Below are 226,701 nucleotides of genomic sequence, written 5' to 3'. Positions count from 1 at the left end.
CTGACCGGCCCCGTGACCCGGCCCGTGGGGTTCGGCGGCGCCGTCCCGTCGGTGCAGACCACCCAGCTCGAGCCGGGGGACCGGGTGCTGTTCTTCACCGACGGTGTCGTCGAGGAGCGGTTGGCCGACGGCCGCCAGTTCGGCGAGGCCCGGCTGCACGAGCTGGTCGAGCAGACCAGCGCCGAGGGGTCGAGCGTGGCCGAGACGGTCCGGCTGCTGTCCCACACCCTGATGGCGGCCCGGGGCGGACGGACCAGCGACGACGCGTCGTTGCTGCTCGTCGAGTGGCGCGGGCCGCCGCGGGACGACGAGCTGGCCCGCGGCATCATCGGCGGGCTCCCCCCGGGCGACATCGGCAGCTGAGCCGCCCGCCCCTGGTCAGCCCGCGGAGGCCGGTGCGGTCTCGGTCGGCAGCTGCTCCTGCGAGGCCGCCCACGAGGCGAGGAGCTTCAGCGCGTCGGCGGTCGGGGTGCCGGCGGCTGCGGTGTAGACGTTGAGCTGGAGACCCGGGGCGGAGGAGAGCTCCATCGACTCGAAGTCCAGGTCCAGCTGGCCGACCACGGGGTGGCGGAGCCGCTTCTGACCGCTGCGGTGGAACTTCACGTCGTGCGAGGCCCACCGCTGCCGGAAGGTCTCGGAGCGGGTGGAGAGCTCTCCGACCAGCGCGATGAGGGCCTTGTCGTGCGGGTTGCGGCCCGCCTCGAGGTGCAGCATGGCCGCGGCGTCGGCGGCGATGCGGTCGTAGTCGACGAAGAAGTCGCGGGCCTCGTCCGGGTGCAGGTAGACGAAGCGCGTCGTGTTCGCCGGCCGGCCGGGCACCGCGAGCACGGGGGAGTAGAGCGCCCGCGCCAGCTGGTTCATCGCCAGGATGTCGTGCCGGCCGTTGCGCACCCAGGCCGGGGCGTCGGTCATCGCGTCGAGCATCTGCTGGACCGCCGGGCGGACGGCGGTCGGCGCGGGACGGTGCCGTGACCTCCCGCGTGCCCCGCTCTCCTCGGCGAGGGCGTACAGGTGGGTCCGCTCGGCCTCGTCCAGCCGGAGCGCGTCGGCCAGGGCGTCGAGCACGCTCTCGGACGCGCCGCCGAGCCCGCCGCGTTCCATGCGGACGTAGTAGTCGACCGAGACGCCGGCGAGCATCGCGACCTCCTCGCGGCGCAGGCCGGTGACCCTGCGGTTGCCGCCGTAGGCGGGCAGCCCGGCCTGCTCGGGGGTGATGCGCGCCCGTCGCGTGCTGAGGAACTCACGGATCTCGGCGTTCAGGTCGGGGGTGCCCACGCAGTCCACGGTAGGCAGCCGGGGCAGGTGCTGGGAGGTCCTGTCAGTACCCGGAACGACCGGCCCTGCCACCGACCGCGAGGGGCGACCAGCATGGACCTCATGAGCAGCACATCGTTCGTCCTGAACAACGGCGTCGAGATCCCCGCCCTGGGGTTCGGCGTCTTCCAGTCGGCGCCGGAGGAGACGGTCGCGGCCGTGACGACGGCCCTGGAGGTCGGCTACCGGCACGTCGACACCGCCGCCGCCTACTTCAACGAGAAGGAGGTCGGGGAGGCCATCCGCCGGTCGGGCCTCGCCCGCGACGAGGTCTTCGTCGAGACCAAGGTGTGGATCAGCGACTACGGTTACGAGCAGACGCTGCACGCCTTCGACAAGAGCGCGCAGAAGCTCGGCGTCGAGCAGATCGACCTGCTGATCCTCCACCAGGCGCTGCCCGGCGAGTTCGACCTCACGCTGGACGCCTACCGGGCGCTGGAGGAGCTGCTGGCCGACGGCGCCGTCCGGGCGATCGGGGTCAGCAACTTCATGCCCGAGCACCTGACCCGGCTGCTCGCCGAGACCTCGGTCGTGCCGGCGGTCAACCAGATCGAGGTCCACCCCTACTTCCGCCAGTCCGAGCTCCTGGCCAGGGACGCCGAGCACGGCATCCTCTCCCAGGCCTGGTCGCCGATCGGCGGCATCACGTTCTACCGGGACGGGTCGCACGGCAGCACGCTGCAGGACACGACGATCGGGGAGATCGCCGCGGCCCACGGCAGGACGCCGGCCCAGGTGATGCTCCGCTGGCACCTCCAGCAGGGCCGTCAGGTGATCCCGAAGTCGGTCACCCCGTCGCGGATCGCCGAGAACGCCGACGTCTTCGGCTTCGAGCTCACCGGCGACCAGCTGGCCGCGATCGACGCGCTGGACACCGGTGTCCGCGGCGGCCCCGAGCCCGAGAGGATCACCCGGGAGACCTTCGGCCGCGAGATCCCCGAGGCCTGAGCCACCGCACCCCCGACCGATCCGCCGACGGCTCCGGACCACCCTCCTCCATCGACAGGCAGGACGCCATGAGCGACACAGCAGCGCGAAACGACGCAGAGCCGGCCACCGGCCGGGCCAACATCGGGGTCGTCGGCATGGCGGTGATGGGCTCGAACCTGGCCCGCAACCTCGCCAGCCGTGAGGGCAACACCGTGGCGGTCTACAACCGGTCCGCCACGCGCACCCGGACGCTGGTGGAGCAGTTCCCCGAGACGGGCTTCGTGGCGGCGGAGACGGTCGACGAGTTCGTCGCGTCCCTGGCCCGGCCGCGCACGGCGATCATCATGGTCCAGGCCGGCGCGGGCACCGACGCCGTCATCGAGCAGCTCGCCGAGCGGTTCGAGCCCGGCGACATCATCGTCGACGGTGGCAACGCCGACTTCCACGACACCATCCGCCGCGAGCGGGCCCTGCGCGAGCGCGGGCTGAACTTCGTCGGCGCCGGTATCTCCGGCGGCGAGGAGGGGGCGCTCAAGGGCCCGTCGATCATGCCCGGCGGCTCGGCCGAGGCCTACGAGACCCTCGGGCCGATCCTCGAGTCGATCGCCGCGGTGGCCGAGGGCCGGCCGTGCGTCACCCACGTCGGCACCGACGGCGCCGGCCACTTCGTGAAGATGGTCCACAACGGCATCGAGTACGCCGACATGCAGCTCATCGCCGAGTCCTACGACCTGCTGCGCCGGGTGGGCGGCCACGACGTCGCCGCGATCGCCGACGTCTTCGCCGAGTGGAACAGCGGGGACCTGGAGTCCTACCTGATCGAGATCACCGCCGAGGTGCTGCGGCAGTCCGACGCCCGCACCGGCGGCCCGCTGGTCGACGTGATCGTCGACGAGGCCGGGTCCAAGGGCACCGGCGTGTGGACCGTGCAGAACGCGGTCGGTCTCGGCGTACCGGTCTCGGGCATCGGCGAGGCCGTGTTCGCCCGTGCCGTGTCGAGCAAGCCGGTCCAGCGCGCGGCCGTCCGGGGCGTCGTCGGCGAACGGCCGGCCGTGCAGGCCCGGTACGACGGCTTCGAGGACGACGTCCGCGCCGCGCTCTACGCCTCCAAGGTCGTGGCATACGCGCAGGGCTTCGACCTGATCATCGCCGGCGCCCGCGAGTACGGGTGGCAGATCGACCTGGGCGAGATCGCCTCGATCTGGCGCGGTGGCTGCATCATCCGGGCCCGCTTCCTGAACCGGATCGTGGAGGCCTACCGCCGCGACCCGGACCTCGCGACGCTGCTGGCCGACGAGTACTTCGCCGACGCCGTCGCGCAGGGCGAGCAGGCGTGGCGGCGGATCGTGTCCACCGCGGCGCTCTCCGGCGTCCCGGTGCCCGGCTTCGCCTCCGCGCTCTCCTACTACGACGCGCTGGCGTCGGAGCGGCTGCCCGCCGCGCTCATCCAGGCCCAGCGGGACTTCTTCGGCGCGCACACCTACCGGCGGACCGACGCCGAGGGCGTGTTCCACACCCTCTGGTCGGCCGACCGCACCGAGGTCGCGACCGAGCCGTCGTCCCACTGACGCGGCGGGGGTGCGGCCACCGCCGCGCTCCCGCCCACCCCCCTCGAACAGGAAGGCACGAGAACGTGCGAGCAACAGTCATGTACGGCCCCGGCGACGTGCGCGTGGAGGAGCGCCCCGACGCGGCCCTGCAGGCCCCGACCGACGCGGTCGTCCGCGTGGTCCGTGCCTGCGTCTGCGGCAGCGACCTGCACCCCTACCACTCCATGCCGGCCTCGGCCGAGGGCTCGACGATGGGCCACGAGTTCATCGGCGTGGTCGAGGAGGTCGGCGCCGACGTCACGCGGGTGCAGCGCGGCGACTTCGTGATCGCCCCCTTCGCCTACTTCGACAACACCTGCGAGTTCTGCCGCGAGGGGCTCACCACCTCGTGCGTGCACGGCGGCTTCTTCTCCACCGCCCAGGCCGAGGCGGTCCGCGTGCCCCTGGCCGACGGCACGCTGGTCAAGGCGCCGGTGGGGGAGGACTCCGCGCTGCTGCCCTCGCTGCTGACGCTGTCCGACGTCCTCATCACCGGCCACCACGCCGCCGTCCGCGGCCGGGTGGGCGCGGGCTCGTCGGTCACGGTCATCGGGGACGGCGCCGTCGGCCTGCTCGCCGTCCTGTCGGCGAAGCGGCTGGGCGCCGAGCAGATCGTGCTCATGGGCCGCCACGCCGCGCGCACCGACCTCGGCCGGGAGTTCGGCGCCACCGACGTCGTCGCCGAGCGCGGGGACGAGGGCGTCGCGCGGGTGCGGGAGCTCACGGGTGGGCACGGCACCTCGGCGGTCCTGGAGTGCGTCGGGCACCTGCCCGCCTACGAGCAGGCGCTCGGCGTCGTCCGCGCCGGCGGGGTCATCAGCCGGGTCGGCGTCCCCCAGTACGACCAGGCGCCGGCCGGCCGCGCTCTGTTCGGCCGCAACATCACGCTGACCGGTGGCCCCGGCGCGCAGCGGTCCTACATCGAGGAGCTGCTGCCCGAGGTCCTCGACGGGCGCATCGAGCCCGGCCGCGTCTTCGACCGGACCGTCGGGCTGGACGAGACCCCCGAGGGCTACCGGGCGATGGACGAGCGGACGGCGCTCAAGGTCCTCGTCCAGCCCTGAGCAGAGGAGATCCATCATGGAGATGTTGAGCACGCTGCCGTCGGTCCGCGGACCGGCGGAGTGGTTCACCGGCGTCGTCCACTTCGACGTCATCGCGCCCGGGACGCACGCCCGCGGCAAGGTCAACGCCGTCCACTTCGCGCCCGGCGCGCGGACGGCCTGGCACCGGCACGCCCACGGCCAGACGTTGCACGTCACCGAGGGCGTCGGCCTGACCGGCACCCGGGACGGCAGGGTCGTGACGATCCGTCCGGGGGACACCGTCTGGTGCCCGCCGGGGGAGGAGCACTGGCACGGCGCCGCGCCCGACCGGTTCATGACCCACCTGGCCATCTGGGACGGCCTCGCCGAGGGCGAGGACGGCCCCGAGACCGAGTGGGGCGAGCACGTCACCGACGCCGAGTACGGGGGGACGACGTCCTGAGTCCCCGCCGGGGCTGAGGTCGCTCCTCGGTACGCGGGCAGGGGCCGTTCCGGAGTCGTCCGGAACGGCCCCTGACCCGTTCGTGGCGCACTCGACCGGCGCGGACCGCCGCTCGGGGGATACTGACCGCCCCGCCGGTCACCGTTGCGGTGCCGGCGCGCACGACGGGAGGTGCTGGCGTGGCGTCCGAGCTGCTGCGGGCCCGCACGGGCCCCCGCCGGGGGAGCCGGTGACCGACGCGCCTGCCGCCGCGAGCGACGAGGAGCCGGTCCCGGTCTTCTTCCTGTCCGACAGCACCGGGATCAGCGCCGAGACGATGGGCAACGCGCTGCTCATCCAGTTCCCCGACGTGCACTTCGAGCGCACGACGATCCCGTTCATCGGCACGGTCGAGCAGGCGCGTCAGGTGGTCGCACGGCTGGACGCCGCGATGGAGGGTCCGGTGGCGCCGCTGGTGTTCACGACCGCCGCGGTCGACGAGGTCCGCGAGGAGCTGCTGAAGACGCGGGCGCCGATCATCGACTTCTTCGGGCTGCACATGAAGAGCGTCGAGCAGCAGCTGGGCGCCCGCGGCCTGCACGAGGCCCGCCGGCTGCACGGCGTCGGCGACGTCCGCCGCTACAACGACCGGATGGCGGCGATCGAGTTCGCCATCGAACACGACGACGGGCTGGGCACGCGCGGGCTGGACCGCGCCGACGTGGTGCTGCTGGCGCCGTCGCGGTGCGGGAAGACGCCGACGGCGATGTACCTCGCGCTCCAGCACGGCCTGTTCGTCGCCAACTACCCGCTGGTCGACGAGGACCTGGAGACCACGGACCTCCCGGTGCCGGTGCGGCACCTGGCCAACCGCTGCTTCGGACTCACCACCACGGTGGCCCGGCTCAGCCGGGTTCGGCAGGAGCGGCGTCCGGACTCCCGGTACGCCTCCGAGGACCAGTGCCGGTTCGAGCTCCGGCGGGCGATGGCGATGTACGAGATGCACTCCCTGCCCACCGTGGACACCTCGGCGGCCTCCGTCGAGGAGATCGCCACCGTGGTCATCCAGACCCTGGCCCGGCAGGGCCGCCGCGACCCCCGTCGAGGAAGGACGCCCCGCCCATGAGCAGCACACCCGAGGTACCGGCCGACGGGGCCGACAACGTCCGGTGGTTCTCCGACCTCGGCCTGGCCGACCTGGAGGTCGTCGGCGGCAAGAACGCGTCGCTGGGCGAGATGATCTCCAACCTGGCCGACGCCGGGGTGAGCGTCCCCGACGGGTTCGCCACGACCGCCTCGGCCTACCAGCGCTTCCTCGGCGACACCGGGCTGGCCGCCCGGATCGCCGACCGGCTGCGGGCGCTGGACACCGACGACGTCCGGGCGCTGTCGGCGGCGGGCAGCGAGATCCGGCGGGAGGTCGTGGAGCAGCCGTTCCCGCCCGCGCTGGAGGCCGACATCCGGGCCGCGTACGAGCGGCTGGCGGGCGAGGACGCCGAGGCCTCGTTCGCCGTGCGGTCCAGCGCCACCGCCGAGGACCTGCCCGACGCCTCCTTCGCCGGGCAGCAGGAGACGTTCCTCAACGTGCGCGGCATCGACGCGGTGCTGCAGGCCATCCGCGAGGTCTACGCCTCGCTCTACAACGACCGGGCCATCGCCTACCGGGTGCACCACGGCTTCGAGCACGAGGCGGTGTCGCTGTCGGCCGGCGTGCAGCGGATGGTGCGCTCCGACGTCGGGGCCTCCGGTGTCGTCTTCACGATGGACACCGAGTCCGGCTTCCGCGACGCGGTGTTCGTGACCTCGGCCTACGGGCTGGGGGAGGGCGTCGTCCAGGGCGCGGTCAACCCCGACGAGTTCTACGTCTACAAGCCCGCCCTGCGGGCCGGCCGCCCGGCGATCCTGAAGCGGGGCGTGGGGGAGAAGGCCACCAAGATGGTCTACACCGACTCCGCCGAGGTCGGCCGGACGACGGCGTTCGTCGACGTCGACCCCGCCGATCGCCGCCGGCTGTCGCTCACCGACGACGAGGTCCTGGAGCTGGCCCGCCAGGCGGTGCGGATCGAGGAGCACTACGGCCGGCCGATGGACATCGAGTGGGGCAAGGACGGCCTGACCGGGCAGATCTCGATCCTGCAGGCCCGCCCGGAGACGGTGCAGTCGCGCGCCGGCACGGTCACCGAGCGGTACCGGCTGACCGGCACCGGGGACGTCCTGGTCGAGGGCCGGGCGATCGGGCAGAAGATCGGGGCCGGCGTCGTCCGGGTGCTCACCGACGTCGAGCAGATGGACGGGTTCACCGCGGGGGACGTGCTCGTCGCGGACATGACCGACCCGGACTGGGAACCGATCATGAAGCGCGCCTCGGCGATCGTGACCAACCGCGGCGGGCGCACCTGCCATGCCGCGATCATCGCCCGCGAGCTGGGCATCCCCGCCGTCGTCGGCACCGGGACGGCCACCCGCACCCTGTCCGACGGCGACCCGGTCACCGTCTCCTGCGCCGAGGGCGACACCGGGCTGGTCTACGCCGGCGAGGTCGCCTTCGAGGTCGACGAGACCGGGCTGGACGCCATGCCCGAGATCCCCACCAAGATCATGATGAACGTCGGGACGCCGGACCAGGCCTTCGCGTTCTCCCGGCTGCCGCACGCCGGCGTCGGGCTGGCCCGGCTGGAGTTCATCATCAACCGGCAGATCGGCATCCACCCCCGAGCGCTGCTGGAGCTGGACTCGCTCGAGGCGCCGCTCAAGGCGCAGATCGAGGAGCGGATCGTCGCCTACCCCTCGCCCCGGGACTTCTTCGTGCAGCGGGTCGCCGAGGGCATCTCGATGATCGCCGCGGCCTTCGCGCCCGAGCCGGTGATCGTGCGGATGAGCGACTTCAAGTCCAACGAGTACGCCAACCTGCTCGGCGGGGAGCTCTACGAGCCGCACGAGGAGAACCCGATGCTGGGCTACCGCGGGGCGTCGCGGTACCTGTCGGCCGACTTCGCCGAGTGCTTCGCGATGGAGTGCGAGGCGCTGCGCTTCGTCCGCGACGAGATGGGCCTGACCAACGTCAAGATCATGATCCCGTTCGTCCGGACCGTCGCCGAGATCGAGGGCGTCGTCCGCCTGCTCGGCGAGCACGGGCTGCGCCGCGGCGAGAACGACCTGTCGGTCGTGATGATGTGCGAGCTGCCGTCCAACGCGCTGCTGGCCGGCGACTTCCTGGAGCACGTCGACGGGTTCTCCATCGGCTCCAACGACATGACCCAATTGACCCTGGGCCTGGACCGCGACTCCGCGCTGGTCGCCGCGGGCTTCGACGAGCGCGACCCGGCCGTCCTCGCCCTGCTGCGGATGGCGATCTCGGCCTGCCTCGAGCGCGGCAAGTACGTCGGCATCTGCGGCCAGGGCCCGAGCGACCACCCGGACCTGGCCGCCTGGCTGCTGGAGCAGGGGATCGAGTCCATGTCGCTCAACCCCGACACCGTCGTCGACACCTGGCTGCACCTGGCCAAGCTCTCGGCAGGCTGAGGCCCCGCCTCACCCCATCGGGTCAGGCGGGGTGCGGCGGGGGTCTGACCGCGCCGATGCGAGGGGTATGTGGCCCGGCTACTCGTCTCGATCGACCGACACGCGCACCCAGCGGCTCGCCTGGTGGTGGCGCGGTGGCGAGGCCGTCGGCTACGGCCGCCTGGTCTGGCTGGGGTCGGTGGGGACCCCGGCGCTGGGCTGGTCGGTCCTCGGCTCCGGGAGCACCGACACGTCGCTGCTGCTCGCGGTCGCCGTCGCCCACGCCCTGGCCGCGGCGCTGAGCTTCCTGCTGCCTTGGCGGCGCTGGCCGTCGTGGTCGCTGCTCGCGTTCCCCGTGTTCTCCATGGCCTCCGTCGCCCTCACCACGACGGCGGTGCCCGGTGTGGCCGGGGTGTACGGCGGCTTCTTCGCCCTCTGCTTCGCCTACACCGGGCTCTACCTGCCCGCCCGCGGCAGCTACGTCCTGCTGCTCCCGGCGGTGGTCAGCTACCTCGGCACCCTGACCTCGCTGAGCGCCGCCGCCTTCGTGCGGGTCGTGTTCCTGGCGGTCGCGTGGCTGGTGCTGGGCGAGCTGCTCGGTCTGCTCCGGCGCCGGCACGACGAGGTCCTGCGGGAGCTGCGGGTGGAGAACGAGACCGACGCCCTGACCGGGCTGTCCAACCGGCGCGGGATGGAGCGGTTCCTCGGGCAGGCCGCGGGCGGGGACGTGCTCGTCGTGTTCGACCTCGACCACTTCAAGCAGCTCAACGACACGCGCGGGCACGGTGAGGGTGATCGTGCGCTGCAGACCTTCGGCCGGGTGCTGCAGCGGGAGCTGCGCACCCGTGACCGGGCCGCCCGGTCGGGCGGCGAGGAGATGGCGGTGCTGCTCCGGTGCTCCGTGGAGGACCGCTGCGGGGTCGAGCTGACCCGGCGGCTGCGGGGGGAGCTGGGCCGCGCCTACCCGGGGCTGACCTTCAGCGCCGGCATCGCCGTCGTCGATGCCGACCTCGCGGTCGAGTCGGCGGTCGAGGCCGCCGACCGCGCGATGTACCAGGCCAAGGCCGGCGGCCGCGACCAGGTGTGGCTCGCCGACGCCGAGGCTCCCGACGGATCCCGGCCGGTCGCGGACTTCCGCACCACCCAGCAGGGCACGGACCTCCTCGCGGTCTGACGGTTCGCGCCCCGCCCCGGCGGCGTCCGTCAGGAGCGGGGCCGGAGCAGCCAGGTGAGCGGGGCGACGACCGCCATCACCGCGGCCAGGACGAACGCCGTCCACACGAAGGCGTGGTCGGCGTCCAGGCCGAAGTAGACCGAGCCGACCACCGCCGAGCCGAAGCCGAGGCCGGCCTGCATCACGGTCAGGAGCACCCCGCCACCGAGGCCGGCGAGGTGTCCGTGCACCTGGCTGAGGATCACGCCCATCAGCGGCGACCAGATCAGCGCGAAGCCGATGCCGACGACGACCATCGGCAGCGCGACCTGACCCACCGTGAACTCCTCGGTGGCGGCGATGCCGTCGAGGACGAGCCCGAGCCACACGAGGCCCGCGGCGGTCAGCGCGCCCCCGGCGGCGAGGACGCCGACGCCGAAGCGGGGCACCACCCGGCCAGAGGCGATCGAGGCGGCGAGGAAGCCCAGCGACATCGGCAGCAGGCTCACGCCGATCTGCAGCGGCTCGAGGCCGTGGCTGCCGGCCATGAACGAGTAGACGAACATGAACCCGCCGAAGGTCACGTAGACCGGCAACGCGACGAGCAGGCCGGTGCGCATGGTGGAGACCGCGAAGAGCTCCGGGGGCAGCAGGGGCAGGCCGCCGGTGCGCTGCAGCCGCAGCTGCCACCACACCAGGGCCGCCGCGGTGACCGGGACGGCGACCAGACAGGCCCAGGTCCAGGCGGGCCAGCCGGTGGCCCGGCCCTCGGTCAGCGGCAGGATCAGCAGCGTCATGGTGGCACCGAGCAGGACGGCGCCGACCCAGTCCAGGGACGTGCGGGCCGGGGCCTTGGTCTCGGGCAGGTAGCGCGCCACGCCCAGCATCACGACGAGGGCGACCGGGGTGTTGATCCAGAACACCGAGCGCCAGCCGAGCTCCGAGCCGGCGAGCGTGCCACCGACCAGGAAGGCCAGCGAGGTGGCCAGGCCCGCCGTGGCGCCGAACCAGGCGAGGGCCCGGGCGCGGTGGTGGCCCTCGGAGTTGGCGTGGATGCTGGCGAGCACCTGGGGGGAGAGCACGGCGGCGGCCACGCCCTGCAGGAAGCGGGCCGCGACCAGCTGCCCGGAGGTCTGCGCGACCGAGCACAGCAGGCTCGTCGCCGCGAACAGGCCCAGGCCGACGAGCAGCATCCGCCGGCGGCCGAACGAGTCGCCGAGCCGGCCGCCGATGACGACGAGGGCGGCGTAGACCACGCCGTAGGCGGCCACCACCAGCTGCAGGGTGCCGGCCGACGCCCCGAGGTCGGCGCCGATCTGGCGCAGCGCGACGTTGACGCTGAACACCGACATCACCGGCACCACGACGGCGGTCAGGGCGGCGAGGAGGGCGATCGGGTGCATCCGGCGGAGCTCGGCCACCGGAGCGGCGGCTGCGGGTCCGGCGGCGGTTGCCGGGAGGGTGACGTCGGAGGTCATGGGAGCCAGCGTGACGGGCTCCCGATCCCGGTGGTGAGTGCCTGTCCATCCTGGTACCGGCAGTGACTGGATAACCGGCAGGAGGAGGGCGACGATGCTCCGGTGACCGTCGCCACGAGGGCCGAGCTCGCCGACTTCCTGCGCACCCGCCGGGAACGGCTGACCCCGGACGACGTGGGGCTGCCCAGCGGCGGGCGCCGCCGCACGCCGGGCCTGCGCCGCGAGGAGGTCGCGCTGCTCGCCGGGGTGGGGGTCACCTGGTACACGTGGCTGGAGCAGGGCCGCGACATCAACGCCTCCGTGCAGGTGCTCGAGGCGATCGCCGGCACCCTGCGGATGGACCACCAGGAGCGGTGGCACCTCCTCCAGCTGGCCGGCGTGACCGTCGTCGCCCCGGGCTCGCCGTGCCACGTCGTGGGGGAGGCCGGCCAGGCGATCCTCGACCAGCTGGACCCGTTCCCGGCGACCGTGCTCTCGCAGCGCTACGAGATCCTGGCCTACAACCGCGCCTACAACGCGCTGGCCGGCGACCTCGACGCGCGCGACCCGGGGGAGCGCAACCAGCTCTGGCTGTTCTTCACCGACCCGCACTGGCGCGACCTGTGCATCGCGAACCGCGCCGAGGCGGCGGCCCACCTGGTGGGGACGATGCGGGCGGGCCTGGCCGACCACCTCGACGACCCGCTGTGGACCGAGCTCGTCCGGCGGCTGCGCGAGGCGTCGGAGGAGTTCGACGCGCTGTGGCGGCGGCACGACGTCGTCGACCGGGCGCTGCCGGCCAAGGACTTCCGCAGCCCGGTCGGTGACCTGCACCTGCAGCTGACCCGGTTCCACGCGGGTCAGCTGCCCGGCGGCGCCCGGATGATGGTCTACACGCCGCGCGACGAGGTCACCCGCGCGCGGCTGCACCAGCTGGTCGCCGCCGACCCGGTGCAGCGGCTCCGCGCGGTCTGATCCGGCCGGTCCTCAGCGGGCCGGCAGCCCCAGCAACAGATCGGCGACCTCCGCGGGCCGGGACAGGAACGGGTGGTGCCCGGCCTCGAGCTCGACGACCGCGCCGGCCCGGCGGGCGAACTCCCGCTGCGCGGAGGCCGGTGTCCCGCGGTCCTGCGCGCACACCACGTAGGTCGTCGGCAGGTCCTGCCAGGCTGCCGCCTGCACCGGCTGCCCGACGACGGACAGGCTCTGCCGGGCCAGCCGGGCGGTGGCGTCGGTGGCCACCTCAGGGCAGTCCTGCAGGAACGTGTCGACCAGGCGCTCCGGGCGGACGCCGAGGGTGCCGGACGCGGGATCCACGTCGAGGAACGGTGCCGGCCCGGACCCGCTGAACGAGGAGAGGCTCTCCCCGGCCTCGGGCAGGTAGCTGGACACCAGCACCAGGTGCCGGACCGAGCCGACGCCGACCGCGGCCTCCGCCGTCACGATGCCGCCGTAGCTGTGCGCCACCACGACGGTCGGCTCGTCGCCGTCCAGCAGGACCTGCCGGACGGCCGCGACGTCGTCCCGCAGACCCGGCCCGGCGGCCCCGGGAGACGAGCCGGCCTCCCCGCAGCTGGGCAGTGCGGGCGCCACGCTCGCGACCCCGCGCCGCTCCAGCAGGGCGGCGGTGCGGTGCCACCACCACGCACCGTCCCGGACGCACGCCCCGTGCACGAACACCACCCGCATGCCGGACCTCCCCGGACGACTCCGCCGACGTCCGGAACGCTAGACGTACCGTCCGTTACGCGAAAAGCTGTGGCGGTGGGACGCCGCCGGCAGCCGGAGATCGCGGAGCGGCTCCTCGACGCGTGCACGGACGCCGCACTGGCCGGCGGCCTGCCCGACCGCCTCGAGCCGCTGGCCACGGCGACCGGCACGTCGCCGCGGATGCTCCTGTACCACTTCGGCACGAAGGAGGCGCTGCTCCGCGCGGTCCTGCAGCGCGCGCGACACCGGCAGCGGCAGGAGTTCGAGGCGCTGTTGCGGGTGCGGCCGGGGGAGGACTACCGGACGACGCTGGCCCGCGCCTGGAGCGGGATGACCGGCCCCTCCGGGCATCGCTACCTGCAGATGTTCGGCCGGCTGCGCGAGGACGCCGAACAACGGCTGTGGCCGGGCTTCCGGCGGGAGGCGACGACGGACTGGCTGGCGCCGCTGGAGGCGGGCCTGCGCACGATCGGGCGGCCGGAGCTGGCGACGCTCGTGCTCGCCGTCGTCCGCGGGCTGGTCATGGACCTGGACGCCACCGCCGACACGGCACGCGTCGACCGTGCGTTCGCCGACTTCGTGGCTTCGCTGGGCGCTCCTGGGTCCTCTCGTTGACGGGGTTCGGCCGGGTCGCATAGCTTCCGAAGTGACCGGCGTGTCACTTCGCTCGCGGTCGACCGACAGGAGAACCGCGTGAGGCATCAGCCAGTCAAGACCGGGCCGTACGGGATCGGCCTGGGCATCCACACGGTGCACGTGGCCGAGGAGGTCGAGCCTGTCGCCCGCTTCCTGGAGGAGGTGCTCGGCGCGGTGCTCTTCATGGGCGTCGACGAGCCGAACTACCTGCCGCCCGAGGACCGGTGGGCCTGCGTCGGCGTGGTCGGCGACTGGGCGATCGAGATCATGGCCCCGAACAAGCCGGTGGACGCGACGAAGCCGGTCGGGAAGTTCTTCAGCAAGTTCGGCTCGCACCTGCACTCGATCGGCTACGAGGTCGACGACATCGTCGGGCTCGGCAACTCCCTGATCTCGCACGGCATCTACCTCGGCGCCCCGGGGGGCGGGCAGCTGGAGAAGATGCCCGACGACGCCACCTACTGCTTCCCGAGCCCCGCGCAGACGGCCGGCCTCATGGTCCAGCTGACGGCGTTCTCGATCCCGGGTGACCCGCGGGTCCTCGACACCTGGAGCTCCCAGGTCAAGCAGTGGTCGGACATCCACCCGATGGGGATCACCCGCCTCGCCTACCAGACCGTCGGCGTCCGCGATCTCGACGCGGCGCTGGCCCGGTACGTGGAGCTGTTCGACGTCGTCCCGCTCGGGTCGGGGACGGCCGAGGACGAGGGGGCCCGCTACCAGCTGGTGCAGCTGGGGGACACGGTGCTGCGGCTGGCCGAGCCCACCGACGAGGACTCGGCGCTGGGCCGGCACGTCGCCCGCTGGAAGAACGCGATCTACGGCGTGACCTTCCAGGTGCGGGACCTGGCGGCCGCCGAGGAGTGGCTGGTCGCCAAGGGCATCGGGGTCACCCGGCTGTCGGACACCCACCTGGCGGCCGATCCCGCGGACACCTTCGGCATGCCGCTGTTCTTCACCACGCAGGCCGTTCCCTCGGCCGGCTGATGGACGTGCCGGGACCCGCGGACGGCGGTCCCGTCCCCGGTTCCCGGCCGATCGGCCGGCCGCCGAACGCGGACGCCGCGGCCACGAGGCGGGCGATCGTGGCCGCGGCGGCGGGGCACCTCACCGCCGTCGGGCACACCCGGATGAACCTCGCGGCGGTGGCCGCGGACGCGGGGATCACCCGGGCGGCGATCTACCGCTACTTCGACTCCAAGCAGGACCTCGTGCGCGCCGTCGTGCAGGAGGTCCCGGCCTCCTACGACCAGATGGTGCAGACCGACGTCCTCCCCGAGCAGGGGCTGGTGCGCCAGGTCCGGGCGCTGGTCCAGGTGGCCGCGCGGTCGTCGTTCGCCGACCCGCGGAGCTCGCTCGACTACTTCGACCTCGCCCGGCTGAGCGAGGCCGACGACGCGGTGGCGGAGGTCTTCCGCGAGGCGTCGCGGCGGATCCGGACGGTGATCGTCGAGATCGTGCGCCGTGCCGGGGAGGCGGGCGAGCTCGCGCCGGACGCCGATCCCGCGGAGGTCGTCGAGGCCGTGTCGGGCCTGGTGTGGTCCTTCGGCGCGGGCGCCAGCGAGGCACCCAACGACGCCGTCCGGCGGCAGGTGCTGCTGGCGACCGAGCTCGTCCTGCGCGAGGCTCCGTGGGCCGTTGACGCCCCGGCGGGACGGCCCCTAGCGTAAGTGACGGGCGAGTCACTTAGGCGCCGCCCGCATCCCGAGGAGTCGCCGTGGACACGTCCCGCATCCCGCTGATCTCGGCCGACTCGCACGTCAGCGAGCCACGCAGCCTGTGGTGGGACGCGCTCCCGGCCTCGATGCGCGACCGCGCGCCGGCCCGGATCCGGCCGAGCGAGGAGGGCGCGTGGGAGCTGCGCCGGCACGAGGACACCGACCTGACCCAGCGCCAGCGCGACGCCGCGGAGGAGAGTGCGCGCAACCAGCAGAACGACGTCGGCTACCGCCTGCAGGTGATGCACGAGGACGGGATCTCGGGGGAGTGCGTCTTCCCGACGATCGGCCTCTACGTCTGGGACATGGACGACGCCGCCCTGGGCGAGGCCTGCTGCCAGATCTACAACGACTGGATCTACGACACCCTCGAGAAGACCTCGCCCCGGCACCGCTGCGCCGGTCTGATCCCGACCTGGGACACGGACATGGCCGTGGCCGAGCTCCGGAGGATCGCCGCGCTGGGGCTGGGGGCCGCGATGCTGCCGCTGCGCGGGGTGCCGTGGGAGTACAACAGCCCGAACTGGACCCCGCTCTGGGAAGCGGCGGAGGAGACGGGCCTGCCACTGGTGCTGCACCAGGGCAGCGGCCACGACATGCTCTTCTACCGCGGCCCGGGCGCGGCGGTGGCCAACCTGCTCGCCACCCAGTCGATGGCGCCGCGCAGCGTGGCCCTGCTCGCCACGTCGGGCACCCTCGAGCGGCACCCCGGCCTGCGGTTCGTCTTCGTCGAGACCAACACCGCCTGGATCTCCTGGGCGATGGACACCCTCGACTCCTACTACGACGCCTTCCTGGCCAACCCCGGCTGGGTGCGGCCGGAACTGGCGGAGAAGCCGAGCCACTACATCCGCCGGCAGGTCCACGGCACGTTCCAGTGGGACCCGACGGGTCTGAACAACATCGGTCGCACGGGGACGGGGCCCCTGCTGTGGGGGTCGGACTACCCGCACAGCGAGGGCACCTACCCGAACAGCCGAGCGGTCGTCCAGGAACAGTTCGGTTCCCTCTCCGAGGCCGACGCCACCGCCATCCTCGGCGGCACCGCGGTGCGGCTCTTCGGCTTCGACCCCGCCGCTGTCGCGACCCCGGTGCCGGCACCGGCGGCCTGAGCGGCCGGGGTCAGGTCAGCGGTACGGACGCCGCCAGTTCCTCCCCGCGGGCCAGCATCGCCGGTGCGTCCTCGGGGAGCAGCGTCCCCGCCTCGACCATCGACTCCACCGCGGCCGTCCACTGCGCCAGGTACTCCGCGCGGGAGCCGTAGCGGGCCCGGACGACGTCGGCCGGGTACCGCCGGCGACCGCCGTACAGCGCCGCGCTGCCCGTTCCCCCCTTGTTCCCCCGGTGCTCGGCGACCGGGACGGCGATCTCGGGCAGCCGGACGCCGCCGAGGCCGTTGCCGTCCTTCCCGCGGGACACCGAGAGCCAGCCCTCCTCCCGCAGGGCGATCCGGGGCTGGACCGGAGGCGCCTGGCCGCCGGCGACCCAGCGGTGCACCGCGCGCAGGCCGGCCTCGTGCACCGGGCGCCACGTCACCGGGTTGGTCTCCCACGTGCCGGGCTCCTGAGGGAGCGGCCGGCGGCGGGTCCCGTGGCCGGTTCCGGTCACCTCCCACACCCTCCGCCGGTCGGTGTCGGCCAGGTCGAGACCGTGCGTGGCGGTCACCTCGAACTCGCTGTTCACGATCAGCACGGGGACGTCGAGGTCGTCGCGGACGGTCGTGCGCAGCGGCATGGGGGTGGCACCGTCGTCCAGGCGCGGCGCGCGGCCCTCCCAGACGCTCAGCAGGAAGCCGTCCACGACGCGGTGCAGCGGGTGGACGGCGTCGGCGTAGGCGCACAGCCGCATGGCCGACTGCGACCCGCCGGTCGCGATCACCCGCGCCACGGGGAGCCCGCCCATCGGGTCGACGCCGGCGAGGTCCCGCCGGGGGCCGACGACGGAGGCGGCGGCCGAGAACAGGTCGAAGCAGCCGAGGTCGCCGGGGTGGTGCAGCTGCCCGTACCGCTCGGGGTCGGCGTCGAGGAGGGGGGCGCCGCTGCGCTGCTGGAGTCCCATCCCGGCGCCGTAGAAGCCCGCCTGCTGCGCGCTGACCCCCACCCAGGCGTGGCCGCGGTAGATCTCGCCGTCGGCCGGTGCGGGCTGCTCGTAGCCGGCGGAGACGTTCTGCCACGCCAGGAAGACGGTGCCGCTGAACAGGGCGGGGTCACGGGGCCGGACGACCAGGATCCGGGTGGTGAAGTCCGCCTGCGCGGTCGGCACGGCGGTCCACCTCCCGTCGGGGGTGGGCCGGTCCTCGCCCGCGTGGGTGTAGGCCGTGGCCAGCCCCTCGACGAAGAACTCCTCACAGACGTAGCCGTGCTCGGCGACGACGTCGGCCGGCGGCGCCCCGTACGCGGCACCCGGCACCGGGCCCTCGACCGTCAGGCCGGAATCGAACGACATGTCCCGATCATGCTCAGACACCCGTCTCAGCGGTCGAAGGGGTCGCCCCGGACCCCGGGACGACCCCAAACCCTCACTCGATGCGCTCGCCGCACACCGGGGAGGCGTCCTCGACGGTCACGAACTCCTCGCCTTCCAGGGTCACGAAGTACGAGCACGACTCCGGCTGGTCGGCGATCGTGAAGTCGATAGGCCTGGGGAACAGTCCGCTGGCGTCGTAGGTGTCGTCGGCGTCCAGCGCGTCGATGAACTGCTGCTGGTCGGCGTCGCAGCCGGCGAGTTCGAGGCCGTGCAGGAACAGGTCGGCGTTGAACCACCCGGACGACATCGCGTAGCCGGGGATCCCCGATTCGATGCCCTGGTCGCGCACGGCGTTCGCCAGGCGCTCGGTCGCCTCGGTGCCCAGCGAGACCGGTGCGTAGCCGACGGAGAAGCTGACGCCCTGGGCGGCATCGATGGCCAGCGGGTTGCTGAGCAGGTCGTTGCCGTAGCCGGTGGCGGCGAGGACGCCCGCCATCTCCACGCCCTGCTGCTCGAGCCCCTGCACGACGGCCAGGGCGGTGTCGAAGGTGATCGGCAGGTAGAGGACGTCGGTGCCGGTGTCCTCCGTGCCGAGCACGATCGGGCCGACGTCGGTGCTGCCGATCTGCAGGTTGTCGTTGAGGTAGCCCACCTCGAGCCCGGCGGCCTCGGCCGAGTCGGCAGCTGCCTGCAGGGCGGCCTGGGAAGCGGGCACCGCGAACGCCACGCCGCCCATCGTGGTGCCGCCGATGGCCGCCATGTACTCACCGGTGATCGAGTAGACCGCCTCCGGGTCGGGCACCGGCTGGGCCGGGAACATGTTGTTGCCCGGCTCCCGCCACTCCGGGCTCTGGTCGGTGACGTCGCCCAGGACCGGGGTCCCGGCCGCCTGGGTGGTCAGGAACTGGGTGGCACCGAACAGGTTCGCGCTGCTGGACAGGATCGCGTAGACGTCCTCCTGCTGGACCAGCCGCTGCGCGGCGGTCAGCGCCCCCGACGGGGTGGACGCGTCGTCGCCGTCGACGATCTCGATGTCGACGGCGGCGCGCTCGCCGCCCTCCTCGCGGTAGGCGGCCAGCCGTGCCTCGACGCCGGTCCGGGCGGCCTCCCCGTAGGTCGCCGCCGCCGGGCCGCTCATCGGGGTGATCACGCCGATCTCGAGCGTCCGGGACCCGCCCCCGCCGCCGGGGGACGAGGTCCCCTCCTTCTCGTCGTCACTGCCGCAGGCCGACACGGCCAGCAGCAGGGCGCAGGTCGCGCCGACCGCCGTCAGGGTCCTCGTTCGCATGTGCAGTGCTCTCCTCGGGCTCGGCCGCGTCCGCGCCCACCGGTGGGGCGGGGCGTGGCGCCAGGGTGACAGCGGCCACACCGCGGCTGAACCCGACAAGTGGCGGGGAGAACCCGCCGTTCGGCGCTGGTCGCCGGTGCCGGCGCGGGCCAGGCTGGGGGCGCGGTCGCCGCCGACCGCCGTCGCGCTCGGAGGTCCCATGTCGCTCACGTCGTCCGCCGCGCCGGCCGCGGTCCCCGTCGACCCGGAGCTCGCCGCTGTCCTCGCCGCGTTCGCCGGGCTGCCCCCGATGACCGCCGAGATGATCCCGCTGCTGCGCCGGCCCAACCCGATGGCGCCGACGGACGCCGACCTCGCCGATGGCGGGCGGTTCACCGTGGAGGAGCGCGCGGTCCCCGGCCCGCAGGGCGCACCGGAGGTCAGGCTGCTGATCTGCCGCCCGACGGGCGCGGTCGCACCGGTCGGCGCGGTCTACTACATGCACGGCGGGGGGATGGTCCTCGGCGACAACCGCATGGGGGTGACCGAGCCCCTCGCGTGGGCCCGGGACCTCGGCCTCGCCGTCGTCTCCGTCGACTACCGGCTCGCCCCCGACACCCCGCACCCCGGGCCGGTCGAGGACTGCTACGCCGGCCTCGTCTGGACCGCCGCCGCGGCGGGGGAGCTGGGGATCGACCCCGACCGGATCGTCGTCGCGGGTACCAGTGCCGGCGGCGGGCTGGCGGCCGCCCTGGCGCTCATGGCGCGCGACCGCGGTGGCCCCGCGCTGGCCGGGCAGGTGCTGATGGCCCCGATGCTGGACGACCGCAACGACACGGTCTCCGCCGTGCAGATGGCCGGGCACGGGCTGTGGGACCGCGCCGCCAACGAGATGGGCTGGACCGCACTCCTCGGCGTCGACCGGGGTGGGCCGGACGTCTCGCCCTACGCGGCCCCGGCCCGCGCCGACGACCTCTCCGGGCTGCCCCCCGCGATCATCGACGTCGGGTCGGCGGAGACCTTCCGCGACGAGGACGTCGCCTACGCCGGCCGGCTGTGGGCGGCCGGGGGGCAGGCCGAGCTGCACGTGTGGCCGGGCGGTTTCCACGGCTTCGACACCGTCGCGCCGCAGGCCCAGATCTCCCAGGAGGCACAGGCCGCCCGGCTGCGGTGGCTGCGCCGGCAGCTGGCCCCCTGACCGCTGCGGCCCGTGCCGGCGGAGCGTGCTGGTCACCCGGTACCCGGCGGAGCACGATGAGCGCGTGAACGACCTCGCGCTCCGCCTCGCCGAGCTGGATCCGCAGGCCAGCGCGGCGGTCCGGGTCGTCGGTCACTTCGACTCGCTGATGACCTCGCGGGCGGGCCTGCAGTCGATCGTGCGTGGCGCGGCGACCCTGGCCGGCTGCCCCGTGCGGCTGGTCGACCCGCTCCGCAGGCGCACCGTCCGCGTGCGGGCCGACGGCGTGGTCGAAGCACCCGAGGAGGAGCCGGACGCGGCCTGGCCGTCGGCCGAGGTCTCCGCCGACGGTGCCGTCCTGGTGCTCGAGCGGACCGGACCCGTGGGCACCGTCGAGGCCGTCGTCCTGGAGCGCGCGGCCGCCGCGGCGGCCGCGGTCCTCGCCCGCACCCCCTCCCGCGGCCGGGGGCACGACCCGGCCCTGGTCGAGATGGTCCTGGACGCCGGGGTCGACGAGGCCGAGCGGCTGGCCGCCGCGCGCCGGCTGGGGCTGCCGGCGGCGTGCCGGGCCGTCGCGCCCTGGGGTGGCGCGGGTCTGGTCGTCGCCGCCGGTGAGGAGCCGCCACCCGGCCGGCGCGCCGGCATCGGGGACGTCGTCGCCCCCGCGGAGCTCCCGGCCTCGTGGGCCGCGGCCCGGCTGGCCCTGCGGCTCACCGCCGAGGGGACCGAGACCGATCCCGGGCCCCGCGTCGTCTCCGCGGAGTCGCTCGGGGCCCTCGCCCTGCTGGTCCGGGCGGCGGACGACGAACCGGGACCGCTGCCCGACGTCCGGACGCTGCACCGGGCGGCCGGTACCGCGCCGTGGGTCCTCGCCACCCTGGCCGCCGTCGTCGAGGCACCGAGCCTCCGGGGCGCCGCCCGCCTGCTGCAGGTGCACCACTCGACGCTGCAGGACCGGCTGGCCTCGGCCGAGGCGATGCTCGGGTGGGACCTCAAGACCGCGGAGGGACGGCTGCGCCTGCACCTGGCGCTCGCGCTGCGGCGGGCCGCCCGGGCCGAGGGCTCCCTGTGACGGCGGGCCTCTCGGAGCCGCTCAGCCGGTCCGGAGCTCGCTGAGCAGCCCGCGGACGCGGGCCTCGATCTCGTCCCGGATCGGGCGGACGGCGTCCACGCCCCTGCCGGCGGGGTCCTCGAGGGCCCAGTCCAGGTAGCGCTTGCCCGGGAAGACCGGGCAGGCGTCGCCGCAGCCCATGGTGATGACGACGTCGGAGGCCTCGACCGCGTCGGTCGTGAGGACCTTCGGGGTCTGGTCGGTGAGGTCGATGCCGACCTCGGCCATGGCCTCGACGGCGGCCGGGTTGACCTGGTCGGCGGGGATCGAGCCCGCCGAGCGGACGTCGACGGCGTCCCCGGCCAGGTGCCTCAGCCAGCCGGCGGCCATCTGGGAGCGGCCGGCGTTGTGCACGCACACGAACAGCACGCTGGGCTTGTCGGACACGGTCGACCTCTCGGTTGAGGGCGGGGTCAGGTGTGCGTCGCGGCGCCGGTGCCGTCGTGCGGCACCACGGCGGCGTCGGCGTCGGCGGCGATCCCCGGGTAGAGCACGCGGACGGCGGCCACGGCGACTGCGGCGCCGATCAGCTGCATGAGGACGAACATCGGCACCGAGGACGGGGCGATGCCGGCGAAGGTGTCCGACAGCGTCCGTGCCACGTCGATCATCGGGTTGGCGAACGACGTGCTGGAGCTCCAGAAGTAGGCCGCGGTGATGTACGCCCCGACCGCGAACGGCGCCATCGAGCTCCGGCCGGCCCGGACGAGCCCGAAGACCAGCACGACGAGTCCGAAGGTGGCCAGCGCCTCCGACAGCCAGAGACCGCCGGCGGAGCGCTCCTGGGTGGAGATGTTGACCGCGGGCAGGTCGAACATCAGGTTGGCCGCGATCGCGCCGAGGACCCCACCGGCCAGCTGTGCGGGGAGGTAGACGGCGACCTGGCTCGTGGAGACCCCGCCGAAGAACCGGTCGGCCAGGGTGACCACGGGGTTGAAGTGCCCGCCGGAGACCGGGCCGAAGGCGAGGATCAGCGCGACCAGGCCGGCACCGGTGACCAGGGCGTTCTCCAGCAGTTGCAGCCCGGTGTCGTCCGGGGACAGCCGGGAGGCGGCGATGCCCGAGCCGATCACGACGGTGACCAGACCCGCGGAGCCGAGGAACTCGGCGATCGCCTGGCGGCCCAGCAGGGTCAGTCGCACGGTCGCTCTCACCGCCGTCAGCAGCAGTCGGGGTCCAGGACCCGGACCACCGCGCCCAGTGCCTCCCGGTGCGCGCGGTAGAAGACGTTCATCCCGCGCCGCTCGCCGGAGACGAAGCCGGCCTTCCGCAGCTGGCCCAGGTGGTGGGAGACGGTCGCCTCGGTCAGCCCGACCGCCGGTGCCAGGTCGCAGGTGCACACCTCGTCCGCCGCCAGCAGCATCGACATCAGCCGCAGCCGGACGGGGTCGGCCAGCGCCTTCAGCCGCACCGCCACCTCGATCGCCGCGTCCTCGCCCATCGGAGCGGCGGCCACGGGCGCGCAGCAGACCGGCGCGGTGGCGTCGATGACGGGCAAGGCCTTGGGCATGCGTCGATCCTCGCACCTCCTTGACGTATGTCAAACACCTGGGCATGGTGAGGACCTCTTCGATGTACGTCTCACACCCGGAGGTCCGCATGTCCCGTGTCCAGCTCGCCCTCGACGTCGACGACCTCGAGACGGCCGTCGCCTTCTACAGCAAGCTCTTCGGCGCCGAGCCGGCCAAGCGCAGGCCCGGCTACGCGAACTTCGTCGTCAGCCAGCCGCCGCTGAAGCTGGTGCTGCTGGAGAACCCCGGCAGGGGCGGCAGCCTCAACCACCTCGGCGTCGAGGTCGAGTCCAGCGAGCAGGTGCACGCGGAGATCGCCCGCCTGTCGGGCGAGGGACTGCTCACCGACGAGGAGATGGGCACCACCTGCTGCTTCGCCACCCAGGACAAGGTCTGGGTGACCGGCCCGGGCGGCGAGCGGTGGGAGGTCTACACGGTGCTCGCCGACAGCGAGACTTTTGGGGCCGGCACGGAGGCCGGCGCAGCCGCCTGCTGCTGACCCGTGCCGGCCGCAGGTGCCGTCAGGTCTGCTGGAGCAGCGAGTGGCCGGCGAGGAAGGCGCTGACCTGGTCGACGACGTCCGCCGGCCGCTCGATGTGCACGCAGTGGCTGGAGCCGGGACCGGTGAGCAGCTCGAAGCGGGCACCCGGGATCGCGTCGGCGACCGTGCGCGCCTGCCAGGGCGGCGTCACCAGGTCCTGCTCCCCGACCAGCACCAGGGTGGGCGCGGTGATGCCGCCGAGCCGGTCGAGGGTGTCGTGCGCCAGGTCGGCGTCCCACTGTTCGACCGTGACCTGCATCTGCGCCTCGTCCTGCGGGAACGCCGGCAGCATCGCCCCGAGCATCTCGTCGAGGTCGGGGTGGTCGAGCAGCTGTGGGGAGAAGGCGAGTCCGGCCGTCGCCAGCGCCGTCTCCAGGTCCCGGTGCGCGTAGGGGTACCGCAGCGCGGTGAAGACCGACCGCTGGAAGCCGTCGCACCGGCCCCAGGTCGCGTACAGGACGGCGGTGGCGACCTGCTCCGGGTGGGCCAGTGCCAGCTCCTGCGCGACGGCCGAACCCAGCGACCAGCCCAGGACGTGCGCGCGCGGGATCTCCAGCGCCTCCAGCAGTGCCGACGCGTCCTCGGCCATCGACGCCACCGAGATCTCGCCCTCACCGCGCTCGCTTCCGCCGAGCCCGCGGTTGTCGAAGGCGATCACCCGGAACCGCTCGGACAGCCGCTGCACGAGCTCACCCCAGAGCAGGATCGACCCCGACGTCCCCATCACCATCAGCAGCGGTTCACCCTCACCGCTGATCTCGTGGTCGAGCGTCACTCCGGTCCGGACGGCGATCTGTGGCATGGGAGCTCCTCCGTCGAGCGGTGGACCCGGCGGGCACGTCGCCGGCCGGGGGAGTGGCGTCAGCGGTAGACGAGCGACCCGTCCTCGAGATCGGCCTTCGGGAGGATCTCCATCTCCGCGCCGTGCTCCAGCATGTGCGTCCACGGCTCCCGGTCGCCCTGCTTGAACAGCGCGTGCTGGGAGCGCATGACGTAGCCGGCGTTGAAGTCCTCCGGGTCCGACCACGGGCGCAGCTGCATGCCGGCGTCCTCGTCGCGCAGGGTCGGCACGACCATGGTCGCGTCCGCCAGCTGCATCCGCTCCATCAGCCGGATCACCAGATCGCTGACGAGGTCGACGCGCAGTGTCCAGCTGTGCCGGAAGTAGCCGAAGACGTAGGCCATGTTGGGGATGCCACTGATCATCAGGCCGCGCCACGTCACGCGGTCCGGGAACTCGACCTCTTCGCCGTCCACGGTGAAGGCGACGTCGCCGAACACCGACAGGTCGAAGCCCGTGGCGCTCACGACGACGTCGGCCTCGAGCTCCTCGCCCGAGGAGACCCGGATCCCGGTCTCGGTGAACGTCTCGATGGTGTCGGTGACGATCGACGCCGTGCCCTCCCGGAGGGCCGCGAACAGGTCGCCCTCCGGGACGATCGCGATGCGCTGCTGCCACGGCCGGTAGCGCGGGGTGAAGTGCTTCTCCACGTCGAAGCCCTCCGGCAGCAGCGGCTCCATGGACTCCATGAGGAACGTGTGGAGCTCGTCCGGCGCCTCGTGCGCCAGCCGGGCCAGCTCGTTGAACTGGGCGGTGTAGGCCCGCCGGAGGATCTCGTGGGTCCACTCCTCGGGGATCTCCAGCTGCCGCAGGGTCACCGCGAGCTCGTGCGTGAGCGGCGGGGCGAGGAAGTAGGACGGCGAACGCTGCAGCATCGTGACGTGCGCGGCCCGCCCGGCGATGGCGGGGATGATCGTCGCCGCGGTGGAGCCGGACCCGATGACGACGACGCGCTTGCCGGTGAGGTCGAGGTCCTGCGGCCACTGCTGGGGATGCACGACCAGACCCCGGAACCGGTCCATGCCCGCCCACTGCGGCCGGTGCGGCTGCGCGTGGTCGTAGTAGCCCTGGCACATCAACAGGAAGCCGGTGGTGAGCTCCAGCTCCTGACCGGTGTCCAGCTGGGTCACCCGGACGGTCCACCGCCGGTCCTCGGTCGACCAGGACGCCGCGGTGACCCGGTGCCGGTAGCGGATGTGCGGGGCGAGGTCGTCCTCGGCGATGACCTCGTCCAGGTAGTCGAGGATCTCGCCGCCGGCGGCGATGGAGGGGCCGCGCCAGGGCTTGAAGCGGTAGCCGTAGGTGAACAGGTCGCTGTCGGAGCGCACGCCCGGGTACCGGTGGGTCCACCACGTACCGCCCGGGTGGTCCTGCGCGTCCAGGAGGACGACGGACCGCTCCGGGAAGCGCTCCCGCAGGTGGTGCGCGGCGCCGATACCGGACACGCCCGCGCCGACGACGAGGACGTCGACGTGTTCCGGGGGAGCGGCGTTCCCGTCGCGCCGCGGGACGGTGCGCTGCTCGGTCGCGGTCACGGGCGCTCCCACCGGTGGTGCTGTGGTGTGGATCACAGACGCTACTCCCGGCGGTCGGCCGCCGTGCCAGGCTGCGATCCGGTGTCGCAGCCGACGACGAGGAGGACGCCGTGATCGAGGACGTGGTGGCCCGCTGGCACCGGTACGTGGCGGGGGAGGCACCGGGCGGGCTCGACGAGCTGCTCGCCGACGACGTCGTCTTCCACTCGCCGGTGGTCTTCACGCCGCAGCGCGGGAAGCCGGTGACGACCCAGTACCTGGCGGCGGCGTCGCGGACGCTGATCGGCGGGTCCGGGGGTGCGTTCACGTACACGAAGCAGGTGCTCGCCGGGGACACCGCGGTGCTCGAGTTCGAGACGACGGTGGACGGCCGGTACGTCAACGGCGTCGACATCATCCGCTGCGACGACGCGGGCCGGATCGTCGAGTTCCGGGTGATGCTGCGCCCGCTGCAGGGGATCCAGGCCGTGCACGAGGCGATGGGCCGGCTCCTGGCCGCCGGCGGCTGACGGGACCGAGCGGCGCTCATCCGGTGCGGGTGAGCCCGCGGCACCCCCGGACGGCGAGGGTCGTACCCGGGCCGCCGGACCCGCAGCAGACCTCGACGACGGAGACGCCCATGAAGGAGTCGACCGGGTCGCGCGACCGCGGCTCCGCAGCGATCAGGTACGAGTTCCTGCTGCCCGGACGGGTCTCGGAGGCGGCGTTGTCCGCCTTCCCGGAGCTGACCGCGCGGGCGAGCCCGATGGGCGGCACGGTGATGTTCGGACCGGTGGCCGACGGCGCACACCTGCACGGCCTGCTGGACCGCTTCCAGACCCTCGGGCTGACCGTCGTGGAGCTGCGGCAGCTCCCGGACTGACCGGCTAGAGCAGTCCCCACCGCCGCGCGGTGGCGACGGCGTCCCGGCGGTTCGCCGCGCCCAGCTTCTGGTAGATCGAGCGCACGTGGGTCTTGACCGTGTTCACCGAGACCTGGTGCCGCGCGGCGATCTCCTCCAGCGTCAGCTGCGCCGGCAGGTCGGTCAGCACGGTCAGTTCCCGGGGCGTGATGGGGACGACGGCGTGGTCGGCCCGCCCGCGGGCGGCCGCCCGGATCTGCCCGGCGACCCCGTCCAGCCGGCCGAAGCGGTCGGCGTTGTCGTCGAGCAGGCGGTCGACGCCCGGGACGTCGAGGAAGACGCGCAGGGCTCCGGAGTCGGCGCCCATCTGCAGCGCCGTGCGGAGCGCGTCCAGGCTGCGCGCGCTCTGCCCGGCCTGCTCGGCCAGCAGCGCCTCCAGCAGCCGGGCCTGCTGCAGGCCCAGCGGCATGAGGCAGGGCGTGCTGCCGTCGAGCACGGGGGCCAGGCGGTGGCGTGCGGCCTCCCACCGTCCCCGGGCCAGGTGCTCGGTCGTCGCGAGGACGGCGGCCTCGCCGACGGGGCCCAGCGGCTCGAGCCGAGCCTGCGCCTCCCGCGCCCAGTCCAGCCGGCCGGCCAGCCACGCGCACCGGTGCTCGTTGACGGCGAGGTGGACCACGAGCGGCGCGGACAGCGACTGCCCCCCGGCCGCGTCCCAGACGGCCCGGAGCCGGCGGCAGCCCTCCAGCGGGTCTGCGCCGTCCTCCACGTCGAGGAGCGCCAGGAGCGCCCGGCTCGACAGCAGCGTGTCGAGGTCCCCGGCGCCGTCCATGAGGGCCGCGGCCTGCTGGGCCAGGCCCCGGGCGACGGGGGCCTGCAGCTGCTGGCGGGCGCTGTGCGCGGCCAGCAGCATCGTGCCGGCGATCTCCAGCGTCCCGAGCAGCCCCGTCTCGCGCCCGCGCGTGATCGTCTCCTGGGCGAGGGCCCAGACCTGGCGGAACTGGCCGCGGGCCGCGACGAGCGCCGTCCGGTAGGCCCCGGCGCGCAGGGCCGCGTACGCGTTGCCGGACCGCACCGCCAGCGCGGCGGCGTCGGCCAGCTCGACCTCGGCCTCGTCGAGGCGGCCGGTCATGAGCAGGACGATGCCCCGGTTCAGCCCGACGAGGAGGGCCAGGTCGCCGTCCCCCTCCGGCCGGGCGGCGGCGCTGGCGGCCAGTGCCGCCGCGGAGGCGGCGAGGTCGTGCCGCGCGTGGTGCAGCGCCACCAGCGCGTCGAGCGGCTCCTCCGCCCCGGGGTCGGTTCCGTCGGCGGGCTCCGGAGCCGCCGGCAGCGAGTCGTGCACGGGGCGGCGCGGGGCGGGCACCCCGGTGGACTCCCCGAGCTCCAGGCGTGCCAGGTCGTCCAGCCTGCGGACGCCGGAGTCGGCCCGCACGGCCTCGGTCCCGGTGCCGATGACGGTGTGCAGGGCCCCGGCCCGCCCGTCGGCCAGGAGCCGCGGCCCCGTGGCGGTGAGCAGCTCCACGGCCAGTTCGTCGTCGCCCGAGCGGACGGCGTGGTCGACCGCCCAGGCGGACTCCCCGTGCTCGGCGAACCACGTCGCGGTGCGGCGGTGGGCCGCCGCGAGCGCCCCGGGGTCCGAGCGGCGCATCTCCGCGACGAGATAGCCCCGCAGGAGGGGGTGGATGCGGTACCAGCCCCCGGGGGTGCCGAGCCGCACGACGAGCACGTTGTCGCGGTACAGGTCCTCGAGCAGGTCCGTGGCCGACGGGTCCTCGGTGAGGGCGACGGCGAGCTCGGGGGTCAGCTGCTCGGGCACGGCGCAGGACCGCAGCAGCCGGTGCTCGCGCTCGCCGAGCCGGGCGAGGACCTCGGCGGCCAGGTAGTCGGCGACGGCGCGGTCGTCCCCGGCGAACTCCCGGACCACCCCGTGCGGGTCCTCGGCCCCCGCCAGCGCGAGCGCCGCCATGCGCACCCCGGCGGCCCAGCCCTCGGTCCGGTCGACGACCGTGCTGAGCTCGGTCTCGCCGAGGACCACCCCGTGGTGGGCGAGGACCCGGCGGACCTCCTCGCGGTCCAGCGCGAGGTCGCCGACCCGGATCTCGCGGAGGCGGCCCGACAGCCGCAGCCGGTGCAGCCCGAGCACGGGGTCCCGGCGGCTGGCCAGCACCGGGTGCAGGCCGTCGGGGAGCTGACCGAGCAGCGCCTCCAGGTCGGCCAGCACCTCGGGGGAGCGCAGCTCCTGCACGTCGTCGAGCAGCAGCCACACCGGGGTGCGCGCGGCCGCCAGCAGGCGGTCGAACTCGACCAGGCGGGGACGCCGGGGCTCGTCGGGGGCCTGGTCGGACGGGACCACGGGGTCGGCGCCGGAGGAGGCGATGGCGGTCTGGACAGCGCCGAACAGACCGGTCCAGAACAGCGCGCGGTCGTTGTCCTCCCGGTCGAGCGTGAGCCAGGCGACGGCCTCGCCGAGCGCGGTGCGGTGGCGCGCCCACCGCGCGAGGAGGGTGGTCTTGCCGGCCCCCGGGGGCGCCGACACCAGCGTCACCACGGTGTCCGTCGGCTCGGACGCCGTGCCCGGCGTCCCGTCGGGGTCCGGCATCGGGACGACGGGCCGGTCGAACAGCCACGTCCGGTCGATGACCGACCCGCTCAGTCGCGGCCGTCGCAGCTTGCTCTCCCGCACGCGGTTGTCCACATCGACCCCTTGCCCAGGACCTCGTCGTCTCCGATCCCCGTGGTGCTGCTCCGGCGGTCACCCCCCGAGGGGAGGGCAGCTGTCGAGGCAAGGGTTCCGCGGGCGCACTGTGCAATGCGTTCGATGCCGCCTGCCTCACCTGTCCTGGGTGAGACGGGCGGGGAGATGTGACCGAACGTGTGCGGAACCTTTCGCTGCGTAACCGTAGCGGTGAGTCGCCGTTTCCGCGAGCAGGGAGACACCCCGAGGCGTGGGCCACGTCACTGACCCTCCGTGAGCCCCTCGTTCCGGGCCGCTACAGTCCGTCACATGTTCCGCCGCTCGCTACCTGTTGTCGTCGCCGCGTTCGCCCTGTCCAGCTTGGCGGCCTGCTCCGACGATGCCTCCGACTCCTCTGATTCCTCCGACTCCAGCTCGACGGATGCGGCCGAGAGCTCCGCGGCCGAGGAGATCACCTGGGAACAGGTGGACGCCCCGGCCGAGTGCCAGTGCAGCGACGCCTCGGAGTTCCACTACTGGATCCACCGCGGCGACGCCGACCGTGTCGTGTTCTTCCTCGAGGGCGGCGGCGCCTGCTTCAGCGCCGAGACCTGCGCCCCCGGTGAGGGGGCGACCTTCACGCCGAACCTGTCCGAGAACGACGGCGAGCCCCGCGGGGACGCCGGCATCCTCGACCTCACCAACCCCGAGAACCCGCTCGCCGGGGCCAGCGTCGTCTACGTGCCGTACTGCACCGGCGACCTGCACCTGGGCACCGCGACGCACGACTACGGCAACGGCGTCGTCGTCCAGCACAAGGGCCGCACCAACGCCACCACCGCGCTGGAGACCATGGCGCAGGAGTTCCCCGACGCCGAGCAGGTGATCGTGCTGGGGCAGAGCGCCGGCTCGGCCGGCGCGCCGCTCTACGGCGGCCTGGCGCACGACGTGCTGCCCGACGCCCAGATCACGGTGATCGCCGACGCCTCCGGCGCCTACCCCGGCGACGAGGCCATCACCACGGTCATCGGCGGGCTGTGGGGCATCTTCGACGGGCTGCCGGACTGGCCGGAGGCCGCCGGCGACCCGCCCGCCGCGTGGTCGCTGCCGGCGCTGTTCGTCCAGACCAGCGAGCACGTGCCCGGGATCGTGCAGGCGACGATCAACACCGAGGACGACGAGGTGCAGCGCAAGTTCTCCGACCTCATCGGGTTCTCCGAGACCCCGCTGGTGGAGCTGATCGACGCGAACAACGCGTTCATCGAGAGCTCCGGTGTGGACCTCGACTCCTGGGTCAGCCCCGGGACGACGCACGTCCTCTCGGCCCGCGACGAGCTCTACGAGACCGAGGTCGACGGCACCCGCCTGATCGACTGGCTCTCCGACGTCCTGGCCGGCGACGACGTCGAGGACGTCCACAGCTGACCGACCGCGACCCACCGACACGGGGGCCGTCCCGGAGCGATCCGGGGCGGCCCCCGACGTCGTCCGGTGCGCTTACTTTGCACCGTGTAGCTCTGGCTCCTATCGTCCCCCGCGATGTGGCCCACACCACATCGCCCGGACCTGCGCCGGGCATCCTCCTCGTGCACCCGGCCCGCCGGGGGAGGGACGACCATGAGCTCCACGACCGCTCCGTTGCGTCGAGACGACGAACCGGCGGCACCACGCCGGTCCGGGATCTGGAACCGGCAGCTGCCGCACTACCCCGAGAACGGGCCCCGCTCGATCTACCTGGGCATCACCGTGCTGGCCACGGTGGTCCTGTACTACGAGCTCTACGTCGGCGGCTCGGTCGCCACGCGGATCATCGCCGACCTCGGTTTCTCGTTCACCTTCTACGTCTTCGTCTCGGTCATCGGGAACCTGGTGGGCGCCTTCGCCTCGCTGTTCGCCGGTCTCGCCGACCGGTGGGGCCGGGCCAACCTCGTGGTCTACGGGTTGCTCCTCACCGGCCTGATCACCCTGTTCGGGCTCCCGCACGCGCCGAACAAGGGCACGTTCACCGTGCTCTTCGCGATCCTGAGCTTCGTGGAGGGCGTCGTCCTCGTGGCGACGCCGGCGCTGATCCGGGACTTCTCGCCGCAGGTCGGACGCGGCGTGGCCATGGGCTTCTGGACGCTCGGCCCGGTGCTCGGCAGCCTCGTGGTGACCCTGGTGTCGAGCAACACCCTCGACACCCACGACAACTGGCGCTTCCAGTTCTACGTCTGCGGGATCGCCGGCCTGGTCGTGTTCGTCATCGCGTTCTTCGGGCTGAAGGAGCTGTCTCCTGCGCTCCGCGACCAGCTGATGGTGAGCATGCGCGACCGCGCGCTGATCGAGGCCCGGGCCGCCGGGATCGACCCGGAGAAGGCCCTGAAGGGCCACTGGCGGCAGATGCTGCGCTTCGACGTCATCGGCTCGGCCTTCGCTATCAGTGTCTTCCTGCTGCTCTACTACATCCTCGTCGGCTTCACCGTCGTCTACTTCGCCACGGTGTACGGCTACACCGAGCAGCAGGCGAACTCGCTGGCCAACTGGTACTGGATCACCAACGCGATCGCGCTGGTGGTGACCGGGGTGCTCACCGACCGGTTCCGCGTGCGCAAGCCGTTCATGATCGTCGGGGCGCTGATCGGCCTGGTGGGCTCGATCCTGTTCGCCTTGTCGGCGACCGACGAGCAGAGCTACCACACGATCGCGTTCTACTTCGTGCTCGCCGCGGCCGGTGGCGGCATGGCCTACGTGGCGTGGATGGCGAGCTTCACCGAGACCGTGGAGCGGCACAACCCGGCTGCCACGGCCACCGGGCTCGCCGTCTGGGGCTGGACCCTGCGGATCGTGGTGACCGTCTCGCTGGCGGTGTTCACCCTCGTCGTCCCCGCCACCTCGATCCTGGTGGACAAGGCGCCGGCCATCCAGGAGATGCAGGCCGACCACCCGGAGGAGTTCGAGGTCATCACGAACGTCGACCAGGACCTCGTCGCGAACGTCCAGGCCGATCCGACCGACGCCGACTCCCTGGGCCGGCTGCTGGGTCAGGTCGCGGCGGTCGAGGGTGCCGACGCCGACACGGTGCAGAGCATCGAGTCCGTGTCGGAGGAGGTCGTGACGGCGCAGGCCATCGACCCGGACACCCTCGCCGCTCTCCAGGCCGACTCCGGCGACGCGACGGCGATCGGCGAGGCCCTCGGCCAGATCCAGGAGAACCTGGACGTCGACTCGGCCACCGCGCTCGAGCGGCTCATCGCCGTGGGGAGCGCCGACCAGGACGCCCTGGCCGCCGCGGCCGAGGCCGGCGCGACGCTCCAGGCGGCCCCGGCCGTCTTCAGCCAGGAGCAGCTGGACAACCTCGCCGCCAACGGCCAGGAGGTCGCCGACGCGGTGGAGGACAACCCCGGTCAGTGGCAGACCTGGTGGTGGGTCTGCATCGCCGGGCAGATCGTCTTCATCCCGTTCGTGTTCGTCATGGCCGGGCGCTGGAGCCCGCGCCGGGCGCGGCAGGACGAGCAGGTGCACGAGGAGAAGGTGCAGCGCGAGCTGGCGGCGCTGCGCGGCGAGAGCTGAGGCCCGTCGTCCCCGGGCTCACCCGCGCGCGCGGGTGAGCCCGGAGACGACGAAGTCCCGGTAGTAGGCGACCACCTGCTGCCGGGGCACGTCGGGGCGGGTCAGCCACCACCGCCCCAGCTGCTCGCCGACACCGCTGATCGCGTGGGCGTAGGCGCCGAGCCGGTCGGGGTCGGCGTCCGGGGCGAACCGCCGGGCCACCGCCGCGATCCGCTCGATCGTGCCGGCCCGCAGGTCCTCCAGCCGCCGGGCCAGCGGCTCGGCCAGCGCGGAGCTCGGGTTGAACAGCACCGCCCAGCGGCGGGGGTCGCGCTCGAGGATCCCGAAGAAGGCGTCGCCCCCGCACTCGAGCACGTCGGCCAGCGCGTCCACCTGCCCCGACGGCTGCAGTGCGTCGAGCCGGTCCTCCAGCTCGCGGCGGGCCCGCCGCACGCACGAGTAGAAGAGGTCCTCCTTCGTCGCGTGGTGGTCGTAGACCACGGGGCGGGTGACACCGGCCGCCCGGGCCACGTCCTCCATCGACGTGCCCTCGAACCCCTGGTCGGCGAAGAGCCGCTCGGCCACGTCGAGCAGCTGCTCTGCCCGCTGGTCCCGCGACAGGCGGGTGCGCCGCGGCGGGGTCGCCGGTCGCGTGGCCGTCATCCCCGCATTCTGCTGCTCCCGGGGACCGCGTGCTGTTCGTGCGCGCGCCCGGCCGCGTGCGCGGCGTGACCTCGCGCGGGCCCGGCGGACCGGCGGCGGCACCGGAGCTTGTCAGCCTGTGACGACTGTTACAGACTTGCCGAACTGTCGATGGATCGCGGTCCGGGATCTCCGGCGCGGCGCGACGTCGTCCGACCTGTGGGAGCAAGTACATGACAGCGGTGCAGAGCGAGTCCGGGGTCCTGGCCGGTGAGGAGCGGATCCTCATCGACGGCGAGCTGGTGGAGACCGCCAGCGGTGCCAAGTTCGACGTGGAGAACCCGGCACTCGGTGAGATCGCCGGCCAGTGCACCGACGGAACCGCCGCCGACGTCGACCGTGCCGTGAAGGCCGCCCGGCGGGCGTTCGAGCAGACGAAGTGGAAGCACGACGTCGAGTTCCGCTACCACTGCCTGATGCAGCTCCACCGCGCGCTCGAGGAGGAGCAGGAGCGGCTGCGCCGGATCGTCGTCACCGAGACCGGCACCCCGCTGCTGGGCACCCACGGCATCCAGATCGCGCACCCGGTCGAGGAGTCGGGGTACTGGCCGGAGTTCGGGCGCTCCTTCGAGTACCTGCGCGAGATCGGCACCGACACGGCGATGGGCATGAGCTCGCGCCGGATCACCCAGTACGACCCGATCGGCGTCGTCGCGGCCATCACGCCGTGGAACACCCCGCTCTACCTGAACGTCGCCGAGTCCGTGCCGCCGCTCATGGCGGGCAACGCCGTCGTGCTCAAGCCGGCGCAGCTCACCCCCTGGATGGGCACCGAGCTCGGCCGCATCGTGGCCGAGAAGACCGACATCCCGCCGGGCATCTTCAACGTCGTCGTGGGCGAGTCCAACGAGGTCGGCGCCGCGCTGGCGTCGCACCCCGACGTCGACATGGTCACCTTCACCGGCTCCACCGCGGTCGGCCGCTCGATCCTCGCCGCGGGCGCCTCCACGGTGAAGAAGGTCATGCTCGAGCTCGGCGGCAAGTCCAGCCTGATCGCGCTCGACGACGCCGACCTGATGGCGGTCCTGCCCACCGCTGCCGGCACCGCCTGCTTCAACTCCGGCCAGAGCTGCACGCTGGCCAGCCGCATCCTGCTGCCGCGCTCCCGCTACGAGGAGGGCATCGCGATCCTCAAGGGCGCCATGGAGATGATGCCGTACGGCGACCCGTGGGACATGAACAACATCCAGGGTGCGCAGATCAGCCGGATCCAGCAGCAGAAGGTGCTCGGGCTGATCCAGGCCGGCATCGAGTCCGGCGCGCGCCTGGTCACCGGCGGCAAGGCCCCCGAGGGTCTGCCGGGCTACTTCACGATGCCCACGGTGCTCGCCGACGTCGACCCCAAGTCGCGGATCGGCCAGGAGGAGATCTTCGGTCCGGTCCTCACGGTGACGCCGTACGACACCGAGGAGGAGGCGATCGCCATCTCCAACGACACCATCTACGGCCTGTCCGGCGAGGTCGCCAGCGCCGACGAGGACCGCGCGCTGAAGGTGGCCCTGCAGATGCGCGCCGGCACGATGGTCGTCAACGGCGGCTCGTACTTCGGCCTCAGGACCCCGCTCGGCGGCTACAAGCAGAGCGGCCTGGGCCGGCGCAACGGCCACTGGGGCTTCGAGGAGTACATGGAGATCAAGGCCATCGGCCTGCCGATCCGCGACGGCGAGCCCAGCGGCCCGCGGGTCGTCGACTAGTCGAAGGACCCCCTCCTCCCCACGCCACGCTCCGCGCGGCGCGGGCCCCTGGAGGGGGCCGAGCGGCCCCGGTGGGATCCCCACCGGGGCCGTTCGGCGTCGGGGGGCTTGTCCGCCGGGACGGTCACGGGCAGGGTGTGATGCACACCACACCCTGGGTCGAGCCATCGCGGAGGGCACCGTGGAAGCACATGTCGGAGACCGGATCGTCGTCCGCTCCACCCACACCGGCGAACCCGAACGGACGGGCCGGGTGCTCGAGTGCCACGAGCCCGGCGGGGGCCCGCCGTACCGGGTCGAGTGGGAACCGGACGGGCACACCGGCCTGTTCTTCCCGGCCGGGAACGCCACCGTCGTCCACGAGCACGCCTGAGGCCCGCGGATGGCCAAGGACACGGCGCCGGCGCCAGAGCCGCGAGCCGCCGAGCGGGTGCGCGACGTGGCCCTCGTCGGCCACGCCGGAGCGGGCAAGACGACCCTCGCCGAGGCACTGCTGGTCGCCGCGGGCGCGCTCCCGCGGGCCGGCCGGGTCGAGGACGGCACGACCTGTCTGGACAGCGAGGAGGTGGAGGTCCGCCAGCAGCGCTCGGTGAGCCTCGGCGTCGCCACCGTCGAGCACGCCGGCCATCGCATCACGCTGCTGGACACCCCCGGGTCGCCGGACTCGGTGGGCGAGCTGCGGGCCGGTCTGCGGGCCGCGGACGCCGCGCTGTTCGTCGTCTCGGCCGCCGGCGGGGTCGACGCCGCGACCGTGCAGCTGTGGCAGGAGTGCGCGACCGTCGGCCTGCCGCGCGCGGTCGTGCTCACCCAGCTCGACCGCTCCCGGGCCGACGTCGACGACACCGTGCGCGCCTGCCAGACGATGCTGGGGGAAGGGGTCTTCCCGCTGCACCTGGTGCAGCGGGGGGCCGACGGCGGCGTCCGGGGCCTGGTGTCGCTGCTGGAGCCGCACCCCGAGGCGGCCGGGGTCCCCGGGCTGGGTGGCAGCGAGGCCGACCGGCTGCGCGCCGAGCTGATCGAGGCGGTGATCGGCGAGAGCGAGGACGAGACGCTCATGGACCGCTACCTCGCCGGGGAGGAGCTCCTCGTCGCCGATCTGGTCGCCGACCTGGAGACCGCCGTCGCCCGCGGCCACTTCCACCCCGTGCTGTGCGTCGCGCCCCTGACCGGCGTCGGCGTCCCGGAGCTGCTCGACCTGCTCGTCGCCGCCTTCCCGTGCCCCCGGGAGCACGGCTGCCCGGTCGTCACCCGGCCCGACGGCCGCCCGGCACCGGCCCTCGCCTGCGATCCGGACGGGCCACTGGTGGCCGAGGTGGTGAAGACGACGACCGACCCCTACCTGGGCCGGGTCTCCCTGGTGCGCGTCTTCTCCGGCACGCTCCGCCCGGACACGCCCGTGCACGTCTCCGGCCACGGCCTCGCCGACCGCGGCCACCCCGACCACGACGTCGACGAGCGGATCGGGGCGATCTCCTCGCCGCTCGGTGCCGCCCTGCGTCCGGTGGCCGCCTGTCCCGCCGGGGACGTGTGCGCGGTCGCGCGGCTGTCCTCGGCCGAGACCGGCGACACCCTCTCCGACCCCGGCGACCCGTACCTGATGGCGCCCTGGGAGCTGCCGGTGCCGCAGCACCCGGTCGCGGTGGAGGCGGCCTCGCGCACGGACGAGGACCGGCTGGCCACCGCCCTGGGCCGGCTCGCGGCCGAGGACCCGACCGTGCGCGTCGAGCGCCCGCAGAGCACCGGCCAGCTGTTGCTGTGGTGCGTGGGGGAGGGGCACGCCGAGGTGCTCCTGGACCGGCTGCGGACCCGGCACGGTGTGGCGGTCACGACGGTCCCCGTCCGGGTGCCGCTGGTGGAGACCCTCGCCGGCCCGGTCCGGGTCACCGGCCGCCTCGTGAAGCAGTCCGGCGGCCACGGCCAGTACGCCGTCGTCGTGGTGGAGGCAGCGCCGGCGCCCCCGGGCGAGGGGGTCGTCTTCGAGCAGCGGATCGTCGGCGGCACCGTGCCCGGCCAGTTCCACGGCAGCGTGGAGAAGGGCATCCGCGCGCAGGCCGCCCGCGGGGTGACCGGGGACCGCCCGATGGTCGACGTCCACGTGACCCTGGTCGACGGCAAGGCCCACTCGGTCGACTCCTCCGACGCGGCCTTCCAGTCCGCCGGCGCCCTCGCCCTGCGCGCGGCCGCCGCCGCGGCCGGCACGAAGGTGCTCGAGCCCTGGTGCGAGATCGCCGTCGTCGTGCCCGGCGAGTACGTCGGACCGGTCATGAGCGACCTGTCGTCGCGCCGGGCCCGCGTCACCGGCACCGAGGCCGACCCGGCGCGGGACCGGACCACGGTGCGCGCGGAGATCCCCGAGATCGAACTGCTGCCCTACGCCGGGGCGCTGCGGTCGGTCTCCCACGGCACCGGCTCGTTCACCCGGGAACAGCTGGGCTACGAACCGGCCCCGGCCTCGCGGGTGGCGGTGCCCGTCTAGCGCACCCGTCGTCCGGGCTCGCCGCGCGCCGCCGAGCGCAGAGCGGCGCCCGGTCCGTCGACTAGCCTCGGCAGCGGTGTCCAGCCGGTTGTCGGGAGGTTCGGTGTCGTCGTCGCGCGGGTCGTCGGTGCCCGTTCCGCGGCCCGTCCCCGCCGCGGACCGGGTCTCGGACCGCAACGAGCTCCCCGAGCGGATCTGGACGCTGCCCAACGTGCTGTCGGTGCTGCGGCTGCTCGGCGTCCCGCTCTTCCTGTGGCTGCTGCTCGGCCCCGAGGAGGACGGGTGGGCCGTCGTCGTCCTCATGCTCTCGGGCATCACCGACTGGGCCGACGGCGCGCTGGCCCGGGCCCTCGGCCAGTACAGCCGGCTCGGCGCCCTGCTGGACCCGGCGGCCGACCGGCTCTACATCGTCGCCACGCTCGTCGCCTTCGTGATCCGCGACGTCGTCCCGGTCTGGGTGGTGGCGGTGCTCGTCGGCCGCGAGCTGGTCCTCGGCGTCTGCCTGCTGGTCCTGCGCCGGTACGGCTACCCGCCGCTGCAGGTCCACTACCTGGGCAAGGCCGCCACCTTCATCCTCCTGTACGCCTTCCCGGGCCTGCTGCTGGCCGACGGCGACGGCACCCTCGCGACCGTGTGCCAGCCGGTCGCGTACGCGCTGACCATCTGGGGTGGCGTCCTCTACCTCGTCGCGGGCGCGCTCTACGTCGTCCAGGTCGCCGGTCTCGTCGCCGCCGAGCGGCGGGCGGCCGCCGGGGGGACGCCGTGACGACCGCCGGCGGGGGCCTGCGCTCGGCGGGCGCCTCCCTGCTGGACCAGGTCCTCGCCGAGACGCTCGACCCGGCCTACACGCAGGCCGCCCGCGCCCGCGAGGGCCGGCCGGAGGGGCGCGCCCGGCGCACCGGGGGGCGCGTCGCGGTCGCCCTCCTCATGGTCGCCGCCGGCCTGCTCGTCGCGGTGACCTACCACCTGACCGCCCAGGGGGCCGAGGGCCGCCAGCAGATCCGCGCCGCCCTCGTCGACGACATCGGCGACGCGCAGGACGCCACCGACGCCCTCGTCCTGGAGTTGGAGGACGCCCGCGCCGAGGTGGCCACCGCGCGGGAGTCGGCGCTCGCCGCCTCCGACGAGGGCCGGCAGGCGCTGGCCGACCTGGACGCCGCCGAGCAGATGGCCGGCACGGTGCCCGTCACCGGACCCGGCCTGCTCGTCACCCTCGCCGACGCGGAGGCCGAGGCGGAGGACGACCCGGTGGGCGGCGACCAGGAGGCCGACCCGAGCGGCCGGATCCGTGACGACGACATCCAGGCCGTGGTCAACGCGCTCTGGGCCGCCGGCGCCGAGGCCGTGAGCATCAACGGCCAGCGGCTGAGCCCGACCACCGCGATCCGCTTCGCGGGGGAGGCCGTGCTGGTGGACTTCCGGCCGGTCACCAACCCGTACGAGATCAGCGCGATCGGCGACCCCGACACCCTGCGCTCCCGCTTCCTGACCGTCCCCGAGGTCATCACCCTGGCGGGCACGTCGGAGTCGTTCGGGCTGCGCTTCGACTTCGCCGAGCGCGACGAGCTCTCGCTGCCGCCCGGGCGGACGCCCGAGCTGCGGTCGGCCACCCCGGTCCCGCCCGAGGGCGGTGCCGACGACGCCGTGCCACCCGCCGGTGGTACCGGTGCCGGCGCACCCCCCGCGGGCGGCACCGACCCGGGCGCCCCCGGCACCACCCCTGACCAGACCCCCGGAGGCTGACCCGTGATCCCCGTCCTCGGGCTGGTTGTCGGCGTCGTGCTGGGTCTGGTGTTCGACCCCACGGTGCCGCTGTGGCTGCAGCCCTATCTGCCGATCGCTGTCGTGGCCGCCCTCGACGCGGTGTTCGGCGGCGTGCGGGCCCGGCTCGACCGGATCTTCGACGCCAAGGTCTTCGTGATCTCGTTCGTCTCCAACGTCGTCGTCGCGGCGCTGATCGTGTACCTCGGCGACCAGCTCGGGGTCGGCGCGCAGCTGTCCACGGCCGTGGTCGTCGTCCTGGGCATCCGCATCTTCGGCAACGCCGCGGCCATCCGCCGGCACGTGTTCCGGGCATGACCGGGGAGCCGCGCCCGGAGGGTGCGCCGGAGGAGGGGCCGGCGCCGGAGCCGACCGGGCCCGAGCCCCCGCCGGAGGCGGCGGAGCCGGCGCCGCCGGCTGCCGGGCCGGAGCCGGCGGAGGCCGCCGCGCCCGAGTCCGAGTCCGGACCCGAGGCCGCCAAGCCCGAGTCCGGACCCGAGCCGACCGAGCCGGGGCCGGCCGGACCGCCGGCCGCACGACGTCGTCGCGATCCGGTGGCGGCGGCGCTCATCGGCGTGCTGACCCTGCTGCTCGGGTTCGCCTTCGCCGTCCAGGTCCGGGTCACCGACACCGACCAGGCGCTGACCGGTGCCCGCGAGGAGGACCTGGTCCGCATCCTCGACGAGCTCGAGGCCGAGCAGGCCCGGCTGCGGGCCCAGCTGGCCGACCAGCGCGGCGCCCTGCGCGACCTCAGCGACTCCGACAGCCGTGCCGACGCCGCCCTCGAGGAGGCGCAGGAGCGGGCCGACGCGCTCGCGATCCTCAACGGCACCGTGGCGGCGGAGGGCCCGGGGCTGGTCATGACCATCCGGGACCCCGAGGGCGAGGTCCGCGTGGCCGACGTCCTCGGCGCCATCCAGGAGCTGCGCGGCGCGGGGGCGGAGACCATGCAGGTCGACGGCGTCCGGATCGGCGTCAGCTCGGCGGTCACCGGCGACCCGGGCGACCTGGGCATCGACGGGCAGGCGATCACCAGCCCCTACGAGATCGTCGTGATCGGCTCACCGCAGGACCTCGAGACGGCGATGAACATCCCCGGCGGCGTCGTCGACACGGTCAACCGGCGGGGCGGGAGCGTGGTCATCGCCCAGTCCGAGCGGGTGCTGGTGGACGCGTTGCGACCGCTGGAGACGCCTCAATACGCTGAACCCGACGAATGACGGACCCCCCTCCGCGCGCAGCGCGCCGCGGAGGGGGCCCACCACGAACTCCGGGAGCCTTGCCGCATGACCGTGCCCACCGACCGCCGCTACACCGACCAGCACGAGTGGACCCTCGTGCGCACCGGCGACGAGGGGGCGACCGTCGTCCGCGTGGGCATCACCGACCACGCGCAGGACGCCCTGGGCGACATCGTGTTCGTGCAGCTGCCCGAGGTCGGCGCCGAGCTCGCCGCGGGGGACCCGATGGGCGAGGTGGAGTCGACCAAGTCCGTCTCCGACGTCTACGCGCCGGTCGCGGGGGTCGTCGTGGCGGTCAACGACGTCCTGGGCGACACCCCGGAGACGGTCAACGCCGACCCGTACGGCGCCGGCTGGCTGGTCGACATCCGGGTCGGCGACGGCGGGGAGGACCCCACCGCCGCCCTGCTCGACGCCGCCGCCTACCAGACGATGGTCGACGGGTCCTGACCCGGCCGGCCCACGGCTCCCGCGGGCCCGACCAGGGCCGCGACGCCGCGCGGGCCGCGTGGTCGCCTGCGCCCGGGGCGCACCGGCCTCACTATGCTCGGCGTGCGCCCGCGCCCCTCGGGGATCGGGTCCGCCACCCTGTACCTGCGGTTGACCCTCGGGTCCACCGCTGGTTCCATGACCAACGGCCCGCCGTGCCGAGCGCGGCGGCCGACCCACGACGGCACCGACCGGTCCGTCGTCCGCCGGCCGCCCGTGGCCAGACCCCCCGGTCCGCGGCGGTGCCCCTTGCACCGGAGGAGATCGACGTGCACTGCACTCGTTGTGGACACAACAACCCCGAGGGCAGTCGCTTCTGCGCGCAGTGCGGCTCGGCCCTCGCCCCCGAGCGCATGGGGGAGTCGACCAGCGTCATCCCCAAGGTCGGCGGCGAGGACTCCGGGGAGGTCGTCGAGGTCGCGGTCGACCCCGGCACCGACGCGCACGCCGGGGCCGTCGAGTCCCTCCCGGCCGGCTCGGCGCTGCTGGTCGTCAAGCGTGGCCCCAACGCCGGCAGCCGCTTCCTGCTCGACCAGGACGTCACCACCGCGGGCCGCCACCCCGACAGCGACATCTTCCTCGACGACGTCACCGTCAGCCGCCGGCACGTGGAGTTCCACCGCGAGGGCGGCGGCTTCTCCGTGCACGACGTCGGCAGCCTGAACGGCACCTACGTCAACCGCGAGCCGGTCGACGTCGCCACCCTCGCGGGCGGGGACGAGGTGCAGATCGGCAAGTTCCGGCTGGTCTACCTCACCGGCCCGCGCACCGGCGAGCCCGCCGCCCGCTGACCCGGTGCCCGGAGCGCCCCGCCGCGCGTCCGGGGACGGCGCCGGCGACCACACCCCGCGGTACACCATCGGCGAGGTGCTGAACGTCCTCCGCGACGAGTTCCCCGACGTGACGATCAGCAAGATCCGTTACCTCGAGACCGAGGACCTGGTCCACCCCGAGCGCACGCCGTCGGGCTACCGGAAGTTCTCCGGGGCCGACGTCGCGCGGCTGCGGTACGTGCTGTCCGCGCAGCGCGACCAGTACCTGCCGCTGCGCGTCATCAAGGACCACCTGGCCGCGCTGGATCGCGGGCTGCCGCTGCCGGGGTCCGACGGGCCGGTCACCGCGGCGGCCGAGGCCGCGCGGGCGGCCGCCGACGCCGGGCACGGGGACGCCGACGGCGCGATGAGCCCGGAGGAGTTCGCGCAGGCCGCCGGGATGGAGCTCGACCAGCTGGCCGACTGCCTGCAGTTCGGCCTGCTCGCCACCGACGCCGACGGCCGCTATCCCGCAGCCGACCTGCCCGTGGCCCGGGCCGCCGCGGAGCTCGCCCGGCACGGGCTGGAGCCGCGGCACCTGCGGGTGTACCGCACCGGCGCCGAGCGCGAGGCCGGCCTCGTGGAGCAGCTGGTGACCCCGGTCCTGCGGGCCCGTTCGGAGGACGCCCGGGCCCGGGCGACGGAGAAGCTGCGGGAGCTGGCCGGGCTCTCCGCCCAGCTGCACAGCGCGCTGCTGGAGGCACGACTCCGGGACCTCCTGCGGTCCTAGGTCGGGCGTACGGTGGTCGCACCGGTCTCCCGGGGGGCGCCGCCGGACGACGACGACCCGAGCGCCTCACGGAGACCGTCGTCCAGCCGTACCGCGCAGCTGAGGAGCCTCCGTGCAGGAACTGCGAGTCGTCGGGGTCCGGGTCGAGCTGCCCGGCAACCAGCCGATCCTGCTGCTCAAGGAGACGCAGGGTGAGCGGTACCTCCCGATCTGGATCGGTGCCGTCGAGGCCGCCGCCATCGCCTTCGAGCAGCAGGGTGTCCGGCCGGCCCGGCCGATGACGCACGACCTGCTCCGGGACGTCGTCCGCGCGCTCGGCGCCACCCTCGAGGCCGTCAACATCACCGAGATGCGCGACGGCATCTACATCGCCGAGCTCGTGCTCGGTGAGGACCGCGTGGTCAGCGCCCGCCCCTCCGACGCGGTCGCGCTCGCCGTCCGCACCGGCGCGCCCATCTACGGCGCCGAGTCGCTGCTCGACGAGGTCGGCATCGAGATCCCCGACGAGCAGGAGGACGAGGTGGAGAAGTTCCGCGAGTTCCTCGACCAGATCTCGCCGGAGGACTTCGGAGCGGGCTCCGGCAACGCGGGCTGACACCGCCCGAGGCGGGTGGGACCCCGGAGGACACAGTCGTCCCACGCGTCCCGCCGGTCACACGACGGCTTGAGTGCCTCCGCATGGCCGTCGATACCCTTCCTTCGGGTCACGAGGCGCCGACACGCCGCCTCGCTCAGTTGACCCACCCCAGGGCCCGGCTTACGTTGCACGAACAACACCGGTGTGACACGAGGGGCCTGTGGGTCGGGCCAGCGTGCGACGCCGGGGTCACCGCCCCGACCGGGGGCGGGACACGGAGGAGGACGCCGACGTGAGCGACCAGAGCAGCGGCTCCCAAGGCCAGCTCTTCAGTGACGCCGCCGTCGGCGCCCCCTCCTACGACGAGGTGGACACCGACCTGGTCGGTTACCGCGGCCCGACCGCGTGTGCCGCGGCCGGGATCACGTACCGCCAGCTCGACTACTGGGCCCGGACCGGTCTCGTCGCCCCGTCGGTGCGCAGCGCCACCGGCTCGGGCACGCAGCGGCTGTACTCCTTCCGCGACATCCTCGTGCTCAAGGTCGTCAAGCGGCTGCTGGACACCGGCGTCTCCCTGCAGAACATCCGCAAGGCCGTCGACCACCTGCGCAACCGCGGGATCAAGGACCTCGCCAACGTGACGCTGTTCTCCGACGGCGCCACGGTCTACGAGTGCACCTCCGCGGAGGAGGTCGTGGACCTGCTCGCCGGCGGCCAGGGCGTCTTCGGCATCGCCGTCTCCGGCGCCCTCCGTGAGCTGTCCGGCGAGCTCGCCGAGCTGCCGGCGGAGCGGCTGGACGGCGCCCCCGTGCAGCAGAGCGACGACGAGCTCTCGATGCGCCGCCGCCGCAAAGCGGTGTAGTTGCCGTTGATGCCGCGGTCGGTGGCGGGCCCGAAGGGTCCCCGCCGGACGCGGCGGTGGGGCTCCGCTCAGGTGGGGTCGGCACCTGGCCGCGGTGTCGGCCGGGAGGCCGACGGTTGATGTAGCGTCGCAGCAATGGCGGACGCTGCTCAGAGCCCTCTGTCGAACCCCCTCCCGTCGCTGCGCTCGCTGAGCCCGGCCGGATCCTTCGCCGCCCGGCACATCGGCCCGCGGCCGGCCGAGACCGCCGAGATGCTCGCGGCGGTCGGCTACGACTCGCTGCAGTCGCTGGTCGACGCGACGGTCCCGGAGACGGTCCGCGACCGCCGTCCGCTGGACCTGCCGGCCGCGGCCGACGAGGCCGCCGTCCTCGCGGCGCTGCGCGAGCGGGCCGCGGCCAACGAGGTGTTCACCTCGATGATCGGCCTGGGCTACTCCGGCACGGTCACCCCGGCCGTCATCCAGCGGGTGATCCTGGAGAACCCCGCCTGGTACACCGCCTACACGCCCTACCAGCCCGAGATCAGCCAGGGCCGGCTCGAGGCGCTGCTCAACTTCCAGACCATGGTCGCCGACCTGACCGGGCTGCCGGTCGCCGGCGCCTCCATGCTCGACGAGGCCACCGCCGCCGCCGAGGCGATGACGCTGGTCCGGCGGGCCGGCCGGGCCAAGGCCGACGCCGTCTTCGTGGTGGACGCCGACACGCTCCCGCAGACCCTCGCGGTGCTGCGGACCCGCGCCGAGCCGCTGGGCATCCGGCTGCACGTCACCGACCTCTCCGCCGGCTGGCCCGCCGACCTGCCCGAGGCCGGTGCGTTCGGCGTGCTGCTGTCCTTCCCTGGCGCGAGCGGCGCGGTCCGTGACCACCGGGCCCTGGCCGCCGCCGCGCACGAGGCCGGCGCGGCCGTCGTCGTCGCCGCCGACCTGCTGGCCCTGACGCTGCTCGAGGCGCCGGGGGAGTGGGGCGCCGACGTCGCCTGCGGCAGCACCCAGCGCTTCGGCGTCCCGCTGGGCTTCGGCGGCCCGCACGCCGGCTACCTGTCGGTCCGCGAGGGCCTGGCCCGTCAGCTGCCCGGCCGGCTCGTCGGCGTCTCGGTGGACGCCGACGGTGACGTCGCCTACCGGCTGGCGCTGCAGACCCGTGAGCAGCACATCCGCCGGGAGAAGGCGACGAGCAACATCTGCACCGCCCAGGTGCTGCTCGCCGTCATGGCCGGTGCCTACGCGGTCTACCACGGGCCCGAGGGTCTGGCCGCGATCGCCGCCCGCGTGCACCGCAGCGCCGTCGCCCTGGCCGGCTGGCTGCGGGCCGGGGGCCTGGACGTCGTCCACGACGCCTTCTTCGACACCGTGACCGTCGCCGTCCCCGGCCGGGCGGCGGACGTCGTCCGCGCCGCCGCCGACCGGCGGGTCAACCTGCGCCTGGTCGACGACGACACGGTCGCCGTCGCCTGCGACGAGACGACGACGCCGGAGATCCTGCGGCTGGTCGCCGAGGCCTTCGGGGTCGCCGCGGACGAGTCGGCCCTGGACGACGACGGCGCCGACGCCCTGCCCGCGCAGCTGCGCCGCCGCACGGAGTACCTCACGCACCCGGTCTTCTCCGCGCACCGCTCGGAGACCGCGCTGATGCGCTACCTGCGCTCGCTCAGCGACAAGGACCTCGCGCTCGACCGCACGATGATCCCGCTGGGCTCGTGCACGATGAAGCTCAACTCGGCCGTCGAGATGGCCGCGGTCACCTGGCCGGAGTTCGCCGGCATCCACCCCTTCGCCCCGCCGGAGCAGACCCGCGGCTACCGGCAGCTCATCGACGAGCTCTGCAGCGGGCTGGCCGAGATCACCGGCTACGCCGCCGTCAGCGTGCAGCCCAACGCCGGCTCCCAGGGCGAGTTCGCCGGCCTGCTCGCGATCCGCGAGTACCACCGCTCGCGCGGGGACCACACCCGCGACGTCTGCCTGATCCCCAGCTCGGCGCACGGCACCAACGCCGCGAGTGCGGTGATGGCGGGCATGCGGGTCGTCGTCGTGGCCTGCGACGAGGCCGGCAACGTCGACCTGGCCGACCTCCGCGCGAAGGTCGACCAGCACGCCGACCGGCTCGCCGCGATCATGATCACCTACCCGTCGACGCACGGGGTCTTCGAGATCGAGGTGCAGGACATCTGCGCCGCGGTGCACGACGCCGGCGGCCAGGTCTACGTCGACGGCGCCAACCTCAACGCGATGGTCGGGCTGGCCCGGCCCGGCCGGTTCGGCTCCGACGTCAGCCACCTCAACCTGCACAAGACCTTCTGCATCCCGCACGGCGGCGGCGGGCCCGGCGTCGGGCCGATCGGCGTCCGCGAGCACCTGGTGCCGTTCCTGCCGGGCCACCCCCTGGCCGACACCGGCGGTCAGGGGCCGGCCGTCTCCGCCGCGCCCTGGGGGTCGGCGGGCATCCTGCCCATCTCGTGGGCCTACCTGCGGCTGATGGGTCCCGACGGGCTGCAGCGCGCCACCGAGCACGCCATCCTCGGCGCCAACTACCTGGCCGCCCGGCTGCGCGAGCACTTCCCGGTGCTGTACACGGGCCGCGACGGCCTGGTCGCGCACGAGTGCATCCTCGACATCCGGCCGCTCACCAAGGCCACCGGCATCACCAACGACGACATCGCCAAGCGGCTGGTCGACTTCGGCTTCCACGCCCCGACGATGAGCTTCCCGGTGGCCGGCACGCTGATGGTCGAGCCGACGGAGAGCGAGAGCAAGGAGGAGCTGGACCGGTTCGTCGAGGCGATGGTCTGCATCCGCGCCGAGATCGATCGGGTCGCCTCCGGGGAGTACGACCGCGAGGACAACCCCCTCCGCAACGCCCCGCACACGCTGGCGATGGTGGCGGGGGAGTGGGGCCGGCCCTACCCCCGGTCGACGGCGGTGTACCCGGTCCCGGACCTGGTCGGCCGCGGTTACCTGAGCCCGGTGCGGCGGATCGACCAGGCCTACGGCGACCGCAACCTGGTCTGCTCCTGCCCGCCGCCGGAGGCCTTCGCGGAGCCGGAGCCGGCGTCCGCCCCGGTGGCGCGGGTGCCGGGCCGGGCCGAAGGCGCCCCGGACGACCTGGGCACCGCCGAGGACGTCGTGGGTGCCGGTCAGGCCTGAGCCGCACCGCTCAGTCCGCCGGCGGCCGGCGGTCTACCTCCCGACAGAGTCGACCGATCCCGGGAGTGCGCCATGGGCCTCGTCCACATCGAGATGTTCGCGACCCTCGACCTCGTCGGGCAGGCGCCCGGCGGGCCGGAGGAGGACCCCGAGGGCGGGTTCGCCTTCGGCGGCTGGCAGGCGCCCCTGATGGACGAGGTGTCCGGGGCGCAGGTCGCTGCCGCGTACGAGGGCACCGACGCGCTCCTGCTGGGCCGGCGGACGTACGACATCTTCGCCGCGTTCTGGCCGCACCAGGAGGGCGGCCAGGACGACGACATCGCCACCCTCTTCAACCGGATCCCGAAGTACGTGGCCTCCCGCGGGCGGCCGGACCTCTCGTGGGCCGGGTCCACGCAGCTGGGCCCCGACCTCCCCGCGGCGGTCCGCGAGGTCCGGGACCGGCACGAGCACATCAAGGTCGTCGGCAGCCTGGACCTGGTGCAGACGCTGCTGCGTGAGCGGCTGTTCGACCGGCTCGACCTCTGGCTGCACCCGATCACGCTCGGCACGGGCAAGAAGGTGTTCGACGGGGGTGCGGTACCCGCGAACCTCACGCTCCTGGAGCCGCCTGCCGCGGGCGGCAGGGGCACGGTCTTCCTGCGCTACGGGCTGGCCGAGGGGACGCCAGGGACCGGGGACATGGCCGCACCCGAGCGGGGCGTCGCGCGCGCGGGCTGACGCTCCCGCGGGGGGCCGGGGCGGAACCGGTCAGGCGCCGGCGAGCACCGGCACGAAGTCGCGGTGGTGGGCGACGGCACGGCCGTCGGGCAGCAGCTCGCCGTCGTCGTCGAACAGGACGACGCCGTTGCAGAGCAGGCTCCAGCCCTGCTCGGGGTGGCTGCTCACCACCGCGGCGAGGTCACGGTCGTCGCCGGTGGCGTCGGGGCACGGGGATACGTGGTGGCACATCAGGATCACTCCCGATCGGGCCCCGGAGGGCCGAGGGTCACGGTTCGTGTCCGGTCGGTGACCGAACATCGATGAGTGTGCGCGGGATCACGGCCGGAGTCAGGTGCCGCGCCGACGGAGTCACCCGTCGGGGTCGTGCACATCTGCCATGGGCACGGCGGAGCCAGGGGGTGGACCATGCGTCGGCCCTCCGTCCGTGTTCGCCCCATGACCGTTATCCCCAACAACGTCGCCGCGGAGCGGCCGCCGGTCGCGTCCGCAGGGGGAGGGGGCGCCGAGCGGAGGTCAGAGCTTGCGGAGGAGGACCCGGCGCACCGAGTGGTCGGCGGCCTTCTGCAGCACGGCCCGCGCGCGCGAACGGGTGGGCACGATGTTCTCCCGGAGGTTCGGCACGTTCACCGACCGCCAGATCTCCAGGGCGGTCTGGCGGGCCTGCTCGTCGCTGAGGTCGGCGAAGCGGTGGAAGTAGGCGCCGCTGTCGGCGAACGCGGTGCGGCGCAGGGCCAGGAAGCGCTCCACGTACCACTGCTGGATGTCGGCCTCGGCGGCGTCGACGTAGACGGAGAAGTCGAACAGGTCGGAGAGGAAGACCTCCGGGGCGCGGCCGTCGGCGCGGCGTCCGGCCTGCAGCACGTTGAGCCCCTCGAGCACCAGGATGTCCGGCCGGTCGACGTCCTGGGTCGCGTCCGCGACGACGTCGTAGGACTGGTGGGAGTACAGCGGCGCGCTGACCCGACCCCGGCCGCCCTTCACCTCGGAGAGGAAGCGGATGAGCGCCCGCCGGTCGTAGCTCTCCGGGAAGCCCTTGCGGCCCAGCAGCCCCCGCGCCTCGAGGACGGCGTTGGGGAGCAGGAACCCGTCGGTGGTGACCAGGTCGACCCGCGGCGAGCCGGGCCCCTTGGCCAGCAGTGTCTGCAGCAGCCGGGCGGTGGTGCTCTTGCCGACCGCCACGCTGCCGGCGACGGCGATGACGTAGGGGACCTTGGCGCTGGTGTCGCCGAGGAACCGGTTGCGGGCCGCCCAGAGGCCGCGGCTGGCCTCGACGTGCAGGTTCAGCAGCTTGGCCAGCGGCAGGTAGACCGTCGTCACCTCGTCGAGGTCGATCCGGTCGCCGAGGCTCTTCAGGTCGGCCAGCTCGCCCTCGTCGAGGGGGAGTTCCGACCCGGCCGCCAGCGCCCGCCACGACGCGCGGTCGAACACCGCGTAGGGCGAGATGGCTCGCGTTCCTGCCGTCACGCCGTCCATCGTGCCGTCCGGCCGCCGGGACGCCGCGCGCCGGGTCACCCCACGGGGGTGCACGGGCGGCGGCAGGGGCACCCCCGGCGTCTACTGTCGGCCGCGTGGCGAACTCCGGGCTGCTCGACTGCATCGAGCGGTACCACGCCGCCGCTCCGCTGCCGGACGGCCGGATCGAGACCGTGGGCGGGCTCGAGGTCCCCGTGGTGGGGCCGGCCTGGCCGTACCCCGCCCGTCCCCGGCCCGGCGGGAGCCCGGTGACCGTCGACGACGTCCGCGCGGCGATCGCGCTGCAGCAGTCCGAGGGGCTGCCGGTCGCCCTGGAGTGGGTCTGGGAGCGTTCCGCCGGCACGGCGGCCGCCGCTCGCGGAGCGGGGCTCACGGTCGAGTACCTGCCGCTGCTGGTGCTCGACACCGCCGTCGAGCTGCTGCTGCCCTCCGGGGTCCGCCTCTACCTCGTCGGCGCCGACGACCCGCAGCTGCCGCGCTACCAGCGGCTCGTCGAGCTGGCCTTCGCCACCCCGGGCAGCGAGGACGCCCCCGCCACCGTGGAGGAGCGCGTCGAGGCCGGCCCCCGCACGGAGGTGCTGCGCGAGCGGATCGCCACCGGGCGGACCGTGATGATGGTGGCGGTCGAGGACGGCGAGCCGGTGGCCGTGGGTTCGCACCACCCGCTCGACGTCGACGGCCGCGAGGTCAGCGAGATCACCGGCGTCGCCACCATGCCGCGGCTGCGCGGGCGCGGTCTCGGGGCGGGCCTCACCTCGGCCCTGGCCGAGCACGCCCGCGAGACCGCCGACCTGGTGTTCCTGACCGCGGGCGACGACGACGTCGCCCGCGTCTACGAGCGGGTCGGGTTCGCCTGGATCGGGACGACCGGTGTGGCCGACCTCCCGGGTCAGGCCTCCGCGTAGGTCGCGACCAGCGTCGCCCGCGCCAGCGTGTGGGAGAACAGGTTGAACCCGTGGTAGGCGGGGGAGGCGTCGGCGGGCACGCCCATGTCGTCGGTGTCCAGCGCGTGGACGACGACGAAGTAGCGGTGCGGGCCGTGGCCCGACGGGGGAGCAGCGCCGACGTAGCCGGGGAAGCCGGCGTCGTTGCGCAGCTGCAGGGCGCCCTCGGGCAGCCCCGCGCCGTCCTGGCTCCCGGCGCCGGAGGGCAGCGAGGTCACCGAGGCCGGGATGGCGGTCACGATCCAGTGCCAGAAGCCGCTGGCGGTGGGGGCGTCGGGGTCGAAGACGGTGACGGCGAAGCCGCGCGTCTCCTCGGGGAAGCCCGACCAGGACAGCTGTGGGGATCGGTCCTCGCCGCCGGCGCCCATGACGCCGCTGACGTGCGGCATCGGGAGGGTCTCGCCGTCTCGGAGGTCGGTGCTCGTCACCTCGAAGGAGGGCACGGACGGGAGGAAGTCGTACGGGCTGGGCGGCACGGGCCGGTCGGCCATGGCGGAGGTCTCCTCGCAGGTGGGAACGGGCGTCTCCGGCCGACAGTAGGCAGCCGGGGACGCCGGCGCCCGTCGTCGCGCACGCCACTGTGCTCCGACCCGTCACCGGCGTGTCCGCGCCGGTAGCGTCGCAGCGTGCTCGGACTCCCGCACGGCATCACGGCCTGTCTCTTCGACATGGACGGCGTCCTGACGAAGACCGCCACGGTGCACATGGCCGCGTGGAAGCGGACCTTCGACGGGTTCCTGCGCGCCCGCGACCCGGGGGCGGCGGAGTTCACGCAGGACGAGTACAACCGCTTCGTCGACGGCAAGCCGCGGGCCGACGGCGTCCGCGACTTCCTGGCCAGCCGCGGGATCACCCTCCCCGAGGGCTCCCCGGACGACGGCCCCGACGCCGAGACGGTGCACGGCGTCGGGCAGCGCAAGAACGAGCTGCTGCTGCGCGAGCTCGACGAGCACGGCGTCGAGGTCTACCCCGGCTCGGTCCGGTTCCTGGAGGCGGCGCGGGCCGCGGGCCTGGCCACCGCGGTGGTGACGGCATCGGCCAACGGCGAGCAGGTGGTGCAGGCCGCCGGCTTCGGGGCGCTCCTCGACGCGCGGGTCGACGGCGTGGTCGCCGCCCGCGACGGGCTGCGGGGCAAGCCGGCGCCGGACACCTTCCTGGCCGGCGCGCGGGCGCTGGGCGTGGAACCGGCGCAGGCCGTCGTCTTCGAGGACGCGCTGTCGGGGGTGGCCGCCGGCCGGGCCGGCGACTTCGGCTTCGTGGTGGGGGTGGATCGTGTCGGGCAGGCCGACGCGCTGCGCGAGCACGGCGCCGACGTCGTCGTGGCCGACCTGGACCAGCTGTTGACGGCGGAGCAGACCGCCGGGACCGACGAGGAGAGCACGTGACGGAGGGCCGGGCCACCTTCCCGATCGAGCCGTGGGCACTGACCGAGATCGGTCTGGACCACGCCTCGCTGGGCACGCACGAGTCGGTGTTCGCGCTGGCCAACGGGCACATCGGCATGCGCGGGTCGTTCGAGGAGGGCGAGCCGATCGTCGTCCCGGGCACCTACCTCAACGGCTTCTTCGAGGAGCGGCCGCTGCCCTACGCCGAGGCCGGCTACGGCTTCCCCGAGCAGGGCCAGACGGTCGTCAACGTCACCGACGGCAAGCTGATCCGGCTGCTGGTCGGTGACACCCCGCTGGACCTGGACTACGGGGAGATCGTCGACCACCGGCGCACGCTGGACCTGCGCAAGGGCGTGCTGCGCCGGGTCACGGAGTGGCGCTCGCCGGCGGGGCGGACCGTGAAGGTCACGAGCACGCGGCTGGTCTCGCTGAGCCGGCGCTCCATCGCCGCCATGGAGTACACCGTCGAGTGCACCGACGGCCGCGGCGACCTCTACGTGGCGCTGCAGTCGGACCTGCTGGCCAACGAGCCGGTCGACAGCGGCATGGAGGCCGACGACCCCCGCGCGGCGGCGGCGCTGCGCCGTCCCCTGGCCAGCGAGCTGGCCGTCGGCCGCGGGCAGCGGGCCGTGCTGGTGCACCGCACACGGCGCAGCGGGCTGCGCGTGGCCGCGGGCATGGACCACGTCATCGACGTGCCCGACACCGCCACCGAGGACATGGAGGCGGGGGAGGACCTCGCCCGGTTCACCCTGGCCGCGCGACTGCCCCAGGGCCGCGGCCTGAAGCTCGTGAAGTACCTGGCCTACGGGTGGTCCTCGCGGCGGTCGGCGCCGGCGCTGCGCGACCAGGTCGAGGGCGCCCTGGCGACCGCGAAGCTGGCCGGGTTCGAGCGGCTGCTCAGCGAGCAGAAGTCGGTGCTCGACGAGTTCTGGGCCCAGGCCGACGTGGAGATCGAGGGCGACGACGAGCTGCAGCAGGCGGTCCGCGTCGGGCTCTTCCACGTCCTGCAGGCCGGGCTGCGCGCCGAGCGCCAGCCGATCCCGGCCAAGGGCCTCACCGGGCCCGGCTACGACGGCCACACCTTCTGGGACACCGAGACCTACGTGCTGCCGGTGCTGACGTACACGGCCCCGCACGCCGCCCGGGACGCGCTGCGCTGGCGGCACTCCACGCTGGACCTCGCCCGGGACCGGGCCCGCGAGCTCGGCCGGCGGGGCGCGGCCTTCCCGTGGCGCACCATCCGCGGCGAGGAGACCTCCGGTTACTGGCCGGCCGGGACGGCGGCCTTCCACATCAACGCCGACATCGCCGACGCTGTCGTCCGGTACTGGCACGCCACCGAGGACGACGAGTTCGACCGCGACTACGGGGCCGAGCTGCTGGTGGAGACCGCCCGGCTCTGGGCCTCGCTCGGGCACTTCGACACCGAGGACGGCTTCCGGATCGACGGGGTCACCGGCCCCGACGAGTACACCGCCGTCGTGGACAACAACGTCTACACCAACCTCATGGCGCAGCGGAACCTGCGCGAGGCGGCCAGGGCGGTGGCGCGGCAACCCGACGTCGCCGGCCGGCTCGAGGTCACCGCCGAGGAGGTCGAGCAGTGGGAGCGGGCCGCGCGGCTCATGCGTGTCCCGTTCGACGCCCGCCTCGGCGTGCACATGCAGTCCGACGCCTTCACCCACCACCAGGAGTGGGACTTCGAGGCGACCCCGCCCAGCTGCTACCCGCTGCTGCTGCACTACCCGTACTTCGAGATCTACCGGAAGCAGGTCATCAAGCAGGCCGACCTCGTGATGGCGCTGCACCTGCGCGGTGACGCGTTCACCCCGGAGGAGAAGGCGGCCGACTTCGCGTACTACGAGGCCCGCACGGTCCGCGACTCCTCGCTGTCGGCCTCGCAGCAGGCGGTGGTCGCCGCCGAGACCGGCCACCTGGAGCTGGCCTACGACTACTGGGCCGAGGCCACGCTGACCGACCTGCAGAACCTGCACGGCAACTCCGGTCACGGCCTGCACATCGCCTCGATGGCCGGCGGGTGGACCGTCGCCGTCGCCGGGTTCGGCGGGATGCGCGACCACGACGGCCGGCTGCTGTTCGCTCCCCGGCTGCCGCCGCGGCTGACCCGCCTGCGCTTCCGCGTGGTCTACCAGGGGCGGATCCTCGAGGTGGAGATCGGCACCGAGCAGGCCACCTACCGGCTGGTGGAGGGCGAACCGCTCGACGTCCACCACCACGGCCGCCGGATCACGGTGGGGGAGCGCGAGGTCCCGCACGACATCCCGCCCGCCCCGCAGGTGACCCCGGTGCACCAGCCGCACGGCGCGGCCCCGCGCCGGCGCTCGCGCTAGGCCAGCAGCCACCAGGCGCCCAGCGCCAGGCAGCCGAGGTCGACGGCGAGCAGGACCCCCACCCACAGCAGCGCCGGCAGGCCGGTGAGCCGGGCCAGTTGGTCGGCGTCGGAGTCGCCCGCCGACCGCCGTCGCCGGGACCGCTGCAGCTCGACGACGGCCTTGGGCGCGGCCAGCAGGAGGAACCAGGTCAGCGTGGCGGCGAAGACCGCCTGCCCGGTCGGCGGCAGCCACTCGGTCGCGGCGAACACCGCCGCGCCGGTGGCGAGCACCGACCACAGTCCGTACCAGTTGCGGATCTGGACGAGCAGCAGCGCCAGGAGGCCCAGCAGCGCCCAGAGCAGCCCGACGGCGTGCCCGGCGGCCAGCAGCGCGGCGGCACCGAGGCCGAACAGGGCGGGCCCGGTGTAGCCGGCGGCGCAGGTCGCCACCATCCCCGGCCCGGTGGGGCGGCCGGCCGAGACGGTGAGCCCCGAGGTGTCGGAGTGCAGCCGGATCCCGGACAGCCGCCGCCCCGCCGCCAGGGCGACGAGTCCGTGGGCGCCCTCGTGGGCGATCGTCACGACGTTCCGGGCCGGCCGCCACAGCGCGGGGGAGAGGACGACGAGCAGGGCGACGGCCGCCGCGGCCCACAGGTACTCCGGGGCGAGCTCCGGCAGCGGGGTGGTGACACGGGCCCAGAACCGGCCGAGGACGTCCACGGTCGTCCTCCTCGGTGCCGGGTCCGTCCGCCCAGCGTCCCAGACCGCCCTGGCGCTCCGATCGCACCACGACCGTTATCCCCAACAACGTCGCGCTCGGACGCGCGCGGTGCCAGGAACCAAGAGACGAGGAGCGACTACCGGGAACCCCGGCGGCGGAAGGCCCACGAGGCCGCGACCGCGGAGGCGACGAGCAGCCCCGTGCACCAGGCGACCGCCAGCCAGGCCGACGAGCCGATCGGGGTGCCGCTGAGCAGCCCGCGCACGGTCTCGGTGACCGGGGTGATCGGCTGGTGCTCGGCGACCGCGCGTAGGGCCGTCGGCAGGGTGTCCGGCGGGACGAAGGCGCTGCTCAGGTAGGGGAGGAAGAGCATCACGAAGGAGAAGGCGCTGGCCGACTCCACGCCGCGGGCGAGCACGCCGAGGAACGCCGCCAGCCACGACAGCGCCAGCACGTAGAGCAGCAGCACCGCCGCGGCGAGCAGCCACTCGGCCGGCTCCGCGTCCGGACGGAAGCCGATGAGCACGGCCGCGCCGATCACGACGGTGGTCGCGACGGCGTTGCGCGCGACGCTGGCGACGACGTGTCCCGTGAGGACGGCGGAGCTGCGCACGGGCATCGACCGCAGCCGGTCCACCATCCCGCTCGCGGTGTCCGCGGCGACGGCGGTCGCCGTGGAGGCGGCGCCGTAGCCGGTGCAGAGCAGGACGATCCCGGGGACGACGTAGTCGATGTACCCGGCCCGCGTGCTGATGGCGCCGCCGAACACGTACACGAACAGGGCCATCTGCATCAGCGGCAGCACGATCGACATGACGAGGGTGTCGGCGTCGCGCCGGGTCAGCCGGATGCAGCGGCCGGTCATCGTGGCGACGTCGGACAGGGCGGCGCGGGCGCCGGAGTGGACGGGGGGCAGGAGGGCGGTCATCGGGGGCTCCGGGGTGACGGGGTCGGTCAGGCGGGGACGGGGGAGGAGGTCTCGGCCGGCACCGCGCCGCGGCGGCCGGTGAGCGCGAGGAAGACGTCGTCGAGGCTGGGCCGGGTGGCGGACACCCGCTCGGGGCGGGTCCCGGCCGCCGTGAGTGCGTCGAGGACTGCGTGCAGGTGCCCGGCCGTGCCGTCCGAGGGCACCGCGAGTCGCGGGCCGTCGACCACGGGTCCGTCGGTCCGCCGATCCCGGTCGCCGAGTGCGCGGGCGGCGGCGAGCGCCTCGGCCGGCCCGGGGAAGACGAGTTCGAGCCGCTCCCCGCCGATGCGTGCCTTGAGCTCGTCCGGCGTGCCCTCGGCCGCGACCCGGCCGCCGTCCACCAGGACCACCCGGTCGGCCAGGCGGTCGGCCTCCTCGAGGTACTGGGTGGTGAGCACGATGGTGGTGCCGCCGTCGACGAGCTCGCCGATGGCGTCCCACATCGTGGCGCGGCTGGCCGGGTCCAGCCCGGTGGTCGGCTCGTCGAGGAAGAGCACCCGGGGGGTGGAGACCAGGCTCATCGCGAGGTCGAGGCGACGGCGCATGCCGCCGGACCAGCCCTCGACGCGGCGGTCGGCGGAGTCGGCGAGGTCGAAGCGGCCGAGCAGCTCGGCAGCGCGGGCGCGGGCGCCGCGGCGGCCCAGGTGACCGAGGCGACCGACCATGACGAGGTTCTCCCGGCCGGTCTGCCGGTCGTCGACGGCCACCGACTGGCCGGTGAGGCTCAGCGCCGCGCGGGCCCGGCCGGGCTCGGTGACGACGTCGTGCCCGTCGATGCGCGCGGTCCCGGCGTCCGGGCGGGTCAGGGTGGTGAGGATGCGGACGGTGGTGGTCTTGCCCGCCCCGTTGGGGCCGAGGAGGGCCAGCACCTCGCCCTCCGCCGCGCACAGGTCGACGCCGTCCAGGGCACGGTGGTCCCCGTACGTCTTGCACAGGCCGGTGGCCTCGATGATCACGACTGCTCCTCAGGGGTGGGACGACTCTGCGTATGTCGTACGCGAATCAGCGTAGGGCGTACGCTAAAGCGTGTGCAAGACCCCACCTACGCTTGGCGCGCCGAGGAGAGGACGCCGATGGACCAGCCGGACCTGCCTGCCGACGTCGCGCTGCTGTGGGGCCGCCGACCGGCACCCCGGCGTGGGCGGAACCCCGCGCTGAGCGTCGACGGGATCACCCGCGCCGCGATCACCGTGGCCGACGCCGAGGGCCTGGGCGCGGTCTCGATGGCCCGCGTGGCGGCCGAGCTGGGGAGCGCGGCGATGTCCCTCTACCGGTACGTCGACAGCAAGGACGAGTTGCTGCTACTCATGTCCGACGCGGCCCTCGACGAACCCCCGGCCGCGCTGCCGGGGGCGGACTGGCGCGAGCGGCTGACGGCCTGGGCCCATTCCGTCCTCGGGATGATGCGTCAGCACCCGTGGTACCGCGAGGTGCCGCTCAAGGGCCCGCCGGCCGGACCGCGCAACCTCGCCTGGTTCGACCGGGCCCTCGGCGCCCTCGCCGACGTGCCGGTGTCGGAGGAGGACAAGGTCGTCGTGGTGACCGGCCTGCTGCCCATCGTGCACGGGCAGGCGCGGCTGGCCATCGACCTGGCCGCCGGGTACGCGGAGGACCCGGACGCCTTCGGGGCCGGCTACGCCGCCTCGCTGGCCACCCTGGTCGACCCGGTGGGCTTCCCCGCCCTGAGCCGCGCCGTCGCGGCCGGCGTGTTCGGGCCCGGCGGTCCTGGTGGCGCCGACGCGCCTGACGAGCCCTACGACGACTTCGGACCGGAGTTCGCCTTCGCGCTGGCCTGCTACTTCGACGGGGTGGCCGCCTTCCTCGCCTCGCGCACCGGCGGATAGTCGGTCGACGCCCGGCGCCGGCCCGGCCACGCTGACGGCGTGGACCTCCTCGGCACGCTGCCCGCCTTCCTCGCGGCGGTGCTCCTCATCGCCGCCTCACCCGGGCCGGCGATGGCGCTGATCGTGCGCCGCGCGGCCCTGCGCGGACGGGTCGCAGCGGTGCCGACCGTGCTGGGCATCGAGGCCGGCCTCTTCGTGTGGGCACTCCTGGCCGGCGCCGGGCTGGCCGCCCTGGTCGCGGCGTCCGAGGTGGCCTACCTGGTCCTGCGCATCGCGGGAGCCGTCGTCCTCGGATACCTGGGGGTCCGCGCGCTGCTCGGTGCCTGGCGGGGCACGGGGACCGACGTCGCGGAGGTCGCGGACGGTGTGGGGGAGTGGGGCCCCCGCCGGTGGTGGGCGGCGTTCGGCGAGGGGCTGGCCGTCCAGCTGGCCAACCCCAAGCTCGCCGTCTTCATGGTCGCCTTCTACCCGCAGTTCGTGCCGGCGTCCGGGTCGCCGTTCGCCGGCACCGTCGTCCTCGCGACCATCCAGGTCGGCGTCGAGATCGGGCTCTACCTCGGGCTGGCCGCCGGGGTCGCGCGGGCAGGGGAGTGGTTTCGTCGGCCGCGGATCCGCCGCCGCCTGGAGACGGTCAGCGGCACGGTGCTCGTCGCGCTCGGTCTGCGGGTGGCCACCGCCGGCCGCTGAGCGGGCCCCTCAGGCGAGCCCGGCGTCGTGCACGACGAGCGCGATCTGGACCCGGTTGCCCACGTCGAGCTTGGTGAGCAGCCGGGACACGTGCGCCTTCACGGTGGCGACGCTCATGAACAGCTCGGCGGCGATCTGGGCGTTCGACAGGCCCCGGCCCACGGAGAGGGCGACCTCGCGTTCCCGCTCGCTGAGCCGGTCGAGGGCGGTGAGGGCGGCGGTGCGACGTCCGTCCTCCGGGCGACCGTCCGGCTGTGGGGTCCCGCTGACGTGGGCCATCAGCTGCCGGGTCACCGTGGGGGAGAGCATCGGCTCGCCGCCGGCCACCCGCCGCACGGCGTCGACGATCGCGGCCGGCGGGGTGTCCTTGACGAGGAAGCCGCTCGCGCCCAGGCGCAGCGCCCGCAACACCTCGGCGTCCCCGGAGAAGGTCGTCAGCACGATGACCTCGGGCCCGCCGTGCCGGCTCCGCAGGCGCTCGGTGGCGGTGAGCCCGTCCAGCCGCGGCATCCGGATGTCCATGAGGACGACGTCGGGGTCGCCGGCCGCCACGGCCGCCGGCACCTCGTCGCCGTCGGCCGCCTCGCCGACCACGAGCAGGTCCTCGGTGCCGCCGAACACCATGGTCAGGGCGGCGCGCACCAGCGGGTCGTCGTCCACCACGAGCACCCGCACGGGACCGGTCATGCCGGCCACGGGAGCCATGCGTGCAGCCGGAACTCGCCGGCCGGCGTCCAGCCCGACTCCAGGCGGCCCCCGGCCAGGCCGACCCGCTCGCTCAGGCCGACCAGGCCCGTGCCGGCGCCCGGCAGCAGCGCCGGCACCCGTTCACCGACCGGCGCCGGGTTGGTCAGCTCGACGGCCAGCCCCGCGCCCGGGCCGCCGGTCAGCCGGACGTGGGCCACGGCGCCGGCCGCGTGCTTCCGCGCGTTGGTCAGCCCCTCCTGCACGATCCGGTACGCGGTGCGGCCGGGGACGCTGGGGGCGCTCGCGAGGTCGGGGACGGCGCAGTCGACGGACACGCGGAGCCCGGCCTGCCGGGACTCCTCGACCAGCGCGGGGACGTCGGCGAGGGTCGGCTGCGGACGATCGGGGTCGGCGGTCTCGCCGGAGTCGCGCAGTACGCCGATGACCTCACGCAGGTCCTCGAGAGCCTGGCGGGCGGTGGCCCGCACGACGCCCGCAGCCCGGCCGACCTCCGCCGGCGGGGCGTCGGGACGGAACTCCAGGGCGCCGGCGTGCATGCTGAGCAGCGAGAGCCGGTGGGCCAGGACGTCGTGCATCTCCCGCGCGATGCGGGTCCGCTCGAGCTGACGGGCCTGTTCCACGCGCAGCCGCTGCTGCTGCTCGGCCCGGTCGGCACGGTCGCGCAGGGACACGATGAGCTGGCGGCGGGCGCGGACGAACATCCCCCAGGCGACGACGGCCGCGGTGAGAGCCATCCCGAGGGCGAGGAACACCGGCCAGGGGAGTTCGGGGTCGGGGCGCACGAACGCGTAGACCAGGAAGGACGCCAGGTTCACCGCGGTGACGACGAGCACCGTCCGCCACGGGCGGTGCACCGCGACGGTGAAGAGCGCGATCAGGATCGCGATCGACCCCATGTCGGAGAAGGTGCCGATCACGGCCAGCCCGAGCGCCAGCCCGACCGGCCACCGGCGACGTCCCCACAGGGCGATGCAGCCCGCCGTCCCGAGCACGAGGTCGGCGAACTGCACGGCCTCCGACGGCGGCTGCGGGCCGACCGACGCCTCGCCCACGAGCAGCAGCCCGATGGCCAGGGAGAGCACGAACGCCGTGACGTCGACCACCCAGTCCCGCACCGAGCGGCGCACCCGCCGGCCGGCATGGTCGGCGTCGGGGGAGAGCGAGTCGGCGAGCAGCAGCGCCGGGACGAGCGAGGGGTGGTCGACCCCCGGCGCGGTCCTCGGGGCGACGGTGCTCACCGCGCCAGGCTACGGAGGGCGATCGCCCGGGGACACCGACGAAGGTCTAGGTCCGGGAGGGCGGGCACCGACCTCGGTCGAGGGGGTGCCGCCCTCCGGCCGATGCGGGGGGCGGCGGGTGACCGCGACGCTCGGTCCCATGATCGCCATCGAGCACCTCACGAAGCGCTACGGGACCCAGGTCGCCGTCTCGGACGTCACCTTCGGCTGCCGGCCGGGCACGGTCACCGGGTTCCTCGGCCCCAACGGCGCCGGCAAGTCCACGACCCTGCGGGCGCTCTGCGGGCTGGCCCGGCCCTCCAGCGGCACGGCCACGGTCGGTGGCCGCCCGTACCGCGACCTGCCCAACGCCGGCCGCCACGTCGGCGTGCTGCTCGACGCCGGCGCCCAGCACGCCGGGCGGACCGGGCGGGAGACGCTCGTGCTCTCCGCGATGGTGCTCGGGGTCGGGCGCACGCGCGTCGACGAGGTGCTGCAGCAGGTCGGGCTCGCCGGGAAGCCGGCCGACAAGTGGGTGGGCAAGTACTCCCTCGGCATGCGGCAGCGGCTCGGCCTCGCGACGGCGCTCCTCGGCGACCCCGAGGTGCTGGTCCTCGACGAGCCGGCGAACGGGCTGGACCCCGAGGGCATCTTCTGGATGCGGGGGCTGCTGAGGGACTTCGCCGACCGGGGCGGCACGGTGCTGCTCTCGTCGCACCTGCTCCGGGAGGTGGAGGCGGTCGCCGACCAGCTGGTCGTGATCGCCGGAGGCCGGGTCGTCGCCCAGGGCAGCAGTGAGGAGCTGCTCGCCGGTACCGGCACCCTCGTCCGGGCACGGGATCGCGCCGGCCTCGCCGGCGCACTCGGCGCGGCGGGACTCGACGTCACCGACGGGCCGTCCGGTGCCCTCGTCGCCGACGGCACCGCCGAGGCGGTCGGACTCGCCGCGGCCGCGGCCGGGGTGCCGCTGCTGGAGCTCCGCCCGGCCGGCGGGGACCGGCTCGAGGAGCTGTTCCGCTCGCTGACCACCACGCCCGACGGCGGTCCCTCCGCCCCGCAGACCCAGGAGAGCCGGGCATGAGCACCGGGACCGGCACCACGTCACCCACCACGACCCCGACCGCGCACCGGACCGTCCCGGGGCCGACACTGACGCGGCTCACCCAGGTGGAGCTCCGCAAGAGCTCCGACACCCGGGCGGGCTTCTGGCTACTGCTCGTCATCGCGCTGACGTCGCCGGCCGTGGCGCTGCTGCAGATGTTCTTCGCCGAGGAGCCGGACAAGACCTTCGCGCTGTTCCTGGCCAACACCCAGTTGCCCGTCGGCCTGCTCCTGCCGGTGCTCGGCATCCTCCTCGTCACCAGCGAGTGGTCCCAGCGCACCGCGATGACGACGTTCGCCCTCGTCCCCGACCGGTCCCGGGTGCTCGGCGCCAAGGTGCTCGCCGCGACGGTGCTGGCCCTGCTCGGTGTGCTCGTCACCCTCGCCGCCGCGGCCCTCGGCGCCCTGTTGACCCCCGTCCTGACGCCGGACGCGACCGACTGGGCGCTCAGCGGCGCCCAGCTGGGACAGATCGTCGTGGTCCAGGTGCTCTCGATCCTGATCGGCGTCGCCTTCGGCATGCTGCTGCTCAGCTCGCCGCTGGCGATCGTCCTGTACTTCCTCGCCCCGACCGTGGTGACGATCGTGTCCAACCTGGTCGACGCCCTGACCTGGATGCGGGACTGGCTGGACCTCACCACCACGACCGCGCCGATGTACCTGGGGGAGCTCGACGGTCAGGGCTGGCTGCAGGTGGCCACCTCGGTCGGGCTGTGGGGCGTGCTGCCGATGGTCGCGGGGTGGCTGCGGATCGAGCGGAGCGAGATCTCGTGAGCGATCCGGCGTCGCCCGTCGCGGCTCACGGTCGCCAGTGCGGGTCCCGGCCGGACAGCCGCAGCGCCCGCTCGAGCGGCGGCATCTCGTCGTCGACCGGGAGCGCGCCGGCGAAGCCGTCGTACTGGCGCATCATCTCCGCGCTCTGCTCGACGGCCGCCAGCACGCTGCGGGCGGTGCGGTCGGACACCTCGACCGTCTGGCCGGTGGCCGCGGCGACGTCCCAGCCGTGGAGGACCACCTCGGCGAGGTTCATCCCGACCACCGCCTCGACGGGCATGGTCATGCCGCCGCCGAAGTCGACGTCGCCCTGCCAGGCGGCGGGGTCGCGCCAGGCGGCGAGGGCCCGGTCGAGCTCCTCCGCGTAGCGCTGCGGCCAGTCGGGCTCGGCGGCGAAGTCGCGGCCGACCAGCTCCTCGGGGAGGTCGGCCTTCCGGGCCCGGTGCTCGAGGCCGTGCGAGGTGTAGAGCACCCAGTGGTCCACCAGGGTGCGCAGGTCCCACTCGGTGGCCGGGGTGGGGGAGTCCAGCGGCGCCCCGGCCGCGCCGCGGGCGACGGTGGCGGCCGCGCGGGCGGCGTCGGCGAGGTCGTCGAACAGGGGAGGGAGCGTGGTGGCGGCGGTCATGCGTCCATGCTCGGGACCGCGCCGGTCGCGGTCTTGGACAAAGACGACGGCGGGGCGACCTCGCGGGCGTAGCGGCCGGGCGGTGTGCCGACGGTGGCGGTGAAGTCCCGCACCAGGTGGGCCTGGTCGGCGTAACCGAGGTCGGCGGCGACGGCCGCCCAGTCGACGTCGCCGGTCAGCGCCCGCTGGGCGACCTCCCGGAGCCGCGCCATCCGGATGACCTGCTTGACCGGCAGGCCGACGGCGTCGGCGAAGGCCCGCTGGAGCCAGCGCACCGAGCGGCCGCAGCGGTCGGCCAGCTGGTCGACACGGGTGAGTTCCCGGTCGGTCTCGACCAGGTCCACCGCCGCGTCCAGCTCCACCTGTTCGGCGGTGGGGGACCGGGGGAGCCCGCGCAGCCAGTCCTCGACCAGCGGCCGCGCGGCGGCGAGGTCGGCGGCGCCGCGCACGGCCTCCACCACGCCGTCGTCGAGGGGGAGCAGCTCGCCGGCCGGCAGCACCCGGTTCCGCAGCCCGGACACCGGGCGGTCCACAAGTGAGCGGAAGGCGGCGGGGCGGAAGCGCACCGCGCAGACGGAGAAGCGGCCGGACAGCTGCCGCCGGTAGGTCCCCGACACCGGTCCGGTCACCCAGGTGCCGTCCGGCTCGAAGGAGAGGTTGACGGCGGGGTAGGAGAGCACCAGCGACTCGTGCTGCCGTCCCGGGGGCAGGTCGACGGCGACCCGCCAGTGGACGGCGACGAGGTCCGCCAGGTCGTCCGCGGGCGGCAGCCGGTCGAGGGTGAAGACCTCGGGCATGGCGGCCGGACGGAGGATGCCCCGCGTCCCGCCGTCGCCCACGACGCAGACGGTACGGCGGCGCCGCTGGTCAGAGCGAGGTCGTGAGGTTCAGCGCGTTGCCGTCGGGGTCGCGCACGTGGGCCACGCGCTCACCCCACGGCATGTCGTTCGGCGGCCCCTGGACCGCACCGCCGAGCTCCTCGACGCGGGGGAGGGCTGCGTCCACGTCGGCCACGGCGATGCTCAGCAGCACCCGGCCGGGATCGGCGGGCGCGTCGTCCACGGCGACGATCCCCAGGTCGGAGTCCCCGATCCGCAGGCCCTGGTAGAAGACCGGGCCCTCCGGGGGCTGCCGGTCGGTCGGTTCCGCGCCGGCCACGCCGACGTAGAAGCGGAGCAGGCGGTCGACGTCCCGGGTGATCAGGGTCGGCTGGACGGTGCTGGGCACGGACTTCCTCCAGGGGTCGGCGTCCCAGCTCGGACCGTTCCCTGAGTCCGATCTCATCGGTGCGCGCGTTGACGCAACCGACAGTTGCGCGTTTGCCCCCTCGAGGGCTACGTTGATCCGCAACCGATAGTTGCGAAAGGCGGAGGACATGGAACCGGGATCGATCGAGCGGGAGCTGCACATCGACGCCTCTCCGGAGGTGGTCTTCGACGTGGTGAGCAGTCCCGAGCACGTACGCGAGTGGTGGCCGGACGAGGCCAACTACCCGGCGGTGCCGGGGGGAGACGGGCGCATCCGCTTCGGCGATCCGGCGGACGGTGGCGCGTGGGTGCGGTTCACCGTCGTCGACGCCGTGCCGCACCGGCTGTTCTCCTTCCGGTGGACGCACGAGGAGGGGGAGTCGGCCGGCCCGGGCAACTCGTTCCTGGTGGTGTTCGAGCTGGAGCCGGCCGGCGCGGGGACCCGCCTGCGGATGACCGAGACCGGCTTCCGCGAGCGCGGCTGGGACGAGGCCACGGTCGCCGCGCACCGCGCCGACCACGTCAGCGGCTGGGACCACTTCCTGCCGCGCCTGGTGGCGTACGCCGCGGAGGTCGGGGCCAACGCATGAGCGCCGTCCTGGACGACCGGGTGGACGACGACCTGTGGTCCGCCATCGGCGACCCGACCCGGCGCCGGATGCTCGACCTGCTCCTGAGCGAGGGCAGCGGGACGGCGACCAGCCTCAGTGACCGCCTGCCGGTGACCCGCCAGGCGGTGGCCAAGCACCTCGTCGTCCTCGACCGGGTCGGGCTGGTGCACGCCTCCGCCGTCGGCCGCGAGCGGCAGTTCCGGGTGGACCAGGCGCAGCTGGCGCGCGCGGTCGCCCAGCTCACCGACGTCGGCGCGGCCTGGGACACCCGCCTGCAGCGGATCAAGCGCCTCGCCGAGGCGATCGAGCACGGCGTATCGGAGAAGGACCGAGAGAGAGGACCACGGAGATGACCGACATCCTGCACCGCATCGGGGTCGAGCACTCGTCACCGGAGCGGGTGTACGAGGCGCTCACCACGCTGGACGGCCTGTCCGGCTGGTGGGCCGAGAAGACGACGGGGGAGACCGACGTCGGGGGCGTGATCCAGTTCCGCTTCGGCCCTGGGGGCATCGACATGCGGGTCGCCGAGCTGGACCCGGGCCGGCTGGTGCGCTGGGAGGTGGCCGACGGCCCGGCCGAGTGGATCGGCACCACCGTCCGGTTCGACCTGCGCCAGGACGGCGACTGGACGATCGTGCTCTTCCGCCACGAGGGCTGGCGGGAGCCGGTCGAGTTCATGCACCACTGCAGCACCAAGTGGGCCACGTTCCTGGTCAGCCTCAAGCAGCTGCTCGAGACGGGGACCGGTGCGCCCGATCCGCGCGATCTGGCGATCAGCGACTGGCACTGACTTCCGTCCTTGCATCATGCAGGCATCTACCTGCATGATGGCGGGGTGACCGGGGGAGCGGACGACCTGGAGGCGGTCTTCAAGGCCCTGGCGGACCCCACCCGCCGGCGTCTCCTGGACCGCCTCCGGAGTCGCAACGGCCAGACGCTGGGGGAGCTCTGCGCCGGGGTCTCCATGGCCCGGCAGTCGGTGACCCAGCACCTGGACCTGCTCCAGGTGGCCGGTCTGGTGACGGTGGTGCGGCGCGGGCGGGAGCGGCTCCACTACCTGGACCCGGGGCCGATCCACGCGATCGAGCAGCGCTGGATCTCCGCCTTCGACCGGCCGCGGCTCGCCGCCATCCACGCCATCAAGGAGAGGGCAGAGGACCACGCCATGACCGAGCAGAGCTCCGGGTCGGGAACCGTGCCGACCTACGTCTACGTCACCTACATCCGGGCCACGGCCGAGCAGGTCTGGCAGGCGCTGACCGACGCCGACCTCACGGCGAGCTACTGGGGGCACGCCAACGTGTCGGACTGGCAGCCGGGTTCGCTGTGGGAGCACCGGCGCACGGATGGTTCGGACGTCGCCGACGCCGGCGGGCGGGTCCTGGAGGTCGAGCCGCCCCGGCGGCTCGTGATGACCTTCGGGGACCCGGGTGAGGCGCCGGCGGTGACGTCGACGGTCACCTTCCTGGTCGTGCCACACGAGGGCATCGTCCGGCTGACGGTGACCCACGAGGACCTCGCCGACGAGAAGGCGCTGAGCGACGTCTCGCAGGGATGGCCCGCCGTCTTCGCCAACCTCAAGTCGCTGCTCGAGACGGGGCAGGTGCTGCCGGTCGCACCGTGGGAGATGCCGGTGGCGTCGTCCTGACGGTCCAGGAGGGGCTCCTCGCCCGATGAGTTGACATAATGTGCATTATCGGCGATAGCCGGATGAGCGCCGAGAGGGGTTCCGACGCCCGACCTGGGCCGTCGCCGCCCTCGCGTGCAGAACTGCACTTCTGCACGGTGCGGAACTGCACTTCTGCGCCGACGCTGTGCTGCCGCCTGGTGGTTCGGCCGCCCCATCGCCGCCCGCCAGCTGCCGTCGCCGTGACGCCGTCCTCGGGAGTCACGTTCGGGCCGAGCCGTCCCGCTCGACGGCCGGTGTCGACCCCGCCCCGGCGTCCTCGACTCCCCCATGATGATCTTGTTATTTGTCGATCTTGTTCCGGTCGATCGTCTCTCACCGGCTCATCAGCGGCCGGCGGACGGCGGCGGACGAGATGTGAGAGGTGTCGATGCCCCTTCCCCGGGGTCCAGGGACATCGCCTCCAATACGTCACTGTGACGCAATGACGGTGGATCTGGCGGGTCGACGGGCGCCGCGCCGACGACCTCAATAGGCTCGGCATATGCACCTCCGACGACCTGTCGCCACCGTCCTGACCGCACTCGCGTTGTTCGGAGGCGGTGCCACGCTGACCGCGTGCGACGACGCCGCCGGCAGCGGCCAGCGGGACGGCACGACCGACGACGAGGTCAACCAGGGCCCGGGCGCCGGCCCGAACTACACCGACCCGGAGCGAGAGGTCGAGCAGGGCGAGGACAACCAGGACCCTGACTGATCGGTCAGCCGGCGCGCTCGGACACCCAGAGCCGGTCGAGCCGGCCGGTGGACCGCAGCACCTCGGCGAGCGAGCTCTCCAGTTCGGCCTTCGTGGGGCGCTCGCTCAGCAGCGTCTGCACGTCCTCGAGGGCACAGCGCAGCTGGTACAGCCGGTCCTGCAGGCCGTCGAGCTCGGCGCGGGTCACCAGGACGACGTCGCCGGACAGGCCGGCCTTGGCGGTCGCGGTGCGCTGCTCGTAGGCCCGCTGGCGGCAGGCCTGGCCGCAGTACAGCCGCGGCCGGCCGACCGAGCCCTGCTGCGGCAGCACCCGCCGGCACCAGCCGCAGCGCCGCTCCGGGCTGCTCCCCCGACGCTCTGCCGGAGCCGCTCCCGAGGGGGCCCCGGGGCCGCGGACCTCGTCGTCGAGGAGGAGCGCCGATCCCTGCTGTTCTGCCACGGGAGGGACGGTAGACGGCGAGACCGACAGGTTCCGGGGACACGCCCGACACTCCGGCGACGCGGGTCGGCGACCGCGAGGCAGCCGGCTCCCGAGGCGCCTCCCGAGGGCCTGACCAGCGCGTCATCGGCCGCCGATAGCGTGTCGCCCGTGCCCCCGGTCCGCTACGCGTTCCTCGACGCGCCGACACCGCTGGCGATGGCCCACCGCGGCGGTGCCATCGAGCACGTGGAGAACACCATGGGGGCGTTCGAGGCCTGTGTGGACCTGGGCTACCGCTATCTCGAGACCGACGTGCAGGTGACCGCCGACGGCATCCCCGTGGTCTTCCACGACCCCACCCTCGACCGCGTCACCGACCGCAGCGGGCGTCTGGACCAGCTGCCGTGGTCGGAGGTGTCGACGGCGCTCATCGGTGGCCGCGAGCCCGTCCTGCGGCTGGAGGACCTGCTCGGGGCCTGGCCCGACGTGCGGTTCAACCTCGACATCAAGGCCGCCGGCGTCCTGGCCCCGCTGGTGCGGCTTGTCCGCCGGATGAAGCTGACCGACCGGATCTGCCTGGGCTCCTTCTCCGACGCCCGCATCGCCGCCGCGCGGCGGCTGTTCGGTCCCGCGGTGTGCACGTCGCTCGGCCCGCGCGGGGTGGCCGCGCTGCGGCTCTCGTCCTACTCCCCGCGGGCGGCCGGGCTGGTCCGGATCGAGGCCGGCTGCGCGCAGGTGCCACTGCGGCTGGGCGGCCGCGCGCTGGTCGACGAGCGCTTCCTCGAGGCGGCGCACGACCGGGGGCTCCAGGTGCACGTGTGGACCGTCGACACCGAGGACGAGGCGCAGTCGATGCTCGACCTCGGTGTCGACGGCATCATGACCGACCGGCCCTCGATGCTGCGCGCCGTCCTGGAGAAGCGCGGCCAGTGGGTGCCCCGGTGAGCCTGCGCGACTGGCGGCCGGAGCCGCCGCCGCTGCCGGACCACCTCGAGCAGCTGGTGCGGCCGGACGACCCCGAGTGGTTCGCCCGCGAGCTCGCCATCGCCGCTGCCCCGCCCTGGTGGTTCTGGCGGTTCGTGCTGCGCCGCTTCTCCTGGCTGGTGAGCGTCTTCGGCCGGGTGGAGGTGACCGGAGAGGTGCCGGAGGAGCTGCGCCGCGGGCCGCTGCTGCTCGCCGCCAACCACATCGGCGACTTCGATCCCTTCGTCGTCGCCGTCGCCCTGCACCGGGTCGGCGTCGTCCCGCGGATCATGGCCACCGGCGGGATCATCTCCGCCCCTGTGGTCGGGCCCGCGCTGGAGCGGACCGGCGCCATCCGGGTCGAGCGCGGGACGCAGCTCGCGCGGCACGCCGTCCGGGTCACCGAGGTCGCGCTGGTGCACGGCGGGCACGTCGTCGCCTATCCCGAGGGCCGGGTCGGCCTGACCGCCGACGGCTGGCCCGAGCGCGGCCGGACCGGCATGGCCCGCATGGCGCTGGGCATGGGTGTCCCGGTGATCCCGATCAGCCAGTGGGGTGCCCACGAGGTCCTCCAGTACGGCAACGACTGGGGCAAGCTGCGCACCCTCGCCCGCGCCGCCGTCCGCCGGCCGGCGCTGCGGGTGCACGTCGGCGCTCCCGTCCGGCTCGACGACCTGCAGATGGGCCGGGTCGGCGACGCCAACCGCGCGCGCTACCGGATCGCCGCGGCGATCACCCGCGGGCTGGTGCCGTTGCGCGCCGACGAGCCGGACCGGCCCGCCTTCGTCGACCCGACGAGGCCCACAACGGTCGTGTCGGCGTTCCCCGGCGGTCACGTCCCGGACGACGTCCCGTGACCCCGCCCGACGGCGTCGACCCCACCGCGGTCGCCATGACCGTGCCGGACCCGGACTCGCGCCGGCGCGAGCGCCCGACCGCCGTCCCGGTCGCGGGCAACCGGCGCAGCCACCCGGCTCCGGCGCACCTGCGCTTCTTCCACGGGCCGATGGACTGCGGGAAGTCGACCCTCGCGCTGCAGGTCGACTTCAACCAGGCCCGCCAGGGTCGCTCCGGCCTGCTGCTGACCCAGGGCGACCGGTCCGGCCGGCCGCGGATCAGCTCGCGGGTCGGCCTGACGCGGGAGGCCCTGGAGGTGGACGCGACGACCGACCTGAGGCTGCTGGTCCGCGCCCACTGGGCCGACGGCCGGCGGGTGGACTACCTGATCGTCGACGAGGCGCAGTTCCTCACCCCCGCCCAGGTCGACCAGCTGGCGGAGCTGGTCGACGAGTCGCACGTCGACGTCTGGGCGTTCGGCCTGACCACCGACTTCCGCACCCGCCTGTTCCCGGGCACCCAGCGGCTGCTGGAGGTCGCCGACGACGTCCAGCGGGTGCAGGTGGAGGTGCTGTGCTGGTGCGGCCTGCCGGGCCTGCTGAACGCCCGCGTCGTCGACGGCGCCCTGGTGCGTCACGGCGCGACGGTCGTGGTCGCCGACACGGCTCCCACGCCGGCCCCCGACGAGCCCTCGACGGGCGCCGACGTGCACTACCAGGTGCTCTGCCGGCGGCACCACGTGCTGGGTCAGCTCGGGCCGACCGCGGCCGGCCCCGGGCAGCTGGCCCTCCCCTGATCCCTCGTCCGGGGGGCACCCGGGGCCCGCTGGAGCCGCAGATCTCCCTCCATGCGATGATGACTGGCCGACGAAGCGGAATCTTGCCGAGAGTTTTGCCGTTGGTCCTTTCGATCCCCCCGTCTCCTGGGTATGTGCCCGTGCGACGGATCGGGTCGTGACCGAGACACCTTCAGCACGAGAGGACGGTGTGCCATGGGCGAGCGTTCCCTACGGGGTAGCCGACTGGGCAGCGTGAGCTACGAGACCGAGCGGAACACCGCGCCGATCGAGCGTCAGTACGTCGAGTACAAGTGCGCGTCGGGACACCTGTTCTCGGTGCCCTTCGCCGACGACGCCGAGGTCCCCGACACGTGGGAGTGCAAGTTCGACGGCGCTGCCGCGAAGCTCGTGGGTGGTGCGGAGCCGGCCCCCAAGAAGGTCAAGCCGCCGCGGACCCACTGGGACATGCTGCTCGAGCGTCGCTCCGTGGAGGACCTCGAGGAGGTCCTCGCCGAGCGCCTCGAGGTGCTCCGCGGTCGCCGTACGCGCGCCAGCTGAGCGACTCCAGTTCGGAGAACGGCCCCGGTGGGATCTCCCACCGGGGCCGTTCTGCGTCCCGGGCCGGCCCGGTCAGTGCTGCGGGTCGTCCCGCAGCACCTCGCCCTCGATGACCAGCGGCCGCTCCGGCCGCGGCGCAGGTCCGTCCACTCCCTCGGCGCGGGCGCTCCGGACGCGCACCGGGCCCCGCAGGTGCGCCGGCAGCCGGGAGACGAACAGCCGCCCGATCAGCCCGCGCACCAGCGGCCGGGTGGGCGGCAGCAGGCAGAGCAGTCCGACGACGTCGCCGATGAAGCCGGGCAGCACCATGAGCACGCCGCCGACGGCGACCAGCCCGGCGTCCCCCAGCGCACGGCCGGACGGGCGCCGCTCGGCCGCCTGCGACCGCAGCTCGGTGAGCGCGCGGGTGCCCTGCCGGCCGAGCAGCAGCAGCCCGAGCGCGCTGGTCGCCAGCGTGAGCAGGATGGTCGGGCCCAGCCCGATCCAGTTCGCGACGAGCACGAACACGACCACCTCGGCCAGCGCGAGCACGCCGGCCGCGGCGCGCACCCGACGCCCCACGGCTCTCTTCGGTCCAGTCACACCCGGTGCAACGCGCGAGGCGGCCGTCTTGCTCCTGGCTACGCCGTGCGCGAACGGCGTGCCCGGCGCCGCCGGGCGATGCCGGGCCCCACAACCGCTACCAGGGCGCCCAGACCGAGCGCCGTGAGCAGGAACTCCGGCCACGCGCCGAGCCGCTCGGCGACAGTCGTGGAGTCCCGCTGCGCGATGTCCTCGACGAACGTCGCCGGTGTGAACAGCTCCGAGCTGCGGACCACCGACCCGTCGGGCGCGACGATCGCGGAGATGCCGCTCGTGGCCACCACGACCACGGTGCGGCCGTACTCCACGGCGCGGAGCCGGCTGGCGGCGAGTTGCTGCTCGCTCTCGTCGGTGAACCCGAACGTGGCGTTGTTGGTCTGGACGACGAGCATGCCGGCGCCGGCGTCGACGGTGTCGTGCACCAGGCCGTCGTAGACGACCTCGAAGCAGATGACGTCGCCGACGCGGGTGCCGGCCATGTCCAGCACGCCGACCTCGTCCCCGGCGCGGAAGTCCCGGCGCACGAGGTCGACCTTGTCGGTGAAGAAGCGGAAGAACGACCGCGCCGGGACGTACTCCGCCAGGGGCACCGGATGCCGCTTGACGTAGGTCTCCCCCGGGCCGCTCTCCGGATCCCAGACGATGGCGGTGTTGCTGAGGTAGCGGCCCGGCCCCTCGACCACGGCTCCGACCAGGATGGGCGCGTCGATGGCCTCGGCGGCCCGGTCGATCGCCCGGGCGGCGTCGGCGTTGGTGTACGGGTCGATGTCGGAGCTGTTCTCCGGCCACAGGACCAGGTCCGGTTGCTGCGCGTCCCCGCGCTCGACGGCCGCGGCCAGCTCCAGGGTCTGCTCGACGTGGTTGTCGAGGACCGCCCGCCGCTGCGCGTTGAACTCCAGGCCGGCGCGCGGCACGTTCCCCTGGATCACCGCGACGGTCCGGGTGGGGCCGCCGTCGGTCAGCGACGGGCCGGGCAGCGGCAGCCAGGCCAGCGCGCCGACCAGCGGGACGGCGAGGACGGCCACGACGGCCAGCGCCCCGGCCCGCAGCGTGGTCGGCCGCTGCGCGTCGTCCCCGGCGGTACGCCAGGCGCGAACGAGGGCGAGGACGGCGGCGGCCAGCAGCGCGCCGGTCAGGGCGACGGCGAAGCTGACCAACGGCACCCCGCCGTAGGCGGCCAGCGACAGGAAGGGCCCGTCGGTCTGGCTCAGGCCGAGCCGGCCCCAGGGGAAGCCGCCGAGGAACCAGCGGCCGCGCAGCGCCTCGTCGGCCACCCACAGCATCGCCGTCCACAGCGGCCAGAGCGGCAGCCGCGAGGTGGCGGCGGTGGCCGCCCCCAGCAGGGCGTAGTAGGTCGCCTGCCAGATCGCCAGGGCCAGCCACGGGAACGCGCCGACGTAGACGCCGGTCCACGACAGCAGCGGAACGAGGAAGGCCAGGCCGAGGACGAAGCCGAGCCAGGCGCCCGAGCGGGCCCGCTCGCCGCGCACTGCGAGGGCCAGCGCCATCGGACCGACGACGGCGAGGCCCTGCACCGACCAGCCGGGGAAGGCCAGCCACAATGCCAGACCCCCGGCGACGGCCAGCACCGTGCGCCAGGGCAGCCGGCGGCCGCGGGCCGGTCCGGCCGCGGGCTCGGGGGTCCCGGACGGGGTCGCCACCGTCGCGGCTGACGACACGTCGCCTCCCCGGTCGTGGTGCCCGTGGCCCCGGGCGGTTGTGCCGGCGCAGGCGTCGGCCGGGCCGCGGTCGTCGCGGTCCCGGCCCAGCATCCCACTCCGCACGCGGAGGCCGGCCGGAACGACCGCCCCGCGGACCGCTGTCCCGGGGTGCGCGGCGCGGACCGGGTCGCGGCAACCGCGCTCCCGGGGCCGGCCCGCACGGCCGCGGGCGGCGGTCGTCGGGTCGTTGTCCGGGTCGTGCGGTGCCGTGCCGATCCCCGCCGGGAGCCGGTGCGCGCTGCCCCCCGCCCGGTACGCCCCCTCCGACGGCCCGGCACAGGCGGGGATCGAACCGATCCGCGCGACCGGGAGGGTGCGCACCGTCCGGGAGGAGCACGCGCGGTGCCCCCGGAACGGAACTGCAGCGACTGTAGGAACTACGGCGGCGAGGTCGGGCGGGTCCGGTCACCGTCGTGGCGGACCGTGACGGGATCGTTACGGCCGCGGAACCGATTCTCCTGCTACGACCAGCTGACGGCAGGCGGGCCGGGACCGGTCGGCGAGCGCCCGCGAGAGGGTCTCCGTCGTCGCCCAGAGGGCCAGGTCGGCCGGGGCGCCGACGGCCAGGGGGCCTGTGGGATGTTCTCCCCGCACCGCGTACCAGCCGCCGTACGTCGCAGCGTCGAACGCGTCGAACGGACGCAGGCCCGAACCGGACGTGCGGTGGTCGACCGCGGCGTGCACGCTCCCCCACGGGTCCATCGGCGTCACCGGGGCGTCGCTGCCCAGCGCGAGCGCGACCCCGGCGTCGGCGAGGTCGGCGAAGGGGTTACAGGCCAGCGCCCGCTCCACGCCCAGCCGCGCGGCGTACATGCCCTCTCCCCCACCCCAGGCGGCGTCGAACGCCGGCTGCACGCTGGCCACGACGTCCCACGCCCGCATCCGGGCGATCACGTCGGGCCCGACCATCTCGACGTGCTCCAGCCGGTGCCGGCAGGCGCGTACCGCGGCGGCACCGAGCTCGTCGACGACGGCACCGATGGCGTCGAGCACCTGGCCTACGGCGGCGTCCCCGATGCAGTGGAAGCCGGCCTGGATGCCGGCGACGGTGCAGGCCCGGACGTGCTCGACCAGCGAGGCGAGCTCGAACCGCAGCGCCCCGGCGGTCTCCGGCCGGTCGGTGTACGGCTGCCCCAGGGCGGCGGTGTGCGAGCCCAGGGCGCCGTCGCAGAACAGGTCGCCGCCGGCGCCGGCCAGGCCCAGCTCCTGCACGAGCGCGAGGCCGCCGCGCTCGGAGAGCTCACCCCAGTAGCCGAGCAGCCGCGGACCGGGGGCCTCGGCGGCGAGCTGGAGCAGCTCGGCGAGATCGGCCGCGCTCGACACCTCCGGGCCGGCCATCTCGTGCAGGGTGCCGATGCCCAGCGCTCCCGCCTCGGCGAGGGTCGCGCGCTGGGCGGCGCGCCGCTGGGCGGTGCTCACCGCTCCGTAGGCGGCCTGCCGGGCGGCGTGGTGGGCGTCCAGCCGCAGCCGTCCGTCTGCGCCGAACCCCGGCAGCGACCGGATCCCGGGGACGAGGTCCAGCAGCGCCGTCGACACCGTGGCGGAGTGGACGTCGACGCGGGCGAGGTACACCGGCCGGTCGCCGCCGACCGCGTCGAGGTCGGCGCGGGTGAGGCCGCGCCCCTCCGGCCACCCGGTCTCGTCCCAGCCGGTGCCCAGCACGACGCCGTCCGGCACCCGGCGGACGTGCTCGGCCACGGACGCGACGGCGTCCGCGAGGCTCGAGCTCCCGTGGAGGTCGAGACCGGTGAGGGCCAGCCCGGTCGCCGTCGCGTGCACGTGCGCGTCGACGAAGGCCGGGGTGAGCAGGGCCCCCTCCCCCGTCAGCGTGCGGTCCGCGGTCGGCGCCTCCTCCGCGTCGCCCACCCAGGCGATCCGGCCCTCGACGACGTGCACCGCACGGCCGGGCCGGTCGCCGACGGTCACGTCGGTCAGCAGCAGGCTCATGACAGGAGCATGACCGGCCGCCTCCGGTGGCCGGCCACGTCCCCTCCCGGTAGGCACGAGCCATGCCGGTCCCGGACGCCCTCCCGCGTACCGAGCGCCTGCGGCTGCGCCCCTGGACGACCCGCCGCGACGACCTGGCGCGGCTGACCGACCTGTACGGGCGCCCGGAGGTCACCCGGTGGCTGGGCGGCGGGCCGTCGGTGACGCCGGTCGAGCTGGTGCAGCGCTGGCAGCAGATCGGCGTCGCGGATCCCCGTCTCGGCGTCTGGGCGATCGAGACGGGGTCGCCCTCCCGGATCGCCGGCACCGTGCTGCTCAAGCCGCTGCCGGGCGGGATCGGCGAGGTCGAGGTGGCGTGGCACCTGCACCCCGACTCCTGGGGCTGCGGCTACGCGACCGAGGCGGCGCACGCGGTGATCGACCGGGCGTTCTCCGGCGGGGTGCCTGAGGTGTACGCCGTCGTCCGGCCCGGCAACACCGCCTCGGTGGCGGTGTGCCGGCGGCTGGGGATGCAGCCGCTGGGGCTGCTCCGCCGCTGGTACGACGTCGAGCTGGAGACCCACCGGCTGATCGCCCCGGTGGTCGTGGACTGAGGGCTCAGCCGCGGCGCACCAGGCGGCGCAGCCGCGCCAGAGGGTGCGGCCGCTTCGGCTTCTCCCGGGTACCGGAGTAGTCCGAGACGTCCAGCGCCTTTGCCTCCTCCGGGGTCGGCGCGGTACCGCCGAGGTGCGCGGGCTGCCACCACAGGTCCTCGGGGCCGGCCGGCTGCTGCGGGTAGTCCCGCTGCGCCCGGTCCAGCAGCTCCTCCATCGCCGCGCGGGTGCGCCGCAGCAGAGGTGCCGTCCGCTCCCCCGGCACGGGCACGATCGGCTCCCCCAGCACGACCGTCACCGCCACCCCGCGGCGCAGCTGCGGCTTGTGGTGCTTGGTGGTGATCCGCTGCCCGCCCCAGACCGCCGCCGGGATGATCGGCACCCCCGCGTCGATCGCCATCCGCGCGGCACCGGCCTTGAGATCCTTCACCGTGAAGCTGCTGCTGATCGTCGCCTCGGGGAAGACCCCGACGACCTGCCCGTCCTTGAGCGCGCGGACCGCGGCCTCGAAGGCGGCCGCGCCGGCCCGGCGGTCCACCGGGATGTGCTGCATCGCCCGCATGAACGGCCCGGCGAACCAGTGCCCGAAGACCGACGCCTTGGCCATGAACCGGACCAGCCGGTGGGACTGCAGCGCGCCCAGGCCGAGGAACGTGAAGTCGAGGTAGCTGACGTGGTTGCTGCAGATGATCGCGCCGCCCGTGCGCGGCACGTGCTCGCTGCCGCGGACGTCGAAGCGGAAACCGAACAGCTGGAAGACCACGATGGCCAGCCGGACGACGAACCGGTACGGCCGGTCCCGCGGGTCGGGCCGGGGCCCGTACAGGTCGGGCCGTACGACGTCGCGCCAGCGCACCGTTGCCATGCGCGGACGATAACCGTCCCCGCTGTGACCTGCCGGTGTCGGATCAGCCCGTGGTGATCTCGATCGCCGCGCGCACCACGCCGGTCAGGGCGCCGGTCTCCCGGTGCACCCGCCGCTGCTCGTCCGCCCCGGTCCCGCGGTCCAGGATCGTGGCCACACCGGCGGAGACCCGCTCGTCGTCCCCGGCGTCGGCCAGGGCGGGCCGCACGTGGTCCAGCAGCGCGGCGACGACCTCGGCCGCGGGAGCCGGCCGGCCCGTGGCCGGGGAGACCAGGTCGCCGCTCATCCCCCACCGGGCAGCACGCCACCCGGAGGCCCGGACCACCTCGGTGCGGACGTCGGGCGCCGGGATCCCGTCGCGCCACTCGCGCGCCGCGGTCTCCACCAACCCGCGGACCAGACCGGCATGGGTGACGGCGTCCTCGACGTGCAGCGCCACGTCGGCGATGCGGACCTCGACGGTGGGCCACTGCTCGGACAGCCGGGCGTCGAAGTAGACCATCCCCGTGTCGACGATCGTCCGCGTCGCGACGAGGTCGGCCACCACGCGGGCGTAGTCGGCCGCGTCGGCGAACAGCTCGGTCGGGCCGGACGACGGCCACCGGTTCCACGACTGCGAGCGGAAGCTGGCGTACCCGCTGTCGCGGCCCAGCCAGAAGGGCGAGTTGCTGGTCAGCGCGGTCAGGACCGGCAGCCACACGCGGATCCGGTTGAGGACGACGACGCCCTCCTCGTCGTCGGCCACCGACACGTGCACGTGGCAGCCGCAGATGAGCTGCTCGAGCGCGGTCAGGCCGAACGTCTCGGTCATGTCGGCGTACCGCTCCCCCGGTGTCGTGACGGGCTCGACCCGGACCGGTGAGCTGGCCAGTGCCGCGACCCGCGCACCGACCGCCCGTGCGGCGGCGTCCGCCCGGCCGCGCCAGTGCCGCAGCTCCTCGGTCACCCCCGCCAGGTCGGAGCAGACCCGCGTGCCGAGCTCGATCTGCTGCGCCTTGAGCTCCGGCACGAGGTGCCCGGCGGGGTCGCCGTCCCCTCCCCCGTCGTCGTCCGCCTGCCCTCGTGCCGCCCGGTCGTGCTCGCCCACCGTCTCGGCCTCACCCCATCGCGCCGCCGCCGCCAACGCCTGGGGCCCGAGCGGCACGGGGACCCCGTCCGGGTCCACGACCAGCAGTTCCTCCTCGACACCCAGCGTCCGCACCGGCTGATGCTCCCCCGCCGGGCGGTGGCTGAACCGCAGGTCCCCCGATAGGTGCTCCTGCGGTGTCAACGGCGGTGCCTGCCGGAAAAAACCTGCGATGTTGTTGGGGATAACGGTAGACTTCCGAGATGGCACGTGAGTGGCAGCTCCCCCTGCCCGACATGCCGGCGCCACCCCCGGAACGGGCCTGGCGGCGGCTGACGGCGCCCGAGGGCTACGAACCGCAGTGGCGGCGGCTGGTCGACGCCGCCCTGGAACTGGGGCTGGGCCCCGACGACCTGGCCGAGGACGGGCTGGAACCCGTCGCGGTCGCCCGCGGCTGGCGGCCAGCGACCGTCACGCTCTACAGCAAGGTGGCCCGGTACGGCGGCGTCGCGCTGCCCGTCCCGCGGACGCCGGAGCCGGCGACCGACACCCTGGACCTGCGCCCGCTCACCGAGATCCGCAGCGAGGACCCCGAGCACCTGCGCGCGGTCACGTGGTGCGCTCTTGCGCTGGGCTGGCCGGCCGCCGTCGGGCAGTTCCGCTCGCTGCGCCGCGACCAAGTCCACCCCTCGGCGGGGCGGCTGGTCGTGCGGACCGACGACGGCGAGTGGGCCGTCCCCGGCGCGACGACGGCCTGGCATGCCTGGGAGACCGTGCGCGGGCGGTTCCCCGCGCTCGCGGCCAGCCCCTGGGTGCTGCCGGCGCTCCGGCGGGGTCCGGGTCTGGACTCGCGGATCGGCGGCCGGTTGTCGAACCAGGCGCTGCAGGTGACGTTCACCAAGCACGCCGTCGGCACGGGGCACCACCTGCGCGCGACGGCACCTCCCCGCAGTCGCGACCGCGCCGCGGCGCTTGCGGAGGCCTACCGGGAGCTCTCCTACGACTCGTTCCGGCGGCTGTCCCTGGCCGCCGGGGCGCCACCGGTCAGCAGCCGCGGCGTGGTCCGCGCCGAACGGGCCGTCGCCCGCGAGGCCCGCCGGGCCGGCTGAGGGCCGCCCACCTGTCCCGCGGACGCTCGAGCTCTGCCCATCATGCTGGGCAGAGCCCGAGCGAGCCCAGAGAGGTGTGCCGACGCGAGGTGGCTGACGCTCAGAGCAGCGTCAGCTGTTCGGGGAGGTCGGCCGCCTCCGCGACAGCCCGCGCCGGTGCCGCGCCCGGTAGCCCCGCGGCCGGGTCCTCCCGTCGCTCGGGGAGGCTCCCGGCCGGGAAGGCGGCCTCGTCGTCGCCTGGGACGCCGGCGCCGCGGGCCTCTCCCCCGGCCTGCCGGTCCAGCCTGTGGGCGGCGAGCAGCGGAGCGACCCGGTCGGCGAGCCAGCGCCGGTACTCGGCCGGGACGTAGGCGCCGCGGCCGTACAGCTGCCGATAGCGCGGGACCAGCTGCGGGTGCTCGCGCTGGAGCCAGGCCGTGAACCACTCCCGGGCGCCCGGCCGCAGGTGCAGCGGCACCACGGTCACCCCGGTCGCCCCCGCGGCCGCGATCGCGCCGATGGCGGCGTCCAGGTGCGCCCGGTGGTCGGTCAGCCCGGGCAGCACCGGAGCGAGGAAGACCCCGCAGGGCAGCCCGGCGTCGGCGACCGCGCGGACCAGGTCGAGGCGGGCCCGCGGTGACGGCGCCCCTGGCTCGAGCGCGGCGTGCAGCTCCTCGTCCCAGATGGCCATGGAGACACCCAGGCCGACCGGGACGTCGCGGGCGGCCGCGGCCAGCAGGGGGACGTCCCGGCGCAGCAGGGTGCCCTTGGTGAGGATCGAGAACGGTGTCCCGGACCCGGCGAGCGCCCCGATCACCCCGGGCATGAGCCGGTAGCGGCCCTCGGCGCGCTGGTAGGGGTCGGTGTTGGTGCCCAGCGCCACGTGCTCGCGCTTCCACGACGGCCGCGCCAGCTCCCGCCGGAGGACGTCGACGAGGTTGGTCTTGACGACGATCTGGGTGTCGAAGTCCCGCCCCGTGTCCAGCTCCAGCCACTGGTGCGTCCCGCGAGCGAAGCAATAGGCACAGGCATGACTGCAGCCGCGGTACGGGTTGATCGTGTGGCCGAACGGCATGCCGGAGTCGGCCGGGACGGCGTTGAGGGCCGACTTCGCCCGCACCTCGTGGAACGTCAGCCCGGGGAACTCCGGCACCTCGACGCTGCGCAGCAGGCCGCGGACCGACGGCATGCCGGGCAGCGTCGTCCCGTCGTCCAGGTCCAGCCGCTGGGCGTCCCACCGCACGCATCTATCCGAACACGCGTTCGATCAGCTGTCCAGCCAGCTCGCGATGTCCGGCGCACGAGGACGCGGAGTCGAGTGCCGCTGTGCACCTGTCCACCCCATCGCCGCGACGAGAGGTGGATGTCTGCACAACGGCGGCTCCTGACCGCGAGGCGGCGGCCAGCAGCCCGCACAGGGAGCGCCTCAGACCGGAGGCCGGTCCTCGAACACCGTCGAGAGCACCACCGTCGTCCGGGTGCTCGCGTTGGCCAGGGAGCGGATCTCCCGCAGGAGGTCCTCCAGCGCCTGGGTCGAGGCGACCCGGACCTTGAGAAGGTAGCTCTCCGCCCCGGCGACGGAGTGGCACGCCTCGATGGCGGTGAGGTGGGCGAGCTTGCCCGGCGCCTCCTCCGCCCGGTCCACGTCCAGCGGCGTGATCGCGACGAAGGCGGTCAGGCCGAGTCCGAGCTCCCCCGCGTCCAGGCACGCCCGGTACCCGGTGATGAGCCCGCGCTGCTCCAGCCGGCGCACCCGCTGGTGCACCGCCGAGACCGACAAGCCCACCCGCTCGGCCAGCTCGGTGTAGCTGGCCCGGCCGTCCCGGGCCAGCGCGGCCAGCAGCGCCCGGTCGACGTCGGCCGGGCCGCCGTCAGCCGGGGAGGTGGACGAGCTCATGGGAGCCGGAGTTGAACGACCGCACGCCGTCGTCGGTGCAGACCACGATGTCCTCGATGCGGGCCCCGCAGCGCCCGGCGAGGTAGATGCCGGGCTCCACGGAGAACGCCATCCCCGGGACGAGGGGCAGCTCGTTGCCGGCCACGATGTACGGCGCCTCGTGGGTGTCCAGCCCGATGCCGTGCCCGGTGCGGTGGATGAAGTGCTCACCCCAGCCGGCGTCGGTGATCACCCGGCGCGCGACGGCGTCGACCTCCTGCGCGGCGAGCCCGGGACGGACCGCGGCGCACGCGGCCCGCTGGGCCTCCTGGAGGACGGCGTACCACTCGGCGGTCTCGGCGTCGGCCTGTCCGCCGACGACGTAGGTGCGGGTGCAGTCGGAGCGGTAGCCGCTGGGCAGCTCGCCACCGATGTCGACGACGACGAGGTCGCCGGCCTGCACGACGCGGTCGGAGAGCTCGTGGTGCGGGCTGGCGCCGTTGGGGCCGGAGCCGACGATCGTGAAGTCCACCGCCACGTGCCCCTCGGCGAGGATCGCGGCCGCGATGTCGGCGCCCACCTCCGCCTCGCTGCGCCCCACCCGGAGCAGGTCGGCCATCCGCGCGTGCACCCGGTCGATCGCGGCGCCGGCGGCGGCCAGCTCCTCGACCTCGGCGGGGGTCTTGACCATCCGCAGCCGGTCCAGGACCGGGCCGGCCAGCTCCAGTGCGGAGCCGGGCAGCGCCCGCTGCACCCCGAGTGCGTGCTCGGCCCAGGTACGCGACCCGACCGCGACCCGCGCCGGAGCCGAGCCCAGCCGGTCGGACGCCGCGCGGGCGAGCAGCGCGAAGGCGTCGTCGGTCTCGTCCCAGGCGAGGACCTCCAGGTCCAGCGCACCGGCCGGGCTCGCGCCCACCATCGGCGCCTCCAGCCGCGGCACGACGAGGAACGGTTCGCCGCGGCGCGGGACCACCAGCGCGGTCAACCGCTCCATGGCGTGCGCGTGGTAGCCGCTGAGGTAGCGCAGGTCCGACCCCGGCGTCAGCACCAGGAGGTCGAGCCCCACCTCCTCCGCCACGTCCCGCGCGGCATGCACCCGCTCGATCGTCACCAGTCCCCCCGCGTCGCTGCCCACGGTCGGAGACTATCCGTGGGGCACGACCGATCCCGAGCCAGTTACCGGAGCCGTTACCGTCCCGGGTCGTGACGACGATGCTGCTGGACGCGGCCAGCCTGTACTTCCGAGCCTTCTACGGCGTGCCGACGAGCGTGACCTCGCCCGACGGTCGTCCGGTCAACGCCGTCCGCGGCTTCCTCGACATGTCCGCCCGGCTGATCGCCGCGCACCGGCCCGACCGCTGGGTGGCCTGCTGGGACGACGACTGGCGGCCGGCGTTCCGCGTAGAGGCGCTGCCGTCCTACAAGGCGCACCGCCAGGCCCCCGAGGGCGGCGAGGAGGTGCCCGACGAACTGGGCCCGCAGGTGCCGGTGCTGGTGGAGGTCCTCGCGGCGGCCGGTCTGGCCCGGGTGGGCGCGCCCGGCTACGAGGCCGACGACGTGATCGGCACGCTGGCCACCCGGGCGCGCGGCCCGGTCGACGTGGTCACCGGCGATCGCGACCTGTTCCAGCTGGTCGACGACGCGCGCGGGGTGCGGGTCCTCTACACCAACCGGGGGATCAACGACATCGAGGTCGTCGACGAGGGAGCGGTGGCGGCGAAGTACGGGATCCCCGGCCGGGCCTACGCCGACTTCGCCGTCCTCCGGGGCGACCCGAGCGACGGCCTGCCGGGCGTGAACGGGATCGGCGCGAAGACCGCGGCCGCGCTGATCACCGAGTTCGGGGACCTCGCCGCGATCCGGGCGGCGGCGGCACGCACCGTCGTCCCGAAGGCGCCGCTGACGGCGGCGGTGCTGAAGCGGCTGCACGCCGGCGGCGAGTACCTGGACGCCGCGCCGGTCGTGGTGGCGGTGGCCACGGACATCGACATGCCGGCCGTGGACGGCGCGCTGGCCCGGCGGCCGGCCGATCCGGCGACGCTCGCCGAGCTGGCCGCGACGCACGGGATCGAGTCCTCGGTGCGCCGCATGGCCGCGGTGCTCGGCTGGCCGGCCGACGCGCTCGGCTGAGCGCGCCGGCCGGACCGGCTACGAGGTCTCGTTCCAGGTGTAGTCGCCGTCGTCGCTGGTGATCACGATCGTGATCGTCGTCGGCTCGCCCTCCACGGTGGCCGAGCACTGGTAGTCGGCGTCGACCTCGACCTCCAGCTCGGGGCAGTCCAGGTCGCTGAGCTCCAGGTCGTTCTGCTCCTGGAACTGCTGGCCGACGTCGCGGCTGACCGCGTCGGGGTCGAGCACCGTCTTCTTGAACACGGTCAGCGGCAGGACGACCGCCGCGACCACGATCACGAGGGCGAGCAGGGCGAGGCCGACGATCAGGCCGGTCCGCGACTTCTTCGTCGGCGGCTGCTGGCCGTACTGCTGCCCGTAGCCGGGCTGGCCGTACTGCTGCTGGCCGTACTGACCGGGCTGGCCGTACTGGGGCTGGCCGTAGGCCGGCTGACCCGGCTGCCCGTAGCCGGGCTGGCCGTACTGCGGCTGGCCTTGGCCGGGCTGGCCGTACTGGGGCTGGGCCGGCTGCCCGTAGCCGGGCTGGCCGTAGGAGGGCTGGTTGCCGTACCCACCGGGCGCCGGCTGGCCGTACGAGGGCTGCCCCGGCTGCTGGCCCGGCTGCCCGTACTGCCCCGGCTGGTTGCCACCCTGCGGTGGGTTGGTCATCGTCGCTCCCGGTCGGACGGTGTCTGGCGCTGGTCGCCGTGGCCCGCGGTGCGCAGGCGGTGGCATTCTGCCCCACCGCCGTGCCGTAGGCGGGCCTCCGGCGCGCTGGACGGCCGGAGCCGGCCCGTCAGCCGCTGACGGCGACGGCCACCACCCCGCGGCGGACGCGGGTGACCGCCGCCCGTGCGGTCGCCGCCACGACGTCGTCGGCGCCCTTGCCGAGCTGGTCGAGAAGGTCGAGCAGCATCCGCGCCCAGCGGACGAAGTCGCCACCCGACAGCTCCGTGCCGGCCTGCTCGGCGCCGGCGAGCACCCGGTCGAGGTCCTGCCCGTCGGCCCAGCGGTAGGCCGCCCAGGCGAACCCCAGGTCGAGGTCGCGGGTCTGCGGGACGCCGTGGTCGACCTCGACGTCCAGCAGCCGGGAGCGGATCCGCCGCATCTCGGCGATCGTGGTGGCCACCTTCCCGGCCGGGACGGCGGGCTGGGCCGGCGTCTCCCGCCGGGCCTCGAACACCACCGTGGAGACGACCGCGGCCAGCTCCGCCGGCGTCAGTCCGCGCCAGGCCCCCGCGCGCAGGCACTCAGCGACCAGCAGGTCCGCCTCGGACCAGATGCGCGACAGTCGGCGGCCCTCGTCGGTCACCACCGGGGTGTCCTCGACCGTCGCCACCTCCCCTGGCTCGGCCGGCGACAGCGGCGCGACCTCCGGCACCAGGTAGCCCAGCTCCTCCAGCACGTCGCAGGTGCGGTCGAACTGCCGGGTGAGGGACCCGGTGCGCTCGGCCATCCGCCGCTGCAGCGCCTCGGCCTCGGAGACCGCCCGCAGCCACCGGTCGGCCGCGCGCACCCGCTCCTCCCGGTCGGGCAGCGAGTGCACCGGGTGGGCCTTCAGCGCGCGGCGCAGGTCCGCGAGCACCGGGTCGTCGGCGGCGACGGAGCGGTTCTTGACCCGGCGGGCGCCGAGGTCGTTCTCCACCCGGGCGTTGCGCAGGGTGGCCGCGAGGTCGCGCCGGGCGTGCGGGCTGCGGTGGTTGAAGTTCCGCGGCACCCGCACGCGGGCCAGCGCGGTCACCGGCGTCGGGAAGTCGATCGGGCCGAGCCGGCCGGCCCACTTGTCCTCGGTCACCACGAGCGGGCGGGCCTCGCCGTCGCCGCTCAGGCCGCCGTCGGGCACGCCGGGGTCGAGGACGACGGCCAGTCCCTGGCGCCGTCCGGAGGGCACCCGGATGACGTCCCCGGGCCGCAGCGCCGCCAGCGCCTCGGCGGCCTCCAGGCGCCTCTTGGCCTGCGAGTCGCGGGAGAGCTCCTTCTCCCGGTCGGAGATCTGCCGGCGCAGCCGCACGTAGCCCGCGACGTCCCCGCCCTCGGTGGACATCTCCGCGGCGAACCGCTCGGCGTCGCGCTCGTGGCGCGCCGCGGACCGGGCGAGGCCGACCACCGACCGGTCGGCCTGGAACTGGGCGAAGGAGGACGCGAGCAGCTCGCGGGCCCGCGCCCGGCCGAAGCTGCCGACCAGGTTGACCGCCATGTTGTAGCTGGGCCGGAACGACGACTTCAGCGGATAGGTGCGGGTGCTCGCCAGCCCGGCGACGACGGAGGGGTCCACGCCCGGCGCCCAGACGACGACCGCGTGCCCCTCGACGTCGATGCCGCGCCGCCCGGCACGCCCGGTGAGCTGGGTGTACTCCCCCGGCGTCACGTCGACGTGGGCCTCGCCGTTCCACTTCACCAGCCGCTCGAGGACGACGGTGCGGGCGGGCATGTTGATGCCCAGGGCGAGGGTCTCGGTGGCGAAGACGGCCTTGACCAGGCCGCGGACGAAGCACTCCTCGACGGTCTCCTTGAAGGCGGGCACCAGGCCGGCGTGGTGGGCGGCGATCCCGGCCATGAGGCCCTCGCGCCACTCCCAGAAGCCGAGGACGTGCAGGTCCTGCTCGGGCAGCGAGCCGGTGCGCTCGTCGACGATGGCGGCGATCTCGGCGCGCTCGGCCTCGTCGGTGAGCCGCAGGCCCGAGCGCAGGCACTGGTCGACGGCGGCGTCGCAGCCGTTGCGGCTGAACACGAAGGTGATCGCCGGGAGCAGGCCGGCGCGGTCCAGCCGCTCGATCACGTCCGGCCGGGCCGGGGGCCGCCACCGCGGCCGGGTGTCGTAGCCCTCCCGCCGGCGGCTGCCCCCTCCCCCGCCGCCCCAGGTGTCCATCCGGCGTTCCTGCTCCCGGACGAAGCGGACCAGTTCGGGGTCGACGACCGACGCGCCGCGCTCGCGGGTGGGGAGCTGCCGGGGCTCCTCCCCCCGTTCGGCGGCGTGCGCGGCGGGGCGGAGGGAGAACAGGTCGAACACGCGGTTGCCCACGAGCATGTGCTGCCAGAGCGGGATCGGCCGCACCTCGCTGACGACGACCTTCGTGTGGCCGCGGACGGTGACCAGCCAGTCAGCGAACTCCTCCGCGTTGCTCACCGTCGCCGACAGGGAGACGAGGGTGACCGACTGCGGCAGGTGGATGATCACCTCCTCCCAGACCGCGCCGCGGAACCGGTCGGCGAGGTAGTGGACCTCGTCCATCACGACGTAGCCGAGCCCGGTCAGGGCCGGGGACTCGGCGTAGAGCATGTTCCGCAGGACCTCGGTGGTCATGACGACGACCGGGGCGTCGCCGTTGACGGCGTTGTCCCCGGTCAGGAGGCCGACCCTGTCCGCGCCGTACCGCTGCACCAGGTCGGCGTACTTCTGGTTGGACAGCGCCTTGATCGGCGTCGTGTAGAACGCCTTGCGGCCCTCGGCGAGCGCCTTGTGGACGGCGAACTCCCCCACCACCGTCTTGCCGGCACCGGTCGGCGCGCAGACCAGCACGCCCGCGCCCTCGTCGAGCGCCTCGCAGGCCTCCACCTGGAAGGGGTCCAGGGAGAACCCGAGCTCCGCGGTGAACTCGGCGAGGGCGGGGTGCGCGTTCCGGCGCCGGGCAGCCGCGTACCGCTCTGCGGGGCTGGACATGGGCTCCACGGTAGGCGCTGCGGCCCTCGGTCTCAGCCGGAGTGCCCGAGGCCCCGCCTCGTCGTCGCCGCTTCCCCGCTCGTGGAGGTGACCGGCCGCCTCCGGCGGCGAGGATGTTGGGCATAACGGTTGTATGACGGCCTCACTGCAGGGGCCCGCCGCGCGCTCGCGAGGGGTGGAGGGCAGCGGGGTCCGTCGTCAGTCGTCGGTGGGCGGGCCGCCGAGCAGCGCGCCGCCGTCGACGGAGAAGGTCTGCCCGCTGACGTAGGCCGAGGCGTCCGAGGCGAGGAAGAGGATCGCGTTGCCGATGTCGGCAGGGACACCGATCCGGCCCAGCGCCGTCCCCCGGCCCAGCTGCTCCTGGTCGAGACCGGCGACCTCCCAGGCGGCCGAGGCGCGCTCGGAGGCGATCCCCCCGACGGCGATGCAGTTGGCCCGGATCCCGTGGCGGCCCCACTCGGCGGCGGTGACGCGGGTGAACATCTGCAGGGCGGCCTTCGCGGCGCTGTAGCCGGCGCCGTACCGGACCCCGGTGACCCCGGCCCCCGACGACAGGTTGACGATCGTGCCGCTCCCGGCGGCGATCATGTGCCGGCCGGCCTCGCGGGTGCAGAGGAACGGGCCCTTGGCGTTGAGGTCGAAGACCGAGTCCCACGCCTTGGTGGGGGTGTCCTCCAGCGGCCCCATGCGGGTGCCCCCGGCGTTGTTGACCAGGACGTCGACCCGGCCGAACTCCGCGATCGTCGCCTCGACCAGGGCGACCACCGAGTCCTCCTTCTTCACGTCGGTCGGCACGGCGAGCACCCGGACGCCGAGGTTGCCGGCCTGCGCGCCCAGCTCGAGCAGCTCGGTGCGCACCCGCTGCAGGTCGGCCTCGGTACGGGCGGCGAGCACCACGCCGTCGATGCCGTGCCGGACGAAGATCCGGGCGGTCTCCGCGCCGATGCCGGTGCCGCCTCCGGTGACGATCGCGGTCTTCCCGCGGAGGCTGAGCAGGTCCTGGGCGGGCACGGTCACGGATCGCTCCTCGGTCGGGTGCCGACGACGCGCAGCGCGCCGGGGACGCATTCGGCGACCGCCGGCAGCGGCGCCACCCGCTCGCCGTCGGCGTAGGTGGTAAGCCCGGGCGCCTCGAGCTCCACGCGGACGGCGCGGTGCACCGTGACCGCGGGGTGCTCGACGTGCGTGCCGGCGGTCAGCCGCGGCCGGGTGCGGATCAGCTCCCGCCGGCTGATCGGGCCCACCACGGTGACGTGGAAGAGCCCGTCGGCGGGATCGGCGGCCGGGCAGACGCGCATGCCGCCGCCGTACCAGGCGGTGTTGCCGACGGCGACCAGGGTGACCGGCAGGGTGCTCCGCTCCCCGTCGAGGGTGAGCGTCAGCTCGTGCGGCCGCAGCCGGGCCAGCTCGGCCAGGATCGCCACGTCGTAGCGCCGCGGTCCGCGGGGCCAGCGCAGCCGGTTGGCGCGGTCGGTGACGGCGGAGTCGAACCCGCAGCAGAGCACCGTCGCCCACCACCGCGCGCCGGTCCGCCCGGCGTCGACGCTGCGCACGCTGCCCGCGTGCAGGTCCTCGGCGACGGCGCGGGCGGCGGCCGCCGGATCGGAGGGCACCCCGAGCGCCAGGGCCAGGTCGTTGCCCGTGCCGGCGGGGACGACCGCCAGCGGGGTGGGGGTCCCGGCCACCGCCTGGAGGCCGGCGTGCGCGGCGCCGTCACCTCCGACGGCGACGACCACGGACACGCCGTCGGCGACCGCGGCGGCGGCCTGCTGCTCGGCGTCGGCGCGGGTGGTGGCGGGCAGCACGCGGGGCGTCACCCCGGCGGCCCGGAGGGCGTCGAGCGCAGCGTCGGCTGCGGCCGGTGCCCGTCCGCGGCCGGCGCCGGGGCTGACCAGGACGGCCGCGGAGAGTCCGGTGCCCACCGCGGGGGTCAGCGCGTGGGTGCGGCGGGGCCGGCGACGGGCTCGTCGTCCAGCGCGGTGGGACGGGCGTCGAGCGGGGATGCCTCGTCGTCGTCGACGTCGTGGAAGCCCTCGATCGCCGCGCGGCGCGCCCGCCGCTTGTCGACCACGCGCGCGATCTGGATGGCCACCTCGAACAGCACGCACATCGGGGCGGCCATGAGCAGCATCGTGAACGGGTCCTGGGTCGGGGTGATGAAGGCGGCGAAGACGATGGTGAGGAAGTAGATCCACCGCCGCCCCTTGCGCAGCACCTCGTAGCTCAGGATCCCGATCAGGTTGAGCGCGACGGCGATCAGCGGCAGCTCGAAGCTCACGCCGAAGGCCAGCAGCAGGGAGATGACGAAGCCGATGTAGTCCTGCGCGGTGAGGGCGATCGCCACGCCGTCGCCGGCCAGCCCCAGCAGCAGCTCCAGGCCCTTGGCCAGGGAGATGTAGGCCAGGCCCGCGCCCAGGGCGAACAGCGTCGAGGAGGCGGCGACGAAGCCGACGCCGTACCGCTTCTCGTTCCGCTTGAGCCCCGGGGTGATGAACGCCCACAGCTGGTACAGCCAGAACGGGGCCGACAGCACGATCCCGACGATGAACGCGATCTTCAGCCGGATCAGCGCGCCGCCGAAGACGTCGGTGACCAGGAGGTCGCAGTCGCCGGCGTCGGTGGTGTCGAAGGCGCGCTGCGAGGGGTCGAGCGCGCAGTAGGGCGCCCGGATGAACTCGCCGAGCCCGTGCTCGTACCACCAGAACGCGACGGCGGTCGCGATCAGGATGAAGAAGAGCGCCTTGCCCAGCCGGTTGCGCAGCTCGGTCAGGTGCGCGATGAGCGACATGGTCGCCGCCGCGTCCCGCGGCGGCTTGCGCCGCCTGCGGGCGCGGGGAGGTGCGGCCTCGCTCACCGTCGTCGTGCCGGGGGGATCAGCGCGCGGGGTCGGCCGAGCCGGAGGCCTGGGCGGCCCGGGCCCGCAGCGCCGCGGCACGCGCCTCGGCGGCCTGCGCCTCGGCCTCGAGCTGCTCGGCGCGCAGCTGCGCGGTCAGGTCACCGGGCGCGGGGTCCACGATCTCGCCCCGCAGCGGGGCGGAGGTGGACGCCGGGGCCTTCGCGCGGACCTCGGCGGCCTTGTCGTCGTCCTTCATGCCCTTCATCTCGCCCTTGAAGATCCGCAGCGAGCGGCCGAGCGAGCGGGAGGCATCGGGCAGCTTCTTGTACCCGAAGAGCAACAGGACGGCCAGGATGATCAGACCGATCTCCAGGGGGCCGAGGTTCATCGGGTCTCCTCCACGGTGGGTTGGGCTCCGCCGATGCTACGCCGGGGACTGCGCCGGACCGGGAAGTCGCGAGGTGTTCGCGGGCTGGTCACCCATCGGTTCACCGGCCGCGCGCCCCGCCTGGACCTGCTGGGCCTGCGCGAGCAGCGGGGCGACCTCGCGCTGCAGCCCCTCGGCCTCCCGGCCGAGCCGCTGGAGCGCACCGAGGACGCCGTACGCCAGGAACCCCAGGACGAGCAGGCACAGCAGGGGGACGGCGATCCAGACGACCAGCAGCACGACGCCGACCCTAGCCGCCGGTGTAGCGGGCCAGGGCCGCGCGCGCGTCGCCGGCCACCGCGGCGGCGAGGTCGACCGGCTCGTCGACGACCGCCCCGCCGCCCAGCGAGGCGACCAGCCGCCGTGCCCAGGCGAGGTCGCCGGTCCGCACGGCGACCGCGAGCCCACCCGCGGGCTCCTCGACCTCGCGCACGTCCTCGACCGGGTAGTACTCGGCCACCCAGCGGGCGGCCGGGGCCAGCCGGAGCCGGACCAGCGGCGCGTCCGGCCCGGGGTGGTAGACGCCGCCCTCGACGTCGCGCTCGTGTGCCTCCGGCGGCGGCGCCGCGGGCTCGTCGAGGACGACGACGTCGTCGACGCGGTCGATCCGGAAGAGCCGGACGCCCTCGGCGCGGCGGCACCAGGCCTCGAGGTAGGAGTGGCCGTCGACGAGCAGCAGCCGCATCGGGTCGACGGTCCGCTCGGTCCGCTCGTCCCGGGTGGGCACGTAGTAGTGCAGGTGCAGGGCCCGCCGGCGCTCCAGGCCGTCCCGGACGACGGCGAGGGCGTGCTCGCGCGCGTCGACCGACAGCGCCACCGGCGCCGACCGCTCGGCCGCGTGCCCGGCGACGGCGGATATCTTGGCCAGCGCGCGGCTGACCGCCTCCCGCTCGGCGAGGCCCGGGGACTCCAGCAGCGCGCGCAGCGCGACGACCAGGGCCACGGCCTCGTCGGTGGTCAGCCGCAGCGGGCGCACCATGCCGGCGGTGAAGGTGACCCGCACCCGGTCGCCCTCGAAGGAGAGGTCGATGAGGTCACCCGGGCCGTAGCCGGGCAGCCCGCACATCCAGAGCAGCTCCATGTCGCGGCGCAGCTGCCGCTCGGTCACCCCGAAGTCGCGGGCGGCCTCGGCCAGCGGCACGCCGTCGGGCCGCGCGGTGAGGTACGGGACCAGCGAGAGCAGGCGGGTCATCCGCTCGGTCGTGCCGGGGGCGCTCATGCCGGCTGCCCCATCGCGGCGAGCCGGGTCAGCCGCTCGACCACGGCGTCCCGGACGACCTGCGGCGACTCGACCAGCACGTCGGCGCCGTACGCCGCGAGCTCGTCGGCCAGCCGGCGCGGCTCGGTGGTGCGGATCTGCAGCAGGTCGTCCCCGTCGGCGGCCGGGCCGAGCGCGGTCGCGTGCCGGCGCAGCCCGATCGCCGTGCCCGGACGCGCGCGGACGACGACCAGCTGCTCCTCTCCCCCGTCCTGGCGCGCCACCATCTCGGCCAGGTCGAGGTCCGGCGGCGGCTCGAAGGCCCCGGCCGGGCCGCTCACCCGCGGGGCCCCCAGCACGCGCGACAACCGGAACACGCGCGGCGCCTGCCGGTCGAGGTCGTGGCCGACCAGGTACCAGCGGCCGTGCCAGGCCACCACGCCCCAGGGCTGGACCCGGCGGCGGGCCGGGGCGCCCTCGTCGGGACGGCGGTAGTCGAACTCGACCAGGCGGCGGTCGCGGGCCGCCGCGTAGCAGGGCTCGAAGGAGGGCTCGTCGGAGTCCAGCCGGGGCCGCAGCGGCAGCGCCCGGCCGGGATCGACGTCGACCCCCGCGGCCTTGAGCTTCACCAGGGCGCTCTGTGCGGCGCCGGCCAGCTGCGCGGACTCCCAGAGCCGCAGGGCCAGGCCGACGGCGGCGGCCTCCTCGCCGGTGAGGGTGAGCTCGGGCAGCTCATAGTCGGCCCGCGCGATGCGGTAGCCGTCCTCGGTGTCGAAGGCGCTGGTCCGGCCGGTCTCGAGCGGGACGCCCATCTCGCGGAGGTCGGCCTTGTCCCGCTCGAACATCCGCTTGAACGCCTCGTCGGCGCGCTCGGTGCCGTCGTCGAGCTCGTAGCCGGGCACGGTGGCGCGGATCCGCGCGGCGCTGACGTACTGCCGGGTACCGAGGAGGGCGATGACCAGGTTCACCAGTCGCTCTGCCCGCTTCGCCGCCACGCGCCCAGGCTAGTCATCCCCGGGGCCCCTACTCTGCCCGCGTGGGGGACGAACGGACGACCGGTACCCGGATCCGCTGGCGGCGCGGCACGGTGACCGCCGTCGGCCGCTCGTGGCACGACGCGGTCGAGCTGACCGTCGAGGTCCCCGGCGACGGCGCCGTGCGGTCGCTGGCGCACCCGTCGCTGGTCGGCACGCCCGAGGCCGGCGACGACGTCCTGCTCAACACGACCGCGTGGGCGCAGCGGCTCGGCACCGGCGGGTACGCCCTCGTCGTCGCCGTCCCCGACCGGCTGCCGCCGGACCCGACCGGCCCCGGCCACCTGGTCAAGGCCCGGTACACACCGCTGCAGGTCAGCGTCCAGGGCGTGGACGAGCAGGACACCGAGCACCACGAGGCGATCGCGACGGCCGACGACATCGACGGCATGCCCGTCGTCGTCGCCGACCTGCACTCGGCGCTGCCGGCGGTGCTGATCGGCATCCTGGCCACCGACCCCGACCTCAAGGTCGCCTACGTCATGACCGACGGCGGCGCGCTGCCCGCCGGGTTCTCCCGCACGCTGTCCGCGCTGCGGGCGTCGCTGGCCGGCGTGGTGACGGTGGGTCAGGCGTTCGGCGGCGATCTCGAGGCGGTGACCGTGCACACCGGCCTGCTGGCGGCCCGGCACGTGCTGGGCGCCGACGTCGCCGTCGTCAGCCAGGGCCCGGGCAACCTCGGCACCGGCACGCCGTGGGGGTTCTCCGGGGTGGCCGCCGGCGAGGTCTGCAACGCGGTGGCGGTGCTCGGCGGGGTCGCGGTGGGGGCGCTGCGGATCTCCGACGCCGACCCGCGCCCGCGGCACCGCGGGGTGTCGCACCACTCGCTGACCGCGTTCGGCCGGGTGGCGCTCGGCGGGGTGACGCTGGTGGCGCCGCGGGGGCTGGGGTCGGAGCTGGGGCGTCAGGTCGAGGAGGACCTGGCCGGGCAACCCGAGCGCAACCCGGTGGTCTGGGTGGACGTCGACGGCCTGGAGACGGCGCTGGGCCTCTCCCCCATCCCGCTGACGACGATGGGCCGGGGCTACGGCCAGGAGCGGCCGTACTTCCTGGCCGCCGCGGCTGCCGGCCGCTACGCCGCGCTGCAGGTGCCCCTGCCGCCGGTGCTCGACGAGAAGCCGACCGACGCCTGACCGGAGTGCGGGAAGCGAGGTTTCCTCGCCTCCCGCACTCCACTCACATCGAGGCGATGAGCTTCTCGACGCGCTCGTCGACGGACTTGAACGGGTCCTTGCACAGCACGGTGCGCTGGGCCTGGTCGTTGAGCTTGAGGTGCACCCAGTCGACGGTGAAGTCGCGGCGCTTCTCCTGCGCCTTGCGGATGAACTCGCCGCGGAGCCTGGCCCGGGTGGTCTGCGGGGGCACGTTCTTGGCCTCGAAGACCCGCGGCTCGTGGGCCACGCGGTCGACCTGGCCGTTGCGCTCGAGCAGGTAGTAGAGGCCCCGGCGGCGGCTGATGTCGTGGTAGGCGAGGTCGATCTGGGCGACCCGCGGGTGCGACAGCGGCATGTCGTGCTTGGCCCGGTAGCGCTCGATGAGCTGGAACTTGGAGGCCCAGTCGATCTCGCGGTCGATGAGGGAGAGGTCGCCGCTGTCGACGGCCTTGAGCACCCGCCCCCACAGCTCGAGCATCTGGCGGTGCACCGGGCCCATGCCCTCGCGGTCGACGAACTCCGTCGCGCGGGCGTGGTACTCGCCCTGGATCTCCAGCGCGGACATCTCGCGGCCGTTGGCCAGGCGCACCTTGCGGCGGCCGGTCATGTCGTGGCTGATCTCGCGGATGGCGCGGATCGGGTTCTCCAGCGCCATGTCCCGGATCGGGACGCCGGCCTCGATCATCCGCAGCACCAGGTCGGTGGAGGCGACCTTGAGCAGCGTCGTCGTCTCGTTCATGTTCGAGTCGCCGACGATGACGTGCAGCCGGCGGTAGCGCTCGGCGTCGGCGTGCGGCTCGTCGCGGGTGTTGATGATCGGCCGCGAGCGGGTGGTGGCGCTGGAGACGCCCTCCCAGATGTGCTCGGCGCGCTGGCTGACGCAGTAGATGGCGCCGCGCGGGGTCTGCAGCACCTTGCCGGCGCCGACGACGATCTGCCGGCTCACCAGGAACGGGATGAGGACGTCGGCGAGGCGGCTGAACTCGCCGTGGCGGCCGACCAGGTAGTTCTCGTGGCAGCCGTAGCTGTTGCCGGCGGAGTCGGTGTTGTTCTTGAACAGGTAGATGTCGCCGGTGACGCCCTCCTCGGCCAGCCGCTGCTCGGCGTCGACCAGCAGGCCCTCGAGGATCCGCTCGCCGGCCTTGTCGTGGACGACGAGCTCGGTGAGGTCGTCGCACTCGGCGGTGGCGTACTCGGGGTGGCTGCCGACGTCGAGGTACAGCCGCGAGCCGTTGCGGAGGAAGACGTTGGAGCTGCGCCCCCACGACACCACGCGGCGGAAGAGGTAGCGGGCGACCTCGTCGGGCGACAGCCGCCGCTGCCCCCGGAAGGTGCACGTGACGCCGTACTCGGTCTCGATCCCGAAGATCCGTCGGTCCACGGTCCGAGCCTAGGCGCCGGGAGCGACATCGGCCGGTCCTCTGGCGCTCAGCCGCGCCGGGAGTCGAGGTGCTGCAGCAGGTCGTCGGCCGCAGCCTCCACCTCGGGGTGGTCGTTCTGGCTGGCGCGCTGCTTGGCGTGGATGAGGGCGGCCCGGTTGACCGTGCGGAAGTCGCCGTACGGGAAGTGGTAGCGCTCCTTGGTCTCCGCGTTCGCGTCCGGGTCGACGCCGAGGTGCCAGGCTGCGTAGCCGTCCCAGCCGGAACGCTCGAGCTCCGCGTTGCCGTCGTCGGCCGACGGCGCTGCGTCGGACCAGTCGGTCGTGTCGTCGAAGGAGCCGTCGTCGATGAGCCGCCGTGCCTGACGGACGGCGTCGGGATTGACCTCGTAGCTGGGCACGGCCGGGTCCTACCCGGCCGTGCCCACGGCACTCGGCCCGTTCAGACGCTGCCGGTGTCGGACGGGTCGCCGCCCTCGCCGCCGGCGGTGTCCGGGGCGGCGGGGTCGCCCAGCCCCGGCGGCGTGCCCGGCGCGGGCGTGCTCGGCGCGTGCGCCGCGGTGGCGCCCGCCCCGGCGGCGTCGGTGCCGCCGTCGCCGAGCAGCGAGTGCAGGGCCGCGCCCACGACCCGGCGGAACGCCCGCTTGGGGCGGCGGCGGTCGAGGACGGCGACCTCGAGCTGGGCGGCCGGCAGCAGCTCGCCGTCGCCACCGCCGTTCTGGCCCACCGCCGGGCTGACCGCCGACAGCGCGCGGACGCCGACCGACAGCGCGTCGGCCAGCGACATGCCGGCGCTGAAGTGCTCGCGCAGGTGCCCGGTGACCGCCTCGGCCTGGCCGCCCATGACGACGAAGTCGGGCTCGTCGACGATCGAGCCGTCGAAGGTGAGCCGGTAGAGCTGGTCGGTCTCGGGGGCGTCGCCGACCTCGGCGACGCAGAGCTCCACCTCGAAGGGCTTCATCTGCTCGCTGAAGACCGTGGCGAGGGTCTGCGCGTACGCGTTGGCGATGACCCGGCCGGTGACGTCGCGCCGGTTGTAGGAGTAGCCGCGGACGTCGGCCAGCCGGACGCCGGCCACCCGCAGGCTCTCGAACTCCGAGTAGCGGCCGACCGCGGCGAACCCGATCCGGTCGTAGAGCTCGCTGACCTTGTGCAGCGTCGCGCTGGGGTTCTCGGCGATGAACAGGATGCCGTCGGCGTAGGTGAGGACGGCGACGCTGCGCCCGCGGGAGATGCCCTTGCGGGCGTACTCCGAGCGGTCGCGCATGACCTGCTCGGCGGAGGCGTAGTAGGGCATGGTCATGGCGTCAGGCCCCCCGTCCCGTGGCCTCGCGGTCGGCGGCCGACCGCTCGGTGACGATCGTGTCGGCGACGGCGGCGATCTCGTCGTCGGTCAGCCGGACCGCGCCCTCGGCGTCGACCCGGTAGACGATCGGGTAGAGCCGCCGGACCGGGTCGGGACCGCCGGTGGCGGAGTCGTCGTCGGCGGCGTCGTAGAGGGCCTCGACCACCGTGCGGGTGGCGGCGTCGGCCGACAGGTCCTGGCGCCAGGTCTTCTTGAGCGAGCTCTTGGCGAACAGCGAGCCGGAGCCGACGGCGGCGTAGCCGCGCTCCTCGTAGTTCCCGCCGGTGACGTCGTAGCTGAAGATCCGGCCGGGGGTGGCGCCGGGCGCGGCGTCGAGGTCGTAGCCGGCGAACAGCGGGACGACGGCCAGGCCCTGCATCGCCGCACCGAGGTTGCCGCGGATCATGCCGGCGAGCCGGTTCGCCTTGCCGTCGAGGGACAGCGTCATCCCCTCGATCTTCTCGTAGTGCTCCAGCTCGACCTGGTAGAGCCGGACCATCTCGATCGCGATGCCCGCGGCCCCGGCGATGCCGATGACGGACCAGGAGTCGGCCGGGTAGACCTTCTCGATGTCGCGGCTGGAGATGAGGTTGCCCATCGTGGCGCGGCGGTCGCCGCCCATCAGCACGCCACCGGCGTAGGTGACGGCGACGATCGTCGTCCCGTGCGGGGCGATGTCACCCATGGGCACCTGCGGGACCGGCCGGCGGCCGGGCAGGAGATCCGGGGACGTCGTCGCGAGGAAGTCGGTGAAGGAGGAGCCCACGCGGTCCAGGTACGCGGCCGGGAACCCCGTCCGTTCGGTCGGCCACTGGCTCAACCCGTCCACCTCTCTCACACCCTCGCCGAGGGGCTCACATCTGCTGGTCCGCGCACCGATCGGCACGCCCGTCCGACCCTACCGGCGCCGTCCGACGCCGCCAGGCGAGCTCGGTCCGCGGCGGCCCGCTCGAGGTCACCGCGGTCCGATGCGGGTCGGCTCAGCCGGTGGCGGGCGGTTGGAGGGAGGCAATCAGCGATGCCACCCGGGCGCGGACGACGTCATGCGAGGGGCACCCGGCGGCTCGGCGGCGAAGCTCGACCTGCCCGGGACGCGGCGACCGCCGGACCCGCTCTTGGGCTCCTGGCCCGCCGTGGCGCTCGACGTACCGTGCGGCCGCCCGCAGGACCGTCGGGTCGTCCTTGAACTGGCCCAGCCCGCCGTTGCAGTTGAAGCACAGCAACTGTCGAACTGCACCGGTCGCGTGGTCGTGATCGACGTGCTCGGCGGGTGCGGAGCGGCAGATCGCGCACAGCCCGCCCTGCTCGGCCAGCATCACGTCGAAGTCCTCTGCGGTAATCCCGTACCTCCGCTTGAGGTGGTACGTGCGCGATCCGCCGACCTTGTCCTTCGATGCCTTACCCCGTGCGTTATGACAGGGCTTGCAGTAGACGGCCAGCCCCGAGGGCTGACTCTTGTTCCGCGGATATTCCTCAACTGGCTTGACGACGTTGCACTCCGGGCACCACTTGTGGCCATCCGGCACGTGGACCTCGCGCCGGTGGCGAGCACGCGGCGGACCCGTGCGTGCGTCCTTCGAAGCCAGCAGCCGCCGCCGAGCGTGGGTCCTGCAGTAGAAGCTCAGCCCGTCCGATCGGCTGCGGTCCGAGGTGAACTCGTCAACCGGACGATCTTCGCCACAATCTCTGCAATACTTTCCGAGAGACATCTCAGCTATTTCTATGGGCTAGCCAAGGAATGGCTATTGGCCCCCTTTTTGCACATATGCCCTGACAAATTCCTCGGCATTCTCTTCGAGGACTTCATCAATTTCGTCCAGAATGGAATCGACGTCTTCCGTCAATTCCTTCTGGCGCTCGGCGACATCGGTGTCGACCGACGCCTCGACCTCGTCGGTCTCCTCGCGCGTCCGCGTGACCTTCTGCTGCCCGCCGGTGTCCCTGGTGGCCATGCCGACCTCCCGTACAGAGTCGAAGTGCCTGCTGAGGAGAACGCTACCCGGGAGGTGTGACATCCAGGCGTCGCCGGCTCATGGGCGCGCGCTCAACCGCCCGTGATGGTGTCGACGAGTTCCTGCGCGGTCGACGTGGACTCGAACAGCGCCCCGACGTGCTCCCGCGTCCCGCGCAGTGGCTCCATGGTCGGGACCCGCACCAGGTTCTCCCGGCCGAGGTCGAACACCACCGAGTCCCACGATGCCGCGGCGATCTGCGACGGGTAGCGCCGCAGGCACTCCCCCCGGAAGTAGGCCCGGGTGTCCGACGGCGGGGTCAGGATCGCGCGGGTCACCTCCTCCTCGGTGAGCAGCCGCTGCATCGACCCGCGGGCCACCAGTCGCTGGTACAGCCCCTTCTCCGGCCGGACATCGCTGTACTGCAGATCCACCAGCTTCAGCCGCGCGTCGCCCCACGCCAGGCCGTCCCGGGAGCGGTAGCCCTCGAGCAGCCGCAGCTTCGCCGGCCAGTCCAGCCGGTCGGCCAGCTTCATCGGATCGTCGGCCAGCACCTCCAGCACCTCGGCCCAGCGGCGCAGCACGTCGACGGTCTGCTCGTCGGACACCCCGCGCTGGTCCACGAACCGCTGCGCCTGCTCCAGGTAGGCCTCCTGGACCTCCAGCGCCGTCATCTGCTGCCCGGTCCGCAGCCGGACCTTGTACGACAGCGTCGGGTCGTGGCTGATCGCCTGCAGTGCTGCGACCGGCTCCTCCATCGTCAGGTCCCGGGTGAGCGCCCGCGCCTCGATCATGGCGAGCACCAGCGACGTCGTCCCGACCTTCAGGTACGTCGACAGCTCGGCGAGGTTGGCGTCGCCGATGATCACGTGCAGCCGGCGGTACTCGTCCGGATTGGCGTGCGGCTCGTCTCGGGTGTTGATGATCGGCCGCTTGAGCGTCGTCTCCAGGCCCACCTCGACCTCGAAGAAGTCGGCCCGCTGGGAGAGCTGGAAGCCCTCCCTCCGCCCCTCGGTGCCGATGCCGACCCGACCGGAGCCGGCGAACACCTGACGGGTGACGAAGAACGGGATCAGGCCCCGGATGATGTCGACGAACGGCGTCCGGCGGTCCATCAGGTAGTTCTCGTGGGAGCCGTAGGAGGCGCCCTTGCCGTCGGTGTTGTTCTTGTAGAGCTGGATCGGCTGGGTGCCCGGGACCCGGGCGGCGCGGCGGGCGGCCTCGGCCATCACCCGCTCCCCCGCCTTGTCCCACAGGACGATGTCGCGCGGGCTGGTCACCTCGGGCGTCGAGTACTCCGGGTGCGCGTGGTCCACGTAGAGACGGGCGCCGTTGGTGAGGATGACGTTGGCCATCCCCGCGTCGTCCTCGAAGTCGTTGTGGTCCAGCGCCTGCGCCGGGGACAGGTCGAAGCCGCGGGCGTCGCGCAGCGGCGACTCCTCCTCGAAGTCCCACCGCGCCCGCCGCGGGGTCGGCGCCTCGGCGACCGACCAGGCGTTGACCACCTGGCTGGACAGCGTCGTCGGGTTCGCACTCGGCTGCCCGGGCACCGAGATGCCGTACTCGACCTCGGTGCCCATGACCCGCCGCACGCTCATGCGCCAACCCTAGGCCGCGGCACCGACGCCGGGCCGGACCCGTCCCGGGGTGGCGGCCCGCACCCGGGACCCGGTGGGCGCGCGGCAGCGCCGGCGCCCCGCGAGGGACGTCGGCGCTGCGGCGCGAGCTCGTTACAGGTACTGGCCGGTGTTCGTGGCCGTGTCGATGGCGCGGCCGGACTCGCTGCCCTTCCCGCTGATGAGCGTGCGGATGTAGACGATCCGCTCGCCCTTCTTGCCCGAGATCCGCGCCCAGTCGTCGGGGTTGGTGGTGTTGGGCAGGTCCTCGTTCTCCTTGAACTCGTCGACGCAGGCCTGCATGAGGTGGCCGACCCGCAGCCCGCCGGCTCCGGTCTCCAGCCGCTCCTTGATGGCCATCTTCTTGGCGCGGTCGACGATGTTCTGCAGCATCGCCCCGGAGTTGAAGTCCTTGAAGTACAGGACCTCCTTGTCACCGTTGGCGTAGGTCACCTCGAGGAAGCGGTTCTCCTCGCTCTCGGTGTACATCCGCTCCACGGTGCGCTGGATCATCCCGGCGATCGTGGCCTCGCGGCTGTGCCCGTGCTCGGCCAGGTCGTCGGAGTGCAGGGGCAGCGTCGTCGTCAGGTACTTGCCGAAGATGTCGCGCGCCGCCTCGGCGTCCGGCCGCTCGATCTTGATCTTCACGTCGAGCCGGCCGGGGCGCAGGATCGCCGGGTCGATCATGTCCTCGCGGTTGGAGGCGCCGATGACGATGACGTTCTCCAGGCCCTCGACGCCGTCGATCTCGCTGAGCAGCTGCGGGACGATCGTGCTCTCCACGTCGGAGGACACCCCCGACCCGCGGGTGCGGAAGATCGAGTCCATCTCGTCGAAGAAGACGATGACCGGCGTGCCCTCGCTGGCCTTCTCCCGGGCCCGCTGGAAGACGAGCCGGATGTGCCGCTCGGTCTCCCCGACGTACTTGTTGAGCAGCTCCGGGCCCTTGATGTTCAGGAAGTAGGACTTCCCCTGGCCCTCGCCCTTGAGCGCCGACACCTTCTTGGCCAGCGAGTTGGCGACGGCCTTGGCGATCAGCGTCTTCCCGCAGCCGGGCGGGCCGTACAGCAGGATCCCCTTGGGCGGGCGCAGCTCGAACTCGCGGAACAGGTCGGCGTGCAGGAACGGCAGCTCCACGGCGTCGCGGATCTGCTCGATCTGCCGGGAGAGACCACCGATGTCGCTGTAGTCGATGTCGGGGACCTCTTCGAGGACGAGCTCCTCGACCTCGCTCTTCGGGATCTTCTCGTAGACGTAGCCCGACCGGGTCTCCAGCAGCAGGGAGTCGCCGCTGCGCAGCGTCGTCCCCTCCAGGGAGTCGGCCAGGAAGACCACGCGCTCCTCGTCGGTGCGCCCGATCACCAGGGCCCGCCGCACCTCGCCCTCGACCGGCTCGAGCAGCTCCTTGAGCAGCACGATCTCGCCGCCGCGCTCGAAGCCGCGCGCCTCGACGACGTTCATGGCCTCGTTGAGCATCAGCTCCTGGCCGTGCTGCAGCTCCGACACGTCGACCGCCGGCGACACCGAGACCCGCAGCTTCCGGCCGCCGGTGAAGATGTCGATCGTGTCGTCCTCGTGCCGGGTGAGGAACACGCCGTAGCCGGACGGCGGCTGCCCGAGCCGCTCGACCTCCTCTTTGAGCGCCACCAGCTGCTCGCGCGCCTCGCGCAGCGTGCCGGTGAGCTTGTCGTTGCGCTCGGACAGGAACGCCGCGCGGCCCTCCGCCTCGGCGATCCGCTCTTCCAGCGCCCGCACCGTGCGGGGGCTCTCGGCCACCTTGCGGCGCAGGAGTCCGATCTCCTCCTCGAGGTAGGAGATCTGGCTGAGCAGCGCGGTCACATCACGTTCACGTCGCGCTCGGAACTCGTCGGGACCCAGGGTCATCGCGCACCTCCGCACAGCTCGGGGGGAGCCAAGACGCAAATCTATACACGCCACCGACGACGGTGCCGCTGCCTCGCGAGGGTGTGATCGAGGTGGTACCGGCGCGTTCTCAGTACTTCTGGGCGCGTCGCTGCCGGATGGGGGCGATCGTGCCGTCGGCGAGGCGCCGGGTGGTCACGAGGAACGCCGTGTGGGCCACCATCCGGTGCTCGGGACGGACGGCGAGACCCACCGCGTGCCACGGCCGCAGCAGCGACTCCCACGCGTGCGGCTCGGTCCAGACGCCCTGCTCGCGCAGCGCCTCGACGTAGGTCGACAGCTGCGTCGTGGTCGCGACGTAGCCGACCAGGACGCCGCCGGGCCGCAGCGCCGCGGCGACGGTCGGCAGCACCGCCCAGGGCTCCAGCATGTCCAGGACCACCCGGTCGACGACCTCCTCGGCGGGGTGGTCGGCCAGGTCGCCCAGGCGCAGGCTCCAGTTGTCCGGCACCTCCCCGAAGAACGCGCCGACGTTGCCGCGCGCCACGTCGGCGAAGTCCTCGCGGCGTTCGTAGCTGGTCACCGTGCCCCCGCTGCCGACGGCGCGCAGCAGCGAGCACGTCAGCGCCCCGGAGCCGGCGCCGGCCTCCAGCACCCGCATGCCGGGGCCGACGTCGCCGAACCCGACGATCTGGGCGGCGTCCTTCGGGTAGATCACCTGGGCACCGCGCGGCATGGACAGGACGAAGTCGGCCAGCAGCGGGCGCAGCGCGAGGTAGCCGGTGTTGGCCGTGGAGTGCACGACCGAGCCCTCGGGAGCGCCGATGAGGTGGTCGTGCTCGATCGCCCCGCGGTGGGTGTGGAACTGCTTGCCGGCCTCGAGGACGACGGTGTGGTGGCGGCCCTTCGGATCGGTCAGCTGCACCCGGTCGCCGACCTCGAACGCCCCCGCCACGGGCTCCCGGGGCGCGGCCACGGCATCGGGCAGGGCGTCGGGCACGGTCTCGAGGGGCTGTTCCTGCTGCGGGTCCACGGGCGTCGAGCGTACGGAGCGGCTCCCGGCGGCCTGCCGACGGCGCGGGGACTCGGAACTGTCGGTGGCCCGACCTAGCCTCGGACCCATGACGGTGCTCCACCCCGACCCGGTCTCCCCCGCCCCGGCGCCTCCGGCCGCCGTCGAGGCGCCGGGCGCCCCCACCGACGCCACCGCGCCGCGCCGGCCCTCGCTGTCGCCGAGCCGCGCGGCCGACTTCAAGACCTGCCCGCTGCTCTACCGGTTCCGCACCATCGACCGGCTCCCCGAGCGCAAGAGCCTGGCGGCGGTCCGCGGCACGCTGGTGCACGCCGTCCTCGAGAAGCTGTACGACCTGCCCGCGCCCGAGCGGACTCCGGAGGCCGCCCAGCAGCTGCTCGCCCCCGCGTGGGAGGAGCTGTCGGCCGACCCGGCGATGACCGAGCTGTTCGAGCCCCCCGCCGAGGGCGAGGCGCCGCCACCCTCGCTGGAGTCGTGGCTGGCGTCGGCCGGCGCGCTGGTGGAGTCCTACTTCACGCTCGAGGACCCGACGCGCATCCAGCCCGAGGCCCGCGAGCAGCTGGTCGAGGTCACCCTGCCGGACGGGCTGCTGCTGCGCGGCTTCGTCGACCGGCTCGACGTCGCGCGCAACGGCGCGCTGCGGGTGGTCGACTACAAGACCGGGTCGATGCCGCGCGAGGCGTTCGAGGCCAAGGCCCTGTTCCAGATGAAGTTCTACGCACTGGTGCTGTGGCGCACCCGGGGCGTCGTGGCCAGCCAGCTCAAGCTCATCTACCTCGGCGGCAGCGCCGACGCGCTCACCTACGCGCCCGACGAGGAGGAGCTGGTCCGCTTCGAGCGGACGCTGCAGGCGATCTGGTCGGCGATCGAGCGGGCCGTGGCCACCCAGGACTTCCGCCCCAACCGGACCCGGCTGTGCGACTGGTGCGACCACCAGGCGCTGTGCCCCTCCTTCGGCGGCACTCCCCCGCCGTTCCCCGCCGAGGCCGCCGCCGCGGCCGGGTGGGCCACCCTGCCGCTCGTCGAGCGCGACTGACTCATCGGCGGCCGCGCAGCTGCGCGGTGCGCGCGTCGACCTCGCCGTAGGGCGTCGCGGCAGGCGCCGGCCGGCCGTCACGCAGCTGCCCGGCCACCGCGACCGCCGCGTCGACCGAGGCCCGGAACAGCAGCGATCCGGTGCTCACGCGGCGGACCCCGAGCTCGGCCAGCCGGGGCACGGTGTGCTCCGCCGAGGCGAGCACGTTCACCGGCACCGGGACGACGTGCGTCAGGGTCGCGATCTGCCCCTCGGTCAGCCGGCCGGGGACGAAGACCCCGTCGGCGCCGGCGTCGAGGTACCGCAGGGCGCGCTCCGTCGTCGCGGCGATGTCCGCCTGCTCCCCCAGCCAGAAGGTGTCCACCCGGGCGTTGACGAAGACGCTCGGGCACAGCCGCTTGACCGCCGCGACCTTCGCCGCGTGGCCGCGCGGGTCGACCAGCCGGCCGGCGGTGCTGTCCTCGAGGTTGACGCCGGCGACCGGCAGGCCGGCGACCAGGTCGGCCACCGCTGCCGGGTCGTCGGCGAACCCGTCCTCGAGGTCCACCGAGATGGGTACCGGCAGCGGCGCCAGCAGCCGGGCCAGCCGCACCGTGGCGCCGCGGACGCCCCGGGTGGCGTCGCCGAGCCCGGCGGCCGCCGCGACGCCGAGGCTCGTGGTGCCGACGGCCGGGAACCCGTCGGCGACGAGCGCGAGTGCGGAGGCTACGTCCCAGGCGTTCGGCAGCAGGAGCGGCGCCGGGCCGTCGTGCAGGTCCCGGAAGCTCGTGGCGGTGCCGCTCACGGCACTAGGACCGCGGTCAGTGCCCGGCCCGGGCAGGCGTGCGGGCCCCGGCCGAACGGCGCCCCGGTCAGGTCCACCTCCACGGTCCGCCCGTCGGGAGCCACCCGCCGGGTCGTCGGGACCGGCGGCCCGGGCAGCCCGCTCCGGCGCTGCTCGAGGAGCGCCTGCAGGGCACCGTGCGCCTGGACGAGCAGGCAGATGCGGGCGGCGGTCGTGTCGTCCCGTGCGCCGCACGCCTCGACCAGCCGTTCCAGCGCGGCGTCGGCGCCGCCGGACTGCCGCGTGTGCGGCTGGTAGGCCGCGGCCACCACCGCCACGTCGGGAGCGCAGGCCGCCGGCAGGTCCAGCGCGCGGAGCAGGGCCGGGGTGGGGTCCTCACCGGGCGCGGGCGCGACGGACAGCCCGGCCACCAGGGTGTCGACCGCGGCCCGGCGCCGCCGGTGCTGCGCGCCGTCGCAGAAGCGGGGTACCCGGGCCCGCAGCCACGCGAGCCCGGTCTCGCCGGAGGGTGCCGCGGGCACGAGGTAGCGCGGGTCGTCGAGGACGTCGGGGCCGAGGAGTTCCACCCGGCGAGCCTGGCGCGGGAACCGTTCGGCCGGCACCGAACCGTCGGGCACCGAACCGTCCAAGCCGAACCGTCGGTGGCGCGGGCCAGGATGGGCCCGTGCCCCTGACCGCCGAGTCGCTGACCCGCTTCGCCGGCCTGCTCGCCGACCGCAGCCGGGCCGCGATGTGCCTGGCCCTGCTCGACGGCCGGGCGTGGACGGCGGGCGAACTGGCGCGGCACGCCGACGTCGTCCCGTCCACGGCCAGCGAGCACCTGACCGCACTCGTGACCGCCGGGGTGCTCGCCGAGCAGCGGCAGGGCCGCCACCGCTACCTGCGGCTGGCCGGCCCCGAGATCGCCACGGTCCTCGAGGACCTGGGGTCCCTCGTGGGCGAGCGCGCCCGGCCCACGTCGTTGCGGACCGCGCGGGCCGACGACCGCCTCGCCGCGGCGCGGACCTGCTACGACCACCTCGCCGGCGCGTGGGGCGTCGCGGTGTTCGACGCGCTCGTCGCGAAGGGCTTCCTAACCGGCCCGGGTGGCCAGGGCGTGACGCCCGCCGGCCGCGCGTGGTTCGCCGAGGTGTGTCCCGGCTCGGTCGAGACCGCGTCCCGGAGCCGCCCGCTCGTCCGCGAGTGCCTGGACTGGACCGGGCGCCGGTCGCACCTGGGCGGCCGGCTCGGCGCCGCGCTGCTGGAGCGGGCCCTCGCCTCGGCCTGGGTCGTCGCGGTGCCCGGCTTCCCGCGGGCGCTGACCGTGACCTCGACCGGCCGGGAGGCCTTCGCCGACCTGCTGTGCGTCGACCTCGTGCCAGGCTGACGCACCGTGCCCCTGGACCACGAGCGGCTGACCGCCGTCCTCATCGACCAGACCGAGCTGCTCCGCGCCGTCGTCCGGGCCACTGACCCGGCCACCCCGGTGCCGACCTGCCCGGGCTGGACGATCGCCGCGCTCGTCGAGCACCTGGCCGGCGGGCAGCGCCGAGTCGCCGCGACCGTCGCCGGGCGCGCTCCCGAGCCGCCGGACGACGCCTCCTCCCGTACGCAGGAACCGACCCCGGCCGAGCTGGACGCCGAGCTGGGCGACAGCTGCGCCGCCCTGGTGACGGCGCTGCGCGCGGCCGGTCCGGACGCCGCGGTGCAGACGCCGTTCGGGCCGCGCACCGCGGCCTTCTACGCCCGCCGGCGCGCGCACGAGACCGCCGTGCACCGCGCCGACGCCACCCTGGCCGCCGGCCTGCCCTACGAGCTCGAGGCCGACGTCGCCGTGGACGCGCTCGACGAGTGGCTGGAGCTCGGGTCGCTGCCGGTCATGCTGGAGCGCTCCCCCGGCCGCCGCGCCCTCCTCGGCCCCGGCCGGACCGTGCACCTGCACGCCACCGACACCCCGGCCGACCTCGACGCGGAGTGGGTGGTCGACCTGACCGGCGACGTCCCCTCGTGGCGGCGGGCGCACGAGAAGTCCGCGGTCGCCGTCCGCGGACCGGTGACCGGGCTGCTGCTGCTCGTCTACGGCCGCCAGGGCGTCGAGGAGTCCGGCGCGGAGGTCTTCGGCGACCGCGACCTGCTCGACGCCTGGGTGGCCGCGGCCCCCTTCGGCTGAACCGCCGTCGGCGCGGGCGGTCGATGCGGCAGGATCGGGGCATGACCGAGCAGCAGGCGGACGGGCCGGCCCCGGGCGAGATCCCCTTCGGCCTGCTGTGGGGCATCAAGCGGTCGTTCGTGGCCTACGTGCGCCGGATGCCCGACGGCCAGGGCTCCATCCACGACGGCGCCGTCCCGCTCGGCGAGAACACGATCCTGTTCCCCGCCACCGAGGCCACGAGCACCGACGGTGACACCTTCGCCTTCCGCGGCGACGTCCGGTTCCGCGGGCACGGCGGGATGCTGTTCGTGCGCGTCGCGGAGCCGGTGATCACCGTGCGCGGCGACCGGGCCGAGCTGTCCATCGCCGACCCCTACGCCCGGGTCGACGCCGACCGCGTTCCCCTGGTCACCCTCCAGCTGGCCGAGGGGCCGGCGCCCGAGGGGGCGCGGGTGTGGCTGGGTTCCGACGTCCGGCTCACCGAGGCCGGCGCGGTGCTGTTCAACGACGTCTACCAGCCCGGCGAGGAGTTCGAGCAGCTCAGCGTGATCCTGCCGCTGGCCGACTGACCGGTCAGCGGCCGGCGGTCTCCCGGGCGGTGAGCAGCTCCGCGAGGTCGTCGACCCCGAGGCCGGTCAGCGTCTCCCGGAGCACCAGCCCCGGCGCCGGCTCGATCGCCTGCAGCGCCGGTACCCCGAGCACCGCGGCTCCCGACGCCAGGCCGGACGCGATCCCGACGGCGGAGTCCTCGACGACGACGCAGCGGCGCACGTCCACCCCGAGCGCCGCGGCCGCCTGGAGGTAGGGCGCCGGGTCCGGCTTGCGGGCGGGCACCTCGTCCCCGCAGACGGTGACGTCGAACGGCGTCCGGCCGTCGAAGGACCGGCCCATTGCGCCGAGCACCAGGTCGGTCAGCCGTCGTGCCGTCGTCGTCACCAGCGCCGTCGGCAGCCCCGCGGCGCGGACGGCGGCGAGCAGCTCCCGGGCACCCGGGCGCCAGGGCACGCCGGCGGCCATGAGCTCGGCGACGCGGTCCTGCACCCACCCGGCGTCCGCCCGTTCGCGCGACTCGTCGGCGGGCAGGCCGAGGTCCGTCGACAGGATCCGCATCGAGGTCGCCATGCTCTGGCCGACCGTCGCGGCCCGTGCCGCCGCGCTCAGCTCACCACCGCGGCGGCGGGCGAGGTCGAACAGCGCCTCGCCCCAGAACTCCTCGGTCTCCACGAGCGTGCCGTCCATGTCGAACAGCACCGCGGCCGGTGCGGAGAGCGTGTCCATCGGGACCCACGCTACGGGGCCGGCTCCGGACGCTGTGAGACGGTGCGGACATGGCAGAGCCCGCCCTCTTCGTCCCCGACGGTGACGCCTTCGTCGCCACGGTGCTGTCCCAGGGTGCCTGGGACCCCGGCGACGCCAACGGCGGCTCGACGCTCGCCCTGCTCGCGCACCGCCTGGACGACGTGCCGACGCTGGTGCCGATGACCCTGAGCCGGCTGACCGCCGACCTGATGCGGCCCCTCCCCCTGGGCCGGCCGCTCACCGTGGAGGCCTCCGTCGTCCGCGAGGGCAAGAAGATCCAGCTCGTCGACCTGCACCTGCTCGTCGACGGCGTCCTGCACGCACGGGCGTCGGCGCTGCGGCTGCGCGACGCCGACCTGACCGGACTCGAGGGCCACCCCACCGGCGTGCCCGTGGCCTCGGCCGCGCCGCTCGTCCCGCCGGAGGAGGCGGTGAGCCTGCGCGAGACGTCGGCCCGCCCCGGCGGCTTCCTCGACGCCGTCGACATGCGCTACGCCCCCACGACCGACGGGACCGGCCGGGGAGTGTGGGTCCGGTTGGAGGTGCCGGTCGTGGCCGGGGAGCCGGTCCGGCCGGTCTCCCGGATGGCGCTGGCCTTCGACTACGCGAACAACATCAACGTCTCCATGGACCCCGGCTCGGCCACCACCATCAACCCCGACGTGAACGCGCACGTCCTCCGACAGGCGGTCGGCGAGTGGATCGCCCTCACCGGCGAGACCCGGTTCAACCCCGACCTCGGGCGCGGCGTCTCCACGGCGGTCCTCAGCGACGCGAGTGGCGCGTTCGCGTACGTGACGGTGACCCAGCTGGTCCAGCCCCGCGCGCGCTAGCGGCTCTTGGGCACGTCGCCCGCATAAGGCACAATCTTATCCATGATGGGATCGTGCCCCGACCGGGCGGAGACGCCGCGGTGAGGCTGAGCAGGGCCAGCCTGTGCAACCGGCTCCTGGAGGACGGCGAGGAGGACCTCGCCGTCCTCGTGGCCCGGGCGGACCTGCCCGAGGTGCTCGACACCGACCGTGACGGCCCGGCCCTCGCCGCGCTGGGCCTCGACCGCGAGGAGCTCGAGGCGCTGCTCCCGGCCCGTCCCGCCGAGACGCTCCCGGTCGACGACGAGGCGCAGGACACCGCCGTCCGGCGCACCCTCTCCGGTCGCTGGGCGCACCTCGTCTCGACGTGGACCGCCCCCGGCCCCGAGACCCCCCGAGGAGAACCGTGACCGAGCTGACCGGCACCGTCCCGGCCCGGCTGCGCTGGGAGGGGGCAGCCGCTCTCTCCCCGGAGGTCCGCCAGACGCTGCTCGGGCCCGGTGCGCCCTTCGAGCTGGCCACCGAGGAGGTGCTCGGCGTCCCGCACACCGTCTTCGCGCGGCGCCCCCGGACCCTGCGGGCGCTCCTGGAGGACAAGACGCCCGGCCAGCTGGAGCTGCCGTTCCTGCACTCGGTGCCCACCGGCCGGACCTGGAGCTACCGGGAGGCGCTCGCCGACATCGACGCGATCGCCGTCCTGCTGCAGCAGCGGCACGGCGTGCGGGCCGGCGACCGGGTCGCGATCGTGGCCGCCAACCACGCCGAGTACGCCCTCCTGATGTGGGCGGTCGTGACCCTCGGCGCCGTCGTCACCGGCCTCAACGGGTGGTGGACGGGACCCGAGCTGACCCACGGGATCGCGCTGAGCTCCCCGGTGCTGATCGTCGGCGACGAGCGCCGGCTGGCCCGGCTCGAGCCGGGGTCGGTGCCCGACGGCGTGCCCGTCCTCGACCTGCACGAGCTGCACGCCGAGGCGCAGCAGTTCCTCGGCCGGAGCCCCGGGCCGGTGGACCTCGCCGAGGACGACCCCGCCGTCCTCCTCTTCACCAGCGGCACGACCGGCCGGCCCAAGGGCGCGGTCCTCTCGCACCGGAACATCGTGAACTTCGCCCTCGTCGGCCGGCTGTCCGGCGCGATCGCGACCGCCGGCCTGCCCGCCGCGACGCTGGCCGCCATGCCGCAGTCCTGCTCGGTGGTCACCGGGCCGCTGTTCCACGTCTCCGGGATCGCGCCGGTGCTGGTGACCGCGGCCTCCTCCCCCACCAAGCTGGTCTTCCCCGCGCCCGGCCGCTGGGACCCGGTGGTGCTCATGGAGCTCGTGCAGGAGCACCGGGCCACCTACCTGGCCGGCGTCCCGACGCAGTTCTGGCGGCTGCTGCGCCACCCCGACGTCGGGCGCTACGACCTGTCGTCGGTCACCTCGACGTCGACCGGGGGGTCGGCCTTCCCGCCCGAGCTGGTCCGGGCGCTGCACGAGCGGTTCCCGCGGGTGCGGCTCGGCAACGGCTACGGCATGACCGAGACCGTCGGGCTGGGCGCGCGGATCGGCAACGACGAGTTCCTCGAGGTGCCCGAGTCGGTCGGGCCCGCGCAGGTCACCGTGGAGATCGAGGTGCGCCGCGACGACGGGTCGCTCGCCGACGAGCACGAGGTCGGCGAGGTCTTCCTGCGCAGCCCCTCGGTCTTCCTCGGCTACTGGGACGACCCCGCGGCGACCGCCGCCGCGCTCGACGCGGAGCGCTGGTACCGCACCGGCGACTTCGGGCGGGTGTCCGGTGGGCTGCTGTACCTGGAGAGCCGCCGGCGGGACCTCATCATCCGCGGCGGGGAGAACGTCTACCCGATCGAGGTCGAGAACCGGCTGGTCGAGCACCCGGACGTCGACGACGCCGCGGTGATCGGCGTGGACCACCACGACCTCGGCCAGGAGCCGAAGGCCTTCGTCGTCCCCCGGGCCGGCGCGGACCTCACCGAGGAGTCGGTGCGCGCGTGGTGTGCCCTCGCACTGGCCCCGTTCAAGGTGCCCGCCTCGGTCGAGTTCCGCCCCGCGCTGCCCTACAGCGACACCGGCAAGCTGCTGAAGAAGGCGCTCGAGGACGAGGAGCGGTCGCGGTGACCGGGCTGGCCGGCCGGGTCGCCGTCGTCACCGGGGCGGGGAGCGGGATCGGTGCGGCGTCCGCGGCCGCCCTGGCCCGGGAGGGCGCGGCGGTCGTGCTGGCCGGCCGCACCGCCGACACGCTCGAGGCGCAGGCCGCGCGCATCGTGGCCGCCGGCGGCCGGGCGGTGGCCGTGCGCGCCGACGTCACGGTGGAGGACGACGTCGTGGCGGTGCTGGACCGGGCGGTGGTCGAGTTCGGCCGCCTCGACGTGCTGCACGCCAACGCCGGCGGCACCTCGCGCGCCGACCGCGACGTGGCGACCACCTCCGAGGAGATCTGGCACGAGGCGCTCCAGCTCAACCTGGTCGCCGTCGCGACCGGCATCCGGCACGCCATCCCCCGGATGACGGCGACCGGCGGCGGGTCGATCGTCGTGACGGCCTCGGCGGGCGCCTTCGCCGGCGGCACCGGCAAGGTCGCCTACGCCGCGGCCAAGGCGGGCGTGATCGCCCTCGTCAAGCACGTCGCCTCCTCGCACGGCGCGGCCGGCATCCGCTGCAACGCCATCGCCCCCGGCCTCGTGCTCACCGAGGGGGCGCGCGCCTACACGCCCGACGCGATGCTCGACGCGATCGCCCGCCACCAGCCGCTGGCCGGGTTCACCACCCCCGACGACGTCGCCGACCTCGCCGTCTTCCTCGCCGGCGACGGCTCCCGGTTCGTCACCGGCCAGACGATCACCATCGACGCCGGGACGACGGCCATGGCCCCGGCGACCCCGGCACTGCGCGACGCCCTGCGCCGCTGACAGCGGGCACCGCGGGGGTCAGCCCCGGGGCCGCACCCGGGCGCGCAGTCGCTCCACGCCCTCGAGGTAGGCGGGCTGGCGCTGCGACCAGTCCTGGGCGATCTGCTCGACCTCGCCGGCCATCCGGCCCACCGACAGGGCGCCCCCCAGTGCGAGGGTGGCCTTGGTCCGGCGCAGCAGCTCCCGGTCGCGCGCGGCGACCCGGGCGGTCAGCGCCTGCACCGTCGGGTCGAGCTCGGCGTCCGGGACGGCGCGCCAGACCAGCCCGCAGCCCTGCGCCTCGGCGGCGGTGATCCGGTCCCCGAACAGGATCAGCGCCGCCGTCCCCTGGCGGCCGATCCGCTCCTGCATGCGGGTCAGGTAGCCGCCTGCGGGGTGGATGCCGATGTCGAGGAAGCGGATGTCGAAGGTGACGCTCTCGGCGGCGAGCACGACGTCGCAGGCGAGGAGGAAGTTCACGCCGGCGCCGATGACCGGCGCCTGGACGGCCGCGACCACCGGGACCGGGAGCGCCGCCAGCGCCCGGAACCCGCGGTAGGCCGCGGTCGGGTCGCCGGAGGGGTCGAGCAGGGAGTCGACGTCCCCGCCGGCGGAGAAGACCGGGCCCTCGGCCCGCAGCACGACGACGTGCACCGACCGGTCGGCGCGCAGCTGCGCGCACGCGCGCTCCAGCTGGCCGACAAGGACGGGGTTGCAGCTGTTGCGCCGGCCGACGTCGACCAGGGTCACCTCGGCCACGGCGTCGCGCACCTGCACGGTGACCGCGGTCCGCTCGTCCTCCACCATGGCGCTCTCCTGACGTCGACGGTGGCCGCATCCTACAAAAGATGGATAGGTTGCCGACCACCGCCGGGAACGGCGCTCCGGCGCCGGGAGGGAGCCGCATGTCCACGTCCGGGTTCGACCTCAGTGGCCGGACGGCGCTCGTGACCGGTGCCGGCCGCAGCGTCGGCGAGGGCATCGCCCGCGAGCTCGCCGCCGCCGGTGCCGCGGTCGCGGTCAACGACCTGCACGCCGACCGGGCCGAGGCCGTCGCCGCCTCGATCCGCGACGCCGGGGGGGCGGCGGTGGCCGCGCCGTTCGACGTCACCGACGCCGCCGCCCTGGACGACGCCCTCGCCCGGGTCACCGCGGAGCTGGGCCCGGTCGACGTCCTGGTCAACAACGCCGGCGTGCCCGAGGGCCAGCGCACCCGGCAGTTCCTCGCCACCGACGAGAGCGACTGGCTGCTGCAGATCCAGCTCAACCTGCTGGGCTCGATGCGGGTGATCCGCGCCGTCCTCCCGGGCCAGGTCGAGCGCGGCTGGGGGCGGGTCGTCCAGATCTCGTCGGGGGCGTCGTCGCGCGGTCTCGACATCGGGGTGAGCGCCTACGGCGCCGCGAAGAGCGGCATCGAGGGCCTCGTCCGGCACGTCGCGACGGAGGTCGGCCCCTCGGGCGTGACGGTCAACGCCATCGCCCTCGGGCTGATGGAGAACGTGGGGCAGCGCAACGCCGACCACCTCGAGCACCTGGTGCGCGACATCCCGGTGCGCCGGCTGGGCCGCCCGTCGGAGATCGGCGGGACGGCGGTGTGGCTGGCCAGCGAGTACGGCGGCTACGTCACCGGGCAGGTCGTCCACGTCAACGGCGGCGCCCTGAACGGCCGCTGAGGGCGCCGCCGTCCTCCCTCAGGCGGGGCGGCGCGTGGCCAGGGTCCAGCCGTTGTCCTTCATGACCTTCTCGGCGTCGGCCATCGTGTAGTCGAAGTTCTGCAGGTCCTTGAGGTAGCTGGCCGGCTCGGCGAGGCCCTCCACGTGCGGGTAGTCCGAGCCCATGAGGATGTGGTCGGCGCCGAGCAGCTGGAGCAGGCTCTTGAGCTCGTCCTCGTAGAACGGCGCCACCCACACGTGCCGCTTGAACGTCTCGCGCGGGTCCTCGGGGAACAGGTGCGGCACCTGGCCCCACGCCTTGGTGAGCTTCTCGAAGAGGTGGAACACCCACGAGGAGCCGGTCTCGATGGCGGCGATCCGCAGGTTCGGGAACCGGGAGAACAGCCCGAGCGCGAGGTGGCTGGCGATGGTGTCCTGCATGTAGCTGGCCGAGTGCAGGCTGCGGAAGGCGTTCGCGCGGAACGCCTCGGCGAAGTCGTTCTGGCCCCAGTCGCCGAGGTACTTCGTGTAGATCGTGTCGCCACCGTGGTAGAGCACGGTGATCCCGGAGTCGTTGGCCAGCTGCCAGAACCCGTCGAACATCGGGTCACCGGGGGCCTTGCGGCCGAGGACCGTGGTCACCGGCCCGCCGACCATGACGACGAAGCGGGCGTCGTGGTCCAGCGCCCACTGCAGCTCGCGGACGGCGTTCTCCGGGTCCGACAGCGTGATGTACGGCGCGGCGAAGATCCGGTTCTGGTAGGCGAAACCCCAGTCCTCCTCCATCCACCGGTTGAACGCGCGGAAGGCGGCTGCCGCCGCGGGCAGGTCGTGAGCCAGCGCGGTCTCCATGCCGACCCCGAGCGTGGGCAGCATGATGCAGGCCTCCATGCCCTGCTCGTCCATGAGCGCGAGGCGAGCGTCGCGGTCGCGGTACTCCGCCCGGATCGGCTCCAGCTCGCCGAACAGCTTGCTGGGGTCGGCGCTCTTGGGGTTGCGGCCGCGGAAGTACTCGTCCATGACGCCGGGCGCCGCGACCGGGTCGAAGGTCGGGTTCGGGATGAACTTGTTGACCTTCTCCCCCACCAGCAGGCGCGTCTTCCCCTCGACCTGGACCCACTGCATCGCGCGCTTCCGGTACGCCGGCTCGATGTGCCGGGTGAACGCGTCGAGCGCCTCGTAGTAGTGGTTGTCGCAGTCGAAGTACCGGAACGGCAGGTCGGTCACGGGGTGCTCTCTCTCCGGGATGGGCGTCGCGCGGGGCTCGACGCAAGAATAGAACAGCGTTTCAGTCAGGACAACCCTCAGCCCCGGGGCAGGCCCAGCACGTGCTCGGCGACGACGTTGAGCTGGATCTCCACGGTCCCGCCGCCGATCAGCAGCTGCGGCGTGGACAGGTACGCCGCGGCGGCCGCGCCCCCGGGCCCGTCGGTCACCGCCGCCTCCGGGCCGCGCCAGGAGAGCACCGTCCGGGTCACCTGGGCGTGCTGCTCGGCCGAGCCGACCTTGAGCACGCTGGCCTCCGCACCGGGCTGGCCGCCGGCGAGGCGGCGCAGCAGCGACCGGCGGCCGAGGGCCTCCAGCGCCGCGCCTCGGGCGGTGAGCCCGGCCAGGTCGCGCAGCACGCTGCCCCGGTCCGCGCCGGCCTCGAGGCCGCCCCGGGCGTGCACGGCCAGGTCGCCCGTCCCGCCGCCGCCGCCGCCGGAGCGTCCGGTGGCGATGGACACGCGCTCGTTGCCCAGCGTGGTCCGGGCCAGCCGCCACCCCTCCCCCGGAGCGCCGACCAGCGCCTCCGGGGGCACGACGACGCCGTCGAGGAAGACCTCGTTGAACATGTACTGGCCGTTGGCCTCGCGCAGCGGGCGCACCTCGACGCCGGGCGCGTGCATGTCGACGAGGAAGTAGCTCAGCCCCTTGTGCTTGGGGGCGTCGGCGTCGGTGCGGGCCAGGCAGATGCCGACGTCGGCCAGCTGCGCCTTCGACGTCCACACCTTCTGCCCGTCCAGCCGCCAGCCGCCGTCCACCGGCACCGCGCGCGTGGCCAGCGAGGCGAGGTCGGACCCGGCGCCGGGCTCGCTGAACAGCTGGCACCACACGAGCTCGCCGCGCAGCGTCGGGAGCACGTGCCGCTCGCGCTGCTCCTCGGTGCCGTGTGCCAGGAGCGTCGGCAGGGCCCACTCCCCGATGACGGTGGAGGGCTGCTCCAGGCCGGCCCGCTCGTACTCCTGGGCGACGACGACCTGGCCGACCGGGTCGAGGCCGAGCCCGTACGGCTCCGGGTACTGCGGCGCCACGAGCCCGGCGTCGGCCAGCGCGCGGCGCCGCTGCTCCTCGGGCAGCGCGGCGATCCGGGCGAGATCGGCGGCGACCCGCTCCCGCAGCCCGGCCGGCTCGTCGGCCAGCTCGAGCGCGGCGGTGCGCGCGGTGGTCAGCGCCAGCTCGCCCAGCCGCAGCGAGCCGGACGCCTGCGGCCCCAGCAGGGCGGCGAGGCCCATCGCCCGCCGCCAGTACAGGTGCAGGTCGTGCTCCCACGTGTAGCCGATGCCGCCGAGCAGGGTGACGGTGTCCAGCGCCAGGTCGACGGCGTCGGCCACGCAGGTCTCGGCGGCCGCGGCGGCGGCCAGCGCGAACTGGTCGGCGCCCTCGCCGGCGGCGGTGGCCGCGTCCCAGACGGCGGCGGCCATCAGCTCGGTGCGGGTGAACAGCCGGGCGCACTTGTGCTTGACCGCCTGGAACGAGCCGACCGGGCGGCCGAACTGCTCCCGCACCTTCACGTAGGCCAGCCCCGTCTCCTGGCACCAGCGCGCCAGCCCGGCGGCCTCCGCGCTGACCAGCAGCTCGGCGAGGGTCCGCACCTCGTCCGCGTCGACGTCGAGGACGGCGTCGGCGGGCACGTGCAGGTCGGGCACCTCCAGCCGGCCGACGTCCCGCGTGACGTCGACGCCCTCGGCGCGGTGCCGGGCCAGCCGGCCGGCGCGCCCGGCGTCGAGGACGAACCACCGCGCGCCGCCGGGCGTCTGCGCGGCGAGGACGACGATCTCGGCGGCCAGCGCCCCGAGCACCGGCCCGGTCTCCCCGGAGAGGACCCAGCCGCCGTCGGCCTCGCGTGCGACGACGTTCCCGGCCGCGAGCGCCAGGCACCCGGTCGCCCCACCGGCGAAGGCGGTGAGCACCGGCGCCGCGCCGCCGGACCGGGCGAGGAGCGCACTGGCCAGCACGGTGGGCAGCAGCGGCCCGGGCACCAGCGCCCGTCCGGCGGCCTCGACGACGACGGCCAGCTCGGTCAGCCCGGCGCCGTCGCCACCGACGGCCTCGGGGAGGTGCAGCGCGAGGAGGCCCTGGTCCCGCAGCTGGGCCCAGCCCGCCGGCCGCTCCCCGGCCGCGAGCTGCGCCAGTCCGGCGCGGGTGCTGTCGACCGGGAAGGAGCGCGCGGCGACGCCGGCCACCGACCCGGCCAGCGCGACGTGCTCCTCGAGCAGCGCGATGCCCATCCTCAGCCGTCCAGGCCGAGGACGCGGGCGGCGTTGCCGTACAGGAACTTCGGCCAGACCTCGTCGCGGAAGGGCACCGCGGGCAGGTCGCGGAAGATGCGCTCGAGGGACATGCCCGCCGGGAAGTACCCCGCGTAGATGACCTTGTCCGCGCCGCGGCTGTTGGCGTAGTCGACGATCGCCTTCGGGTAGTACTTCGGCGAGAACGCCGAGGTCGAGTAGTACAGGTTCGGCCACTTGAGCATGAGCTTGACCGCCAGCTCCTCCCACGGCTCGCAGCCGTGGCGGGTCACGAAGACCAGGTCGGGGAAGTCGAACATGACCCGGTCGATCCGGCCGACCTCCTGCACCTCGTAGGGCACCCGCGGACCGGGGACGCCGGCACAGACGAAGATCGGGATGCCGAGCTCCACGCAGGTCGCGTACACCGGGTACATCTGCGGCGCGTCGATCGCCACCTGCGGGAAGGTGCCGGCCGGGAACACCGTGGTGGCCCGGATGCCGTACTCCTCGTACTCCCGGCGCAGCGCCCGCACGGTGCCCATGACGTCGTTGGGGTCGGTCACCACGCCGGCCGGGATGAACCGGTCGGGGTGGTCGGTCACGGCGCGCGCGGCGACCTCGCCGTTGACGTGGACCATGCCCTTCTCGACCCCGAAGCGGTCCATCTCGCCGAGGGTGATCGAGACCGGGTCCGACGTCGGCAGGTCGGTCGGGACGTCCTTGAACATGTACTCGGCCGGCATGTGCGAGGCCTGCGAGGCGGCGTCCTTGGTCTGCCGGCGGATGAAGTCGTACTGGGCCGTCCCCTCGGTCGGGAAGCCGATCAGCGTGTCGATGACCGGGAGGTCGGTCGGGCCGGGCATGGGTCTCCCTCGCAGAGGTGGCGGAGCAGGATCGGCCGGGCGACGCGCCTCCGGCCCGCTCACTTTGGAACACCGTTCTAAGCACGTCAAGGAGCGGTGGGCCTCCCCCGTCCGGGGGCGGCCCGTCCCTCGGGACGGCTCGCCCACCCCGTCGGCCGCTACCGTTCTCCCCGTGACCGCCCTCGAGGCGCCCGCGCCGCTGCCGCGCGAGGCGATGACCGCCCGCCAGCTGGCCCGCCGGACCCGGCTGCTCGAGGCCGTCGTCGAGATCGTCACCGAGGTCGGCCCGCAGGCGCTGCAGATGCGCGAGGTCGCCGAGCGTTCCGGCGTGGCGCTGGGCACCGCCTACAAGTACTTCCGGTCCCGCGAGCAGCTGCTGGCCGCCGCCCTGGCGGAGTGGCAGCAGCCCCTCTGGGCCCGCATGAGCTCGGTGAGCCGCTCCCCCGGCGCCGACACCGGCGAGCTGGTCTCGGCCTACCTGCGGCGGGCGCTGCGGTCGTTCCAGCGCAACCCGAACATGGGCGCGCTCATGGTGCTGATGCAGACCTCGACCGACCCGGACGTGGTGGAGACGCTGGCCGAGATGGGCACGCAGAGCAGCGCGCTCATGGAGCAGATGCTGGTCGGGCTGCCGGCCGAGGCGGTGCCGCACGTGGGCCGGGGCCTGGAGGCCGTGCTGATGAACTCCGTGACCGCCCTGGTCACCGGGCGCGCCACCCTGGACGAGGCGCTGGAGCGGGTCGAGGGCGTGGCCCGGCTGCTGCTGGCCGGAGCCAACGCCTCCTGAGCCGGGCGGGCACTCGCCCTGAGCGGATGAGGTCCCGCCGGAGGCAGCTCACCACCCTGACCGGGATGACGTACTCGATCCTCGGCCGGGATGCGGCCAACGGCGACCTCGGGATCGCGGTCGCGTCGCGGTTCCCGGGCGTCGGGGGCCTCGTCCCCTACGGCGAGGCCGAGGTCGGCGCGGTGGCGACCCAGGCGTTCGGCAACCCCCGGCACGGCACGACCGGGCTGACCCTGCTCCGCTGCGGCGCCTCCCCGCGGCAGGCGCTGGACGTCCTGCTCGGCGGTGACGACTCGGCCGGCCGCCGTCAGGTCGCGCTCGTCGACCGGCACGGCGAGACTGCCTTCCACACCGGCGCGGAGCTGCACACCTGGGACGGCTGGGCCGGGAGCGCACCGGGCCGGCAGTGCGTCGCCCTCGGCAACGGGCTCGCCGGCCCCGACGTCGTCGGGGACATGGTCGCGACCTTCGAGAACTCGCGGCTCTCCCTCGCCGAGCGGCTGGTGGCCGCCCTGGAGGCGGGCCGCCGCGCCGGGGGCGACATCCGCGGTCAGCAGGCCGCGGCCCTGCTCGTGCTGCGCCGCGACGGGGGCTACGGCGGCCTCGACGACCGGCACGTCGTGATCTCCGTCTACGACCACGCGCACCCGATCGACGAACTGGTCCGCTGCTCCGCCCTCCACCGCCTCGCCTACTTCCCGAGCGAGCCGGCCGCGCTGGTGCCCATCGGGCCCGAGGTGGCCCTCGAGCTGAAGCGGCTCATGACCGCCCGGCACGTCTACGCCGGGCCCCTCGACGGCAGCTGGGACGACGACGTCCGGCGGCGGTGGGCGCTCTTCCTGGGCAGCGAGAACTACGACAACCGGATCAACGACGGGCTGCTCCTCGATCTCGAGGTGCTGGCAGACCTGCGGAGCAGGTACGGCGCACCGGCCCCGTCCTGACCCGCGCCGGCCCGCTCATCCGGATCGGATGACGATCCACCCGCGCAGTGGTGGTTGGTTCGCCTCCTCCGACCCGCTCCCCGAGAGGCGTGACCGCGATGTGCAGGTGGATGGCCTACGTGGGGGAACCCGTCTTCGCGGACATGCTGCTGTACCGGCCCGAGCACTCGATCATCGACCAGAGCCTGCACGCCAACCTCGGCGGCTTCGCCACGAACGGCGACGGCTTCGGCATCGGCTGGTACGGCGCGGACGGCGCCGATGGCGCCCCGACGGTCTTCAAGGACACCCACCCGGCGTGGAACTGCGAGAACCTGCGCGAGATCGCGCCCCGGATCCGCACGCCCCTGTTGTTCGCGCACGTCCGCGCCTCCAGCGGGACCCCGGTGCAGCGCAGCAACTGCCATCCCTTTCGCCACGGCAACTGGCTGTTCATGCACAACGGGTCGCTGGCGGACTTCCACAAGGTGCGGCGCGACCTGCTGGTGGCCGTCGACCCGGCGCTGTTCCCCGACATGGAGGGCTCCACCGACACCGAGGCGCTGTTCTACCTGGCCCTCACCTTCGGTCTGAAGGAGGACCCGCCCGGTGCCGTCGCCCGCGCGGTCGGCTTCATCGAGGACGTCGGCCGTGCCCACGGGATCGAGTACCCCGTGCACATGACCCTCGCCACCACCGACGGCGAGCGGGTCTGGATCTTCCGCTACTCCAGCGAGAAGGCCACGAGCTCGCTCTACTTCTCCCACGACGTCACGCAGGTGCGGGCGCTGCACCCCGAGCTCGACGTCCTCAAGAAGCTGGGTGACGACACCCGCTTCATCGTCTCCGAGCCGCTGCGCGACCTCCCGGGCGCCTGGGACGAGGTCCCGGAGGCGTCGTGGGCGCTCATCCGGGGTGCCGACCAGGAGACGCACCACTTCGAGCCCGTGGTCCCCGGCTGAGCCGGCCGGACCGGGCATGGACCTGCGGCAGCGTGTCGCCACGCTGATGCCGGGGGTGCACGACGAGCTCGCCGAGCTCGTCGCCATCCCCTCGGTGGCCGATCCCCGCACATACCCGCCGGAGGAGTGCGCCCGGGCCGCGGAGTGGGTGCGCGGCCGGTTCGCCGCCCTCGGGTTCGGCGACGCCCGCCTGGCCGAGACGGCCGACGGCAGCCTCGCCGTCCTGGGGACCCGTCCCTGTGCCGACCCGGATGCGCCGACGGTGCTGCTCTACGCCCACTACGACGTGCAGCCACCGCTGGACGAGTCGGCCTGGCACACGCCGCCGTTCCGGCTGACCGAGGTCGACGGGCGCTGGTACGGCCGCGGCGCCGCGGACTGCAAGGGCAACGTCTTGATGCACCTCCTCGCCCTGCGGGCCCTCGGGGACGACGTGCCGGTCCACCTGGGGCTGGTGGTCGAGGGCTCCGAGGAGCAGGGCACCGGCGGCCTGGAGGCCTACGTCGCGGCCCACCCCGGGCAGTTCCGGGCCGACGCCGTGCTGGTGTGCGACACCGGCGGCGTCGCGGTCGGCGAGCCGGCGGTGACGGTCAGCCTGCGCGGGGTGGTCGGCGTCGTGGTGACCGTGATGGCGCTGGAGGCGCCGCTGCACTCCGGGGTCTTCGGCGGCGCGGCTCCCGATGCGCTCGCCGCGCTGATCGCGGTGCTGGCTACCCTGCGCGACGCTCGGGGCAACACCACCGTCCCCGGGCTGGAGAACACGCAGACCTGGACCGGCGCGGCCTACCCGGCCGAGCAGTTCCGCCGGGACGCCGGGGTGGTCGAGGGCGCCGGCCTGCTCGGCGACGGCACCGTCCCCGAGATGCTGTGGGCGCGGCCGGCCATCACGGTGGTGGGCATCGACTGCCCACCGGTACAGGGGTCGAGCGCGGCGATCGTCCCGCGGGCCGCTGCCCGGCTGGACCTGCGGATCCCACCCGGGACCGATCCCGGCCGGGCCGAGGAGGCGCTGGTGGCGCACCTGCGGTCGGCCGCTCCCTGGGGCGTGCGGATGGAGGTGGCGACGCTGTCCACCGGCGCGCCGTTCCGGGCAAGCGTCGACGGCGCTGCTCACCGCGCGGTGGCCGCGGCCATGACGGACGCCTACGGCGTGCCCATGACGGCGCTCGGGGCGGGCGGGTCGATCCCGCTGTGCACCGTCTTCGCCGGCCTCTCCCCCGCCCCCGAGGTGGTCCTCATGGGCGTCGAGGAGCCACGATCGCTGATCCACGCGCCCGACGAGAGCGTCGCCCCGGGTGAGATCGCGGCGATGGCGCTGACCGAGGCGCTGTTCCTGCGGGACTACCCGGCCGCCCTGCAGCGCGCCGGACGCTGATCGGCATGCGCGGATACCGGGCCGACCACGCCTTCGACGGCGACCGCGTCCTCCCCGGCGGCGTCCTGGTGCTCGTGGAGGACGACCGGATCGTCGGCGTCGACCCCGCCTCCGCCGCGGCGCCGGCCGGGGTCGAGGTCCGGTACGTGCCGGGGACCACGCTGCTGCCCGGGCTGGTCGACACCCACGTGCACCTGTGCGCCGACGCCGGTTCACGTGCGCTGGACACCATCGCCGGTCGCTCGGCCGAGGCCCTCGACGCGGGCATCGAGGAGGCATTGCGCCGGCAGCTCGCCGCGGGGGTGACGGGGGTCCGTGACCTCGGCGACCACTCCTTCGCGGTGCTCGACCGCCATCGGGACCCCGCCGGGGGCCCGACCGTCGTCGGCTCCGGGCCACCCATCACCTCCCCCGGCGGCCACTGCTGGTCGATGGGCGGCGGGGCCCGGGGCGAGGGGGCTCTCCGCGTCGCCGTCCGTGAGCGCGTCGACCGCGGAGCGGGCGTCGTCAAGGTGATGACGAGCGGCGGGCTGCTGACCCCCGGGACCGATCCGTTGGCCTGCCAGTTCAGCCCTGCGGAGCTGCGGGCAGTGGCCGACGAGGCGCACCGGCACGGCCTGCCGGTGACCGGTCACGCCCATCCGCTGGTCGCCGTCGAGCGCAGCGTGGCTGCCGGCTTCGACGGCATCGAACACGGTAGCTGCCTGACGGCCGGAGGGATCCGCACGCCGCCGGAGCTCACGGCGCGGCTGGCCGCCGACGGGACACCCGTCTGCCCGACCCTCGGCCGGCTACCGGGGATGGACCCGCCGCCGCACGTCGCGGCCCGCATGGCGGAGGTCGGGACGTCCTACGAGCACCAGCTGGACAACGCCGCCGTCCTGCACGAGGCGGGGGTCGCCCTCCTCGCCGGCACCGACGCCGGGGTCGGCCCGAGCAAGCCGCACGGCGTGCTGCCCCACGCCGTGGTCGAGCTGGTCGGATGCGGCCTGCCCGTGGCGACGGCGCTCACCGCCGCGACCGGCAGGGCCGCGCGCGCCTGCGGCCTCGGGAGCCGCACCGGGCGCCTGGCCATCGGGCTGCAGGCCGACCTGCTGCTGGTTGACGGCGACGCGACCGTGGACGTCAGCGCGCTGCTCCGGTTGCGCACCGTGGTCTGCCGGGGCCGGGAGGTCGACCTCGCCGGGCCGTGCGGCTGACCCGCGGCATCACTCGTCGTCGGTGCGGTACCCCAGGTTCGGCGACAGCCAGCGCTCGGCCTCCCGGAGCGTCCAGCCCTTGCGCCGCGCGTAGTCCTCGACCTGGTCGCGGCCCACGCGGCCCAGGACGAAGTAGCGCGACTCCGGGTGGGCGAAGTACAGCCCGCTGACCGCCGCGCCCGGCCACATGGCCATGCTCTCGGTCAGCTCGATACCGGTGGCCGCCTCGACGTCCAGCAGCTCCCAGATCGTGCGCTTCTCGGTGTGCTCGGGGCAGGCCGGGTAGCCCGGCGCCGGGCGGATGCCCCGGTACTTCTCCTCGATCAGCTGGCCGCTGTCGAGGTGCTCGTCGGCGGCGTAGCCCCAGAACTCGCGGCGGACCCGCTCGTGCAGCCGCTCGGCGAAGGCCTCGGCCAGCCGGTCGGCCAGCGACTCCAGCAGGATCGCGGCGTAGTCGTCGTTCTCCTTCTTGAACGCCGCGACCCGCTCGGCGGAGCCGAGGCCGGCGGTCACGGCGAAGGCGCCCACGTAGTCGCGCAGCCCCGTCTCCTTCGGGGCGACGAAGTCGGCGAGGGACTTGCGGGCCGAGCCGTCGCGGCCCTCGGTCTGCTGGCGCAGCTGGTGCAGCGTGGTCCGGACGGCGCTGCGGGTCTCGTCGGTGTAGACCTCGATGTCCTCGCCGTCGACCCGGTTGGCCGGGAACAGCCCGAAGACGCCGCTGGCCCGCAGCCACCGCTCGTCGACGATCCGGTCGAGCATCGCCTGCGCGTCCTCGTAGAGGCGGCGCGCGGCCTCACCGGTGGTCGGGTTGTGCAGGATGTCGGGGAACCGGCCGCGCATCTCCCACGCGTTGAAGAACGGCTGCCAGTCGATGTACTCGCGCAGCTCCGCCAGCGGGTAGTCGGCGAAGCTCTTCACGAACTGCGTGGCCAGGCCGTGCCGGTGGTCGCAGCCCGGCCCGGAGCAGACGTCCTTCGCCTGCTGCAGGAGCATGCGGGGCCGCGGTGGGGCGTAGGCCGACCAGTCGAGCGCCGGCGCGGCCTCGCGGGCGGCCGCCAGCGGGAGCACCTTCCGGGTGTCCTGGCGGGCGGCGTGCCGCTCGCGCAGCTGCGCGTAGTCGGTCTCCACGCCGGCCAGCAGGCCCGGCCGCTGCTCGTCCGACAGCAGCGCGGCCACCACCGGCACCGAGCGCGAGGCGTCCTTCACCCAGATGACCGGACCGTGGTACGCCGGGGCCACCTTCACCGCGGTGTGCGCCCGCGACGTCGTCGCCCCGCCGATGAGCAGCGGGATGTCGAAGCCCTGCCGCTCCATCTCGGCGGCCAGGTTGACCATCTCGTCCAGCGACGGGGTGATCAGCCCGGACAGCCCGATGATGTCGGCGCCCTCGGCCTTGGCGGCGTCGAGGATCTTCTGCGCCGGCACCATGACGCCCAGGTCGACGACGTCGTAGTTGTTGCACTGGAGCACGACGCCGACGATGTTCTTGCCGATGTCGTGGACGTCGCCCTTCACGGTGGCCATGACGACCTTGCCGTTGCTGCGCTCGACGTCGCCGGGCTGCTTCTCCGCCTCGATGTAGGGGATCAGGTACGCGACGGCCTTCTTCATGACCCGCGCGGACTTGACCACCTGCGGCAGGAACATCTTCCCGGCGCCGAACAGGTCGCCGACCACGTTCATCCCGCTCATCAGCGGGCCCTCGATGACCTCGATGGGCCGGCCGCCGCGGGCGCTGATCTCGGCGCGCAGCTCCTCGGTGTCGGCCTCGACGAACTCGTCGATGCCCTTCACCAGGGCGTGGGTGATCCGCTCCCCCACCGGCAGCGACCGCCACTCCTCGGTGGCGGCCTCGACGACCTCACCGGTGCCGGCGAAGTCGCCGGCGATCTCGAGCAGCCGCTCGGCGGCGTCGGGCCGCCGGTTGAGGACGACGTCCTCGATCCGCTCGCGCAGCAGCGCCGGGACCTCGTCGTACACCTCGAGCGCCCCGGCGTTGACGATGCCCATGTCCATGCCGGCGCGGATCGCGTGGAACAGGAACACCGCGTGGATGGCCTCGCGGACCTTGTTGTTGCCGCGGAAGGAGAACGAGACGTTCGAGACGCCGCCGGAGACCAGCGCGCCGGGCAGGTTCTCCTTGATCCAGCGGGTGGCCTCGATGAAGTCCACGCCGTAGTTGGCGTGCTCCTCGATGCCCGTGGCCACGGCGAAGACGTTCGGGTCGAAGATGACGTCCTCGGCCGGGAAGCCGACCTGGTCGACGAGGATGTCGTAGGCGCGGCGGCAGATGACCTTGCGCCGCTCGAGGTCGTCGGCCTGGCCGTCCTCGTCGAAGGCCATGACGACGACCGCGGCCCCGTACTTGCGGCACAGCCGGGCCTGGGTGACGAACTCCTCCTCGCCGTTCTTCAGCGAGATCGAGTTGACGATCGACTTGCCCTGCACGCACTTGAGGCCGGCCTCGATGACCTGCCACTTGGAGGAGTCGACCATCACCGGCACGCGGGAGATGTCGGGCTCGGCGGCGACCAGCTTCAGGAAGCGGTCCATGGCCGCGACACCGTCGATCATCCCCTCGTCCATGTTGACGTCGATGACCTGCGCGCCGGCCTCGACCTGCTGGCGGGCGACGGCCAGGGCGGCGCCATAGTCGCCCTCGCGGATCAGCCGGCGGAAGCGGGCCGAGCCGGTGATGTTGGTCCGCTCGCCGACGTTGACGAACAGCGAGTCCTCGTCGACGGTCAGCGGCTCCAGGCCCGACAGCCGCAGCGCCGGCCGCGGAGCCACCGGGACCCGCGGCGCGGCCCCGGCCACCGCCTGCGCCAGCGCCGCGATGTGCGCCGGCGTGGTGCCGCAGCAGCCGCCGACGACGTTCACCAGCCCGCTCGCGGCGAACTCGGCGAGGATCCCGGCGGTGTCCTCGGGCGCCTCGTCGTACTCGCCGAACGCGTTGGGCAGGCCGGCGTTCGGATAGGACGAGACGAAGGTGTCGGCCAGCCGGGAGAGCTCGGCCTGATAGGGCCGCAGCTCCCGGCCGCCGAGGGCGCAGTTGAGCCCGACGGTGAGGGGGCGGGCGTGCCGGACCGAGTGCCAGAACGCCTCGGTGACCTGGCCGGACAGCGTCCGCCCGGAGGCGTCGGTGATGGTGCCCGAGATCATCACCGGCCAGCGGCGGCCGCGCTGCTCGAACAGCGTCTCCACCGCGAAGATCGCGGCCTTGGCGTTCAGCGTGTCGAAGATCGTCTCGATCAGCAGCACGTCGGACCCGCCGTCGACCAGGGCGTCGGCCTGCTCCAGGTAGGCCTCGGCCAGCTCGTCGAAGCTGACGTTCCGGGCGCCGGGGTCGTTCACGTCGGGCGAGATGGACGCGGTGCGGTTGGCCGGGCCGATGGCGCCGGCGACGTAGCGCGGCCGGTCCGGCGTCCGGGCCGTCATCGCGTCGGCCTCGGCGCGGGCCAGCCGGGCCGCGGCGACGTTCAGCTCGTAGGACAGGCCGGACATGTCGTAGTCGCGCAGGGAGACCGCGTTCGCGTTGAACGTGTTGGTCTCGATCAGGTCGGCGCCGGCCTCGAGGTACTCGCGGTGGATCCCCGCGATGATCTGCGGCTGGGTGAGCGTGAGCAGCTCGTTGTTGCCCTGCAGGTCGCTGGGCCAGTCGGCGAAGCGTTCCCCGCGGTAGCCGGCCTCGTCGGGCCGGTCGCGCTGGATCGCGGTGCCCATGGCCCCGTCGAGCACCATGATCCGCTCCCGCAGGAGGGCGGTGAGCTCGGCGGTGGCGTCCGGTCGCAGGTCCGGGGTCTCGGGCACGACGTCGATGGTCTCATCCCGGGGCAACCGGCTTCCCGAGCCGAGGGCCGGAGCGACGTAGGCTTCCAGGGGTGATCGACCCGACGTCCCCGTCCGAGGACCTGCCGCAGCTCACCGACCCCGTGGTGGTGGTGGCCTTCGAGGGCTGGAACGACGCCGGCGACGCCGCCACCGGGGCTCTGGAGCACCTGGAGCTGATCTGGGACGCCACGCCGCTGGCCGCTCTGGACCCCGAGGACTACTACGACTTCCAGGTCAACCGGCCCACCGTCTCCCTCGTCGGCGGCGTGGCCCGGCGGATCGAGTGGCCGACCACCCGGGTCTCGGTGGCCCGCCCGCCGGGAGCCGAGCGGGACGTCGTCCTCATCCGCGGCATCGAGCCCAACATGCGCTGGCGCAGCTTCTGCGAGGAGCTCATCGAGCTGTGCCAGGAGCTGGAGGCCACGACCGTCGTCGGCCTCGGGGCCCTGCTCGCCGACACCCCGCACACCCGCCCGGTGCCGGTGACCGGCTCGGCCTACGACGCCGAGTCGGCCGAGAAGTGGGGCCTGGAGACCTCCCGCTACGAGGGCCCGACCGGGATCCTCGGCGTCTTCCAGGACGCCTGCGTGCAGGCCGGACTGCCGGCGATCAGCTTCTGGGCCGCGGTGCCGCACTACGTGTCCCAGCCCCCGTCGCCGCGGGCCACGGTCGCGCTGCTGCAGCGGGTGGAGGAGGTGCTGGAGGTGACCGTGCCGCTCGGCGCCCTCCCCGCGCAGGCCGAGGAGTGGGTCAAGACCGTCGACGAGATGGCACAGGAGGACGACGAGGTCGTCGAGTACGTCCGTTCCCTGGAGGAGCGGGCCACCGAGGTGGACCTGTCGCAGGCCAACGGCGACTCGATCGCCCGCGAGTTCGAGCGCTACCTCCGTCGCCGCGGCGGCACCTCCCCCAGCTAGCAGCACTTCGCGCGCGAAAGTCCTGGGACTTTCGCGCGCGAAGTGCTCTCTGGGCTGTCGGTGGCTTGGGGCAGGGTGGGGGCATGGAGCCGCGCCTGGACCTGCTGACCGTCGCCGTCCCCGACCTGGACGCCGCCCGCCGCTTCTACGTCGACGGCCTGGGGTGGACCCCGGCGCTCGACGTGCCCGGCGAGGTGGTCTTCCTCCAGGTCAACCGCGGGCTCCTGCTGGCGCTGTTCGGCGCGGCCGACCTCGCCGCCGACATGGGGGTGCCGGTCGAGGACGTCGTCCCCGGTGGGGGCTTCACCCTGGCGCACAACGTCGGCAGCGCCGACGAGGTGCGGCAGATCGTGGCCGCCGCCGAGGCCGCCGGTGCCCGGGTGGTCAAGCCCCCGCAGCAGGCGGCCTTCGGCGGCTTCCACGCCTACGTCGTGGACCCGTCCGGCATCCGCTGGGAGGTCGCGCACAACCCGGGCCTGCGGGTGGACGACGACGGCACGGTGCACATCGGCGTGATCGAGGGCTGACGTGGCCGTCGACGGGGAGACGCTGGACCGGGTGCGGCGGGTGCTGGCCGGCCGCCCCGACGTCGAGGAGAAGCGGATGGTGGGCGGCCGGTCGTTCGGCGTCGGCGGCCGGCTCGCGTGCGGGGTGAGCGCCGGTGGGCTGGTGGTGCGGGTGGGCCGGGGCGGTGCCGCGGCGGCCCTGGCCGAGCCGCACGTCTCGCCGCTGCGGATGGGCGGACGGACGGCGGACGGCTTCGTCGTCGTCGCGCCGGCGGGGTGCGCCGACGATGCGGCGCTGCTCCGCTGGATCGACGTCGGCTTCGCGGCCGCCGGCCGGGTCTGACCGCTCAGGCCACCGGCAGCAGGGGCCGCATCCGCGTGGTGGCGTCGCCGTCGAACAGCCGGTCGTGGGCGGTCAGCGCGAACCGGTCGGTCATCCCGGAGACGTGGTCGACCACCTGGGTGGTGAGGTCCGCGCCGGCATCGCGGTACGTGGCCGGGATGAGCTCCGGATGGGCCAGGTGGTGGTCGACCAGCCGGCGGATGACGTCGACTGCCAGCTGCTTCTGCCCGGCCGCGGTCTCGGACGAGTAGACCCGTTCGAACATGAACGCCCGCAGCTCCTGCATGGCCTCCAGCGGCTCCGGGGCCATCACCACGCGGCCGCCGTCGGCCAGCGAGCCGGTCACCACCGCGTCGATCATCGCGCCGACCATCGCGCTGCCCGGCTCCCCGAAGACCGCCCGCGCCCGGGCCGGCAGGTCGCCGGGGCGCAGCACCCCGGCGCGGACGGCGTCCAGCGCGTCGTGGGAGAGGTAGCCGATCCGGTCGGCGTAGCGCACGCACTCGGCCTCGCGGCTGGCCGGCGGGGGCGAGATCTTCCAGCTGTGCGCGCGGATGCCGTCCCGGACCTCCCACGTGAGGTTGAGGTCCTCGAGCACCTCGACGATGCGCACGCCCTGGGCGGCGTGGTGCCAGCCGCCCGGGACGTAGGGCTCGAGCGCGTCCTCGCCGATGTGCCCGAACGGCGAGTGGCCGAGGTCGTGGCCCAGGGCGATCGCCTCGGCGAGGGTCTCGTTGAGCCCCAGCGCCCGGGCCAGTGCCCGGGCCACCTGGTCGACCTGCAGCGTGTGCGTGAGCCGGGTGACGAAGTGGTCGCCGTCGGGGTTCAGGAAGACCTGCGTCTTGTGCTTGAGCCGGCGGAAGGCCTTGGCGTGCAGGATCCGGTCGCGGTCGCGCTCGAAGGCGGTGCGCAGGTCGTCCTCGGGCTCCGGGCGCGCCCGGCCGCGGGTGGCGGCCGCCCGGCTCGCCGCCGGCGCCAGCTCCTCCTCCGCCCGCTCCCGGGCGGCGCGGTCGGTGAGCCGGAAGCCGGTCATCAGCAGTCCTGCAGCGCGATCCCGAGCAGCGCGTCCACCGCGTCGCCCACGATGGCGGGAGCCCCGTCGTCCAGCGACGGGTCCTCGCCGCCGGCCAGGGTCCGGGCCGCCCACTCGTCGACGACGGCGATGGCGCCGGGGCTGTCGAGGTCGTCGGAGAGCCGCTCGCGCAGCCCGGTCAGCACCGGTGCGGCCGGGGCCCCGGCCGGCAGCGCCACCGCCCGCCGCCAGGTGGCCAGCCGCTCCTCGGCGTCGGTGAGCAGCTGCGGCGTCCAGGCGCGGTCGGTGCGGTAGTGGCCCGACAACAGCGCCAGCCGGATCGCCATCGGGTCGACGCCCTCGCCGCGCAGCTTGGACACGAAGACCAGGTTGCCCCGGCTCTTGCTCATCTTCTCGCCGTCCAGGCCGATCATCGCCGCGTGCACGTAGGCCCGGGCGAACGGCTTGGTCGCGGTGAGCGCCTCGGCGTGCACGGCGGAGTACTCGTGGTGCGGGAACACCAGGTCGCTGCCGCCGCCCTGGACGTCGAAGCCCATGCCGATGGTGTCCAGCGCGATGGTGGCGCACTCGATGTGCCAGCCCGGGCGGCCCCCGGTGCCCCGCGGGCCCTCCCAGGACGGCTCGCCGGGCCGCGGCCCGCGCCACAGCAGGGGGTCGAGCCGGTTGCGCTTGCCCGCGCGGTCCGGGTCACCGCCGCGCTCGGCGAAGAACCGCAGCATGGTGGCCTCGTCGTAGCGGGACTCCCCGCCGAAGCCAGGCGCCTGGGCGACGTCGTGGTAGACGTCGCCGGTGCCGTCGTCCAGCACGTAGGCCAGGCCCTCGTCGAGCAGGTCCTCGATGTGCGCGACGATCCGCGGGATCGACTCCACCGCGCCCACGTAGTCGTCCGGCGGGAGCACCCGCAGGGCCGTCATGTCCTCGCGGAACAGCGCCGTCTCCCGCATGGCCAGGACGACCCAGTCCTCGCCGTCGCGGTCGGCGCGCTCCAGCAGCGGGTCGTCGATGTCGGTGACGTTCTGCACGTAGTGGACGGCGTGCCCGGCGTCCCGCCAGGCCCGGTTGACCAGGTCGAAGGCCAGGTAGGTGGCCGCGTGCCCCAGGTGCGTCGCGTCGTAGGGGGTGATCCCGCAGACGTACATGCGGGCCACCCGGTCGGGGCCGGTGGCCACGACCTCGCCGCGCGCCGTGTCGTGCAGCTTCAACGCGGGGCCGGTGCCCGGCAGGGTCGGCAGGAGGGGGGCGGGCCAGGAGAGCACGGTCCGAGCGTAGAGGCGTGGCCCGACGCTCCTGCCGGGTCGTCCCCCGATCAGCCCCCGCCGGCCAGCAGCGCGGCGAGCCGGTCGAGCGCCATGCGCCAGCCCAGCTCGTTCTGCTCGGGCGGGATCCCGGCCGGCACGCCCTCGTGGACGGCGGTCAGCTCGGTGCCGCCCTCGGCGTCGCACAGCGTCACCGTCATGGTCATCTCGCCGCGCAGGTCGGGGTCGTCGGTCTCGAACTCGTCCACCTCGACCACCAGCTCGCCCGGCACCACGCGGGTGAACCGGGCCCGGTAGGTGTCGCTGTGCGCCGTCGTCTTGCCGCGCGCGTCGGGGGCGTCGTAGGTCAGCGTGACCCGGAAGGCGCCGTCGCCGAGCTCCTCGACGGTGCTGCGCATCCCCTCCGGGAACCGCCAGCGGGCGATGAGGGCGGGTTCGGTGAGCGCGCGGGAGACGGCGTCGCGGGGCGCGGGCAGGACCCGGCTGACGCGGGTCGTGCTCACGGCCAGCTCACCGCGTGCCGCTCGAACTCCTCACCGGTCTGGATGCCGACGACGCAGAACACCAGCCCCGCCGGGTCGGTCATCTGCCAGAACCCGCCCTCCTCGACGAACCGCAGCCGGCGGGCGCCGAGGGTCTCCAGCCGGGCCACCTCGGCCTCGACGTCGTCGCTCTCGATGTCGACATGCCAGCGCGGCGGCGTCCCCTCCCCCGTGCGCTGCACCTCGACGTGCCACCCGTCGGCGAAGGAGCCCAGCGAGGCCCAGTCGGCGTCCGTGGGGTCGGGCGTGGCGGAGCGCCCGGTCGCGCCGGCCCAGAACGCCGTCCCCTCCGCGTGCTGGTCGGGCGGCAGGTCCAGCAGCAGGATCGACAGGCGCGAGCGGTGCGGCATGTGCCCACTGTCGCCCTACCGGGCTCCAACCGCCGCCAGGAGCCGTCCCCGACGTGCATGGAGCCGGATGCCCATGTCCCCGTCGGGGACCCTCCGGGCCCCGCGACGGGTCCACTCCGAGTCGTGTGCCGTCCCCGACCTGACGGCCGGTCCTCCTAGAACGGAGGCCAGGGCAGGGCGGGCCACTCGCCGCTGGGCTCGGGGTGCAGCTGGGTGCGCAGCAGCTCGGCGACGCGCTGCTGGGTGGCGCGGACCTCGCGGCGGGTCAGGTGCTCGTGCAGCTGCTCCCCGAGATCGCCGCGCAGCTCGTCGGCCAGCCGCCCGAGGACCTCGAGGGCCGCCACGGGCAGCGGCTTGCCGGCCCACCGCCACAGCAGCGTGCGCAGCTTGGGGTCGGGCGAGAAGCAGATGCCGTGGTCGACGCCGTACACGTGGCCCTCGACGGTCGGGATGATGTGCCCGCCCTTGCGGTCGGCGTTGTTCACCACCGCGTCGAACACCGCCATGCGCCGCAGGCCGGGGTGGTCGGTGCGGACGAAGGCGGCCAGGTCGACCGACTCGTCGCCGTCGATCCACAGCTGGACCATCCCCGGGCCGAACGGCCCCTCGCGCAGCACCGTCGGGGGGACGACGTCCCAGCCGGTGGCCTCCGACACCAGCGCGGCCGAGACCTCGCGCCCGGCGAGGGTGCCGTCGGGGAAGTCCCAGAGCGGCCGCTCCCCCGCCACCGGCTTGTAAACGCACTCCGCGGTCAGGACGCCGGAGCGGATGGTGCCGAAGAGGGTGACGTTGGAGGCGTCGAGCATCCGGCCCTCGACGTCGATCTCGCCCTCGACCAGCAGCCTCCGCGCCTCCTCGGCGCCGTCGGGGGCGCGCAGGTCGGCGTCGGCGGCGGGCTGCTCGCTCATCGCACCGGCCGGTTCAGCGCCGGTAGCCGTTCTGCCTCGGGCACACGTGGCCGGTCGGGTCGAGCGGGAGCGAGCACAGCGGGCAGGCCGGCCGCCCGGCGGAGATGACCCGGCGGGCGCGGGCCACGAAGGCGCGGGCGGTGGCCGGGCCGATCGTCACGCGCAACGCGTCGGGCCCCTCGTCGCTGTCGGAGAGGATCACGTCCTCCTCCACCGGCTCCTCGCCAGCAGCGACGGCCTCGACGACGACGGCCTGCTCCTGGGCGTCCCAGGCCAGGCCCATCGCGGCGACGCGGAACTCCTCGTCGACCGGGGCGGTGAGCGGGTCGAGGTCGTCGACGTCGGCGTCCGGCGGGACGACCGCGCCCGGCCGGGCGGCCACCTCGTCGAGGAGCTCGGCCATGCGGTCGGCGAGGACCTGCACCTGGCTCTTCTCCAGCGCGACGCTGACCACGCGGCCGGCGTCGTCGGAGGCCTGGAGGTAGAAGGTCCGGTCGCCCGGCTGGCCCACCGTCCCCGCGACGAAGCGGGAGGGGCGCTCGAAGAGATGGACCTGGCGCGGCACGCTGTCAGGTTACGCGGGCGGCGGGCCGGACCGCCGCCGGTCGCAGGTCAGACGGTCGCGCCGGCGCCGCCGCCGACCACCGCGTCGGAGTCGGCCGTGCGGCGCCGGCGCCCCTTCTTGGGCGGCGGGGGGACCAGCGCGCCGACGTCGCCGCCGGAGTCGTTGACCCGGAGGACGAACGGGCGGGTCTCGGTGTAGCTCACGACCGAGATCGACGCGGGGTCGACGACGATCCGCTGGAACTGGTCCAGGTGCAGGCCGAGGGCGTCGGCCAGGACGGCCTTGATCACGTCACCGTGGGAGCAGGCCAGCCAGACGGCGTCCGGACCCAGGCGGGCGTTCCACTCCCGGACGGCGGCGACGGCGCGGGCCTGGGTCTGGGCCAGCCCCTCCCCCTCGGGCCCGGGGAAGACCGCGGCCGAGGGATGGGCCTGGACGACCTTCCACAGCGGTTCCTTGACCAGCTCCTTGATCGGCCGGTTGGTCCAGTCGCCGTAGCGGGCCTCACCGAGCCGGTCGTCGGTCTGCAGCTCCAGCTGCCGGCCGGCGAGGACGGCGCCGGCCGTGGCCTGGCAGCGCTCGAGCGGGCTGCTGACCACTGCGGTGAGCGGCACCGGCGCCAGCCGCTGCGCGACCGCGGCGACCTGAGCCTGGCCGGTCTCGTCGAGCTGGACGCCCGGGGTCCAGCCGGCGAGGACGCCCCCGGTGTTGGCCGTCGTCCGGCCGTGCCGCAGCAGGATGACGGTGGTCACGGGGCCGAGCCTAGGCGGCGGCCCGCCTCCGCCGTCCTCCCTCGCCGCAGCGCGTCCTCCCCCACGGCCGATCGCGAGGGTGGACGCGCGACGATCAGGTCACCTGATCCCGCCGGGTCAGGGGCTGACGTCGGCGGGCAGCGGGTCGAGGACGCCCGCGCCCACCAGTGCCAGCAGCGCCAGGCCGAGGACGACGCGGTAGACGACGAACGGCGTGAAGCTGCCGCGGTCGAGGTAGCGCAGCAGCCAGGCGATGACGACGAAGCCGACGCCGAAGGCGATGACCGTGGCCAGCAGCGTCGGGCCCCACGAGATCGGTGCACCCTCGGTGTCGCCGGTCAGCGCCTCGTAGGTCTGGAACGCCCCCGAGCCGAGCACGGCCGGGATCGCCAGCAGGAACGAGTAGCGGGCCGCGGCTGACCGGGAGAAGCCGAGGAAGAGCCCCGCGGTGATCGTGCCCCCGGAGCGGGACACCCCCGGCACGAGCGCCATCGCCTGGGCGAGGCCGAAGACGACGCCGGAGCGGACGGTGAGGTCGCTGAGCTCCCGCTGCTTGCTGCCCACGCGGTCGGCCCAGAAGAGGATCAGCGAGAACACGACCAGGGAGATGGCCACGATGCGCAGGTCGCGCAGCGTCGTCTCGATGTCGTCCTGGAACAGCAGGCCGAGGACGACGATCGGGATGCTGCCGACGATGATCAGCCAGCCCATCCGGGCGTCGGGGTCGCCCCGCAGCCGACGCCGGAACAGCGACAGCACCCACTTGTGCACGATCCGCCCGATGTCCTTGCGGAAGTACAGGAGGACCGCGAGCTCGGTGCCGATCTGGATGATCGCGGTGAACGCCGCGCCCGGGTCCTCCCAGCCGAAGATCTCCCCGACCACGCGCAGGTGGGCGCTGGAGGAGACGGGGATGAACTCCGTCAGCCCTTGGACCAGACCCAGGACGACGGCCTCGAACCAGCCCACGCCGCTCAGCCCCCCACTCTCGGAGTCGCCGGGAAGCGGTTCGGGTGGTCGAGGGACTCCACAGGCACGGGGGCACACCCTAGGCGGCGGACCCGGCGGTCCCAGGCTGCCCGCGCGGCGCGCCGTCCCCAACAGGCCCGCGTGCCCCCGCTTCCGGACCGGGCCGCCGGTAGGTTGGCACCTCGTGGAACAACGGGCTCTCGGGCGCAGCGGCCTGGTCGTCTCCCGGCTGGCGCTCGGCACCATGTCGTGGGGCCGGGACACCGACGAGGACGAGGCCGCGATGCAGCTCACGGCCTTCGTCGACGCCGGCGGCACCCTGGTCGACACCGCCGACGTCTACTGCGACGGCGAGAGCGAGCGGATGCTGGGCCGGCTGCTGTCCGACGTCGTCCCGCGGTCGGAGGTCCTGGTCGCCACCAAGGCCGCGGGCCGGACCGGACCGGGCCCCATGGGTCGCGGCGCTTCGCGGGGGCACCTGCTGACGGCGCTGGACGCCTCGCTGGAGCGGCTGGGCCTGGACCACGTCGACCTGTGGCAGCTGCACGCCTGGGACGACCACACGCCCATCGAGGAGACCCTCGCCGCCTGCGACCTCGCCGTCACCTCCGGACGCACCCGCTACGTGGGGGTGAGCAACTTCAGCGGCTGGCAGACCGCGCAGGCCGCGACCTGGCAGCGGGCGTGGCCGGGCCGGGTGCCACTGGTGAGCACCCAGGTCGAGTACTCGCTGCTGCAGCGCGGCGTCGAGCGCGAGGTGGTCCCGGCCGCGGAGGCGCTCGGGCTGGGCGTGCTGGCCTGGTCGCCCCTGGGCCGGGGCCTGCTCACCGGCAAGTACCGGCACAGCACGCCGACGGAGTCCCGCGGCGCCTCCCCGCAGTGGCAGGGCTTCATCGACGGGCTGCGCTCGGAGACCTCCGACCGGATCGTCGAGGCGGTCATCACCGCCGCCGAGGGCCTCGGGACGACGCCGCTGGCCGTGGCCCTGGCCTGGGTCCGTGACCGGCCCGGCGTGGTCGCGCCCGTGGTGGGGGCCCGCACCGCCGCCCAGCTGCAGGTGTCGCTGGACGCCGAGGGCGTGCGTCTCCCGGCGGCGATCCGCACCGCGCTCGAGGACGTCTCCGCGCCGCACTTCGCCTATCCCGAGCGCCGATGACCGCCCCCGCCGCCGACCGCGTCTTCACCGCCTTCTGCGCCGCCGGCCTCTGGCCCGGGCTGGGCAAGCGGACCGCCGCCGAGCTCCCCGCCGCCGGGATCACCGGCCCCGACGACGTCACCGCCGCCCGCCTGCTCAAGCTGCCCAAGGTCGGCAAGCAGCGCGCCGAGCGGCTGTTCTCCAGCTTCCTGTCCGCGGCGCCGACCTACGAGGTCGTGACGCTGCTGGTCACGGCGGGGCTGGACGCGAAGCTCGCGGCCGGCACCGCCGACGCGCTCGGGCCCGATCCCGCCCGCCGGCTGCGCGACGACCCGTGGGCGCTGCTCGGGCTGACCGGTGTGGGGCTGGCCGACGCCGACCGGCTCGCCATCGCCCTGCTGCCCGGTGCCGACCGGCAGGACACCCGCCGCGGACGGGCGATCGTCGCGCTGACGCTGCGGACGGCGACCCGGGACGGGCACACCGTGCTGCCGGTCGACCTCGTCGTCGCCGCACTCCGGGCCGAGGGCGTCGCCGATCCCGTCGCGGCGATCACCGCCGCGGTCGACTCCGGGGACGTGCTGGACCACGAGCCCCCGGAACCGGAGTTCGATCCGGACTCCGACGAGGAGCCCCCGGAGCCGGACCCGGCGCTGAGGATGCTGTCGCTGGCCCGCTACGGCATGGCCGAGGAGGCCGTCGCCGAGAACATCGCCCGGCTGATGGCCACGGCCGAGCGGATCGCCGACCCCGCCGCGGTGCGCTCGGTCGCGAAGGGGCTGGACGAGGCGCAGAAGCAGGCGGTGGCGGCCGTGCTCGGCGCCGGCGTCTCGCTGCTGACCGGCGGCCCCGGCACCGGCAAGAGCCGCACCGTGGCCGCCGTCGTCACGCTGCTGATGGCCAAGGGCAGCGAGGTGGCCCTGGCCGCGCCGACCGGCCGCGCGGCGAAGCGGCTGGAGGAGCTCACCGACCACCCCGCGGTGACCGTGCACCGACTGCTCGGCGCGCAGGGCATGACCGGCGGCTTCTCCCGCAACGAGGAGTGGCCACTGGACGCCGACGTCGTCGTGGTCGACGAGGCCTCGATGCTCGACGTCGAGCTGACCGCCGCCCTGCTGGAGGCCTGCCCCGACGGCACCCACCTGGTCCTCGTCGGCGACCCGGCGCAGCTGCCCTCGATCGGCCCGGGTCACGTGCTCGGCGACCTGATCGACTCCCACGCCGTCCCGGTGACGGAGCTGACCACGCTGTACCGCCAGGCCGAGGGCGGCGCGATCGCCCGGCTGGCCAACGCGGTGCGCGGCGGCGAGCTGCCGCCGGTGGACTCCCCCGACCGCGAGGTCGTCGTCGTCCCGGCGACCGGTAGCGCGGAGGCCGCCCGCCGGGTGGTGCAGCTGGTCACCGACTCGATCCCGCGCGCGCTGGGCATCGACCCGTCCACGGTGCAGGTCGTCACGCCGGTGCACCGCGGGCCGGCCGGCACGATCGAGCTGAACAAGGCCCTCAAGGCGGAGCTGAACCCCGGCGACGGGACGGTGTGGGGCTTCGACGTCGGCGACCGCGTGGTCGCGACCGCCAACCACCTGGACCTGGAGCCGATCGGCTTCGCCAACGGCGAGACCGGCGTGGTCACCGGCACCGGCGACGGCTCGCTCGACGTCGCCTTCGCCTCCGGGCCGGTGACGGTGCCGACCAACGCACTGGGAGACCTCCGGCACGGCTGGGCGATCACGGTGCACCGGGCGCAGGGCTCGGAGTGGCCCGGCGTCGTCGTCTGCCTGCCGCCGGAGGCGGGCGGGATGCTGTCGCGGCCGCTGGTCTACACCGCGCTGACCCGCGCGCAGTCCCACCTGTCGATCGTGCACGCGTCGGGTGCCGCCCTGGCCCGGGCCGTCCGCGAGGTCGACGTCCGCCCCCGGCGGACGCGGCTGGCGACGCTTCTGGCCGAGGCGCTGGCCGACTGATGGCACCGCAGCTGCACACCGAGAGCTGGGGCGACGGCGGCCGCCGGGCGCTGCTGGTCCACGGCGTGACGTCGTCGGCGGCGACGATGTGGGAGGTCGGCGAGGGCCTGGCCGCCGCCGGCTGGACGGCGGTGGCGGTCGACCTGCCCGGCCACGGCGGCAGCGGCCCGGCGGACTCGTACCGCTTCGCCGACGTCGCCGCCACGGTCGCCGCGCAGCTGGGCGGCGGGTGGGACGTCGTGGTCGCGCACTCCCTGGGCGGCGCGATCGCGACGCTGCTCCTGGCCGGGGACCCGGCGTTCGCGTCCCGGGCGCTGCTGGTCGACCCGGCGCTGCGGGTGACCGACGACGTCGCCGCCGGCCTCGCCCCGGAGCTCCGGCGCGACCAGGCCGGGCAGACCGAGGCGCTGGTCGCCGCGGCGAACCCGCACTGGCATCCCCGCACGGTCGCCGAGCGGGTCCGGTCCACCCGGAGCACCGACGTCGCCGCCGTCGCGGCGTACGCGGGCCAGAACCGCCCGTGGGACGTCCTCGACGCGGCCCGGCGAGTGCGCGTCCCGGTGCACGTCCTGGTGCCGACCGCCGGCCCGGTGGTCAGCGCGGATCAGGTGGCGGAGCTGTCGGCCACGACCGGTCCGCGGTGGACGTTCGAGACCGTGCCGGACACGACGCACTCGCTGCACCGCGACCGGCCCGCGCTCGTCGTCGACCGGGCGCTGGGCGACTGAGGAGCAATTGGCGCGCGAAATGCTCCTCAGGGCACGGAGTGCAGCAGCCGTTGCGTGGCGGCGTGCAGTTGCCCGGGGCAGGTGAGCGGCCGGGGGAACGCCAGGCGGACGTCGGTGGAGCCGCGCGGCCGCTCGATCCGCAGCTGATAGCCGAACCGGTCCAGGGCCAGCGGGCGGACGACGTCGTCCTCGCCCACGAGACCCGCCGGCAGCAGCCCGGCCAGGGTGGCGAGCACCTCCGGGTGGCAGCGGTCGACGTGGGTGAGCATGCGGGTCTCGACCGCGAGCAGCGGGTCCGGGCCGGCGCCGGCGTAGTCGCCCGGACCGATCTCGGTGCACCGCTCCCCCTCGCGCAGCACGACCTCGGCGAGGTCCAGCCGCAGCAGCCGGGTGGTCCGCCCGACGTCCAGCAGGTCGCCGACCGGTCGCACGGCCGCGAATGCCAGCGCCGCCGTCCGTGCGTCCCGCTCGGGCACCGGGGTGAGCCAGCCCGACAGCCACACCCGGGCGCGGACCGGGTCGCGCAGCGGCACCGGCGCCCGGTCGCTGACCATCAGCAGCGCGCTCGGGTCGCGGTCGGGGCTGCCCTCGACCGTGGCGGCCACCTCCCCGTCGGTGGGGACCAGCACGAGCACCTGGCCCTCGGCGGTCGTGGCGTGCGCCAGCGGGCGGGCGGGCTCGCGGCCGGCGACGCAGAGCGCGGCGGCGGACCGGGCGGCCACCGTGCGGGCGCGTTCGGCGGGCGGAGCGGCGAGTACCGCTCCGGCCGCGCCGGGCGACGGGGCGGAGTCGTGCGGAGCGGTCATGCTGGACCTCCGGGCGATCGAGTTAGGGAAGCCTAACCAAATCGACGCCCGGAGGGGAAGCCGTCAGACGTTCCGCTCGATCGCCCGGTCCAGGTTGCGGCGCAGCAGCCGGGGCAGCGCGACCAGGTTGAACAGCAGCCCCACCGACAGCACGACGACCAGCCAGAACCCCGCGCCGGCACCGCCGTCGTTCACCGCGAGGAGGACGGCGAACACCACGGCCACGGCCCCGAGCAGGGTGAGTCCCAGCTCGATCGCCTTGCGCGTGGGGTGCCGGCGCTCCTGCTCCGCCGTCGCGTCCAGCGACGTCCGCGCCCACTCGACGACCGCGGGCCGGACGCGGTCCTCCTCGGCCCGGCGGCCCCGCGCCATGGCGCGCTGGACGGCGAGCGTGTCACCGGCCTCGAGCCCGTGCCGCTCCAGCAGCCCGGCCGGGGCGTCGGTGCCGACGGATGCCCAGAAGCGCCGGCCGCCGACGAAGAAGGCCGCCAGCGGGGCGAGCAAGGCAACGGCGAGCGAAACGACGATCAGAAAGGCCACGAGCGGCAGCATGCCCGGTCCGGCGCCTGGCACGGGCCCGCATCACCTGGACGCGCGACGACGTGGCGCACCCCACGCCGGCTCCGGCCCGGTGGTGTGCAGCCAGGGCGTGTTCTGCACGGAGAGCACGCCGCCGCCGCGACTCACCGCCCGCCGGCCGTGCGCAGGTCAGCCGCGGAGGTCGTCCTCGTCGACGGGGACGTCGGCCTGCTGCTCGAGGACGTCGGCGTCGCTGGCCTCGCGGTCGCCGACCGCCACGGGGCGTCCGGCCTCGCCGGGCCGCGTGGCGAGCTGCTGCTCGAGCGCGTCGCCCTCGGGCACGTCGTCGCCCACCGGGGTCGCCTCACCGGCGGTGGCCGGGGCGGAGACCTCGACCGGGGCGTCCTGCTCGGCGCGGTCGGCGTCCGTCGCGCCGGAGGTTCCGGGTTCGCTCACGTCGTCCTCCTCGCTGGGGTGGGCTCCCGGCCCATCCTGCCGCCGCACGGCACGACCGGCAGGGCGGGGAACGGGGTCGGTGTCCAGCGGGTGACGGGGCGGGGAACGGCGTGCACAATCGGGCGGATGGAGGCCGCCGGGGACTACGAGTTCGCGCCGCTGCGGATCCCACCGGGCACGTCCCGGTCCGCGGCGGCGACCATGCTGAGCCTGCAGGCCGACACCGGCGGGTGGGAGCTCGCCCGGCTGCAGCTGCACGCCGACGGCACGCGCAAGGTCATCCTGCGCCGCCGCTCCCGGCTGTCCTACCTCCCCGGGCCGCACGTCTAGCACCCCCCCCGCTGGCAGAGGCCGGCGGTGGCGTGTCAGGGTCACGGTGGGCGACACGCCGCCCGGACCCCGGCCCGGGAGGACCCGTGAACCAGCACCTCGACGACCGCCTCAAGTTCCTGAAGGCGTTCTTCGCCAACCCCCGCCAGGTCGGCGCGATCCTGCCGACCTCCCGCTGGGCCGTCCGCGACATGCTCGACCTCGGTGACGTGCCGAACGCGAAGCTGGTCGTGGAGCTGGGCGCCGGCACCGGCGTGCAGACCGGTGAGCTCCTCGCCCGGCTCGGCCCGGAGGCGGAACTGGTGGCGGTGGAGATCGACCCGGCGCTGGCCGGCCTCCTCGCCGGCCGCTACCGCGACCCGCGGTTGCACGTGGTCTGCGACTCGGCGGAGAACCTCTCCGAGCACCTGGACGGGCGGCAGGCCGACATCGTCGTGTCGGCGCTGCCCTACACCTCGTTCGCGCCGGCCCTGCGCCAGCGGATCCTCGACGTGCTGCCGCAGATCGTGGCCCCGGACGGCGCGATCCTGGTGATCCAGTACTCGCCGCTCATCCTCAAGGAGTTGCGCCGCCGGTTCGCCCGCGTCAGCACCCGGATCTCGCCGTGGAACGTGCCCCCGGCCGTGCTGTTCGCCTGCCGCGGGCCCCGCGAGGACTGACTAGCGCATGTCCGGGGGGCGGAGCGCCTCCGGGACGACGGCGGGCTCCCCCGCCGCGGTGCGCGCCGCCGGCACGCCCTTGAACTTGTAGTTGACGACGCCGACGCCGGGCTGGACGACGTAGGCGGCGCCGGGCTCGCCGTCGGTCCAGGCCGCGACCATCGCGTCGGCGACCTCCTGAGCGGTGAGCACCGGGAAGCCGGCGGCGGTGAACTCGTGCCGGATGCGGTCGATGATCGCGGTGTCGGCGAACCCGGGGCAGATCGCCGAGATCGTCGTCCCCTCGCGGGACAGCCGCGGCGCCATCGAGCGGACGAACGCGATCGCGCCGCCCTTGGCCACGCTGTAGCCGGGGTCGGTGGCCATCGGTGAGAGGCCGGCCAGTGACGCCGTCACCACGATCGCTCCCCCACCGGCGCGCCGGATCGCCGGGCGGGCAGCCTGGACGCCGTAGACGACGCCGAACAGGTCGATCGTCACCACCCGCATGAACTCGTCGAGGTCGAGGGCGTCGTCGCTCTTGGCCGCGGAGATGCCGGCGTTGAGGTAGGCGGCGTCCAGGCGCCCGTGCTCGGCCTCGACCTGGGCGACCACGGCCTCGTTGGCGGCGAGGTCGGTGACGTCGAGGGCGACGAACGGGCAGCCGAGGTCGGCGGCGACCGACCGGTTCCGCTCGCTGTCGAGGTCGGCCAGGACGGCGGTCACCTCGCGCTCGCGCAGCGTGGTGGCGAGGGCCCGGCCGAAGCCGCCGGTCCCTCCGGTGATCAGGGCGACGGCGCCGGGCTCGAGAGTGCTCACCCCGGCATCACACCACCCGGTCAGGCCGAGCGCAGGAAACGGTCCAGCACCCGGATGCCGAACCGCAGGGACTCGACCGGCACGCGCTCGTCGATGCCGTGGAACAGCGCCGCGAAGTCCAGCTCCGGGGGCAGCCGCAGCGGGGAGAACCCGAAGCAGCGGATGCCCAGGCGCTCGAAGCTCTTGGCGTCGGTGCCGCCGCTCATCGTGAAGGGCACCGGGCGGGCGCCGGCGTCCTCGCTCTTCAGCGCGGCGACCATCGCGTCGACGACCGGGCCGTCGAAGGTCGTCTCCACGGCCTGGTCGTGGACGATCCACTCCTGCTGGATCCCCTCGCCGATCAGGCCCGCGAGCTGCCGCTCGAACTCGGCCTCCTGGCCGTGCAGGAAGCGGCCGTCCACGGTGGCGCTCGCCGTCCCGGGGATGACGTTGGTCTTGTAGCCGGCGTCGAGCATCGTGGGGTTGGCGGTGTTGCGCAGCGCCGCGCCGATCATGCGGCTGATCGACCCCAGGCGGGCGAGCGACTCCTCGGGCTCGTCCGGGTCGATCTCGACGCCGTAGGCCTCGCTGACCGCGTCAAGGAAGGCGCGCATCGGCGGGGTGAGGACGGTCGGCAGCCGGGTGGAGCCGATGCGGGCGACGGCCTCGCACAACCGGGTGACGGCGTTGTCGTCGTGCACGAAGGAGCCGTGACCGGGGCGGCCGGAGGCGGTGAGCCGCATCCAGGCCAGGCCCTTCTCCGCGGTCTGCACTAGGTAGAGGCGCAGGTCGTCGCGGACGGTGATGCTGAAGCCGCCGACCTCGCTGATGGCCTCGGTGCAGTCGGCGAACAGGTCGGGGTGGGTGTCGACGATCCAGCGGGCGCCGAGCGTGCCGCCGGCCTCCTCGTCGGCGAGGTAGGCCAGCACGATGTCGCGCTCGGGCCGAACGCCGGTGCGGGCCCAGTCGCGCACGAGCGCAAGGGTCATGGCGTCCATGTCCTTCATGTCGACCGCGCCGCGGCCCCAGATGTAGCCGTCCCGCTCCTCGCCGGAGAACGGGTGCACGCTCCACTCGGACGGATCGGCGGGGACGACGTCGAGGTGGCCGTGCACCAGCAGCGGCGGGCGGCTCGGGTCGGTCCCGGGGATCCGGGCGACGAGGCTGGCCCGGCCGCGCTCGGACTCGAAGATCTGCGAGCCGATGCCGACCTCGTCGAGCTTGCCGGCCACCCACTCCGCGGCGACCCGCTCGCCCTTGCCGGTGGCGGTGTCCCCGGTGTTGGTGGTGTCGATGCGGATCAGGTCGCTGAGCAGCTCGGCGACCTCGGCCTGGGCGCGGTCGAGCGGTTCGGCAGGCGCGTCGTCCATGCCGCGAGCCTAGGCGGGCGGCCGGCGCCTCAGGTGCTCACCCAGGTGAAGAACGCGCTGCCGCCCCAGACGCCCAGACCGGCCGCGACCAGGTAGTAGAGCCACCAGCGACCGGTGCCGCGCGGGGTCCCGGGTCCGGTCATCGGTCGATCTCCTCGCGCAGGGTGGCCGACTTGGCCCGCCGGAACTCGTCGTCGGTCAGGTCGCCGGAGGCGTGGAGGGCCGCGAGCCGCTCCAGCCGACCGGCGAGGGTGGCGGCGGCGTCGTCGGGGGCGTCGCCGCCGGGCAGGTCGTCCGGCTGGGTCGGTGCGGGCACCGCGACCCGCGGTGCAGGTGGGCGGGGCGGCGTCGCACGCCGGGAGAGTGTGGTGGCCACCGCGGTGAGCGCCTGCTTGCGCTGCCGGTCCGCCGCCTCCCGCTCCGTGCGCGCCGACTGCCGGAGCGCGAACCACCCGAGCAGCAGCGGCGCGGCCGCCATGAGGAAGAACAGCACCCCGCAGAACAGGTACCCGCCGCTGATCCCGGCCCCGGCCGGCGGGTCGATCCAGCCGTCCTCGAGGAAGTTCCAGCCGAGCGTGAAGAACAGCGCCGGCCAGGCCCAGAAGAGCGGGATCGGCGCCTCGAGCTTGGGCGCACCCCACAGCGTCGCGCCGACGCAGACGAAGCCGAGCAGCACCGTGGCCAGGATCGCCGGGCCGGTGCCGTCGGGGCACGGCTGCGCCGAGACGTACGGGCCGCCGTCGGCACAGGAGCCCCCCACCTCACCGACCGACCGCATGATCCGCGACAGGATCGTGATGGCGGCCGCGCCGGCCGCGACCCCCAGGCCGAGCAGCAGGACGTCCCGGATCCGTGCCACGGGCAGGAACGGCTTCGGATCGGTGTCGGGCAGGATCACGCGGCCTCCCGGCACCTCGGTGCAGCGGGGATCGGCCGCCGCCGTCGCGCAGGCTAGGGCCGACACCGCCCGGAGCGGAAGCTCCGGGGGTGCGTCGGAGCCGGACGGCGGTCTTGTAGTCTGTTCACGCACTCGTCCGGGTGGCGGAATGGCAGACGCGCTAGCTTGAGGTGCTAGTGCCCTTTATCGGGCGTGGGGGTTCAAGTCCCCCCTCGGACACCAGAGATCCACACCCCTGCGGTGTCGGGCGACGCCGTCCCCGAACGCGGTACCAGCCGCCGCCTCCACCAGCTCGAGCGACCACGTGGTGACGTGTGCGTGTGCAGGGCGTCGCCCCTGGGACTCCACGTCGGACGTCGGAGCCGCGCGACCCTCGTCACCAGCGAGCCGTCCTGCGCAGGGCGACGTCCTCGACCACGCATCGCCGATGCCGCGGACCGACACTGCACGGCTCGATGAGTCCGTGCAGCATCACGGCCTCCGAGCCCGCTGTTTCCCGTCTGGACCTCAGGGGCGGCGTGGCCGAGGGAGCGCCGGCACCGGCTCGGCCGACGGAGCCGGCTCGTCCAGAAGCGGCTGGACCTTCCGTTGCTGCCGGAGCTGGAGGACCTTGTCCACGGCGACGACGGCGGGGGCGACGAGGGACAGCGCCAGCACGACGACCCACTGGCCTCCGGTGAGCGAGGTGGTGTCGAGCAGCCGCTGGAGCATGCCGAGTTCCACAGCGGCCCACGTCAGGACCCACCCCAGGACGATCCACCCGAGGTAGGGGAAGACCGGCGAGGACCAGGGTGCCTGCCGCTCACGGCGCATCACCAAGCCGATGTTGACCGCGGACAGCGAGACGACGGCGAAGGCCATGGTCATGCTGGCCGAGGGCTGCGTGGTGCTCGGCTCGTCGGGGCCCCAGGCGAGGACCGCCAGCGCGGAGGCGGAGACCACCAGGCCGAAGAGGAACCAGCGGGCGACCCATGGCCCGGTGACGATCTTTGTGCCGGGCGCGCGCGGTGGCCGCTGCATCACCCCGGGGTCGGAGACGTCGGCGATGAATCCGATGACGACGGTGATGACCACGAAGAACTTGCAGAACAGCAGCTGGAGCGGGAACAGGGCGACGCCCTCGTTGATGTTCAGGATCGTGGCGTACACCATCAGCTGGAGCACCGAGGCCAGGATGGTGAGCTGCATCCTGATGTAGGTGGAGATCCGCCGGTAGATGTCGCGGCCCAGCTCGACGGCCCGCACCAGCGTGGCGAAGTTGTCGTCGGTGAGCACGATCTTCGCCGCCTGCTTGGACACCTCCGAACCGCTGCCCATGGCGACGCCGACGTCGGCCTGCTTGAGCGCGGCCGCGTCGTTGACCGCGTCGCCGGTCATGGCGACCACCTGGCCGTCCTGCTGCATGAGCTTGGCCAGCCGCAGCTTGTCCTCGGGCGCGACTCGTCCGAACACGTGCAGGCGTGGCAGCTGCCGCAGCACCTCGTCGTCGTCGAGGTGCTGGAGTTCGGTACCGGTGAGCACACCGGGCCCGAGGCCGAGTTCGTCGGCGATCGCGCGCGCCGTGACCGTGTGGTCACCGGTGATCATCCGCACGTCGATCCCGGCTCCGAGGGCGACGTGCACCGCGTCCTTCGCCTCGCTGCGCAGCGGGTCCACGATCCCGACGAGCGCGACGAGGACCAGGTCGGTGACCGCGGCCATCGGGTCGCCGTCCGCCGCGGCCATCGCCGCGTCGTCGAGATCACGGACGGCGAAGGCGAGCACGCGCAGCCCTCGCTCGGACAGCCGGCGGTTCGCGGCCAGGATCTCTTCCTGGACCGTGGCGACCGGGACGACCTCGCCGTGCCACAGCGCGGCCGCGCAGCGTCGCAGGACGACGTCCGGCGCCCCCTTCACGCAGACGAAGTGGTCGTCGGCGATGATCCCGCCGGCCAGCTCGTCGGGACGGTCGTGGAACGTGGCCATGAACTTGTACTCGGAGTCGAACGGCACCTCGGCCCGACGGGGAAGGGTCTGACGGGTCCGTTCGGCGTCCACGCCCATCTTCGCGGCGAGCACGACGAACGCCGCCTCGGTCGGGTCCCCGATGACCGTGCCGTCGTCGGCCACCGTCGCGTCGGTGCACAGGACCAGACCCAGCGCCAGGCGGTGGAAGTCGGGAGGCCTTCCCCCGGCCACGCCGAGGATGGCGCCGGACTTCTGATAGCCGGGGCCGTCGATCGTGTACCAGTCACCGCCGGCGAGCATCGTGGTCGCCGTCATCGCGTTCATCGTCAGGGTGCCGGTCTTGTCGGAGTTGATGACCGTGGTGCCGCCCAGGGTCTCCACGTCCGACAGCGACTTGACCACGGCCTTGGCCTCGGCCAGCCGGCGCGCTCCCGAGGACAGCATGGCCTGGACGAACGTGGGCAGGCCGGTGGGGATGGACGCAAGCGCGGTCGAGATGCACAGGAGCAGCAGCGTGGTGGTGTCCATCCCCCGCGCCAGACCGAAGACGCCGATGACGGCCACCGCGAGGAAGGCGAGCGCGCCGAACACCTTGGTCATGCCGTCCAGTTCGCGCTGGAGCGGCGACTTGGAGCGCTTCGTCGCGTTGACCATGCCGGCGATCTGCCCCATCTGGGTCGCGACGCCGGTGCCGGTCACCACGCACACCGCCGTCCCGCGGGTGACCTGGGTGCTCTGGAACACCAGGTTGGTCCGGTCGCCCAGGGCCACCTCGCCCTCGGGCAGGGGCGCGGCGTCCTTGGGCACCGGTGCGCTCTCACCGGTCAGCGCGGCCTCCTGCGCCTCGAGCGTCGCCGAGGAGATGATCCGCCCGTCGGCCGGGACCACGTCACCTGCCTCCAGCAGGACGATGTCGCCCGGCACCAGCTCGGTCGACTCGACCAGCTCGACCTGGCCGTTGCGGCGCACCCGGGCGTGCGGCACCTGCAGGTGGGCCAGCGCCTCGACGCTGGCGCGGGCCTTCAGCTCCTGGCTGGTGCCCATGACCACGTTGAAGAGCACCAGCCCGAGCACCACCAGCGCGGTGGCGATCTGCACGATGGCGAAGCTGGCCGCTACGACCAGCAGCAGCATGATGTTCATCGGGTTGACCAGCTGGCCCCAGGCGACCGCCCACAGGCTCGGCGGAGGCTCCTGGGGCAGCTCGTTGTGCCCGTACTGGCCCAGCCGCCGGTCGGCTTCCTCGGCGGTCAACCCCCGATCCGGGTCGACCTGCAGCCGTGCCGTGACGTCCAGCGCCGGAAGCGCATACGGGACGAGATCCTCAGCAGGATGTTGCGCGACGGTCATGTCGACTCCGGGTCTTCGCTGGTCACCCGCGACGCCGTGGGCGGCTCGCGGTCGAGTTGGACGTGGTGAGGCGCCTACCGGTCCGGCGCCGGCTCAGTACGGCGTGGGGATGAATCGCAGCGGGATGTCCGGTTCCTCGTACCCCTCGGGCCGCTGCCGTTCGGGCAGCGCGATGTCACGGTGGTCGAGCGGCTCGTAGGGCACCTGGCTCAGCAGGTGGTTGATGATGTTGAGCCGACCGCGCCGCTTCACGTCGGTCCGAGCGAGGAACCACGGCGCCCACGGACTGTCGGTGGCGACGAACATGGCGTCACGTGCCCGGGAGTAGTCGTACCAGCGGCCGTAGGACCTCAGGTCCATGTCGGAGAGTTTCCAGACCTTGCGCGGGTCCTCCATGCGGCTCTCCAGCCGCCGCTGCTGCTCCTCGGCACTGACCTCGAGCCAGTACTTCACCAGCAGGATGCCCGCGTCCACCATCGCCTTCTCGAACGGCGGCACCAGTTCGAGGAACCGCTCGGTCTCCGCCGGGGTGCAGAAGCCCATCACGCGTTCGACGCCGGCGCGGTTGTACCAGCTGCGGTCGAAGATCACGACCTCGCCGGCGGCCGGGAAGTGTGGGACGTAGCGCTGCACGTACATCTGCGACTTCTCGCGGTCGGTGGGCGCCGGCAGGGCGACCACCCGGAACACCCGCGGGCTCACCCGCTCGGTGATACGCCTGATCGTGCCGCCCTTCCCGGCGGTGTCCCGCCCCTCGAAGACGATGCAGATCTTGGTCCCTGTCGCCTTGACCCATTCCTGCATGGCCACGAGCTCGCCGTGCAGCCGCCGCATCTCCGTCTCGTACTCTCGGCGTTTCATCTTCCGAGGGCGACCGGCCCCCACGTCGCTAGCCGGAGCCGACGGCGCCAGTGCACTCGTCGGTCGTGGCGCCTTCTTCTTGGGCACGTCTGACCCCCACTTCCGGGTGGATCCGGCAGCGAGCCGGTGGATGACGGGGGTCATCGGCTCCGGGCGGATCCACGCGATACCCGTCGAATCGATCATGGAGCGTCTGCGCGCGCCCGCATCACCAGGGGAGGACGATCTGCGACGGGAACCGCTGTTCTCGTGGGGCCTCACGACAGCGGGAAGCGGCCTCGCCCCGTCGCCTGACCGGTGGGGCTGGCACGTCCGGCACGAAGGCATCGCGCAGGAGGCCGGTGGGCACCGAGGACCTCGTCGCGCTCGGTGGAGGCTGCCGGTCGGACGGGCTGTGCCGGCCGGCCCTGCTCGTGGACGGGTGTCCGTTGCGGGATCGTCCGGTCGTCCCTCGGGTCCACCCGGTCAGCGGTGCGCGCCCACCGCTCCAGCACGTGTCGCGTCGTCGGCGCCGCCGTCGATCACGGGCGATGACTTCCGCCCGTCCAGCTGGTCGAAGCGTGGAGAGGACTCGACGGAGAGGCGGGATCGCGATGCCAGGTCCGGAGGTGTTGCGGCCGGGGGACGCCGGATACGACGCCGCACGACGCGTGTGGAACGCCATGGTGGATCGCCGCCCTGCACTGATCGTGCGCTGCCGGACGACGTCGGACGTCGCAGCTGCGGTCGCACGGGCTCGGACCGAGGGACTCGAGATCGGCGTCCGCTGCGGCGGGCACGGCGTCGTCGGCCATGCCGTACCCGAGGGCGGGCTCATGATCGACCTCACTCCGATGGGAGACATCCGTGTCGACCCTCAGCGGCAGCGCGCCACGGCACAGGGCGGAGCACTGCTCGGCGCGCTCGACGCGGCCACCGCGCCGTACGGCCTGGCGACGACCGCAGGCAACGTCTCGCACACCGGCGTGGGCGGGCTGACCCTCGGCGGCGGGATGGGATGGCTCGCCAGGGAACACGGACTGGCCTGCGACAACCTGCTCTCGTGCGAGGTCGTCACCGCCTCCGGGGACGTCGTCCGGGCCTCCGCCGAGGAGAACGACGAGCTGTTCTGGGGGCTGCGAGGTGGCGGCGGCAACTTCGGCGTGGTGACGCGGTTCGAGTTCCGGCTCCACCGCACCGATCCCCGTGCGCTGTCGGTCGAACGGGACTTCCCCGTCGCCGGGGCGATGGCGCCCGCCGCCCGGTGGCGGGACCTGAGCGAGGGCGCGCCGCGCCAGGCGACCTACACCGCATCGGTGGGCGGCGGCGTGGCGACGCTCGGCTTCGTGTGGACCGGCGACCCGGAGCAGGGCCGGGACCACGCCCGGAGCCTGGAGGCGCTGGGCGAGCCCGTCGCCCGTCGCGACGTCGAGTCGAGCTACCTCGACCTGCAGCGCCGCGACGACGACGTCCAGGGACACACCCAGCGCCGCTACTGGAAGGGCCACTACGTCCGCGAGCTGTCCGACGCGGCGATCGCCGCGCTGCTCGCGCACGACCCCTCGGTCTCCGCCGGCCTGCAGGCCTACGGCGGCGCGATCGCGGACGTCGCCGACGAGGCGACCGCGTTCAGCCACCGGTCCGCCGCGTTCGAGTACGTGGTGGCGACCCGGTGGTCGGACCCGGACGAGGACGACGTCCGCATGGCCACCGCCCGGCAGAGCGCCGAGGCGCTGGCGCCCTACTCGAGCGGGGCCTACGTCAACGCGCTCTCCGACGACGGCGTGGCCGGCGTCCACCGCGCCTACCCGCCGGCGAAGCTCGCGCGGCTGAGCAGGCTGAAGGACGCCGTGGATCCCGACAACGTCTTCCACCTGAACCACAACATCGCCCCGAGCCGAGCGGCCACAGCCCGGTGAGCGCCCACGTCGTGGCTCACGGCCGCCAGTTGTCCAGGCCGAACCGCACGAGGTCGATCATCGCCGAGTAGCCGGCGTAGACGTCCCGCCGCGGGTCGAACCCGTCGGTCTCGGCACCGCTGAGGACGCCGACGATCAACGGGCTCGTTCCGGCGAAGAACCACAGCGGGCCGCCCGACCAGCCGCCCGTCGTGTACTCGACGGTCTCCAGCTCCTTGCCGGGGTTGTCGTTGTCGAGGTCCCGGATCCCGACGCTGAACTGGACGGCCGGCCGCCCGCCGAAGGTGGCCGGGTACCCCGAGGACGTGTAGTCCCGACGCTCGTACTCGTCCTCGTTGCCCCAGGACTGGCTGCCCATCCAGCCGAGCGCCTGGCCGAGGGGGTTGTACAGCTGGCAGATGACGTAGTCGTAGCCGAAGACGTCGCCCGGCCGGTTGTAACCCCGGTACTGGGAGACGAACGAGCTGCCGAAGGGACGGGGGTTGGGATCGCCCTGCCGCAGCGCGGGGACGAACTCCATCGACCAGTTGCTCCCGCCCCAGGGCGCGACGTGACCCGCGGTCAGCACCAGGTTCGGACCCACGAGGACACCGCTGCCGATCCACGAACCGGCGGAGCTGTTCGTGATGACCCGGCCGATGGTGCACCACGGGTAGGCCAGCCGCTCCGCCTCCGCCGCGCGCGGCTCCAGGAACACCCGAGCGGTCGGCGAGCCGGTCTCCCGGCCGGACAGGCTGAAGGGCGCGAGCCTGGGGAGGAACTGCTGTTCCTGCCACGCCGGGCGGTAGCTCTCCGTACCTGTCTCCTCGGCGCGTGCCGACTCGGCGGCCTCCACCGGGAGTTCGGTCCGGTCCAGCCCGGGGATCGTCGTCCGGAGGTCACCGTGCGTGGCGTCGACGTGCCACACGTCGCTCGCCGCCCGGGCACGGGCGGACCCGAGGTCCAGGGCGGGCTTGTCGTCGGAGAGCACGTAGATGCCCGAGTGCGGCTCGATCAACTCCGCCATCTCCGGCGGCATGCTCTCGGTGGCCGCGATCGGCGCGGCGTTCGCGAGGTCGTCGAGGCTCAGGGCCGGGGAGGTCAACTCGGACATGTGTCCCACTCCGTTCCGTCGTGCGTCGTCGGAGGTGCGGTCCCCCGTGTCGTCCAGGGATGCCTGAACTGTGCGGAGCACCCGTCACCGCGACATCACCGCGTTCCGGGGCCGGGAGTCAGCCGACGGGCTCCCGGCCGCCGAGCCAGTCCAGCAGCGCGGCGAAGGCCGGCGTCATGCCGTCGTCGGACCGGTGGAGGACGTCCGACGCGCTCCCGTCCTCGACCGTCACGGTGTAGCTCATCGCGTCCGGTGCGGAGCGACGAGCCGACTGAGGGGCGGGCTCGGCGCGGGCCGCCGCCACGAGGTCCCCGAGCGTCCGGGCGTCGTCCTCCGGCAGCCGGGCGGCGTCGAGGACGACCGGCCGGCCGCCGAGCCGCAGCCCGCCGGCCAGCCCGCCGTGCGTCTCGAGCGTGACCTTCACGCGGACAGTCTGGGGCCCGTCACGCCCGTCCGGCGCCCGATCGGCCGCCCTTGCCGGACGGCTTCGGCTGCCCCTGCACCTGCTGCGTGAGCTCCTGCAGCTGCCGCGCGAGTTCCGACACCTGCCGGCTCAGGTCGCCGAGCGGGTCGCCACCGCCCCCGGCCCCGCCCGACGGCCCCGATCGCATGCCCTTGGGAGCGCAGCTCACGGGGAGGCCGACATCGCCCCAGGCGGACGCCACCGCCTTCTGCTCCACGCTGTCCTGCCCGAACAGCTCCCCCGCCTTGCTGAACGTCGTGTCGGCGAAGCCCTGGAAGTCGGTCGTGGCCGTGGACGCCCGCAGCGACTCGTACCAGATGTGGCCGGGGGCCTCCCACGCGTAGCCGCCGATGCCGGTCGCCACGAGGTAGAACGCCTTGTTGGGGATGCCGGAGTTGACGTGCACCCCGCCGTTGTCGCCCGCCTCGGTGTCGGGCAGGTCGACGAAGTCGCGCATGTGGGCCGGCTGGGGGTCCTTGCCGAGCAGTTCGCTGTCGTAGGCCTCCCCCGGGCTCTTCAGCGAGCGCAGCGCGTCGGCGTCCACGTCCGGGGTGAAGATCTCGTCGCCGATCAGCCAGTCGGCCTGGTCGGCGGTCTGCTGGCGCACCCACTGCTTCACCAGCGAGCCGAACACGTCGGAGATCGACTCGTTCAGGGCGCCGGACTGCACGTGGTACTCCAGGCCGGCCGTGAACTCGGTGACCCCGTGGGTGAGCTCGTGGCCGATCACGTCGAGGGAGCCGGTGAAGTCGGTGAAGATCCGCCCGTCACCGTCGCCGAACACCATCTCCTGGCCGTCCCAGAACGCGTTGTTGTACCGGACGCCGCGGTGGACGTACCCGTCCAGGCGCATCCCCCGGTCGTCGATGGAGTTGCGGCCCAGGACGTCGCCGTAGAACTGCCGGGTCGATCCCAGGCCGTCGAAGGCCTGGTCGACCGAGGCGTCGGCCGAGGCGGCGCCGTCCTCGCTGCGGGCCAGCACGGCGGTGGCCAGGTTCGTCCGGTGCCCGCAGTCGAAGACCGTCCGCCGTCCCTGCGCCGGCGAGGCGAGCCCCAGGAGCGACCCGCGGACGGACCGCTGACCCCGGAGCATCGTCGTGTCCAGCAGGGTCGTGAGGGCGGCCTCCCGGACGGCGGTGTCGCTGCTCTGCCGCAGGTGCTCGAGGACGTGCGGCGGGACGATGCAGTTCAGGGTGCGGATGGACATGGGACCTCTCCTGCGATCGGTTCGGCGAGGGAACGGCTGGGATCCAGCGGGAAGACGTCGGCGAGCACGGTCCGCGAGGCCGAGAGGCGACCGGGCGCCGGGCTGTCGTAGACGACGAGGACGGCGTCGTCGCCGAGCGGCGTGACGCCCTCGGGGTGGTCGAGCCCCTCGTCGGCGCCGCGTCCGGACGGCAGCTCCGCGAGGCGGGTGAGCTCGGCGCTCCGGACGACCCGCTGCCGGTCCGCGACCGCGCCCGGCCAGCGGTAGAGCCGGAACGGCCCGTCGAGGGCCATGGTCGGCCCGGCCAGCACCAGGACGTCGTCGCCGACCCGGCACAGGTCCCGGACGCCGAGGCCGTCCAGGTCCAGCACGATCGAGCGGTAGCCGGGCCCGGCGGCCGCGTCGAGGCGGAGCCGGCCGGCGTCGTCCGGATCGGTGCGCAGCCGTACCTCCAGCACGACCGCCCAGCCGCGCAGGACCGGGCCCCGGAGGCCCAGGAGCAGCGCGCCGTCCAGCGCCACGAGGCCTTCGATGTCCAGCCCGCCGTCCTTGCCGGGCAGCGGGAGGAAGGGCGCCAGGAGCGTGTCGGTGGCCAGTGCGGTCAGGAGGTCGCCGTCCAGCACGGCGACCGTCCGCCGGCCGCCGTCGCCGGCGCCGACCGGGTGGGCTGCCGCCCCCTCCCCCTCGAGCGGCAGCCTGAGGACGACGTTCCGGGTCCGGCGCTCCCGCACCGTCGCCAGCTTCTCGAGCACCTTGTCGTCGCCGTCGTCGTCGTCGGGTTCCTTCCTGGTCCGGCTGTGCGACCCGACCAGCCAGAGGTCGTCGGCGGCGCGGTCCATGCCCTCGACGTCGATCTCCGCGTCCGCCTCGAGCCCGGCGAGCACGTCGAGGGGGAACGTCCGGATGGCGCCGTAGGAGCCGCCGTCCTGCCGGGTGAAGCGGTGCAGCACCGGCGCCTCGTCACCCGCGACCCACAGCAGGTCCCCGTCGCAGACGACGGCGGACAGGTCCGCGCCGTCGGTCGCGGCGGCTCCGGTCCCGAAGCGGAGGAGCACCTGGCGATCCGGCTCCATGTCCATCCCCCAGCGCCGTCCACGCCCCGGTCCGGGACGTCCGCGGAGCAGCGTGGCGCCCGGCGCGTCACCGCGGTGTCACCGCGGCGGGGGGAACGTGCCGGTGACGCCGGCGTGACGCAGCCCGCCGAGCATGACGGGACCGACAGCCGATCAGAGCGGGAGATGTGCCATGTCCGTTGCCGTGTGGCGGGACCTCTGCGCCGTGGCGCCCAGCCCGGAACTGCGGGAACGCCTGCGCGAGGAGCTGCAGCAGTTCCGCGCCGACGCCGAGTCGCCGATCCTGCGCCAGCTGACCCTGCCCCGCCGCCCCCACTGGCCGGGTTTCGACGACGGGACGATCATCCCGCCCGACCAGTTCCCGCTGGGCACCTCCAGCCGGAGCATCACGCGCGCGGCGGCGGAGCGGACCCCGCTGCGCGGCAAGGTGCGGGTCGTCGTCGTGCTGGCGGACTTCGCGGACCGGCCGATGACCCAGACGACGCAGCACTTCACGGACCTGTTCTTCTCCACCGGGGTGCTCCCGCGCGGCAGTGTCGCCGAGTACTACAAGGAGGTCAGCGGGGGCCTCATCGACCTCGTGGGCGAGGTGGTCGGCCCGGTCCGGCTGCCGCGGAGCCTGTCCTGGTACGCCAACGGCAACTTCGGGATCGGCCGGCCCACCGGGACGCCGCGTGCGCAGTTCCTGGCCAGGGACGCGGCGAAGGCCGCGAACCGCACGGTGGACTACAAGCCCTACGACAACGACGGCAACGGCTTCGTCGACGCGTTCGTGGTCGTCCACGCCGGTCGCGGCGGCGAGGCGACGGGCGAGCCGGGCGACATCTGGTCGCACAAGTGGGTCCTGCCCACCGAGTACGCCGTCGACGGCACCAAGATCTTCGCCTACCTCACCATCCCCGAGGACGCGAAGATCGGCGTCAGCGCGCACGAGCTCGGGCACCTGCTGTTCGGCTTCCCGGACCTGTACGACACCGACGACACCTCGGAGGGCATCGGGAACTGGTGCCTCATGGCCGGGGGCTCGTGGAACGGCGGCGGAGACCTCCCGGCGCACCCCTCGGCTTGGTGCAAGCTGCAGCAGGGCTGGGTGACGGAGGTCGGCGTCACCAAGGCCGGGAAGGTGACCTTCGAGGACGTCAAGGCCGGCCGAAAGGTGCACCGGCTCTGGCGCGACGGCACACGGGGGTCGGAGTACTTCCTCGTGGAGAACCGGCAGCAGAGCGGCTACGACGGCCTGCTGCCGGGCGGCGGCCTGCTGGTCTGGCACGTGGACGACGACCAGCCGAGCAACGCCGACGAGAACCACTACCTGGTCGGGCTGGTCCAGGCCGACGGGAAACGGGACCTCGAGCGCAACCGCAACCGCGGGGACGCGGGCGACTGCTACCCGGGGACCAGCGCGAACACCGAGCTGACCCCCACGTCGACACCGAGCACGGGCTCGTACACCGGGCGGGACACCGCGGTGGCGATCACCCAGATCTCGGCGCCGGGTCCGACGATGACGGCAACCGTGTCGGTGAGCCCCGCGGCGTCGCCGGCCGACGCCGCGGACGGCGAGCGGGCCCTCGTGCCGAGCCCCCGGACGAACGGGGAGGTCACCACCGTCCTGGCGCACCTGGAGTCCGACCTCGAGTCCCTGAAGCGGCTCGTCGCCGCGGCCGGCCCGGGAGCCGGCTGAGGAGGTCTCCGGGCGGCCCCGTCCGGCAGCCGGCACCTCCGGTGGTGCAGGGGATCGACAACCTGACCCGCATCCGTGGGCGGGTGCGCGCCCGCGGGCCCGACCCGCGGCGGACCGGATGGGACGTCGTCGAGGTCGCCGTCGAGGACGCCGCGCCCGTGGCCGGCCGCGCCGACCTGCTGTCGGGCCGCGTCGGCGGCGACCTGGCGGTCTCCTTCCGCCGAGAGCTGCTGGCCGGTGCCGACCCCGGCGCACGGCTCACCTTCCGGGCGCGGTCGGTCCCCGAGGGGGCGGTCGCGGAGCCGTACCCGGCGGACGGCGACCTGCGCGTCGAGCCGGCGTAGCCAGCACACCTGACGCGGAGGAACGCGATGACCAGCGGCGACGACGGCACCGACGCGGAGGCGGTGCCCAGCGGCGAGTTCCGCAGCGACCGGCTGTCCCGCCTGACGGCTCCACCGGAGCTCGAGGACGACGCCAACCGCCGGCGCTGGGGCCTGGGCTCCACGCCGGACGAGCGCGGCCCGTACATGGTGGAGCTCAACGTCCTGCACGTCGACGGGCTGGCCGGCGCCGGCTCGGCGTTCCGTGAGCTGTTCCGGCAGGTCATCGGCAACTGGGAGCCCGGTCCGCCGTGGGACGTCGCCAAGGTGTCCAAGGCCTACTTCCGCGCGGACATGACCCTGCGCGAGTGGAAGACGCTCGTCGCCGCCGACGAGCAGCAGGCCGCGGCACGGTCCCGCCGGGACGCGGCGGGCGACGCGGCCGGTCACGATCCGGACGAGATGCGGTACCGCATCATCTACAAGCTCTGGCCCGACTTCCCGGTGCGGGCCCAGATCTCCCGGTCCGTCGCCACGATCAAGGGCGACGCGGCGCTGCGCTCCTTCGAGGCCACCGGGGAGAACGTCACCTGGGCGGTCATCGACTCCGGGATCGACGCGTCGCACCCGCACTTCGGCCCGCCGGGGGACCACGCGCTGCGCGACCCGTCGGTGAGCAACCTGCACCGCTGCTTCGTGCCGATCGACGGCGCGCGGCTCGCCGACCCCGACGAGGAGCTCCCGGGCGGAGCGATGCTCGACGAGGCGGAGCGGCGGACCCGGCTGGCGGCGCACGTGGAGCACGCGCTCGACGACCCGCTCGGCCACGGGACGCACGTCGCCGGGATCATCGCCGGCCGCGTCCCCCCGGACGTGCCGGCGGTGGTCCTGGAGCAGGAGGAGCGCATCGTCGCCGACGACGAGCAGGAGAACCTGCCGAAGCGGAAGCGGACGACCACCGAGCGGCTGGTCCGCACCGACCGCGAGCGCGACCGCTTCCACGGGGTCGCCCCGCGCTGCCGGCTGGTCAGCCTCCGGGTGCTCGACGACGACGGCGGCGGGCGCTCCAGCACCATCGTGCGCGCCCTGGAGTACATCCGGGAGAAGCTCAACGACAACCCGAAGCTGCTCCGCGTCCACGGCGTCAACCTCAGCGTGGGCTACGAGTTCGACGCCGAGATGTTCGCCTGCGGGCAGAGCCCGCTGTGCACCGAGGTGAACCGGCTGGTGCAGTCGGGGGTGGTCGTCGTGACCGCGGCCGGCAACACCGGCTACACGGCTCTGACGGCGAACGGCCGCGTGACCAAGGTGGGCCTGTCGAACACCATCAACGACCCGGGCAACGCCCAGCACGCGCTCACGGTCGGCTCGACGCACCGGGAGTCGCCGCACATGTTCGGCATCTCCTACTTCTCCTCGAAGGGGCCCACGGGCGACGGCCGGCTGAAGCCGGACCTCGTGGCGCCGGGGGAACGGATCCTGTCGTGCGCGGCGGGGCGGAAGAAGGCCGACGCGCTCTCGCACATGGAGCCCCTCCCCGCCGACCACGAGCACGCCGTGGCCACGGCGACCGGCGACCCGGACCCCGCCTTCTACGTCGAGGACAGCGGCACCAGCATGGCCGCGCCGCACGTCTCGGGGGCCATCGCGGCCTTCCTGTCCATCCGGCGCGAGTTCATCGGCCGGCCACTGGAGGTCAAGGAGATCTTCCTGGCGAGTGCGACCCCGCTGGGCCGCGAGCGCTACTTCGAGGGCCACGGCCTGCTCGACCTCATGCGTGCGATCCAGTCCATCTAGGAGGCCCGATGATCACCGGCCAGTTCGACGTCGAGTTCACCCGGCGCGGGACGGTGCACGACCCCGGGCAGGTCCGGGCCCTGCTCGACGGGCTCTCCGCCGCGTCCGACCTCCTCGTGCTGGCGCACGGCTGGAACAACGACATGGCCGAAGCGCAGGAGCTGTACGACGCGCTGCTCGGCAACCTCCGACGGCTCCGGCAGCCGACGTCCGGTCCTGGCTCCCGGATCGCCGTCCTGCGGGTGTTCTGGCCGAGCAAGCGGTTCGCCGACGCAGACCTGGTCCCCGGCGGCGGCGCGGCGTCCACGGACGCCGAGAACCAGGCGGCGCTCCTCGACGCCCTCACCGCCCTGAAGCACGACCCGGACCGGCTCGGGCAGTCCGGTGAGGACCCGGTCCGGGCCGCCGCCATCGACCGGGCGATCGCCCTGGTCGACGACCTCGACGGGTCCGACGACGCGCGCCGCGAGTTCGTGCTGCGGATCCGCGCGGTCCTCGACCCCGACCAGGTGCACGAGGACGACGCGTCGCGGGAGTTCTTCGAACTCGAGCCCGAGGAGCTGTTCGACCGGTTCGGCCAGGCCGTCCCGCTGGAGCTCGAGGTCGACCAGGGCGGCGCCGCCGACGTGGACGCGGGGGGTGCGGCGTTCCTGGGCGACCTGCTGTCCGGCACCCGGGCCGCCGCGCGGCGGATCGCGAACTTCGCCACCTACTACCAGATGAAGGTCCGCGCCGGCGCCGTCGGATCCGGCGGGGTGGCCACGACGCTCGTCCGCGTCCGCGAGCGGGACCCGGCGCTGGCGGTCCACCTCGTCGGGCACAGTTTCGGTGGCCGGCTGGTGACCGCGGCCGCCGCACAGCAGGATCCCGGCGGCGCGCCGGTCACCCTGTCGCTGCTGCAGGCGGCGTTCTCGCACAACGGCCTGGCGGAGAAGTTCGACGGCGTCCGGGACGGCGCCTTCCGCACCGTCCTGCGGGACCAGCGCATCTCCGGACCGATCCTCATCACCCACACCAAGCGGGACAAAGCCGTCGGCATCGCCTACCCCCTGGCCTCACGGATCGCCTCGGACAACTCCTCCGGGCTCGGGGACCGGAAGGACCCCTACGGCGGCATGGGGCGCAACGGCGCGCTGCACACCCCCGAGGTCGACGACTCGGTGGCCGAGCTCGGCGACGACGGGTACAGCTACGACTTCGTGCCGGGCAGGGTCCACAACCTCGATGCCGACGCCACGATCCGCAGCCACGGTGACGTCACGAGCCCCGCCGTCGCCAACGTCGTCCTGCACGCGGTGACCACCCGGTGAGCCGCGGGCTCACCACCGGATGTCGGCCGGGCTGCCGAGTGGCTCCCGCTCCCCCACCAGCCCGGGCAGCGCACCCACGTCGGCAGCCCGGAGCACGTCCGGGAAGCGCAGACCGGTGCGCGCCTCGAGCTCGGCGACCGCCACCTGGAAGACGCGGAACTCGTCCAGGTCCAGCAGCTCGAGCTGGTCGAGGGCCTGCGTGAGCAGGAACGCCCGCGCCTTGAGCACCCCCGCCTCCCGGAAGGCGATGAGCTTCCAGTACTCCCGTGGCAGCCGCACCCCGCGGTAGGCGCGGTCGTCGGCGGCGAAGACGGGGCCGCCGAAGACGCTCACCCGCAGGTCCTGGACCTCCACGTCGGCGAAGACCGCGTCCTCGAGCCGGCCCCAGACGCCGTCCTGCGCGCTCTGGTTGAAGTCGTCCATCTGCGGCGTGATGTTGGTGAAGAGGAACGAGTCACGGTTGGCCCGGCCGGCCTCGGCGAGGCTGCCCCAGAGCAGGTCCGCCCGGCGCGCGATGTGGCCCCGGTCGAGGCGGTTGCCGGCGTACAGGGCGTTCCCCACCTGGCCGGCTGCGGCGATCTGCGGGTCGTTGACGAACTCCTGGCCCGTGCGGCTGAGCGCCTTGAGGCTGCCGCCGTCGATGTTCCACCCGACCCACAGGGCGAACCGCCGCGAGGCGCTCATCTGCAGCGAGAAGTGCACGTGCCGCACGAGGGTCCCCCCGTCGACCGTGTGCGCCACGTCGGCCGAGACGGCGTCGACCGGCGCGGGGACCGGGATCTCCACCTCGAGGAAGGCCGGGTCGTAGCCCTCGCGCACCTCGACGGCCAGCACGTCGGTCATGCCCCCACCTCACGCGCCGGCCGTCACGACGCCGTCACCGGCGCATCACCCACCCGTCCCGTCGGCTCGACGGGAGGACGGCGCTCGCCCGCCGACCGCGGCCGGTGTGCCGCACTCCGGGCGACCACGCCGTGGGCCTGCCAGTTCCAGACGGCGGCCAGGTGGGTGTCCTCGTCGAGGACCCGGACCAGCGTCCTGATCTGGTCGACGTCCAGGCCCTCGTCGGGGAAGGGGTGGCGGAAGACCGGGGACCCGTCGGTCCCGGGCGGGTCCCGCGGGTCGATCTGATCGGGCGGGAACGCCTTGAGCAGGTCGGTCGCCGTCCGGATGCCCAGCTGGCGCAGGCGGACGCGGGTCTCGGTGCCGGCCCGCAGCGCCGGGTTGACCGAGCCCCGGATGCGGGAGGGGACCGCCGGCGGGTCCGGCGTAGCCGGCGCCGGCTCCTTCGCCCCGGGCCGGTGCGCCACCCGGTGGGCGCGGGCCACGGTGTTGCGGGCCTGACGGACCAGCCGCCGCTCGGCGAAGCCCCGCTCGATGCGGTCCAGGTGCACGTAGAGGGTGGCCTGGTCCACCCAGTCGACGAGCCGCCCGACCGGCACGCGGGTGTGCAGCATGACGTCCACCAGGTTGGCGGTCCGGAGGTTCTGCATGTCCTCGATGCCCTCTTCCAGGAGCCGGGCCTCGTACCAGATGTCGAGCCCGTCCAGCTGGTTGAGCGGGTAGTCGGGACTCAGCTGCGGGACGACGACCCGCAGCGTGCTGGCCGCCAGCCGCTGCAGCGCCTGCAGCGCGATGATCGGGAAGATGCCGACGACGAAGGCCATCGCTGCCTCCACCCGGACGTCGTCGCCCGGCATCACCTGGTGGAGCGCCACGACGATCAGCAGCACCACGACGATGCGCAGGACGGCGTGGGCGTACGCGCCGGGCCGCAGGTCGTTCTGGAAGTACCGGCGGATCAGGCTCTGCACGATGAACACGTAGGCCCCGAGGAACGCGAAGCGGAGCACGTCCCACAGCGAGGTCGGATCGGCGAGGGCCGTCGTGTCCCAGAGGACCGTGAACCAGCCGACGGAGTAGACCGCCGTCGCGAGGAACACGGGGAACATCGTCTCGACCCGGACGGCGAAGTTGGTGTTGTGGACGTTCTCGACGACGGACCGGCCGTAGTAGCTGTCGAACTTCAGGCGGTAGAGGTTCCGGCGCTGGTCGACCAGCGCGCCCCCGGCCTGCTGCCAGGCCGCACGGAACTGCGAGCTCTCGGGCGGCCGCGGGAGGAACTGCGGCTCGTCCCAGCCCAGCCGGTGCAGGTGCACCACGAACTCCTGCCACACCGAGCCCGCCCGCTGGCCGAGGAAGCGGATGTACAGCCAGCCGGGGAGGAAGGCCAGGCACCAGAGCGTGAACAGCCGGAGCAGGGTCACCGCCAGGCTCTCCCGCGCGGCCGGCGGTTCCAGGCCGCCCCCGGCGGCGAGGACCCCGATCACCACGGTCGCCAGCACCAGCACGTTCATCAAGCCGGCCGCGAAGCCCCGGGCCAGCCAGCCGTCGCTCTTGAACCGGTGCCCGCGGCCGTCCTGGCCGGCGACCGGCTCCTGCGGATCGCCGCCGAGCAGGGCCCACAGCACCTCGGCGCGGTGGGGGTCGTCGCCGTCGAGCGCCGCCGCCAGCGAGGGCACCAGCTGCCTCGGGTCCGCGCCCCGGCGCACGTCCGCCAGCGCGGTGCGCAGCGCGGGACTGCGGGCGACCAGCTCGCCCACCTCCACGCGGATCGCGCAGGCCAGGTCGGGGTCCCACTCCCCCGGCCGTCCGTCGCGGCCGAACTCCGTGGCGGTCCTCAGGTCCAGGGCCGGCAGGAAGCCGGCGAGGTATCCGGCGAGCTCGTCCCGCTGCTGCTGCTGCACTCCGCCTCCTGCCGGGACCGGTGGGCGCGGCTCTAGAGCGGCGAGGGGGTGGCGAAGCTCTCGACCACCCCGGCCAGGGACGTCGAGGTGGCAGGTGGCGACACCGCGTCGACGCCCATCCCGCGCTTGGCGAAGCCGGCCCACACGGTGGACACGTCGTCCGGGTCCAGCGCGGCGACGGCGTCGAGGATGCCGTCGCGGGCCTGGGTGTAGGTGGGCATGGACGGCGTGAGCTTGAGGCCGCCGATGACGTACTCGAGCACCCGCCGTTCGGCCTCCGCGTGCCCGTGCCGGGCCACCAGGCCGACGAAGACCTCCCACAGCGCCGCGCACCAGATCTCCCCGGCGTTGTGCACCGCGCTGTTGGCGCCGCCGCCCTGCGGGCTGCGCGGCGGGCCGAGGGGCAGCAGGGCGCCGTCGCCGATGTGGCGGAAGGTCAGCGGGTTCTTCGCCATGTCCGCCGAGTACGGGTAGCGGCGGATCGAGAAGTAGTAGTTGTCGGTGAAGGTGGGGGTCAGGTCGGTCCACCCGCCGACCGGGAACACGCCGGTGGCGAAGGCATCGGTCTCCTGCGAGGTCATGCAGATCGCGAAGAAGTCCCCCCAGCCCTCCCCCATCGCGCGGCCCTGCCGGTTGGCCAGCCCGGCGGCGTTGCCGACCAGCCGGTTGGTCACGTAGTGGCCCATCTCGTGGAAGGTGATCAGGGCCTCGTGGTTGCTGGTCCGCGACGGCGACGTGCCCCGGAACTCGAACATCTGCATGCGGGGGCTGCTGCCGTCCGCCGGCGTCTGCATGTTGGCGTTGTCGGTGCCGCTGAAGTCGTTGCCCTCGGCGAGGATCGGGTCGCCGGCCACGCCGCCCCCGTCGATGGCCACCTGCTGCGCGTTGCCCGCGGCCTCGTCGAAGCCGGCCTCGTACCACCGGTCGTGCAGCCAGTTCACGTGGAAGAACATCCCGACCAGGCTGGCCTGCAGGTTCTCCGGGTCCGAGGCCGGCTTCGCGTGGTCGTAGGTGTGGTCGAACACGCCCGGGCTGGTGACCTGCCCGAGGACGTCGCCCTTGCCGAGGCCGTCGGGCCCGCGCAGGTCGGCGTAGGCCAGGCAGTTGTTGCCGTCGGTCGTGGTCGCCCCGTCCGGCAGCCACGGCCGGCCGGGCAGCAGGCTCTCCAGGATGATCAGCCGCTCGGGGACGGGCGGCGCCTGGAAGCCGTCGGGGACGCCGGTCGGGTGCGGCGACCCCGGTGCCGGGCCGTCCTCCGGCCGGAACACGGCGTCGCCGGTGTTGTGGACCCGGTAGCCGAAGGCGACGTCGGCGCGGAGGTTCCGGCGGAAGAGGACCTCCGGCGCACCGTCGGCCTCGACGACGTAGGCGAACGCCGGGAAGGTCGCGATCCACAGTTCCAGGTACCAGCCGCGGGCGAACCGCCGGCCGCCGAGCGGGAACAGCACCTCCCGGACCCGGACGGGGCGGTCGAACCGGAGCTCCCCCGAGGCCTCCGCCGGCGGGACCAGGTAGCTGCGGTAGCCGCCGTCACCCGTTCCGTCCTGCTCCTCCTGCTCGTCCCGCTCCTCCGCGACGAACGCAGAGGCGTCGACCGGCAGGCCGGTCAGGTCGGTCGCGGCGAGCGCGATCGCCTGCTCCGGCGAGATCCCGTCCGCGCGGCCGGGCGGGCCCGACTCCGCCGCCCCGGGGAAGAACTGGCCGGCCACGGAGACCACCTCACCGCCCGGGCCGATGGCGGCGGTGACGTCGGACCCGAAGACGTCGACGCCGTCGACGCGCTGGACGAGGTGGGCGGTGCGCAGGCGGGAGCCGCTCACCGAGGCGACGGCGATGCCTGCGGCGTCCTCCGGCGAGAGCTGCCAGAGGTCCGCGCGCTCGGCCAGGAGCCGGCCGACCGCCGCCTCGGGCGAGTCGGCCGCCGCCGCGACCGATCGGGCGGGCGCGGCCAGCCCCGACACCCGGTTGGGCAGCCCGGTCGCCTCGTCCAGGTCCAGACGCGGTCCGCCGCCGCCGACCGCCGGGCCCGCGGCGCGCGGCGCCACCCCGGCCGGCGGCCCACCGCGGAGGCTCCGCACGCCTACGTCGTAGAGCGCGTGAAGTCCTGCGGCAGGTCTCTCGTGGCCATGTCGTCCCCTGTCCGGGCGTCGCCCCGTCGTCGGCCCGATGCTGACCGCCCGGCATCACCGGGGCGTCACGAGCTCCCGGCTCCCGGCACCCACTGAGGCCGGGACGAGCGCCCCGGCCACGAAGGCCACGTTCATGCGGAGGATCTCCATCGCCAGGTCGAGGTCCAGCTCCGCCACCGTGTCCCGCTCGGTGTGGACGCGCCGATTGGTCCCGTCGGCGCCCTCGATGGTCAGCACGGCCGGGACGCCGACGTCGATGAAGGGGACGTGGTCGCTGTTGGCGGGGCTCAGCCCGATGCTGACGGCGAGGCCGGTGTAGGTCGCCGCGGCCTCCGCCAGCGCGTCGAGGACGGTCCGGGAGACGGCCGCGCCCTCGAGCAGCACCCCCCGGACGGCGGTGTTCAGGCCCGCGATCATGTCCATGTTCACCACCGCCCGGATGCGGGCCCGCTCCGCGCCGGTCAGTCCGGCGACGTGGTGGCTGCTGCCGAACAGCCCCTGCTCCTCACCGCCGAAGAGCACCAGCCGGAGATCCAGCTCGGTCTCCGCCCCGTCGAGCGCCCGCGCGATCGCCAGCACGCCCGCGCTGCCGGAGGCGTTGTCGTCCGCTCCCGGCGCGGGGGCCTCGGGGCCGCGGAGGTTCACCGAGTCCAGGTGCGCGGTCACCAGGACGACGTCCCGGGGCGCCGGGCCCGTGCCGGGCCGGTCGGCGATCACGTTGCGGCAGCGCCCGCCGACCCGGGGAACCGGCTGCGTCGTCACGGCGAACCCGGCCTCCGCCAGCTGCGCGGCGGCCCATGTCGCGGCGGCGTCGAAGTCCGCGCTCGCCGAGTGGCGTGTGGCGTGTCCCGCGAGCGTCGCGAGGTCGGCCGCGAACCGGTCGCGGGACAACTGGTCCACGCAGCGCCGTACCGCCTCGGTCTCGGGTCCGCGTCCGGAAGCGGCCGGGGTGGTGACCACCGGGCCGACGGGGAGCGGACGCAGCGTCCAGCAGGCGCCGCCGGAGTCCTCGAGCTCCTGCGCGACCTCCGGCTCCAGGTCCACGACCAGGTGCCGACCGGTGTCGAGGAGAACCGGCACCTCGGGGTGGTCGACCTGGAACAGCCGGCCGTTCTGCACGACGAGGAACAGCCGTTCCCCCGCGGGCGCGCCGACCGAGGCGAGGGCCCGGTCGCCGCCCAGCACCGGGACGTCGTCCGAGGCGGCGGCCAGCAGGTCGCGCACGACGGGGAGGACGGCGGGGAGCTCTGCTCCACCGGCGCCCGGCGAGCCGGCCGGCCGCACGTGGACAGCGGTCATGCCGAGGACTCGCGCGGCGCGCACGTGGTCGGGGTTCTCCGTGACGAAGACGACGTCGGCGAAGCCGAGCGTCGGGTCGGCCCGCGCCACGGCAGCCCGGAACGCGGCCGCGGCGGGCTTCCCGACGCCCACCTGGGCCGACAGGGTCACGCGCCGCGAGAAGGGCTGGAAGAACCGGCGGATGCCGAGCTCGTCGAGGAGCGCCCGGTACTCCGCGACGATCGCGGCGAGGTCGTCCGGCCCCGCCGGGGTCCGGGTGTCCGACAGGAGGCCCAGCACGGCGGCCGGACGCCCGTCCCGGCGCAGGTCGGCGAGCTCCTGCAGGACCTCCAACGCTCCGGCCCGGAGCACGCCGTCGGACTCCAGCGTCTCGCCCAGGTCGAACAGCACCATCACCATCGCCCGCACCCCCTGGTCGGGCAGACTCACACGGCTCCGTCACGGGACCGTCACGCGGTCGAGGCTCCCGGTCGAGCCCGACGTCACCCGACCAGCAGCCGTTGCCGCATCTCGGGGACGCGGGCGAGCTGCGGGACCAGCCGCCTCATGTGGTCACTGGGCGCAACCCCCAGCTCGTCCGAGAGGAGCACGCAGAACTGGTCGTAGGCCCGGAGGGCCTCGGCCACGTTCCCCTCCGCCAGGTGCACGCAGACCACGGTGCGGTGTGCGCTCTCGCGGAGCGGCTCGGCGCGCACGGCGGCGTAGGCGGCCTCGAGGGCGTCGCCGTAGCGCCCGGCGGCGGCGAGCCGGGTGGCGACCCGCTCGAGCGCGTGGAGGCGCACCTGGCGGAGCCGCTCGCGCTCGAGCAGGACCCAGTCGTCGTACCAGCCCGGCAGCAGCTCTCCGCGGAGCCCCGAGGCGGGGATCTCCACGTCCTCCAGCGGGGATCTCGGATCCCGGACGCGCTGGGCCCAGTCTCCCAGCTCGTGGACGTCGACCCGGACGCCGTCGACCAGGGAGAGGTGGTCACCGGAGGCCTGCACGAGACCGGGCAGCGCCTTGTGCACCCGCCACAGGGCCGACCTCAGGCTGCCGTGCGCGTGGGCCTCGGACGCCTCCGGCCACAGCTGGCCGGCGAGAGCGGACCGCGGCGGGCGGCCGGAGAGACACAGATGGGCGACGAGCCGCTGCACCACGTGCGGGAGTTCGGCGCCCGAGGCCTGCGGGTCGCCTGCGGCAGTCCGGATCGCGAATCCGTCGAGCAATGTCACCTGCGGCGCATCGTCCATCATCGCGACCATCCTCTGGGTCGACTGTGCGACGACTTGCAAGCGTGGCAGGGCCACCGCACGTTGTCAGGGACTTACTGCCCTCCCTGGCGGGCTCCTTCGAGAAACTCCGCGAGCCAGCGCTCGACCGCGACGACGACGTCCCCGGGGGTGGCGGTCACCGCGACGGTGCTGCCTCCCGGCGCCGCGTCATCCGGTCCTCCGATGCCGGACAGCCGGGCACGGAACGCCCGGTCCTCGCCTTCCAGCCAGACACGGATGAGCAGAACGGCGCTCGGATCGTCGGCCACGGCCACCCTTCTTACCCCCGTCGTCACGCAGCGTCATCGCGCCGCGCCCTGGCGAGCGCGATGGCCGCCGTCCCCGAGCATCCCTGTCACAGAGCGTGATTGCACTCCCCTGATGGAATGAAGTCAACGGCGGCAGCCCCTGGTGATCGGTGGCAGGGCCCGTGTGCGCGGGCGTCCTGCTCGCCCCCCACGGGGACCGCGACCAACGCCCGCCGCGGCATCCCCGGCAGCAGTGCCGGGTACACCCGCGTGCAGGACTCCATCGACCCTGGAGACGTCGCTCAGCAGCACCAGCCGCCGCAGCCTCGTCCGCCGGACCGCGTCCACCAGCCGGGCCGGGCGCCGCCGGTGCGCGGGGCCGCCCGGACGGTGCAGCGCAGGTCAAGGGCGTGCCCCGACCGGCGCAGGGTGTCGGGCAGATGCGGGGGTGTCGCGGCACCCACCGGACCCCGGGAGGGGCCCGCCCGGCGAGTGGTCTACGCCGAACGGGCGCGGGGGCTCTCCAGGGCTTGCATCACGACCGCGTCCGATCGGATGGCCACCAACCGACCCGTGTCAGGCAGCTCGAGTGCCCCACATGGCCCGTCGCCGCCGACGATGGTTGTCGTCGTGTCGGCACCCCCGGCCGCCAAGAGCTCCGCGACGTCCTCGGCGGAGGCAGGTTCCAGCACGGCGACGAGCACGGAGAACCCGCACGCCATCCGCTCACCCAGCGCCCGCACGCGGTCGTCGCGGTGTTCGCAGGCCGGGACGGGTTCCGGGTCGGCAGCCAGCCATCTGATGCCGGCCGTCAGTTCTCGGAGCACGGCACCCAGCGCCGCGCTCTCCGCCGGCCCGGCGGCGAGGCGTCCGACGCCGGTCGTGTCGAGCGTTCGCACCTCACCGTCCCGCTCGACGACGAGGGTCGCGACAGCAGTGAGCCCAGACGCGATGCCGGCAGGGGTCACGCGTAGCGAGTGCAGCGCGCGCTCGGCGGCGGCGGTCCCCCGCCATCCGGCGACGACCACGGCGACCGGCAGGGCGGTGCAGGGGGAGGTCATGCGGTTCCTCCGAACTGGGCGGGCGGTACGCCGGAATCCTTCGTCGGCGACTTCGACCTGGACGTCTTCTGCCACGTGTGAGCTCCCGGTCCGCCCGGTCACACGAGCCCCAGCTCGCGAGCCCTTCGGACGGCGTCGTACCGGCTGGTGATCGCGAGCTTCCCGTAGATGCTGCGCTGGTGGGTCTTGACGGTGTTCACCGAGAGGAAGAGGTCCCGCGCGATGTCATCCGCGGGCATGGCCTCGGACATACGGTCAGCACCGTCGTCTCCCGCGCGGTGAGCCGTTCCACGGGTGGGCCCCACGGCCGCCCCGTCGTCCCCTCCAGCGGCGGGCCGTCGCCAGGCGCGACGAGCCAGACCTGACCGACGAGCAGGTCCGGAATGACCCGGAGCAGGTGCGCGGTGGGCCCCGGCCGCAGCGCGAGACGGCGACGACGTTCCGGCCGCGCAGCGGTGATCGCCTGGCCGGCACGTCGCGGCTCTGCATCTCCACCCGGACCACCGCGCCTCGCCCGCCGCGGACCATCGAGCGCCGTTGTGGGACCCCATGAGGCCGGTCACCGCACCGGCCGGGCCGGTGACCACGGCGATGCGTCTCGCGTCCGGGATCCCGGCCGGTCGCTGCAGCTCGGTGGCACCGAGGCGGCGCGCGGAGCGAAGGGCCCGGGCGCCGAGCAGGTGACGTGGCCACCCACCGGGGTGTCGGCGAACTCGACCTCCCAGCCGGGCAGCCCGGAGCACAAGTCCGCCGCGGCGGCGAGGAACGGGGTCGTGAGGTCGACCCGAGCGAGCGTGCCCACCGGGCGAGCGGCGGCGGTCATCGCGGGTTCCTCTCGTGGGGCCCGGTCGGACGGCTGTCGTCCCGGGAACGCCCGGCCAGTGCCGCGCCGAGGACCACGATCCAGAGGACGACGGGATAGACGATCCAGCGCTCGACGCCGCCTTCTCCGAGCCGCGCGAAGAACGCGAGGTCCGGCAGGGCCGTGTACCCCACCAGGAAGGTCAGCGCGATGCCCCCGAGGAGCAGGTGCACCGGGCGCAGCATCGGCGACGTCAGCCGCGCGGTCAGGATCGCCGCGAGCCCGCCGGACACGAACGTCGCGATCGAGACCAGCTGGTGCACGGCCATCACGGTGTTACCGGGGAAGACCCCGACGCCGACCATGCCGACACCCAGTCCGACGACGGGGATCACGGCGCGGAGCCCGGCGCGCGAGCGGTACAGCAGCACGGCGGCGAACCCGATCAGCAGACCGCCGACGATCATCGTGGTGTTGAAGATCGCCGCGGACGGTTGCCGCACGATGTCGTCGGGCCGCATGGCCGCCAGGTCGCTGACGGTGTCGTCGTGGACGTCGTAGGCGACCGGGTAGAGGGCCTCGGCGGTCATGATGCCGAGCACGACCGCCGAGCCCGCGACGAGCAGGAGCAGCCCGGCCACGCTGCGGTCGCGCGATCCCCCGGGTCCCTCGGTGTCCGCGCGTGGAACGGTGCCGCGGTGGCTCCGGGTGGTGGTCACCGCGCTGTCCCGCCGACCGCCGGCCGGGTCGGGTACATCGAATCGAGCAGCGCCGCGTACCTCGACTCGACCACCTTCCGCTTCACCTTCATGCTCGGCGTCAGCTCGCCGTCCTCCACGGTCATGTCGTGGTCGAGGATGCGGAAGTCCTTGATCGTCTCCCAGCGGTTGAGCCGCGCATTGAGCTCCTGCACGCAGCCCTGCACGTACTCGTGGACGGCGGGGTCCGCGGCGAGAGTGGCGTAGTCGCTGGTCGCCAGTCCCTCGGCCCGGCTCCAGCGGGCCAGCGCATCGGGATCGAGGGAGATCAGCGCCGTCGCGTAGTTGCGGCCGTCGCCGTGCACCACCATCTGGCCGGCGATCGGGCAGACCGCGTGGAAGGTGCTCTCCACGGCCTGCGGGGCGATGTACTTGCCGCCGGACGTCTTGATCAGGTCCTTCTTGCGATCCGTGACACGCAGCCGTCCCTCGCCGTCGAGCTCGCCGACGTCCCCGGTGGCGAGCCAGCCGTCGGCGCGCAACGTCTCGGCGGTGGCGTCGGGCCGGTCGTGGTACCCCCGCATGACCAGCGGACCCCGGATCAGGATCTCCCCGTCGCCGGCGAGGGCGATCTCCGTGCCCGGCAGCGGCCGCCCCACCACCCCCGGGGTGGGCCGGTCGAGATCGCTCAGGCAGGAGCCCCCGGAGGACTCGGTCAGCCCGTAGCCCTCGAGCAGGGGCATCCCGGCGGCGCCGAACCACTGCGAGATGTCCGGGGAGAGGGCCGCGCTGCCCGAGACGAGGTACCGGATCCTCCCGCCGAGCCGGGCGCGGATCCTCGACAGCACCAGTCGGTCGGCCAGCACGTGCTGCGCGCGGAGCGCCGGGCCGACCCCGGTGCCCTCCACGCGGGCCCTCCAGACCCGCTTCCCGACCGCGAAGGCCCAGGTGTAGAGCCGGAGCTTGAGCCCGCCCCCCTCCTCGACGGTCTGCCCGACGGCCGCGTACACCTTCTCGAAGATCCGCGGCGGACCCGCCATGAACGTGGGGCGGACGACGGGCAGGTTCGCCACGATCCGGTCGACACGGCCGTCGACGGCGCTGGCGAACCCCACCTGGAGCTGCACCGCGCCGAGCATCTTGCCGAACGAGTGCGCCAGCGGCAGCCAGAGGTACTGCAGGTCGTCGCTGCCGAGCAGGGCGAGCGACTCGCCCGCCGCGCCGATGTAGGTCCAGCAGCGGTGCGGTAGCTCCACGCCCTTGGGGCGTCCCGTCGTCCCCGAGGTGTAGATCAGCGTGGCCAGGTGCTCGGGCTCGACCGACGCCACGGCGTCGTCCACGGCGCCCGGCGTCCGAGCGAGCAGCTCGGCGCCCAGGGCACGCAGGTCCGCCAGCCCGATCACCCAGTCGCCGTCGGCCCCGCCGGCGAAGGTGACCACCCGGATCACATCGGGCAGCTGCCCGCGCCGGGCCCGCAGCTTGGCGACCTGGACCTCGTCCTCGGCCAAGACGATCCGCGATCCGCTGTCGCTCACGATGTAGGCGATGTCCTCTTCGCTGCTCGAGGGGTAGACGGCGGTCGTGGCCCCGCCCGCGCACATGATCGCCAGGTCGGCCTGGATCCACTCGATCCGCGTGCCGCTGACGATGGCGACCCGGTCCTCGGGACCGATGCCCGACGCGAGCAGGCCGGCCGCCAGGGCGTCGACCGTGGCCGCCGTGTCCCGCCAGGTCAGCGACCTCCAGCCGCCATGAGCGGGGAACCGGTAGGCCTCGGCGTCGGGGCTCGCCGCGACCCGGTCGCGGAACATGTGGGCGACCGACAGCGCCGGCGTGCGAGAGCCGGGGCGGTCGGTCATTGCGCTGGTCGTGGTCATGGGCACCTCGGAGCTGCGTCGGCCTCGGTCGGACGGGAGCCGCGGACCGGCTGAGCGGGTTGCGTGCGCTCCATCCTCGGGGCGCCGACCCGTGCGGTGGACGGGCCAAGGTCCCCGCTCACCGGTGCCGGGAGGCCCCACCCTCTCCCCCTGGCGGCAGGGAGGTTCATCCCCACCCGGCGGGTGGCGCGGTGGTGATGCGGAAGACCGGGAAGTCCGCGGCGATCTGATCGAAGTCCGTCACCGGCGCCCGGCGGTCGACGGGGATGTGTGCGCGGGCTCCCGGCGCCAGGTCGAGGTAGCGGCGCAGGACCGGTGCCCGGCGGGCGGGTTCGACCTCCTCGAGGACGACGTCCTGCCGGCCGCGGTGTCGCAGGGTGACCCGGCCTCGCGCGGCCCGGACGTTGCGCACCCACTGGGTGCCATCGCCCAGCATCGAGACCAGGTAGCGCTCCCCGTCGAGGTCGGCCACCACCACCGGGAGGGACACCGTCCGGCCTGTCCGCCGACCGGCCACCTCCAGCACCACGATGCGCGCCGGGCCGATGCCGTGCGCCGCCAGGACAGCCTGCACACCCGTGCCGCGGCCGGTCACGGCCGGTGCACGACCTCGTCGACGCGGTCCCGGAACACCCGCCAGCGGCGTTCGTTGTCGTGGACCAGCCCCGCCGAGTCGCAGCACAGGTCGGCCGCGCGGGAGATGACCTCGGCCGCGGCGTACAACCGACGCGGGGTCACCCGGCCGGCGGCGAGGTCGGCGCGCAGGGCGGCCGGAGTCAGGTCGAGACGGTCGAGCATCAGCGCCGCCCGCGCCAGCAGGTCCGCCGTGACCGCCTGCAGGTGCGCGGCCAGGCGGTCGTTGCTGATGATCCGGTGGCGTTCGCCCATGACGTCGGCGAGGGCGTCGACGTCGAGCAGCGCGACGGCCATGCCCCACGACGCCTGCACCGCCTCCAGCAACGGGGACGGCGTGGCCCGGTCAGCGGTCATCCCGGCTCCTCGGCGGCTCGCGGCATCGATGTCTTCCGCCACCCTCGCCTCGGACAGGTGCCGCGGGCAGGGACGCGGGTCCCCCGCCAACAGGCCGGTGTGCCCTGTCCGGCCGCCGGCGCGAGGGCTTCGCTGACGCGCATGACAGCTATCGCAGATCAGCTCCCGCCCGGCCCTTCTGCCCCGCCCCCGGTGGCCCTGCGCATCGACGAGGTGATGCCGCGGTTCGACGCCAACGTCGTGCAGCACGTCGTCGTCAACGCGGGGCTCCTGGAGACCTATCGGGCCGTGCTGGACGCCGACCTGATGGACAACCGCCTGACCCACCTGATGATCGCCGCGCGGGACCTGCCGAACCGCGTGCGGGGGAAGGAAGCCGAGCAGCACCCGGACGGCCCGCAGCCGAGCACACCGCCGACGTTCCGGATGCGGGATGCCGACGGCGCCGACTCCGGGTGGGTCGTTCTCCGGAACGACCCGGGGGTCGAGTTCCTCGTCGGGCTGGTCGGCCGGTTCTGGCGCCGGGACTACGGCATCGAGCGGGTCTCCCCCGAGGACTTCGCGTCGTTCGACGGTCCCGGCTATGCCAAGACGCTCGCCGGGTTCGCGCTGCACCCGTACGGCCAGGGCCGGACCCTGCTGACCTACGAGAGCCGCACCCTCTGCACCGACGCCGCGGCCCGCCGGCGGTTCGCCGCCTACTGGCTCGTGCTGCGCCCCTTCGTGCAGCTGATGCTGCGGGGAGCGCTGGTGTCGATGAAGCGCCACGCCGAGCACGGCCGCACGCCCCGGCCGACCACGAGCTTTCCCCCGCTGGAGCAGGCGGCGTCGTGACCTGCCGCCGGCAGGTGGTGGTGGGCCCATGGACCGCATGACACCGCTGGACGCGGCGTTCCTGCAGGGCGAGGACGAGGAGCCAGGAGTCTCCCTGGCCATCGCGTCCATCGCGGTGTTCGAGGGCCCCGCACCGGCGCCCGGTGAGGTCGAGACGGCACTGGCCGGTCGGCTGCCGCTGATCCCGCGCTACCGCCAGAAGGTCCGGGAGGTCCCGTTCGACCTGGGCCCGCCGGTATGGATCGACGACCCCGAGTTCGACATCGGCCATCACGTCCGCCGGACGGCGCTGCCCGCACCGGGCGGCGACGAGGAGCTGGCGCTGCTCATGGGCCGGGTCATGTCCGCCCGGCTCGACCGCCGTCGCCCGCTGTGGGAGTACTGGCTCGTCGAGGGGCTCGCGCACGACCGCTGGGCCCTCATCTCCAAGGTCCACCACTGCATGGTCGACGGCATCTCCGGCACCGACCTGTACCGCGTGGTGTTCGATCCCGGCCCCGAGCCCGCGCCCGCCGTCCCCGACGACTGGCGCCCGGAACCCGAGCCCTCGCAGCTGCGCCTGTCCCTCTCCGCGGCCGCGCGGCTGGTCCGGCTCCCGGTCGATCAGACGCGCGCCCTCGTGGCCGCGGCCGGACAGCCGGCCGTCCTGGCCCGGCAGGTGCTGGCCACCGTCCGTGGCACGGCCGCACTGGCGACGGCGCTGCTGCCGTCCCGTCGGTCGTCGCTGTCCGGACCGGTCTCCGCACACCGCCGCTTCGCCTTCGCCCGGGGCTCGGTCGCCGACGTCGCCACGGTCCGGCAGGCCCTCGGCGGCACCTTCAACGACGTCGTCCTGGCCGCGGTCACCGCCGGATACCGGGCGCTGCTGCTCGACCGCGGTGAGCGCCCCGGCAGGCACCTGGTCCGCACCCTCGTCCCGGTCAACGTGCGGGCACCCGGCGAGGAGAGCATCCGCGACAACCGGGTCTCGCTGATGCTGGCCGAGCTGCCGGTCGACGTGGTCGACCCGGGCGAGCGGCTGGCCGCCGTCCGGGCGGAGATGACCGCGCTGAAGGCGAGCCACGAGGCCGACGCGGGGGCCGCGCTGCTCCGGTTGGCGGGTGTCGGGCCCTTCCCCCTCGTGGCCGCGCCGGTGCGGATCGCGGCCCGGCTGCCCCAGCGCTCCGTCGTCACGGTGACCACCGACGTGCCCGGGCCGCGGCAACCGCTCTACGCGCTGGGCCGGGAACTGGTCGAGATCATCCCGTACGTGCCGATCGCCTCGCGGCTGCGCGTGGGTGTCTCGATCTTCAGCTACTGCGGTCGGCTGGCCTTCGGCGTGACCGGGGACGACGACAGTGTGGCGGACGTCTGGACGCTGGCCCGGGGCATCGAGGCCGGGATGGCCGAACTGGTCGAGGCCGCGCGCACGGCGACCGCTCCGACCACCGGGGACGCCCGATGACCCGCCACCGGATGGCGGCGGCGGACAGCCTCTGGCTGGAGCTGGACCGGCCGGAGAACCTCGCCGTGGTGACGTCGCTGATGTGGACGACAGCGGAGGTCGATCCCGACCGGCTCCGCCAGGTGCTCCGTACCCGGCTGGTGGACCACTTCCCCGCGCTGCGCCGACGACCGGAGACGCACGACGGCCTGGTGCACCGCGGATCCTGGCGCGACGACCCCGACTTCGACCTCGACCGGCACCTGGTCGTCCGGCCCATGCCCGGCGCCGGCGACCGCGCCGCGCTCCAGGCGTTCGTCGGCGAGGAGCGCGCCACGCCGCTGGACCGCACCCACCCGATGTGGCGGATGCAGCTCCTCCAGGGATACGAGGGCGGCAGCGCCGTGGTCACGCGCTTCCACCACTCGGTCGCCGACGGGGTCCGGTCGACGCAGCTGATGCTCAGCCTCCTGGAGCCCCTCGACGGCGAGCCGCCCGAGCTGGCGGCGCGGGTCGGCCGGCCGGGTCCGGTGCCGTCCGGCCGGGGCGGCGCCCGCCTGATCTCGCGGCTGCTGAACACGGCGGTCGGACTGGCGGAGATCGCGCTCTGGGGGAACCCGAGGACGGCCCTGGAGGGACGGACGGGGATCGAGAAGACCGTCGCCTGGACCGACCCGGTCCCGTTGGAGGTCCTGAGGTCGATCACCGGCGGGACCGGTGCCACGGTCAACGACGTCTGCACCACGCTCGTGGCCGGGGCGATGGCCCGCTACCTCGACGGCCACGTCGCCCCGCCTCCCCCGGGCGACAGCGGCGTCGCCTGGATGGTCCCGGTCAACCTGGAGCCCGCCGGCCGGCCGCCGCCCGCTGATCTGGGCAACCACTTCGCCCTGATCCTGCTGGTGCTGCCGCACGGAGCCGCCGCCTTCCCCCATCGGCTGGCCGAGGTGCACCGGCGCATGGCGCGCATCCGCGACTCCCACGAACCGGCGCTGACCATGGCGATGGCCCGGGCGATGGCGCTCCTCCCGACGCCCCTGGGCGCGGCGCTCATGCGCTTCTTCGCCGGAAAGGCCGTCGGCGTGCTGACGAACGTGCCCGGGCCCCGCTCCGCGATGGCGCTCGCCGGTGCCCCGGTGGCGGGCGTGGTCGGCTGGGCGCCCACGAGCGGGCAGCAGGCGCTCACCGTCACCGTCTTCAGCTACGCCGGTGCCGTCACCTTCGGCTTCGGGACCGACACCGCCGTCGTCCCCGACCCCGACACCCTGGTGACGCTGCTCGGCGACGAGCTTGCCGAGGCCCTCGCCGGCGCCTGAGCACTCAACCCCCCGGCCCCCGCGGCGGTCAGCCGGCCTCGGCGACCTCGAGGACGATCCGGATCGGGTCGGTCAGGGAGTCGACGCGGAAGGGGGTCCGGGTCTCCGTGCCCACGACGACCGCGGTGATGCCCTCGAAGGTCCCGTCGAAGAACACCTCGGTGACCGCCGTCGTGCCGGCGGCCGACACCCGCTGCGGGCCCGAGTACTCCGCGATCCCCGTGTCGGGCGGGTAGCCGACCCCGCGCACCGCCACCTGGAGCGCCGCGTCCCCCGGCAGGTCGACGGGTTCACCGCTGCCCTGCCGCGTCGGCTGGTCGACGTAGCGCACGTCCCAACCGGGCATCCCGGGGCCGGCGTACTCGAGCACCACGCGGTCGAACCCGTCGTGGTGCCCGATCCGGATCGTCGTGACGTTGCCGAACGCATCGGCCGACGCCTGCTGGCCGTCCGGCTCGGTGTTCGCCGAGAAGGGCGGCTGCGCTTTGCCGTCGCCGTCCGTGTCCCCGCCGGTATCACCGTCCGTGTCGCCGTCGCCGGACGGTGCGGACGACGCGGGGGACGAGGGCTGCGCCGACGGCGTCGAACCGGTCGAGCCGCCGTCGCCGTCGTCGTCCCCACAGCCGGCGAGCAGGCCCGCGACCAGCACCAGGATCGTCAGCATCGTCCGTGGCATCGTGCGCTCCTCGTCACGGGACGTCGGGCATGCGGGCTCAGCGGAGGACGGCGACCTTCAGCGCGCCCGAGCCGACCGGGTCGTCGAAGAGGTCGTAGGCCTGCGGAACCTCGTCCAAGCCGAAGCGATGGGTGACCATGCGACCCGCGTCGAGCTTCCCGGCCTGCAGCATCCGCAGCAGCATCGGCGTGGAGACCGTGTCGACCAGACCCGTCGTGATGGTGACGTCGCGGATCCACAGCTCCTCGAGGTGGAGCGTCGTGGGCTTCCCGTGCACACCGATGTTGGCGATCCGCCCGCCCGGGCGCACGACGTCGACCGCCAGGTCGAACGCGGCCGGCACCCCGACGGCCTCGATCCCGACGTCCGCGCCGAGTCCGCCGGTGAGGTCGCGCACCGCGGCCACGACGTCGTCGTCCGGCGACAGCGCCAGGTCCGCGCCGAAGGCCGTGGCCGCGGCCCGCCGGGACTCGACCGGATCGACGACGACGATCCGCTGCGGCGTGTACAGCCCGGCGGTCATGATCGCGGCCAGACCGATCGGGCCGGCGCCCACCACGACGACGGTGTCGCCGGGCCGGACGCGCCCGTTCAAGGCTCCGACCTCGTAGGAGGTGGGCAGGATGTCGGCCAGCATCAGCGCGGCCTCGTCGGCCACCCCCTCGGGCAGCCGGTGCACCGATCCGTCGGCGAACGGCACCCGCACGGACCCGGCCTGCACCCCGTGGGTGGTGTGCCCCAGGATCCAGCCCCCACCGCCGAGGCACTGCCCGTAGCGGCCCTCGCGGCAGTACGCGCAGCGTCCGCACGAGCTGATGCACGACACGAGCACCCGCTCGCCGACCGTGACCGTCCGCACGCCGGGACCGACCTCCGTCACGGTGCCGACGGCCTCGTGCCCCAGGACGGTGCCGGGCGCGACCTCGGGCACGTCGCCGCGCAGGATGTGCAGGTCGGTTCCGCAGATGGTGAACCCGTCGACCCGGACGACGACGTCGTCCGGGTCCTCGATCCGCGGATCCGGTACCTCCTCCCAGCTCCGCTTGCCCGGGCCGTAATACACCAGCGCCTCCATGGCGGACCTCCTGACTCGTCGATCCGTCCAGTCCATCGCCGAGGCCGCTGTGGTCCCAGACGCCGAAGGTCCCGGGAGACGGGGCCGCCCGCCCTCGATCAGCGGATGCCCTCCCACAGGGCGCGCTCCCGCGCGTACGGGTCCTCGAGCAGGCGCGGCTCCACGTCCAGCCGCTGTACGGCCCGCCGGGCCCGGTCGTAGCGCGGCCAGCCCGGATCGCCCGTCGCGGCGAAGTCCACCCAGGCCCGGTGCACGGTGTCGGCCAGCGCCTGGGGCGGGGCGTCGCCGAGCGCTCCGCCCAGCATCTGCCGCCGGCCGAGGTCGAGCGTGTCGAACACGAACGGGATCTCCAGGGCGTGGCAGGCACCCAGGCGTCCGCCGAACGCCGGCGACGGCCAGGCGAACTCGTACACGTACGTCCCCGCCGGCCCCGGCGCGTGGGCGTCCGCCAGCCGGAGGGCCGGGACCCGCACCCACCAGTCGGTCAGCGCCTGCACCAGCAGCTCGCCGGCACCGGCGCCGGGCTGGGCGGCCCGGTAGGCGGCCAGCGCCGCCTCCGGCCCCAGCCCGAAGGCGGCCAGGCTCAAGGAGCCGTGCACCTCCGCCGGCCCGGTCAGCACCTCCTCCGTCACCGCGTCGACGTAGCCCCCGAGCACCGGGAACATCCGCCAGTCGTCGGAGTTCGTGCCGAGCAGGAGGTCGACCTCCCCGGCGGCGCCGGCAGCGATCCGGTCGATCGGCGGACCCGGCAACACGTTCCCGTCGACGACCGGGTGGAAGGGCATCGTGCTGGCCACCACCTCGCTGCCCCAGCGCGCCGGATCCGGCGCGGTCACGACGTCCGCGTCGACCTGTGCCTGCGCCGCGAGCAACCGGTCGACCGGAACCCGCGCCAGGGCCTCCCGGGTCGGCGGGACGCCGAGGAGCTCGGCCAAGCGCCTGCCGATCCGGGCCGCCTCGGCGGCGGGGACGACGTGGTGCGCGGCGCCGCTCTGCAGGATCGCGCGCCGGAACAGGCCCGCGGCACGCGGCATGGCCAGCAGGTCGCCGATGCACATGGCGCCGGCGGACTCGCCGCAGAGGGTGACCTGGTCGGGATCGCCCCCGAAGGCGGCGATGTTCTCCTGCACCCAGGTGAGTGCTGCGACGTGGTCGAGCAGGCCGAGGTTCGCCCCGTCGTCCCCCGTGCCCAGGTAGAGGAACCCGTCGGCACCCGTCCGCCAGTTGATCGTCACGCAGACGACCCTGTCGCGGGCGAACCGGCTCCCGTCGTAGCTGCCCCCGGAGGAGAAGTGGAAGGAGCCGCCCGGTGTCCACACCAGCACCGGCAACCCGGTCGCGGCGGGATCCGGCGTCCAGACGTTGAGGTTGAGGCAGTCGTCTCCCGGGACGGCGGGGTCGTAGAGCAGGCCGGTGGGGTCCTCGCCGAACCGCGGCTGCGGCGGTTCCGGGCCCAGCGCCGTGGCGTCGCGGACGCCGTCCCAGGGCTCGACCGGAGCCGGGGGGCGGAGGCGGAGCTCCCCCACCGGCGGAGCGGCGTAGGAGATGCCGAGGAAGGCCTGCACCCCGCCGGCCGAGGTTCCGCGCACCGACCCGGCACGGGTCCGCACGACGGGCCCTCCGGAGCCGGCGTCGACGGCGGCCGCAGGGATGGAGGTTGAGGTGCTGGGAGCGTTCATCGGTCCTCCCGGACTGGCCCCGCCGGGCGCGGGGAACCCGCTCCCGACCCTCCGTCCGGCCTCTCCGGCGGGACGCGGGCGAAGGGCTCCACCTCCCGAGGACCTCGGGCCCGAGGACCTCCGGCCCCTGTGCGACCCCCCGCGCAGCCGACGACGCTGCCGCCATGGAGACCACCACCAGCCACACCGAGATGCCCGATCCCGGGTCGACCGACCGGCGCCCGGTGGTCGTCGCCTTCGACGGCTCGGCACCCGCGCGGCGCGCGGCGCACTGGGCGGCCGACGAGGCCGCCCGCTCGGGGCGCGCGCTCCGGCTCGTCCACGCGCTGCGCTGGCCGCTGCCCGAGCTGGCCGGCCTCGGGCTGCCCGACGCGGCGCTGGACGTCGACCGGGCCCGGCTCGCCGCGAGCGCCGAGATCCACGTCACCCTGATGCGTTGCGGGGAACAGGTGCCCGGGCTCGATGTGTCCGGCGAGGTGCTGGAGGGGGACGCGGGCGAGGTGCTGACGAAGGCCGCGGCCGACGCCTCGCTGCTCGTCCTGGGCGCGTCGGGGCAGACCGCCGTGCCGACCGTCCTGCTCGGCTCGACCGCCGCCGAGCTCGTCCGGACGGTGACCACCCCGGTCGCCGTCGTCCGAGATCACCCCGGGATGGACGGTAGGGGTCCGGTCGTCATCGGCGTCGACGGCTCACCCGCGTCCCGGGCGGCCGTCAGGCTCGGCTTCGAGCTCGCCGGACGGCACGGCCGGGACGTGGTCGCGGTGCACACCTGGTCCGACATCCCGCTCGCCGCGCTGGCCGGCCGCGTGGACCTCGAGCGCGGTGCGCTCGAGGAGCGGGCGACCGCGTTCCTCGCCGGCTGCCTCGCCGAGGTCGGGCACCGGCACCGGGAGATCCGGGTGCATCCGGTGACCCGTGCCGACCGGCCGGCGCGAGCGCTGCTCGAGCTGGCCACGGAGGCGGCGGTGATCGTCGTGGGGCGGCACGGCCGCGCCGGCTCGGCGGCACCGCTGGGCAGCGTGAGCCATGCGATCGCCCACTACGCACCGTGCCCTGTGATCGTCGTCGACGGCTGAGCGCCCTCGACGAGCGCGTCGAACTGCTGCCGGAGCGCAGTCATCAGGACCGGCAGGTCGGGAACGCGGTCGGGGTCGGCAACCGCCGTGACGGTCAGGGCGCCGGCGTAGGACAGCGCGCCGAAGGCGACGGTCACGTTGCCCGCCTCTCCGACGGCCAGCGGGAGGATGCGCTCGACGGTGCGGCCGGCCAGGGCGAGCGGGTGGTCGGGTCCGGGCACGTTGCTCACGAGCGTGTGGAACCGGCGCTGGTGGCGCAGGTACCAGCGGTAGGCCCCCGTCGCCGCGAGGAGCCGGAACAGCGGGCCCAGCAGCGCCGGGAGCGACGGGCCGGTGGCCGAGTCCCGGGCCGCCCGGACCGTGCCCGCGAACGCCCGCAGGCGCTCAGCGGCACTGCCGGCCACCGGGACGGCGACCACCAGCGGCGTGTTCGCGTTGCCGGCGTCGTCCGGCCCCACCACCCGCCGAGCCGAGACGACCACCGTCACGAGGACCGGGTCGACCGCCTCGCCGCGCGTGCACAGGAGGCCGCCCAGCGCCCCGGCGACCGCGATCAGGAGGGCGTCGTTCACGGTGCCGCCCGCCCGGTGCGCGGAAGCCCGCAGCCGTCCGAGGTCCACGCGCAGGGCAGCGGCCCGGCGGCGCGGCCCGGTCGGGGCCAGCAGCGAGCAGTCGAGCGCCCGCGGGAGCTGCGGTCCGCCGGCCGCCCGGACCGCGTCCCGCAACGCTGGCAGACCGGTCCGCCAGCGGAGCAGCGCTCGGCCTCGGCTGCGCATGGCCTCGGCCGCGAGGACCGGGTACGGAGGTCGGATCTCGACCGGTTCGGGGCCGGCCGGCGGAGCGCCGTCCACCACCGCCCCGAGCAGACCCAGGCCGCCGATGCCGTCGGCCACGATGTGCGACAGGACGACCACCACACCCGTCCGGTCCCCGCGCAGACCCGGCACGACGGTGGCCGCCCACGCCGGCCGGTCCGCGGGCAGCGGCTCGCTCACCAGCTCCGTGGCCAGATCGAGGAGCGCCTGCTCGTCCCCGGGTGGCGGGCAGGGGAACTGCCGGACGTGCCGCGCCGGATCGGCGCCCGGGTCGTCCACCCACACCGGCCGGCCACCGCCCGGCGGCACCCGCACCAGCCGCCGGCGCAGTCGGCGCAACGCACCCAGCCGCTGGATGAGGACCTGCGCGACCTCGCCGGGCCCGGCCGCCCCGGGCGCCAGCACCAGCACGGCCGCCAGCTGCATCGGCGGCTGTCCGCCCATCGACCGCATGGCCAGGTCGGCGGGATCGGCGCGGTTCACCGCAGGGCGCTCCCTCGGGGGCCGGTCCTGCCGACGAACGTTCTGCATCCCTGCCATCGCGTCTCCCCGGCCCGACGTCGCCGATGCCCCCACGCTAGGAGCACGGGGTGGCCGGGTCCGCGGTCCGAACGGCCCTGGCGAGGGGGGCGCCCGACCCTGGAGACCCGCCCGACCGACGGTGAGCCTCGGGGAGACGGTGCGCCGCCGTGCCGCTGTGGCTCCGGCGCCCTCCCGGGGAGGTGGTTCCCGTGCCGCTCCGGCGACCCGGTGTCCTGACGGCGCTGCTGGCCCTCGTGCTCGCGGCCGGTCTGCTGCACGTCCCCTCGGCGACGGCCGCGCCGGTGTGCACCCAGGCCGACCCGGTGGTGCGCCACCACTGCGAGCTCGGCGGGGTGACGGGCTTCCTCGGGGCCCCGACCGCGGCGGTGCTGCCCGCTCCCGACCGGGTCGGCCGCTTCCAGTACTACGCCGGTGGGTCCATCTACTGGACGCCGTCCACCGGCGCCCATGAGGTGCACGGCGCCATCCTCGCCACGTGGCGCACGTTCGGCTGGGAGCGGAGCTTCCTCGGGTACCCGGTCACCGACGAGCTGACCGCCCCGGACGGCATCGGTCGGGGCTCGTTCTTCCAGGGCGGGGCGATCTACTGGACCCCGTCCACGGGGGCGCACGAGGTGCACGGCGCCATCCTCGCCACGTGGCGGGAGATGGGCTGGGAGCGCAGCGTGCTCGGCTACCCCGTCACCGACGAGTTCTCCATGCCCGACGGGGTCGGCCGCGCCAGCTTCTTCCAGGGTGGGGCGATCTACTGGACCCCGGCGACCGGCGCGCACGAGGTGCACGGCGCGATCCTCGCGACGTGGGCGTCGATGGGCTGGGAGCGCAGTCCGCTGGGGTACCCCATCACCGACGAGTACGGCGTCAACGCCGGCCGGCAGAGCGACTTCCAGGGCGGGTTCCTGCGCTGGACGGCCGCGACCGGCGCCGTGCGCACCGCGCTGCTCGGGGCCTACGACCGGTCGGGCACCTGGGTGTCCCGGTTCGGGTTCAGCCGCGAGTTCGGCGGCGCGAACCCACCGATTCCCCCGTCGGCCGTCGGCACCATGGCCGCGGCCGGGGTGGACACCATCTACCTGCAGGCCGCCTCCAAGGACCCCCGCTACCCGGACCTGATCAGTCCCGACCTGCTCGGCCAGTTCCTCACCCGCGCTCACGCCCGCGGCATCCAGGTGGTCGCCTGGTACCTGCCGGAGTTCACCGACGTCGAGGCGGATCTGCGACGGCTGCGGGCCATGGTCGACTTCCGCGCTGCGGGTCAGGGCTTCGACGCGGTGGCGGTGGACATCGAGGACCTGACGGTGACCGACGTCGACCTGCGCAACGCCCGGCTCGTCGACCTGTCCACCCGCCTGGCCGCGTACGCACCGACCACCACCCTCGGCGCCATCGTCCTGCCGCCGGTGGCCACCGACGTGCTCAACCCCACCTACTGGCCGCGGTTCCCCTGGCGGGAGCTCGCCCCGCTCTACCAGGTGTGGATGCCGATGGCGTACTGGAGCAACCGGACCGCGGCCTCGGGCTGGCGCGACGCCTACCGGTACACGAGCGAGAACATCGCCCGGGTGCGGAGCGACCTCGGTGAGCCGTGCGCCGCCGTGTCGGTCATCGGCGGCTTCGGCACCGACATCCCCGCCTCCGACTACGCGGCCATGGCGCGGGCGGCCGCCGACCGCGGCGCCATCGGGGTGTCGATCTGGGACTGGAACACGACTCCGGCGGCGTCCTGGCCGCCCGTCCGCGACTACGCCGTCCGCGGCTGCTGAGAGAGGAGCACCCGTGCCCGCCCGAGGCGCCTTGCATCCGCACGCACCAGGTCTCTGGGAGCCCGTGCCGCCGTCCTTCGCGACAGCGCTCGACGACGCCGCCACGGCCGCCGCCGGGCCGGCCGGGTCCGAGCGGTCGGTGCGGTGCGTGCGGCACGAGGACCGTGTCGATCTGCGGGCGCATCGGCCTGCCGGCAGCACCCTGGACGACCGGGCGCTCCTCCACTCCGCCGGGGCGGCGCTGCTGGACGCCCGCGTGGCGGTGGCCGCGTCCGGCTGGGCAGCCGAGGTGGACCGGCTGGCCGCTCCGGACGACCCGGACCTGCTCGCCGTCCTCCGGCCCGTGGACGGTCCGCCCGATCCGGCCCTGGCGGCGCTCGCCCTCCCCGCTCCCGAGTGCGCGGACGCCCCCGACTGCGACCGCGGCCGACTGCCCCCCGGCCTCATCCGCCGGCTCGGCGTCGCCGCGCGGGACGAGGAGACCGACCTCCTCCTCGTGCGCGGAGGGTCGGCTCCGCTGCTGGAGCGCCTCGGGCGGATGTCCGGGGCGGCCGACCGGGCCGGCCTGCGCGGTCTCCTGCTGTCGACCCGGGACGACGACGCGTACGCCTGGCTGCGGACCGGTGAGGCACAGCAGCGCCTCTCCCGGCAACTCGCCCGGCAGGGGTGGACGGCGGAGCCCGTCGCCGCTCTCACCGGAGCGTCGCCCGCGCGCGCCGAACTGCGCGCGGAGCTCACGTGGGAGCGGCACCCGCAGGCCCTGCTCCTCCTCCGCCCGACCGGACAGGAGCCATGAGCCGATCCGTCACCGGACCCGCTCGGCCCCTCGCATCCGGACCAGCGAGACCAGCGCAGCGAGGACGCCGATCGCGGCGCCGACCACGCCGAGCACCTGGAAGGTCTCGTCGGTGAGGCAGGGCACCCAGGAGGTGGCCCAGCACACGACGAGGGCCACGGGAGCGACCGGTTCCGCAGTCACAGGGGTCCGCCCGTGGGCGGTCGGACCCGGGTTCCGAGGCTCCTCGTGGCGGGACGGAAGCCCCTCGCGCCCTCAGGCCGTCCGGGCGAGTCTGTGGAAAGCGGTAGCCGTGTCGATTCCTGTCCGGTGCCGCTACTCCTTCGTCGCACCCGACGCGATGACCCGGGGATGGACGGTCATCGCGTCGATGACGGCGCGCAGGCGGGTCCGCGCCTCGTCCGCGATCGCGGCCAGCTCCGCGTTGCCCGACACCGAGACAAGCACGCCCGGGTCGACCGCCGAGACCCGGACGCCGTCGTCGTCCGCGCGGACGACGACGTTGCACGGCAGCAGGAGACCGAGGTCCGGCTCGGCGGTGAGGCCGCGGTGGGCCAGCGCCGGGTTGCAGGCGCCCAGCACGACCTGCGCCGGGACCTCGATGTCCAGCTTGGCCCGCATGGTGGCCGCGACGTCGATCTCGGTGAGGACGCCGAATCCCTGATCGGCCAGCGCCTCGCGCGTCCGCGCCACGGCGTCGGCGAAGGGGACGTCGAGCGTGGTCGCGATCGCGTAGCCGCTCACGGCGCATCCCCGGCGGCCGGGAGTCCGGTGACCGAGTGGACGAGCAGCTCGTCGACCTCGAGCCGCGCGATGTGCACCCGTTTCAACTCTGCCCGGCCGACGGCGAGCCGCCCCACCGCCAGCGACCCCACCACCAGACCGCCCACGGCGAACGAGCCCAGGGCGAGGGCGCCGGCCGCGGCGGCCCGCAGGGCGACCGGGCCGCCGGCCACGGGACCCAGGCGAACGGGACGGCGGACGCGGATCGGACGAGACGTGCTCATCGGGACCTCCAGAGGGTGGACGGGTCAGGGGCTCGTCGGCGCAGAGCGCCGATGTGAGGACCTGCGACGGGCGCGCAGCGCCTCGTCGAGCCCCCACACCAGGAACGGGAAGGGCAGGAGGGCGAGCAGGACCCACGGCGGCAGCGCCGCGGTCCCGAACACGCGCTGGGCCGGCGGCCAGTACACGACGACCGCGGTGAACAGCAGCTCCCCGGCCATCGCGTACAGCAGCAGCCGGTTGCTGGTCAGGCCGACCGCGCGCAGGGACGCCCACTCGGTCCGGGACGCGATCGCCGTCCCCAGCTGACAGGCGACGATGCCGACGAACGTCGCCGTCGTGGCCTGCAGATAGGCCGTGTGGAGCGTGCTGCTCGCCCCCACGTCGTCCCCCGGCCGCCAGCCGGCGTGCAGCAGGACGGCCAGGAAGCCGCCCATCACCAGCGCCGCCGACAGCAGTCCCATGACACCCCAGGCACGCGCCAGCAGCCGGCGGGTGATGACGCCCTCGCCGTGCGGCCGCGGGGGGCGCGCCATGAGACCGGGCTCGGCCGGCTCGCGGCCCAGTGCCAGCGCGGGCAACGTCTCGGTGCCCAGGTCGATGGCGAGGATCTGCAACACGGTCAGAGGCAGCGGGATCGCGCCGCCGGAGAGGGCGAAGACCAGGAAGGGCACGATCTCCGGAATCGCGTGGGCGAAGATGTAGAGGACGAACTTCCGCACGTTGTCGAAGACCCGGCGGCCCTCCTCGACGCCGGCGGTGAGCGTGCTGAAGTCGTCGTCGGTGAGGACGACCGTGGCGGCCTCGCGCGCGACGTCGGTCCCGCTTGCACCCATGGCCACGCCGATGTCGGCTCGCCGGAGAGCGGGCGCGTCGTTCACGCCGTCGCCGGTCATGGCCACTACCTCGCCGAGCCGGTGCAGGGCGTCGGCGATCCGCAGCTTCGTCTCCGGCGTGGCGCGGGCGAAGACGATCTCGTCCCCACCGGAGAGGAGCTCGGCCAACCCGGCCTCCGGCAACCCGTCGACGACCTGACCGTCCACCACGCGGTCGGCCCGGATGCCCACCCGACGGGCGATCTCGGCGGCCGTGCTGCCGTGATCGCCGGTGACGACGTGGATGCGGATGCCCGCGGCGTGGCAAGCCGCGACCGCCTCGGCGACCCGGGGCCGCGGGGGGTCCTCCAGCCCGACGAGACCGATCAGGCACAGCTGCTGGTCGGTGGTCTCCCGGTCCGGTGGGGTCGTCCCTGCCTGCTCGAGCCCCAGGTCACGACGCGCCACTGCCAGCACCCGCAGGCCGTGGCCGGCCAGGCGCGCCGCGGTGTCCTCCAGCCTGCCGAGCAGCGGCTCGTCCAGCGGCACGACGTCGCCTCCGGGCGACAGTGCGGCGGTGCACCGGGGCAGCACCTGCTCGGGGGCGCCCTTCACCGACGCGACCACGCGCCCGTCGATCCGGTCGAGCGTCGTCATGCGCCGATACCGGGCCTCGAAGCGGTGGAGCGCCCAGCGCTCAGTGTCGCGCGCGGCGGGTGGCAGGACCACGCCGTTGTCCCGGGCCCAACCGAGCAGGGCGAGTTCCGTGGGATCCCCGTCGCCGTCCTCCACATCCGCGGTCGAGCAACGGACCAGCACTTCCGCGGCAGCGCGCGAGGCCGGCGCCTCGTGTGACAGGTCGTCCTCCAGGGCGACGGCCACCACGGTCATCCGGTTGGCGGTCAGCGTGCCGGTCTTGTCGGTGCAGATGACGGTGGTCGAGCCCAGCGTCTCCACCGCCGAGAGCCGCTTCACCACGGCGCCGCGAGCGGCCATCTGCCGGACGCCTGCGGCCAGCGCCAGGGTGATCGTCGGCAGCAGCCCCTCCGGGACGTTCGCGACCAGCAGGCCGATGGCGAACACCGCGGCCGCGCTCAGGGACAATCCGGCGAGCAGCCCGATGGGCAAGAAGGCGGCGCCCACCCCGACGGCGACCGCGGCGATCAGCCAGGCCACCCGCCGCACCTGCCGCTCCAGCGGACTGCTCTCCTCCCGGACGCCCTGGGAGAGCGCCGCGATGCGGCCCAGCTCCGTGTGCGCGCCGGTGGCGTACACGACGGCAGTCGCCGACCCGGCGGTGCAGGCCGAGCCGCTGAAGACCAGGACGGGCGAGTCCAGCAGACGCGACGCGTCGTCGACGGCGTCGGCGCTGCGGGCCACCGGGAAGGACTCTCCCGTCAGCGCAGCCGTGTCCACCTCGAGGGCACCGGTGATCAGCCGGACGTCAGCCGGCACCCGCTGCCCCTCCTCGAGGGCGACGAGGTCGCCGGGGACGAGCTCGCGGGCCGGGACATGTGCGTGATGCCCGTCGCGCCAGGTCAGCACCACGTCCGGCAGGTAGCCACGCAGGGCCTCGACAGCGCGCTCTGCCTGGCTCTCCTGCCAGTAGGCGAACCCGGCGTTGAGCAGCACCACGACCACGATCGCCACAGCGAGCTGCGGAGAGCCCGACACGGCGGCGAGCAGAGCGGCGACCCACAGCAGCAAGGCGAGGGGGTGCACCACCTGAGCGATCAGTTCCGACCACCAGGGCTGCCGGGCGATCGTGGGGAGCTCGTTCGGGCCGACGGTGACCAGCCGGCGGGCGGCCTCGGTGGCGCTCAGCCCGTCCTCACCCGACCGGAGGTCACGCAGGAGACGGGTGACCGGTTCTCGCGGATCGGCCTCCATCGTCGGCTGTGGCGCAGGCACTCGCGTCGCGGCTCGGGCGTGCCGGTCGACGAGCGCTCGGGCGGGCCGGGCCTCGGGGGTGAGCGGGAGCGGGTGCGGGGACATCGCTGTCCAGTGCACCGGCCCGCCCGGCGAACCGGCACGTCCGAAAGGCGGGCAGGCCGGGCCGAAGGTCCCGCGCCTGCCGGAACACCAGCCCCCTGACCCCCCGCCCCGACTCCCCCGTCTGTGCAGACATTCGTTCGTGCTGCTCAGCGGCCCGTTTCTGTCGTACCCCCGCCCTAGCGTGGGGGCATGACGTCGGGGCAGCGGTACGCGGTCGGGGTGACCCTCGTACCGCTGTCCGCGCCGCGGGAGTCCGCCGAGCCGGACCCGTACCGCGAGCCCGAGACGCTGCCGGAACTGCTCCCCCGGGGCCGGAGTGCGGCGGAGAACGCCCGGCTGCTCCAGCAGATCACCGCGGCGGAGGCGATGCTGGCCGGTCTGCGGGTGCAGGCGGTCATGGAGATCGCCGCGGTCCGCCCTGACTCCGCCGATCGTCGGTTCGTCCGCTCCGGTGCCGACGAGGCGCCCGGGCCCGGCCGGCTGGACGGGGTCAGTGAGTTCTTCGTCGACGAGTTGGCGCTCGTGCTGTCCTGCTCGCGGACCGCGGCGAGCAAGCTCGCCGACCAGTGCGCGGCGCTGGCCGAGAAGCTGCCCGCCACCTGGGCCGCCCTGAACGCCGGCCGCCTGGACTGGCCCCGGGCCCGGGCGATCGCCGACGAGCTGGGCTGGAAGGCCCGCGCGGTCGCGCTGACCGTCATCGCCGAGGTCGAGGCCGCGGTGCTGCCGGCCGCGCCCGAGTGGTCGATCACGCAGCTGCGGGCCGCGGTCCGGCGGGAACTGGCCGCCCGTGACGCGGCCGCCTCCGACCGGCGCCGCGCGGATGCCGAACGCGCCTGCGACGTGACCGTCCGCCCGGTCGGCGACGGGATCAGCGAGCTGGTCTCCCGCATGCCGCACGAGCTGGCGGTGGCGTGCGCCCGGAAGGTCGACGCCGACGCCCGGGCCGCGAAGGCCGACGGCGACGACCGGCTGCTCGGTCAGCTCCGCACCGGGGCACTGGCCGATCGGGTGCTGCAGCCCTGGGACGACCGGCAGCCGTCGGTGACGGCCTCGGTCACCGTCGACGTCCCGATCACCGCGCTGACCGCCGAGCGGTTCCTCGCCGAGGGCAGCCCGCTCCCGGCAGTGCTGACCCACCCCGGCGCCGTCGCCGCACCCACCGGGCAGGTCGACGGCGAGCCGGTCACCGCCGCCCATGTCCGTCGGCTGCTCACCGACCTCGACGCGATCGGGCTGCGGGCCCCGGCCGGCGGCAGCCTGCGGTTCGCCTTCACCGCCGGGGACGGCGCGCTACTCGCCGTCGCCACGGACGCCGAACTGCGAACCGCTGCCCGCCGCGGCTGCTCCGCCCACCCCGACGCCGCGTGCGGCTGCCCGGTGCTCGGCATCCCCGCGGCAGTGGACCGGTACCGGCCCAGCGCCTCCCAGGTGCGGTACCTGCACACCCGCGACCGCACCTGCCGCCACCCCGGCTGCGCCAACCGCGCCGGCTGGTCCGACTGCGACCACGTCGTCCCCCACGGCGAGGGCGGCCAGACCAGCTGCGAGAACCTGTGCTGCCTGTGCCGCCGCCACCACCGGCTCAAGACCCACGCCCCCGGCTGGCGGCACACCCTGGCCCCCGACGGCACCCTCACCGTCACCACCCCCAGCGGCGTGACCCGCACCAGCCGCCCACCCCGGGCCGCCCGCGCCGCCACGGCCGGCACCCGATGGCACGGCGCCGACCCACCCGACCTGCCGCTGACCACCCCCCGCGTCCTCGTCACCCGGCCCGACCCACCGGTCGAGCCGGACCCGGCCGACGATCCGCCGCCCTTCTGACCGGCCCGCGCCGAGGGCATGCCGGGCACGGCGCTGTCACGTCGACGCGCTCGGCGTCCCATCACTCGGGCCGCCACTGAGCACCGGCGCCGGAACACCCGCCGGAGGCGCCGGCGGGATCGGAGGCAGCTGCTCCGCCGGCTGTCCACCGGGCGGCGGGACCTGCCGCGCACCGCGCACCGCCAGCGCCACGAGCAGCCCGCCGGCCAGTGCGATGACACCGCCGATGCCGATGAGGACCCAGGAGAACCAGGTCAGGCCGGGCAGCGTCGCGCCCGCGCGGACCTCGGCCTGGATGCCGGCCGCGCCGTCGGCGCGCATGACGACCACCGTCCAGTCGCCCTCGGTGGGGCGCCAGTCCAGCACCTGGGTCCCGCTGCCGGTGGCCGACGCGACCCACACATCGGCGTCGCCGGGAGGCGTGGCCGGCGGACCGCCCGCCACGTCGGTCATGCCGCGGAGCACGTCCCGCTCCCCCTCGGCCGAGACGGCCAGGTCGTCCAGCACGCTGCGTCCCACGCCGTCCAGGTATGTCTCCACGTCGGACGTGCGGCCCAGACCGATGAACAGGTCGCTGCCGGTTCTCGACGTGACCTCGATCCGCGCGGTGCCGATGAGGTCGTCGACCACCCAGTCCAGGCCATCGCCCTCCAACAGGAACCCGTCGGTGGTCACCGCGTAGCCCTTGCCGGACAACTCGGCGTCCGGCGACACCAGCCACCCGTCGTCGTCCCGCTGGGTCTGGTCCGCCCAGAGGACCGCACCGCCGGCGCCGACGAAGCCGGTGGCCGTCGCGAGCAGCACCGAGCCGATCACCAGGGTGACGATCCGGCCCGCGGGCCAGCCGCCGCGCGTCCTCCCGCCGGCGGCCACAGCGCCGGACGGGCCGCCGACCGGGCCGGTCACGGGGTGCACCGCACCGCCGCCCCCGGGGCCGGCCGGGAGCGGCCCGGTCGGAAGCGAGCCCGGATCGCTGCCGCCCATGTCCATCCGGAACGGCGGGTACGCATCGGTCATCAGGGCGGCGTAGGCCGCGACGCGCAGGACCCAGCGGTCCATGCCCAGCACGAAGTCGTAGAGGCCGCGCGGGTAGCGGCCGGCGAAGAGCAGCACGACGCCGGCGACGAAGACCAGGAGGCCGACGAGGCCACCGGCGCCCCAGCCGTCGTCCCACCTGCCGTCGGCGCCGGTGCCGAACCAGATGCCACCGCCGACGAACACGGCGACGACGACGTAGTGCGGCAGAGCGAGAAGCCACCACTTGACGAGCACCAGCCCGCGGGAGAGCCGCTCCGGGTAGGGCACGTCCAGGTGCGCCGGGTAGTCCGGCACGTCGGCGAGGGTGAACGGCGGGTAGCGGTCGGTGCCCAGGGCCCCGTATCCGTAGTAGTGCACCCGCCACGTCCACCGCAGAACCCCGACGTCGTCTCGAACAGCGCGCGCGGATACCGGCCGGTGACCAGGATCGCGAAGAACGCCAGCACGCTGACGACCGCGAAGCCCAGCCACAGGAACGCCAGCACCACGAGGTGCGGGATCAGCAGGAGCCACTTGACGAGCCAGAGTCCCCGCGAGAGCGAGTCGTCCAGCGACGCGTCGACGCGCACGGGATAGGGCGTCCGGTTCTCGGTCACGCCGTCCTCCTCTTCCCGCCGGACGTGCTCCCGGGCGCGCGTCGTCCCGGGGTTCCGGCGTCCCGAGCAGCGTCGCCGCCGTGGCGGCCTCAGCGGTGGGGTCGTGGGGCGCATCCCGGTGGGACCTGGGTCAGCCGCGCACAGGGACCTCCGGCGCCGGTCGGCAGCGCGGGACGTTCGTCACCGGGTGTCAGGACACCGGGCCCCGGGCGGCCGCGCCCGGCTCGGCCGCAGCCTGGACAGGCACCATCGCGGAGAGGAGTTCCCATGCCGCCGACCACCCATCCCGCCCCGGCGCCCCCGGCCGCGACCACCTCGCGCCTGCCCCGGACCGACGCGCTCGAGGTCGCCGTCGACCTGGCACTCCTCGCCCCATCGGTGCACAACACCCAGCCCTGGCGGCTGGTCCTGCACGACGACCGGCTGGACCTGCACGCCGACCGGACGCGGCAGCTGCCGACCCTCGATCCCGTGGGGCGAGCGCTGGCCCTGAGCGTCGGAGCCGCGCTGTTCAACGCGCGGGTCGCCCTCGCCGCGGCCGGGTGGTCGGTCGTGACCGAGCGGCTGCCCGATGCCCGCGACCCCGACCTGATGGCGGTGGTCCGCCCGGTCGACGGCGCCTCGGACCCCGAGCTCGCCGCCCTGGCCCCGGCGGTCCCCCAGCGGCGCACCAACCGCCGCGCCTTCAGCGACGAGGAGCTCCCCGACGACGCACTGCGCGCCCTCGCAGATGCTGTGGCGGCGGAGGACGCCGAGCTCGTCGTCGTGAGGCAGGAGCACCACCGACAGCTCGTGGCCCGCCTGACCCAGCAGGCCGACGCCGTGCAGAACGCCGACGCCGCATACCGCGCGGAGCTGCGCGCGTGGACCACGCGGTCGGCAGCCAGCCGGGACGGCGTTCCGACCAGCGCTGTTCCGCACGTCGACGGTCGCCAGCGCGACGACCTCCCCCTCCGAGACTTCGACAGCGCGGGCGCCGGCGGACTCCCGCCCGAGACGCGGTCCACCATGCGCCAGACCCTCGTCCTCCTGGCCACGGCTCGCGACGACCAGGCGGCCTGGTTGCGGGCCGGCGAGGCCCTGGAGCGGGTGCTGCTCGAGCTGACCCGGCGAGGATGGGCCGCCAGTCCACTGACGCAGGCGATCGAGGTGCCACTGACCCGCACGCAGCTGCGGTCGGCGCTGACGTGGACCTCCCATCCACAGGCGTTGCTGCGCATCGGCCGTGCCGAGGCCACCCCCGCACCCCCGCACCGGCTGCGGGACGACGTGGTGGAGAACAGCACCCGACCGCCGGAGACGGAGCCGCGGCCCCTGCCCACCCCGCCAGTCGGGCCGCAGCACGAGACCCGGGCGGCGGACGGCAGAGCCCGTCGCCGTCCCGTCTCCGACGGTCGCGGAGGGACGACCTGGGTGTGACGACCAGCCACGCGCGGCGACGTCGTGGCGCGTCCGTTGCCGATGCCGTCGTCGGCTCCGGCGCGTCAGGTGTGCAGCACCGCAGCGCCGCCGAAGCGGCCGGCGGCCAGGTCGGCGAGGGCGTGCGGGGCGTCGTCCATCGCGTAGGCGGTCGTGGTGGCACGGACGCCGAGGCGAGCGGCCAGCCGGAGGAACTCCTCGCCGTCGCGGCGGGTGTTGGCCGTGACGCTGCGCAGCCGGCGCTCCTCGAACAGGTCGTCCGCGTAGTCGAGCGCCGGGATCGGTGACAGCCAGATGCCGGCGACCGCCAGCGTGCCGCCCCGGTCGAGGGCGCGGAGCGCGACCGGTACCAGCTCACCGGCGGGCGTGAAGAGGATCGCCCCGTCCAGCGGCTCCGGAGGCGCGCCGGTGGCTCCGCCGACGGAGTCGGCACCGAGCTCTCGGGCCAGCTCCCGGTTGTGCTCACCCCTGGTGAGGACGTGCACCCGCAGGCCCTGGGCGAGCGCGACCTGAGCCGTCAGGTGCGCGCTGCCCCCGAAGCCGTAGATCCCCAGCCGCCCGCCGGGCGGGACCTCGGCACAGCGCAGCGCCCGGTAGCCGATGACGCCGGCGCACAGCAGCGGTGCGGCCTGCTCGTCGGCGAGGTCCTCGGGCAGCCGGTAGGCGAACCGCTCCTCCACCAGGCAGGCGTCGGCGTAGCCGCCGTCGAGGTCCCAGCCGGTGAAGAGCGGCGTGGTGCAGAGGTTCTCGTCGCCGCGGCGGCAGAAGCGGCAGGTGCCGTCGGTCCGCCCGAGCCAGGGCACGCCGACCCGCTCCCCCAGCGCGAACCGGGTCGCCCCGGCCCCGAGCGCTCCCACGCGCCCGACCACCTCGTGCCCCGGGACGACGCCGGGACGCCGCGGCGGCAGGTCGCCCTCGGCGAGGTGCAGGTCGGTGCGGCAGACACCGCAGCACGACACGTCCACGCGGACCTGGCCAGGGCCGGGCTCGGGCGGCGGCCGCTCCATCCGCACGAGCGGTCCGGCCGCGATCGGCGTCGGCGTGTCCACCACCCAGGCCCGCACGGGCGGTCAGCTCCCAGCCGACGCCTGCGCCGGCTCCTGGGCCGACCGCGCCGCCGAGCCGCTCGCGGTGCCCGTCGGCTCCGGGTGCACCACCATCACCGGGCACGCCGCGTGCACGGCGCAGTGCAGCGCCACGGAGCCCAGCACCATCCCGGCGATGCGGCTGTGGCTGCGGCTGCCGACCACCAGGAGAACGGCGCCGTCCGCCGCGCGGACGAGTTCCTCCGCCGGCGCGCCGGACTCGATGCGCAGCCGGACGCCGGTTGCGGAACCGAGCACCTCGGTCACGATCTCCTCGACCCGGGCGCGGGCCGAGTCGAGCGTGTCCGTCACCGGCGGGAAGGTCACCGCGTAGAGGTCGCTCCAGTACGACTCGACCTGGTGCACCGCGACGACCTCGAGCTCGGCCCCCCGCCGGCGCGCCTCATCGGCGGCCCGCGCCAGCGCGGTCCGGGACATCGCCGAGTCGTCGATCCCGACCACGACCCGTGGCGGCGGCTGCACCGCGCCGGCATGGACGACGACCACCGGGCAGGGCGCGTGCGCGACGCAGTGCAGCGCCACGGACCCGAGCAGCGTGCTGCGCACCCCACCCCGGCCCCGGCTGCCCACCACCAGGAGCTGCGCACCACCGGCCCGGGCGACGAGGTGCTCGGCGGGAGCTCCCCCGGCCACCACCACGTCGGTGGGCACCTCGGCGGCGCCGGGGACAGCGGTGACGGTGGGGTCCCGGAGGACCTCGGCGAGGAACTCCCGGACCCGTGCCGTGGTGTCGTCGCGGATGGCGTCGAGCCGGCCCACGTCCAGCAGGAACGGATCCATCCAGTAGGAGTCGGCCGGATAGGAACTGACCAGCTCGAGGTTCGCGCCCGATCCGGCGGCCGCGGTGAGGGCCCAGGCGAGGGCGGCACGCGCACCGGGCGAACCGTCGACTCCCACGACCCACCGCGCCGGCTCCGGGTCTGCCTGCCCGTCCCGCGGTGGCGCGACGCGGTCCGGAGCGGTCTGCTGTGGCGTCACCGTCGTCCCTCGGCTCTCCGCCCGGTCGCTCGCCGGGCCTCGACCCACCCTCGACGCCCGCCCGCCGGCCGGCCGCGGCCCGATGTCCTCCGCGGTGGGGACCTTCGGCCCGCGCCGGGAGGCCCTCCAGCCGCCGCCCGGCCACGCCGTCCCCTCCTAGCGTCACCCGGGAGCCGGTCGGTGCACCGGGGACGGAGGGAATCTGCATGAGCAGCGCGGCGTCTCGAGCCCCGAGCAGCCCCGTGTCCCCGGACGTCGCGGAGCCGCCGGCCACTGCTGAGCGGCCCCCGCGTGCCTTCCGCCGCGGCGTCGCCGCCGCGGGGCTGCCCGCCGTCGCGACCGAGGGGGCCCCGGTCACCGAGGACGACCTCGCCGCGCTCCCCCCTCCCGTGCGCCGGTACCTGCATGCCATGGGTGTGGTCGGCCGGCCGCGCACCCGGTCGTTCCGGGCCCACTTGAGCGGCCGGTTCCGGCGCGGACCGGACGCACCGTGGATGCCGTGCGACGCGTGGCAGTACAACACCGTCGACGGGATCACCCGGCTGTTCCGGATGCGGCTGCTCGTCGGCCGCGCGGTGCCCCTGTGGGGCTGGGACACCTACCGCGCCGGGCACGGCCGGATGCGCGGCAAGCTGCTCGGCCTGGTCCCCGTCGCGAACGGTTCCGGGCCCGAGTTCGACACCAGCGAGCTGGTCACCTGGCTCGACGACGCCGTCCTCATGGCCCCCGGCATGCTGCTGGACCCGCGGGTCGGCTGGGAGGAGACCGGCGCGGACTCCTTCCGGGTCGCGGTGACCGATGCCGGGCGGACCGTCGGCGCGGAGGTCCGGCTCGGAGCTCACGGCCGCCCCTACGACGTCCGCACCGACGACCGCTGGGCCGACCTGCCCGGCGGCCTGGTCCGGGCCACGTGGAGCACCCCGGTCCTTGACTGGGGCGTCGTCGACGGCCGGCCCCGGCTGGGCCGGGCCTGCGCGGTGTGGCACCTGCCGGACGGACGGGAGCTGCCCTACGGCGACATGACGGTCACCGACCTCGAGTACGACATCGCTCCCGGGGAGGCAGCCCGGTGATGCGGACACTCTCGGCCGCAGCTGGGATCGCGGCGCTGGCCCTGCAACTGCTGCACGGCACGCGCAACTGGGGTGCCACCCATGGCGAGGCCCAGCGGGTCCTGCCCGGCGACGAGCTCGTCCCCGGGCCGGTCGAGCAGACGACTCTGGCCCTCACGGTCGAGGCCCCGGCCGAGGCGGTCTGGCCGTGGCTCGTGCAGATCGGGCAGGACCGCGGCGGCATGTACAGCTACGACTGCCTGGAGAACCTCGTCGGCCTGGACATCCACTCGACCGAGGAGATCCGCGAGGAGTGGCAGCACCTGGTGCCCGGCGACCGCGTGGTCGTGGTCCCCGAGGGCTACGGGCCGATACCGCAGGGCTACTCCTTCCCGGTGGCGCAGGTGGTCCCCGGCCGGGCGCTGGTGCTGCGCCAGGCGCCGCCGGAGCACCCGTGGAACGCGGTGTGGTCGTTCCACCTGATCCCGCACGGGCCGGGCCGATGCCGGCTGCTCTCCCGCTCCGTCGCCCGGCGGCCGCACGGGATGGGCATGCGTCTGGCGAATCGGGTCATGGAGCCCGTCACGCTCGTCATGACCCGCCGGATGCTGTGCGGCATCGCCGCCCGCGCCGAGCGGCGGTTCGCCGAGGGGTCCCCCGTGCCGGTCCCGGTCCCCACCGGCACGAGCTGACGGTGGGGCTCATCCCGCGACGTCCCGGCGCCGGAACGTGAGCGCGGCCGCCGCGGCCAGCGCCGCGACCGTGCCGACGGCGATGGAGACGCCGGACACCGAGACGCCGTTCACCAGCGGCACGTGATCGGAGTACTGCGCGAACGGGGAGAGGCCGCGCAGCGGCTCCAGCCAGCCGACCAGCGGGGCGAGCCCGTCGACCAGGTAGGCCAGGACGGCGACGACCGCGGGGACCGCTCGCGCCACCGCGGGTCGGCCCGTGGCCGCACCCACGGCGGCCGCCAGGGCGCCGAACACGCTGCCGAGCAGCCCGAGGTGCAGCATCGCCGCACCCACCCGGGCCACCGGCAGGTCCAGCCCCGCCAGTACCCCGGCCGCGACGAGGGCGAGACCGATCGCGGCCACCAGCACCGCGATCCCGACGACCATGGCTGCCATCCGCTCCAGCACCACCCGGGTGCGGCTCACGGGGTCGGCCAGCAGGAGGTCAAGCGACCGGCGGTCCTCCTCCCCGGCGACCCCGTTCGAGCCGGAGAGCACCGCGAAGAGGATCACCAGCAACGGGCCGGTCAGTCCCAGCAGCTCCGCCTGCACGTACCCGACCGGCGTCGACATGTCCGAGACCGCCAGCAGGGACCGCACCACCTCGGGCAGCTGGTCCATCAGCTCGGTCACCGAGGCCTGGTCGCGGAGGCTCGGCCACAGCGATCCGTACAGGGCGACCATCCCGGTCAGCCCCACCGCCCAGAGCAGCAGAGCCCGGCGCTGCAGGCGCAGCGTCTGCCACATCACCTCGCCGATCCGCGGGCCACGGAGAACGACCCGTGCCCGGTGCGAGTCCGGCGACGAGGTGCCGGGCTCGGCAGGGAGCAGGTCAGGCCGCATCGGGCTGCTCCGAACCGTAGAAGGCCAGGAACGTCTCCTCGAGATCCGCCTCGGTGCACTCCAGATCGAGGAGGCGATGACCGGCCAGCCGCCCGACGAGCGCGTCCAGCGCCGCTGCCGGTGCGCTGCAGGTCAGCGTCTCGGCCGTGACCACCAGGTCCCGCAGGCCCAACACACCGGCGAAGTCGGACGCAGCCACCGGGTCGGCGAAGGAGGCGCGCACCCGGTGCAGCGAGCGCGCCCGGAGCACGTCCATCTCCTCGACGGCGACCAGCCGGCCGGCGCGTAGGACGGCGATCCGGTCAGCGGTCCGCTGCACCTCTCCGAGCACGTGCGAGGAGAGCAGTGCGCTCCCGCCCGCCGCGGTGTGCTCGGCGAGCATCGCCTGGAACTCCTGCTGGACCAGCGGATCGAAGCCGCTCGTGGGCTCGTCGAGCACCAGCAGCAACGGATCGGACATGAACGCCAGGACGACGGCCAGCTTCTGCCGGTTCCCCTTCGACAGCGCGCGGGCGGGCCGGTCCAGGTCGAGATCCAGCCGGCCGGCGATCTGCATCGCCCGACGCAGGTCGTCCTGCCCGCGCAGCCGGGCGGTCGCGCGCACGTGCTCGCGGCCGGTCAACCGGTCGTGCAGCGCCGGCTCCCCCGACAGGTGGCCGACGTCGCGGTGCACCCGGGCCGCCTCCCGCCAGGCGTCCCGGCCCAGGACCCGCGCCGACCCGGCCGTGGGACGGACGAACCCCATGAGGATCCGCAGGGTCGTGGTCTTCCCGGCGCCGTTGGGACCCAGGTAGCCGACCACCTCCCCCGGGCCGACCACCAGGTCCACGTCGCACAGCGCCACCGTGCGGCCGAATCGCTTGGTCAGGCCGGCGCACTCGACGACGGCCGCCGTGCCGGCACCGGTCACGCGGGTGCGGTGCCGGAGAGCGCCGCCTGCGGCGCGCGAGCCGCGGACGGATGGACGACGAGCACCGGGCAGGAGGCGTGCATGACGCAGTGCAGCGCCACCGAGCCCAGGAGCGCCGCGCGTACGGCTCCCCGACCGCGGCTGCCGACGACGAGCAGCGCAGCATCCCGCGCCCGCCGGACCAGGACGTCCGAGGGGGCACCTTCCACCACCTCGACGTGCGCCCTCGGCTCCGGCGTCCCGGCCGGCCGGGCCGCGAGAACCGCGGCCAGCTGCGCCTCGGCCTCCCGCCGGACGTCGTCCCGGACCTCGCTCACCGGGGGCACCATCACCTGCCACAGGTCCGACCAGTAGGTCTCCATCGTGAAGCAGGCGACCACGTCGAGGTCGGCGTCCAGGCGGGCGGCCTCCTCGACCGCCGCGGCGAGGCCGGCGGCCGCGCTCGGCGAGCCGTCGACACCGACCACGACCCGCGACGAGCCCGTCAGCGCGCCGGATGCGTCCCCACCCGGGCCGTGCACCACGACCACGGGGCAGGGGGCGTGCGTCGTCACGTGCAGGGCCACGGAGCCCAGCAGCGCGCTGCGGACCACGCCGTGGCCCCGGCTGCCCACCACGACGAGATCGGCGCCCGCTGCGAGCCGCACGAGCTCCGGCGCCGCCGCCTGCACCGTGCTGAGCACGTCCACCGGCACGTCCGCCGTCCCCGGGAGCGTCCGCCGGGCCTCGGCAAGCACATCCGCGGCGCGCTGACGGGCCGCCGCCTCGATCGCCGACACGTCGAGCACCACCAGCGGGCCGCCGCTCATCCGGTACAGCTCCCGTGCGCACCCGACCAGCACCTCGAGACCGGCACCCCGCCTCGCCGCCGCCGTCAAGGCGTAGCGGAGTGCGGCCTGGCCACCGGCGGAGCCGTCGAGACCCACCACGACCCGGGGCCGGGGCGCGCACTGGTCGGGTGGTGCCACGGAGCTGCTCCTGTCGTCTGCACCGGGACCCGGGCCCGGCGTCGTCTCGAAAGATGTCCCCTGATCGCCGGGCCGTCGCCGGGCCGGACGTCCCGCCGCGCAGGGACCTCGGTCACGCGACGCCCGGCCCGGCGGCCCTGGGGCAGGCGCGCGCCGCTGCCTAGCGTCGCCCTCGACCCCGATCGAGGAGGAACCCGTGCAGGTCAGAGACGTCATGACGTGCGAGGTTGTCACCGTGGGACCGGAGACCTCCGCCAAGTACGCCGGCGAGGTGCTGGCCGAGCACGGGTTCACCGCGCTGCCGGTCGTCGACGAGGACGCCCGGCTGGTGGGGATCGTGACCGAGGCCGACGTGCTGCGCGACCGCCTGCCCCGTGACCCCCGGCTGCACCTCCGCCGCGACGGCGACCAGGCGCACGTCCTCCCCCTGCTCGTCCGCGGTGTCATGACCGAGGACGTCCGGAGTGTCGAGTCGGGGGCGGACGTCTCCGACGTCGCGAAGCTCGTCGTCGACGAGCGTCTGCGCAGCGTGCCGGTCGTCGACGGCGAGCGCCTCGCGGGCATCGTCAGCCGTCGCGACCTGCTGCGCGCCCTGGTGCGGACCGACCCGGAGATCCGCGCCGAGGTCAACGACCTGGTCGAGCGATACACCGGCGAGCTCGGCGCCTGGGACGTCGCCGTCACGGAGGGCGTGGTGACCGTCCGCCGCACACGGGGCGAGTCCATGGATCCGCCGGGCACCGAGGAGCGCACGCTCGTCGCTCTCGCGCGGACCGTCGGTGGCGTCATCGCCGTCACCGTGCTGCCCGCCCGCGCCGACGTCCCCGGCCCGCCGTCCACCCACGGCTGAGTCGCAGCGATGAACTCCGGCACCGCGCCGCGCCCCGTGGTCGTGGGCGTCGACGGGTCCCTCGACTCCCGCGCCGGCGTGCGCGCGGCCATCGACGAGGCACGGCTGCGGCGCGCACCGCTCCGCATGGTGACGATCACGACCTGGCCGATCCGCGACGCCTCCCGGAGGTCCGTCCGGACGACCGAGCTCGTCGGTGTGGTCCGCGGCGGCGCGGAGGTCCTCCTGCGTGACCTCGCAGCAGAGGCCGCCGACCTCCTCGGTCCCGAGCGGGTGACCTGGTCGGTGGAGGACGGCGACGCCGTCGGCGGCCTGGCCGCCGCCGCCGGAGACGCCCAGCTCCTCGTCGTCGGGGCCCGCGGGGTCGGCGGCGTCGCGGGGCTCCTCCTGGGGTCGACCGCGGCGGGCCTGGTCACCGCGGCGCCGTGCCCCCTGATGGTGCTGCCGGACGAGACGGCTGTGGTCGTCCGCGACCGGGCGTCCGTCGTGGTCGGGGTGGAGGGCAGCCCCGAGGACGAGGAGGTCCTCGCGTTCGCCGTCGCCGAGGCAGTCGCCCGGGACACGGAGCTCGTGGCCGTCCACGCCTGGCAGGACGCCGTCCTGGAGACCGCCTTCCGGTCGATGGGCCCGCTCGTCGACTGGGCCGGGGTGCTCGCCGACGAGGAGCTGGTGCTGTCCGAGGCCCTCGCCGGGTGGCAGGAGGCAGAACCCGACCTCGTCGTCCGGGAGGTCGTCGTCCGCGACCGGGCCGCCGCGGCGCTGCTCTCGGCCGGCCTGACCGCCCAGCTGCTGGTGGTGGGTCACCGGCACCGCCGCCGGCTCGACCGCCTCGGGTCGGTGACCCACGCCGTCCTGCACCGGGCCGGGTGCCCGCTGGCCGTGGTGCCCATCGGCGGGGCGCAGTGAGCACCTACCGGGTCCTCGTCACGGTGGCCAGCCGGCACGGGTCCACCCGCGAGCTCGCGGCGGCACTCGCACGCGGTCTCACGGGCAACCCGGCGGCCACCGGCCTGGACGTGATCGCCTCCGTCGTCCCCGTCGAGCAGCACCCCGATCCCCTTCGGTACGACGCCGTCGTCCTCGGCAGCGCCGTCTACGGGGGCTGCTGGCTCCCGGCCGCGCGGGAGTACGCCACCGCCACTGCCTCCGCTCTGCGCAGCCGGCCGCTGTGGCTCTTCTCCAGCGGACCCATCGGGTCGCCCCCGTTCCCGGATGCGGAGCCGTACGACGTGGCGACCATGACGGCGCTGCTGGCCCCGCGCGGCTCGCGGGTGCTGCCCGGGCGGCTGGAGCCGGCGCTGCTCGGCTTCGCGGAGCGGGCCGTGGTCACGGCCATGCGGGCACCCGTGGGTGACGCGCGGGACTGGGCCGGGCTCCGGGCGTGGGCGGACGAGATCGCGAGCAGCCTGACGCCGGCCCGGACCTCCGCCGGCAGCCCTCCGTCCGGTCTGCGGTCGTGACCTCGGCTGCGGGCGTCGGCGCGAACGCGGGCGAACGCATGTCGACCACGCACGAGCCGGTCCTCGACCCGGTGTCGCCGGCGGAGTGCCGGCATCTGCTGGCGTCGGTGCCGATCGGCCGGCTCGCCTTCACCGTGGGCGCGCTGCCCACCGTCCAGCCCGTGCACTTCGCCGTCCGCGCGGACGAGGTGCTCATCCCCGCCCGGCGCGGCGGGAAAGTCGAGGCCGCCAGCCGCGGCGCCGTCGTCGCCTTCGAGGTGGACGAGTACGACGCGGTGACGCGGACCGGGTGGAGCGTGACCGTGGTCGGACCGTCCCACGTGCTCTCCGACGAACGGGAGGTACGGCTGCTCGAGGACGCCGGACTCCGGCCCTGGGCCCCCGGTCCCAACGGCTGCGTGATCGCCGTCCGCATCGCCCGCATCACCGGTCAGCGGCTGAGCCGCTCGCGGGGCACGGAGGACGGTCGTCCGACGGAACCGGCTGCGCCGATCGAGCGACTGCCCCGGCCGTGACGGCGTCCGGGATCCGCCATGCGCAGAGTGGGTTGACCGATGGGAACGGTGCTGCGAGCGTCGCCGGCACGGGACATCCCGTGGGCGGCACCCGATGATCGAGGACGACGTGATGGCAGACAGCGTGTCTGGCCGTGACCTCCTCTCCGGGATGCGGCTGACGGAACTGCTCGACGAGGTCACCGAGCGGCTCCAGGCAGTGGCGCGCACCCAGTCACGGGTGCAGGGCCTGCTCGACGCCTTCCTCAGCGTCTCCACCGGCCTGGACCTCGACTCGACGCTCCGCCGGATCGTGGAGGCCGCGATCGGGCTGGTGGACGCCCGCTACGGCGCACTCGGTGTGCTCGGCCCCGGCGGTGGGCTGTCGGCCTTCGTCCACGTCGGGATGGACCACGAGGTCGCGGACCGGATGCCGCACCTCCCCGAGGGCAAGGGCGTCCTGGGGCAGGTGATCGCGGAGCCCTATCCGCTGCGCGTCTCCGACCTGTCGAGCCATCCCGCCTCGGTGGGGTTCCCCGAAGGGCACCCGCCGATGCGGACGTTCCTCGGCGTCCCGGTCCTCGTCCGGGGCGAGGTGTACGGCAACCTCTACCTGACCGAGAAGCGCGGCGGCGACTTCACCGCCGAGGACGAAGCAGTCCTGACCGCGCTGGCCGGGGCGGCGGGCATCGCCATCGACAACGCGCGCCTGTTCGAGGAGGCGGAGGTCCGCCGGCGCTGGACCGCCGCGGCCGGCGACGTGCGGGAGCAGCTGCTCGGCGACGCGCCTCCCGAGACCGCCCTGCAGCTGATCGTCAGCCGGGTCCGCGATCTCACCGAGGCCGACGCGGCCTGGCTGATGGTCGGGCCGGACCCCGAGGACGGCCGCTTCGCGTTCCGCGCCCAGGTGGGCGAGGACCTCGACGACGTCGTGGGATCCCGCGTGCTCACGTCGGAGGCGCCCGTGCTCGCGGCCTTCGCGGAGGCCCGGTCCGCGGTCGTGCTGGACATGAGCGGGATGGCCTACGACGGTCCGAACGACCACGTTCTGTGGGGCCCGAGCATCGGCGTCCCGCTGCCCAGCGGACAGTCGGAGGGCGGCTTGCTGGTCGCCGCCCGGAGGGCAGGAGCGGCACCGTTCGACCCCGGGCTCACCTCGCTCCTCGGGGTGTTCGCCGACCAGATGGCGGTGGCGCTGGACCTCGCCGCGCAGCAGCGCACCGCCCGCCGGCTGGACGTCTTCGAAGACCGCGACCGCATCGCCCAGGACCTCCACGACCTGGTCATCCAACGGGTGTTCGCCGCCGGCCTCAGCCTGCAGTCCGTGCTGCCCCGGGTGGCCGACGCGCAGGCCCAGGGCCGCATCCGGGACGTCGTCCACCAGCTGGACGAGACCGTCCGCGACATCCGGACCACCATCTTCGACCTGCACACCAGCGAGGCTGAGGACGCCTCGGCCAGCCTGCGCCGGCGGATCCTGGACATCGTCACCGAGACCGCCGGGGACGCGATGGCGCCCACCGTGCGCATGTCCGGCGCCGTCGACAACCTGGTGCGCGGAGAGCTGGCGGCCGACGTGGAGGCGGTGACCCGGGAGGCGGTCAGCAACGCCGCCCGGCACTCCGGTGCCGCCCACGTCACGGTCACCCTCGACGTGAGCGATCTCGTCGTGCTCGAGGTCGTCGACGACGGCCGCGGGATCGACCCGCTCGCGGCGCGCAGCGGCCTGCGCAACGTCATCGGCCGGGCCGAGCGGCGCGGCGGCGGGACGACCGTCGAGGCGCTGGCCGAGGGTGGGACGCGGCTGCGCTGGTGGGCTCCGCTGCGCTGAGCGGCCGCCGGGTCAGCGGGAGGGCTGGGAACCGCGCAGCTCGGTCGCCAGCACGGCCGCCTGGGTGCGGCGCTCCAGCCCGAGCTTCGCCAGCAGGTGGGACACGTAGTTCTTCACCGTCTTCTCGGCCAGGAACATCCGCTCGCCGATCTGCCGGTTCGTCAGGCCCTCCCCGATCAGCTCGAGGACGGTCCGTTCCTGCTCGCTGAGCTTCGCCAGCGGCCCGCTGGGCTCGGTCGACCGGCGCATCCGCTCGAGCACGGCCGTGGTCGCGGTCGGGTCGAGCAGCGAGCCGCCCGCCGCGACCGTGCGGACGCCGGTGACGAGGTCCTGGCCGAGGATCTGCTTGAGCAGGTAGCCCGAGGCCCCGGCCATGATGGCCTCGAACAGCGCCTCGTCGTCGCTGTAGCTGGTCAGCATGATCACCTTGAGCTCCGGCATCTTCGACCGGAGCTCGCGGCAGACCGAGACGCCGTCCCCATCGGGCAGGCGCACGTCGAGGACCGCGACGTCCGGCCGCAACGCCGGGACCCGGGCGAGGGCCTCGGCGGCGTTCTTGGCCTCGCCCACGATGCTGATGCCCGGATCGCTGCTCAGCATGTCCGCGACCCCCCGGCGCACCATCTCGTGGTCGTCGAGGAGGAAGACCCGGATGGCGTCCTGACCGTCGTCCACTGTTGTCGCTCCGTACCTGCCGCGGGCCCGCGACCGCTCGACCGCCGGCCGCTCCGGTGGCACTCGCGAGGCTATGCGCAGCACACCCCCCAGCACTCAGGGCCGAAGGTCCCGATCCTGGCCGGGACGGCGACCTCCTGCTCCGCCCGGCGGGCCGTCCGTCCCTGACCGGTCCTGGCTCCCGCAGGCCACGGTGGAGCCATGGCCGACGTCCTGCCCCGGGTCCTGATCGTCCACGCGACCGCGTCGGGATCCACCGCGGAGATCGCCGAGCGCATCGCCGGCCGGCTCCGGACGGTGGCCGACGTCGAGGTCCGGCCAGCCGGTCCCGAGCTCGACGTGGGGCCCTACGACGCCTTCGTGCTCGGCAGCGCCGTGCACGACATGGCCTGGCTGGAGCCGGCACGCGCGCTGGCCGGGCGGCTCGCGCCGGTCCTCGGCGGGCGTCCCGTCTGGTGCTTCAGCGTGGCGGGCATCGATCCACGAGGCCTGGTCCGGCGGTGGATGGCCTCCCAGGAAGTGGCCCGGATAGCGCAGGGACTGCCGGCGGACCTCGCGCCGCGCGATCACCGGCTGTTCGGCGGGGTGGTGCACATGGACGGCGTGCCCCTCTGGGGGCGGCTGTTCTACCTGCTCGCTCGCCAGCGGGCCGGCGACCACCGCGACTGGCCGGCGGTCACCGCGTGGGCCGACGGCATCGCCGCCGCTCTGCCGGCCCGTTCCGCCGGGGCCGGATCGCCGGAGCGAGCACACCGCCCGCCGGTCGGCCCCTGAGAACGGGACCTCGGTCACTGCCTCGCGCCGTCCTGGTGCCCGCAGGCTCGGGTCATCCCCACACCGGCGACAGACCGACCGGAGAACCACCCGCCTGGAGGACCCGTGCTGACGACCCGGCTCGACCGCCCCACCGTGCGCGCCGCCATCGCCCTGGCGAACCGCGCACCGTCCATCCACAACTCCCAGCCCTGGCGTTGGCGCATCGGCGCGTCCAGCGTCCACCTCTTCGCCGACCCCGAGCGCGCATTGCCTGCGACCGATCCGGAAGGGCGCGACCTGCTCATCAGCTGTGGCGCCGCGCTGCACCACCTCCGGACGGCGTTGCTGGCGACAGGGTCGGCCGGCCGGGTCGACCGCATGCCCGACCCGGCGCATCCACATCACCTGGCGGCGGTGGAGCTGGCGCCGGCGGAGCCGACCGCTGACGACCTCGCTCTCGCCCGTGCGATCGAGAACCGGCACAGCGACCGGCGGGTCTTCTCCACCTGGGAGGTCCCGGACGAGTTCCTCGAGGACCTGCGCAGGGCTGCTGTCTCGGAAGGGGCTACGTTCCTCGTCCTCGACCCCAATCGACGGTGGGAGGTGACGCGCCTGATCGAACGCGCAGCGGTCCAGCAGGCCCTTACCCCGGGCCACGCCCAGGAGGTCGCCGCGTGGAGCGGTCGGGCGCGCGGCGCGGCCGAAGGGGTCCCGGCAGCCAACGTGCCGGGGGACGTGACCGCCGAGGTACCCGTGCGTCACTTCGCCGCCCACGAGATGCCGCAGAACGGACTCGGCCGGTACGAGTCGGACGGCACGGTCCTCGCCCTCCTGGCGACCGACGGTGACGGTCCCGTGGACCGGCTGCGCGCCGGTGAGGCGTTGAGTGCCGTGCTCCTGGCCGCGACTGCGACCGGCCTGGCGACCGACCCGATCAGCCAGCCGTTCGAGGTGCCCGAGACCCGGGCCCGGCTCGCCGCCGACTGCCTGCCCTCCGGGCGCTCCCCCCACGTCCTGATCCGCCTGGGCTGGGCACCCATCGGCGCCACCCCGGTGCCGCCGACCGGGCGTCGCCCGGTCGACGACACGATCGACGCCTTCGACGAGCCCTGGACCTGAGCTCCCTCGGAGGTACCGAACGGCGCGGGGACCGACGACCTCCGGCCCCCGCGCGCGCAGGCGTCGTGCCCGCACCATCGACGGGTCGCACACCGTCCATCGGAGGAACCCCAGCATGAGTGCACTCGAGGTCCTGTCGGCATCCGCGGTCACCGATCCGCGGGACCTCGAAGCCGACCTGCGCTGGTGGGCGGCGGCCAACTACCTGACCGCGGCGCAGATCGACCTCAAGGAGAACCCGCTGCTGCGGGAGCCGCTGCAGGCCGTCCAGATCAAGCCGCGCTTGCTCCCGAGGTGCGCGACTGGACCTGGCAGGGGTGAGGCAGCCCGACGCCCTCAGGCCGGCCGGGCACCGGGATGTCCGTGATCGTCCGCGTACGCACGCAGGACTTCCCGGATACCGCGCCCGGTGTGGAGGAAGTCGTCGTCGAGCAGCTGCACGAGTTCTGCGAGCGCGCGCTCGAGGAGCCCAGCCGCCTCCCGGACCCTCGGGTCCGGTGCGCAGCGGGCCTGCTCCACCAGCCCGGCCGCCACGTCCAGCCCCGCGGCGAGCGAGACGTCCGGGCGCCCGTCGGCGACGTAGTAGGTCTCGGCGTGCTGCACCAGGTCGACCCGCACGCGCACCAGCTCGACGGCCAGGTCTCCGAGCAGCCGGGCGTCCACGTCGGCCCAGCGCGCCGTCCCGGGTCCGCTCAGCAGCGCCAGCCGGGCCGCGAGGACCCGCCGGCGGCCGAGCACCGGGTAGACCTGCAGGACCCAGGTGACGCCCGCGGTGAGCAGGGCGAATCCGGCGAGCGCCTCGAGCGGGACGACCATCCGCAGCCAGCCGGCCTCCGGGACCACGTCACCGAAACCCAGGGTGCTGAGCGTCACCAGGGAGAGGTAGAGCGCGTCGAGGACGCCGCTGCCTCCGGCAGGCTGCGCGCCACCGCCGAAGGTGAAGCCCTCCGGCATGCGCGGCAGGTACACGAGGGCCCACCCCACGACGACGAGGACCACCCAGCTGCCGACGACGGAGGCCATGGCCGCGGATCCGGTGAGCTCGATCGTCCGAGGTCGCCGCCCAGCACGGCGGCGGACCGGTCCGGTCAGCCGCCACACGCCGGCGAGCAGCCACTGGCTCAGACCACCTCGCGCGCTCGGATGCCACAGCCGGTCGAACACGTCCCGGAGAACCAGAAGGACCAGCGCCGCGCCCACTCCGGTCGAGATCCACGCCGCGACGTCGTCCGCCACGGTCAGGTCCTCCTGCGGCCGGCGAACATGCCCCGAGCCTGTGGGACGCGCCGCCCCCGGACGCAGGGCCCAAGGTCCGTGCCGGCGAGGACCGCCGGCCCCACCGGGAGGCACCCGCCCGGCACCACGCTGGGCAGCACCTCGACGAGGGAGGACCCGTCATGACCGCCACCGCTCCGCACCGCACCGACCTGGTCGCCACCCTTCGCGACGTGGGACTGGCCGACACCGACCGCGCCGGCGGCAAGGGGGCCAACCTCGGTGAGCTCCTGCGCGCCGGACTGCCCGTCCCGGACGGCTTCGTCGTGCTGGCGCCCGCGATGCGCGCGGCGCTGGAATCGGCCGGGGTGCTCGCCGATGTCCAGCGGCTGCACGACGAGGCTCTGGTGGCCGCCCGGCACACCCGGGAGGTGGGCCACACCTCTCCGCTGGGCGACCGTCTCGCGCTGTGCTCGCGCCGGCTGCGATCCCTCGTCCGGTCGGCGGGCATCCCGCCGGTGGTGGCCGACGCGCTGCGGACCTCCTACGCGATGATGGGCACCGACGTCGCGGTCGCCGTCCGCTCCTCGGCCGTGGGCGAGGACTCGGCGGACACGTCCTTCGCCGGCATGAACGAGTCGCTGACCAACGTCACGGGCCCGGCGGCCGTCGTCGACGCGGTCGTGACGTGCTGGGCGTCGCTGTTCTCCCCCCGCTCGCTGTCCTATCGGGACGAGCAGGGCCTGCACGACCTCCCCCAGCTCGCCGTCGTCGTGCAGCGGATGGTCTCCACCTGCCGCTCGGGCGTGGCGTTCACCGCCGACCCGGTCAGCGGCCGCCGGGACCGCGTGGTCGTCGAGGCCGCCTGGGGTCAGGGCGAGGTCGTCGTCGGCGGCCAGGTGGAGCCCGACACCTACCTGCTCGATCCCACCGGGCCCCGGTTGCTCACCACCCACCGCGGCGTCCAGCGCACCCAGGTGGTGCGCGGGGACGGCGGAGGCGACGTGGCCGTGCCCGTCGAGACCGGCGACCGAGACGTGCTCGCCCCGGCGGAGGCCGAGGAGATCGCCCGCCTGGCCCTGGAGGTGCAGCAGCTGCACGGCCGCCCCCAGGACGTCGAGTGGGCGATCGACGACGAGCGCGTGTGGCTGGTCCAGGCGCGCCCGATCACGACCCTGGGCGACCCGGTCCGCGAGCCAGCCGCGCCCTCGGCCGAGGACGCCTCCGCGCCCGCCCGCCCGCCGCTGCTGACCGGCCTCGGGGCCTCCTCCGGCCGGGCCACGGGCCGGGTCCGGGTCCTGCGCGCCCCCGATGAGGGCTGCCTCCTGCAGGACGGCGAGGTCCTGGTCGCTCCGCTGACGAATCCCGACTGGATGCCCACGATGCGCCGGGCGGCCGCCGTGGTCACCGACTCCGGCGGCGTCACCTGCCACGCCGCCATCGTCGCCCGGGAGCTCGGGGTCCCCGCGGTGGTCGGTGCTCGCACAGCGACCACCGATCTCACCGACGGCACCGCGGTCACGGTCGACGGCGACACCGGACGGGTGTGGTCGGGAAAGGTGACCGCCGCCGTTCCGGCGCGGACCGCTCCGCGTGGAGGACCGGAGGCGGAACCGGAGGTGACCGCGACCGGCCTGCACGTCAACCTGGCCGACCCCGCGCGCGCCGTCGAGGTCGCCGCGCTCCCGGTCGACGGGGTGGGCCTGCTGCGCGCCGAGCTGCTGCTCACCCGCGCGCTGGACGGGTGGCACCCCGCCGAGATGGTCGCCCGGGGCGAGTCCGAGCAGGTGGTCACCGCCCTGGCCGACTCCGTGGCGCAGATCGCCCGGGCCTTCGCGCCGCGGCCGGTGGTCTACCGGACCGCCGACCTGCGCACCAACGAGTTCCGCGGGCTGAAGGGGGGCGCGGCGTACGAGCCGGTCGAGGACAACCCGATGATCGGCAACCGCGGCTGCATCCGGTACGTGCGCGACTCCTCCCTGGTCGAGCTGGAGCTGGCCGCCCTCGCCCGTGTGCGGGAGGAGTGCCCTGCCCTGGCGGTCATGATCCCGTTCGTCCGCACCGGTTGGGAGCTGGAGCGGTGCCTGGGCCTGATCGACGCGAGCCCGCTGGGCCGGCAGCGCGGCCTGCGTCGCTGGGTCATGGCCGAGGTCCCGTCGGTGGCCTCCTGGCTCCCCGAGTACATCGGCATGGGCATCGAGGGCGTCAGCATCGGCAGCAACGACCTCACCCAGCTGGTCCTGGGCGTCGACCGGGACTCCGCCGAGCTGTCGGACCTGTTCGACGAGGCCGACCCCGCCGTCCTCGCCGTCATCGGCCAGGTCATCGCCACCGCGCGGCGGCTGGGCGTGCCCAGCTCGCTGTGCGGACAGGCGCCCTCCCGGCGGCCGGCCTTCGTCGAGCACCTGGTCCGCGCCGGCATCACGTCGGTGTCGGTGGAGCCGGGGTCGGTGGCCGCCACCCGCCGTGCCCTCGCCACGGCCGAGCGTCGGGTGCTGCTGGCGGCCGCGCGGCGCGAGATCTCCGGCGACGCGTGACGGACGACGTCGCGGAGGCCCCGGACAGCGAGTGGGTGCTGCGCTACCAGGGCCTGGATCCCGCCGCCGAGCAGCTGCGCGAGGTCCTCTGCGCCGTCGGTAACGGCCGGTTCGTCACGCGGGCCGCCGCGCCGGAGTCGCGCCCCGACGGCACGCACTACCCCGGCACCTACGCCGCCGGGGTGTTCGACCGGGCCGTCGACGAGGTGGACGGCCACGTGCTGGAGCAGGAGAGCATCGTCAACCTCCCCGACTGGCAGTCCCTCACGTTCCGCATCGACGACGGCCCGTGGCTGGACCTCGCGGCGATGACGGTCGACGACCACGTCCAGGAGCTCGACCTGCGGCGCGGGGTGCTCACCCGACGGTTCGTGGTCACCGACGCCGCGGGCCGTCGCACCGAGGTCAGCCAGCGACGCCTGGTGTCCATGGCCGACCCGCTCCTCGCCGCGCTGGAGTGCACCGTGGTGGCCGACAACTGGTCGGGGCAGCTGACCGTGCGCTCGGCGCTGGACGGGCGGGTCACCAACGCCGGCGTGGCGCGGTACCGCGGGCTGTCCGGCCGACACCTGACCGTCGAGTCCGCCTCGCACCGCCGCGGGGTCCTCGGCCTCGTCGTCCGGACCCTGCAGTCGCGCATCCGCATGGCGCTGGCGGCCCGGCACCGCCTCCTCGTGGACGGCGTGGAGCAGTCCCCCCAGCTCAGGCCGACCGCTCAGGCCACCACGTGTGCCGTCGACCTCCGCGTCGACGTCGTCCCGGGCCGGGTGGTCACCGTGGAGAAGGTCGTCGCCCTGTGCACGTCGCGGGACCGGGGCACCGGCGAGCCTGCCGACGCGGCCACGGAGGCAGTGCGGGCGGCGCCGGTGTTCGACGGCGTCCTGACCCGGCACGTGCAGGAGTGGGCGGATCTGTGGGCACGGTGCGACGTCGAGGTCGACGGACCGGCCAGGACCTCGCTCGTGCTGCGGCTGCACGTCTTCCACCTCCTGCAGACCGTCTCCCGCCACAGCGTCGACCTCGACGTCGGCATCCCGGCGCGCGGCCTGCACGGCGAGGCCTACCGCGGCCACGTGTTCTGGGACGAGGTGTTCGTGCTGCCCTTCCTCGTCCTGCGGCTGCCCGAGGTCGCCCGCGCGATGCTGATGTACCGGTGGCGGCGGCTCCCGAGTGCACGGGCCGCCGCGCGTGCCGGCGGGCAGCGGGGCGCGCTGTATCCCTGGCAGAGCGGGTCGAGCGGCCGGGAAGAGTCACCGACCGTCCACCTCAACCCCCGCTCCGGGCGCTGGGTTCCCGACAACTCCGCGCTGCAACGGCACATCGGACTGGCCGTCGCCTACAACACCTGGCGCTACCACGAGGCCACCGGGGACACGGCCTTCCTGGTCGAGCACGGCGCCGAGATGATCCTCGAGGTCGCGGCCTACTGGGCCGATCTGGCGAGCTACGACCCGGTGGACGACCGGTACGGCCTGTCCGGCGTGATGGGTCCGGACGAGTACCACGACGCGCTCCCGGACTCGGCGGACCCCGGGTTGGACGACAATGCCTACACGAACGTGATGGCCGCGTGGACGCTCACCCGCGCTCTGGACTGCCTGGCGATGCTGCCGCCCCGCCGACGTCTCGTCCTGCTGGCGGGCCTCGGGATCAGCGAGCCGGATCTGCACCGGTGGGAGCACGTGAGCCGTCGGCTGCGGCTGGTCTGGCACGCCGACGGGGTGCTCAGCCAGTTCCGCGGCTACGAGCAACTGGCGGAGTTCGACTGGAGGGGCTACCGGGCCCGGTACGGCGACATCAGCCGGCTGGACCGCATCCTCGAGGCGGAAGGGGACTCCGCCAACCGGTACAAGGTCTCGAAGCAGGCCGACGTCCTCATGCTGTTCCACCTGCTGACCGCGGACGAGTTCTACGCGGTCCTCGACCGGCTCGGGTACGCCTCCGACCGGCGCACGATCCCGCGGACCGTCGCGTACTACACGGCCCGGACCTGCCACGGGTCGACGCTCTCGCGGGTCGTCCACTCGTGGGTCCTGGCCCGCGGCGACCGGGACCGGGCCTGGGCGTTCTTCCTCGAGGCGCTGGACAGCGACATCGACGACGTCCAGGGCGGCACGACCGGAGAGGGCATCCACCTCGGTGCGATGGCAGGGACGGTCGACCTGCTGCAGCGGGGGTTCACCGGCCTGCAGACCCGGGACGCCGCGCTCGGCTTCGATCCCCACCTGCCCGAGGCGCTGACCGGCATGCGGTTCTGCCTCCAGTACCGGCAACACGCGGAACTGGCGGTGGCGATCACGCACGAGGCGATCACCATCGGCTCGGACGAGCGGGCCCACCCGGACCTTCCGGTGCGGATCCGGGGTGAGGAGTTCCGGCTCCGCCCCGGCGCCGGCCTGCAAGTGCCCCTCCGGCGTCGCCCGACGGCGGTTCCCCCGTCGGGCTCCCCCGCCCGTCAGCCGGCGCCTGCCGCCGACGGCTCCGACTCCGGCCGGTAGGTGCCGCGCCGGGCCGCACCGTTCATCGCGGCACGGTGCAGCAGCGCCGCCCGGGCCCCCTCCTCGTCGCCCGCTGCCCAGCACCGCAGGACCGGTGCCTGCAGCGCACGTCCGAAGGAGAAACTCAGCTCCCACGGCTGGGGAGCCCGGCGGTTGATGGCCGCGAGGTCGTGCGTGGCCTCCACGGCGCCCTGCCCTCCGGACAGGAACAGGACGCCGGGCACCGCCGCCGGGACGGCCTCGCGCAGCGCGTCGACGGTCGCGTCGGCCACGGCCTCCGGGTCGGCGTGTGCGCCGGACTCCGACCCGGGCAGCACCATGTTGGTCGTGAGCAGGGTCGCCTCCAGGACGACCTGGTGGCGGGACAACTGCTCGTACACCGCGCGGAGCGTCGCGACGGTCACCTCCGCACACCGTTCGAGATCGTGTGCGCCCTCCATCAGCACCTCCGGCTCGACCACCGGCACGAGGCCCGCCTCATGCGCCAGGGCCGCGTAGCGGGCCAGGGCGTGGGCATTGGCCTCCAGGCACGTCGGTGTGGGCCGCCCTGCCCCGATCCGGACGACCGCCCGCCACGTGGCGAACCGGGCGCCCAGGTAGACGTACTCGGCGAGCCGCAGCCGGAGCCCGTCCAGTCCCTCGGTCACCAGCTCGCTGGCGAAGCCGGCCAGCGGCGTCGTCCCACGGTCGACCTCGATGCCGGGCACGATGCCGGCGGCCCCCAGCAGATCCGGGAAGGGCGTGCCGTCGTCGGCCCGCTGGCGGATCGTCTCGTCGGCCAGGGTCACCCCGCTGATGGAAGAGGCGAGCCCCTCGGTCGAGAACAACAGCTGCCGGTAGGCGCGCCGGCGCTCCGCGGTGTTCTCGGGGCCGACCGTCGCCGGCCGCCGCCCCATCGTGGGTGTGCTCTCGTCCGCGGCGAGCACACCCCTCCCGGGGCCGGCCAGCACCTCCGCCGTCCAGGCCATCGCTGACAGATCCATCGTGCGGCTCCTCCCGATCGGCCCGCTCCCGGAAGCGTCCGGGGGCGGGTGGCGGGTGCGCCACGGCCCTTCGGTCCTCGGGGTCCGACCATCGGCCTCGCCCGGGCATCGGCCCCGTGCCCGCGCAGAGCCGGAGGTCCCGGCGGGTCGGTGCTTACGGCCGCGGCGCGCAGCGGCGCCATCCGACAGCGTCGGCGTCGGCGTCGGAACGAGTCGTTGGAGGAGCCATGAGCAGCACCACATCGGAGTTCACCGACATCTGGGACGTCGTGGTCACGATCGACGAGCACGACGGCCGCACGCGTGCAGTGGCGCGCCTGCGCACCCGCGCCGAGAGCAGCCTGGCCGGCGTGGGGTTCGCGCGTCTCGACCCCGCCGACCGCCAGGTCGCCAGGATCGGCGACGAGATCGCCGCCGCCCGGGCGCTGAGGGACCTCGCCGGACGGCTGTTGCGGATCGCCTCCGACGACGTCGCACGGAACACGGGCGAGACAGCGCAACTGGTCACCTGACTCAGGAGGGCACCGCATGTACGCAGAGGTCGGCAACTGGCTGGTGGTCCACGGCCGCACCCTCGACGCCCCCGGCCGCGAGGGGCTCGTGGTCGGCGTCCACCACGCCGACGGGAGCCCGCCGTACGAGATCCGGTGGACCGACGACGAGCGGATCAGCCTCGTCTTCCCCGGTCCCGACGCCACGATCGTCCCCGAGGCGCCGCACCGTGCCTGGGGCGGACCGTGACCGAACGGCTCCGCCGCGGGCCCGTCGTCGTCGGGATCGACGGCTCGCGGTCCGCCTACGCCGCCGCGCGGGTGGGTGCCCGGGCCGCCGAGGCCCGGGGCGCCTCACTGCGACTGGTGATGGCCCTGCCCGCGACAGCCGGTCGCGAGCTCCGCACGCCCGAGGGGCTCGATGGCCCGGCCGTCCTCCGGGTGGCCGGGGAACTGGTGCTCGACGCCCTCGAGGCTGAGATCGCCCGCGACGTGCCCGGCCTGCACGTCGTCTCCGACCTGGTGGAGGGCGCCGCGGTCGAGGTCCTCGTTGCGGAGGGCGCGGCCGCGCAGCTGCTGTGCGTCGGCACGACGTCCGGCGGGACCCTCGACGACGTGCTGCTCGGCTCGACCGCCGGAGCGCTGGCCCGGCACGCCTCGTGCCCCGTCCTCGTCATCCCGCTGCGGGCGACGGTCTCGGTGGCCGACCCGTCCGGGGTGGTCGTCGGCCTCGCCGGAGACGCCGGCGACGAGGACCTGCTCGCCTTCGCCCTGGGCAGCGCAGCGGACCGCGGCAGCGCCGTGACGGCCGTGCACACCTGGCGGCACGCTGCGCCCGGGGTGCTGCACGCCGCGTTCGAGTCGCTGGCGGACGAGACGACCGCCCAGCACCATGCGGAAGCCGTGCTGGCCGACGTGATCGACCGCGCCGGGGCGCTCCCGGTCCCGGTGCACCCAGTGGTGCGGCGGGGCGGTGCCGCGGAGACCCTGCTCGCCGCCGCGTTCACGGCGGAGCTGCTGGTCGTGGGACACCGGCACGACCGCGGTGGTCACCTCCGGTCGGTGACCACCGCGGTCCTGCACGGCGCGGCCTGCCCGGTCGCCGTGGTGCCGCTCGGCCTCCACGTCGGCGCGGCGGCGGGATAGCTCGGATCAGTGCGCCCGAGGCCCGACGCGCGCGCGGATGTCGAGCGCCAGGCAGCCGGCGGCGTCCACCCGCAAGGGGTCGACCTCGATCTCCACCAGCTCCGGCAGCACGTCCGCCAGCCAGCCGATCCGGCGGAGGCAGTCGACGGCTCCGGCGCGATCGAGCCCGAGTCCGTGCGGGGTGCCGAAGAGCCCGGTCGCGGTCAGCGCCTCGTCGGCGTCCGCTCCGGACAGGGGCGCCAGCCGGTGCACCCGGTGGCCGAGCGCGTCCATGGCGCGCCCGCCCGGGCCCACCGCGACCACCGCGCCGGCCGACGGGTCCCGCGCCGCACCGACGAACAGCTCGTCACCGGGCGGTACCACCGGCTGGACGACCGCCCCCTGCCAGTCCGGCCCTGCCTGCGCCGCCCACTCCTCGACGATCGCGGCGACCAAGGCGGGCGAGCTCACGGGCAGCCTGACGAGTCCCGCGTCGGACTTGTGGATCACGCCGCGGACCATCCCCTTGACGGCGACGGCGCCACCGGCGCGCGAGGCCGCTGCGGCAGCCTCCTCCGGGATGCGCGTCCAGCTCGTGGGGACCACCGGCAGCGCGGCGGCTGCGCAGAGCGATTCCAGCTCGCCGGGCTGCAGCCAGCCGCCCTCCGGCGCCCGCGCCAGCACGACCGTGACGACGTCCCGGGCACCCCGGACGTCGACGCCGCCGGGCGCCGCCGGTTCGTCCCGGACCCGGCCCAGCCAGTCGCGCCGGGCGACCGCCGCCGACAGCGCACGGGCAGCAGTCGTGGGGTCGGCCAGGGACACGAGGAACCGGCCACCGGGGAGGTCCAGCCGCTCCACCGACGTGCTGCGGCCCAGCCGCACGTCGACGACGGGCGCCCCGTCCCCCACCGCGCCGGCCACGACCCCCGGAGCGGGGTCGCTCACCCCGCTCAGCAGCGTTGCGGTGACGACCGCGGCGACGGCCGGATGCTCCCGCAGGCCGGTCAGGGCCGCGGCGAAGGCGTCGGCGGAGACCGCGGCACCGGTGTCCACGGGATTGCCCGTTGCCGCCAGCGGCGGCAGCACGGCCCGCAGCCGCGCCTGCAGCTGGGCCGGCAGCGGCTCCACGGGGAGCCCGGCGGCGACGCAGGCGTCGGCGAGCAGCACGCCGACCCCTCCGGCGTTCGTCAGGACCACCATGGTGCCGGCACGCGGCAGCGGCTGCCCGCGCATCAACGCCGCAGCCGCCGTCAGTGAGGTCAGGTCGGGCACGGTCTGGACCCCTGCCGCCAGGGCGGCGGCCTCCCGGACGACGGCGGGGGTGGCGGAGGCCGTGTGGGACGTGGCGGCCCGCGCTCCGGCCGGCGAGGTTCCCGACGCCACCGCGAGCACGGGCAGGCGCCGGGCCAGGTGTTCCGCCGTCTGCGCGAACCCGCGCAGGTCGGGCTCGGACTCGGCGTAGAGGACGACCAGTTCGGTCGCGGGGTCCTCGTCGAACCAGGCCAGCACGTCGCGGGCGGTGACGTCGTAGGCGTCCCCGATGGCCACGCCCGCGGACAGGCCGAGGCCCAGCCGCAGCCAGGAGGCGAGTGCGGCGAAGGCGACCCCACCGGACTGCGCCACCACCCCGAGGTCTCCGGCGGGAGGCACGCGGCCTGCGAACGTCGCCGCCAGTGGCGCGGGCAGCCCGGGTACGGCCACGCCCAGGCTGTTGGGTCCCACTACGCGCATGCCGTACCGGTTCCCGAGTCCGCGCAGCAGCGCGGGGGCGTCGGGCACCGCCGCCAGCCCGCCGCTGGTCACGAGCACACCGCCGACCCCGGCGTCGCCGCATGCGGTCACCACGTCGGGAACCGCGGCCGCCGGCACGCACACCACCGCCAGGTCCACCGGTCCGGGAACCGCTCCGATGTCGGGCAGGCACCCGAACCCCTCGAGCACGGCGGCCACGGGGTTGACGGCGTGCACCGGTCCTGGGAACCCGCCGACGCGGAGGCTGCGGAGGACGGCCCGGCCCACGGATCCGTCGCTGCGCCCGGCGCCGATGACGGCGACCGACCGAGGCCGCAGCACGGGCTGCAGGCTGGCGGCCGCGGCGGTCCGGTACCGGGTCTCGGCCGCCTCCCGGTAGCGCTCCCCCGGATGCAGGCTCACCTCGACCCGGAGCGCGCTCCCCTCGCGCCGCTTCTCCAGCGGCATCCCCAGGTCGTTGAGGACGCCCAGCATGGGGGCGTTCTCGGAGAGGACCTCGGCGATCATCCGGTCGATGCCCAGGCGACCGGCGACGACGGCCAGGTGTTCCAGCAGGACGGTGGCGACGCCCTCGTGTCGCGCCTCGGCGTCGACGACGGCCGCCATCTCCGAGAGACCGGCCCCGCACGGCAGCAGCTGGACGACCCCGACGAGCCGCCCACGGATCCGGAGGCCCAGCGTGTGGCCACCCGAGTCAGGGGCCAGGGTGCGCCGCACGTAGCGCTCGAGATCGGCCGGGTGCAGCGTCGCGAAACGCAGGTACGTGTCCCGCTCGTCGAGGCGGCGGTGCAGGTCCAGGACCTCGTCGGCGTCGTCGGCAGTCAGCTCCGCCAGCACCGCCGGGGTGCCGCTGCGCAGGAGGACCCGCTCGCTACGGCAGGAAGACGTCCGGCCGCCCGTCACCGCTGCCCCGTCCACGGGCGGGTGGCGAGGAGCACCCGGGTGAGACGGTCCATGACGGTCTCCTCGTCGCGGGGCAGGTGCAGGGGGTCCAGGTGCTCTTCCGCGTGCAGCCGGGACAGCAGCGCGTCGTCGGCCCGCCGGGGCGCCCGCAGCAGGGAGCTGCCGTGGACGATGCGGTGCGCGGCCACCTGCGGGCGCAACCCGTGTCGCGAGAGCGCGTCGGCCACCTCCGCGACGGCGGGCGCGCGCAGGTCGGGATCCCGGACCGTCGCCTTGAGCGACGAGGAGCCCACGTCGAGGCTCAGGATGGTCGGGGCGTCTGCGTAGGGACGGGGCCACGGGGTCCGGACCAGCGTCGTGTCCTGCACCTGTCCAGCGTCGGGACCGACGGACACCGGCATGCAGAGCCGAAGGGCCTGAGGACGCCGGTCCAACGTCGGTCCCCGCTGCCCGGGCGGCCGGGCACGCTGAGCCCATGACCCCACGCCCCTGGGCCGACCTCTCACCCGGGCGCCGGGCGCTGCTCCTGACCCTCGCCTCGGTGTAGCTGTCCCTCGCCGCGACCGCGTGGGCCGACCTCGCCACCCGTCCCGCCGAGCGGGTCAACGGGCGCAAGGCGGTGTGGGCGGCGGTCATCGCGGTGAACTTCGTCGGCCCGGCCGCGTGGTTCCGCTGGGGCCGCCGCCCGGCGGCGGCCGGGCGCTGAGCGCCGGCCGTCAGCCGACGAGGGACTCCAGCGTCGTCGCCGCGAGCAGCCGGGCCCACCAGGGGCGCCGTCCCACCGGCGCGCTCGCGGCACGGGGACGTCGCCACAGGCTCCGCGCCGGCCGCACCGCCATGGCGCCGCCCTTCATGCTGACCCAGCCACCGGGTCCCATGGACACCGCCGCCTTCGCCCCGCTCGGACGCCGGGCCAGCTGCCGGGCGACCAGCACAGCGGCCACCCCGATCTCCGCCGTCGTCAGCAGCCGGGTCACGTCGACGACCGGGTGCCAGCGGACCCTGCCGTCCCGGACCACGAAGGCCCCCAGCGGGCGGCCGCCCGACATCGCGGCATCGAAGCCGCGTCCGTCCGGCCCGGCACCATCGGCGCGGGTGGCGCTGTGCGTGCGCACGGCCATGGCCGGGATCACGGTCGCACCGTCCCTCTCGACGGGGCGGTCGAAGGCGAGCACCTCGCGGCTCCGGTGGGTGGCGGTACTGGTCTCGGTCATGCGATCTCCTGGTGACGGCGGACTGCCGCACCGACGCTGGCACCGCATCGGGCGCCGGTCACGGGGGCGGAGGTCCCGACGGCCGGGCCTTCAGTCGCCGTCGCCGTCGCCGTCCCCGTCGCCGTCCCCGGAGGGACCGTCCGACGACCCGCTGGGGACGTCGGACCACGTCGCCGTGGCGCCGGAGTGGCCGACGCGGACCACCTGCTGCACCAGGCCCACCACCGCGACCAGCGCGAGGACCGTGGCGATCATCGAGACCCACCGCTGTGACGCCCATGCCCCGGCCCCGCCCGCCCTGTCGGCGGTGAGCACGCTGCCCGAGCCACGGGCCACCGCACCGGTCGGGGCCTCCTGCCGCGATCGGATCCGGTCCAGCGCGTACACCGCGATCGCCATCACGGCCAGGGCCAGCGCCCAGGGCAGCATCCCGTCGGCCAGCTCGGCGTGCTTCTCGATCTGCGCGCTCTCGGGCAGCCGGTGCTCGAGGTTCTCGCCGCTCTGGGTGGAGAGAGGCACCAGCACCAGCGCCACGACGGCCAGGCCCGGGGTGACGATCCCCAGACGACGGCGGGCCTCGGGCCAGAGGACGTGCAGCAGCAGGGCCAGCGCGGCCAGGGGCACGAGCACCACCGTGGCGTGCACGAGCAGCGGGTGGACGGGCAGTCCGAACACGGACTCGGGCATCGACGACCTCCGGGACCAGCACCGGCCGGCCCCATCCGGCCCGGCTCGACTCGACGATGGGCCGCTCCCGGGAAGCCGTCGGTCAGCTGCAGGCAAACGTCCGGCAAGAAGTCCCGGACCTACGCTCGGAGGATGCCCGCGCTGCTCGTCGTCGAGGACGACGAGGTGATCTCGGCCGCCCTGGCCGCCGCTCTCCACGGGCAGGGGCACTCGGTGCGCGTCGAGCGGACCGGGGCCGGCGCAGTCGCGAGCTGCGGCGCGGACCCACCGGCGCTCGTCCTGCTCGATCTCGGTCTGCCCGACCTGGACGGCGTCGAGGTCTGCCGGCGGATCCGGGCGCTGCTGCCCGACGTCGTCATCGTCGTGCTGACAGCGCGCACCGAGGAGATCGACGTCGTCGTGGCGCTGGACGCCGGGGCCGACGACTACCTGACCAAGCCGGTACGCCTGGCCGAGCTGCAGGCACGCGTGCGGGCCCACCTCCGTCGCGCACCGGCCGGGGACGGCGGGGAGCTGCGGGTGGGGGCGCTGCGGGTCGATCCCGCGGCGCGGCGGGTGGCCGTGGCCGGCCGGGAGGTCCCGCTCCGGACCAAGGAGTACGAACTGCTCGAACGGCTGGCGCGCGACGCCGGCCGGGCCGTCAGCCGGGAGACCCTGATGCGCGACGTCTGGGACGCCCACTGGTTCGGCTCGACGAAGACGCTGGACGTGCACGTCGCCGCGGTGCGCCGGCGGCTGGCGGACGCGGTGGACGGCGATCCGGGTGCTCCGGTCATCACGACGCTCCGGGGCCACGGCTACCGCCTGGAGCTCTCCGTAGACGACGACGCCCGGCGCTGATCCGTGCAGCGCCGCATCGTCACCCTGGCCGTGCTCACCGCGGTACTGGCCACCGTGGTGTTCGGCGTGCCCCTCGCAGTGGTCGCGCACCGGGACGCCCTCGACCACGAGGTGGCCGAGGCGCGCGATCTCGCCGCCGACACCGCCCTGGAGGTCGCGCCCTCGCTGGCGACACGGAACGACCTCCCCGACCTGTCCCGTTCACCCGAGGCAGATCTGACGATCGCCCTCTACGACGGCGACGGCCGGCGCCTCGCCGGCCGCGGGCCGGACACCGCCGACAGCCCCGCCCGGGACGCCGTCCGACTCGGGGACGTCGTCACCGACGAGGACGCCGGCGGCGAGATCGTCGTCGCGGTGCCGGTGACCGTCGACGGCCGGGTGCTGGCGGTGACACGAGCGGCGACCCCACGGGCCGAGGTCACCCACCTGACGCTGACCGCCTGGGGCGTGCTCGGCCTCCTCGCCGCGGGCGCCGTGCTCATCGGCGGCCTGGTCGCCCGGGGCCTGGCTCGCCGGCTCACCCGCCCTCTGGAGGCCCTGGCGGCCGGGGCCCACCGGCTCGGCGACGGCGACTTCAGCGTCCGCTCCGACCCCAGCGGCATCCCGGAGCTCGACGAGGTGGGCGGCGCACTGGACGCGACGGCGACCCGGCTCGGCGACCTCGTGGCCCGCGAGCGGTCCTTCGCCGGACGCGCCTCGCACCAGTTGCGCACGCCGCTCACGGGCCTGCGGCTGCACCTGGAGCGCGCGCTGACCTGCCCGCCGGCGGACCGGACGCGCGCGCTGCAGGACGCGCTGCAGGCGACGGACCGGCTCGAGGGCACGGTGCACGACCTGCTCGCGCTCACCCGGGAGACCCGGTCCGTCGGCGGGCTCGACGTCCCCCGCCTGGTCGCCGAGCTCGCCGACACCTGGGCGCCCATCCTGGCGCGCTCCGCCCGGCACCTGGACGCCCGCTGCGAACCCGGTCTGCCCGCCACGCCGGCCTCGCCGGCCGCGGTGCGGCAGGTGCTGACGGTGCTCCTCGACAACGCGACCTGCCATGGGAGCGGGGACGTCCTGCTCAATGCCCGCGACGCCGGGGGCCTGCTCGCCCTCGACGTCACCGACGAGGGCGGCGGCGAGGCCGCCGCCGAGCGCGTCCGCCGCGGACTCACGACGAGCGCCGGCGCCTCGGACCGGCTGGGCCTGCCGCTGGCCCGCTCGCTCGCCGACGCCGAGGGGGCACGACTCCGCCTCTCCGGCACGCGTCCGTTGTCGCTCACGCTGGTGCTCCCACCCGCGGAGGACGGGACCGGCGAACCCCCGGCGCGCTAGAGATACGCCCGGTCGTCCACTCCCCAGGGGAGCTGGCCGCGCACGATGCGGCGTCCGCTCACCGACTGCGGGATGATCCGCAGCCAGCTGCCGTGCTCTCCCGGTGCCCAGGCCTCCACGCCGACGGCGTGCGTGCGCTGGACCAGCTCCACCCGGTGGTGCGGGCCCACCTCCTCGGCCAGCCCGCGCACCAGGACGTTCCACCCCGTGCGGGTCGTCCGGTCGATGTCGTCGACCTCGAAGGTCACGTTGGCGTGCTCGGCCGCGCCCAGGGTCGACCCGGGGTGGGTCCGGACGACGATGGTGTGTCCGTCCATCCCGTAGTTCACCGGGATGATCAAGGGGTAGTGCTCGGCGATCACGCCGATCCGTCCGACCTCGTGGCCGGCCAGGAGCGCATGGCACTCCTCGACGGGGATCACCTCGAGCAGATGCGCGGCAGTCATCCCCCCAGCGTGACCGGGACCTCCGCGCCGCACCCGGGGCTCTTCGTCGGTGGGCGGAGGACCAACGGCCTGAGCCGGCGACGCGTCGACCCGACCTACGTCCTCCGCGCGGAGGCCCTTCGACGGTCCTGGCTCCCCGTTCCGCCACCTAGCGTCGGAGGCGACGGCAACCCGACGGATGGTGGTGGACGCACATGACCCGCGCCCTGATCGTGTACGAGTCGATCTTCGGCGATGCCCGCGTGATCGCGCACGCGATCGCCGATGGCCTGGCCGATGCCATGCCCGCGGACGTCGTGGCCGCCGCGGACGCCCCGGCCGAGATCGACCCGGACGTCGGCCTGCTCGTGGTGGGCGGACCGAACCACGCCTTCGGGATGCCGCGCCCCACCACCCGGCAGAGCGCCGTGGACCAGAACGACGCGCACATCACGGACACCCACACCGGCCTGCACGAGTGGCTGGGAAGTGCCCGGCTCACCCAGCGGGGCACACCCGCCGCGGCGTTCGACACCCGTGGATCGGGTCATCCGGTGCTGACCCGGATGGACCATGCGGCGAAGACCGAGGAGAAGCTCCTCGGCAAGCTGGGCGCCACCATCGCAGCGCCGGCCGAGCACTTCTTCGTCACCGGCACCGAGGGTCCTCTGGCCGAGGGCGAGGAGGAGCGAGCCCGCTACTGGGGACGCGTGCTGGGCGAACTCCTCACCACGGGGGCGGTGCCGGGCTGAACCCGGACCCACGACTCTGCGCGGTCCTCCGCGACCGGCAGCTGATGGGCCACCTCCTGCTCGCCGCTGGCCTCTCTTGGGCGTGGGGGGTGCCGGTCGCGCCCGCCGCAGGCACCGCCAGCCAGCGTTCCCGGCCTGCTCGGCCCCTCCGGCCGGTCGGCGAACGGCGTGCCCGGTGTGCTGATCGGACCGGTCACGACTCGGCGCCGGTCGCACCCTCGAGGAGCTGCGCGAGGGGCGAGGCCCCGTCCCCGCCACCGCCGAAGCCGGCGAGCCGACTGACCGGGATCGACGCGATCATCCGCATCATGTCCATGCCGAGGTCCCCGTGCTCGGCCCCCTGCTGCGTCGTCCTCGACAGGCCGGCGAGGATCTGCGGCCCCAACTCGGGATCGGCCATGAGCTCGCCCAGCGTCGACTCGGCCGTCACGGGTAGCCGCACCTCGTCGCCGGCGACGCTGACGGCCCCGCTCGCGCGGAGGTCCCGGCTGGAGACACCGGCGTGCACCAGATACTCGCCGGCCTCGAGGACCCATCGCTGCACGCGCGGGTTCCAGTAGGCCAGGTCCTCCCGGCGGAGCAGCACGGTGACCTCCCGGCTCTCGCCCGGTGCGAGGTCGACGGAGGCGAACCCCTTCAGCTCCCGGACCGCGCGAGTCACCGACGAGCCGGGCAGGCCGGCGTAGAACTGCACGACCTCGCGGCCGGCGCGCTCGCCGGTGTTGACGACCGTGACCGTGGCGGTGATCCCCTCGTCGGAGGCGGTCAGCGCCAGCCCGGAGACCTCGAACGTCGTGTACGACAGCCCGTGCCCGAAGGGGAAGGTCACGTCGATCTCGCGGCGGTCGTACCAGCGGTGCCCGACGAACAGACCTTCGCTGTAGCGCGCGTGCGAGAACTCGCCGGGGAAGTCGAGGTAGGCAGGGACGTCCTGGAGCCGCTGCGGCACCGTCTCGCTGAGCTTGCCCGAGGGGTTGACCGCGCTGGTGAGGACGTCGGCCAGCGCCGCGCCGCCGCCCTGGCCCAGCAGCGCCCCGTCGAGCAGCGCCGGCACCAGGTCCACGACCGGCGCCAGCCGGACGACGCCACCGTGCGACAGGACGACGACGGTCCGCGGCTGCACCGCTACCACGGCGCGCAGCACCTCGAGCTGGTCAGCGGGCAGATCGATGTGCTCGCGGTCGAAGCCCTCGGACTCCTGGCGGGCGGCGAGCCCGAGGAAGACGACGGCGACCCCGGACCGGCCGCCCAGCTCCACCGCCTCGGCCCGCAGCGCATCGACATCGCCCGAGCCATCGGTGGTGAAGCCGCGGGCGAAGGCCACCGTCCCCGCCAGGCGCGACCGGAGCTCCTCCAGCGGGACGTCCAGCCGGGACGCGTTGACGTGCGAGCTCCCCCCGCCCTGGTAGCGCGGCTGCTCGGCGAACTCGCCGATCACGGCGACGTCGGCATCGGCGGCCAACGGCAGGAGATCGCCGTCGTTCTTCAGCAGCACGACGCAGCGGGCGGCCACCTCGCGGGCGAGCTCGTGGTGCGCGTCGGCGTCGTAGGTGGCGTCCGGGCGCCTTCCGGCGGCGACCTTGGCGGCGAGCTCGGCGACCTTGCCGGCGCTGCGCCGCAGGGCGTCGGCGTCCAGGTCGCCGGACCCGACGGCGGCGGCGACGCGGGCGTCCCCGGCCGGGTCGGGGCCGGGCATCTGCAGGTCCAATCCGGCCGCGACCGCCACGACCCGGTCGTTGACCGCGCCCCAGTCGCTGACGACGGCGCCCTGGAAACCCCACTCCCCGCGCAGGACGTCGGTGAGCAGCCACGGGTTCTCCGATGCGTACACGCCGTTGACCCGGTTGTAGGCGCTCATCACCGTCCACGGCTGGGCGTCCTCCACCACGCGCTGGAACGCGCGCAGGTAGATCTCGCGCAGTGGCCGCTCGTCGACGTCCGAGCTCGCCCGCATCCGGTCGTGCTCGTGGTTGTTGGCGGCGAAGTGCTTGAGCGAGGTGCCGACGCCCTGGCTCTGGACGCCCCGCACCCAGGCCGCGCCCAGGACACCGCTGAGGTGAGGGTCCTCGGAGTAGTACTCGAAGTTCCGGCCGCCGCGGGGGTCCCGGCGGATGTTGATGCCCGGCCCGAGCAGGACGCCGACGCCCTCGGCCTGGCACTCCCGGCCGAGCGCCTCTCCGACCCGCTGGGCGAGCTCCGGGTCCCAGGACTGCGCCAGCCCGGCGGCGGGCGGCAAGCAGGTCGCCGGCCGGCTGCCGCCGAGTCCGAGGTGGTCGACCGCCCCCTCCTCCTGCTTGCGGAGGCCGTGCGGCCCGTCGGTCACGAGCACCGAGGGGACGTCGCCCACCCCGCCCGCGGTCCAGAACGACCTCCCGCTGCCGAGCGCGGCCTCCTCCTCCAGCCTCGCCGTATCGGTCCCGGGCTGCTCTCCGTCGGCGGGCATCAGGTGCGGTCCTCTCGTCAGGTCGCCGTCGGCGACGCGCTGATCTGGGTGCGGATCTCCTCGAGGAACCGGAACATGGCGACGGTATCCGCGGCGGGGTGCCCGGGGGCTGTCGGTGCCGGCCGCGTCCGCGTCGTCGTGCCGACGGACCGTTCTCGCCTACTGCGATCGCAGTAGGTCAGTCCCCCGTCTCGCCCGCGATGCTCAGCGCCCCGGTCGGGCAGGCCGAGATCGCGTCCCGGACCTCCTCCTCGGTGCCGCCGTCCGGGTTGAGGACGTAGGCGATGGTCGCGTCGTCCTGGGCGAAGGTCCGCGGCGCGTAGATCGTGCACTGCCCCGACCCCATGCAGAGGTCGCGGTCGACGCGGATGTCCAGGGGTGGCCCTCCACCTCGGTCGGCCGTCATCAGCTGAACTCCAGGTGCAGGTGGGTGATGCCACGGAACATGAAGGTCGGCATGTACTGGTAGCGACGGGCACCGGCCGGGCCGTGGTGGGCCTCGGAGACGGCGATGTCCGTGGTCCGGTCGAACAGCCGCTCGATGGAGATGCGGACCTCCGTGCGCGCCAGCGGCGCCCCGGGGCAGGTGTGGACCCCGTGCCCGAACGCGACGTGCCGGCGCACGTTCGGCCGGTCGGGACGGAACTCCATGGGCTCCTCGAACTGGCGGGGGTCCCGGTTGGCCGCCCCGTGCAGCACCAGCACCCGGCTGCCCGCGGGCAGGTCCACGCCGCCGAGCGTGGTCGACCTCCGGACCAGCCGGAAGACGCCCTTGACCGGCCCCTGCGTCCGCAGCGTCTCCTCGATGAACCTCGGGATCAGCGCGCGGTCGGCCCGCAGCGCCGCCTGCAGGGCCGGGTCGTCGGCGATGATCTGCAGGGCCGTGCCCAGCAGCCGGACGGTGGTCTCCTGGCCGGCGGCGAACAGGTTGGACGCGATCCGCGCGACCTCGAGCGGCTCCGGGACCGTGCCGTCGGGGTAGGTCGCCATCGCCATGCCGGTCAGCACGTCCCCGCGGGGCTC

At 74.4% G+C, this 226,701-nt stretch carries 224 protein-coding genes, 1 tRNA gene and 1 pseudogene (2 of these 226 cut by a window edge); 109 read left to right on the top strand and 117 right to left on the bottom strand.

Annotated features, from left to right (window positions below; all coding sequences use genetic code 11):
* On the top strand, positions 1-363 hold the 3' portion of the coding sequence (locus tag N555_RS0116185; RefSeq protein WP_029432542.1) for a PP2C family protein-serine/threonine phosphatase. 960 nt of this gene lie to the left of the window's left edge; the window shows 363 of its 1,323 coding nt (coding positions 961-1,323); its start codon lies beyond the left edge, outside the window; its stop codon occupies positions 361-363.
* Positions 364-378: 15 nt separating this feature from the next.
* On the opposite strand, the gene N555_RS0116180 is transcribed toward N555_RS0116185, so the two are convergent.
* Complete coding sequence (locus tag N555_RS0116180; RefSeq protein WP_029432541.1) at positions 379-1,275, bottom strand: helix-turn-helix transcriptional regulator; 897 nt, start codon at positions 1,273-1,275, stop codon at positions 379-381.
* A 102-nt stretch (positions 1,276-1,377) separates the two neighbouring features.
* On the opposite strand from N555_RS0116180, the gene N555_RS0116175 reads away from it, so the two are divergent.
* The 7 genes from N555_RS0116175 (at position 1,378) to N555_RS26965 (ending at position 9,975) form a co-directional block, all read left to right on the top strand.
* Positions 1,378-2,262: an aldo/keto reductase gene (locus tag N555_RS0116175; protein WP_029432540.1), complete on the top strand. Its 885-nt coding sequence runs from the start codon at positions 1,378-1,380 to the stop codon at positions 2,260-2,262.
* 68 nt (positions 2,263-2,330) lie between these two features.
* Entirely contained in the window at positions 2,331-3,812 is a 1,482-nt protein-coding gene (gene gndA / locus N555_RS0116170) for an NADP-dependent phosphogluconate dehydrogenase (protein WP_029432539.1), read from the top strand.
* Between the two features lie 65 nt (positions 3,813-3,877).
* A complete protein-coding gene (locus tag N555_RS0116165) occupies positions 3,878-4,897 on the top strand; it encodes a zinc-binding dehydrogenase (protein ID WP_029432538.1) in 1,020 nt (339 codons plus the stop codon).
* Positions 4,898-4,913: 16 nt separating this feature from the next.
* On the top strand, positions 4,914-5,321 hold the full coding sequence (locus N555_RS0116160) for a (R)-mandelonitrile lyase (protein ID WP_029432537.1): 408 nt from the start codon (positions 4,914-4,916) through the stop codon (positions 5,319-5,321).
* A 229-nt stretch (positions 5,322-5,550) separates the two neighbouring features.
* On the top strand, positions 5,551-6,426 hold the full coding sequence (locus N555_RS0116155; RefSeq protein ID WP_051684137.1) for a pyruvate, water dikinase regulatory protein: 876 nt from the start codon (positions 5,551-5,553) through the stop codon (positions 6,424-6,426).
* A complete protein-coding gene (ppsA, locus tag N555_RS0116150) occupies positions 6,423-8,822 on the top strand; it encodes a phosphoenolpyruvate synthase (protein ID WP_029432535.1) in 2,400 nt (799 codons plus the stop codon). The genes N555_RS0116155 and ppsA (N555_RS0116150) overlap by 4 nt, the downstream gene beginning before the upstream one ends.
* Positions 8,823-8,889: 67 nt before the next feature.
* Positions 8,890-9,975, top strand: a complete 1,086-nt coding sequence (locus tag N555_RS26965) for a GGDEF domain-containing protein (RefSeq protein WP_029432534.1) — start codon at positions 8,890-8,892, stop codon at positions 9,973-9,975.
* A 29-nt stretch (positions 9,976-10,004) separates the two neighbouring features.
* On the opposite strand, the gene N555_RS0116140 is transcribed toward N555_RS26965, so the two are convergent.
* On the bottom strand, positions 10,005-11,432 hold the full coding sequence (locus tag N555_RS0116140) for an MFS transporter (RefSeq protein WP_029432533.1): 1,428 nt from the start codon (positions 11,430-11,432) through the stop codon (positions 10,005-10,007).
* A 102-nt stretch (positions 11,433-11,534) separates the two neighbouring features.
* On the opposite strand from N555_RS0116140, the gene N555_RS0116135 reads away from it, so the two are divergent.
* Positions 11,535-12,386: a helix-turn-helix transcriptional regulator gene (locus tag N555_RS0116135; protein WP_034510829.1), complete on the top strand. Its 852-nt coding sequence runs from the start codon at positions 11,535-11,537 to the stop codon at positions 12,384-12,386.
* A gap of 12 nt (positions 12,387-12,398) precedes the next feature.
* Here the strand turns inward: N555_RS0116135 and N555_RS0116130 are convergent, their stop codons facing one another.
* Positions 12,399-13,100, bottom strand: a complete 702-nt coding sequence (locus N555_RS0116130) for an alpha/beta fold hydrolase (RefSeq protein WP_029432531.1) — start codon at positions 13,098-13,100, stop codon at positions 12,399-12,401.
* Positions 13,101-13,169: 69 nt separating this feature from the next.
* Here N555_RS0116130 and N555_RS0116125 point away from each other — a divergent pair, with 69 nt between their 5' ends.
* From N555_RS0116125 to N555_RS0116110, 4 genes are all read left to right on the top strand, one after another.
* Positions 13,170-13,736: a TetR/AcrR family transcriptional regulator gene (locus N555_RS0116125; protein ID WP_231502823.1), complete on the top strand. Its 567-nt coding sequence runs from the start codon at positions 13,170-13,172 to the stop codon at positions 13,734-13,736.
* A 78-nt stretch (positions 13,737-13,814) separates the two neighbouring features.
* Positions 13,815-14,744 (top strand): VOC family protein, encoded by a 930-nt coding sequence (locus tag N555_RS0116120; protein WP_029432529.1) that lies wholly within the window; start codon positions 13,815-13,817, stop codon positions 14,742-14,744.
* Positions 14,745-14,749: 5 nt separating this feature from the next.
* Positions 14,750-15,427, top strand: coding sequence for a TetR/AcrR family transcriptional regulator (locus tag N555_RS0116115; RefSeq protein WP_197029043.1), 678 nt, complete (start codon positions 14,750-14,752; stop codon positions 15,425-15,427).
* Positions 15,428-15,474: 47 nt separating this feature from the next.
* Positions 15,475-16,587: an amidohydrolase family protein gene (locus tag N555_RS0116110; RefSeq protein ID WP_029432527.1), complete on the top strand. Its 1,113-nt coding sequence runs from the start codon at positions 15,475-15,477 to the stop codon at positions 16,585-16,587.
* 10 nt (positions 16,588-16,597) lie between these two features.
* On the opposite strand, the gene N555_RS0116105 is transcribed toward N555_RS0116110, so the two are convergent.
* Together N555_RS0116105 and N555_RS0116100 are read right to left on the bottom strand one after the other, a co-directional pair.
* Positions 16,598-17,920 (bottom strand): alpha/beta hydrolase domain-containing protein, encoded by a 1,323-nt coding sequence (locus N555_RS0116105; protein WP_051684136.1) that lies wholly within the window; start codon positions 17,918-17,920, stop codon positions 16,598-16,600.
* A gap of 73 nt (positions 17,921-17,993) precedes the next feature.
* A complete protein-coding gene (locus tag N555_RS0116100) occupies positions 17,994-19,229 on the bottom strand; it encodes an ABC transporter substrate-binding protein (protein WP_034510827.1) in 1,236 nt (411 codons plus the stop codon).
* 199 nt (positions 19,230-19,428) lie between these two features.
* On the opposite strand from N555_RS0116100, the gene N555_RS0116095 reads away from it, so the two are divergent.
* Together N555_RS0116095 and N555_RS0116090 are read left to right on the top strand one after the other, a co-directional pair.
* The gene (locus N555_RS0116095) at positions 19,429-20,406 is read left to right on the top strand and encodes an alpha/beta hydrolase (RefSeq protein ID WP_029432524.1); all 978 of its coding nucleotides are present in this window, start codon (positions 19,429-19,431) and stop codon (positions 20,404-20,406) included.
* Positions 20,407-20,470: 64 nt separating this feature from the next.
* On the top strand, positions 20,471-21,457 hold the full coding sequence (locus N555_RS0116090; RefSeq protein WP_029432523.1) for a helix-turn-helix domain-containing protein: 987 nt from the start codon (positions 20,471-20,473) through the stop codon (positions 21,455-21,457).
* 21 nt (positions 21,458-21,478) lie between these two features.
* On the opposite strand, the gene N555_RS0116085 is transcribed toward N555_RS0116090, so the two are convergent.
* From N555_RS0116085 to N555_RS28800, 3 genes are read right to left on the bottom strand one after another with little or no spacing between them, the layout of a single operon-like run.
* On the bottom strand, positions 21,479-21,883 hold the full coding sequence (locus tag N555_RS0116085; protein WP_029432522.1) for an arsenate reductase ArsC: 405 nt from the start codon (positions 21,881-21,883) through the stop codon (positions 21,479-21,481).
* A gap of 26 nt (positions 21,884-21,909) precedes the next feature.
* Positions 21,910-22,638 (bottom strand): aquaporin, encoded by a 729-nt coding sequence (locus N555_RS0116080; RefSeq protein ID WP_231502821.1) that lies wholly within the window; start codon positions 22,636-22,638, stop codon positions 21,910-21,912.
* Positions 22,639-22,655: 17 nt separating this feature from the next.
* Entirely contained in the window at positions 22,656-23,006 is a 351-nt protein-coding gene (locus N555_RS28800; RefSeq protein WP_029432520.1) for an Rv2640c family ArsR-like transcriptional regulator, read from the bottom strand.
* An 89-nt stretch (positions 23,007-23,095) separates the two neighbouring features.
* Between N555_RS28800 and N555_RS0116070 the strand changes: the two genes are divergently transcribed.
* Positions 23,096-23,506, top strand: a complete 411-nt coding sequence (locus tag N555_RS0116070; protein WP_034511111.1) for an ArsI/CadI family heavy metal resistance metalloenzyme — start codon at positions 23,096-23,098, stop codon at positions 23,504-23,506.
* A 22-nt stretch (positions 23,507-23,528) separates the two neighbouring features.
* Here N555_RS0116070 and N555_RS0116065 read toward each other — a convergent pair whose 3' ends face one another.
* A complete protein-coding gene (locus N555_RS0116065) occupies positions 23,529-24,350 on the bottom strand; it encodes an alpha/beta fold hydrolase (protein ID WP_029432518.1) in 822 nt (273 codons plus the stop codon).
* Positions 24,351-24,409: 59 nt separating this feature from the next.
* Positions 24,410-25,924 carry a flavin-containing monooxygenase gene (locus N555_RS0116060; protein WP_029432517.1) on the bottom strand — a complete coding sequence of 505 codons (1,515 nt, stop codon included), beginning with the start codon at positions 25,922-25,924 and terminating at the stop codon, positions 24,410-24,412.
* A 110-nt stretch (positions 25,925-26,034) separates the two neighbouring features.
* On the opposite strand from N555_RS0116060, the gene N555_RS0116055 reads away from it, so the two are divergent.
* Together N555_RS0116055 and N555_RS0116050 are read left to right on the top strand one after the other, a co-directional pair.
* Complete coding sequence (locus tag N555_RS0116055; RefSeq protein WP_029432516.1) at positions 26,035-26,433, top strand: nuclear transport factor 2 family protein; 399 nt, start codon at positions 26,035-26,037, stop codon at positions 26,431-26,433.
* A 110-nt stretch (positions 26,434-26,543) separates the two neighbouring features.
* Positions 26,544-26,786, top strand: a complete 243-nt coding sequence (locus N555_RS0116050; RefSeq protein WP_034510824.1) for a hypothetical protein — start codon at positions 26,544-26,546, stop codon at positions 26,784-26,786.
* Positions 26,787-26,790: 4 nt separating this feature from the next.
* Here the strand turns inward: N555_RS0116050 and N555_RS0116045 are convergent, their stop codons facing one another.
* The gene (locus N555_RS0116045) at positions 26,791-29,445 is read right to left on the bottom strand and encodes a LuxR C-terminal-related transcriptional regulator (protein WP_156036389.1); all 2,655 of its coding nucleotides are present in this window, start codon (positions 29,443-29,445) and stop codon (positions 26,791-26,793) included.
* A gap of 321 nt (positions 29,446-29,766) precedes the next feature.
* Here N555_RS0116045 and N555_RS0116040 point away from each other — a divergent pair, with 321 nt between their 5' ends.
* On the top strand, positions 29,767-30,861 hold the full coding sequence (locus N555_RS0116040) for a pectin acetylesterase-family hydrolase (RefSeq protein WP_081866270.1): 1,095 nt from the start codon (positions 29,767-29,769) through the stop codon (positions 30,859-30,861).
* 192 nt (positions 30,862-31,053) lie between these two features.
* Positions 31,054-32,985, top strand: a complete 1,932-nt coding sequence (locus tag N555_RS0116035; protein WP_034510820.1) for an MFS transporter — start codon at positions 31,054-31,056, stop codon at positions 32,983-32,985.
* Between the two features lie 18 nt (positions 32,986-33,003).
* Here N555_RS0116035 and N555_RS0116030 read toward each other — a convergent pair whose 3' ends face one another.
* Positions 33,004-33,627, bottom strand: a complete 624-nt coding sequence (locus tag N555_RS0116030; protein ID WP_029432511.1) for a TetR/AcrR family transcriptional regulator — start codon at positions 33,625-33,627, stop codon at positions 33,004-33,006.
* A gap of 212 nt (positions 33,628-33,839) precedes the next feature.
* Here N555_RS0116030 and N555_RS0116025 point away from each other — a divergent pair, with 212 nt between their 5' ends.
* The 14 genes from N555_RS0116025 to N555_RS0115955 all read left to right on the top strand — a co-directional run bounded on the left by N555_RS0116025 (position 33,840) and on the right by N555_RS0115955 (position 48,169).
* Entirely contained in the window at positions 33,840-35,360 is a 1,521-nt protein-coding gene (locus N555_RS0116025; RefSeq protein WP_051684134.1) for an aldehyde dehydrogenase family protein, read from the top strand.
* Positions 35,361-35,541: 181 nt separating this feature from the next.
* On the top strand, positions 35,542-35,733 hold the full coding sequence (locus tag N555_RS0116015) for a DUF1918 domain-containing protein (protein ID WP_029432509.1): 192 nt from the start codon (positions 35,542-35,544) through the stop codon (positions 35,731-35,733).
* Positions 35,734-35,742: 9 nt separating this feature from the next.
* A complete protein-coding gene (locus N555_RS0116010; protein WP_029432508.1) occupies positions 35,743-37,836 on the top strand; it encodes an elongation factor G-like protein EF-G2 in 2,094 nt (697 codons plus the stop codon).
* A 76-nt stretch (positions 37,837-37,912) separates the two neighbouring features.
* Complete coding sequence (locus N555_RS0116005; RefSeq protein WP_231502819.1) at positions 37,913-38,602, top strand: CDP-alcohol phosphatidyltransferase family protein; 690 nt, start codon at positions 37,913-37,915, stop codon at positions 38,600-38,602.
* Entirely contained in the window at positions 38,599-39,579 is a 981-nt protein-coding gene (locus N555_RS0116000; RefSeq protein WP_029432506.1) for a DUF881 domain-containing protein, read from the top strand. The genes N555_RS0116005 and N555_RS0116000 overlap by 4 nt, the downstream gene beginning before the upstream one ends.
* Positions 39,580-39,582: 3 nt before the next feature.
* Positions 39,583-39,915, top strand: a complete 333-nt coding sequence (locus tag N555_RS0115995; RefSeq protein ID WP_029432505.1) for a small basic family protein — start codon at positions 39,583-39,585, stop codon at positions 39,913-39,915.
* Entirely contained in the window at positions 39,912-40,817 is a 906-nt protein-coding gene (locus N555_RS28990; RefSeq protein WP_029432504.1) for a DUF881 domain-containing protein, read from the top strand. The genes N555_RS0115995 and N555_RS28990 overlap by 4 nt, the downstream gene beginning before the upstream one ends.
* 66 nt (positions 40,818-40,883) lie before the next feature.
* Positions 40,884-41,288, top strand: a complete 405-nt coding sequence (gcvH, locus tag N555_RS0115985; protein WP_029432503.1) for a glycine cleavage system protein GcvH — start codon at positions 40,884-40,886, stop codon at positions 41,286-41,288.
* A gap of 308 nt (positions 41,289-41,596) precedes the next feature.
* Complete coding sequence (locus N555_RS0115980) at positions 41,597-42,118, top strand: oxoglutarate dehydrogenase inhibitor Odhl (RefSeq protein WP_029432502.1); 522 nt, start codon at positions 41,597-41,599, stop codon at positions 42,116-42,118.
* A gap of 4 nt (positions 42,119-42,122) precedes the next feature.
* A complete protein-coding gene (locus tag N555_RS29145) occupies positions 42,123-42,869 on the top strand; it encodes a transcriptional regulator FtsR (protein ID WP_034510817.1) in 747 nt (248 codons plus the stop codon).
* Positions 42,870-42,981: 112 nt separating this feature from the next.
* The gene (locus N555_RS0115970; protein WP_029432500.1) at positions 42,982-43,464 is read left to right on the top strand and encodes a bifunctional nuclease family protein; all 483 of its coding nucleotides are present in this window, start codon (positions 42,982-42,984) and stop codon (positions 43,462-43,464) included.
* A gap of 349 nt (positions 43,465-43,813) precedes the next feature.
* Positions 43,814-44,308 carry a MerR family transcriptional regulator gene (locus N555_RS0115965; RefSeq protein ID WP_231502838.1) on the top strand — a complete coding sequence of 165 codons (495 nt, stop codon included), beginning with the start codon at positions 43,814-43,816 and terminating at the stop codon, positions 44,306-44,308.
* Between the two features lie 135 nt (positions 44,309-44,443).
* Complete coding sequence (gene gcvP, locus N555_RS0115960) at positions 44,444-47,449, top strand: aminomethyl-transferring glycine dehydrogenase (protein WP_029432498.1); 3,006 nt, start codon at positions 44,444-44,446, stop codon at positions 47,447-47,449.
* 72 nt (positions 47,450-47,521) lie between these two features.
* Entirely contained in the window at positions 47,522-48,169 is a 648-nt protein-coding gene (locus tag N555_RS0115955; RefSeq protein WP_029432497.1) for a dihydrofolate reductase family protein, read from the top strand.
* A gap of 30 nt (positions 48,170-48,199) precedes the next feature.
* Here the strand turns inward: N555_RS0115955 and N555_RS0115950 are convergent, their stop codons facing one another.
* A complete protein-coding gene (locus N555_RS0115950; RefSeq protein ID WP_029432496.1) occupies positions 48,200-48,400 on the bottom strand; it encodes a DUF5999 family protein in 201 nt (66 codons plus the stop codon).
* A gap of 285 nt (positions 48,401-48,685) precedes the next feature.
* Entirely contained in the window at positions 48,686-49,645 is a 960-nt protein-coding gene (gene coaA / locus N555_RS0115945; RefSeq protein ID WP_029432495.1) for a type I pantothenate kinase, read from the bottom strand.
* A 95-nt stretch (positions 49,646-49,740) separates the two neighbouring features.
* On the opposite strand from coaA, the gene N555_RS0115940 reads away from it, so the two are divergent.
* Positions 49,741-50,550 carry a GNAT family N-acetyltransferase gene (locus N555_RS0115940; protein ID WP_029432494.1) on the top strand — a complete coding sequence of 270 codons (810 nt, stop codon included), beginning with the start codon at positions 49,741-49,743 and terminating at the stop codon, positions 50,548-50,550.
* Here N555_RS0115940 and N555_RS0115935 read toward each other — a convergent pair.
* On the bottom strand, positions 50,535-51,080 hold the full coding sequence (locus N555_RS0115935) for a YbhB/YbcL family Raf kinase inhibitor-like protein (protein ID WP_029432493.1): 546 nt from the start codon (positions 51,078-51,080) through the stop codon (positions 50,535-50,537). The genes N555_RS0115940 and N555_RS0115935 overlap by 16 nt on opposite strands.
* 135 nt (positions 51,081-51,215) lie before the next feature.
* Between N555_RS0115935 and N555_RS0115930 the strand changes: the two genes are divergently transcribed.
* Positions 51,216-51,974: a beta-phosphoglucomutase family hydrolase gene (locus N555_RS0115930; protein ID WP_029432492.1), complete on the top strand. Its 759-nt coding sequence runs from the start codon at positions 51,216-51,218 to the stop codon at positions 51,972-51,974.
* Positions 51,971-54,331 (top strand): glycoside hydrolase family 65 protein, encoded by a 2,361-nt coding sequence (locus N555_RS0115925; protein ID WP_029432491.1) that lies wholly within the window; start codon positions 51,971-51,973, stop codon positions 54,329-54,331. Before N555_RS0115930 ends, N555_RS0115925 begins: the two co-directional genes overlap by 4 nt.
* On the opposite strand, the gene N555_RS0115920 is transcribed toward N555_RS0115925, so the two are convergent.
* From N555_RS0115920 to N555_RS0115910, 3 genes are all read right to left on the bottom strand, one after another.
* Positions 54,328-55,032, bottom strand: coding sequence for a M50 family metallopeptidase (locus N555_RS0115920; RefSeq protein ID WP_029432490.1), 705 nt, complete (start codon positions 55,030-55,032; stop codon positions 54,328-54,330). The two genes, N555_RS0115925 and N555_RS0115920, sit on opposite strands and share 4 nt — an antisense overlap.
* 137 nt (positions 55,033-55,169) lie before the next feature.
* Positions 55,170-55,961, bottom strand: a complete 792-nt coding sequence (locus N555_RS0115915) for an ABC transporter permease (RefSeq protein WP_029432489.1) — start codon at positions 55,959-55,961, stop codon at positions 55,170-55,172.
* Between the two features lie 26 nt (positions 55,962-55,987).
* On the bottom strand, positions 55,988-56,956 hold the full coding sequence (locus tag N555_RS0115910) for an ATP-binding cassette domain-containing protein (RefSeq protein ID WP_051684133.1): 969 nt from the start codon (positions 56,954-56,956) through the stop codon (positions 55,988-55,990).
* 117 nt (positions 56,957-57,073) lie between these two features.
* Here N555_RS0115910 and N555_RS0115905 point away from each other — a divergent pair, with 117 nt between their 5' ends.
* Both N555_RS0115905 and N555_RS0115900 read left to right on the top strand, forming a co-directional pair.
* Complete coding sequence (locus N555_RS0115905; RefSeq protein WP_029432487.1) at positions 57,074-57,844, top strand: TetR/AcrR family transcriptional regulator; 771 nt, start codon at positions 57,074-57,076, stop codon at positions 57,842-57,844.
* A gap of 39 nt (positions 57,845-57,883) precedes the next feature.
* A complete protein-coding gene (locus N555_RS0115900; RefSeq protein WP_029432486.1) occupies positions 57,884-58,531 on the top strand; it encodes a LysE family translocator in 648 nt (215 codons plus the stop codon).
* A gap of 9 nt (positions 58,532-58,540) precedes the next feature.
* Here N555_RS0115900 and N555_RS0115895 read toward each other — a convergent pair whose 3' ends face one another.
* Together N555_RS0115895 and N555_RS0115890 are read right to left on the bottom strand one after the other, a co-directional pair.
* The gene (locus N555_RS0115895) at positions 58,541-59,218 is read right to left on the bottom strand and encodes a response regulator transcription factor (protein ID WP_029432485.1); all 678 of its coding nucleotides are present in this window, start codon (positions 59,216-59,218) and stop codon (positions 58,541-58,543) included.
* Complete coding sequence (locus N555_RS0115890) at positions 59,215-60,477, bottom strand: sensor histidine kinase (protein WP_029432484.1); 1,263 nt, start codon at positions 60,475-60,477, stop codon at positions 59,215-59,217. The genes N555_RS0115895 and N555_RS0115890 overlap by 4 nt, the downstream gene beginning before the upstream one ends.
* A gap of 139 nt (positions 60,478-60,616) precedes the next feature.
* Between N555_RS0115890 and N555_RS0115885 the strand changes: the two genes are divergently transcribed.
* Together N555_RS0115885 and N555_RS0115880 are read left to right on the top strand one after the other, a co-directional pair.
* A complete protein-coding gene (locus N555_RS0115885; RefSeq protein WP_029432483.1) occupies positions 60,617-61,537 on the top strand; it encodes an ABC transporter ATP-binding protein in 921 nt (306 codons plus the stop codon).
* Positions 61,534-62,331 carry an ABC transporter permease gene (locus N555_RS0115880; RefSeq protein WP_029432482.1) on the top strand — a complete coding sequence of 266 codons (798 nt, stop codon included), beginning with the start codon at positions 61,534-61,536 and terminating at the stop codon, positions 62,329-62,331. The genes N555_RS0115885 and N555_RS0115880 overlap by 4 nt, the downstream gene beginning before the upstream one ends.
* Before the next feature lie 25 nt (positions 62,332-62,356).
* Here the strand turns inward: N555_RS0115880 and N555_RS0115875 are convergent, their stop codons facing one another.
* From N555_RS0115875 to N555_RS0115865, 3 genes are read right to left on the bottom strand one after another with little or no spacing between them, the layout of a single operon-like run.
* Complete coding sequence (locus N555_RS0115875; RefSeq protein WP_029432481.1) at positions 62,357-62,956, bottom strand: TIGR03086 family metal-binding protein; 600 nt, start codon at positions 62,954-62,956, stop codon at positions 62,357-62,359.
* Positions 62,953-63,795, bottom strand: a complete 843-nt coding sequence (locus N555_RS0115870; protein WP_051684131.1) for a helix-turn-helix domain-containing protein — start codon at positions 63,793-63,795, stop codon at positions 62,953-62,955. The genes N555_RS0115875 and N555_RS0115870 overlap by 4 nt, the downstream gene beginning before the upstream one ends.
* Before the next feature lie 28 nt (positions 63,796-63,823).
* Positions 63,824-64,183, bottom strand: a complete 360-nt coding sequence (locus N555_RS0115865; RefSeq protein ID WP_029432479.1) for a VOC family protein — start codon at positions 64,181-64,183, stop codon at positions 63,824-63,826.
* 148 nt (positions 64,184-64,331) lie between these two features.
* On the opposite strand from N555_RS0115865, the gene N555_RS0115860 reads away from it, so the two are divergent.
* From N555_RS0115860 to N555_RS0115840, 5 genes are all read left to right on the top strand, one after another.
* Entirely contained in the window at positions 64,332-64,793 is a 462-nt protein-coding gene (locus N555_RS0115860; RefSeq protein WP_029432478.1) for an SRPBCC domain-containing protein, read from the top strand.
* The gene (locus N555_RS0115855; protein WP_029432477.1) at positions 64,790-65,167 is read left to right on the top strand and encodes an ArsR/SmtB family transcription factor; all 378 of its coding nucleotides are present in this window, start codon (positions 64,790-64,792) and stop codon (positions 65,165-65,167) included. The genes N555_RS0115860 and N555_RS0115855 overlap by 4 nt, the downstream gene beginning before the upstream one ends.
* Entirely contained in the window at positions 65,164-65,607 is a 444-nt protein-coding gene (locus N555_RS0115850; protein ID WP_029432476.1) for an SRPBCC family protein, read from the top strand. The genes N555_RS0115855 and N555_RS0115850 overlap by 4 nt, the downstream gene beginning before the upstream one ends.
* 45 nt (positions 65,608-65,652) lie before the next feature.
* Positions 65,653-66,465, top strand: coding sequence for an ArsR/SmtB family transcription factor (locus N555_RS0115845; RefSeq protein ID WP_231502817.1), 813 nt, complete (start codon positions 65,653-65,655; stop codon positions 66,463-66,465).
* Positions 66,466-66,988: 523 nt separating this feature from the next.
* Complete coding sequence (locus N555_RS0115840) at positions 66,989-67,201, top strand: hypothetical protein (protein WP_029432474.1); 213 nt, start codon at positions 66,989-66,991, stop codon at positions 67,199-67,201.
* Between the two features lie 4 nt (positions 67,202-67,205).
* Here the strand turns inward: N555_RS0115840 and N555_RS0115835 are convergent, their stop codons facing one another.
* The gene (locus N555_RS0115835; RefSeq protein WP_231502815.1) at positions 67,206-67,640 is read right to left on the bottom strand and encodes a hypothetical protein; all 435 of its coding nucleotides are present in this window, start codon (positions 67,638-67,640) and stop codon (positions 67,206-67,208) included.
* 150 nt (positions 67,641-67,790) lie between these two features.
* Between N555_RS0115835 and N555_RS0115830 the strand changes: the two genes are divergently transcribed.
* The 4 genes from N555_RS0115830 to N555_RS0115815 all read left to right on the top strand — a co-directional run bounded on the left by N555_RS0115830 (position 67,791) and on the right by N555_RS0115815 (position 70,758).
* Positions 67,791-68,567, top strand: a complete 777-nt coding sequence (locus N555_RS0115830; RefSeq protein WP_029432472.1) for a glycerophosphodiester phosphodiesterase family protein — start codon at positions 67,791-67,793, stop codon at positions 68,565-68,567.
* The gene (locus N555_RS0115825) at positions 68,564-69,442 is read left to right on the top strand and encodes a lysophospholipid acyltransferase family protein (protein WP_081866293.1); all 879 of its coding nucleotides are present in this window, start codon (positions 68,564-68,566) and stop codon (positions 69,440-69,442) included. Before N555_RS0115830 ends, N555_RS0115825 begins: the two co-directional genes overlap by 4 nt.
* Positions 69,439-70,218 (top strand): thymidine kinase, encoded by a 780-nt coding sequence (locus N555_RS0115820; RefSeq protein ID WP_231502813.1) that lies wholly within the window; start codon positions 69,439-69,441, stop codon positions 70,216-70,218. The genes N555_RS0115825 and N555_RS0115820 overlap by 4 nt, the downstream gene beginning before the upstream one ends.
* A gap of 195 nt (positions 70,219-70,413) precedes the next feature.
* On the top strand, positions 70,414-70,758 hold the full coding sequence (locus tag N555_RS0115815) for an RNA polymerase-binding protein RbpA (protein WP_029432469.1): 345 nt from the start codon (positions 70,414-70,416) through the stop codon (positions 70,756-70,758).
* 72 nt (positions 70,759-70,830) lie between these two features.
* Here the strand turns inward: N555_RS0115815 and N555_RS26070 are convergent, their stop codons facing one another.
* The 3 genes from N555_RS26070 to N555_RS0115800 all read right to left on the bottom strand — a co-directional run bounded on the left by N555_RS26070 (position 70,831) and on the right by N555_RS0115800 (position 75,008).
* Positions 70,831-71,319, bottom strand: coding sequence for an FxsA family protein (locus N555_RS26070; RefSeq protein WP_034510798.1), 489 nt, complete (start codon positions 71,317-71,319; stop codon positions 70,831-70,833).
* 59 nt (positions 71,320-71,378) lie between these two features.
* Positions 71,379-73,019, bottom strand: coding sequence for an apolipoprotein N-acyltransferase (gene lnt, locus N555_RS0115805; RefSeq protein WP_051684153.1), 1,641 nt, complete (start codon positions 73,017-73,019; stop codon positions 71,379-71,381).
* 477 nt (positions 73,020-73,496) lie between these two features.
* A complete protein-coding gene (locus N555_RS0115800) occupies positions 73,497-75,008 on the bottom strand; it encodes an amidohydrolase (RefSeq protein WP_034510796.1) in 1,512 nt (503 codons plus the stop codon).
* 62 nt (positions 75,009-75,070) lie between these two features.
* Between N555_RS0115800 and N555_RS0115795 the strand changes: the two genes are divergently transcribed.
* Positions 75,071-75,601: a GNAT family N-acetyltransferase gene (locus tag N555_RS0115795; protein WP_029432465.1), complete on the top strand. Its 531-nt coding sequence runs from the start codon at positions 75,071-75,073 to the stop codon at positions 75,599-75,601.
* Between the two features lie 4 nt (positions 75,602-75,605).
* Here the strand turns inward: N555_RS0115795 and N555_RS26065 are convergent, their stop codons facing one another.
* Complete coding sequence (locus N555_RS26065; RefSeq protein ID WP_029432464.1) at positions 75,606-76,466, bottom strand: lysophospholipid acyltransferase family protein; 861 nt, start codon at positions 76,464-76,466, stop codon at positions 75,606-75,608.
* 43 nt (positions 76,467-76,509) lie between these two features.
* Positions 76,510-77,667: a carboxylate-amine ligase gene (locus N555_RS0115785; RefSeq protein WP_029432463.1), complete on the bottom strand. Its 1,158-nt coding sequence runs from the start codon at positions 77,665-77,667 to the stop codon at positions 76,510-76,512.
* 128 nt (positions 77,668-77,795) lie between these two features.
* Here N555_RS0115785 and N555_RS0115780 point away from each other — a divergent pair, with 128 nt between their 5' ends.
* Positions 77,796-78,641 carry a hypothetical protein gene (locus N555_RS0115780; protein WP_029432462.1) on the top strand — a complete coding sequence of 282 codons (846 nt, stop codon included), beginning with the start codon at positions 77,796-77,798 and terminating at the stop codon, positions 78,639-78,641.
* 100 nt (positions 78,642-78,741) lie between these two features.
* Here the strand turns inward: N555_RS0115780 and N555_RS0115775 are convergent, their stop codons facing one another.
* The 3 genes from N555_RS0115775 to N555_RS0115765 all read right to left on the bottom strand — a co-directional run bounded on the left by N555_RS0115775 (position 78,742) and on the right by N555_RS0115765 (position 81,631).
* Positions 78,742-79,863 carry an Rv2578c family radical SAM protein gene (locus N555_RS0115775; protein WP_029432461.1) on the bottom strand — a complete coding sequence of 374 codons (1,122 nt, stop codon included), beginning with the start codon at positions 79,861-79,863 and terminating at the stop codon, positions 78,742-78,744.
* Positions 79,864-80,046: 183 nt separating this feature from the next.
* A complete protein-coding gene (locus N555_RS0115770) occupies positions 80,047-80,517 on the bottom strand; it encodes an Lrp/AsnC family transcriptional regulator (protein WP_029432460.1) in 471 nt (156 codons plus the stop codon).
* Entirely contained in the window at positions 80,492-81,631 is a 1,140-nt protein-coding gene (locus N555_RS0115765; protein WP_231502811.1) for a M24 family metallopeptidase, read from the bottom strand. Before N555_RS0115765 ends, N555_RS0115770 begins: the two co-directional genes overlap by 26 nt.
* Positions 81,632-81,708: 77 nt before the next feature.
* Between N555_RS0115765 and N555_RS0115760 the strand changes: the two genes are divergently transcribed.
* Positions 81,709-82,626, top strand: coding sequence for a 5'-3' exonuclease (locus N555_RS0115760; protein WP_034511058.1), 918 nt, complete (start codon positions 81,709-81,711; stop codon positions 82,624-82,626).
* Between the two features lie 18 nt (positions 82,627-82,644).
* Here the strand turns inward: N555_RS0115760 and N555_RS29140 are convergent, their stop codons facing one another.
* The 9 genes from N555_RS29140 to N555_RS0115715 form a co-directional block, all read right to left on the bottom strand.
* On the bottom strand, positions 82,645-83,274 hold the full coding sequence (locus tag N555_RS29140) for a DUF4333 domain-containing protein (protein WP_034510793.1): 630 nt from the start codon (positions 83,272-83,274) through the stop codon (positions 82,645-82,647).
* Between the two features lie 127 nt (positions 83,275-83,401).
* A complete protein-coding gene (locus N555_RS0115750; RefSeq protein WP_029432456.1) occupies positions 83,402-86,266 on the bottom strand; it encodes a DEAD/DEAH box helicase in 2,865 nt (954 codons plus the stop codon).
* A 198-nt stretch (positions 86,267-86,464) separates the two neighbouring features.
* Positions 86,465-87,283 (bottom strand): SDR family NAD(P)-dependent oxidoreductase, encoded by an 819-nt coding sequence (locus N555_RS0115745; RefSeq protein ID WP_029432455.1) that lies wholly within the window; start codon positions 87,281-87,283, stop codon positions 86,465-86,467.
* Positions 87,280-88,188 carry a diacylglycerol kinase family protein gene (locus N555_RS0115740; protein ID WP_029432454.1) on the bottom strand — a complete coding sequence of 303 codons (909 nt, stop codon included), beginning with the start codon at positions 88,186-88,188 and terminating at the stop codon, positions 87,280-87,282. Before N555_RS0115740 ends, N555_RS0115745 begins: the two co-directional genes overlap by 4 nt.
* Before the next feature lie 8 nt (positions 88,189-88,196).
* A complete protein-coding gene (gene tatC, locus N555_RS0115735; protein WP_029432453.1) occupies positions 88,197-89,120 on the bottom strand; it encodes a twin-arginine translocase subunit TatC in 924 nt (307 codons plus the stop codon).
* Positions 89,121-89,139: 19 nt separating this feature from the next.
* Positions 89,140-89,490 (bottom strand): Sec-independent protein translocase subunit TatA, encoded by a 351-nt coding sequence (gene tatA, locus N555_RS0115730; RefSeq protein ID WP_029432452.1) that lies wholly within the window; start codon positions 89,488-89,490, stop codon positions 89,140-89,142.
* A gap of 36 nt (positions 89,491-89,526) precedes the next feature.
* Positions 89,527-89,769, bottom strand: coding sequence for a hypothetical protein (locus N555_RS26060; RefSeq protein WP_034510791.1), 243 nt, complete (start codon positions 89,767-89,769; stop codon positions 89,527-89,529).
* Positions 89,770-89,779: 10 nt separating this feature from the next.
* Positions 89,780-90,748 carry a helix-turn-helix transcriptional regulator gene (locus N555_RS0115720; RefSeq protein ID WP_029432451.1) on the bottom strand — a complete coding sequence of 323 codons (969 nt, stop codon included), beginning with the start codon at positions 90,746-90,748 and terminating at the stop codon, positions 89,780-89,782.
* The gene (locus N555_RS0115715) at positions 90,745-91,722 is read right to left on the bottom strand and encodes a helix-turn-helix transcriptional regulator (protein ID WP_029432450.1); all 978 of its coding nucleotides are present in this window, start codon (positions 91,720-91,722) and stop codon (positions 90,745-90,747) included. Before N555_RS0115715 ends, N555_RS0115720 begins: the two co-directional genes overlap by 4 nt.
* Positions 91,723-91,763: 41 nt before the next feature.
* On the opposite strand from N555_RS0115715, the gene N555_RS0115710 reads away from it, so the two are divergent.
* Complete coding sequence (locus tag N555_RS0115710; RefSeq protein WP_029432449.1) at positions 91,764-92,894, top strand: DUF3866 family protein; 1,131 nt, start codon at positions 91,764-91,766, stop codon at positions 92,892-92,894.
* A gap of 43 nt (positions 92,895-92,937) precedes the next feature.
* On the opposite strand, the gene pafA is transcribed toward N555_RS0115710, so the two are convergent.
* The 9 genes from pafA to N555_RS0115665 all read right to left on the bottom strand — a co-directional run bounded on the left by pafA (position 92,938) and on the right by N555_RS0115665 (position 102,057).
* Positions 92,938-94,296, bottom strand: a complete 1,359-nt coding sequence (pafA, locus tag N555_RS0115705) for a Pup--protein ligase (RefSeq protein WP_029432448.1) — start codon at positions 94,294-94,296, stop codon at positions 92,938-92,940.
* 47 nt (positions 94,297-94,343) lie between these two features.
* Positions 94,344-94,694: a hypothetical protein gene (locus N555_RS0115700; protein WP_029432447.1), complete on the bottom strand. Its 351-nt coding sequence runs from the start codon at positions 94,692-94,694 to the stop codon at positions 94,344-94,346.
* 41 nt (positions 94,695-94,735) lie between these two features.
* Positions 94,736-95,596: a proteasome subunit alpha gene (prcA, locus tag N555_RS0115695; protein ID WP_029432446.1), complete on the bottom strand. Its 861-nt coding sequence runs from the start codon at positions 95,594-95,596 to the stop codon at positions 94,736-94,738.
* Positions 95,597-95,600: 4 nt separating this feature from the next.
* Entirely contained in the window at positions 95,601-96,458 is an 858-nt protein-coding gene (gene prcB / locus N555_RS0115690; RefSeq protein WP_029432445.1) for a proteasome subunit beta, read from the bottom strand.
* A 160-nt stretch (positions 96,459-96,618) separates the two neighbouring features.
* Complete coding sequence (locus N555_RS27500; protein ID WP_081866266.1) at positions 96,619-97,347, bottom strand: endonuclease VII domain-containing protein; 729 nt, start codon at positions 97,345-97,347, stop codon at positions 96,619-96,621.
* Positions 97,348-97,380: 33 nt separating this feature from the next.
* Positions 97,381-97,590: a ubiquitin-like protein Pup gene (locus N555_RS0115680; RefSeq protein WP_029432443.1), complete on the bottom strand. Its 210-nt coding sequence runs from the start codon at positions 97,588-97,590 to the stop codon at positions 97,381-97,383.
* Between the two features lie 92 nt (positions 97,591-97,682).
* On the bottom strand, positions 97,683-99,188 hold the full coding sequence (gene dop / locus N555_RS0115675) for a depupylase/deamidase Dop (RefSeq protein WP_029432442.1): 1,506 nt from the start codon (positions 99,186-99,188) through the stop codon (positions 97,683-97,685).
* A 132-nt stretch (positions 99,189-99,320) separates the two neighbouring features.
* Positions 99,321-101,045 carry a proteasome ATPase gene (gene arc, locus N555_RS0115670; RefSeq protein WP_231502808.1) on the bottom strand — a complete coding sequence of 575 codons (1,725 nt, stop codon included), beginning with the start codon at positions 101,043-101,045 and terminating at the stop codon, positions 99,321-99,323.
* 154 nt (positions 101,046-101,199) lie between these two features.
* On the bottom strand, positions 101,200-102,057 hold the full coding sequence (locus N555_RS0115665) for a tRNA (adenine-N1)-methyltransferase (RefSeq protein WP_369794031.1): 858 nt from the start codon (positions 102,055-102,057) through the stop codon (positions 101,200-101,202).
* Positions 102,058-102,190: 133 nt separating this feature from the next.
* On the opposite strand from N555_RS0115665, the gene N555_RS0115660 reads away from it, so the two are divergent.
* Entirely contained in the window at positions 102,191-103,138 is a 948-nt protein-coding gene (locus N555_RS0115660) for a RecB family exonuclease (RefSeq protein ID WP_029432439.1), read from the top strand.
* A 1-nt stretch (position 103,139) separates the two neighbouring features.
* Here the strand turns inward: N555_RS0115660 and N555_RS0115655 are convergent, their stop codons facing one another.
* Together N555_RS0115655 and N555_RS0115650 are read right to left on the bottom strand one after the other, a co-directional pair.
* Positions 103,140-103,922, bottom strand: coding sequence for an isocitrate lyase/PEP mutase family protein (locus N555_RS0115655; RefSeq protein WP_029432438.1), 783 nt, complete (start codon positions 103,920-103,922; stop codon positions 103,140-103,142).
* Positions 103,919-104,488 (bottom strand): hypothetical protein, encoded by a 570-nt coding sequence (locus N555_RS0115650; RefSeq protein ID WP_029432437.1) that lies wholly within the window; start codon positions 104,486-104,488, stop codon positions 103,919-103,921. The genes N555_RS0115655 and N555_RS0115650 overlap by 4 nt, the downstream gene beginning before the upstream one ends.
* Before the next feature lie 98 nt (positions 104,489-104,586).
* Here N555_RS0115650 and N555_RS0115645 point away from each other — a divergent pair, with 98 nt between their 5' ends.
* From N555_RS0115645 to N555_RS0115635, 3 genes are read left to right on the top strand one after another with little or no spacing between them, the layout of a single operon-like run.
* Positions 104,587-105,288: an ArsR/SmtB family transcription factor gene (locus N555_RS0115645; protein ID WP_029432436.1), complete on the top strand. Its 702-nt coding sequence runs from the start codon at positions 104,587-104,589 to the stop codon at positions 105,286-105,288.
* Positions 105,289-105,294: 6 nt separating this feature from the next.
* The gene (locus N555_RS0115640) at positions 105,295-106,071 is read left to right on the top strand and encodes a maleylpyruvate isomerase family mycothiol-dependent enzyme (RefSeq protein ID WP_029432435.1); all 777 of its coding nucleotides are present in this window, start codon (positions 105,295-105,297) and stop codon (positions 106,069-106,071) included.
* Positions 106,072-106,112: 41 nt separating this feature from the next.
* Complete coding sequence (locus N555_RS0115635; RefSeq protein WP_029432434.1) at positions 106,113-106,622, top strand: HtaA domain-containing protein; 510 nt, start codon at positions 106,113-106,115, stop codon at positions 106,620-106,622.
* Between the two features lie 4 nt (positions 106,623-106,626).
* Here N555_RS0115635 and N555_RS0115630 read toward each other — a convergent pair whose 3' ends face one another.
* A complete protein-coding gene (locus tag N555_RS0115630; protein ID WP_029432433.1) occupies positions 106,627-107,331 on the bottom strand; it encodes an HAD family hydrolase in 705 nt (234 codons plus the stop codon).
* A gap of 50 nt (positions 107,332-107,381) precedes the next feature.
* Between N555_RS0115630 and N555_RS0115625 the strand changes: the two genes are divergently transcribed.
* The 4 genes from N555_RS0115625 to N555_RS0115610 all read left to right on the top strand — a co-directional run bounded on the left by N555_RS0115625 (position 107,382) and on the right by N555_RS0115610 (position 111,071).
* On the top strand, positions 107,382-108,185 hold the full coding sequence (locus N555_RS0115625; RefSeq protein WP_029432432.1) for a thioesterase family protein: 804 nt from the start codon (positions 107,382-107,384) through the stop codon (positions 108,183-108,185).
* 80 nt (positions 108,186-108,265) lie between these two features.
* Positions 108,266-108,574 carry a hypothetical protein gene (locus N555_RS0115620; protein WP_029432431.1) on the top strand — a complete coding sequence of 103 codons (309 nt, stop codon included), beginning with the start codon at positions 108,266-108,268 and terminating at the stop codon, positions 108,572-108,574.
* On the top strand, positions 108,571-110,280 hold the full coding sequence (locus N555_RS0115615) for a class I adenylate-forming enzyme family protein (protein WP_051684129.1): 1,710 nt from the start codon (positions 108,571-108,573) through the stop codon (positions 110,278-110,280). Before N555_RS0115620 ends, N555_RS0115615 begins: the two co-directional genes overlap by 4 nt.
* The gene (locus N555_RS0115610; RefSeq protein ID WP_029432429.1) at positions 110,277-111,071 is read left to right on the top strand and encodes an SDR family NAD(P)-dependent oxidoreductase; all 795 of its coding nucleotides are present in this window, start codon (positions 110,277-110,279) and stop codon (positions 111,069-111,071) included. The genes N555_RS0115615 and N555_RS0115610 overlap by 4 nt, the downstream gene beginning before the upstream one ends.
* Positions 111,072-111,089: 18 nt before the next feature.
* Here the strand turns inward: N555_RS0115610 and N555_RS0115605 are convergent, their stop codons facing one another.
* Positions 111,090-111,857, bottom strand: coding sequence for an enoyl-CoA hydratase/isomerase family protein (locus N555_RS0115605; RefSeq protein WP_034510779.1), 768 nt, complete (start codon positions 111,855-111,857; stop codon positions 111,090-111,092).
* A gap of 98 nt (positions 111,858-111,955) precedes the next feature.
* Here N555_RS0115605 and N555_RS0115600 point away from each other — a divergent pair, with 98 nt between their 5' ends.
* A complete protein-coding gene (locus tag N555_RS0115600; protein WP_029432427.1) occupies positions 111,956-112,723 on the top strand; it encodes an SDR family NAD(P)-dependent oxidoreductase in 768 nt (255 codons plus the stop codon).
* An 18-nt stretch (positions 112,724-112,741) separates the two neighbouring features.
* Here the strand turns inward: N555_RS0115600 and N555_RS0115595 are convergent, their stop codons facing one another.
* The 3 genes from N555_RS0115595 to N555_RS0115585 form a co-directional block, all read right to left on the bottom strand.
* Positions 112,742-113,929: an amidohydrolase family protein gene (locus tag N555_RS0115595; protein ID WP_029432426.1), complete on the bottom strand. Its 1,188-nt coding sequence runs from the start codon at positions 113,927-113,929 to the stop codon at positions 112,742-112,744.
* 77 nt (positions 113,930-114,006) lie between these two features.
* Positions 114,007-116,193: an acyl-CoA dehydrogenase gene (locus N555_RS0115590; RefSeq protein ID WP_029432425.1), complete on the bottom strand. Its 2,187-nt coding sequence runs from the start codon at positions 116,191-116,193 to the stop codon at positions 114,007-114,009.
* A 2-nt stretch (positions 116,194-116,195) separates the two neighbouring features.
* On the bottom strand, positions 116,196-117,059 hold the full coding sequence (locus tag N555_RS0115585; RefSeq protein ID WP_029432424.1) for an amidohydrolase family protein: 864 nt from the start codon (positions 117,057-117,059) through the stop codon (positions 116,196-116,198).
* Between the two features lie 172 nt (positions 117,060-117,231).
* Here N555_RS0115585 and N555_RS0115580 point away from each other — a divergent pair, with 172 nt between their 5' ends.
* From N555_RS0115580 to N555_RS0115560, 5 genes are all read left to right on the top strand, one after another.
* On the top strand, positions 117,232-117,846 hold the full coding sequence (locus tag N555_RS0115580) for a TetR/AcrR family transcriptional regulator (RefSeq protein WP_051684128.1): 615 nt from the start codon (positions 117,232-117,234) through the stop codon (positions 117,844-117,846).
* Positions 117,847-117,911: 65 nt separating this feature from the next.
* Positions 117,912-118,790 (top strand): DUF1028 domain-containing protein, encoded by an 879-nt coding sequence (locus N555_RS0115575; RefSeq protein ID WP_029432422.1) that lies wholly within the window; start codon positions 117,912-117,914, stop codon positions 118,788-118,790.
* A 110-nt stretch (positions 118,791-118,900) separates the two neighbouring features.
* Positions 118,901-119,731, top strand: coding sequence for a class II glutamine amidotransferase (locus N555_RS0115570; RefSeq protein ID WP_029432421.1), 831 nt, complete (start codon positions 118,901-118,903; stop codon positions 119,729-119,731).
* A 16-nt stretch (positions 119,732-119,747) separates the two neighbouring features.
* Complete coding sequence (locus N555_RS0115565; RefSeq protein ID WP_029432420.1) at positions 119,748-121,106, top strand: M20/M25/M40 family metallo-hydrolase; 1,359 nt, start codon at positions 119,748-119,750, stop codon at positions 121,104-121,106.
* A 5-nt stretch (positions 121,107-121,111) separates the two neighbouring features.
* The gene (locus N555_RS0115560) at positions 121,112-122,305 is read left to right on the top strand and encodes an amidohydrolase family protein (RefSeq protein ID WP_029432419.1); all 1,194 of its coding nucleotides are present in this window, start codon (positions 121,112-121,114) and stop codon (positions 122,303-122,305) included.
* Between the two features lie 9 nt (positions 122,306-122,314).
* Here N555_RS0115560 and metH read toward each other — a convergent pair whose 3' ends face one another.
* Positions 122,315-126,097 carry a methionine synthase gene (metH, locus tag N555_RS0115555; RefSeq protein ID WP_369794030.1) on the bottom strand — a complete coding sequence of 1,261 codons (3,783 nt, stop codon included), beginning with the start codon at positions 126,095-126,097 and terminating at the stop codon, positions 122,315-122,317.
* An 89-nt stretch (positions 126,098-126,186) separates the two neighbouring features.
* On the opposite strand from metH, the gene N555_RS0115550 reads away from it, so the two are divergent.
* From N555_RS0115550 to N555_RS26050, 3 genes are all read left to right on the top strand, one after another.
* The gene (locus tag N555_RS0115550; protein ID WP_029432417.1) at positions 126,187-127,053 is read left to right on the top strand and encodes a PAC2 family protein; all 867 of its coding nucleotides are present in this window, start codon (positions 126,187-126,189) and stop codon (positions 127,051-127,053) included.
* 83 nt (positions 127,054-127,136) lie between these two features.
* A complete protein-coding gene (locus tag N555_RS0115545) occupies positions 127,137-127,580 on the top strand; it encodes a VOC family protein (RefSeq protein WP_029432416.1) in 444 nt (147 codons plus the stop codon).
* Between the two features lies 1 nt (position 127,581).
* A complete protein-coding gene (locus tag N555_RS26050; protein ID WP_034510775.1) occupies positions 127,582-127,902 on the top strand; it encodes a TfoX/Sxy family protein in 321 nt (106 codons plus the stop codon).
* 4 nt (positions 127,903-127,906) lie between these two features.
* Here N555_RS26050 and N555_RS0115535 read toward each other — a convergent pair whose 3' ends face one another.
* The 8 genes from N555_RS0115535 to N555_RS0115500 form a co-directional block, all read right to left on the bottom strand.
* Positions 127,907-128,935 (bottom strand): HD domain-containing protein, encoded by a 1,029-nt coding sequence (locus N555_RS0115535; protein WP_029432414.1) that lies wholly within the window; start codon positions 128,933-128,935, stop codon positions 127,907-127,909.
* Positions 128,935-130,191 carry a cysteine--1-D-myo-inosityl 2-amino-2-deoxy-alpha-D-glucopyranoside ligase gene (gene mshC, locus N555_RS0115530; protein WP_029432413.1) on the bottom strand — a complete coding sequence of 419 codons (1,257 nt, stop codon included), beginning with the start codon at positions 130,189-130,191 and terminating at the stop codon, positions 128,935-128,937. Before mshC ends, N555_RS0115535 begins: the two co-directional genes overlap by 1 nt.
* 50 nt (positions 130,192-130,241) lie before the next feature.
* Positions 130,242-130,694 (bottom strand): SRPBCC domain-containing protein, encoded by a 453-nt coding sequence (locus N555_RS0115525; RefSeq protein WP_029432412.1) that lies wholly within the window; start codon positions 130,692-130,694, stop codon positions 130,242-130,244.
* Positions 130,691-131,083: a VOC family protein gene (locus tag N555_RS0115520; RefSeq protein ID WP_029432411.1), complete on the bottom strand. Its 393-nt coding sequence runs from the start codon at positions 131,081-131,083 to the stop codon at positions 130,691-130,693. Before N555_RS0115520 ends, N555_RS0115525 begins: the two co-directional genes overlap by 4 nt.
* Before the next feature lie 155 nt (positions 131,084-131,238).
* Complete coding sequence (locus N555_RS0115515; protein ID WP_029432410.1) at positions 131,239-131,991, bottom strand: SCO1664 family protein; 753 nt, start codon at positions 131,989-131,991, stop codon at positions 131,239-131,241.
* A 13-nt stretch (positions 131,992-132,004) separates the two neighbouring features.
* Positions 132,005-132,556 (bottom strand): DUF3090 family protein, encoded by a 552-nt coding sequence (locus tag N555_RS0115510; RefSeq protein ID WP_029432409.1) that lies wholly within the window; start codon positions 132,554-132,556, stop codon positions 132,005-132,007.
* A gap of 47 nt (positions 132,557-132,603) precedes the next feature.
* Positions 132,604-133,308: a histidine phosphatase family protein gene (locus N555_RS0115505; protein ID WP_029432408.1), complete on the bottom strand. Its 705-nt coding sequence runs from the start codon at positions 133,306-133,308 to the stop codon at positions 132,604-132,606.
* Between the two features lie 117 nt (positions 133,309-133,425).
* A complete protein-coding gene (locus N555_RS0115500) occupies positions 133,426-134,277 on the bottom strand; it encodes an undecaprenyl-diphosphate phosphatase (RefSeq protein WP_029432407.1) in 852 nt (283 codons plus the stop codon).
* Positions 134,278-134,461: 184 nt separating this feature from the next.
* Here N555_RS0115500 and N555_RS0115495 point away from each other — a divergent pair, with 184 nt between their 5' ends.
* From N555_RS0115495 to N555_RS0115485, 3 genes are read left to right on the top strand one after another with little or no spacing between them, the layout of a single operon-like run.
* Positions 134,462-135,433: an aldo/keto reductase gene (locus N555_RS0115495; RefSeq protein WP_029432406.1), complete on the top strand. Its 972-nt coding sequence runs from the start codon at positions 134,462-134,464 to the stop codon at positions 135,431-135,433.
* Positions 135,430-137,376, top strand: coding sequence for an ATP-dependent DNA helicase (locus N555_RS0115490; protein WP_029432405.1), 1,947 nt, complete (start codon positions 135,430-135,432; stop codon positions 137,374-137,376). The genes N555_RS0115495 and N555_RS0115490 overlap by 4 nt, the downstream gene beginning before the upstream one ends.
* Entirely contained in the window at positions 137,376-138,104 is a 729-nt protein-coding gene (locus tag N555_RS0115485) for an alpha/beta fold hydrolase (RefSeq protein WP_051684127.1), read from the top strand. The genes N555_RS0115490 and N555_RS0115485 overlap by 1 nt, the downstream gene beginning before the upstream one ends.
* A 26-nt stretch (positions 138,105-138,130) precedes the next feature.
* Here the strand turns inward: N555_RS0115485 and N555_RS0115480 are convergent, their stop codons facing one another.
* The 3 genes from N555_RS0115480 to N555_RS0115470 form a co-directional block, all read right to left on the bottom strand.
* Positions 138,131-138,910, bottom strand: a complete 780-nt coding sequence (locus tag N555_RS0115480; protein ID WP_029432403.1) for a DUF2470 domain-containing protein — start codon at positions 138,908-138,910, stop codon at positions 138,131-138,133.
* Positions 138,911-138,973: 63 nt separating this feature from the next.
* On the bottom strand, positions 138,974-139,450 hold the full coding sequence (locus N555_RS0115475) for a hypothetical protein (RefSeq protein ID WP_156036387.1): 477 nt from the start codon (positions 139,448-139,450) through the stop codon (positions 138,974-138,976).
* 168 nt (positions 139,451-139,618) lie between these two features.
* A complete protein-coding gene (locus N555_RS0115470; RefSeq protein ID WP_029432401.1) occupies positions 139,619-139,885 on the bottom strand; it encodes a hypothetical protein in 267 nt (88 codons plus the stop codon).
* 126 nt (positions 139,886-140,011) lie between these two features.
* Between N555_RS0115470 and N555_RS0115460 the strand changes: the two genes are divergently transcribed.
* Positions 140,012-140,215, top strand: coding sequence for a DUF5703 family protein (locus N555_RS0115460; RefSeq protein ID WP_034510758.1), 204 nt, complete (start codon positions 140,012-140,014; stop codon positions 140,213-140,215).
* 86 nt (positions 140,216-140,301) lie between these two features.
* Positions 140,302-140,874 carry a class I SAM-dependent methyltransferase gene (locus N555_RS0115455; RefSeq protein WP_029432399.1) on the top strand — a complete coding sequence of 191 codons (573 nt, stop codon included), beginning with the start codon at positions 140,302-140,304 and terminating at the stop codon, positions 140,872-140,874.
* Here N555_RS0115455 and N555_RS0115450 read toward each other — a convergent pair whose 3' ends face one another.
* The 3 genes from N555_RS0115450 to N555_RS0115435 form a co-directional block, all read right to left on the bottom strand.
* Positions 140,875-141,672 (bottom strand): SDR family oxidoreductase, encoded by a 798-nt coding sequence (locus N555_RS0115450; RefSeq protein ID WP_034510755.1) that lies wholly within the window; start codon positions 141,670-141,672, stop codon positions 140,875-140,877.
* A 20-nt stretch (positions 141,673-141,692) separates the two neighbouring features.
* A complete protein-coding gene (locus N555_RS0115445; RefSeq protein WP_029432397.1) occupies positions 141,693-143,021 on the bottom strand; it encodes a M20/M25/M40 family metallo-hydrolase in 1,329 nt (442 codons plus the stop codon).
* Between the two features lie 139 nt (positions 143,022-143,160).
* On the bottom strand, positions 143,161-143,919 hold the full coding sequence (locus N555_RS0115435; protein WP_029432396.1) for an SHOCT domain-containing protein: 759 nt from the start codon (positions 143,917-143,919) through the stop codon (positions 143,161-143,163).
* Positions 143,920-144,053: 134 nt separating this feature from the next.
* Here N555_RS0115435 and N555_RS0115430 point away from each other — a divergent pair.
* Positions 144,054-144,141 (top strand) — tRNA-Leu (locus N555_RS0115430).
* 285 nt (positions 144,142-144,426) lie between these two features.
* Here the strand turns inward: N555_RS0115430 and N555_RS0115425 are convergent.
* Together N555_RS0115425 and ppk2 are read right to left on the bottom strand one after the other, a co-directional pair.
* A complete protein-coding gene (locus N555_RS0115425) occupies positions 144,427-147,216 on the bottom strand; it encodes a cation-translocating P-type ATPase (RefSeq protein WP_051684126.1) in 2,790 nt (929 codons plus the stop codon).
* A gap of 93 nt (positions 147,217-147,309) precedes the next feature.
* On the bottom strand, positions 147,310-148,077 hold the full coding sequence (gene ppk2 / locus N555_RS0115420; RefSeq protein ID WP_197029042.1) for a polyphosphate kinase 2: 768 nt from the start codon (positions 148,075-148,077) through the stop codon (positions 147,310-147,312).
* Between the two features lie 530 nt (positions 148,078-148,607).
* Here ppk2 and N555_RS0115415 point away from each other — a divergent pair.
* Positions 148,608-149,975, top strand: a complete 1,368-nt coding sequence (locus N555_RS0115415) for an FAD-binding oxidoreductase (protein ID WP_051684125.1) — start codon at positions 148,608-148,610, stop codon at positions 149,973-149,975.
* 16 nt (positions 149,976-149,991) lie between these two features.
* On the opposite strand, the gene N555_RS0115410 is transcribed toward N555_RS0115415, so the two are convergent.
* The 4 genes from N555_RS0115410 to N555_RS0115395 all read right to left on the bottom strand — a co-directional run bounded on the left by N555_RS0115410 (position 149,992) and on the right by N555_RS0115395 (position 153,811).
* On the bottom strand, positions 149,992-151,068 hold the full coding sequence (locus tag N555_RS0115410) for a trypsin-like serine peptidase (RefSeq protein WP_029432392.1): 1,077 nt from the start codon (positions 151,066-151,068) through the stop codon (positions 149,992-149,994).
* 118 nt (positions 151,069-151,186) lie between these two features.
* Positions 151,187-151,492 carry a protealysin inhibitor emfourin gene (locus tag N555_RS0115405; RefSeq protein ID WP_029432391.1) on the bottom strand — a complete coding sequence of 102 codons (306 nt, stop codon included), beginning with the start codon at positions 151,490-151,492 and terminating at the stop codon, positions 151,187-151,189.
* Between the two features lie 19 nt (positions 151,493-151,511).
* On the bottom strand, positions 151,512-152,738 hold the full coding sequence (locus N555_RS0115400; RefSeq protein WP_029432390.1) for a M4 family metallopeptidase: 1,227 nt from the start codon (positions 152,736-152,738) through the stop codon (positions 151,512-151,514).
* Entirely contained in the window at positions 152,720-153,811 is a 1,092-nt protein-coding gene (locus N555_RS0115395) for a DUF3616 domain-containing protein (protein ID WP_081866289.1), read from the bottom strand. Before N555_RS0115395 ends, N555_RS0115400 begins: the two co-directional genes overlap by 19 nt.
* A 172-nt stretch (positions 153,812-153,983) precedes the next feature.
* Between N555_RS0115395 and N555_RS0115390 the strand changes: the two genes are divergently transcribed.
* The 4 genes from N555_RS0115390 to N555_RS0115375 are packed head-to-tail and all read left to right on the top strand — an operon-like array spanning position 153,984 to position 158,925.
* The gene (locus tag N555_RS0115390) at positions 153,984-155,495 is read left to right on the top strand and encodes a M6 family metalloprotease domain-containing protein (RefSeq protein ID WP_029432388.1); all 1,512 of its coding nucleotides are present in this window, start codon (positions 153,984-153,986) and stop codon (positions 155,493-155,495) included.
* A gap of 44 nt (positions 155,496-155,539) precedes the next feature.
* Complete coding sequence (locus N555_RS26960; protein WP_156036386.1) at positions 155,540-155,839, top strand: hypothetical protein; 300 nt, start codon at positions 155,540-155,542, stop codon at positions 155,837-155,839.
* Positions 155,840-155,866: 27 nt separating this feature from the next.
* A complete protein-coding gene (locus tag N555_RS0115380; protein WP_029432386.1) occupies positions 155,867-157,615 on the top strand; it encodes a S8 family peptidase in 1,749 nt (582 codons plus the stop codon).
* A gap of 8 nt (positions 157,616-157,623) precedes the next feature.
* Complete coding sequence (locus N555_RS0115375; protein ID WP_029432385.1) at positions 157,624-158,925, top strand: alpha/beta fold hydrolase; 1,302 nt, start codon at positions 157,624-157,626, stop codon at positions 158,923-158,925.
* 9 nt (positions 158,926-158,934) lie between these two features.
* Here N555_RS0115375 and N555_RS0115370 read toward each other — a convergent pair whose 3' ends face one another.
* The 13 genes from N555_RS0115370 to N555_RS0115310 all read right to left on the bottom strand — a co-directional run bounded on the left by N555_RS0115370 (position 158,935) and on the right by N555_RS0115310 (position 172,026).
* Positions 158,935-159,768 carry a DNA/RNA non-specific endonuclease gene (locus tag N555_RS0115370; RefSeq protein WP_029432384.1) on the bottom strand — a complete coding sequence of 278 codons (834 nt, stop codon included), beginning with the start codon at positions 159,766-159,768 and terminating at the stop codon, positions 158,935-158,937.
* 23 nt (positions 159,769-159,791) lie between these two features.
* Entirely contained in the window at positions 159,792-161,672 is a 1,881-nt protein-coding gene (locus N555_RS0115365; protein WP_029432383.1) for a hypothetical protein, read from the bottom strand.
* 32 nt (positions 161,673-161,704) lie between these two features.
* Positions 161,705-163,750, bottom strand: coding sequence for a M36 family metallopeptidase (locus N555_RS26040; RefSeq protein WP_197029041.1), 2,046 nt, complete (start codon positions 163,748-163,750; stop codon positions 161,705-161,707).
* 105 nt (positions 163,751-163,855) lie between these two features.
* Positions 163,856-165,529: a M20/M25/M40 family metallo-hydrolase gene (locus tag N555_RS27980; RefSeq protein WP_156036385.1), complete on the bottom strand. Its 1,674-nt coding sequence runs from the start codon at positions 165,527-165,529 to the stop codon at positions 163,856-163,858.
* 53 nt (positions 165,530-165,582) lie between these two features.
* Entirely contained in the window at positions 165,583-166,332 is a 750-nt protein-coding gene (locus N555_RS0115350) for an AfsR/SARP family transcriptional regulator (RefSeq protein ID WP_231502790.1), read from the bottom strand.
* Between the two features lie 71 nt (positions 166,333-166,403).
* Positions 166,404-166,619: a hypothetical protein gene (locus N555_RS0115345; RefSeq protein ID WP_231502788.1), complete on the bottom strand. Its 216-nt coding sequence runs from the start codon at positions 166,617-166,619 to the stop codon at positions 166,404-166,406.
* A gap of 476 nt (positions 166,620-167,095) precedes the next feature.
* A complete protein-coding gene (locus N555_RS0115340; protein WP_156036384.1) occupies positions 167,096-167,566 on the bottom strand; it encodes a hypothetical protein in 471 nt (156 codons plus the stop codon).
* Between the two features lie 191 nt (positions 167,567-167,757).
* Positions 167,758-167,898: a helix-turn-helix transcriptional regulator gene (locus tag N555_RS28385; RefSeq protein WP_197029040.1), complete on the bottom strand. Its 141-nt coding sequence runs from the start codon at positions 167,896-167,898 to the stop codon at positions 167,758-167,760.
* Positions 167,899-168,218: 320 nt separating this feature from the next.
* On the bottom strand, positions 168,219-168,482 hold the full coding sequence (locus N555_RS0115330; protein WP_029432378.1) for a hypothetical protein: 264 nt from the start codon (positions 168,480-168,482) through the stop codon (positions 168,219-168,221).
* Positions 168,479-169,180, bottom strand: coding sequence for a DUF998 domain-containing protein (locus N555_RS0115325; RefSeq protein ID WP_051684123.1), 702 nt, complete (start codon positions 169,178-169,180; stop codon positions 168,479-168,481). Before N555_RS0115325 ends, N555_RS0115330 begins: the two co-directional genes overlap by 4 nt.
* Positions 169,177-171,036 carry an AMP-dependent synthetase/ligase gene (locus N555_RS0115320; RefSeq protein ID WP_051684122.1) on the bottom strand — a complete coding sequence of 620 codons (1,860 nt, stop codon included), beginning with the start codon at positions 171,034-171,036 and terminating at the stop codon, positions 169,177-169,179. Before N555_RS0115320 ends, N555_RS0115325 begins: the two co-directional genes overlap by 4 nt.
* Before the next feature lie 166 nt (positions 171,037-171,202).
* Positions 171,203-171,631: a nitroreductase/quinone reductase family protein gene (locus N555_RS0115315; protein ID WP_051684121.1), complete on the bottom strand. Its 429-nt coding sequence runs from the start codon at positions 171,629-171,631 to the stop codon at positions 171,203-171,205.
* The gene (locus N555_RS0115310) at positions 171,628-172,026 is read right to left on the bottom strand and encodes a hypothetical protein (RefSeq protein WP_051684120.1); all 399 of its coding nucleotides are present in this window, start codon (positions 172,024-172,026) and stop codon (positions 171,628-171,630) included. The genes N555_RS0115315 and N555_RS0115310 overlap by 4 nt, the downstream gene beginning before the upstream one ends.
* A 192-nt stretch (positions 172,027-172,218) precedes the next feature.
* Here N555_RS0115310 and N555_RS26955 point away from each other — a divergent pair, with 192 nt between their 5' ends.
* From N555_RS26955 to N555_RS0115295, 3 genes are read left to right on the top strand one after another with little or no spacing between them, the layout of a single operon-like run.
* Positions 172,219-172,860, top strand: a complete 642-nt coding sequence (locus tag N555_RS26955; protein ID WP_051684119.1) for a hypothetical protein — start codon at positions 172,219-172,221, stop codon at positions 172,858-172,860.
* 28 nt (positions 172,861-172,888) lie between these two features.
* On the top strand, positions 172,889-174,304 hold the full coding sequence (locus N555_RS0115300; RefSeq protein ID WP_029432372.1) for a WS/DGAT/MGAT family O-acyltransferase: 1,416 nt from the start codon (positions 172,889-172,891) through the stop codon (positions 174,302-174,304).
* Positions 174,301-175,599, top strand: coding sequence for a WS/DGAT domain-containing protein (locus N555_RS0115295; RefSeq protein ID WP_029432371.1), 1,299 nt, complete (start codon positions 174,301-174,303; stop codon positions 175,597-175,599). The genes N555_RS0115300 and N555_RS0115295 overlap by 4 nt, the downstream gene beginning before the upstream one ends.
* Positions 175,600-175,627: 28 nt before the next feature.
* Here the strand turns inward: N555_RS0115295 and N555_RS0115290 are convergent, their stop codons facing one another.
* From N555_RS0115290 to N555_RS0115280, 3 genes are all read right to left on the bottom strand, one after another.
* Positions 175,628-176,275 carry an AMIN-like domain-containing (lipo)protein gene (locus tag N555_RS0115290; protein ID WP_029432370.1) on the bottom strand — a complete coding sequence of 216 codons (648 nt, stop codon included), beginning with the start codon at positions 176,273-176,275 and terminating at the stop codon, positions 175,628-175,630.
* A 37-nt stretch (positions 176,276-176,312) separates the two neighbouring features.
* The gene (locus tag N555_RS0115285; RefSeq protein ID WP_029432369.1) at positions 176,313-177,350 is read right to left on the bottom strand and encodes an alcohol dehydrogenase catalytic domain-containing protein; all 1,038 of its coding nucleotides are present in this window, start codon (positions 177,348-177,350) and stop codon (positions 176,313-176,315) included.
* Positions 177,351-177,448: 98 nt separating this feature from the next.
* Positions 177,449-178,960 (bottom strand): carboxylesterase/lipase family protein, encoded by a 1,512-nt coding sequence (locus tag N555_RS0115280; protein WP_029432368.1) that lies wholly within the window; start codon positions 178,958-178,960, stop codon positions 177,449-177,451.
* Positions 178,961-179,193: 233 nt separating this feature from the next.
* On the opposite strand from N555_RS0115280, the gene N555_RS0115275 reads away from it, so the two are divergent.
* A complete protein-coding gene (locus tag N555_RS0115275) occupies positions 179,194-180,105 on the top strand; it encodes a universal stress protein (protein WP_051684118.1) in 912 nt (303 codons plus the stop codon).
* Here N555_RS0115275 and N555_RS0115270 read toward each other — a convergent pair.
* Entirely contained in the window at positions 180,069-181,403 is a 1,335-nt protein-coding gene (locus N555_RS0115270) for a wax ester/triacylglycerol synthase domain-containing protein (RefSeq protein WP_034510744.1), read from the bottom strand. The genes N555_RS0115275 and N555_RS0115270 overlap by 37 nt on opposite strands.
* Before the next feature lie 248 nt (positions 181,404-181,651).
* Here N555_RS0115270 and N555_RS26950 point away from each other — a divergent pair, with 248 nt between their 5' ends.
* Complete coding sequence (locus tag N555_RS26950; RefSeq protein ID WP_029432365.1) at positions 181,652-183,226, top strand: LGFP repeat-containing protein; 1,575 nt, start codon at positions 181,652-181,654, stop codon at positions 183,224-183,226.
* A 13-nt stretch (positions 183,227-183,239) separates the two neighbouring features.
* On the top strand, positions 183,240-184,022 hold the full coding sequence (locus N555_RS0115260) for a hypothetical protein (RefSeq protein ID WP_156036383.1): 783 nt from the start codon (positions 183,240-183,242) through the stop codon (positions 184,020-184,022).
* A 9-nt stretch (positions 184,023-184,031) separates the two neighbouring features.
* On the opposite strand, the gene N555_RS27975 is transcribed toward N555_RS0115260, so the two are convergent.
* The 4 genes from N555_RS27975 to N555_RS0115240 form a co-directional block, all read right to left on the bottom strand.
* Positions 184,032-184,181 carry a hypothetical protein gene (locus N555_RS27975; protein WP_156036382.1) on the bottom strand — a complete coding sequence of 50 codons (150 nt, stop codon included), beginning with the start codon at positions 184,179-184,181 and terminating at the stop codon, positions 184,032-184,034.
* Between the two features lie 156 nt (positions 184,182-184,337).
* The gene (locus tag N555_RS0115250) at positions 184,338-184,766 is read right to left on the bottom strand and encodes a DUF302 domain-containing protein (protein WP_051684117.1); all 429 of its coding nucleotides are present in this window, start codon (positions 184,764-184,766) and stop codon (positions 184,338-184,340) included.
* On the bottom strand, positions 184,763-185,029 hold the full coding sequence (locus N555_RS0115245; protein WP_197029039.1) for a hypothetical protein: 267 nt from the start codon (positions 185,027-185,029) through the stop codon (positions 184,763-184,765). The genes N555_RS0115250 and N555_RS0115245 overlap by 4 nt, the downstream gene beginning before the upstream one ends.
* A 24-nt stretch (positions 185,030-185,053) precedes the next feature.
* Positions 185,054-187,837, bottom strand: coding sequence for a cation-translocating P-type ATPase (locus tag N555_RS0115240; RefSeq protein ID WP_197029038.1), 2,784 nt, complete (start codon positions 187,835-187,837; stop codon positions 185,054-185,056).
* A 189-nt stretch (positions 187,838-188,026) separates the two neighbouring features.
* Between N555_RS0115240 and N555_RS0115235 the strand changes: the two genes are divergently transcribed.
* Complete coding sequence (locus N555_RS0115235; protein WP_051684115.1) at positions 188,027-189,661, top strand: HNH endonuclease signature motif containing protein; 1,635 nt, start codon at positions 188,027-188,029, stop codon at positions 189,659-189,661.
* Between the two features lie 36 nt (positions 189,662-189,697).
* Here the strand turns inward: N555_RS0115235 and N555_RS28770 are convergent, their stop codons facing one another.
* Both N555_RS28770 and N555_RS28765 read right to left on the bottom strand, forming a co-directional pair.
* Positions 189,698-191,056, bottom strand: coding sequence for a DUF4389 domain-containing protein (locus N555_RS28770; RefSeq protein ID WP_231502781.1), 1,359 nt, complete (start codon positions 191,054-191,056; stop codon positions 189,698-189,700).
* Positions 191,057-191,136: 80 nt separating this feature from the next.
* Positions 191,137-191,409, bottom strand: a pseudogene (locus N555_RS28765) (hypothetical protein); the annotation flags it as partial.
* 153 nt (positions 191,410-191,562) lie between these two features.
* On the opposite strand from N555_RS28765, the gene N555_RS0115225 reads away from it, so the two are divergent.
* The gene (locus N555_RS0115225) at positions 191,563-192,714 is read left to right on the top strand and encodes an Acg family FMN-binding oxidoreductase (RefSeq protein WP_051684114.1); all 1,152 of its coding nucleotides are present in this window, start codon (positions 191,563-191,565) and stop codon (positions 192,712-192,714) included.
* 65 nt (positions 192,715-192,779) lie between these two features.
* Here the strand turns inward: N555_RS0115225 and N555_RS0115220 are convergent, their stop codons facing one another.
* Entirely contained in the window at positions 192,780-193,778 is a 999-nt protein-coding gene (locus N555_RS0115220; protein ID WP_029432358.1) for a zinc-dependent alcohol dehydrogenase family protein, read from the bottom strand.
* Between the two features lie 6 nt (positions 193,779-193,784).
* Positions 193,785-194,717: a universal stress protein gene (locus N555_RS26945; protein WP_156036381.1), complete on the bottom strand. Its 933-nt coding sequence runs from the start codon at positions 194,715-194,717 to the stop codon at positions 193,785-193,787.
* A 323-nt stretch (positions 194,718-195,040) separates the two neighbouring features.
* On the opposite strand from N555_RS26945, the gene N555_RS0115210 reads away from it, so the two are divergent.
* Entirely contained in the window at positions 195,041-195,871 is an 831-nt protein-coding gene (locus N555_RS0115210; protein WP_029432356.1) for a DUF6544 family protein, read from the top strand.
* On the top strand, positions 195,871-196,542 hold the full coding sequence (locus N555_RS0115205; protein WP_029432355.1) for a hypothetical protein: 672 nt from the start codon (positions 195,871-195,873) through the stop codon (positions 196,540-196,542). The genes N555_RS0115210 and N555_RS0115205 overlap by 1 nt, the downstream gene beginning before the upstream one ends.
* 9 nt (positions 196,543-196,551) lie before the next feature.
* On the opposite strand, the gene N555_RS0115200 is transcribed toward N555_RS0115205, so the two are convergent.
* From N555_RS0115200 to N555_RS0115190, 3 genes are read right to left on the bottom strand one after another with little or no spacing between them, the layout of a single operon-like run.
* Positions 196,552-197,427: an ABC transporter permease gene (locus tag N555_RS0115200; protein WP_081866256.1), complete on the bottom strand. Its 876-nt coding sequence runs from the start codon at positions 197,425-197,427 to the stop codon at positions 196,552-196,554.
* Complete coding sequence (locus tag N555_RS0115195) at positions 197,417-198,337, bottom strand: ABC transporter ATP-binding protein (RefSeq protein ID WP_051684112.1); 921 nt, start codon at positions 198,335-198,337, stop codon at positions 197,417-197,419. The genes N555_RS0115200 and N555_RS0115195 overlap by 11 nt, the downstream gene beginning before the upstream one ends.
* Positions 198,334-199,305: a universal stress protein gene (locus N555_RS0115190; protein ID WP_051684111.1), complete on the bottom strand. Its 972-nt coding sequence runs from the start codon at positions 199,303-199,305 to the stop codon at positions 198,334-198,336. Before N555_RS0115190 ends, N555_RS0115195 begins: the two co-directional genes overlap by 4 nt.
* A gap of 196 nt (positions 199,306-199,501) precedes the next feature.
* Here N555_RS0115190 and N555_RS0115185 point away from each other — a divergent pair, with 196 nt between their 5' ends.
* The 5 genes from N555_RS0115185 (at position 199,502) to N555_RS0115165 (ending at position 203,940) form a co-directional block, all read left to right on the top strand.
* Positions 199,502-200,155: a CBS domain-containing protein gene (locus N555_RS0115185; RefSeq protein ID WP_051684110.1), complete on the top strand. Its 654-nt coding sequence runs from the start codon at positions 199,502-199,504 to the stop codon at positions 200,153-200,155.
* A 9-nt stretch (positions 200,156-200,164) separates the two neighbouring features.
* Complete coding sequence (locus tag N555_RS0115180; protein ID WP_029432350.1) at positions 200,165-201,061, top strand: universal stress protein; 897 nt, start codon at positions 200,165-200,167, stop codon at positions 201,059-201,061.
* Positions 201,058-201,615: a flavodoxin domain-containing protein gene (locus N555_RS0115175; RefSeq protein WP_029432349.1), complete on the top strand. Its 558-nt coding sequence runs from the start codon at positions 201,058-201,060 to the stop codon at positions 201,613-201,615. The genes N555_RS0115180 and N555_RS0115175 overlap by 4 nt, the downstream gene beginning before the upstream one ends.
* Positions 201,612-202,130 carry a pyridoxamine 5'-phosphate oxidase family protein gene (locus tag N555_RS0115170; RefSeq protein WP_197029037.1) on the top strand — a complete coding sequence of 173 codons (519 nt, stop codon included), beginning with the start codon at positions 201,612-201,614 and terminating at the stop codon, positions 202,128-202,130. The genes N555_RS0115175 and N555_RS0115170 overlap by 4 nt, the downstream gene beginning before the upstream one ends.
* Positions 202,131-202,242: 112 nt before the next feature.
* A complete protein-coding gene (locus N555_RS0115165) occupies positions 202,243-203,940 on the top strand; it encodes a GAF domain-containing sensor histidine kinase (protein WP_029432347.1) in 1,698 nt (565 codons plus the stop codon).
* A 12-nt stretch (positions 203,941-203,952) separates the two neighbouring features.
* Here the strand turns inward: N555_RS0115165 and N555_RS0115160 are convergent, their stop codons facing one another.
* Positions 203,953-204,615 (bottom strand): response regulator, encoded by a 663-nt coding sequence (locus tag N555_RS0115160; protein ID WP_029432346.1) that lies wholly within the window; start codon positions 204,613-204,615, stop codon positions 203,953-203,955.
* A 201-nt stretch (positions 204,616-204,816) separates the two neighbouring features.
* On the opposite strand from N555_RS0115160, the gene N555_RS0115155 reads away from it, so the two are divergent.
* The 3 genes from N555_RS0115155 (at position 204,817) to N555_RS27490 (ending at position 206,857) form a co-directional block, all read left to right on the top strand.
* The gene (locus N555_RS0115155) at positions 204,817-205,389 is read left to right on the top strand and encodes a flavodoxin domain-containing protein (RefSeq protein ID WP_029432345.1); all 573 of its coding nucleotides are present in this window, start codon (positions 204,817-204,819) and stop codon (positions 205,387-205,389) included.
* A gap of 105 nt (positions 205,390-205,494) precedes the next feature.
* A complete protein-coding gene (locus N555_RS0115150) occupies positions 205,495-206,490 on the top strand; it encodes an Acg family FMN-binding oxidoreductase (RefSeq protein ID WP_034510740.1) in 996 nt (331 codons plus the stop codon).
* Positions 206,491-206,605: 115 nt separating this feature from the next.
* Positions 206,606-206,857, top strand: coding sequence for a phosphoketolase family protein (locus N555_RS27490; RefSeq protein ID WP_081866252.1), 252 nt, complete (start codon positions 206,606-206,608; stop codon positions 206,855-206,857).
* Here N555_RS27490 and N555_RS0115145 read toward each other — a convergent pair.
* Positions 206,827-207,726, bottom strand: a complete 900-nt coding sequence (locus N555_RS0115145; protein WP_034510737.1) for a potassium channel family protein — start codon at positions 207,724-207,726, stop codon at positions 206,827-206,829. The two genes, N555_RS27490 and N555_RS0115145, sit on opposite strands and share 31 nt — an antisense overlap.
* A gap of 161 nt (positions 207,727-207,887) precedes the next feature.
* On the opposite strand from N555_RS0115145, the gene ppsA (N555_RS0115135) reads away from it, so the two are divergent.
* Entirely contained in the window at positions 207,888-210,242 is a 2,355-nt protein-coding gene (ppsA, locus tag N555_RS0115135) for a phosphoenolpyruvate synthase (RefSeq protein WP_034510734.1), read from the top strand.
* Positions 210,239-212,740 (top strand): glycoside hydrolase family 65 protein, encoded by a 2,502-nt coding sequence (locus N555_RS0115130; RefSeq protein ID WP_156036380.1) that lies wholly within the window; start codon positions 210,239-210,241, stop codon positions 212,738-212,740. The genes ppsA (N555_RS0115135) and N555_RS0115130 overlap by 4 nt, the downstream gene beginning before the upstream one ends.
* On the opposite strand, the gene N555_RS0115125 is transcribed toward N555_RS0115130, so the two are convergent.
* Positions 212,698-213,723, bottom strand: coding sequence for a class I fructose-bisphosphate aldolase (locus N555_RS0115125; protein WP_029432339.1), 1,026 nt, complete (start codon positions 213,721-213,723; stop codon positions 212,698-212,700). The two genes, N555_RS0115130 and N555_RS0115125, sit on opposite strands and share 43 nt — an antisense overlap.
* Positions 213,724-213,950: 227 nt before the next feature.
* On the opposite strand from N555_RS0115125, the gene N555_RS0115120 reads away from it, so the two are divergent.
* From N555_RS0115120 to N555_RS0115110, 3 genes are read left to right on the top strand one after another with little or no spacing between them, the layout of a single operon-like run.
* The gene (locus N555_RS0115120; protein WP_029432338.1) at positions 213,951-214,235 is read left to right on the top strand and encodes a dsRBD fold-containing protein; all 285 of its coding nucleotides are present in this window, start codon (positions 213,951-213,953) and stop codon (positions 214,233-214,235) included.
* A 16-nt stretch (positions 214,236-214,251) separates the two neighbouring features.
* Positions 214,252-214,464: a DUF1918 domain-containing protein gene (locus N555_RS0115115; RefSeq protein ID WP_029432337.1), complete on the top strand. Its 213-nt coding sequence runs from the start codon at positions 214,252-214,254 to the stop codon at positions 214,462-214,464.
* Entirely contained in the window at positions 214,461-215,360 is a 900-nt protein-coding gene (locus N555_RS0115110; RefSeq protein ID WP_029432336.1) for a universal stress protein, read from the top strand. The genes N555_RS0115115 and N555_RS0115110 overlap by 4 nt, the downstream gene beginning before the upstream one ends.
* A 6-nt stretch (positions 215,361-215,366) precedes the next feature.
* Here N555_RS0115110 and N555_RS0115105 read toward each other — a convergent pair whose 3' ends face one another.
* Entirely contained in the window at positions 215,367-217,997 is a 2,631-nt protein-coding gene (locus tag N555_RS0115105) for a GNAT family N-acetyltransferase (RefSeq protein ID WP_029432335.1), read from the bottom strand.
* Positions 217,994-218,365, bottom strand: a complete 372-nt coding sequence (locus tag N555_RS28375; protein ID WP_197029036.1) for a hypothetical protein — start codon at positions 218,363-218,365, stop codon at positions 217,994-217,996. Before N555_RS28375 ends, N555_RS0115105 begins: the two co-directional genes overlap by 4 nt.
* A gap of 179 nt (positions 218,366-218,544) precedes the next feature.
* Here N555_RS28375 and N555_RS29275 point away from each other — a divergent pair, with 179 nt between their 5' ends.
* Complete coding sequence (locus tag N555_RS29275) at positions 218,545-218,703, top strand: PLDc N-terminal domain-containing protein (RefSeq protein ID WP_197029047.1); 159 nt, start codon at positions 218,545-218,547, stop codon at positions 218,701-218,703.
* Positions 218,704-218,713: 10 nt separating this feature from the next.
* On the opposite strand, the gene N555_RS27970 is transcribed toward N555_RS29275, so the two are convergent.
* Both N555_RS27970 and N555_RS0115085 read right to left on the bottom strand, forming a co-directional pair.
* Complete coding sequence (locus tag N555_RS27970) at positions 218,714-219,211, bottom strand: hypothetical protein (protein ID WP_051684109.1); 498 nt, start codon at positions 219,209-219,211, stop codon at positions 218,714-218,716.
* Positions 219,212-219,301: 90 nt separating this feature from the next.
* Entirely contained in the window at positions 219,302-219,898 is a 597-nt protein-coding gene (locus tag N555_RS0115085; RefSeq protein ID WP_034510728.1) for a DUF2231 domain-containing protein, read from the bottom strand.
* A gap of 132 nt (positions 219,899-220,030) precedes the next feature.
* On the opposite strand from N555_RS0115085, the gene N555_RS0115080 reads away from it, so the two are divergent.
* Positions 220,031-220,738 carry a response regulator transcription factor gene (locus tag N555_RS0115080; protein WP_029432331.1) on the top strand — a complete coding sequence of 236 codons (708 nt, stop codon included), beginning with the start codon at positions 220,031-220,033 and terminating at the stop codon, positions 220,736-220,738.
* A 3-nt stretch (positions 220,739-220,741) separates the two neighbouring features.
* Complete coding sequence (locus N555_RS0115075; protein ID WP_029432330.1) at positions 220,742-222,058, top strand: sensor histidine kinase; 1,317 nt, start codon at positions 220,742-220,744, stop codon at positions 222,056-222,058.
* Here the strand turns inward: N555_RS0115075 and N555_RS0115070 are convergent.
* On the bottom strand, positions 222,055-222,504 hold the full coding sequence (locus tag N555_RS0115070) for a pyridoxamine 5'-phosphate oxidase family protein (protein WP_051684108.1): 450 nt from the start codon (positions 222,502-222,504) through the stop codon (positions 222,055-222,057). The two genes, N555_RS0115075 and N555_RS0115070, sit on opposite strands and share 4 nt — an antisense overlap.
* Positions 222,505-222,698: 194 nt before the next feature.
* On the opposite strand from N555_RS0115070, the gene N555_RS0115065 reads away from it, so the two are divergent.
* The gene (locus N555_RS0115065; RefSeq protein ID WP_029432328.1) at positions 222,699-223,235 is read left to right on the top strand and encodes a flavodoxin family protein; all 537 of its coding nucleotides are present in this window, start codon (positions 222,699-222,701) and stop codon (positions 223,233-223,235) included.
* Between the two features lie 193 nt (positions 223,236-223,428).
* On the opposite strand, the gene N555_RS0115060 is transcribed toward N555_RS0115065, so the two are convergent.
* The 3 genes from N555_RS0115060 to N555_RS0115050 form a co-directional block, all read right to left on the bottom strand.
* Positions 223,429-225,678, bottom strand: coding sequence for a glycoside hydrolase family 3 C-terminal domain-containing protein (locus tag N555_RS0115060; RefSeq protein ID WP_029432327.1), 2,250 nt, complete (start codon positions 225,676-225,678; stop codon positions 223,429-223,431).
* 178 nt (positions 225,679-225,856) lie between these two features.
* On the bottom strand, positions 225,857-226,084 hold the full coding sequence (locus N555_RS0115055) for a ferredoxin (protein ID WP_029432326.1): 228 nt from the start codon (positions 226,082-226,084) through the stop codon (positions 225,857-225,859).
* Positions 226,084-226,701, bottom strand: partial view of a cytochrome P450 gene (locus N555_RS0115050; RefSeq protein ID WP_029432325.1) — the 3' portion only. The gene runs 651 nt beyond the window's last position; the window shows 618 of its 1,269 coding nt (coding positions 652-1,269); the start codon falls outside the window, past its right edge; its stop codon occupies positions 226,084-226,086. Before N555_RS0115050 ends, N555_RS0115055 begins: the two co-directional genes overlap by 1 nt.

The organism is Blastococcus sp. URHD0036 (assembly GCF_000701365.1).
Classification (GTDB): domain Bacteria; phylum Actinomycetota; class Actinomycetes; order Mycobacteriales; family Geodermatophilaceae; genus Trujillonella.
Note: the sequence above shows the minus strand (reverse complement) of the source record. Positions and strands in the feature narration are given on the sequence as shown.

Excerpts from the sequence above, each read along its gene's own strand:
- N555_RS0116175 (WP_029432540.1), top strand. The coding sequence starts at position 1,378 with ATGAGCAGCACATCGTTCGTCCTGAACAACGGCGTCGAGATCCCCGCC.
- gndA (WP_029432539.1), top strand. The coding sequence starts at position 2,331 with ATGAGCGACACAGCAGCGCGAAACGACGCAGAGCCGGCCACCGGCCGG.
- N555_RS0116160 (WP_029432537.1), top strand. The coding sequence starts at position 4,914 with ATGGAGATGTTGAGCACGCTGCCGTCGGTCCGCGGACCGGCGGAGTGG.
- ppsA (WP_029432535.1), top strand. The coding sequence starts at position 6,423 with ATGAGCAGCACACCCGAGGTACCGGCCGACGGGGCCGACAACGTCCGG.
- N555_RS26965 (WP_029432534.1), top strand. The coding sequence starts at position 8,890 with ATGTGGCCCGGCTACTCGTCTCGATCGACCGACACGCGCACCCAGCGG.
- N555_RS0116140 (WP_029432533.1), bottom strand. The coding sequence starts at position 11,432 with ATGACCTCCGACGTCACCCTCCCGGCAACCGCCGCCGGACCCGCAGCC.
- N555_RS0116130 (WP_029432531.1), bottom strand. The coding sequence starts at position 13,100 with ATGCGGGTGGTGTTCGTGCACGGGGCGTGCGTCCGGGACGGTGCGTGG.
- N555_RS0116105 (WP_051684136.1), bottom strand. The coding sequence starts at position 17,920 with ATGTCGTTCGATTCCGGCCTGACGGTCGAGGGCCCGGTGCCGGGTGCC.
- N555_RS0116100 (WP_034510827.1), bottom strand. The coding sequence starts at position 19,229 with ATGCGAACGAGGACCCTGACGGCGGTCGGCGCGACCTGCGCCCTGCTG.
- N555_RS0116095 (WP_029432524.1), top strand. The coding sequence starts at position 19,429 with ATGTCGCTCACGTCGTCCGCCGCGCCGGCCGCGGTCCCCGTCGACCCG.
- N555_RS28800 (WP_029432520.1), bottom strand. The coding sequence starts at position 23,006 with ATGCCCAAGGCCTTGCCCGTCATCGACGCCACCGCGCCGGTCTGCTGC.
- N555_RS0116070 (WP_034511111.1), top strand. The coding sequence starts at position 23,096 with ATGTCCCGTGTCCAGCTCGCCCTCGACGTCGACGACCTCGAGACGGCC.
- N555_RS0116065 (WP_029432518.1), bottom strand. The coding sequence starts at position 24,350 with ATGCCACAGATCGCCGTCCGGACCGGAGTGACGCTCGACCACGAGATC.
- N555_RS0116050 (WP_034510824.1), top strand. The coding sequence starts at position 26,544 with ATGAAGGAGTCGACCGGGTCGCGCGACCGCGGCTCCGCAGCGATCAGG.
- N555_RS0116040 (WP_081866270.1), top strand. The coding sequence starts at position 29,767 with ATGTTCCGCCGCTCGCTACCTGTTGTCGTCGCCGCGTTCGCCCTGTCC.
- N555_RS0116035 (WP_034510820.1), top strand. The coding sequence starts at position 31,054 with ATGAGCTCCACGACCGCTCCGTTGCGTCGAGACGACGAACCGGCGGCA.
- N555_RS0116030 (WP_029432511.1), bottom strand. The coding sequence starts at position 33,627 with ATGACGGCCACGCGACCGGCGACCCCGCCGCGGCGCACCCGCCTGTCG.
- N555_RS0116025 (WP_051684134.1), top strand. The coding sequence starts at position 33,840 with ATGACAGCGGTGCAGAGCGAGTCCGGGGTCCTGGCCGGTGAGGAGCGG.
- N555_RS0116010 (WP_029432508.1), top strand. The coding sequence starts at position 35,743 with ATGGCCAAGGACACGGCGCCGGCGCCAGAGCCGCGAGCCGCCGAGCGG.
- N555_RS28990 (WP_029432504.1), top strand. The coding sequence starts at position 39,912 with ATGACCGGGGAGCCGCGCCCGGAGGGTGCGCCGGAGGAGGGGCCGGCG.
- gcvH (WP_029432503.1), top strand. The coding sequence starts at position 40,884 with ATGACCGTGCCCACCGACCGCCGCTACACCGACCAGCACGAGTGGACC.
- gcvP (WP_029432498.1), top strand. The coding sequence starts at position 44,444 with ATGGCGGACGCTGCTCAGAGCCCTCTGTCGAACCCCCTCCCGTCGCTG.
- N555_RS0115955 (WP_029432497.1), top strand. The coding sequence starts at position 47,522 with ATGGGCCTCGTCCACATCGAGATGTTCGCGACCCTCGACCTCGTCGGG.
- N555_RS0115950 (WP_029432496.1), bottom strand. The coding sequence starts at position 48,400 with ATGTGCCACCACGTATCCCCGTGCCCCGACGCCACCGGCGACGACCGT.
- coaA (WP_029432495.1), bottom strand. The coding sequence starts at position 49,645 with ATGGACGGCGTGACGGCAGGAACGCGAGCCATCTCGCCCTACGCGGTG.
- N555_RS0115935 (WP_029432493.1), bottom strand. The coding sequence starts at position 51,080 with ATGGCCGACCGGCCCGTGCCGCCCAGCCCGTACGACTTCCTCCCGTCC.
- N555_RS0115915 (WP_029432489.1), bottom strand. The coding sequence starts at position 55,961 with ATGACCGCCCTCCTGCCCCCCGTCCACTCCGGCGCCCGCGCCGCCCTG.
- N555_RS0115905 (WP_029432487.1), top strand. The coding sequence starts at position 57,074 with ATGGACCAGCCGGACCTGCCTGCCGACGTCGCGCTGCTGTGGGGCCGC.
- N555_RS0115895 (WP_029432485.1), bottom strand. The coding sequence starts at position 59,218 with ATGACCGGTCCCGTGCGGGTGCTCGTGGTGGACGACGACCCGCTGGTG.
- N555_RS0115885 (WP_029432483.1), top strand. The coding sequence starts at position 60,617 with ATGATCGCCATCGAGCACCTCACGAAGCGCTACGGGACCCAGGTCGCC.
- N555_RS0115880 (WP_029432482.1), top strand. The coding sequence starts at position 61,534 with ATGAGCACCGGGACCGGCACCACGTCACCCACCACGACCCCGACCGCG.
- N555_RS0115875 (WP_029432481.1), bottom strand. The coding sequence starts at position 62,956 with ATGACCGCCGCCACCACGCTCCCTCCCCTGTTCGACGACCTCGCCGAC.
- N555_RS0115860 (WP_029432478.1), top strand. The coding sequence starts at position 64,332 with ATGGAACCGGGATCGATCGAGCGGGAGCTGCACATCGACGCCTCTCCG.
- N555_RS0115855 (WP_029432477.1), top strand. The coding sequence starts at position 64,790 with ATGAGCGCCGTCCTGGACGACCGGGTGGACGACGACCTGTGGTCCGCC.
- N555_RS0115850 (WP_029432476.1), top strand. The coding sequence starts at position 65,164 with ATGACCGACATCCTGCACCGCATCGGGGTCGAGCACTCGTCACCGGAG.
- N555_RS0115840 (WP_029432474.1), top strand. The coding sequence starts at position 66,989 with ATGCACCTCCGACGACCTGTCGCCACCGTCCTGACCGCACTCGCGTTG.
- N555_RS0115815 (WP_029432469.1), top strand. The coding sequence starts at position 70,414 with ATGGGCGAGCGTTCCCTACGGGGTAGCCGACTGGGCAGCGTGAGCTAC.
- N555_RS0115800 (WP_034510796.1), bottom strand. The coding sequence starts at position 75,008 with ATGAGCCTGCTGCTGACCGACGTGACCGTCGGCGACCGGCCCGGCCGT.
- N555_RS0115795 (WP_029432465.1), top strand. The coding sequence starts at position 75,071 with ATGCCGGTCCCGGACGCCCTCCCGCGTACCGAGCGCCTGCGGCTGCGC.
- N555_RS26065 (WP_029432464.1), bottom strand. The coding sequence starts at position 76,466 with ATGGCAACGGTGCGCTGGCGCGACGTCGTACGGCCCGACCTGTACGGG.
- N555_RS0115780 (WP_029432462.1), top strand. The coding sequence starts at position 77,796 with ATGGCACGTGAGTGGCAGCTCCCCCTGCCCGACATGCCGGCGCCACCC.
- N555_RS0115770 (WP_029432460.1), bottom strand. The coding sequence starts at position 80,517 with ATGAGCTCGTCCACCTCCCCGGCTGACGGCGGCCCGGCCGACGTCGAC.
- N555_RS0115760 (WP_034511058.1), top strand. The coding sequence starts at position 81,709 with ATGCTGCTGGACGCGGCCAGCCTGTACTTCCGAGCCTTCTACGGCGTG.
- N555_RS29140 (WP_034510793.1), bottom strand. The coding sequence starts at position 83,274 with ATGACCAACCCACCGCAGGGTGGCAACCAGCCGGGGCAGTACGGGCAG.
- N555_RS0115750 (WP_029432456.1), bottom strand. The coding sequence starts at position 86,266 with ATGTCCAGCCCCGCAGAGCGGTACGCGGCTGCCCGGCGCCGGAACGCG.
- tatA (WP_029432452.1), bottom strand. The coding sequence starts at position 89,490 with ATGAACCTCGGCCCCCTGGAGATCGGTCTGATCATCCTGGCCGTCCTG.
- N555_RS0115720 (WP_029432451.1), bottom strand. The coding sequence starts at position 90,748 with ATGAGCGCCCCCGGCACGACCGAGCGGATGACCCGCCTGCTCTCGCTG.
- prcA (WP_029432446.1), bottom strand. The coding sequence starts at position 95,596 with ATGACCATGCCCTACTACGCCTCCGCCGAGCAGGTCATGCGCGACCGC.
- N555_RS27500 (WP_081866266.1), bottom strand. The coding sequence starts at position 97,347 with ATGTCTCTCGGAAAGTATTGCAGAGATTGTGGCGAAGATCGTCCGGTT.
- N555_RS0115680 (WP_029432443.1), bottom strand. The coding sequence starts at position 97,590 with ATGGCCACCAGGGACACCGGCGGGCAGCAGAAGGTCACGCGGACGCGC.
- dop (WP_029432442.1), bottom strand. The coding sequence starts at position 99,188 with ATGAGCGTGCGGCGGGTCATGGGCACCGAGGTCGAGTACGGCATCTCG.
- N555_RS0115660 (WP_029432439.1), top strand. The coding sequence starts at position 102,191 with ATGACGGTGCTCCACCCCGACCCGGTCTCCCCCGCCCCGGCGCCTCCG.
- N555_RS0115635 (WP_029432434.1), top strand. The coding sequence starts at position 106,113 with ATGACCGAGCAGCAGGCGGACGGGCCGGCCCCGGGCGAGATCCCCTTC.
- N555_RS0115630 (WP_029432433.1), bottom strand. The coding sequence starts at position 107,331 with ATGGACACGCTCTCCGCACCGGCCGCGGTGCTGTTCGACATGGACGGC.
- N555_RS0115625 (WP_029432432.1), top strand. The coding sequence starts at position 107,382 with ATGGCAGAGCCCGCCCTCTTCGTCCCCGACGGTGACGCCTTCGTCGCC.
- N555_RS0115605 (WP_034510779.1), bottom strand. The coding sequence starts at position 111,857 with ATGGTGGAGGACGAGCGGACCGCGGTCACCGTGCAGGTGCGCGACGCC.
- N555_RS0115600 (WP_029432427.1), top strand. The coding sequence starts at position 111,956 with ATGTCCACGTCCGGGTTCGACCTCAGTGGCCGGACGGCGCTCGTGACC.
- N555_RS0115590 (WP_029432425.1), bottom strand. The coding sequence starts at position 116,193 with ATGGGCATCGCGCTGCTCGAGGAGCACGTCGCGCTGGCCGGGTCGGTG.
- N555_RS0115585 (WP_029432424.1), bottom strand. The coding sequence starts at position 117,059 with ATGCCCGGCCCGACCGACCTCCCGGTCATCGACACGCTGATCGGCTTC.
- N555_RS0115575 (WP_029432422.1), top strand. The coding sequence starts at position 117,912 with ATGACGTACTCGATCCTCGGCCGGGATGCGGCCAACGGCGACCTCGGG.
- N555_RS0115570 (WP_029432421.1), top strand. The coding sequence starts at position 118,901 with ATGGCCTACGTGGGGGAACCCGTCTTCGCGGACATGCTGCTGTACCGG.
- N555_RS0115565 (WP_029432420.1), top strand. The coding sequence starts at position 119,748 with ATGGACCTGCGGCAGCGTGTCGCCACGCTGATGCCGGGGGTGCACGAC.
- N555_RS0115560 (WP_029432419.1), top strand. The coding sequence starts at position 121,112 with ATGCGCGGATACCGGGCCGACCACGCCTTCGACGGCGACCGCGTCCTC.
- N555_RS0115545 (WP_029432416.1), top strand. The coding sequence starts at position 127,137 with ATGGAGCCGCGCCTGGACCTGCTGACCGTCGCCGTCCCCGACCTGGAC.
- N555_RS0115535 (WP_029432414.1), bottom strand. The coding sequence starts at position 128,935 with ATGACCGGCTTCCGGCTCACCGACCGCGCCGCCCGGGAGCGGGCGGAG.
- N555_RS0115520 (WP_029432411.1), bottom strand. The coding sequence starts at position 131,083 with ATGCCGCACCGCTCGCGCCTGTCGATCCTGCTGCTGGACCTGCCGCCC.
- N555_RS0115515 (WP_029432410.1), bottom strand. The coding sequence starts at position 131,991 with ATGAGCGAGCAGCCCGCCGCCGACGCCGACCTGCGCGCCCCCGACGGC.
- N555_RS0115490 (WP_029432405.1), top strand. The coding sequence starts at position 135,430 with ATGACCGCCCCCGCCGCCGACCGCGTCTTCACCGCCTTCTGCGCCGCC.
- N555_RS0115485 (WP_051684127.1), top strand. The coding sequence starts at position 137,376 with ATGGCACCGCAGCTGCACACCGAGAGCTGGGGCGACGGCGGCCGCCGG.
- N555_RS0115480 (WP_029432403.1), bottom strand. The coding sequence starts at position 138,910 with ATGACCGCTCCGCACGACTCCGCCCCGTCGCCCGGCGCGGCCGGAGCG.
- N555_RS0115460 (WP_034510758.1), top strand. The coding sequence starts at position 140,012 with ATGGAGGCCGCCGGGGACTACGAGTTCGCGCCGCTGCGGATCCCACCG.
- N555_RS0115445 (WP_029432397.1), bottom strand. The coding sequence starts at position 143,021 with ATGGACGACGCGCCTGCCGAACCGCTCGACCGCGCCCAGGCCGAGGTC.
- N555_RS0115425 (WP_051684126.1), bottom strand. The coding sequence starts at position 147,216 with ATGACCGTCGCGCAACATCCTGCTGAGGATCTCGTCCCGTATGCGCTT.
- ppk2 (WP_197029042.1), bottom strand. The coding sequence starts at position 148,077 with ATGAAACGCCGAGAGTACGAGACGGAGATGCGGCGGCTGCACGGCGAG.
- N555_RS0115415 (WP_051684125.1), top strand. The coding sequence starts at position 148,608 with ATGACTTCCGCCCGTCCAGCTGGTCGAAGCGTGGAGAGGACTCGACGG.
- N555_RS0115410 (WP_029432392.1), bottom strand. The coding sequence starts at position 151,068 with ATGTCCGAGTTGACCTCCCCGGCCCTGAGCCTCGACGACCTCGCGAAC.
- N555_RS0115400 (WP_029432390.1), bottom strand. The coding sequence starts at position 152,738 with ATGTCCATCCGCACCCTGAACTGCATCGTCCCGCCGCACGTCCTCGAG.
- N555_RS0115395 (WP_081866289.1), bottom strand. The coding sequence starts at position 153,811 with ATGGAGCCGGATCGCCAGGTGCTCCTCCGCTTCGGGACCGGAGCCGCC.
- N555_RS0115390 (WP_029432388.1), top strand. The coding sequence starts at position 153,984 with ATGTCCGTTGCCGTGTGGCGGGACCTCTGCGCCGTGGCGCCCAGCCCG.
- N555_RS0115380 (WP_029432386.1), top strand. The coding sequence starts at position 155,867 with ATGACCAGCGGCGACGACGGCACCGACGCGGAGGCGGTGCCCAGCGGC.
- N555_RS0115375 (WP_029432385.1), top strand. The coding sequence starts at position 157,624 with ATGATCACCGGCCAGTTCGACGTCGAGTTCACCCGGCGCGGGACGGTG.
- N555_RS0115370 (WP_029432384.1), bottom strand. The coding sequence starts at position 159,768 with ATGACCGACGTGCTGGCCGTCGAGGTGCGCGAGGGCTACGACCCGGCC.
- N555_RS0115350 (WP_231502790.1), bottom strand. The coding sequence starts at position 166,332 with ATGATGGACGATGCGCCGCAGGTGACATTGCTCGACGGATTCGCGATC.
- N555_RS28385 (WP_197029040.1), bottom strand. The coding sequence starts at position 167,898 with ATGCCCGCGGATGACATCGCGCGGGACCTCTTCCTCTCGGTGAACACC.
- N555_RS0115330 (WP_029432378.1), bottom strand. The coding sequence starts at position 168,482 with ATGACCGCCGCCGCTCGCCCGGTGGGCACGCTCGCTCGGGTCGACCTC.
- N555_RS0115320 (WP_051684122.1), bottom strand. The coding sequence starts at position 171,036 with ATGACCACGACCAGCGCAATGACCGACCGCCCCGGCTCTCGCACGCCG.
- N555_RS0115310 (WP_051684120.1), bottom strand. The coding sequence starts at position 172,026 with ATGACCGCTGACCGGGCCACGCCGTCCCCGTTGCTGGAGGCGGTGCAG.
- N555_RS0115300 (WP_029432372.1), top strand. The coding sequence starts at position 172,889 with ATGGACCGCATGACACCGCTGGACGCGGCGTTCCTGCAGGGCGAGGAC.
- N555_RS0115295 (WP_029432371.1), top strand. The coding sequence starts at position 174,301 with ATGACCCGCCACCGGATGGCGGCGGCGGACAGCCTCTGGCTGGAGCTG.
- N555_RS0115290 (WP_029432370.1), bottom strand. The coding sequence starts at position 176,275 with ATGCCACGGACGATGCTGACGATCCTGGTGCTGGTCGCGGGCCTGCTC.
- N555_RS0115285 (WP_029432369.1), bottom strand. The coding sequence starts at position 177,350 with ATGGAGGCGCTGGTGTATTACGGCCCGGGCAAGCGGAGCTGGGAGGAG.
- N555_RS0115275 (WP_051684118.1), top strand. The coding sequence starts at position 179,194 with ATGGAGACCACCACCAGCCACACCGAGATGCCCGATCCCGGGTCGACC.
- N555_RS0115245 (WP_197029039.1), bottom strand. The coding sequence starts at position 185,029 with ATGAGCACGTCTCGTCCGATCCGCGTCCGCCGTCCCGTTCGCCTGGGT.
- N555_RS0115240 (WP_197029038.1), bottom strand. The coding sequence starts at position 187,837 with ATGTCCCCGCACCCGCTCCCGCTCACCCCCGAGGCCCGGCCCGCCCGA.
- N555_RS0115235 (WP_051684115.1), top strand. The coding sequence starts at position 188,027 with ATGACGTCGGGGCAGCGGTACGCGGTCGGGGTGACCCTCGTACCGCTG.
- N555_RS0115225 (WP_051684114.1), top strand. The coding sequence starts at position 191,563 with ATGCCGCCGACCACCCATCCCGCCCCGGCGCCCCCGGCCGCGACCACC.
- N555_RS0115205 (WP_029432355.1), top strand. The coding sequence starts at position 195,871 with ATGCGGACACTCTCGGCCGCAGCTGGGATCGCGGCGCTGGCCCTGCAA.
- N555_RS0115200 (WP_081866256.1), bottom strand. The coding sequence starts at position 197,427 with ATGCGGCCTGACCTGCTCCCTGCCGAGCCCGGCACCTCGTCGCCGGAC.
- N555_RS0115180 (WP_029432350.1), top strand. The coding sequence starts at position 200,165 with ATGAACTCCGGCACCGCGCCGCGCCCCGTGGTCGTGGGCGTCGACGGG.
- N555_RS0115165 (WP_029432347.1), top strand. The coding sequence starts at position 202,243 with ATGGCAGACAGCGTGTCTGGCCGTGACCTCCTCTCCGGGATGCGGCTG.
- N555_RS0115155 (WP_029432345.1), top strand. The coding sequence starts at position 204,817 with ATGGCCGACGTCCTGCCCCGGGTCCTGATCGTCCACGCGACCGCGTCG.
- N555_RS27490 (WP_081866252.1), top strand. The coding sequence starts at position 206,606 with ATGAGTGCACTCGAGGTCCTGTCGGCATCCGCGGTCACCGATCCGCGG.
- ppsA (WP_034510734.1), top strand. The coding sequence starts at position 207,888 with ATGACCGCCACCGCTCCGCACCGCACCGACCTGGTCGCCACCCTTCGC.
- N555_RS0115125 (WP_029432339.1), bottom strand. The coding sequence starts at position 213,723 with ATGGATCTGTCAGCGATGGCCTGGACGGCGGAGGTGCTGGCCGGCCCC.
- N555_RS0115120 (WP_029432338.1), top strand. The coding sequence starts at position 213,951 with ATGAGCAGCACCACATCGGAGTTCACCGACATCTGGGACGTCGTGGTC.
- N555_RS0115115 (WP_029432337.1), top strand. The coding sequence starts at position 214,252 with ATGTACGCAGAGGTCGGCAACTGGCTGGTGGTCCACGGCCGCACCCTC.
- N555_RS27970 (WP_051684109.1), bottom strand. The coding sequence starts at position 219,211 with ATGACCGAGACCAGTACCGCCACCCACCGGAGCCGCGAGGTGCTCGCC.
- N555_RS0115085 (WP_034510728.1), bottom strand. The coding sequence starts at position 219,898 with ATGCCCGAGTCCGTGTTCGGACTGCCCGTCCACCCGCTGCTCGTGCAC.
- N555_RS0115080 (WP_029432331.1), top strand. The coding sequence starts at position 220,031 with ATGCCCGCGCTGCTCGTCGTCGAGGACGACGAGGTGATCTCGGCCGCC.
- N555_RS0115070 (WP_051684108.1), bottom strand. The coding sequence starts at position 222,504 with ATGACTGCCGCGCATCTGCTCGAGGTGATCCCCGTCGAGGAGTGCCAT.
- N555_RS0115065 (WP_029432328.1), top strand. The coding sequence starts at position 222,699 with ATGACCCGCGCCCTGATCGTGTACGAGTCGATCTTCGGCGATGCCCGC.
- N555_RS0115060 (WP_029432327.1), bottom strand. The coding sequence starts at position 225,678 with ATGCCCGCCGACGGAGAGCAGCCCGGGACCGATACGGCGAGGCTGGAG.
- N555_RS0115055 (WP_029432326.1), bottom strand. The coding sequence starts at position 226,084 with ATGACGGCCGACCGAGGTGGAGGGCCACCCCTGGACATCCGCGTCGAC.